Annotated in this window: 215 protein-coding genes, 2 tRNA genes and 6 pseudogenes (1 of these 223 only partly in view); 86 read left to right on the plus strand and 137 right to left on the minus strand. The window is 73.6% G+C overall.

Going from position 1 to position 228,807, the window contains the following annotated elements; translation table 11 throughout:
- Positions 1-212: 212 nt before the first annotated feature.
- Together BLW04_RS00005 and BLW04_RS00010 are read right to left on the minus strand one after the other, a co-directional pair.
- Positions 213-395 (minus strand): hypothetical protein, encoded by a 183-nt coding sequence (locus tag BLW04_RS00005; RefSeq protein ID WP_091535751.1) that lies wholly within the window; start codon positions 393-395, stop codon positions 213-215.
- A complete protein-coding gene (locus tag BLW04_RS00010) occupies positions 392-589 on the minus strand; it encodes a hypothetical protein (protein WP_091535755.1) in 198 nt (65 codons plus the stop codon). Before BLW04_RS00010 ends, BLW04_RS00005 begins: the two co-directional genes overlap by 4 nt.
- A gap of 715 nt (positions 590-1,304) precedes the next feature.
- Here BLW04_RS00010 and BLW04_RS00015 point away from each other — a divergent pair.
- Complete coding sequence (locus BLW04_RS00015; protein WP_091535758.1) at positions 1,305-1,640, plus strand: histone-like nucleoid-structuring protein Lsr2; 336 nt, start codon at positions 1,305-1,307, stop codon at positions 1,638-1,640.
- Positions 1,641-1,794: 154 nt separating this feature from the next.
- Here the strand turns inward: BLW04_RS00015 and BLW04_RS00020 are convergent, their stop codons facing one another.
- Entirely contained in the window at positions 1,795-3,030 is a 1,236-nt protein-coding gene (locus BLW04_RS00020; RefSeq protein WP_091535762.1) for a YihY/virulence factor BrkB family protein, read from the minus strand.
- Between the two features lie 82 nt (positions 3,031-3,112).
- Here BLW04_RS00020 and BLW04_RS00025 point away from each other — a divergent pair, with 82 nt between their 5' ends.
- Positions 3,113-3,313 (plus strand): hypothetical protein, encoded by a 201-nt coding sequence (locus BLW04_RS00025; protein ID WP_091535766.1) that lies wholly within the window; start codon positions 3,113-3,115, stop codon positions 3,311-3,313.
- A 184-nt stretch (positions 3,314-3,497) separates the two neighbouring features.
- On the opposite strand, the gene BLW04_RS00030 is transcribed toward BLW04_RS00025, so the two are convergent.
- From BLW04_RS00030 to BLW04_RS00050, 5 genes are all read right to left on the minus strand, one after another.
- Complete coding sequence (locus BLW04_RS00030) at positions 3,498-4,661, minus strand: C40 family peptidase (protein ID WP_175483838.1); 1,164 nt, start codon at positions 4,659-4,661, stop codon at positions 3,498-3,500.
- A gap of 390 nt (positions 4,662-5,051) precedes the next feature.
- Positions 5,052-5,417 carry an IS30 family transposase gene (locus BLW04_RS00035; protein WP_139306686.1) on the minus strand — a complete coding sequence of 122 codons (366 nt, stop codon included), beginning with the start codon at positions 5,415-5,417 and terminating at the stop codon, positions 5,052-5,054.
- Between the two features lie 300 nt (positions 5,418-5,717).
- Positions 5,718-7,355 (minus strand): ABC-F family ATP-binding cassette domain-containing protein, encoded by a 1,638-nt coding sequence (locus BLW04_RS00040; RefSeq protein ID WP_091535776.1) that lies wholly within the window; start codon positions 7,353-7,355, stop codon positions 5,718-5,720.
- Between the two features lie 23 nt (positions 7,356-7,378).
- A complete protein-coding gene (locus BLW04_RS00045) occupies positions 7,379-8,488 on the minus strand; it encodes an adenylate/guanylate cyclase domain-containing protein (RefSeq protein WP_254780892.1) in 1,110 nt (369 codons plus the stop codon).
- A gap of 2 nt (positions 8,489-8,490) precedes the next feature.
- Positions 8,491-8,946, minus strand: a complete 456-nt coding sequence (locus tag BLW04_RS00050) for a universal stress protein (protein ID WP_091535782.1) — start codon at positions 8,944-8,946, stop codon at positions 8,491-8,493.
- 36 nt (positions 8,947-8,982) lie between these two features.
- Here BLW04_RS00050 and BLW04_RS27910 point away from each other — a divergent pair, with 36 nt between their 5' ends.
- The 6 genes from BLW04_RS27910 to BLW04_RS00075 all read left to right on the plus strand — a co-directional run bounded on the left by BLW04_RS27910 (position 8,983) and on the right by BLW04_RS00075 (position 15,371).
- On the plus strand, positions 8,983-9,477 hold the full coding sequence (locus BLW04_RS27910; protein WP_254780893.1) for an ATP-binding cassette domain-containing protein: 495 nt from the start codon (positions 8,983-8,985) through the stop codon (positions 9,475-9,477).
- Entirely contained in the window at positions 9,474-9,767 is a 294-nt protein-coding gene (locus BLW04_RS27915) for a hypothetical protein (RefSeq protein WP_254780894.1), read from the plus strand. Before BLW04_RS27910 ends, BLW04_RS27915 begins: the two co-directional genes overlap by 4 nt.
- A 203-nt stretch (positions 9,768-9,970) precedes the next feature.
- Positions 9,971-10,339: a hypothetical protein gene (locus tag BLW04_RS00060; protein WP_254780895.1), complete on the plus strand. Its 369-nt coding sequence runs from the start codon at positions 9,971-9,973 to the stop codon at positions 10,337-10,339.
- A gap of 44 nt (positions 10,340-10,383) precedes the next feature.
- Positions 10,384-11,193, plus strand: coding sequence for an ankyrin repeat domain-containing protein (locus BLW04_RS00065; protein ID WP_091535785.1), 810 nt, complete (start codon positions 10,384-10,386; stop codon positions 11,191-11,193).
- 178 nt (positions 11,194-11,371) lie between these two features.
- Entirely contained in the window at positions 11,372-15,181 is a 3,810-nt protein-coding gene (locus BLW04_RS00070; protein WP_254780896.1) for a multifunctional oxoglutarate decarboxylase/oxoglutarate dehydrogenase thiamine pyrophosphate-binding subunit/dihydrolipoyllysine-residue succinyltransferase subunit, read from the plus strand.
- A gap of 4 nt (positions 15,182-15,185) precedes the next feature.
- Positions 15,186-15,371, plus strand: a complete 186-nt coding sequence (locus BLW04_RS00075; RefSeq protein WP_091535792.1) for a DUF6104 family protein — start codon at positions 15,186-15,188, stop codon at positions 15,369-15,371.
- Between the two features lie 113 nt (positions 15,372-15,484).
- Here BLW04_RS00075 and BLW04_RS27300 read toward each other — a convergent pair whose 3' ends face one another.
- The gene (locus BLW04_RS27300; RefSeq protein ID WP_217630772.1) at positions 15,485-15,676 is read right to left on the minus strand and encodes a PIN domain-containing protein; all 192 of its coding nucleotides are present in this window, start codon (positions 15,674-15,676) and stop codon (positions 15,485-15,487) included.
- 264 nt (positions 15,677-15,940) lie between these two features.
- On the opposite strand from BLW04_RS27300, the gene BLW04_RS00085 reads away from it, so the two are divergent.
- Together BLW04_RS00085 and BLW04_RS00090 are read left to right on the plus strand one after the other, a co-directional pair.
- Positions 15,941-16,654, plus strand: coding sequence for a metal-dependent hydrolase (locus BLW04_RS00085; RefSeq protein ID WP_091535795.1), 714 nt, complete (start codon positions 15,941-15,943; stop codon positions 16,652-16,654).
- A gap of 22 nt (positions 16,655-16,676) precedes the next feature.
- A complete protein-coding gene (locus tag BLW04_RS00090; protein ID WP_091535798.1) occupies positions 16,677-17,636 on the plus strand; it encodes a 2-hydroxyacid dehydrogenase in 960 nt (319 codons plus the stop codon).
- Positions 17,637-17,643: 7 nt separating this feature from the next.
- Here the strand turns inward: BLW04_RS00090 and BLW04_RS00095 are convergent, their stop codons facing one another.
- Together BLW04_RS00095 and BLW04_RS00100 are read right to left on the minus strand one after the other, a co-directional pair.
- On the minus strand, positions 17,644-18,828 hold the full coding sequence (locus BLW04_RS00095) for an NAD(P)-dependent malic enzyme (RefSeq protein WP_091535802.1): 1,185 nt from the start codon (positions 18,826-18,828) through the stop codon (positions 17,644-17,646).
- Positions 18,829-18,860: 32 nt separating this feature from the next.
- Positions 18,861-19,244, minus strand: coding sequence for a S26 family signal peptidase (locus tag BLW04_RS00100; protein WP_254780897.1), 384 nt, complete (start codon positions 19,242-19,244; stop codon positions 18,861-18,863).
- Positions 19,245-19,295: 51 nt separating this feature from the next.
- Between BLW04_RS00100 and sodN the strand changes: the two genes are divergently transcribed.
- From sodN to BLW04_RS00130, 6 genes are all read left to right on the plus strand, one after another.
- Positions 19,296-19,700 (plus strand): superoxide dismutase, Ni, encoded by a 405-nt coding sequence (gene sodN / locus BLW04_RS00105; RefSeq protein WP_091535805.1) that lies wholly within the window; start codon positions 19,296-19,298, stop codon positions 19,698-19,700.
- A gap of 152 nt (positions 19,701-19,852) precedes the next feature.
- Complete coding sequence (locus BLW04_RS00110) at positions 19,853-21,097, plus strand: PP2C family protein-serine/threonine phosphatase (protein ID WP_175483839.1); 1,245 nt, start codon at positions 19,853-19,855, stop codon at positions 21,095-21,097.
- A gap of 54 nt (positions 21,098-21,151) precedes the next feature.
- A complete protein-coding gene (locus BLW04_RS00115; RefSeq protein ID WP_091535808.1) occupies positions 21,152-21,814 on the plus strand; it encodes a phosphatidylserine decarboxylase in 663 nt (220 codons plus the stop codon).
- A gap of 26 nt (positions 21,815-21,840) precedes the next feature.
- Entirely contained in the window at positions 21,841-22,632 is a 792-nt protein-coding gene (pssA, locus tag BLW04_RS00120; protein ID WP_254780898.1) for a CDP-diacylglycerol--serine O-phosphatidyltransferase, read from the plus strand.
- Entirely contained in the window at positions 22,629-23,111 is a 483-nt protein-coding gene (locus tag BLW04_RS00125; RefSeq protein WP_217630773.1) for a GNAT family N-acetyltransferase, read from the plus strand. Before pssA ends, BLW04_RS00125 begins: the two co-directional genes overlap by 4 nt.
- An 88-nt stretch (positions 23,112-23,199) precedes the next feature.
- The gene (locus BLW04_RS00130) at positions 23,200-23,940 is read left to right on the plus strand and encodes an HAD-IIA family hydrolase (RefSeq protein ID WP_091536721.1); all 741 of its coding nucleotides are present in this window, start codon (positions 23,200-23,202) and stop codon (positions 23,938-23,940) included.
- Between the two features lie 301 nt (positions 23,941-24,241).
- On the opposite strand, the gene BLW04_RS29085 is transcribed toward BLW04_RS00130, so the two are convergent.
- Together BLW04_RS29085 and BLW04_RS00140 are read right to left on the minus strand one after the other, a co-directional pair.
- Positions 24,242-24,367, minus strand: a complete 126-nt coding sequence (locus BLW04_RS29085) for a hypothetical protein (protein ID WP_256375451.1) — start codon at positions 24,365-24,367, stop codon at positions 24,242-24,244.
- 256 nt (positions 24,368-24,623) lie between these two features.
- Positions 24,624-25,130: a hypothetical protein gene (locus BLW04_RS00140; protein ID WP_139306687.1), complete on the minus strand. Its 507-nt coding sequence runs from the start codon at positions 25,128-25,130 to the stop codon at positions 24,624-24,626.
- Positions 25,131-25,209: 79 nt separating this feature from the next.
- On the opposite strand from BLW04_RS00140, the gene BLW04_RS00145 reads away from it, so the two are divergent.
- Together BLW04_RS00145 and BLW04_RS00150 are read left to right on the plus strand one after the other, a co-directional pair.
- Complete coding sequence (locus BLW04_RS00145; RefSeq protein ID WP_091535816.1) at positions 25,210-26,160, plus strand: diacylglycerol/lipid kinase family protein; 951 nt, start codon at positions 25,210-25,212, stop codon at positions 26,158-26,160.
- Positions 26,161-26,470: 310 nt separating this feature from the next.
- The gene (locus BLW04_RS00150; RefSeq protein WP_091535820.1) at positions 26,471-26,722 is read left to right on the plus strand and encodes a WhiB family transcriptional regulator; all 252 of its coding nucleotides are present in this window, start codon (positions 26,471-26,473) and stop codon (positions 26,720-26,722) included.
- A 78-nt stretch (positions 26,723-26,800) separates the two neighbouring features.
- Here the strand turns inward: BLW04_RS00150 and BLW04_RS00155 are convergent, their stop codons facing one another.
- Entirely contained in the window at positions 26,801-28,285 is a 1,485-nt protein-coding gene (locus BLW04_RS00155) for a sensor histidine kinase (protein ID WP_091535823.1), read from the minus strand.
- A gap of 199 nt (positions 28,286-28,484) precedes the next feature.
- Here BLW04_RS00155 and BLW04_RS27925 point away from each other — a divergent pair.
- A pseudogene (locus BLW04_RS27925) lies at positions 28,485-28,640 on the plus strand (GNAT family N-acetyltransferase); the annotation flags it as partial.
- Between the two features lie 158 nt (positions 28,641-28,798).
- On the opposite strand, the gene BLW04_RS00165 reads toward BLW04_RS27925, so the two are convergent.
- Both BLW04_RS00165 and BLW04_RS00170 read right to left on the minus strand, forming a co-directional pair.
- The gene (locus BLW04_RS00165) at positions 28,799-29,020 is read right to left on the minus strand and encodes a biotin/lipoyl-binding carrier protein (protein ID WP_091535826.1); all 222 of its coding nucleotides are present in this window, start codon (positions 29,018-29,020) and stop codon (positions 28,799-28,801) included.
- A 74-nt stretch (positions 29,021-29,094) separates the two neighbouring features.
- Positions 29,095-30,153 carry a biotin carboxylase N-terminal domain-containing protein gene (locus BLW04_RS00170; RefSeq protein WP_254780900.1) on the minus strand — a complete coding sequence of 353 codons (1,059 nt, stop codon included), beginning with the start codon at positions 30,151-30,153 and terminating at the stop codon, positions 29,095-29,097.
- 228 nt (positions 30,154-30,381) lie between these two features.
- Here BLW04_RS00170 and BLW04_RS29415 point away from each other — a divergent pair, with 228 nt between their 5' ends.
- Positions 30,382-30,456, plus strand: coding sequence for a 50S ribosomal protein bL37 (locus BLW04_RS29415; RefSeq protein WP_014742531.1), 75 nt, complete (start codon positions 30,382-30,384; stop codon positions 30,454-30,456).
- A gap of 118 nt (positions 30,457-30,574) precedes the next feature.
- Here the strand turns inward: BLW04_RS29415 and rsrA are convergent, their stop codons facing one another.
- Both rsrA and BLW04_RS00185 read right to left on the minus strand, forming a co-directional pair.
- Positions 30,575-30,955 (minus strand): mycothiol system anti-sigma-R factor, encoded by a 381-nt coding sequence (gene rsrA / locus BLW04_RS00180; protein ID WP_091535833.1) that lies wholly within the window; start codon positions 30,953-30,955, stop codon positions 30,575-30,577.
- Positions 30,952-31,668 (minus strand): sigma-70 family RNA polymerase sigma factor, encoded by a 717-nt coding sequence (locus BLW04_RS00185; protein ID WP_091535834.1) that lies wholly within the window; start codon positions 31,666-31,668, stop codon positions 30,952-30,954. Before BLW04_RS00185 ends, rsrA begins: the two co-directional genes overlap by 4 nt.
- Positions 31,669-31,893: 225 nt before the next feature.
- On the opposite strand from BLW04_RS00185, the gene ybaK reads away from it, so the two are divergent.
- A complete protein-coding gene (gene ybaK, locus BLW04_RS00190; RefSeq protein ID WP_091535836.1) occupies positions 31,894-32,373 on the plus strand; it encodes a Cys-tRNA(Pro) deacylase in 480 nt (159 codons plus the stop codon).
- A gap of 12 nt (positions 32,374-32,385) precedes the next feature.
- Here the strand turns inward: ybaK and BLW04_RS00195 are convergent, their stop codons facing one another.
- Positions 32,386-33,930, minus strand: a complete 1,545-nt coding sequence (locus BLW04_RS00195) for a fused MFS/spermidine synthase (protein ID WP_091535840.1) — start codon at positions 33,928-33,930, stop codon at positions 32,386-32,388.
- Positions 33,931-33,932: 2 nt separating this feature from the next.
- A complete protein-coding gene (locus BLW04_RS00200; protein ID WP_091535842.1) occupies positions 33,933-34,679 on the minus strand; it encodes an SOS response-associated peptidase in 747 nt (248 codons plus the stop codon).
- A 141-nt stretch (positions 34,680-34,820) separates the two neighbouring features.
- Here BLW04_RS00200 and BLW04_RS00205 point away from each other — a divergent pair, with 141 nt between their 5' ends.
- From BLW04_RS00205 to BLW04_RS29420, 5 genes and pseudogenes are all read left to right on the plus strand, one after another.
- Entirely contained in the window at positions 34,821-36,281 is a 1,461-nt protein-coding gene (locus BLW04_RS00205) for an NAD-dependent succinate-semialdehyde dehydrogenase (RefSeq protein WP_091535845.1), read from the plus strand.
- Between the two features lie 64 nt (positions 36,282-36,345).
- Entirely contained in the window at positions 36,346-36,786 is a 441-nt protein-coding gene (locus BLW04_RS00210) for a YdeI/OmpD-associated family protein (protein WP_091535849.1), read from the plus strand.
- 22 nt (positions 36,787-36,808) lie between these two features.
- Entirely contained in the window at positions 36,809-38,083 is a 1,275-nt protein-coding gene (aroA, locus tag BLW04_RS00215; protein WP_091535853.1) for a 3-phosphoshikimate 1-carboxyvinyltransferase, read from the plus strand.
- Between the two features lie 11 nt (positions 38,084-38,094).
- Positions 38,095-39,099, plus strand: a complete 1,005-nt coding sequence (gene rsgA / locus BLW04_RS00220; RefSeq protein WP_091535858.1) for a ribosome small subunit-dependent GTPase A — start codon at positions 38,095-38,097, stop codon at positions 39,097-39,099.
- A gap of 127 nt (positions 39,100-39,226) precedes the next feature.
- A pseudogene (locus BLW04_RS29420) lies at positions 39,227-39,433 on the plus strand (methyltransferase); the annotation flags it as partial.
- Positions 39,434-39,575: 142 nt separating this feature from the next.
- Here the strand turns inward: BLW04_RS29420 and BLW04_RS00230 are convergent.
- Both BLW04_RS00230 and BLW04_RS00235 read right to left on the minus strand, forming a co-directional pair.
- Entirely contained in the window at positions 39,576-40,454 is an 879-nt protein-coding gene (locus BLW04_RS00230) for a peptidase E (RefSeq protein ID WP_217630774.1), read from the minus strand.
- Between the two features lie 42 nt (positions 40,455-40,496).
- The gene (locus BLW04_RS00235; RefSeq protein WP_254780901.1) at positions 40,497-41,045 is read right to left on the minus strand and encodes a DUF2087 domain-containing protein; all 549 of its coding nucleotides are present in this window, start codon (positions 41,043-41,045) and stop codon (positions 40,497-40,499) included.
- Positions 41,046-41,098: 53 nt separating this feature from the next.
- Between BLW04_RS00235 and BLW04_RS00240 the strand changes: the two genes are divergently transcribed.
- Both BLW04_RS00240 and hisN read left to right on the plus strand, forming a co-directional pair.
- Positions 41,099-41,281 carry a DUF2795 domain-containing protein gene (locus BLW04_RS00240; protein ID WP_091535864.1) on the plus strand — a complete coding sequence of 61 codons (183 nt, stop codon included), beginning with the start codon at positions 41,099-41,101 and terminating at the stop codon, positions 41,279-41,281.
- Positions 41,282-41,575: 294 nt separating this feature from the next.
- Positions 41,576-42,391 carry a histidinol-phosphatase gene (hisN, locus tag BLW04_RS00245; RefSeq protein WP_091535866.1) on the plus strand — a complete coding sequence of 272 codons (816 nt, stop codon included), beginning with the start codon at positions 41,576-41,578 and terminating at the stop codon, positions 42,389-42,391.
- 19 nt (positions 42,392-42,410) lie between these two features.
- Here the strand turns inward: hisN and BLW04_RS00250 are convergent, their stop codons facing one another.
- The 7 genes and pseudogenes from BLW04_RS00250 to BLW04_RS27930 form a co-directional block, all read right to left on the minus strand.
- Positions 42,411-42,596 carry a hypothetical protein gene (locus BLW04_RS00250; protein WP_091535869.1) on the minus strand — a complete coding sequence of 62 codons (186 nt, stop codon included), beginning with the start codon at positions 42,594-42,596 and terminating at the stop codon, positions 42,411-42,413.
- 106 nt (positions 42,597-42,702) lie between these two features.
- On the minus strand, positions 42,703-44,109 hold the full coding sequence (locus BLW04_RS00255; protein WP_091535871.1) for an FGGY family carbohydrate kinase: 1,407 nt from the start codon (positions 44,107-44,109) through the stop codon (positions 42,703-42,705).
- A gap of 24 nt (positions 44,110-44,133) precedes the next feature.
- Positions 44,134-44,676 carry an XdhC family protein gene (locus BLW04_RS00260; RefSeq protein WP_091535873.1) on the minus strand — a complete coding sequence of 181 codons (543 nt, stop codon included), beginning with the start codon at positions 44,674-44,676 and terminating at the stop codon, positions 44,134-44,136.
- Positions 44,673-45,158, minus strand: a complete 486-nt coding sequence (locus tag BLW04_RS00265) for an alpha/beta fold hydrolase (RefSeq protein ID WP_175483840.1) — start codon at positions 45,156-45,158, stop codon at positions 44,673-44,675. The genes BLW04_RS00260 and BLW04_RS00265 overlap by 4 nt, the downstream gene beginning before the upstream one ends.
- Before the next feature lie 80 nt (positions 45,159-45,238).
- A pseudogene (locus tag BLW04_RS29425) lies at positions 45,239-45,322 on the minus strand (alpha/beta hydrolase); the annotation flags it as partial.
- A 99-nt stretch (positions 45,323-45,421) separates the two neighbouring features.
- Positions 45,422-46,447 carry an aldo/keto reductase gene (locus BLW04_RS00270; protein ID WP_091535874.1) on the minus strand — a complete coding sequence of 342 codons (1,026 nt, stop codon included), beginning with the start codon at positions 46,445-46,447 and terminating at the stop codon, positions 45,422-45,424.
- 66 nt (positions 46,448-46,513) lie between these two features.
- Positions 46,514-46,627, minus strand: coding sequence for an ANTAR domain-containing protein (locus BLW04_RS27930; RefSeq protein WP_254780902.1), 114 nt, complete (start codon positions 46,625-46,627; stop codon positions 46,514-46,516).
- A gap of 281 nt (positions 46,628-46,908) precedes the next feature.
- Here BLW04_RS27930 and BLW04_RS00280 point away from each other — a divergent pair, with 281 nt between their 5' ends.
- Both BLW04_RS00280 and BLW04_RS00285 read left to right on the plus strand, forming a co-directional pair.
- On the plus strand, positions 46,909-48,309 hold the full coding sequence (locus BLW04_RS00280) for a cystathionine beta-synthase (protein WP_091535876.1): 1,401 nt from the start codon (positions 46,909-46,911) through the stop codon (positions 48,307-48,309).
- Positions 48,306-49,445, plus strand: a complete 1,140-nt coding sequence (locus BLW04_RS00285; RefSeq protein WP_091535879.1) for a cystathionine gamma-synthase — start codon at positions 48,306-48,308, stop codon at positions 49,443-49,445. Before BLW04_RS00280 ends, BLW04_RS00285 begins: the two co-directional genes overlap by 4 nt.
- Positions 49,446-49,508: 63 nt before the next feature.
- On the opposite strand, the gene BLW04_RS00290 is transcribed toward BLW04_RS00285, so the two are convergent.
- Both BLW04_RS00290 and map read right to left on the minus strand, forming a co-directional pair.
- The gene (locus BLW04_RS00290) at positions 49,509-50,312 is read right to left on the minus strand and encodes an alpha/beta fold hydrolase (RefSeq protein WP_091535882.1); all 804 of its coding nucleotides are present in this window, start codon (positions 50,310-50,312) and stop codon (positions 49,509-49,511) included.
- A 115-nt stretch (positions 50,313-50,427) separates the two neighbouring features.
- Positions 50,428-51,198 (minus strand): type I methionyl aminopeptidase, encoded by a 771-nt coding sequence (map, locus tag BLW04_RS00295; RefSeq protein WP_091535884.1) that lies wholly within the window; start codon positions 51,196-51,198, stop codon positions 50,428-50,430.
- A gap of 46 nt (positions 51,199-51,244) precedes the next feature.
- On the opposite strand from map, the gene BLW04_RS00300 reads away from it, so the two are divergent.
- Positions 51,245-51,514 carry a helix-turn-helix domain-containing protein gene (locus tag BLW04_RS00300; protein WP_091535888.1) on the plus strand — a complete coding sequence of 90 codons (270 nt, stop codon included), beginning with the start codon at positions 51,245-51,247 and terminating at the stop codon, positions 51,512-51,514.
- Positions 51,515-51,520: 6 nt separating this feature from the next.
- On the opposite strand, the gene BLW04_RS00305 is transcribed toward BLW04_RS00300, so the two are convergent.
- Together BLW04_RS00305 and BLW04_RS00310 are read right to left on the minus strand one after the other, a co-directional pair.
- Entirely contained in the window at positions 51,521-51,931 is a 411-nt protein-coding gene (locus BLW04_RS00305) for a TA system VapC family ribonuclease toxin (protein WP_091535891.1), read from the minus strand.
- A 5-nt stretch (positions 51,932-51,936) separates the two neighbouring features.
- Positions 51,937-52,167 (minus strand): antitoxin, encoded by a 231-nt coding sequence (locus BLW04_RS00310; RefSeq protein ID WP_091535895.1) that lies wholly within the window; start codon positions 52,165-52,167, stop codon positions 51,937-51,939.
- A 90-nt stretch (positions 52,168-52,257) separates the two neighbouring features.
- Here BLW04_RS00310 and BLW04_RS00315 point away from each other — a divergent pair, with 90 nt between their 5' ends.
- A complete protein-coding gene (locus tag BLW04_RS00315) occupies positions 52,258-53,145 on the plus strand; it encodes a glycosyltransferase family 2 protein (RefSeq protein ID WP_091535898.1) in 888 nt (295 codons plus the stop codon).
- A 237-nt stretch (positions 53,146-53,382) separates the two neighbouring features.
- Here BLW04_RS00315 and BLW04_RS00320 read toward each other — a convergent pair whose 3' ends face one another.
- Positions 53,383-54,252, minus strand: a complete 870-nt coding sequence (locus BLW04_RS00320) for a polysaccharide pyruvyl transferase family protein (protein WP_091535901.1) — start codon at positions 54,250-54,252, stop codon at positions 53,383-53,385.
- A gap of 136 nt (positions 54,253-54,388) precedes the next feature.
- On the opposite strand from BLW04_RS00320, the gene BLW04_RS00325 reads away from it, so the two are divergent.
- Together BLW04_RS00325 and nhaA are read left to right on the plus strand one after the other, a co-directional pair.
- Complete coding sequence (locus tag BLW04_RS00325; protein WP_254780903.1) at positions 54,389-54,904, plus strand: VOC family protein; 516 nt, start codon at positions 54,389-54,391, stop codon at positions 54,902-54,904.
- 128 nt (positions 54,905-55,032) lie between these two features.
- A pseudogene (gene nhaA / locus BLW04_RS00330) lies at positions 55,033-56,178 on the plus strand (Na+/H+ antiporter NhaA); the annotation flags it as partial.
- A 24-nt stretch (positions 56,179-56,202) separates the two neighbouring features.
- Here nhaA and BLW04_RS27935 read toward each other — a convergent pair.
- From BLW04_RS27935 to BLW04_RS00375, 9 genes are all read right to left on the minus strand, one after another.
- Positions 56,203-56,859 (minus strand): DsbA family protein, encoded by a 657-nt coding sequence (locus tag BLW04_RS27935; RefSeq protein ID WP_254780904.1) that lies wholly within the window; start codon positions 56,857-56,859, stop codon positions 56,203-56,205.
- Position 56,860: 1 nt separating this feature from the next.
- Entirely contained in the window at positions 56,861-57,142 is a 282-nt protein-coding gene (locus tag BLW04_RS00340) for a GNAT family N-acetyltransferase (protein WP_254780905.1), read from the minus strand.
- Positions 57,143-57,200: 58 nt separating this feature from the next.
- Positions 57,201-58,355 carry a galactokinase gene (gene galK, locus BLW04_RS00345; protein ID WP_217630775.1) on the minus strand — a complete coding sequence of 385 codons (1,155 nt, stop codon included), beginning with the start codon at positions 58,353-58,355 and terminating at the stop codon, positions 57,201-57,203.
- Positions 58,352-59,488 carry a galactose-1-phosphate uridylyltransferase gene (galT, locus tag BLW04_RS00350; RefSeq protein ID WP_091535912.1) on the minus strand — a complete coding sequence of 379 codons (1,137 nt, stop codon included), beginning with the start codon at positions 59,486-59,488 and terminating at the stop codon, positions 58,352-58,354. Before galT ends, galK begins: the two co-directional genes overlap by 4 nt.
- Before the next feature lie 102 nt (positions 59,489-59,590).
- Positions 59,591-59,667 (minus strand) — tRNA-Met (locus BLW04_RS00355).
- A gap of 240 nt (positions 59,668-59,907) precedes the next feature.
- Positions 59,908-61,884 (minus strand): DEAD/DEAH box helicase, encoded by a 1,977-nt coding sequence (locus BLW04_RS00360; protein ID WP_254780906.1) that lies wholly within the window; start codon positions 61,882-61,884, stop codon positions 59,908-59,910.
- 536 nt (positions 61,885-62,420) lie between these two features.
- Positions 62,421-62,497: transfer RNA gene (locus BLW04_RS00365), tRNA-Met, on the minus strand.
- A 98-nt stretch (positions 62,498-62,595) separates the two neighbouring features.
- A complete protein-coding gene (locus BLW04_RS00370) occupies positions 62,596-65,616 on the minus strand; it encodes a UPF0182 family membrane protein (protein WP_254780956.1) in 3,021 nt (1,006 codons plus the stop codon).
- Between the two features lie 205 nt (positions 65,617-65,821).
- Positions 65,822-66,844 (minus strand): YlbL family protein, encoded by a 1,023-nt coding sequence (locus BLW04_RS00375; protein ID WP_091535921.1) that lies wholly within the window; start codon positions 66,842-66,844, stop codon positions 65,822-65,824.
- A gap of 149 nt (positions 66,845-66,993) precedes the next feature.
- Between BLW04_RS00375 and BLW04_RS00380 the strand changes: the two genes are divergently transcribed.
- Complete coding sequence (locus BLW04_RS00380) at positions 66,994-68,421, plus strand: zinc-dependent metalloprotease (RefSeq protein ID WP_091535924.1); 1,428 nt, start codon at positions 66,994-66,996, stop codon at positions 68,419-68,421.
- 16 nt (positions 68,422-68,437) lie between these two features.
- Here BLW04_RS00380 and BLW04_RS00385 read toward each other — a convergent pair whose 3' ends face one another.
- Entirely contained in the window at positions 68,438-69,091 is a 654-nt protein-coding gene (locus BLW04_RS00385) for a M48 metallopeptidase family protein (RefSeq protein ID WP_254780907.1), read from the minus strand.
- 353 nt (positions 69,092-69,444) lie between these two features.
- Here BLW04_RS00385 and BLW04_RS00390 point away from each other — a divergent pair, with 353 nt between their 5' ends.
- Entirely contained in the window at positions 69,445-70,533 is a 1,089-nt protein-coding gene (locus tag BLW04_RS00390; RefSeq protein WP_091536737.1) for a ThiF family adenylyltransferase, read from the plus strand.
- A complete protein-coding gene (locus BLW04_RS00395; protein ID WP_091535928.1) occupies positions 70,526-71,848 on the plus strand; it encodes an ABC1 kinase family protein in 1,323 nt (440 codons plus the stop codon). Before BLW04_RS00390 ends, BLW04_RS00395 begins: the two co-directional genes overlap by 8 nt.
- A 187-nt stretch (positions 71,849-72,035) precedes the next feature.
- Here the strand turns inward: BLW04_RS00395 and BLW04_RS26450 are convergent, their stop codons facing one another.
- The 4 genes from BLW04_RS26450 to BLW04_RS00410 all read right to left on the minus strand — a co-directional run bounded on the left by BLW04_RS26450 (position 72,036) and on the right by BLW04_RS00410 (position 75,339).
- Positions 72,036-72,200: a hypothetical protein gene (locus BLW04_RS26450; protein WP_175483841.1), complete on the minus strand. Its 165-nt coding sequence runs from the start codon at positions 72,198-72,200 to the stop codon at positions 72,036-72,038.
- 86 nt (positions 72,201-72,286) lie between these two features.
- Complete coding sequence (locus BLW04_RS00400; protein WP_091535932.1) at positions 72,287-72,625, minus strand: WhiB family transcriptional regulator; 339 nt, start codon at positions 72,623-72,625, stop codon at positions 72,287-72,289.
- Between the two features lie 151 nt (positions 72,626-72,776).
- On the minus strand, positions 72,777-73,106 hold the full coding sequence (locus BLW04_RS00405) for a hypothetical protein (RefSeq protein WP_091535936.1): 330 nt from the start codon (positions 73,104-73,106) through the stop codon (positions 72,777-72,779).
- Between the two features lie 217 nt (positions 73,107-73,323).
- Complete coding sequence (locus tag BLW04_RS00410; protein WP_091536740.1) at positions 73,324-75,339, minus strand: ATP-dependent helicase; 2,016 nt, start codon at positions 75,337-75,339, stop codon at positions 73,324-73,326.
- A gap of 144 nt (positions 75,340-75,483) precedes the next feature.
- Here BLW04_RS00410 and BLW04_RS00415 point away from each other — a divergent pair, with 144 nt between their 5' ends.
- From BLW04_RS00415 to BLW04_RS00425, 3 genes are all read left to right on the plus strand, one after another.
- The gene (locus tag BLW04_RS00415) at positions 75,484-75,747 is read left to right on the plus strand and encodes a mycoredoxin (RefSeq protein WP_091535940.1); all 264 of its coding nucleotides are present in this window, start codon (positions 75,484-75,486) and stop codon (positions 75,745-75,747) included.
- Between the two features lie 107 nt (positions 75,748-75,854).
- Complete coding sequence (locus tag BLW04_RS00420; RefSeq protein ID WP_254780908.1) at positions 75,855-76,523, plus strand: ANTAR domain-containing protein; 669 nt, start codon at positions 75,855-75,857, stop codon at positions 76,521-76,523.
- 62 nt (positions 76,524-76,585) lie between these two features.
- Complete coding sequence (locus BLW04_RS00425) at positions 76,586-77,194, plus strand: nucleoside/nucleotide kinase family protein (RefSeq protein WP_254780909.1); 609 nt, start codon at positions 76,586-76,588, stop codon at positions 77,192-77,194.
- Between the two features lie 68 nt (positions 77,195-77,262).
- On the opposite strand, the gene nudC is transcribed toward BLW04_RS00425, so the two are convergent.
- The 6 genes from nudC to BLW04_RS00455 form a co-directional block, all read right to left on the minus strand.
- Positions 77,263-78,225: an NAD(+) diphosphatase gene (gene nudC, locus BLW04_RS00430; protein ID WP_091535946.1), complete on the minus strand. Its 963-nt coding sequence runs from the start codon at positions 78,223-78,225 to the stop codon at positions 77,263-77,265.
- The gene (locus BLW04_RS00435; RefSeq protein WP_091535950.1) at positions 78,222-79,589 is read right to left on the minus strand and encodes a M16 family metallopeptidase; all 1,368 of its coding nucleotides are present in this window, start codon (positions 79,587-79,589) and stop codon (positions 78,222-78,224) included. Before BLW04_RS00435 ends, nudC begins: the two co-directional genes overlap by 4 nt.
- Positions 79,590-79,641: 52 nt before the next feature.
- Positions 79,642-80,949, minus strand: a complete 1,308-nt coding sequence (locus BLW04_RS00440; RefSeq protein WP_091535954.1) for a M16 family metallopeptidase — start codon at positions 80,947-80,949, stop codon at positions 79,642-79,644.
- A gap of 67 nt (positions 80,950-81,016) precedes the next feature.
- Entirely contained in the window at positions 81,017-81,907 is an 891-nt protein-coding gene (locus BLW04_RS00445) for a DUF2510 domain-containing protein (RefSeq protein ID WP_091535958.1), read from the minus strand.
- Positions 81,908-81,949: 42 nt separating this feature from the next.
- The gene (locus tag BLW04_RS00450; protein WP_091535962.1) at positions 81,950-82,804 is read right to left on the minus strand and encodes a protein kinase; all 855 of its coding nucleotides are present in this window, start codon (positions 82,802-82,804) and stop codon (positions 81,950-81,952) included.
- Entirely contained in the window at positions 82,801-84,219 is a 1,419-nt protein-coding gene (locus BLW04_RS00455; RefSeq protein ID WP_091535964.1) for a M20/M25/M40 family metallo-hydrolase, read from the minus strand. Before BLW04_RS00455 ends, BLW04_RS00450 begins: the two co-directional genes overlap by 4 nt.
- Before the next feature lie 68 nt (positions 84,220-84,287).
- Here BLW04_RS00455 and BLW04_RS00460 point away from each other — a divergent pair, with 68 nt between their 5' ends.
- Positions 84,288-85,136, plus strand: coding sequence for an alpha/beta fold hydrolase (locus BLW04_RS00460; RefSeq protein WP_254780910.1), 849 nt, complete (start codon positions 84,288-84,290; stop codon positions 85,134-85,136).
- A 2-nt stretch (positions 85,137-85,138) separates the two neighbouring features.
- Here the strand turns inward: BLW04_RS00460 and BLW04_RS00465 are convergent, their stop codons facing one another.
- From BLW04_RS00465 to BLW04_RS00505, 9 genes are all read right to left on the minus strand, one after another.
- Positions 85,139-85,591, minus strand: a complete 453-nt coding sequence (locus BLW04_RS00465) for a GNAT family N-acetyltransferase (protein WP_091535968.1) — start codon at positions 85,589-85,591, stop codon at positions 85,139-85,141.
- A complete protein-coding gene (locus tag BLW04_RS00470) occupies positions 85,588-88,974 on the minus strand; it encodes an ATP-dependent DNA helicase (RefSeq protein ID WP_254780911.1) in 3,387 nt (1,128 codons plus the stop codon). Before BLW04_RS00470 ends, BLW04_RS00465 begins: the two co-directional genes overlap by 4 nt.
- 134 nt (positions 88,975-89,108) lie before the next feature.
- Positions 89,109-92,381: an ATP-dependent helicase gene (locus BLW04_RS00475; protein WP_254780912.1), complete on the minus strand. Its 3,273-nt coding sequence runs from the start codon at positions 92,379-92,381 to the stop codon at positions 89,109-89,111.
- A 40-nt stretch (positions 92,382-92,421) separates the two neighbouring features.
- Entirely contained in the window at positions 92,422-92,715 is a 294-nt protein-coding gene (locus tag BLW04_RS00480; RefSeq protein WP_091535972.1) for an MGMT family protein, read from the minus strand.
- Position 92,716: 1 nt separating this feature from the next.
- Positions 92,717-93,541, minus strand: coding sequence for a hypothetical protein (locus BLW04_RS00485; RefSeq protein ID WP_091535975.1), 825 nt, complete (start codon positions 93,539-93,541; stop codon positions 92,717-92,719).
- Between the two features lie 88 nt (positions 93,542-93,629).
- Complete coding sequence (locus BLW04_RS00490) at positions 93,630-94,214, minus strand: TIGR03086 family metal-binding protein (RefSeq protein ID WP_091535978.1); 585 nt, start codon at positions 94,212-94,214, stop codon at positions 93,630-93,632.
- A 126-nt stretch (positions 94,215-94,340) separates the two neighbouring features.
- Positions 94,341-95,501, minus strand: a complete 1,161-nt coding sequence (moeZ, locus tag BLW04_RS00495; protein ID WP_091535982.1) for an adenylyltransferase/sulfurtransferase MoeZ — start codon at positions 95,499-95,501, stop codon at positions 94,341-94,343.
- A gap of 254 nt (positions 95,502-95,755) precedes the next feature.
- Positions 95,756-96,712 carry a DUF3152 domain-containing protein gene (locus tag BLW04_RS00500; RefSeq protein ID WP_091535985.1) on the minus strand — a complete coding sequence of 319 codons (957 nt, stop codon included), beginning with the start codon at positions 96,710-96,712 and terminating at the stop codon, positions 95,756-95,758.
- A gap of 101 nt (positions 96,713-96,813) precedes the next feature.
- Entirely contained in the window at positions 96,814-97,866 is a 1,053-nt protein-coding gene (locus BLW04_RS00505; RefSeq protein WP_254780913.1) for an alpha/beta fold hydrolase, read from the minus strand.
- Positions 97,867-97,932: 66 nt separating this feature from the next.
- On the opposite strand from BLW04_RS00505, the gene BLW04_RS00510 reads away from it, so the two are divergent.
- The gene (locus BLW04_RS00510) at positions 97,933-98,586 is read left to right on the plus strand and encodes a TetR/AcrR family transcriptional regulator (RefSeq protein WP_091535992.1); all 654 of its coding nucleotides are present in this window, start codon (positions 97,933-97,935) and stop codon (positions 98,584-98,586) included.
- Between the two features lie 112 nt (positions 98,587-98,698).
- Positions 98,699-98,929, plus strand: a complete 231-nt coding sequence (locus BLW04_RS00515) for a DUF3107 domain-containing protein (RefSeq protein WP_014742594.1) — start codon at positions 98,699-98,701, stop codon at positions 98,927-98,929.
- Between the two features lie 137 nt (positions 98,930-99,066).
- Here the strand turns inward: BLW04_RS00515 and BLW04_RS00520 are convergent, their stop codons facing one another.
- Entirely contained in the window at positions 99,067-99,717 is a 651-nt protein-coding gene (locus BLW04_RS00520; protein WP_091535996.1) for a ferritin-like fold-containing protein, read from the minus strand.
- Between the two features lie 295 nt (positions 99,718-100,012).
- Here BLW04_RS00520 and BLW04_RS00525 point away from each other — a divergent pair, with 295 nt between their 5' ends.
- The 4 genes from BLW04_RS00525 (at position 100,013) to BLW04_RS00540 (ending at position 104,810) form a co-directional block, all read left to right on the plus strand.
- Entirely contained in the window at positions 100,013-101,776 is a 1,764-nt protein-coding gene (locus BLW04_RS00525) for a DEAD/DEAH box helicase (RefSeq protein WP_254780914.1), read from the plus strand.
- An 8-nt stretch (positions 101,777-101,784) separates the two neighbouring features.
- The gene (locus BLW04_RS00530; RefSeq protein WP_091536000.1) at positions 101,785-102,939 is read left to right on the plus strand and encodes an outer membrane protein assembly factor BamB family protein; all 1,155 of its coding nucleotides are present in this window, start codon (positions 101,785-101,787) and stop codon (positions 102,937-102,939) included.
- A gap of 69 nt (positions 102,940-103,008) precedes the next feature.
- Positions 103,009-103,941, plus strand: coding sequence for an alpha/beta fold hydrolase (locus BLW04_RS00535; RefSeq protein ID WP_091536003.1), 933 nt, complete (start codon positions 103,009-103,011; stop codon positions 103,939-103,941).
- Entirely contained in the window at positions 103,938-104,810 is an 873-nt protein-coding gene (locus BLW04_RS00540) for an oxygenase MpaB family protein (protein ID WP_091536005.1), read from the plus strand. The genes BLW04_RS00535 and BLW04_RS00540 overlap by 4 nt, the downstream gene beginning before the upstream one ends.
- 92 nt (positions 104,811-104,902) lie before the next feature.
- On the opposite strand, the gene BLW04_RS27940 is transcribed toward BLW04_RS00540, so the two are convergent.
- The 5 genes from BLW04_RS27940 to BLW04_RS00565 form a co-directional block, all read right to left on the minus strand.
- Positions 104,903-105,370 (minus strand): LysR substrate-binding domain-containing protein, encoded by a 468-nt coding sequence (locus BLW04_RS27940; RefSeq protein ID WP_254780915.1) that lies wholly within the window; start codon positions 105,368-105,370, stop codon positions 104,903-104,905.
- An 835-nt stretch (positions 105,371-106,205) separates the two neighbouring features.
- Entirely contained in the window at positions 106,206-107,063 is an 858-nt protein-coding gene (locus tag BLW04_RS00555) for a PHP domain-containing protein (protein WP_091536756.1), read from the minus strand.
- Between the two features lie 58 nt (positions 107,064-107,121).
- Complete coding sequence (locus tag BLW04_RS00560; RefSeq protein WP_091536007.1) at positions 107,122-107,793, minus strand: PH domain-containing protein; 672 nt, start codon at positions 107,791-107,793, stop codon at positions 107,122-107,124.
- Positions 107,794-107,801: 8 nt separating this feature from the next.
- Positions 107,802-107,960: a hypothetical protein gene (locus BLW04_RS26455; RefSeq protein WP_175483837.1), complete on the minus strand. Its 159-nt coding sequence runs from the start codon at positions 107,958-107,960 to the stop codon at positions 107,802-107,804.
- A 155-nt stretch (positions 107,961-108,115) separates the two neighbouring features.
- Positions 108,116-108,739 (minus strand): DUF6758 family protein, encoded by a 624-nt coding sequence (locus tag BLW04_RS00565; protein WP_091536011.1) that lies wholly within the window; start codon positions 108,737-108,739, stop codon positions 108,116-108,118.
- A 154-nt stretch (positions 108,740-108,893) separates the two neighbouring features.
- On the opposite strand from BLW04_RS00565, the gene BLW04_RS00570 reads away from it, so the two are divergent.
- Positions 108,894-109,331 (plus strand): NUDIX hydrolase, encoded by a 438-nt coding sequence (locus BLW04_RS00570; protein ID WP_217630776.1) that lies wholly within the window; start codon positions 108,894-108,896, stop codon positions 109,329-109,331.
- A 62-nt stretch (positions 109,332-109,393) separates the two neighbouring features.
- Here BLW04_RS00570 and BLW04_RS00575 read toward each other — a convergent pair whose 3' ends face one another.
- The gene (locus BLW04_RS00575; RefSeq protein ID WP_091536018.1) at positions 109,394-109,900 is read right to left on the minus strand and encodes a MaoC family dehydratase; all 507 of its coding nucleotides are present in this window, start codon (positions 109,898-109,900) and stop codon (positions 109,394-109,396) included.
- Between the two features lie 141 nt (positions 109,901-110,041).
- On the opposite strand from BLW04_RS00575, the gene BLW04_RS00580 reads away from it, so the two are divergent.
- Positions 110,042-110,530 (plus strand): hypothetical protein, encoded by a 489-nt coding sequence (locus tag BLW04_RS00580; protein ID WP_091536759.1) that lies wholly within the window; start codon positions 110,042-110,044, stop codon positions 110,528-110,530.
- Positions 110,527-111,438 carry an MFS transporter permease gene (locus tag BLW04_RS00585; protein ID WP_254780917.1) on the plus strand — a complete coding sequence of 304 codons (912 nt, stop codon included), beginning with the start codon at positions 110,527-110,529 and terminating at the stop codon, positions 111,436-111,438. Before BLW04_RS00580 ends, BLW04_RS00585 begins: the two co-directional genes overlap by 4 nt.
- A 41-nt stretch (positions 111,439-111,479) precedes the next feature.
- Here the strand turns inward: BLW04_RS00585 and BLW04_RS00590 are convergent, their stop codons facing one another.
- Positions 111,480-111,773 carry a WXG100 family type VII secretion target gene (locus tag BLW04_RS00590; RefSeq protein ID WP_091536021.1) on the minus strand — a complete coding sequence of 98 codons (294 nt, stop codon included), beginning with the start codon at positions 111,771-111,773 and terminating at the stop codon, positions 111,480-111,482.
- 151 nt (positions 111,774-111,924) lie between these two features.
- On the opposite strand from BLW04_RS00590, the gene BLW04_RS00595 reads away from it, so the two are divergent.
- Entirely contained in the window at positions 111,925-116,130 is a 4,206-nt protein-coding gene (locus BLW04_RS00595; protein ID WP_091536024.1) for an FtsK/SpoIIIE domain-containing protein, read from the plus strand.
- 36 nt (positions 116,131-116,166) lie between these two features.
- Here BLW04_RS00595 and BLW04_RS00600 read toward each other — a convergent pair whose 3' ends face one another.
- From BLW04_RS00600 to BLW04_RS00615, 4 genes are all read right to left on the minus strand, one after another.
- Entirely contained in the window at positions 116,167-116,670 is a 504-nt protein-coding gene (locus BLW04_RS00600) for a DUF6912 family protein (protein WP_091536027.1), read from the minus strand.
- A gap of 82 nt (positions 116,671-116,752) precedes the next feature.
- Positions 116,753-118,147 carry a WS/DGAT/MGAT family O-acyltransferase gene (locus BLW04_RS00605; protein WP_091536030.1) on the minus strand — a complete coding sequence of 465 codons (1,395 nt, stop codon included), beginning with the start codon at positions 118,145-118,147 and terminating at the stop codon, positions 116,753-116,755.
- Between the two features lie 109 nt (positions 118,148-118,256).
- Complete coding sequence (locus tag BLW04_RS00610; protein ID WP_091536033.1) at positions 118,257-119,537, minus strand: AAA family ATPase; 1,281 nt, start codon at positions 119,535-119,537, stop codon at positions 118,257-118,259.
- The gene (locus BLW04_RS00615) at positions 119,537-120,262 is read right to left on the minus strand and encodes an SAF domain-containing protein (protein ID WP_091536764.1); all 726 of its coding nucleotides are present in this window, start codon (positions 120,260-120,262) and stop codon (positions 119,537-119,539) included. Before BLW04_RS00615 ends, BLW04_RS00610 begins: the two co-directional genes overlap by 1 nt.
- A 175-nt stretch (positions 120,263-120,437) precedes the next feature.
- On the opposite strand from BLW04_RS00615, the gene BLW04_RS00620 reads away from it, so the two are divergent.
- The gene (locus BLW04_RS00620) at positions 120,438-120,677 is read left to right on the plus strand and encodes a helix-turn-helix domain-containing protein (RefSeq protein ID WP_091536036.1); all 240 of its coding nucleotides are present in this window, start codon (positions 120,438-120,440) and stop codon (positions 120,675-120,677) included.
- A 22-nt stretch (positions 120,678-120,699) separates the two neighbouring features.
- Here the strand turns inward: BLW04_RS00620 and BLW04_RS00625 are convergent, their stop codons facing one another.
- Positions 120,700-121,269, minus strand: a complete 570-nt coding sequence (locus BLW04_RS00625; RefSeq protein ID WP_091536039.1) for a hypothetical protein — start codon at positions 121,267-121,269, stop codon at positions 120,700-120,702.
- 91 nt (positions 121,270-121,360) lie between these two features.
- Here BLW04_RS00625 and BLW04_RS00630 point away from each other — a divergent pair, with 91 nt between their 5' ends.
- Both BLW04_RS00630 and BLW04_RS00635 read left to right on the plus strand, forming a co-directional pair.
- On the plus strand, positions 121,361-122,179 hold the full coding sequence (locus BLW04_RS00630) for a LysM peptidoglycan-binding domain-containing protein (protein WP_091536041.1): 819 nt from the start codon (positions 121,361-121,363) through the stop codon (positions 122,177-122,179).
- Complete coding sequence (locus BLW04_RS00635; protein WP_254780918.1) at positions 122,176-122,760, plus strand: Rv3235 family protein; 585 nt, start codon at positions 122,176-122,178, stop codon at positions 122,758-122,760. The genes BLW04_RS00630 and BLW04_RS00635 overlap by 4 nt, the downstream gene beginning before the upstream one ends.
- A gap of 114 nt (positions 122,761-122,874) precedes the next feature.
- Here the strand turns inward: BLW04_RS00635 and secA are convergent, their stop codons facing one another.
- Positions 122,875-125,940: a preprotein translocase subunit SecA gene (gene secA / locus BLW04_RS00640; RefSeq protein ID WP_091536768.1), complete on the minus strand. Its 3,066-nt coding sequence runs from the start codon at positions 125,938-125,940 to the stop codon at positions 122,875-122,877.
- A gap of 87 nt (positions 125,941-126,027) precedes the next feature.
- Between secA and BLW04_RS00645 the strand changes: the two genes are divergently transcribed.
- Positions 126,028-126,423, plus strand: a complete 396-nt coding sequence (locus tag BLW04_RS00645; protein WP_091536044.1) for a pyridoxamine 5'-phosphate oxidase family protein — start codon at positions 126,028-126,030, stop codon at positions 126,421-126,423.
- Between the two features lie 10 nt (positions 126,424-126,433).
- Positions 126,434-126,556 carry a hypothetical protein gene (locus BLW04_RS29090; protein WP_256375452.1) on the plus strand — a complete coding sequence of 41 codons (123 nt, stop codon included), beginning with the start codon at positions 126,434-126,436 and terminating at the stop codon, positions 126,554-126,556.
- A 316-nt stretch (positions 126,557-126,872) separates the two neighbouring features.
- On the opposite strand, the gene hpf is transcribed toward BLW04_RS29090, so the two are convergent.
- From hpf to BLW04_RS00705, 12 genes are all read right to left on the minus strand, one after another.
- Entirely contained in the window at positions 126,873-127,556 is a 684-nt protein-coding gene (gene hpf, locus BLW04_RS00650; protein WP_091536046.1) for a ribosome hibernation-promoting factor, HPF/YfiA family, read from the minus strand.
- A 91-nt stretch (positions 127,557-127,647) separates the two neighbouring features.
- Positions 127,648-128,442 (minus strand): ComF family protein, encoded by a 795-nt coding sequence (locus tag BLW04_RS00655; RefSeq protein WP_091536049.1) that lies wholly within the window; start codon positions 128,440-128,442, stop codon positions 127,648-127,650.
- Positions 128,443-128,538: 96 nt separating this feature from the next.
- Positions 128,539-130,257 carry an LpqB family beta-propeller domain-containing protein gene (locus BLW04_RS00660; RefSeq protein ID WP_091536052.1) on the minus strand — a complete coding sequence of 573 codons (1,719 nt, stop codon included), beginning with the start codon at positions 130,255-130,257 and terminating at the stop codon, positions 128,539-128,541.
- A 20-nt stretch (positions 130,258-130,277) separates the two neighbouring features.
- Entirely contained in the window at positions 130,278-132,029 is a 1,752-nt protein-coding gene (gene mtrB, locus BLW04_RS00665; RefSeq protein WP_091536054.1) for an MtrAB system histidine kinase MtrB, read from the minus strand.
- 7 nt (positions 132,030-132,036) lie between these two features.
- Positions 132,037-132,744, minus strand: coding sequence for an MtrAB system response regulator MtrA (gene mtrA / locus BLW04_RS00670; RefSeq protein WP_091536056.1), 708 nt, complete (start codon positions 132,742-132,744; stop codon positions 132,037-132,039).
- 174 nt (positions 132,745-132,918) lie between these two features.
- On the minus strand, positions 132,919-134,403 hold the full coding sequence (ahcY, locus tag BLW04_RS00675; protein ID WP_091536058.1) for an adenosylhomocysteinase: 1,485 nt from the start codon (positions 134,401-134,403) through the stop codon (positions 132,919-132,921).
- Positions 134,404-134,734: 331 nt separating this feature from the next.
- On the minus strand, positions 134,735-135,916 hold the full coding sequence (gene manA / locus BLW04_RS00680; protein WP_091536060.1) for a mannose-6-phosphate isomerase, class I: 1,182 nt from the start codon (positions 135,914-135,916) through the stop codon (positions 134,735-134,737).
- Between the two features lie 73 nt (positions 135,917-135,989).
- Positions 135,990-137,027 (minus strand): cation diffusion facilitator family transporter, encoded by a 1,038-nt coding sequence (locus BLW04_RS00685; protein WP_091536063.1) that lies wholly within the window; start codon positions 137,025-137,027, stop codon positions 135,990-135,992.
- Between the two features lie 10 nt (positions 137,028-137,037).
- A complete protein-coding gene (locus BLW04_RS00690) occupies positions 137,038-138,183 on the minus strand; it encodes an SIS domain-containing protein (protein ID WP_091536066.1) in 1,146 nt (381 codons plus the stop codon).
- Positions 138,180-138,350, minus strand: a complete 171-nt coding sequence (locus tag BLW04_RS00695; protein WP_371327759.1) for a Trm112 family protein — start codon at positions 138,348-138,350, stop codon at positions 138,180-138,182. Before BLW04_RS00695 ends, BLW04_RS00690 begins: the two co-directional genes overlap by 4 nt.
- A 32-nt stretch (positions 138,351-138,382) precedes the next feature.
- Positions 138,383-139,765, minus strand: coding sequence for a phosphomannomutase/phosphoglucomutase (locus tag BLW04_RS00700; RefSeq protein WP_091536071.1), 1,383 nt, complete (start codon positions 139,763-139,765; stop codon positions 138,383-138,385).
- Positions 139,766-139,861: 96 nt separating this feature from the next.
- Positions 139,862-140,212, minus strand: a complete 351-nt coding sequence (locus BLW04_RS00705; RefSeq protein ID WP_091536770.1) for a DUF3499 domain-containing protein — start codon at positions 140,210-140,212, stop codon at positions 139,862-139,864.
- A 150-nt stretch (positions 140,213-140,362) separates the two neighbouring features.
- Here BLW04_RS00705 and BLW04_RS00710 point away from each other — a divergent pair, with 150 nt between their 5' ends.
- Positions 140,363-140,821, plus strand: a complete 459-nt coding sequence (locus tag BLW04_RS00710) for a metallopeptidase family protein (protein WP_091536073.1) — start codon at positions 140,363-140,365, stop codon at positions 140,819-140,821.
- A gap of 48 nt (positions 140,822-140,869) precedes the next feature.
- Positions 140,870-142,006, plus strand: coding sequence for a hypothetical protein (locus tag BLW04_RS00715; RefSeq protein ID WP_139306689.1), 1,137 nt, complete (start codon positions 140,870-140,872; stop codon positions 142,004-142,006).
- 18 nt (positions 142,007-142,024) lie between these two features.
- Here BLW04_RS00715 and BLW04_RS00720 read toward each other — a convergent pair whose 3' ends face one another.
- Together BLW04_RS00720 and BLW04_RS00725 are read right to left on the minus strand one after the other, a co-directional pair.
- Complete coding sequence (locus tag BLW04_RS00720; protein WP_254780919.1) at positions 142,025-142,726, minus strand: hypothetical protein; 702 nt, start codon at positions 142,724-142,726, stop codon at positions 142,025-142,027.
- Between the two features lie 228 nt (positions 142,727-142,954).
- Positions 142,955-143,230, minus strand: a complete 276-nt coding sequence (locus tag BLW04_RS00725) for a WhiB family transcriptional regulator (RefSeq protein WP_175483860.1) — start codon at positions 143,228-143,230, stop codon at positions 142,955-142,957.
- A 397-nt stretch (positions 143,231-143,627) separates the two neighbouring features.
- On the opposite strand from BLW04_RS00725, the gene cofD reads away from it, so the two are divergent.
- The 4 genes from cofD to BLW04_RS00745 are packed head-to-tail and all read left to right on the plus strand — an operon-like array spanning position 143,628 to position 146,577.
- Positions 143,628-144,641, plus strand: coding sequence for a 2-phospho-L-lactate transferase (cofD, locus tag BLW04_RS00730; protein WP_091536081.1), 1,014 nt, complete (start codon positions 143,628-143,630; stop codon positions 144,639-144,641).
- Positions 144,638-145,723: a coenzyme F420-0:L-glutamate ligase gene (locus BLW04_RS00735; RefSeq protein ID WP_091536084.1), complete on the plus strand. Its 1,086-nt coding sequence runs from the start codon at positions 144,638-144,640 to the stop codon at positions 145,721-145,723. The genes cofD and BLW04_RS00735 overlap by 4 nt, the downstream gene beginning before the upstream one ends.
- Positions 145,724-145,733: 10 nt before the next feature.
- Entirely contained in the window at positions 145,734-146,336 is a 603-nt protein-coding gene (locus BLW04_RS00740) for a dTDP-4-dehydrorhamnose 3,5-epimerase family protein (RefSeq protein WP_091536086.1), read from the plus strand.
- A gap of 4 nt (positions 146,337-146,340) precedes the next feature.
- Positions 146,341-146,577, plus strand: coding sequence for a hypothetical protein (locus tag BLW04_RS00745; RefSeq protein WP_139306690.1), 237 nt, complete (start codon positions 146,341-146,343; stop codon positions 146,575-146,577).
- Between the two features lie 31 nt (positions 146,578-146,608).
- Here the strand turns inward: BLW04_RS00745 and rfbD are convergent, their stop codons facing one another.
- Together rfbD and rfbB are read right to left on the minus strand one after the other, a co-directional pair.
- Positions 146,609-147,511, minus strand: a complete 903-nt coding sequence (gene rfbD / locus BLW04_RS00750) for a dTDP-4-dehydrorhamnose reductase (RefSeq protein WP_217630778.1) — start codon at positions 147,509-147,511, stop codon at positions 146,609-146,611.
- Complete coding sequence (rfbB, locus tag BLW04_RS00755; protein ID WP_091536776.1) at positions 147,508-148,488, minus strand: dTDP-glucose 4,6-dehydratase; 981 nt, start codon at positions 148,486-148,488, stop codon at positions 147,508-147,510. Before rfbB ends, rfbD begins: the two co-directional genes overlap by 4 nt.
- 119 nt (positions 148,489-148,607) lie before the next feature.
- Here rfbB and rfbA point away from each other — a divergent pair, with 119 nt between their 5' ends.
- Complete coding sequence (rfbA, locus tag BLW04_RS00760; RefSeq protein WP_091536091.1) at positions 148,608-149,471, plus strand: glucose-1-phosphate thymidylyltransferase RfbA; 864 nt, start codon at positions 148,608-148,610, stop codon at positions 149,469-149,471.
- On the opposite strand, the gene BLW04_RS00765 is transcribed toward rfbA, so the two are convergent.
- From BLW04_RS00765 to BLW04_RS00790, 6 genes are all read right to left on the minus strand, one after another.
- On the minus strand, positions 149,468-150,223 hold the full coding sequence (locus tag BLW04_RS00765) for a DNA-3-methyladenine glycosylase family protein (protein ID WP_254780920.1): 756 nt from the start codon (positions 150,221-150,223) through the stop codon (positions 149,468-149,470). The genes rfbA and BLW04_RS00765 overlap by 4 nt on opposite strands.
- 179 nt (positions 150,224-150,402) lie before the next feature.
- Entirely contained in the window at positions 150,403-151,173 is a 771-nt protein-coding gene (locus BLW04_RS00770) for an SDR family NAD(P)-dependent oxidoreductase (protein WP_091536093.1), read from the minus strand.
- Positions 151,174-151,219: 46 nt separating this feature from the next.
- On the minus strand, positions 151,220-151,615 hold the full coding sequence (locus BLW04_RS00775; RefSeq protein WP_091536095.1) for a DUF2304 domain-containing protein: 396 nt from the start codon (positions 151,613-151,615) through the stop codon (positions 151,220-151,222).
- Positions 151,612-152,397, minus strand: a complete 786-nt coding sequence (locus BLW04_RS00780) for a glycosyltransferase family 2 protein (protein ID WP_091536098.1) — start codon at positions 152,395-152,397, stop codon at positions 151,612-151,614. The genes BLW04_RS00775 and BLW04_RS00780 overlap by 4 nt, the downstream gene beginning before the upstream one ends.
- A 59-nt stretch (positions 152,398-152,456) precedes the next feature.
- Positions 152,457-153,560, minus strand: coding sequence for a mannose-1-phosphate guanylyltransferase (locus tag BLW04_RS00785; RefSeq protein WP_091536101.1), 1,104 nt, complete (start codon positions 153,558-153,560; stop codon positions 152,457-152,459).
- A gap of 4 nt (positions 153,561-153,564) precedes the next feature.
- Positions 153,565-154,482: a glycosyltransferase family 2 protein gene (locus BLW04_RS00790; RefSeq protein ID WP_254780922.1), complete on the minus strand. Its 918-nt coding sequence runs from the start codon at positions 154,480-154,482 to the stop codon at positions 153,565-153,567.
- 131 nt (positions 154,483-154,613) lie between these two features.
- On the opposite strand from BLW04_RS00790, the gene glf reads away from it, so the two are divergent.
- Together glf and BLW04_RS00800 are read left to right on the plus strand one after the other, a co-directional pair.
- Complete coding sequence (gene glf, locus BLW04_RS00795; protein WP_091536104.1) at positions 154,614-155,801, plus strand: UDP-galactopyranose mutase; 1,188 nt, start codon at positions 154,614-154,616, stop codon at positions 155,799-155,801.
- Positions 155,802-155,806: 5 nt separating this feature from the next.
- Entirely contained in the window at positions 155,807-157,753 is a 1,947-nt protein-coding gene (locus BLW04_RS00800; RefSeq protein ID WP_091536107.1) for a glycosyltransferase, read from the plus strand.
- Here BLW04_RS00800 and BLW04_RS00805 read toward each other — a convergent pair.
- The 3 genes from BLW04_RS00805 to BLW04_RS00815 are packed head-to-tail and all read right to left on the minus strand — an operon-like array spanning position 157,740 to position 160,230.
- Positions 157,740-158,639, minus strand: coding sequence for a galactofuranosyltransferase GlfT1 (locus tag BLW04_RS00805; RefSeq protein WP_091536109.1), 900 nt, complete (start codon positions 158,637-158,639; stop codon positions 157,740-157,742). The genes BLW04_RS00800 and BLW04_RS00805 overlap by 14 nt on opposite strands.
- Positions 158,636-159,397 carry a galactan export ABC transporter ATP-binding subunit Wzt/RfbE gene (locus tag BLW04_RS00810; RefSeq protein WP_091536783.1) on the minus strand — a complete coding sequence of 254 codons (762 nt, stop codon included), beginning with the start codon at positions 159,395-159,397 and terminating at the stop codon, positions 158,636-158,638. Before BLW04_RS00810 ends, BLW04_RS00805 begins: the two co-directional genes overlap by 4 nt.
- A 2-nt stretch (positions 159,398-159,399) precedes the next feature.
- Positions 159,400-160,230 carry a galactan export ABC transporter permease subunit Wzm/RfbD gene (locus BLW04_RS00815; RefSeq protein ID WP_091536112.1) on the minus strand — a complete coding sequence of 277 codons (831 nt, stop codon included), beginning with the start codon at positions 160,228-160,230 and terminating at the stop codon, positions 159,400-159,402.
- A gap of 176 nt (positions 160,231-160,406) precedes the next feature.
- Here BLW04_RS00815 and BLW04_RS00820 point away from each other — a divergent pair, with 176 nt between their 5' ends.
- On the plus strand, positions 160,407-162,410 hold the full coding sequence (locus BLW04_RS00820; protein ID WP_091536115.1) for a DUF6541 family protein: 2,004 nt from the start codon (positions 160,407-160,409) through the stop codon (positions 162,408-162,410).
- A gap of 77 nt (positions 162,411-162,487) precedes the next feature.
- Here BLW04_RS00820 and BLW04_RS00825 read toward each other — a convergent pair whose 3' ends face one another.
- From BLW04_RS00825 to BLW04_RS00850, 5 genes are all read right to left on the minus strand, one after another.
- The gene (locus BLW04_RS00825) at positions 162,488-163,432 is read right to left on the minus strand and encodes a glycosyltransferase family 2 protein (RefSeq protein WP_091536117.1); all 945 of its coding nucleotides are present in this window, start codon (positions 163,430-163,432) and stop codon (positions 162,488-162,490) included.
- Positions 163,429-164,868: a hypothetical protein gene (locus BLW04_RS00830; protein ID WP_091536120.1), complete on the minus strand. Its 1,440-nt coding sequence runs from the start codon at positions 164,866-164,868 to the stop codon at positions 163,429-163,431. Before BLW04_RS00830 ends, BLW04_RS00825 begins: the two co-directional genes overlap by 4 nt.
- Before the next feature lie 243 nt (positions 164,869-165,111).
- Entirely contained in the window at positions 165,112-168,033 is a 2,922-nt protein-coding gene (locus tag BLW04_RS00840; RefSeq protein ID WP_091536125.1) for a hypothetical protein, read from the minus strand.
- A complete protein-coding gene (locus tag BLW04_RS00845; protein ID WP_091536128.1) occupies positions 168,030-168,593 on the minus strand; it encodes a hypothetical protein in 564 nt (187 codons plus the stop codon). The genes BLW04_RS00840 and BLW04_RS00845 overlap by 4 nt, the downstream gene beginning before the upstream one ends.
- Positions 168,594-168,631: 38 nt before the next feature.
- A complete protein-coding gene (locus BLW04_RS00850; protein ID WP_254780959.1) occupies positions 168,632-171,259 on the minus strand; it encodes an N-acetylmuramoyl-L-alanine amidase in 2,628 nt (875 codons plus the stop codon).
- Positions 171,260-171,730: 471 nt separating this feature from the next.
- On the opposite strand from BLW04_RS00850, the gene BLW04_RS00855 reads away from it, so the two are divergent.
- The 5 genes from BLW04_RS00855 to BLW04_RS00875 are packed head-to-tail and all read left to right on the plus strand — an operon-like array spanning position 171,731 to position 176,448.
- Complete coding sequence (locus BLW04_RS00855) at positions 171,731-173,284, plus strand: LCP family protein (RefSeq protein WP_091536133.1); 1,554 nt, start codon at positions 171,731-171,733, stop codon at positions 173,282-173,284.
- Complete coding sequence (locus BLW04_RS00860; RefSeq protein ID WP_091536137.1) at positions 173,284-174,087, plus strand: TIGR03089 family protein; 804 nt, start codon at positions 173,284-173,286, stop codon at positions 174,085-174,087. The genes BLW04_RS00855 and BLW04_RS00860 overlap by 1 nt, the downstream gene beginning before the upstream one ends.
- Positions 174,088-174,126: 39 nt before the next feature.
- Complete coding sequence (locus BLW04_RS00865) at positions 174,127-174,948, plus strand: CoA transferase subunit A (protein ID WP_091536140.1); 822 nt, start codon at positions 174,127-174,129, stop codon at positions 174,946-174,948.
- A 2-nt stretch (positions 174,949-174,950) separates the two neighbouring features.
- On the plus strand, positions 174,951-175,619 hold the full coding sequence (locus BLW04_RS00870; RefSeq protein WP_091536142.1) for a CoA transferase subunit B: 669 nt from the start codon (positions 174,951-174,953) through the stop codon (positions 175,617-175,619).
- Positions 175,620-175,626: 7 nt separating this feature from the next.
- A complete protein-coding gene (locus BLW04_RS00875; RefSeq protein WP_091536145.1) occupies positions 175,627-176,448 on the plus strand; it encodes a DUF1028 domain-containing protein in 822 nt (273 codons plus the stop codon).
- Positions 176,449-176,454: 6 nt separating this feature from the next.
- Here the strand turns inward: BLW04_RS00875 and BLW04_RS00880 are convergent, their stop codons facing one another.
- The 4 genes from BLW04_RS00880 to BLW04_RS00895 form a co-directional block, all read right to left on the minus strand.
- Complete coding sequence (locus tag BLW04_RS00880) at positions 176,455-177,210, minus strand: SGNH/GDSL hydrolase family protein (protein WP_175483842.1); 756 nt, start codon at positions 177,208-177,210, stop codon at positions 176,455-176,457.
- A gap of 115 nt (positions 177,211-177,325) precedes the next feature.
- Positions 177,326-178,480, minus strand: coding sequence for an acyl-CoA dehydrogenase family protein (locus tag BLW04_RS00885; protein WP_091536149.1), 1,155 nt, complete (start codon positions 178,478-178,480; stop codon positions 177,326-177,328).
- Between the two features lie 56 nt (positions 178,481-178,536).
- A complete protein-coding gene (gene purE / locus BLW04_RS00890; RefSeq protein ID WP_091536152.1) occupies positions 178,537-179,043 on the minus strand; it encodes a 5-(carboxyamino)imidazole ribonucleotide mutase in 507 nt (168 codons plus the stop codon).
- Positions 179,044-179,067: 24 nt separating this feature from the next.
- A complete protein-coding gene (locus BLW04_RS00895) occupies positions 179,068-180,273 on the minus strand; it encodes a 5-(carboxyamino)imidazole ribonucleotide synthase (protein ID WP_091536154.1) in 1,206 nt (401 codons plus the stop codon).
- 73 nt (positions 180,274-180,346) lie between these two features.
- Here BLW04_RS00895 and BLW04_RS00900 point away from each other — a divergent pair, with 73 nt between their 5' ends.
- A complete protein-coding gene (locus BLW04_RS00900) occupies positions 180,347-180,841 on the plus strand; it encodes a GtrA family protein (protein ID WP_091536157.1) in 495 nt (164 codons plus the stop codon).
- 30 nt (positions 180,842-180,871) lie between these two features.
- On the opposite strand, the gene BLW04_RS00905 is transcribed toward BLW04_RS00900, so the two are convergent.
- The 5 genes from BLW04_RS00905 to BLW04_RS00925 form a co-directional block, all read right to left on the minus strand.
- On the minus strand, positions 180,872-183,832 hold the full coding sequence (locus tag BLW04_RS00905) for an AAA family ATPase (protein ID WP_091536159.1): 2,961 nt from the start codon (positions 183,830-183,832) through the stop codon (positions 180,872-180,874).
- Positions 183,829-184,977 (minus strand): exonuclease SbcCD subunit D, encoded by a 1,149-nt coding sequence (locus BLW04_RS00910; protein ID WP_091536162.1) that lies wholly within the window; start codon positions 184,975-184,977, stop codon positions 183,829-183,831. The genes BLW04_RS00905 and BLW04_RS00910 overlap by 4 nt, the downstream gene beginning before the upstream one ends.
- A gap of 9 nt (positions 184,978-184,986) precedes the next feature.
- Complete coding sequence (locus tag BLW04_RS00915) at positions 184,987-186,510, minus strand: acyltransferase family protein (protein ID WP_175483843.1); 1,524 nt, start codon at positions 186,508-186,510, stop codon at positions 184,987-184,989.
- Positions 186,511-186,678: 168 nt separating this feature from the next.
- Positions 186,679-187,221 carry a PH domain-containing protein gene (locus tag BLW04_RS00920; RefSeq protein ID WP_091536167.1) on the minus strand — a complete coding sequence of 181 codons (543 nt, stop codon included), beginning with the start codon at positions 187,219-187,221 and terminating at the stop codon, positions 186,679-186,681.
- Between the two features lie 177 nt (positions 187,222-187,398).
- Positions 187,399-188,223 carry a biotin--[acetyl-CoA-carboxylase] ligase gene (locus BLW04_RS00925; protein WP_091536169.1) on the minus strand — a complete coding sequence of 275 codons (825 nt, stop codon included), beginning with the start codon at positions 188,221-188,223 and terminating at the stop codon, positions 187,399-187,401.
- Between the two features lie 20 nt (positions 188,224-188,243).
- On the opposite strand from BLW04_RS00925, the gene BLW04_RS00930 reads away from it, so the two are divergent.
- The 5 genes from BLW04_RS00930 (at position 188,244) to BLW04_RS00950 (ending at position 194,915) form a co-directional block, all read left to right on the plus strand.
- Entirely contained in the window at positions 188,244-189,872 is a 1,629-nt protein-coding gene (locus BLW04_RS00930; protein WP_091536172.1) for an acyl-CoA carboxylase subunit beta, read from the plus strand.
- Positions 189,872-190,099, plus strand: a complete 228-nt coding sequence (locus tag BLW04_RS00935; protein WP_091536174.1) for an acyl-CoA carboxylase epsilon subunit — start codon at positions 189,872-189,874, stop codon at positions 190,097-190,099. Before BLW04_RS00930 ends, BLW04_RS00935 begins: the two co-directional genes overlap by 1 nt.
- Before the next feature lie 73 nt (positions 190,100-190,172).
- Positions 190,173-190,781 (plus strand): Maf family protein, encoded by a 609-nt coding sequence (locus BLW04_RS00940; protein WP_091536176.1) that lies wholly within the window; start codon positions 190,173-190,175, stop codon positions 190,779-190,781.
- Positions 190,782-190,836: 55 nt separating this feature from the next.
- On the plus strand, positions 190,837-192,597 hold the full coding sequence (locus BLW04_RS00945; RefSeq protein ID WP_091536179.1) for an acetyl/propionyl/methylcrotonyl-CoA carboxylase subunit alpha: 1,761 nt from the start codon (positions 190,837-190,839) through the stop codon (positions 192,595-192,597).
- A gap of 218 nt (positions 192,598-192,815) precedes the next feature.
- On the plus strand, positions 192,816-194,915 hold the full coding sequence (locus BLW04_RS00950; RefSeq protein WP_091536181.1) for an acyltransferase family protein: 2,100 nt from the start codon (positions 192,816-192,818) through the stop codon (positions 194,913-194,915).
- Positions 194,916-195,246: 331 nt separating this feature from the next.
- On the opposite strand, the gene BLW04_RS00955 is transcribed toward BLW04_RS00950, so the two are convergent.
- Together BLW04_RS00955 and BLW04_RS00960 are read right to left on the minus strand one after the other, a co-directional pair.
- Positions 195,247-197,979 carry a reprolysin-like metallopeptidase gene (locus BLW04_RS00955; protein WP_139306691.1) on the minus strand — a complete coding sequence of 911 codons (2,733 nt, stop codon included), beginning with the start codon at positions 197,977-197,979 and terminating at the stop codon, positions 195,247-195,249.
- 94 nt (positions 197,980-198,073) lie between these two features.
- Positions 198,074-199,483 carry an NAD(P)H-quinone dehydrogenase gene (locus tag BLW04_RS00960; protein ID WP_091536185.1) on the minus strand — a complete coding sequence of 470 codons (1,410 nt, stop codon included), beginning with the start codon at positions 199,481-199,483 and terminating at the stop codon, positions 198,074-198,076.
- Positions 199,484-199,600: 117 nt separating this feature from the next.
- On the opposite strand from BLW04_RS00960, the gene BLW04_RS00965 reads away from it, so the two are divergent.
- Positions 199,601-200,059, plus strand: a complete 459-nt coding sequence (locus tag BLW04_RS00965; RefSeq protein ID WP_091536188.1) for a gamma-glutamylcyclotransferase family protein — start codon at positions 199,601-199,603, stop codon at positions 200,057-200,059.
- 83 nt (positions 200,060-200,142) lie between these two features.
- On the opposite strand, the gene BLW04_RS00970 is transcribed toward BLW04_RS00965, so the two are convergent.
- From BLW04_RS00970 to BLW04_RS00995, 6 genes are all read right to left on the minus strand, one after another.
- Positions 200,143-200,439 (minus strand): hypothetical protein, encoded by a 297-nt coding sequence (locus tag BLW04_RS00970; RefSeq protein ID WP_091536190.1) that lies wholly within the window; start codon positions 200,437-200,439, stop codon positions 200,143-200,145.
- 767 nt (positions 200,440-201,206) lie between these two features.
- The gene (gene meaB, locus BLW04_RS00975) at positions 201,207-202,214 is read right to left on the minus strand and encodes a methylmalonyl Co-A mutase-associated GTPase MeaB (protein WP_091536193.1); all 1,008 of its coding nucleotides are present in this window, start codon (positions 202,212-202,214) and stop codon (positions 201,207-201,209) included.
- Positions 202,214-204,421, minus strand: a complete 2,208-nt coding sequence (gene scpA / locus BLW04_RS00980; protein WP_091536195.1) for a methylmalonyl-CoA mutase — start codon at positions 204,419-204,421, stop codon at positions 202,214-202,216. Before scpA ends, meaB begins: the two co-directional genes overlap by 1 nt.
- Positions 204,418-206,388: a methylmalonyl-CoA mutase subunit beta gene (locus BLW04_RS00985; protein ID WP_091536197.1), complete on the minus strand. Its 1,971-nt coding sequence runs from the start codon at positions 206,386-206,388 to the stop codon at positions 204,418-204,420. Before BLW04_RS00985 ends, scpA begins: the two co-directional genes overlap by 4 nt.
- A 55-nt stretch (positions 206,389-206,443) precedes the next feature.
- Positions 206,444-207,733, minus strand: coding sequence for an amidohydrolase (locus tag BLW04_RS00990; RefSeq protein WP_254780925.1), 1,290 nt, complete (start codon positions 207,731-207,733; stop codon positions 206,444-206,446).
- Positions 207,730-208,902 carry a glutamate--cysteine ligase gene (locus BLW04_RS00995; protein WP_091536199.1) on the minus strand — a complete coding sequence of 391 codons (1,173 nt, stop codon included), beginning with the start codon at positions 208,900-208,902 and terminating at the stop codon, positions 207,730-207,732. The genes BLW04_RS00990 and BLW04_RS00995 overlap by 4 nt, the downstream gene beginning before the upstream one ends.
- Positions 208,903-209,059: 157 nt before the next feature.
- Between BLW04_RS00995 and BLW04_RS01000 the strand changes: the two genes are divergently transcribed.
- Genes BLW04_RS01000 through BLW04_RS01010 form a run of 3 tightly spaced genes read left to right on the plus strand, consistent with a single transcriptional unit; the run spans position 209,060 to position 212,360 of the window.
- On the plus strand, positions 209,060-209,878 hold the full coding sequence (locus BLW04_RS01000) for a purine-nucleoside phosphorylase (protein WP_254780926.1): 819 nt from the start codon (positions 209,060-209,062) through the stop codon (positions 209,876-209,878).
- Positions 209,875-210,717: an NAD-dependent epimerase/dehydratase family protein gene (locus BLW04_RS01005; RefSeq protein ID WP_091536203.1), complete on the plus strand. Its 843-nt coding sequence runs from the start codon at positions 209,875-209,877 to the stop codon at positions 210,715-210,717. The genes BLW04_RS01000 and BLW04_RS01005 overlap by 4 nt, the downstream gene beginning before the upstream one ends.
- On the plus strand, positions 210,714-212,360 hold the full coding sequence (locus BLW04_RS01010) for a phospho-sugar mutase (protein WP_254780927.1): 1,647 nt from the start codon (positions 210,714-210,716) through the stop codon (positions 212,358-212,360). Before BLW04_RS01005 ends, BLW04_RS01010 begins: the two co-directional genes overlap by 4 nt.
- A 1-nt stretch (position 212,361) precedes the next feature.
- Here the strand turns inward: BLW04_RS01010 and BLW04_RS29095 are convergent, their stop codons facing one another.
- Together BLW04_RS29095 and BLW04_RS01020 are read right to left on the minus strand one after the other, a co-directional pair.
- Entirely contained in the window at positions 212,362-212,799 is a 438-nt protein-coding gene (locus BLW04_RS29095; RefSeq protein WP_091536205.1) for a type VII toxin-antitoxin system HepT family RNase toxin, read from the minus strand.
- On the minus strand, positions 212,768-213,151 hold the full coding sequence (locus BLW04_RS01020; protein WP_091536207.1) for a nucleotidyltransferase domain-containing protein: 384 nt from the start codon (positions 213,149-213,151) through the stop codon (positions 212,768-212,770). Before BLW04_RS01020 ends, BLW04_RS29095 begins: the two co-directional genes overlap by 32 nt.
- A 155-nt stretch (positions 213,152-213,306) precedes the next feature.
- On the opposite strand from BLW04_RS01020, the gene BLW04_RS01025 reads away from it, so the two are divergent.
- A complete protein-coding gene (locus BLW04_RS01025) occupies positions 213,307-213,999 on the plus strand; it encodes a haloacid dehalogenase type II (RefSeq protein ID WP_091536210.1) in 693 nt (230 codons plus the stop codon).
- Positions 214,000-214,016: 17 nt separating this feature from the next.
- Here BLW04_RS01025 and BLW04_RS01030 read toward each other — a convergent pair whose 3' ends face one another.
- The 11 genes and pseudogenes from BLW04_RS01030 to upp form a co-directional block, all read right to left on the minus strand.
- On the minus strand, positions 214,017-214,433 hold the full coding sequence (locus tag BLW04_RS01030; RefSeq protein WP_175483845.1) for a DUF805 domain-containing protein: 417 nt from the start codon (positions 214,431-214,433) through the stop codon (positions 214,017-214,019).
- Positions 214,430-215,332, minus strand: a complete 903-nt coding sequence (locus BLW04_RS01035; RefSeq protein ID WP_091536215.1) for a Gfo/Idh/MocA family protein — start codon at positions 215,330-215,332, stop codon at positions 214,430-214,432. Before BLW04_RS01035 ends, BLW04_RS01030 begins: the two co-directional genes overlap by 4 nt.
- Before the next feature lie 2 nt (positions 215,333-215,334).
- Positions 215,335-215,754, minus strand: coding sequence for a type II toxin-antitoxin system VapC family toxin (locus BLW04_RS01040; RefSeq protein WP_091536217.1), 420 nt, complete (start codon positions 215,752-215,754; stop codon positions 215,335-215,337).
- Entirely contained in the window at positions 215,751-216,008 is a 258-nt protein-coding gene (locus tag BLW04_RS01045; protein WP_091536220.1) for a FitA-like ribbon-helix-helix domain-containing protein, read from the minus strand. Before BLW04_RS01045 ends, BLW04_RS01040 begins: the two co-directional genes overlap by 4 nt.
- Before the next feature lie 48 nt (positions 216,009-216,056).
- On the minus strand, positions 216,057-217,325 hold the full coding sequence (locus BLW04_RS01050) for a cation:proton antiporter (RefSeq protein ID WP_091536222.1): 1,269 nt from the start codon (positions 217,323-217,325) through the stop codon (positions 216,057-216,059).
- Positions 217,325-218,605 (minus strand): phospholipase D family protein, encoded by a 1,281-nt coding sequence (locus BLW04_RS27950; RefSeq protein ID WP_305777649.1) that lies wholly within the window; start codon positions 218,603-218,605, stop codon positions 217,325-217,327. The genes BLW04_RS01050 and BLW04_RS27950 overlap by 1 nt, the downstream gene beginning before the upstream one ends.
- Positions 218,606-219,052: 447 nt before the next feature.
- Positions 219,053-219,184 (minus strand): annotated as a pseudogene (locus tag BLW04_RS29100) (phosphatase domain-containing protein); the annotation flags it as partial.
- A 68-nt stretch (positions 219,185-219,252) separates the two neighbouring features.
- A pseudogene (locus BLW04_RS29430) lies at positions 219,253-219,573 on the minus strand (phosphatase domain-containing protein); the annotation flags it as partial.
- A gap of 78 nt (positions 219,574-219,651) precedes the next feature.
- A complete protein-coding gene (locus BLW04_RS01060; protein ID WP_091536225.1) occupies positions 219,652-221,916 on the minus strand; it encodes an FUSC family protein in 2,265 nt (754 codons plus the stop codon).
- Between the two features lie 226 nt (positions 221,917-222,142).
- Positions 222,143-223,474, minus strand: coding sequence for a DUF2254 domain-containing protein (locus BLW04_RS01065; protein WP_175483846.1), 1,332 nt, complete (start codon positions 223,472-223,474; stop codon positions 222,143-222,145).
- A gap of 80 nt (positions 223,475-223,554) precedes the next feature.
- On the minus strand, positions 223,555-224,178 hold the full coding sequence (gene upp / locus BLW04_RS01070) for a uracil phosphoribosyltransferase (protein WP_091536230.1): 624 nt from the start codon (positions 224,176-224,178) through the stop codon (positions 223,555-223,557).
- Between the two features lie 142 nt (positions 224,179-224,320).
- On the opposite strand from upp, the gene deoC reads away from it, so the two are divergent.
- The 4 genes from deoC to BLW04_RS01090 form a co-directional block, all read left to right on the plus strand.
- Complete coding sequence (gene deoC / locus BLW04_RS01075; RefSeq protein WP_175483847.1) at positions 224,321-225,334, plus strand: deoxyribose-phosphate aldolase; 1,014 nt, start codon at positions 224,321-224,323, stop codon at positions 225,332-225,334.
- A 1-nt stretch (position 225,335) separates the two neighbouring features.
- Entirely contained in the window at positions 225,336-226,781 is a 1,446-nt protein-coding gene (locus tag BLW04_RS01080) for an aldehyde dehydrogenase family protein (RefSeq protein WP_091536233.1), read from the plus strand.
- A gap of 119 nt (positions 226,782-226,900) precedes the next feature.
- A complete protein-coding gene (locus tag BLW04_RS01085) occupies positions 226,901-227,770 on the plus strand; it encodes an aldehyde dehydrogenase family protein (protein WP_091536237.1) in 870 nt (289 codons plus the stop codon).
- A 160-nt stretch (positions 227,771-227,930) separates the two neighbouring features.
- Positions 227,931-228,807, plus strand: partial view of a hypothetical protein gene (locus BLW04_RS01090; protein ID WP_091536239.1) — the 5' portion only. Its footprint extends 605 nt past the window's final position; the window shows 877 of its 1,482 coding nt (coding positions 1-877); the start codon lies at positions 227,931-227,933; its stop codon lies off the right edge, out of view.

Raw genomic sequence — 228,807 nt, forward strand, 5'->3', positions numbered from 1 at the left:
AGGGTCCGTGCGCTGCGCACCGGCCCACATCCACCAGGTTGGAGCACGGCTTCGCGATTACAGGGCGTCAACCACTGGTTCACTCACGTTGCACCTTCTGACCTCGCCCAGCGAGCCCGCACCGTCTGGCAGTACCGGCGCGACCCGCCTTCGTCGGGGCCGCTTGCCACCCATCCCGGCGTTCCCCGGAAAGGGCTGCCCCCAGGCTTCGATCAGGCCGCTGCGACGGCCCAACGGAGGTGGTCTCTCACCACCCCTCGATCAACACAGCGCCTCGTGGCGCACAGCTCCGCCGCGAAGAAAATCGACGCCTGACGCAAGATCTCATTCGCCTCGCGCAGCCGCCGGTTCTCCTTCTTCAGCGCCTTGATCTCCTCGGACTCTTCGCTGCTCACCCCGGACCCACCCCGGGCCGGGTGCCGTCATCGACCACGGCCTGCTCCACCCAGCGCCGCAGCGTCTCCCGGGCGAGGCCGAGCTGACCACCGACAGCGACGCACGCTGCGGTGACCGAGCCGTAGTCGCCCTCGTCGTCCCGGACCATCCGTACCGCCCGGTCCTTGACCTCGACGGGGTACCTCTTGGGCATGATCGCCATCCTCGCTCACAAGGAGGCGGCATCAAACCCGTGACGGTTCACCGTGCTCGTCCACGTTGTCCGTCCGTGTGGACAAGCGCGCCTGGCCTGGGGGCACCATCGACGCCACGGTCAGTTCGGCTACTTGTCGCCGGGCTTGTGGCGGTGGGTAGCGGCGGCGGTGGCGGTGGCGGTCATCGCGGAACTGGTGAATGTCCTCCATTAACCCGTCTCAATCAACGAGACGGGGGCCGGCTACAGGTTGAATTTGAAAGTCCGTTGTGAGCTTGTGCCGATCCCGCACCTTGCCCGCTTTCCCGTCAACCCGCGTCCATCCGGCGCCCTGACGCAGCCGGCACGCTGATCCGGGTCGCAAGCGACGGCCGCGTCCAACACAAGCAGCAGTGCAGTCGCGACGCGATCTTGGTCCGCAGCCAGTCCGCAAGACGCTCAATCTCGGCAACGATCAGCCAACGGTGACAAACGCCGAAAGCGCAGTTCAGCAGCGCTTACCGTCGACGACCGGAAGCATTCAGACGTCGGGAAGTAGTTCTGGGTCCTCGAACCCGACTTCTGAGCTCTCCCTGCGGCGACGGGCCGCGAGGGGCACCACACGATATAGCGCGCAGCATGACTGAGGCGGTGTCGGTACATCGAGTAACTCTATTGGATCGGTCGCTGCCGCGTCCGCTTGACCGCCGACAGAAGGAGGCCGAGTCTTAAGAACATGGCGAAGACAACGACGGTCGTCCTGGTTGATGACCTGAACGGCGACCCGGCCGACACAACCATTCGTTTCGGTCTGGACTCTCGCGAGTACGAGTTGGACCTGACTGACAAGAATGCTCAGGAACTCCGGGGGCTGTTCGACCGCTACATCTCGGCTGCGCGCAAGGTATCGGGAGCGCGCCGTCGGAGCACCGCTGGTCCGGCCAAACCGGCGTTCACTGCCGTCGACCCGGCCGCGGCCCGTGCCTGGGCGAAGGGCAAGGGCATCGACGTCTCATCGCGCGGACGCGTCAAGGCGGACGTGCTTGCGGCGTATCGGGCCGCTGGCAACTGACTCACGTGGTTGCTTGGAGGCACCGGATCCCAGCGGTGGGTCCGGTGCCTCTTCGCGTCCGCAGCGCCGTCAGAAAGTCCCGCCCAAGATGCCCGCGGCAGCTGACCCCGCGCGGCAAGCGTGCGTCCTCCACGACCGTGGTCGTTCAAGACCGTCACTCGTTCGGCGGATGGGGCGGCACGGCGCTCAAAGCGCTGACGGTCGTCGCCTTCGTCGGCGACGTCCGTACGGGCGCATCCGAGCTTGGCTGGCCGAGCGGACTGTCCCGTGGCTGGTGGGCCGGTCGACGGTCGGACGTGTGACCCTGCCGCTCAGTCCCGGCGCGTTCGGGACGCCCCACCGTGTAGGCGAGCTGCTCGAGCAGCGCAGCAGCGGCCTCCGGATTCTGGTGCACGGCCCGGCGCAGCTCCGGCGTCCCGGGCCCGGACTTTTTCAGCCTGCCCCGGCGATCGTGCAGCGGCACAGGCCACAGGGCCTGAATACCGGCGTTCAGGTGCGCTCCAAAGATGATCGCGAAGGCGATGAAGAAGGTGGCCAGCAGGAACGCGATGGGCGCGGCCAGGGCGCCGTAGGTGTAGCCAGTGCCGGTCAACCAGTCGAGATAGAGCCGCAACCCGGAAGCCCCGGCGAGGAACACCAGCAGGGCGAGCAGAGCCCCGGGCAGTCCGCGGTACCACGGTGGCTTGAGCGGTAGGGCCACCTTGTACAGCGTCGTGAGGGCCGCCAGCAGGACGAGGCCGATGACCGGGTAGTAGAGCGCAGCATAGGCCGTGCCCACCGCGCGTTCCGAGGAGCCGGGCAGGAGGGCGAGGACTCGCTCCGGTCCCAGCGCGACCAGGGGCAGGGCGATGATCCCAGTGATCAAGCCGACGACATACATCAGCATCGCCAGCACGCGCTGCCACACGAGGTTGCGCACCTCGTACTGGTCGTGCGCGCGGGTGACGGCGTCGACGAACGCGGACATCGCCGACGAGCCTGACCAGAACGAGAGGAGAAACCCGATCGAGACGACCTCCCCACGGGCCGTGCTCAGGACGTCGGCCACGGTCGGGGCAATGATCTCGTTCAAGGCGTTCTGGCTGAAGACTCCGCCGGTGAGCTCGATGATCCACTGTTGCACCGCCGCGACGGTGTCGGGTCCGAACACCCCGCCGACGTAGCCGAGGATGCCGAAAATCCCCAGCAGCAGCGGCGGCAGGGACAACGTCTGCCAGAACGCCGCCGCCGCCGACTCGCTGAAGATGTCACTGTTCCACGCGTGGCTTATCGTGCGCCCCAGCAGTCGGCGTGCGGCGCTGCGCCGCACGGGAGTGCGAACCGGCGAAACAGCCGCTTCGACCGCGGTCCCCGGGTCGGTGCCCGTTCGCTCGTTCCGCCCACCCAGCATCGTCCTAGGATGCGCCCCGCCTGACCGCTCTGTCCCGCGCCAGGTCTGATGGAAGCTCTCAATCCAGGTGGGGATGAGAGAGATGGCGGCACCGAAGGAGTACCCCGACGAGCTGCGGAAGCGAGCGATCTGGTTGGCGATCGGCGCTCGGCGGGATCCAGCGACTCGGACCGGGGCGTTGCGGCGCATCGGCGAGCAACTGAGGATCAACCCCGAGACGATGCGCAACTGGCTCGCCCAGGCCGAGATCGACGAAGGGCCGGCCGGGCACGACAACCGGTGACGGGCATCGGCTGGATGAGCGGGAGAACCGGGAGCTGCGGCGCTATCACCGAGTTCGCTCTCTGGCGCCCCATTGCCACCTGCCGCGGCTGTTACGCGTCCTGGCGGAGCTCCAACGCATGGGCTGACCGTCAGCCCGGGCCCGGTTCCCTCAGGACGCCGGGATCGCCGGCGTCACCCCGGGGTCAAGCGCTGGGGCGGACAGCGCCGATGTATCCCGACCAGTACATCGAGGTGACGTGGACGGTGGCTCCGCTCTGGGGCGCTTCCACGATTCGGCCGTTGCCCAGGTAGAGGGCGACGTGGTGGATGGTCGCCGGGTCAGTCACGTCGACCGCCCAGAACACCAGGTCCCCCAGTCGAAGGTCGGCGCGGGACACCCTGGGCGACGCTTGGTATTGCGCGGTGCTGTTGCGCGGGATGCTGATGCCCGCCTGGGCGTAGGCGTAGCGGGTCAGGCCGGAGCAGTCGAAGCCGGTCACGCCGGCGTCGATGCCAAATCCGAGGCTGGGCCCGGTCAGCGACCCACCGCCCCAGGCGTAGCGCAGACCGACCGCGCTCAGCGCCGCGTCCAGCGCGGTGGCGGCCGCCGCGGTCGAGCCCGCCCCGACCGGGGGCAGGTCACCCTCCACCACCGAGCCGTCGGCGACTTGGACGGCGGCCTGGGCCGCGGCCTGCTGCCGGGTGTAGTCCTGGCCGGCAGCCGGGGCGCCCTCCAGTTCGGAGAGGGCGTCAAGGGCCTGCTGGAGCTGGTCCTGCATGACGGTCCGGTCGGACTCGAGGGCGGCGGTCCGCTGGTGGGCGGCCGCCTGCATGCCCTCGGCAGCGGTCAGTGCGTCGGCCGCCTGCTGCCGCAGGATGTTCGCCCGGGTGACCGCCGCGTGGGCGGCCTCTTCGGCCGCCACGGCCAGCCGCTGGACCCGGGCCAAGTCGAGCAGCACGTCGGCCCGGTGACCGCCCGCGGCGGCGAGCAGCGTGGCGCGTTCGATGATTTGGGCCGGGTCCTTCATGTCCAGCATCGCCTGTAGGCCCGGTGCGGTGGTGCCCTGGATGTAGCTCGCCCGCGCGAAGGCGGCCAGCTCGGCGCGAGCCACGGTCAGCGCGGCGTCGGCGGCCCGTTCCGCCGCGGCAGCCGATTGTGCGGTGACTTGCGCTGTCTGGTACTCGGCCTGCTCCCCCTGGAAGGCGTCCAGCGAAATGGTCGCGGCGGCGTTAGCCGCGTCGACCTGGGCCTGGGCCTCGGCAAGCCGTGTGGACAGCTCGGTCAACCTCTGGACTGCGGCGTCCCGAGCCGCCTCCGCCGCGCCGATCTGCTCGTCACCGGGACCGGTCGGCGACGCCAAGGCCACCCCCGGGGCACCTGCGAGGCAGATGACGACGGCAGCGGCGACTGCCACCACGCAGGGCCTCGCCCGCGTCGGCCGTGCTCGTCCCAACCCGTCCCCCCGCACCCCGTGTGCCGCGTGCCGCGTGCCGCCCATGGCCGGCCGCCTTGTCACCTGACGGTAAGAGCAAAAGAAGATCACCGGGAGCTCTGGGGGCTCCGGCACTCGAACGGGTGACGCCTGGCCGGCGACTGGACAGCTCGGGACACTGGACCGTGCGCGACGGAAGGACACACGAAGCCCGGACGGGGGCCTATAGCCGAGCTGCTCCTGGTGCTGCTGGTCGTCACCGGCCGCACCCGACCGGACGTCAGCGACGCCGTCGACCACCGGCCCGGCCGATCCACGGGCCGTTCAACGGGACGTAGGCCAGCTCAACGTTGTTCTCGGTGCCCTGGGGAGGTACTCGCGGAGCAGCCCGTTGGTGTTCTCGTTGGTGCCGCGTTCCCAGGGTGAGTGGGAGTGGGCGAAGTAGACGTCCACGGCGGTGGCGAGGCTGAGGGCGGCGTGGCCGGCCATCTCGCTGCCCTGGTCCCAGGTGAGGGTCTTGACCAGCTGGGCGGGCATGCCGGCCACCGAGCCGATGAGGGCGTAGCAGGTGGTGGTGGCGTCTCGCTTGCCGCCGGGCAGGGCCACGGTGACGGTGTATCGGCTGGTCCGCTCGACCGGGGTGGCATCGCGGTCTTGCCGGCCTTGCCGATGACCAGGTCGCCTTCCCAGGCGCCGGGCACGGCCCGGTCGGCGACGGTGTCGGGGCGGTCGTCGATGCTCCTCATGCCGACGATCCGGGCGCCTGGGGTGGACTTACGCCCTCGCGGGCGGCGGGTGGCACGCCCGGAGCGCAGCAGGATGCCCTGGGCTGCGAGTGAGCCTGGAAGCCCTGGCCGAGGCGGCGACCGAGCACCTCCGGCACGCGCGGACCGATCATCGACCGGCCGACGTCGGCGCCTGTCGCCGCGACCTCACCGCCCCGGGGGTGCCACGGCCGTGCCCTGCGTCGCCTGCCGCGGTCGACGGGGCTCAAGCCTCGCGGACCCGGCCGCCCTCGATTACCAGCCGGCGGGTGGTGTGCACCGCCTCCAGCATCCGCCGGTCGTGGGTCACCAGCAGCAGCGTGCCCGCGTACCCGGCCAGCGCCTCCTCCAACTGCTCGATGGCCGGCAGGTCCAGGTGGTTGGTCGGCTCGTCGAGGACCAGCACGTTGACCGCACGGGCCTGCAGCAGCGCCAGCGCCGCCCGGGTCCGCTCACCCGGAGACAGGGTCGCGGCCGGGCGCACCACGTGGTCGGCGCGCAACCCGAACTTGGCCAGCAGCGTGCGGACCTCGGCGTCGGGCAGGTCGGGCACCTCGGCGCCGAAGGCGGCCGACAGGGGCTCGTCGCCCAGGAACGGGCCGCGGACCTGGTCCACCTCCCCCAACCGCACACCGGCGCCCAGCGACGCCGACCCCTCGCTCAGCGGAGCCCGGCCGAGCAGCGCGGCGAGCAGGGTGGTCTTGCCGGCGCCGTTGCCGCCGGTGATCGCCAGCCGGTCACCCCAGTCGACCTGCAGGTCGACCGGGCCGAGGGAGAAGTTCCCGTGCCGGACGACGGCCCCGCGCAGGGTGGCCACCACCGCGCCGGCCCGGGGCGCGGCGGCGATCTCCATCTGCAGCTGCCACTCCTTACGCGGCTCCTCGACGACCTCCAGCCGCTCGATCCGCCGGTCGGTCTGCTTGGCCTTGGCCGCCTGCTTCTCCGAGGACGCCCGGTTGGCCGCCTTGATGTGCTTGTCGCCGTCCTTGGACTTCTTGATCGAGTCGCGCACGCCCTTGGCCATCCAGTTGCGCTGCATGCGCGCCCGGCCCTCCAGGCCGGCCTTGGTATCGGCGTACTCCTCGAACTCCTCGCGGGCGTGCCGGCGGGCCACCTCGCGCTCGACCAGGTACGCCTCGTAACCGCCGTCGTGCACCCGGACCAGCTGCTGGGCGAGGTCCAGTTCCACCACCCGGGTCACCGTGCGGGCGAGGAACTCGCGGTCGTGGCTGACCAGCACCACGCCGGCCCGCAAGCCTTCGACGAACCGCTCGAGCTGGTCCAGCCCGGCCAGGTCCAGGTCGTTGGTCGGCTCGTCGAGTAGCAGCACGTCGTAGCGGGACAGCAGCAGCGAGGCCAGGCCGACCCGGGCGGCCTGGCCGCCCGACAGCCCGGTCATCGGCGCCGAGAGCGCGACCCCGGGAGCCACTGAGGCGATCACCTCCTCGGCCCGTTCGGTCAGGTCGGCCCCGCCGAGGGCCAGCCAACGCTCCAGCGCGTCGCCGTAGGCATCCGCTGCACCGCCCTCCCCCGCGGCCAGCGCCTCGGTCGCGGCGTCCAGGGCGCGCTGGGCATCGGCGACGCCGGTGCGCCGGGCCAGCGCGTCGACGACGGTCTCCCCCGGACGGCGCTCGTGTTCCTGTGGCAGGTAGCCGACGGTCGCGGTCGGCGGGCTGAGCACCACCGCACCGGACTCCGGCGGCAGCAGGCCGGCCAGCGTCTGCAGCAGCGTCGACTTCCCGGCGCCGTTGACGCCGACCAGCCCGACGACATCGCCGGGAGCGACGACGAGGTCGAGGTCGGAGAAGAGGGCACGGACGCCGTGGCCGGCGGCCAGCCCACGGGCGAGGAGAGTCGCGGACACCCGCTCATCGTGCCCGGGGCGCGTCAGCCGGCTGCGGGGTGCTCGGGTTCGGGCCGGTCGAGCACGTCGTCGGCGACCTCGAGCAGGTCCTCGAAGGCCGCCGTCCCCGCCACGTCGTCGTCCCCGGTCGCCCGGCGCCGCACCAGCCAGGGCTGCAGGTGGTCGTAGCCGCGCACCGAGACCCGGCGCAGCGGGCGCACCCGGTAGTCCTGGACGCCGCGCAGCCGCTGGGCGAGGGCCTCGTCGACCAGCACGGTGGAGTGCCGGGCGATGGAGGTCAGCCGGCTGGCCAGGTTCACCACCGGCGAGTACACGTCGCCCAGCCGGGTCAGCACCGGTCCGTACGCCGCCCCGACCCGCAACGGCGGCCGGTCATCGGCGTCCCACTCGGTGGGCAGCCGGAGCCCGATCTCCACCGCGTCGACCGGGGACACGCAGGTGAACAGCACCCCGTCGCCCACGGTCTTGACCACCCGGCCGCGGTGCCGGGCGATGACGTCGGCGGCCAGGCCCTCGAAGTCCTCGACCATCCGGCCCAGCTCCAGGCCCCCCATGCCGCGGGTCCGGGTGGTGTAGCCGACCAGGTCGGCGAAGCCCACGGCGAGCTCCCGCCGGTCCACCCGCCCCGGCTCCGACAGGAACAGCCGGCCGGCGTTGGCGGCCAGGTGCCGGCGCCAGATGTAGTCCTGCAGCTCGCGCATCACCGGCAGCAGCAGCTCGGCGGACGCCACCGCGGCCTGCACGTCGGCGCCGGGGTCGGAGCCGGCCGTCTCGAGCGCCGGGGCCAGCATGTCGGTCTGCCAGTCGGCCAGCCTGGACAGCGACTGGCCCATAACCCGGGCGATGGACGCCTCGGTCTCCGGACCCACGAACCCCGAGTCGATCAGCGCCTCGAGCCGGCCCAGGGCGGCGATGTCGGCGTCGGTGAACGCGGGGTCGTCGTCGGCGACGTCGGCGAAGCCCAGCGCCCGCCACAGCCGCTGGGTGCGCTCGGCCGGCATCCCGGCCAACTGGGCGACCTCCAGCCGGGTGTAGCGGCGCGGGCCCCCGAGCAGCAGCTCCTCGAGGTGTCCGGCCGCGGACTCAGGGGGGCCGGGTGCGCTGCCACCGGCAGCCCCGGGGTCGCCGGGCAACGTCAGTCCGTGGTGTGCACGACGAGCACGTCGACGGCCGAGCGCCGGGTGGCATCGGCGGGGACGGAGCCCAGCAGCCGGCCCTTGATGCGGTTGAGCCCGCGGTTGCCGACGACGAGCAGGTCGGCCGCCGCCCGGTGAACGACGTCCAGCAGCGCCTCGACCGGCGACCCGACGACGGCGACCGTGGCGACCTCCCCGGCGCCGGCGGCGGCCGCCCGCTCACCGGCCGAGCGCACCGTCTCCTCCGCGGGCGAGGACCCCACCTGGTAGGCCTCATCGCCCAGGACGTCCCGGGTGCGCTGCAACTCCCGGTCGTCGGCCTCGGTGGGCAGGTAGGCGCAGGCGACGACCAGCCGGGCACCACGGGCCCCGGCCAGTGCGCCGGCCCGGGCGACGGCCCATGGGGGAGACTCCGAGCCGTCGGTGCCGACGACCACCGTGCGGTAGGCGCTCACGGCTCGGCAACCTACCCACGTCACGGTGGCCCCGGTGTGTCCGGGGTCTCCCGCCGCGGGCGAGCGAGGAGCACCGTCATCGCCAACGGGAGCACGACCGCCGTCGACCCCGTACGAATCGAGGTCAGCGGCCTCACCGAGACGCTCGGCCGGGTGCGTGCGGTCGACGAACTGAGCATCACCGTCGAGCCGGGACAGGTGACCGGCTTCCTGGGCCCGAACGGGGCGGGCAAGACCACCACCCTGCGGATGGCGCTGTGCCTGGTCACCCCCGACCGCGCGACGACGACCTTCAACGGCACGCCGTACGCGGTGCTCGACCAGGTGGGTCTGGGTCCGGCCGGCGGGCGAAGGGCGGGCTGCTACTCGCCGGGCATGCGGCAGCGACTTGGGCTGGCCACCGCACTGCTGGGCGACCCCGCCGTCCTGGTCCTCGACGAGCCGGCCAACGGCCTGGACCCGGAGGGCATCCAGTGGCTGCGCGGGTTCCTCCGGCAGCTGGCCCACGACCAGGGACGAACGTGCTGGTGAGCAGCCACCTGCTGGCCGAGGTCGACCAGACCGCCGACCGGGTGGTGATCGTCGGCGCCGGCAAGCTGGTGAGCCGGTTCGCCGACCTGCTCGGCGGGGACGGCGTCGCCGTGCAGGTCACCGGGCCCGAGACGCTGACGGTCAGCGGGCTCACCGCGGCCGAGGTCGGCCGGCGTCCCTTCACCGACGGTGATCGAGTTGCACGAGCTGCGACCGCGCACCAGCGGCCTGGAAAAGGTCTACTTCCGGCTCACCGCCGGTCAGGAGCAGTACGCGGCCGGCTCCGGTGAGCACGTCGACGGAACGGCGTCCTGATGGGTCGGCTGGTTCGGTCGGAGTGGACCAAGCTGTTCACCACCTCGCGTGTGGCTGGGGCTGGTGCTGGGCGCCTGCGTGCTGTCCGCGGGCTTCGCGGTGCTGCTGACCGCCTTCGCCGGCAACCCCGAGAGCGGGTTCCCGCCGGTGGGGAGCAGCCAGTACGAGGAGCTCGCGTTTGCCCCCTGCCAACGTCACGGTCCTCTTCCTGATCCTCGGCATCATCGGGACGACGCAGGAGTACCGGCACCGGACGGCGACGCCGACCTTCCGCAGCGTGGGCATCGGCGCGCTGATCCACAACCAGGTCGGGGCGATCGTCGGGTCGCTGGTCTACCTCTTCGTCGTCGAGCAGGTCATCCGGTCGATCCCGGCGACGGCCAGCGCCTACAAGTGGTTGCCGGGTGGGGCCCTGGAGGCCATGACCGCGACCTTCCAGGGGCCGGACCTGCTGACGGCCTGGCAGGGCGGTCTGCTGCTGCTCGGCTACGGCCTGCTGGCCGCCCTGCTGGGCACCGTGCTGGCCATCCGGCGGGACGTGGTGTGAACCCCGGTCCCGCCGCGACCACACCGGCAGGCAAGGATCGAGGGATGACGACCCGCATGACGGCCCCGCGGCTGGGCCGGCTGATCGCCGACGGCGACCTCGACGGCGTGCGCGCCGCGGTCCAGGCGCAACCGCGGCTGCTCACCGCCCGGGTCGAACGCGCCGGCGAGGACGGCTGGACGGCGTTGCACCTGGCCGTGGTGGCCGGATCCGCCGACCTCGTCGAGGCGCTGGTCGCCGCCGGCGCGGACCTCACGGCAGCGACCGAGGGCGGCCGCACGCCACTGCACGTCGCGCTGCAATACGCCCCGGACCTGATCGGGGCGCTGCGCGGGCTCGGCGCACCGGTGGACGCCGCGTCCGCGGCCTTCCTCGGCGATGTCGACCGGCTGGCCGGCGAACTGGACGACGGCACCCGGCTGACCGACCCGGCCACCGACGTCGACCTGCTCAGCTGGGCGGCCTCCGGTGGGTCCCTGACCGCGGTGCAGCTGTTGCTGGACCGCGGCGCCGACCCGGACGCCGGCGCGCTGCACGCCGCCGCGGCGACCGCCCGGCCACAGGTCGTCGAGCGCCTGCTCGCGGCCGGCGCCGACGTCGACCGTCGCGACCGGAACACCGGGCGCACCGCCTTGCACGCGGCGGTCGACGCTCCACCCACCGGGAACGTGCCCGCGGTGGTCCGGCTGCTGCTGGCCGCCGGCGCCGACGTCAACGCGACCACCAACGACGGCGCCAGCGCCCTGGACATCTGCCGCGTCGCCTCGGCTCAGAGCCGCGGCACGCGGGCCGCGGGGACGGCGGACCCCGATGCGCTGGCGGAACTCCTGGTGGCCTCCGGCGCCCGGAACTGACCACCGTGCGGATTTGACCAGCCCGTTCGGACCGACCGGCGGGCCATCCGGGCCGGGTGACCCGGGACACGTTCGGCAGGCCACGTCGCACCCGGCCATGCGCCCGCCACGTGACTAGACTCGGTGCCCGGTCCAACGACGTCCACAGACGAAGAAGGCACTCGACCCCGTGTCAACCGTGAGCTCATCCCGGCCGTCCGCCACCCGCTCCCCCTCCCCGGTGGCTGGTTTCGGTACCAACGAGTGGCTGGTCGAGGAGATGTACCAGCAGTTCCTCGCCGACCCCGGCAGCGTCGACCAGGCGTGGCACGAGTTCTTCGCCGACTACCGGCCGGGCAGCCCCGTCGCCGACGCGCAGGACCGGTCGGACACCGTCGCCGCGGCGCCGGCCCCCACCGCAGCGGCTCCGCAGCCGGCTGCCACTCCCGCGCCCGCCGACGCCGAGGGCTCGGCCACCCGGCCCAGCAGCCCCGCCGTCCCGCCGGGCACCCCGACGCCTGCCTCCCGGGCTTCTGGCGTGACCGAGCGCTCGGAGGACACCGTGGTGGCCAAGCCGGCCGAACGCGCTGCGCAGGCCAAGCCGGCCGCCCCGAAACCCGCGGCGAAGCCGGCGGCCGCCGAGTCCACGGGTCCGAAGCGCACCCAACTCCGCGGCGCCGCCGCCAGCGTGGTCAAGAACATGAACGCCTCGCTGACGGTGCCGACCGCGACCAGTGTGCGCGCCGTGCCGGCCAAGCTGCTGGCCGACAACCGCGTCGTCATCAACAACCACCTGGCCCGCAGCCGAGGCGGGAAGGTCTCCTTCACCCACCTGATCGGCTACGCGCTGATCCGGGCGCTGGACGACTTCCCGGAGATGAACGCCGCCTTCGCCGAGGTCGACGGCAAGCCGAACCTGGTCCAGCCCGAGCACGTCAACTTCGGCCTCGCCATCGATCTGCCGAAGTCCGACGGCACCCGTTCCCTCGTCGTCGCCAACATCAAGGGCGCCGAGGAGATGGACTTCGCCGCCTTCTGGGGGGCCTACGAGGACGTCATCCGTCGGGCCCGCTCCGGCAAGCTGACCGTCGAGGACTTCTCCGGGACGACGATCAGCCTGACCAACCCCGGCACCGTGGGCACCAACCACTCCGTGCCGCGGCTCACCGCCGGCCAGGGCACGATCGTCGGCGTCGGTGCGATGGAGTACCCGGCCGAGTTCCAGGGGATGAGCGCCGAGACGCTCACCGACCTCGCCGTCTCGAAGACCATCACGCTGACCTCGACCTACGACCACCGGATCATCCAGGGCGCCCAGTCCGGCGACTTCCTGCGCCGGCTGCACACCCTGCTGCTGGGCGCCGACGGCTTCTACGACGACATCTTCCGGTCCCTGCGGCTGCCCTACGAGCCGGTCCGCTGGGTGCCCGACCGCACCGTGCGACACGAGGGGCAGATCGACAAGGAAGCGCGGGTCATCGAGCTGATCGAGGCCTACCGGCGCAACGGCCACCTGATGGCCGACACCGACCCGCTGGAGTTCAAGGTCCGCGCCCACCCCGACCTCGACGTCCTCCAGCACGGCCTGACCCTGTGGGACCTGGACCGCCTGTTCCCGGTCGGCGGCTTCGCCGGCGAGCGGATGATGGCGTTGCGGGACATCCTCGGCGTCCTGCGCAACTCCTACTGCCGCACCGTCGGCATCGAGTACATGCACATCACCGACCCCGAAGAGCGCGAGTGGCTGCAGCAGCGCATCGAGGTCAAACACGACCAGCCGGGCCGGGAGAAGCAGAAGCGGGTCATGGCCCGGCTCAACGCCGCCGAGGCGTTCGAGACCTTTCTGCAGACCAAGTACGTCGGCCAGAAGCGGTTCAGCCTCGAGGGGGGCGAGTCGGTCATCCCGCTGCTGGACGAGGTGCTCCTCGCCTCCACCGAGTACGGGCTGGAGGAGGTCGCGATCGGAATGGCCCACCGCGGCCGGCTCAACGTGCTGGCCAACGTCCTCGGCAAGAGCTACGCCAAGATCTTCGGCGAGTTCGAGGGCAACATCGACCCCGGCACGGTGCAGGGCTCCGGTGACGTGAAGTACCACCTGGGCGCCGAGGGCTGCTTCGAGCACCCGGCGGGCCAGGGTCGGATCAACGTCTCGCTGGCCAGCAACCCCAGCCATCTGGAGACGGTCAACCCGGTGCTCGAGGGCATCGTGCGGGCCAAGCAGGACATGATCGACAAGGGCGAGGGCGGCTTCACCGTGCTGCCGGTGTTGCTGCACGGCGACTCGGCGTTCGCCGGCCAGGGCGTCGTCCAGGAGACGCTGAACCTCTCCCAGCTGCGCGGTTACCGCACCGGCGGCACCGTGCACGTGGTCATCAACAACCAGGTCGGCTTCACCACCAGCCCGGCCGCGGCCCGCTCCAGCCTCTACTCGACCGACGTCGCGCGGATGATCGGCGCGCCGGTCTTCCACGTCAACGGCGACGACCCCGAGGCGTGCGTGCGGGTGGCCCGGCTGGCCATGGACTACCGGCAGGCGTTCAAGAAGGACGTGGTCATCGACCTGGTCTGCTACCGCCGTCGCGGCCACAACGAGGGCGACGACCCGTCGATGACCCAGCCGCTGATGTACGACATCATCGACCGCAAGCGCTCGGTGCGGAAGCTGTACACCGAGGCGCTGGTCGGCCGGGGCGACATCACGCTGGCCGAGGCCGAGGAGGCGCTCAAGGACTACCGCGGGCAGCTGGAGCGGGCCTTCGCCGAGACCCACGACGCCACCGACTCCTCGAAGCCCGAGCCGGTGATGGACCCGCGCACCCCGCAGCAGACCGCGGTCGACACGGCGATCACTCCCGAGGTGCTCAAGAGCATCGGGGACGCGCACGTCTCGCTGCCCGCCGACTTCACGCCGCACCCCAAGCTGCAGCGGATGCTCGAGCGGCGCGCCGCGATGGCCAGCGAGGGCGGCATCGACTGGTCGATGGGCGAGCTGCTCGCGTTCGGCTCCCTGCTGATGCAGGGCGTCACCGTGCGGCTGGCCGGCCAGGACTCCCGCCGGGGCACGTTCGTGCAGCGGCACTCGGTGCTCATCGACCGGGAGACCGCCGAGGAGTACACGCCGCTGGCCAACCTCACCGAGGACCAGGCGAAGTTCTTCGTCTACGACTCGCTGCTGTCCGAGTACGCGGCCGTCGGCTTCGAGTACGGCTACTCGGTGGCCAACGACAAGGCCCTGGTCCTCTGGGAGGCCCAGTTCGGTGACTTCGTCGACGGTGCCCAGATGGTCATCGACGAGTTCATCAGCAGCGGCGAGGCCAAGTGGGGCCAGCGCTCCGGCGTCGTCCTGCTGCTGCCGCACGGCCTCGAGGGCCAGGGGCCCGACCACTCGAGTGGCCGAATCGAGCGCTTCCTGCAGCTGTCCGCCGAGAACAACATGACGGTGGCCAACTGCTCGACGCCGGCCAACTACTTCCACCTGCTGCGCCGCCAGGCTCTCTCGGACGTGCACCGGCCGCTGGTCGTCTTCACGCCCAAGTCGCTGCTGCGGGCCAAGGCGGCCGTCAGCCCGGTCGTCGACTTCACCGAGGAGCGCTTCCGCCCGGTGCTGCCGGATCCGGGGGTGGGCGGCGAGCCGCTGGACGGCGCGGCGGTGCGCCGGGTGCTGCTGTGCAGCGGCAAGATCAGCTACGAGCTGCTGGCCCACCGCGAGGCCAACGGCACTGCCGACACCGCGGTGCTGCGGGTCGAGCAGCTCTACCCGCTGCCGGCCGAGGAGATCGCCGAGGCGCTCGGGCGCTACCCGAACGCGACCGACGTGGTGTGGGTGCAGGAGGAGCCGGCCAACATGGGCGCCTGGCAGTTCATGGCCGTCAACCTGCCCGAGGAGCTGCCCGCCGGGCGGACGCTGCGCAAGGTGTCCCGCAAGGCGTCGGCGAGCCCTGCGGTCGGCTCGGCGAAGGTGCACGAGGCCGAGCAGCGGCAGCTCGTCGCGCAGGCCTTCGCCGACTGAGGGCATGTACTTCACCGATCGCGGCATCGAGGAGCTGGCCGGCCGCCGGGGCGAGGAGGAGGTCTCCCTGTCCTGGCTGGCCGACCAGCTGCAGGCCTTCGTCGACCAGCACCCGGACTTCGAGGTGCCGGTCGAGCGGCTGGCCACCTGGCTGGCCCGGGGCGGCACCGATGACGTGGACGACGAATGACTCGCTGGACGATCCCGGAGTGACCACACCGGCCATGGTCGGCCACCTGGTACGGCCGGTCAGGGCTTCCGGGCGTCGACCAGGTCCTCGGTGCTCCGCAGGTCGGCGACGTGCTACGTCAGCAGCGGCACGCGCTCGACGACGGCGGTCGCAGCGAGGGTGAGATCGATCTGCCGGCGTCGGGGGGTGCCGCCGCGGCGCGCGACCGCCGAGGCGAGCCGGCCCCAGGCACGGGCGACCTCGGCGGTGACGGGAAGCGGGTCGAAGGCGGCCTCGACCGCAGCCAGGCGACCGATCCGGCGCACGCTCGTCGTTGTCGGTGGCGACGAGCGTGCCGAGGTGCAGCTCGGTGAGCGACACGACGCTGATCGCGGCCTCGACGTCCGGTGGAGGCTCGTCGCCGATCAGCACGGAGGTGACCAGCACGCCTTCACGGGGCGAAGGGGTCGCTGCTCGCCTTGCCGAACACATGCACCGACGTCATGGCGACGGCACGCACGGCACGGAAGACACGCCGCGACCGGGGCAGCCTCCCGCTCGAATGGCCGCGATGGGGCGACCCTGCGTGCGTGCTCGGTCACTCGCACGCCCTCTCCGGCCTGGCCGCCGGCGCCGCCACGCTCCCTTGGGTACCCGTGCACGGCACCGTCGCCCAGGTCGCCTGGGTGTCCGCGGTCGGCGGGTTCGCCATGCTGCCCGACCTGGACCAGCAGGGTGCGACCATCTCCCGGATGTGGGGCCCGGTCACCGACCTTCCCGCCGGCCTGGTCGGGCGGATCTCCGGCGGGCACAGGTGGGGCACCCACGACGCCGTCCTCGCCCCGGCCGTCTTCGGGCTGCTCGCCTCCGTCGCGGCGGGGGCGTATTGGTCCAGTCTGCTGCTGCTCGCACTGGCCATCGGCCTGGCCCTGCGGGCGCTGAACTTCGTGATCCCCGGCCGGGCGGAGAACACCGTCGTCGGCAACCTGCTGATGTCCTTGGGCGGGGCCTGGTTGCTGCTCGAGCACAGCCCGAGTCCGCAGTGGCTCCCTTTGGCCGTGATGGCCGGGGTGCTGGCGCACATCGCCGGCGACGCGTTGACCTGTCAGGGGGTGCCGGTGCCGTTGGTGTGGATCCTGCACCGGGCCCGGCTGGCCGCCACCCCCATGCGCACCGGGGCGAAGCTGGAGAAGCTGGTCTTCGTCCCGCCGTTCTCCACCCTCACGCTGACCTTCCTCTACCTGAACACCGGCGCCCGCGAAGCGCTGAGCCCGCTGGTGCAATTACTGGCCACCGGACGCTGACCAGGCACTACGGTCTGCCGGTGTGACCGGCCACGTGTACGTCACCCGGCTGCTGACCGACAACGCCATGGACGCGGTCGCCGCGCTCGGCGTGCCGGTGGTCGTGGGCCGGGAGAGCCCGCCGTCGCGGGCGGAGCTGCTGCGCGACGCGGCCGGGGCGGTGGCCGTGGTCAGCACGCTGACCGACCGCGTGGACGCCGCAGTCCTGGACGCCGCCGGGCCGGGGCTGCGCGTCGTCGCGAACGTGGCGGTCGGCTACGACAACGTCGACGTGGCGGCCGCCCGGTCCCGGCACGTCGCCGTCACCAACACCCCGGAGGTGCTGGACGCCGCGACCGCGGATCTGACCCTGGGTCTGGTGCTGGCCCTGGCCCGCCGGATCGCGGAAGGCGACCGGTTCCTGCGCACCGGCGCCGCCTGGGTGTGGGGGCCGCGGATGATGACCGGCCTGGACCTCTCCGCCGGCGCGACGCTCGGCGTGGTGGGCTACGGCCGGATCGGGCGGGCGGTGGCCCGGCGGGCGCGCGCGTTCGACATGCGCGTCCTCGCCACGCCGACCCGCTCCCCGATGACCGCCCAGGAGCGCACCGCGGTGGAGTTCCGGGAGCTCCCGGCGCTGCTGGCCGAAAGCGACGTGGTCACGCTGCACTGCCCGCTCACCCCGGCCACGCACCACCTGCTCGACGAGGCCGCGCTGGCCCGGATGCGCCCGGGCGCGCTCCTGGTCAACACCGCACGCGGGGGCATCGTCGACACCGACGCCCTGGTGCGGGCGCTGACCTCCGGCCGGCTGGGCGGCGCCGCCCTCGACGTCTTCGAGGACGAGCCGCACGTCGACCCGCGGCTGCTGACCCTGGAGCAGGTCGTGCTCACCCCGCACCTGGGCAGCGCCGGGGCTGCCACCCGCGACGAGATGTGCGCGCTGGCGGTGCGCAACGTCGCGGCGGTGCTCGCCGGCGAGGCGCCGCCCACCCCGGTGTGACCCGGGGTCAGCCGGTGACGCCCTCCCGGCGGGCACACGCCGCCACGGCTTCGGCCACCGCGGTGACCACCCGACGGTCCAGCGGGCTGGGCACGATGTAGTCGGTGCGCACCTCGTCACCCACCACGTCGGCGATGGCGGTGGCGGCGGCCAGCTTCATCTCCTCGGTGATGCTGGTGGCGCCGGCGTCGATCGCCCCGCGGAAGACGCCGGGGAAGGCGAGCACGTTGTTGATCTGGTTGGGCAGATCGCTGCGGCCGGTGGCCACCACGGCGGCGTACCGGGCGGCCATCTCCGGGTCGACCTCGGGGGTGGGGTTGGCCAGCGAGAACACGATGCAGCCCTCGGCCATGGTGGCGATCGCTGCCTCGGGCACCGACCCGCCGGACAGTCCGACGTAGACGTCGGCGCCCTGCAGCGCCCCCACCATCGACCCGGCGAACCCGGCCCGGTTGGTGTGCTCGGCGACCCACTGCTTCATCGGCGGGAGGCCGTCGCGGCCGGTGTGCAGGACGCCCTGGGAGTCGGCGACCGCGAGGTCACCGACTCCGGCCTCCAGCAGGATCTTGGTGCATGCGACGCCCGCGGCCCCGGCGCCGGCGACCACCACGCGCAGGTCGGCCAGCGTCCGGCCGGTGACGCGGGCGGCGTTGCGCAGCGCGGCGAGCACGACGATCGCCGTTCCGTGCTGGTCGTCGTGCATCACCGGGATGTCCAGCCGCTCCCGAAGCCGGGCCTCGATGTCGAAGCAGCGCGGCGCGCTGATGTCCTCGAGGTTGATGCCCCCGAATGACGGCGCCAGGGCCGTGACGATCTCCACGATCGCGTCCGGGTCGGTGGTGGCCAGCACGATCGGGACGGCATCCAGCCCGGCGATCTCGCTGAACAGGCAGGCCTTGCCCTCCATCACCGGCAGCGCCGCCGCCGGGCCGATGTCGCCGAGGCCGAGCACCGCCGTCCCGTCGCTCACCACGGCCACCACCCGGTGCGCCCAGGTGAACCGCCGGGCGAGCGCCGGTTCGGCGGCGATCGCGCTGGACACCCGGGCCACGCCTGGTGTGTAGGTGAGCGCGAGGTCGCCGATCGACTCGATCGGCCGCGTCGCACGCACGGCGAGCTTGCCGTTCTCGTGCACCGCGAACGCGGGGTCGTCGGCGAAACGGTCGGGGGTGCCACTCTGCACGGAGCCCATGGACACCGGAGGGTAGAGCAGGTCCGGGTCGCTCAGCCCGGCGAGGCGAGCGCGGACCGCAGCCGGCCCGGGCGCGGCCAGGCCCGGCAGACGACCCGGCCGAGGACCACGGCCGGCCCGAAGGCGCGGCTGTCGTCGGTCACCAGCGGGTTGTCGCCCTCCACCCAGTGGCCGCCGGGCACCGCGCGCCGGACCCGCTTCACGACCAGCAGCTCCGGTCGGGACGGGAAACGGGCCAGCACCACCTCGCCCGTGCGCACCGGGTCGCCGGGGCGCACCCGGGCCACCAGCAGCCGGTCGCCGTGCCGCACCGTGGGGAACATGGAGGGCCCGGTGACCCGCGCGGACACCCAGCGGGTGGGCAGGCCGGTAGCGCCCGCGGGGGTCGGGCCGCTCGACGTGTTGTCGCTGATCACCGCGAGTAGGGTCCCAGACGAACCTTCCCCACGATCCCCGGAGGAACTCCCATGCGTCTGTTCCGCATGTTCTCCGCCGTGGAGGCCACCGCGCACTGCGACCTCCCCTGCGGCGTGTACGACCCGGCCCAGGCCCGCATCGAGGCCGAGAGCGTCAAGGGCATCCAGGAGAAGTACCAGGGCAACGAGGACCCCGTCTTCCGCACCCGCGCCATCCTGATCAAAGAGCAGCGGGCCGAACTGGTGAAGCACCACCTGTGGGTGCTGTGGACCGATTACTTCAAGCCGCCGCACTTCGAGAAGTACCCGGATCTGAACGAGCTGTTCAACAAGGCCACCAAGCAGGCCGGCGCCTCGGGCGCCAAAGGCAGCATGGACCCGGCCGAGGGCCAGAAGCTGCTGGACTACATCGCCGAGATCGACAAGATCTTCTGGGAGACCAAGGCAGCCGCCTGATCAAGGACCCCGCTGCCCCCCACCGCTCGCGGCGGGCCCCTGCAGCGGGGCCACCCCTGCCGGGCCGCCCTCCGGGGTGGCCCGGCAGTTTCATGTCCGGCGTCAGCGGGCTCGATGCCGCACCGCGCCGGCCGCGGCTTACAGTTCCGGGAATGCGCGCCGGTGAGAGTGCCCGGATCGACCTCAGCGCGCTCCTGGAGGCGGTGGAGGCGGCCGCACCCATCGCGGCCGTCCAGGTCGTCGCCGACCAGCTCGCGACCATGGTGGGCGCCCGCGCTGTCACCTTCCTGATCGCGGACTTCAGCGGCCACTCCGTCGTGCGCCTCGGCTCGTCGACGCCCCGGCCCAACGGAGCGAGGTCGCAGGGCGCCGACCACGCCGAGACCCTCCCGCTGCCTGGCACGGTCTACGAGCGCGTGCTGAGGACCCAGGGGGTGGACGTGCGCGAGCTGGACGACGGCGCGCAGCTGACCGTGCCGGTGACCGACCGCGGGGATGCGATGGGCGTGCTGGAGCTGGTCCTGCCCGAGTACCCCGACGAGCAGGCCGTGGCGGACATCGCCGCTGCCGGTCATGCCCTGGCCTACGTGATCATCGCCAACCGCCGGCACACCGATCTGTTCGAGTGGGGCCAGCGGACCACGCCGTTCTCACTGGCCGCGGAGATCCAGCGCCGACTACTGCCGACCGCGTTCACCTGCGAGGCGGGGCAGTTCACCATCTCCGGCTGGATGGAGCCGGCCAGCACCGTCGGGGGCGACACGTTCGACTACTCCCTGGATCGGAACTCGTTGCAGGTGTCGATCACCGACGCCGTCGGCCACGAGGTGCCGGCGGCCCTGCTGGCCACGCTGTTCGTCGGCAGCCTGCGGAACGGGCGCCGTCGCGGGCTGGACCTGGCCGCGCAGGCGCGTGGCGCCAACGACGCCGTCGCGGAACACGCGGCTGCCGGTCAGTTCGTCACCGGTCAGCTCCTGCGGGTCGACCTGCGCAGCGAGACCGCGGAGATCGTCAACGCCGGGCACCCGTTGCCCCTCCGGCTCCGCGACGGACACGTCGAGGAGATCCAGCTGGCCATCGACATCCCCTTCGGCGTCGAATCCGGCAGAGACTTCCGGCTCCAGAAGTTCCCGATGGAACCGGGCGACCGGATCGTCTTCGTCACCGACGGCATGGAGGAACGAAACGCCGCGGAACTGAACGTGGTGACAGCCCTCGCGGATTCCGCGGCCCTGCACCCCCGCGAGGTCGTGCACGAGCTCGGCGCGGCAGTCATGCGCGCCACCGGGGGCGACCTGCGCGACGACGCCACGGTGGTCTGCCTCGACTGGTACGGCGGCCCGATGCGGAGCCGGGACAGCAACGCGGGAGCCAGCGCCGAGCACGCCTCGGCCTGAGGCGGAACCCGTTTCCCGCCGGCCCCGGCTGGCCCCCGGTAACCTCGGCATGCGATGCACATCGACCGGGCCGGCTGGCCCTTCCTCGCCCTCCCGTTGGCCCCTGCGACCGCCTTCGCGGCCCTCGGGCGGGTCACCGGCCGACGCGGGCTGCAGCTGGCGAGCTGGCCCTGGGTGGCGCTGTCGGCCTACATGGCGCTGTTCTTCCGTGACCCGGACCGGCGGTGCGACCGTGAGCGTCCGGCGTCCGGCGACGTGCTGGCCCCCGCCGACGGCGTGGTGATGGTGGCCGGCGAACCGCAGCCCGGCGTCGCCCCGGACGGCGACTGGCAGCAGGTGAGCATCTTCCTGTCCGTCGTCGACGTGCACGTCAACCGTTCCCCCTACCGCGGCGAGGTCACGTCGACCAGTCACCGGCCGGGCAGCTTCCTGGCGGCGTACCGCAAGGAGAGCGCGCACCGCAACGAGCGCAGCGAGATCTGGCTGCGCGACGGCGACCGGGAGGTGGTCTTCCGGCAGGTGGTGGGCGTGCTGGCGCGGCGGATCGTCACCCGGGTGCGGGCCGGTGAGCAGCTGGCGACCGGGCAGCGGATGGGGCTGATGAAGTTCGGGTCCAGGATGGACGTCTTCGTGCCGCCGAGTTGTACCGTCACCGTCACCGAGGGCCAGCGAGTGCGGGGCGGGGAGACCGTGATCGCGCGATGGTCGGGCAACTGAGGAGGTCGGAGCCTCCGATGCGGCCGATGCGGCGCACGACCACCGTGGAGTTCGTGCGCGGTTCTGTGCGCGGCGGACGGCGCCGGGCCCGCTCCTGGCTGCCGAGCCTGTTCACCCTGGCGAACATGATGTGCGGCTTCGGCGCGATCCTGGTGGCCTTCCGCGGCTCCTACGGGTTGGCCAGCATCCTGGTCGGCCTGTCGGTGATCTTCGACATCGCCGACGGTGCGGTGGCCCGGCTGGTGGGGGCGGTGTCGCCGTTCGGCCTGCAGTTCGACTCCCTCGCCGACCTGGTGTCCTTCGGGTTGGCGCCCGCGCTGGTGGCGTTCGCACTGTTCTCCGACGGCCGGGACTCCCTCGATCCGCTGGGCTGGATCGCCTGCTTCCTGTGGGTGGCATGTGCAGCGATCCGGCTGGCGCGGTTCAACACCACGATCGACCCGACCGCCGACAAGCGGTATTTCACCGGGCTGCCGAGTCCTGGCGCCGCAGCGGTCGTGCTCGCCAGCGTCTACGCCTTCGCCGATCAGATGGAGGGCCGCGACCGGCTGTGGGTGCTGTTGATCATCGTCGTCCCGGGCCTGCTGATGGTCAGCACCGTGCGCTACCGCTCGTTCCGCTCACTGGTCAGCCCGAAGAGCGGCAAGCCCTACGGGCTGGTGACCGCGGCGGTGCTGGTCACGGTGGGCATGGCCACCGTGCCGCGGTTGACCGGGTTGCTGCTGGCCTACGGCTACCTGCTCTCACCACTGATGATGCCGGTGGTGACGCCGCTGGCGCGGCTCGTGCCGGCCCGGGTGAAGGAAGTCCTGTCGTGACGGTGCGCCCGATGGTGCCCGCGGACGTCCCGGCGGTGCTGGGCATGGTCCGTGAGCTGGCCGCCTACGAGAAGGCCGAGCACGAGGCCGCGATGACCGAGCAGCAGCTGCACGGGGCGTTGTTCGGCGAGACGCCGGCGTTGTTCGGCCACGTTGCCGAGGCCGTCGACGGGGCGGTCGCCGGGTTCGCCGTCTGGTTCCTGAACTTCTCCACCTGGCGGGGCACCCACGGGATCCACCTCGAGGACCTCTACGTGCGGCCCGAGCACCGCGGCTGCGGCTTCGGCCGGGAGCTGCTGCGGACGCTGGCCGCGGTGTGCGTGAGCCGCGGGTACTCACGGCTGGAGTGGTCGGTGCTGGACTGGAACACCCCGTCCATCGAGTTCTACCGGGCCGTCGGGGCCGGGCCGATGGATGGGTGGACGGTCTTCCGGCTGACGGACGACGCGCTCCCCCGGTTCGCCGCCGACCGTCGCTGACGCCTCGCCCCTGCGTCCCCACCGGCGGAGACGGCAGGATGAGGGTGTGACGACCGAGCGTGGCCAGTCCGAGTGCTGGTTGACCGACATGGACGGCGTGCTGGTGCACGAGGGCAACGCGCTGCCGGGGGCGGCGGAGTTCTTGCAGCGGCTGGTCGACCGGGGTCGCCGGTTCCTGGTGCTGACCAACAACTCGATCTTCACCCCCCGCGACCTCTCGGCGCGGCTGGCCCGCAGCGGGCTGGACGTGCCGGAGGGGGCCATCTGGACCTCGGCGCTGGCGACGGCGGACTTCCTCGCCTCGCAGCTGCCCGGCGGCTCCGCGTACGTGATCGGCGAGGCGGGGCTGACGACGGCGCTACACGAGGCGGGGTACACACTCACCGACGTCGACCCGGACTACGTGGTGCTCGGGGAGACCCGCACCTACTCGTTCGAGGCGATCACCCGGGCGATCCGGCTGATCGGCGCGGGGGCGCGGTTCATCGCCACGAACCCCGACGTCACCGGCCCCTCCCCCGAGGGTCCGCTGCCGGCCACCGGGTCGGTCGCCGCGATGATCACCAAGGCGACCGGCGCGGAGCCCTACTTCGTCGGCAAGCCCAACCCGATGATGTTCCGCAGCGCGATGAACCGGATCGAGGCCCACTCGGAGTCCACCACGATGGTCGGCGACCGGATGGACACCGACGTCGTGGCCGGCATCGAGGCCGGGCTGGACACCGTGCTGGTGCTCACAGGCTCCACGCGCGCCGCCGACGTCAACCGTTTCCCGTTCCGGCCCAGCCGGATCCTGCCCTCGATCGCCGAGGTCATCGACCTCATCTGACGCTGGGAGACATGTCGACACCTCGACATGTCTCCCAGCTCGGAACGGTGGCGGGTCGGGCGGGTCGGGCGAAGCTCCACCGGTGCGCGCGAGTTCGTCGGGCAGTGCGGTGCCCGGTGGTCGGATCGTGCGGGTGACTCTCGACGGCGTGGTGACCGACAGGACTCCGTCGGAGGTCATGGTGAACCGCCGGCCGGGGGCGTGGGTCTTCAGCCGGTGGTGCCGGCGGCACTGGCAGCACGAGTTCGCGCAGTCGGTCTCCCCGCCGGTTCGGTAGGAGCAGACGTGGTCCAGGTCGGTCCTAGCCGCGGGTCGGCGGCAACCGGGAGCGCACATCGGCGATAGACGCCAGCTGGCCGACCAGGCCCGCGTCGGAGAACCCGGCCGGGTCGAGCACCTCGACCAGCCGCGACCGCCGCCGCGTCACCCCTGACGGCACCGACTCAGAGCCGGCGGGCAGCAGCGAAGGGCGGGCGCCACCGTCACCGCCATCCCGAACCCACCTGCCTCGAGCACACCTCGAACGTAGCCAGGGGGTATGACAGTTCTGCGGGACGGGAGAGGGCTCGACGCCCGCGCGGGTGGTGCGACACCCGTCGTGGCAACCGGTCGGCGTGCCGCTGGAGCCGCCCGGTTCGGCGTGTTCCTGGCTCCGCTGCCGCTGAGGTCGACGGCGACCGACCTCAGCGATCGGGTTCCCGCTCCATGAACGCCAGCCGCGCCTCGGGGGTGGCCAGCAGGTAGAACTCGAGAGCCACCAGCGCCAGCACAGGGACGCCGAGCAGCGGGCGTTCGGCCTGAAAGGCCAGCGAGTACCCGATCACGGCCAGCAGCAGCTGCAGCACCACGACCGGGCCGCGGGCCCAGCCGGACACCCGCCAGAGCCCGACCGAAGCGCCGCCCAGCAGGGCGGCGGCCAGGCCGACGTAGACGACGGTGGCCAGCGCCCGGCCCACGCTGTCCGGGTTGCCGGTGACGGTGAGCACGAGCAGCCAGAGGCCCACGGCGCCCAGCGCGGCGGCCTCCACGGCGACGACCAGCGCCGCCCGGCGCACCGCCCCCGGCGCCTGCGGCCGCACGCGACCGGGGCGAGACCGGACCGGTTCCGCGGCGCCGCCGAGGAGCCCCTCGGCCCGGAGACGACGGCGCTCCGCGGCGTCGCCCTCGTTGCTCGACACCTGGCCTGGCACGGCGCCGAGGCTACGCCGGAGCACCCCTCGCGAGACGCGCCGTCCGTCCCCGGGCGACGTCCTCGTTATCTTGGTCGCCATGCGTGCGCTGCTGGTGGCGAACCCGGCGGCCACAACCACCACCCGCAAGGTGCGCGACGTCCTGGTCCGCGCGCTGTCCAGCGAGCTGAAGGTCGACGTCGCCGAGACCACCCATCGAGGCCACGCCCGCGAACTCGCCGCCGAGGCGGCCGCGGAGGGGGTGGACGTCGTGGTCACCCTGGGCGGTGACGGCACCGTCAACGAGGCGGCCAACGGGCTGCTCGCACACGGGCCCGGTGCGCACGTGCCCACCCTCGCCGTCGTCCCCGGCGGCTCCACCAACGTCTTCTCCCGGGCCCTGGGTCGCTCCCGGGACCCCGTGGAGGCGACCGGCGAGATCCTGGACTCGCTGCGGGCCGGCCGGACCCGGCTGGTCTCCCTGGGCGCGGCGTCGGCGCAGACCGCCGAGGGCTGGAGCGCCCCGCGCTGGTTCGTCTTCGCCGCCGGCATGGGGTACGACGCCGACGTCATCGCCCGGGTGGAGGCGCAGCGGGCCCGCGGACGACGGTCGACCGGGGCGCTCTACGTGCGCTCGGGGGTGGGCAGCTTCCTGCTCGGCCGGGACCGGCGCCGCCCTCCGATGACGCTCACCGTGCCGGGGCGGCCGCCGGTGGACGGGTTGTTCCTCACCCTGGTGTCCAACGTGAGCCCGTGGAGCTACCTGGGCGCTCGGCCGATCGACCCCAACCCGGACGCGTCCCTCGACGCCGGCCTGGACGTGTTCGCGATGGGCCGGATGGGCGCGGTCCGGATGGTGCATCACGTGCGCCAGTCGATGGCCGACCGCCCCGACGCCCGCGGGCGGGGCGTGCACCGCTGGCACGACCTCGCGGAATTGCAGCTAGCCGCCGTTCGTCCGCAAGGCTGGCAGCTGGACGGCGACCACCTCGGGACGGCGACCGGACTGCGCGTGCGGTCGGTGCCCGAAGCGCTGCGCGTCGTCGTGTGAGGAACGCAGTGATAGTCCTGGTGGGCGTTCTCACAGCGCCTGGCCAGGCCGGGTGATGGCCGGCGCGGCCGACTGCGGGTAGGACTGAGTGGCGAGGCCCGCCGCCCCGTGGTGAGCTTGCTCACGGGAGCCGTTGAACGGCCTGAACTGCTTGACAGCCCCGCGTCTCGTGAAAGCATCACAAGCAGGCAACCTGCCGAATAACAAGGCAGGCGGTCGCCGGACATCTCGCTGGTTTCCAGCGGTCTGCCCTGCGAACAGGTCCCAGACCGGTGACCGCTACGTAGACGACATCAAGGAGTACCCGGCCATGGACTGGCGCCACCGCGCCCTCTGCCGCGACGAGGACCCTGAGCTCTTCTTCCCCATCGGGACGACGGGTCCGGCAGTCGTGCAGATCGAGCAGGCGAAGGCCGTGTGCCGTCGCTGCCCTGTCGTGCAGTCCTGCCTGGACTGGGCCCTGAGCTCGGGACAGGACTCCGGGGTCTGGGGCGGTCTCTCCGAGGACGAGCGCCGCGCCCTCAAGCGCCGCACCGCCCGCACCCGGGTCCGCACCGCCTGAAAGAGGAGCCCTCTGCCCCCACCGCTCGCAAGCTCGCGGCGGCTACCTACAGAGGGCCCATCAAGGTCGTCCCCGTCGTCAGCGGCGGGGACGGCCGGCCCCGGGGAGCACCAGCACCGCCTCGGTTCCCGGTCCCCCAGCCTCCGGTGGTCCCATGGCCAGCGTGCCGTGCAGCTCGCTCGTGACCAGCGTGCGCACGATCTGCAGGCCCAGTCCCGCGCTGGCCGCCGGGCCGAAGTCCGGCGGCAGGCCCCGGCCGTCGTCGCGCACCCGGACCTCCAGGTCGTCGCCGTCCCGGGTGGCGTACAGGACCACCGTCCCCGGCGAACCGTCGTCGAAGGCGTGCTCGGCGGCGTTGTGCAGCAACTCGGTCACCGCCATCACCAGCGGCGTGGCGGCCGCGGCCGGCAGTTCCCCGAACCGCCCCACCCGCTGAATCCGCGCCGCCGGTCCCACCGAGGTCACGTCGCCCAGCATCGGCAGCACCTGGTCGAGCACGTCGTCGACCTCGACGACGTCCTCCCGGCTGCCGGCCAGCGTCTCGTGCACCACGGCGATCGACGCCACTCGCCGCACCGACTCCTCCAGCGCCGCCCGCGCGGCGGGCTCGGTCATCCGCCGGGCCTGCAGCCGCAGCAGCGCCGCGACGGTCTGCAGGTTGTTCTTCACCCGGTGGTGGATCTCCCGGATGGTGGCATCCTTGGTCATCAGCGCCCGGTCGCGACGCCGGACGTCGGTCACGTCCCGCACCAGCACCAGCGCGCCGGCCTCCCCACCGGGGGCCTGCAGCGGCAGGGCGCGGACCAGCATCGTGGCCGCGTCGTTCTCCACGTCCATCGGCTCGGGGAACCGCCCGGCGACCGCCGCCCCGATGCTCGCCGCCACCGCCTCCCCCGCCACCCGGTCCGCCGAGGCCGCGCGGGTGACCTCGGCGAGGTCCGCGCCCACGACGTCCCCGGTCAGCCCCATCCGGCGGTAGGCCGACAGCGCGTTCGGGCTGGCGTAGACGGCGTGGCCGGAAGCATCCAGCCGGACCAGCCCGTCTCCCACCCGGGGGCTCATCTCGGCGTCCTCGAGCATGCGGGGTGGGAACGTCCCCGCCGCGACCATCAGCGACAGGTCCGCGGCGATGTCGAGGTAGGTCAGCTCCAGCGTGGACGGCGAGCGGGTGGCCGCCAGGTTGGTGTCCTTGGCCAACACGGCCACCACGACGCCGTCGTGCCGGACGGGGATGACCTCTCGGCGTCGCGGGCTGGCACCGGACCAGTCAGGCTCGCCCTCGGTGACCGGTCGCTCCTCCGAGTGTGCTCGGACCAGCGGCTCGGCCCCCACCCCGGTCGCCTCCGCGCCGACCAGGTCTTCGGGCTGGCTGGTGGGTGCGGTGAGCGGACGCACCTGGGCCACGCACCACCAGGCGCCGGACTGCAGCGGCACCCACAGGGTCAGGTCGGCGAAGGACAGGTCGGCCAGCAGCTGCCAGTCGGCGACCAGCCGGCGCGCGTGGTCCACCTGGGACGGGCTGGCCGCCGACCCGCGGGTGAGACGTTCGGAGAGGCTGCTCATCGTGCTGGCGAGCCTAGGCCGAGGCCCTCCTACGCTCGACGGGTGATCTCGCGCAGTGCCGTCTCGATCCGCGTTGCGATCCCCGCGGACTTCGACCGCATCGCTGCGCTGACCGCCGGCGTCTACACCGCCGAAGGGTTCGCCTCCAGAACGCATCGTGGGCAGTGTGGCCCTGGTGCTGGGCGGCGACTTCGGGGAGGTGACCCGGTCCCCGGCGGAGGCGGCGTTCCGGATGCTCGCCGTGAACCCGGTCGTACGCGGCCGGGAAGTGGGCGAGAGGCTCGTGCGCGCCTGCCTGGAGCAGGCCCGCGAAACCGGGCGGACGCTGATGGTGCTGGCGACCGCGACGGACATGACGGCGGCCCACCGGCTCTACGAGCGGCTGGGATTCACCCGGCTGCCGGAGCGGGACTGGGAAGGACCCTCTCCCGGGTTCCCTCGCGGCTCGGGGACGCCCTGGAAAGGCCGGTGCAGAGAGTCTCGTGCAGAGAGTCCGGTGGGCCACGTACGTCCTCAGTCGACGACGGTGGCGATGAGGTCCCCCTCCTGGAGCACTTCGCCCTCCACCACGTGCAGCTCACCGACGGTGCCCGCGTGCTCGGTGAGCACCGGAATCTCCATCTTCATCGACTCGAGGATGACCAGCGTGTCGCCGGCGGACACCTCCGCGCCCGGCGCGACGAGGACCTTCCACACGCTGGAGACCATCTCGGCGTGGATTTCCGCTACTGCCACCGGCGCCTCCCCTGGACGTGGAGCCGAACGCCGGGTCCGACGGTCGGGAGATCATGAAAGCACGGCCGGCCGGCTCACCGGCCCTCCCCGCCAGTCAGCCGACCCGGACAGTCCGGGACCAGCGCGCCGGCGATCCGCTGCAGCGTGGCGCAGACCTCCGAGCCGTCGTGCGGGACGCCGGCCTCGGGCAGGCCGGTGAGCACGTCCGTGGCGGCGCGCGCGGCGGCTGCGGCGTCCGGACCCGCTGCGCTGACCGTGGCCAGCAGGGCGTCGTACCACCCATCGAGCCGGTCACCGGGCTCGTAGCCGGTCACCGCGACCACCGGCATCGCGGGGCGGCTCGCCGGTAGGTCGGGCAGCCGCCCGGTCACCCGGCCGGCCGTTCCGGCCGGCAGGGTCGAGCGCAGCTGTACCGCGACGGCGGCCCGCGGCTCGGCCGCCGGGGCGCTGCGGGGCGCGCGGCCGGTCACGCTGGCAAGGGCGAGCTCCACGGCGTCCACGCCGTGGGCGCGCTCCAGCACCGCCATGTCGAGGGAGAAGCCGGCGGCCACCTCGGCCAGCTCGCCGTCCGGGTCGATGCCTACCGTGACCAGCCCACGCCAGCCCAGTTCGGGGAGCCGTCGCGCGGCCGGTGGCAGCGGGCCCAGGCCCTCAGCAGGCGTCCAGGAGACCCGGGGAGTGCCCCCGGCCCGGTCGCGGAGGACCGGCGTGACCAGGTGCAGGCCGTCGGCGGTCACCCAGGCGAGGAAGCCCCGCTCGCTGGCCGACTCCACCCCGTCGCCGCCGAGCCGCTCCAGCACATCGGCCGGCGGCCCGATCCAGGTCAGCCCGGCATCGACGACGGCGGCGGCCAGAGCCGCGTTCCCGGCCAGTGCGGGCGGCACCGGGAGGACGGCGTCCACCCGTGAGCGGCGGGCGGCCTCGACCAGCCGGTCGACGGCGAGGTAGGACTCAGCAGCGGCGGCGGGACCGAGCAGCACGGACTCATCGGCCATCCGCATGTGTCGGGCGCCGCGCTCCACCTCTGAGAAGACCGCCACGGCCTTGACGCCGAGCCGGGCACACGCCTGGACCACCCCGCAGGCCATCGGCCCCCGACCGGCGACCAGGACGCTCTCCACCGCCTGTACCACGCGCACTCCCCCGTGTTCTTGGCCCGCCGAGCCGGCAGCCGTTCCGCCAGCTTGCCCGACCGCGCACCGACGAACGCCGGAACACCAGTCCGTGAGACCCTGTCGGGTGTCAGCCTGACCGGTGTTCGGGTGACCCGCAGGACGGAACTGCGGCGCCGCACCGGGCAGACCGGGACGGTCTCCCCCGGCCGGACGGCCGGGGGAGCACACGAGGAGAGGAGGGCAGCGATGTCCAAGCGTGGACGCAAGCGGCGCGCCCGAAAGAAGAGCGGCGCCAACCACGGCAAGCGGCCCAACGCCTGATCGCAGCTCCGGTGAGGCAGCGGAGCGGCTGACGCCGCCCCGATAAGCACATCGAAGCAGGCCTGCGACCCCTCCGACGAATGGCTTCGCGATTCGTCGGAGGGCACCGCTCGGCTGGTCAGGCGGTGGAGTGCTCCCCCGGACCCTGCGCGTTCTGCGTGCTGAAGGTCTCGATGCTCGTTCGCTCCACCCGCACCTGCGTGCCGTCCTCCTCGAAGGAGACGGTGGTCAGCTGCAGCTTGATCCGGTCGCGGAGCCCCAGCGGGGTGGGGTCGCCACCGCACCGCCGGCGCACCAGCGCCTTGAACTCCTGCTCGATGCCGAACTGCCGCAGGCAGGGCGAACAGTCCTCGAGGTGCTCGGCAATCACCGCGCGGCGACTGTCGTCGGTCTCCCGGTCCAGGAATTCGAACACGTGCGAGAGGACGTCGTCGCACGAGGTGATCTCGCCCTCGTGACCCTCGCCGGCGCCGTGGCCGGTGTGCTGGTCGGTGCTCACGACCGGCTCGCCTCCTCCGCAGCTCCCGCGCGCACGAAGCCACGCTCGCGGGCGTAGTCGGCCAACAGCTTCTGCAGCCCTCGCCGACCGCGGTGCAGTCGGGACATCACCGTGCCGATGGGCGTGCCCATGATCTCGGCGATCTCCTTGTAGGCGAAGCCTTCGACGTCTGCCAGATAGACCGCGAGCCGGAAGTCCTCGGGCAGCTTCTGGAGCGCGTCCTTTATGTCGGAGTCCGGCAGGTGGTCCAGCGCCTCGATCTCGGCCGAGCGCAGCCCGGTGGAGGTGTGCTGCTCGGCGTTGAACAGCTGCCAGTCCTGCACCTGCTCGGTGGGGTACTGCTGCGGCTGCCGCTGCTTCTTGCGATAGCTGTTGATATAGGTGTTGGTCAGGATCCGGTACAGCCAGGCCTTGAGGTTGGTGCCCTCGGCGAACTGGTGGAACGCCGAGTAGGCCTTGACGAACGTCTCCTGGACCAGGTCCTCGGCGTCAGCGGGGTTGCGGGTCATCCGCAGCGCCGCCGGATACAGCTGGTCGAGGTAGGGCAGCGCATCGCGCTCGAACCGGGCGTCGCGCTCGGCGCGGCTCTCGGCCGGCTCGGCGCGGCTGCCGTCGGCGCGCGCCTCTGGGGTCTCGGGCATCTCGTCGGGGGACGACGTCACCGCGGTGGCCGCCTCCTCAGCAGAACTGTCGACCACGGGCTCCTGGGGCACCGACCGTCCTCTCTGCGGCGCCCGGGAACGGGTCACCACGTCGGTCGATCCTAGCTGGGAACGGTCCAGGCGGCCGGGGGGACGGCGGGAGGGGGCGGAGCCGCGCGCTGTGCGCGTGGGTGCGCCCCGGACTGTGCTGCTCACGGTCGCTCCAACCAGGTCGAGCCGGACGGGATTCCCCGCCGGGGCACTGTCCTGAGCAGCGGCGCTCTAGGCTGCTGCGCCGTGGCAGCGACCCAGGCGGTACGGACCCTGGAGCAGTCGGGCGTCGCCTTCCGGCTGCACGAGTACGACCCCGCCTCTACCGACGCGGGCGCGCACGGGTACGGCGAGGTGGCTGTGGCCGCGCTGGGCGCCGACCCCGCGCAGGTGTTCAAGACCCTGGTGACCAGGGTCGACGGGGCGCTGACCGTCGCGGTGGTGCCGGTGAGTGGGCAGCTGGACCTCAAGGCGCTGGCCGCCGCCGCCGGTGGTCGGAAGGCGGCGATGGCCGACCCCGCCGACGCCGAGCGGACGACGGGCTACGTGCGCGGCGGGATCAGCCCACTCGGGCAGCGCAAGGCACTGCCGACCGTCGTCGACGAGAGCGCGCTGGCCTTCGCCACGGTGCTGGTCAGTGGCGGACGGCGGGGCCTACAGGTGGAGCTGCCACCAGCGGACCTCGTTCGGCTGTGCCGGGCGACGACGACGGCCATCGCCCGCTGACCCGGGCCGTGCTCAGCCGTAGGGCGTGAGCAGCTGGTCGACCGGGGCGAAGTCGTCGATGAGGACGGCGGCGTCCCCGATGAATCGGGACAGCCCGCTGCCGCCGGCCACCTGCCAGGCCAGCCCCCGGTCGGCGAGCGCGGCCGCGACCGCGTCGGCGGGCAGCGGCCGGTCGGCGGCCACGGCGACCACGTTCCCCCCGTCCTCCCCCGCCAACACCGGGGCCCGGGCCAGCAGCAGGACCGAACCGAAGACCGAGCGCAGGGTGGCCAACTCAGCTCGCACGAAGGCCAGCGGCGGGTGGTCGATGAGGTTGACCGCGTAGACGCCGTCCGGGGCGAGGGCGTCGCGAACCAGGCCGAGGGCCTCCACGGTGGTCAGCTGCCAGGGCACCGACAACCCGCCGAAGGCGTCCCCGACGACCAGGTCGCGCTCCCCCGCCGGCTCGGCAGCCAGCCCGACCCGCGCATCACCGACCGAGAGCTCGAGCCGCGGGGAGGTCTCCAGGCCAAGCTGTTCCTCGTCGACGGCGACCACGCCGGGGTCGACCTCCAGCACCCGGCTGGTGGTGCCTGGGCGGACCGCGGCCAGGTAGCGGGGCAGCGTCAGGCCGCCGCCGCCGACGTGCAGCGCCGACAGCGGCTCGCCGGCAGGGGCCAGGACGTCGGTGACCGAGGCGATGGCCTGGACGTACTCGAACTCCAGGTACCGCGGATCGGCGAGGTCGACGTAGGAGTGCCGCAGGGTGTCCAGCACCAGCACCCGGCCGCTGCTGCGCTCGGGATCGGCCTCGACCCGGGCACAGTGGTAGGCGGTCTCCTCCTCGCACGGCGTCGGTGCCAGGGCCGCCAGCAGCGTGCCGGCGACGGCCAGCACCAGCAGCCCGGCCGGCACCCGGCCGGAGCCCGCGGGCCCGGTGCGGCGCAGCAGCACGCCCAGGACCGCCCCGGCCACCACGACGACCAGCCCGGTGACGACCAGGATGACGCTGCTGGGCAGCACGGCGACCAGCACGAACCCGGTGCCGAAGGTGGCCGCGATGCCGCCCAGCGTGCCGATGCCCGACAGCCGGCCGACCACCGACCCGGTCTCGGCCAGGCTGCCCAGCTGCAGCGCCACCACCATCGGCGGCACAGCCGACAGCAGTGCGGCGGGCACGACCACCGCCACGGCGGCCAGGAGCAGGACGTTCCCGGCCGCCGCCCCGGTCAGCAGGTCGCCGGCGAACCGGACCAGCGGCAGCACGGCGACGACCAGGGCCCCGCCGGCGACCAGCAGCGGCGCCAGCAGCTTGCGGGGGTCGGTGCGGTCGGCGGCGGCACCACCCGACCACGCGCCCACGGCGATCGCGGCCAGCGCGAACCCGATCACCGCGGTGTTGGTCTGCAGGGTGACCCCGACGTAGGGCGCGATCAGCCGCAGCCCGACGATCTCGAGGACCAGCACCGCGCCGGAGGCCAGGAACGTCACCGCGGCGGCCACCGGGCCGGGCAGCGCGCGCGAGCCTGCCGCTGCGGGGGTGGTGGTCCGGGACTCCGCTGCGGGGTCGGGGCGCACGGTCAGAACAGGGCCGGCTGATCGGCCGGCTCGCTGACCGACTCCTCGCGGGCGGTCAACTGCGGGCCGTTGTTGGCGACGTTGCCCACCGCGCGGCCGACCGGGCGGATCTGCAGCCGCTCCACGTACTCCGGCGGCGTGGGCGCGGCCAGCGCGGCGACGTCCTCCCGCGCTGGGTCCAGCCATTCCGCCCACCGGTCGCGCGGCAGGACCAGCGGCATCCGCGGGTGCACCTCGCTGAGTGCCCCGACGGCCGGCGCGGTGACCACGGTGCAGGTGTAGAGCCGGTCGTCGCCGCGGCCCCAGACCTCCCAGAGCCCCGCGAACGCCAGCCCCGACCCGTCCTCCGGCGTCACGTAGTACGGCTGCTTGCCCGGGGAGTCCCGCCGCGGCGCCCACTCGTACCAGCCGTCGGCCGGGATCAGGCAGCGGCGGGTGGCCGCGGCGGTGCGGAAGGCCGGCTTCTCGGTCAGCGACTCGACGCGGGCGTTGAGCAGCCGATTGCCGATCGAGACGTCATTGGCCCACGAGGGCACCAGGCCCCAGCGCACGGCCCGCAGCTCACGATGCCCCCCGCCGGTCGGGCTACCCTCGGCGTCCCGCTCCTTCTTGTGCCGGACGACGTAGACGTCCTTGGTCGGGGCGACGTTGTAGTCCGCCGGCAGCGGCGACTGCCCCTCGGCGGCCACCGCCTCGAACTCCACGACCAGGTCCTCCGGTCGGCGGCTGGCGGCATAGCGACCACACACGGCGATCTCCTTCCGGTCGGACGACGATTGCGAGCCTAGGTGGGCCCCCCGACAGCCGACGCCCCCAGTGCGTGCTCTCCGGAGGGAGGGGTAGGACCGTCCCGGACACCAGATCGCAGACCCGACGGAGGGCACCACACCGTGACCACCACCCAGTCCCCTTCCACAGAGCAGCCGAAGACAACCGACGGCGCCCGGAAGTACGCCACCGTCAACCCCTACACCGGGCAGACCGAGCAGGAGTTCCCGTTCCTGCAGACCGGCGAGGTCGACGCCGTCGTGGAGCGGGCGCACGCCGCCTTCCTCGAGTGGCGTCGTCGGTCGGTCGAGGAACGCGCCGCCGTCGTGGCCCGCGCCGCCGAGCTGATGCTCCAGCGCACGGACGAGTTCGCCGCCCTGATCACCAAGGAGATGGGCAAGCGCATCCAGGAGGCGGCCGGTGAGGTGCAACTGGCGGCCAGCATCCTGAAGTACTACGCGGACAACGGGCCGCGCTTCCTGGCCCCCAAGCCGATCGACGTGATGGCCGGCGAGGCCGTCGTGGTCAACGAGCCGACCGGCGTCATCCTGGCCATCGAGCCGTGGAACTACCCGCTGTACCAGGTGGTCCGGGTGGCCGGGCCGAACCTGACGCTGGGCAACACCATCCTGCTCAAGCACGCGGAGAACAACCCGCAGTGCGCGCTGGCCCTCGAGCAGCTGTTCCGCGACGCCGGCGCTCCCGAGGGCGTCTACACCAACCTGTTCCTGAAGATCGCCGACGTCGAGCAGGTCATCGCCAGCAAAGCCGTCCAGGGCGTCACGCTCACCGGCAGCGAGCGCGCCGGCAGCAGCGTCGCTCAGCTGGCCGGCAAGCACCTGAAGAAGTCGGTACTGGAACTCGGCGGCAGCGACCCGTTCATCGTGCTGGACGCCCCCGACCTGGGCCGCACCGTCAAGGCCGCCACCATGGCCCGGATGGCCAACACCGGGCAGGCCTGCATCGCCGCCAAGCGGATCATCGTGCTCGACGAGGTCTACGACGACGTCGTCGCCGGCCTGACGCAGGCCTTCTCGACCTTCACCCCCGGAGACCCGGCCGACCCGGCGACCACGCTGGGTCCGCTGTCCACCGAGCGCGCCGCGCAGGACCTCGCCGCGCAGATCCAGGACGCCGTCGACAAGGGCGCCACCGTGCTGGCCGGCGGCGGCCGCCCCGACTCCGACGGGGCCTTCGTGGAAGCGACGCTGCTGGCCGACGTCACCCCGGACATGCGGGCCTACCACGAGGAGCTGTTCGGCCCGGCCGCCGTCATCTACCGGGCGGCCGACGAGGACGAGGCCATCGAACTGGCCAACAACAGCGACTTCGGGCTGAGCGCCGCCGTGTACGGCAGCGACGTCGAGCGGGCCCGGTCGGTCGCCGACCGCCTCGAGTCCGGCATGGTCTGGATCAACCAGCCCTCCGGCTCCTCCCCCGAACTGCCCTTCGGTGGGGTGAAGCGGTCCGGGTACGGCCGTGAGCTCTCCGAGCTGGGCATGTTCGAGTTCGCCAACCGCCGGTTGGTGCGCACGATGCCGGCCAAGAAGGCCAGCGCCCCGGCGGCGCCGGTCGTCGGCTGAGCACCGGCGGTCCGGAACGGCGGCTGTTCGTCCCCGTCGTCCCGGGCTGCCATCCTCTGCAGCCATGAGGTTCTCCACCACCGTCGAGCTCGGCGGGAAGACCGCGACCGGCATGGAGGTGCCGCCCGAGATCGTCGAGGCGCTGGGCGCCGGGAAGAAGCCCGCCGTGCGGGTCACGGTCGGCGGGCACACCTATCGCAGCACGATCGCCAGCATGGGCGGCCGTTTCCTCCTGCCGCTGAGTGCCGAACGCCGGGCCGCCGCCGGGGTCGCCGCCGGCGACCGGGTCGAGGTCGACGTCCAGCTCGACACCGAGCCGCGGACCGTCGAGGTGCCAGCGGACCTGGCTGCCGCGCTGGACGCCGAGCCGGCCGCCCGAGCCCGGTTCGACGCCTTGGCCTACAGCCACCAACTTCGCCACGTCCTCGGGGTCGACGGCGCCAAGGCCGAGACCACCCGCGCCCGCCGGGTGGCCGGCGTCGTGTCCGGACTGCTCGACGGATGAGCCCGGACGGCAGGATGGCGACATGACCGAGGTGTGGACGACGCCGTACGCGCGCGGCCCGGTGGACGCCGTCGTCACCCTGCCCGGCTCCAAGTCGATCACCGCCCGGGCCCTCGTGCTGGCCGCGCTGGCCGACGGGCCCAGCCGGCTGGTCCGCCCGCTCCGCGCCCGGGACACCGACCTGATGGCCGCCGGGCTGCGCGCTCTGGGGGCGGGCATCACCGAGGACGGCGCCGACTTGCTGGTCGCCCCCGGTCCGCTGCGCGGCCCCGCCGAGGTCGACGCCGGACTGGCCGGCACCGTGCTGCGTTTCCTCCCGCCGGTCGCCGCGCTCGCCACCGGGCCGGTGCACCTGGACGGGGACGCCCGACTGCGGGACCGACCCAACGCCGGGCTGATCGACGGCCTGCGGCAGCTGGGCGTCGAGGTCGACGACGGCGGCCGGGGCCGGGCCCCGTTCACCGTGCACGGCACCGGCGCGGTCCGCGGCGGTCCGGTGACCGTGGACGCCAGCGAGTCCAGCCAGGTGGTCTCCGGCCTGCTGCTGGCCGCTGCACGGTTCACCGGGGGCATCGACCTGACGCTGACCCGCGGGGTGCCGTCGCTATCGCACGTGGAGATGACCGTCCGCACCCTGGGCGAGCACGGTGTGGCCGTACAGGCGACCGGCCGGGGGTGGCGGGTCTCCCCCGGCCCGGTCGCCGCGCTGGACCGGGTCATCGAACCCGACCTGTCCAACGCCGCGCCCTTCCTCGCCGCCGCGCTGGTCACCGGCGGCCGGGTGACGGTGCGCGACTGGCCGACCGACACAACCCAGCCGGGCGCGCAGCTGGACCGGCTGCTCACCGAGATGGGCGCCGACGTGGCCCGCACCGCCGAAGGGCTGCAGGTGACCGGCGGACCGCGGATCGCGCCGCTGACCGCCGACCTGGGCGCGGTCGGCGAGCTGACCCCCGTGCTCGCCGCGCTCTGCGCGCTGGCCGACGGGTCGTCACGGCTCACCGGCATCGCCCACCTGCGCGGGCACGAGACCGACCGGCTGCAGGCTTTGGACGAGGTGCTCACCGCGGTGGGCGCTCGGGTCGAGCAGCTCCCCGACGGACTGGTCATCACCCCCGGCCCGCGCCGTCCCGCACGGCTGGACTCCTACGCCGACCACCGGATGGTGATGACCGCCGCCGTCCTGGGGCTGGCGGTCGAGGGCGTCGAGGCCGCCGACCCGGGCGCGGTGGGCAAGACGTTGCCGGACTTTCCCGACCGGTGGGCGGGGATGCTGGGTCAGGCAGTACGCCCGTGAGCGGACGCAGGATGGACAGCCGGTCGGACGAGGACGACGTCCGGGTCCGGCCGACCCGGCACGGCTCGCGGCCCCGCACCCGGCAGCGGCCGGCGCACGAGGAGGCCGTCCCCGGGCTGGTGGTCGCGGTGGACCGCGGCCGGATGACCGTGCGCGTGGCCGGCCCGGACGGCGCGCCGGTGCACGTGACCGCCATGCGCGCCCGCGAGCTGGGCAAGCACGGGGTGGTCGTCGGGGACGACGTCCGGCTCGTGGGCGACGTGAGCGGCCAGACCGACACCCTCGCCCGGATCGTGACCATCGCCGACCGGCGGACGACGCTGCGCCGCTCGGCCGACGACTCCGACCCGACCGAGCGCGTCGTCGTCGCCAACGCCGAGCAGCTGGTCGTGGTCAGCGCGGTCAAGGACCCCGAACCGAGCGTCGGCTTCCTGAACCGCTGCCTGGTGGCGGCCTACGCCGGCGGGCTGAGCCCGGTGCTGCTGTTCACCAAGGGCGACCTGGGCAGCCCCGCCGGGCTGCTCCGGCGCTACGCCGGCCTCGACGTCGACGCCGTGGTGGTCTCGCGGGACTCCCCCGTGACCGACGTGGCAGATCGGCTGGCCGGGCGGATGAGCGTGCTGATCGGGCACTCCGGGGTCGGCAAGTCGACCCTGGTGAACCGGCTCGTGCCCGACGCCTACCGCGCGACCGGGGACGTGAGCAAGGTCGGCAAGGGCCGGCACACCTCCTCTTCGGCGGTGATGCTCGACCTGCCCGGCGGCGGGCAGATCATCGACACTCCGGGCATCCGCTCCTTCGGCCTGGCGCACGTCACCGCCGACGACGTGCTCGCCGCCTCCTCCGACCTGGCCGACGCGGCGCTGGACTGCCCGCCCGGCTGCGGCCACCGCGCCGAGGACCCGGAGTGCGCCCTGGACGCCTGGGCCGCCGCCGGCCCCCCGGCGCGCGCCGAGCGGCTGGCCGGGTTCCGGGTGCTGCTCGAGGCCGTCGGCCAGCTCGACACCGGCCACTGAGCGCGGGCTCTGTGCCGCACGTCCCGCAGCTGGGACCCCGGCCGGGCGGCCGCGATCCGCCGCTGGCACGACTCCGTACTGGCCGCGATGCGCGCCGAGGCCGGCGCGACCGGTCCGCGTGCTGGACATGGGACCCGGGGCCGGGGTCAACGCAGTGCTGGCCGACCCGACCGCCCGCGAGGTGCTGGCCGTGGACGTTGCCGAGGGCGCAGTGCCCGCGGCCCGGGCCAACGTCGAGCGCAACGGGCTGGCGGACCGGGTCACCGTCCGCCGCAGCGACGTCTTCTCGGCGGTGGACGGGCGCTTCGACCTGGTGGTGGGGCGATCCGCCCTACCGGTGGTTCCCTCCCGCGGACGCCCTGGAGGCGACCACGACCGACGAGGGCTACGCCGCGCTGGGCCGGTTCACCGCCGGCGTCCGCTCCCACCTGACCGACCGGGGCCGGGTGCTGGTCGGCTTCGACACCAGCGGGACCTCACCCACCTGCGCCGGCTGGCTGACTGGGCCGGGTTCGCCGAGGAGGTGCTCCGCCGGCGCGAGCTGGTGCGCGACGAGCTGTCGGTGGAGTACGTCGTCCTGCGCTGGACGCCGCGTCGTCCGGGATGAGCGGACGGCTCAGATGAGCCGCGGCTCCACCGGGCGCTCCCAGGCAGCCTCCGGCGCCGTCCGGCCGCACCTCCCAGGCGCGGGCCCCCGGACGCATGCTCACCGCCTCGGCGAGCTGGGTGCCCACGTAGTGCAGCCCGACGCCGTCCTCCGTGGCGTATCCGGCCGGCAGCTCACGGCTGGCCACCATCCGGCGGTAGCCCTCCCGGCGTGGCTGGTCGGTGAGGTCGTCGTGCACCCCGTTGCTGTATCGCAGCAGGCCCAGTCCGTCGGTGAACGGGTCCAGCTGGTCCCGCCAGGAGTCCGTCGGACCGCCGAGGTGCCAGACCAGGCTGCCCGCGCTCGACCCGGCCAGCACCACCCCGGCCTCCCAGCACTCCCGCAGCACCTCGGGCAGGCCGTGGGCGCGCCACACCGCCATCAGGTTGACCACGCTGCCGCCCTCGACGAGGACGACCTCCTGGCGCAGCAGATGTTCCCGGACGTCGGCCACGCTGGGCTGGGGGAACAGCCGCAGGACGGTCAGGTCGACGTCGCTGCGCGCGCCGAACACCCGCTGATACGCCTCTACCGCGGCCGGGTCGTCGCCGACGGCCGTCGGCACGTAGCAGAGCCGGACCGGGCCGGGCGGCCGTCCGCCGCCGGCGGGACGCGCCAGCGCGAGGGCGTGTTCCACCAGCACCTGGGAGCCGCGCTCACCAGGGGCCGGGGAAAGAAGGCCGGAGAAGGCGAACACCTGGCGGATCACGGACGGCCTCCCTTCCAGCTCGACCTTCGGACCTCGACACCTCTACACGTCGACGTGGCCACCGCTGCGCCAGTAGACGCCGGCGGCCCGGGTCAGCAGGCCCTCGTCCACCAGGTGTCGGCGCAGCGCGGCGACATCAGGGTGCCAGGCGCGCAGCAGGGCGTTGACCTCGCGCTCGGGATAGCGGACGCCGGGCTCGAACACCCGCACCAGGTGGTCCAGCACGATCCGCCGCTTGCTGTGCTGGGCAGGCACCGACACCAGTCGGCCCTCGCGCAGGAAGGCCGAGAGGACGGCGTCCTCGGCGGGGTCCTCGGACAGTCGTTCCGGCGGCGGGGCCTGCTCGGCCGCCGACCGCGCGGCGGCGGCGAACCGGTCGGTGAGCAGCGCGAGCGCGTGGCCGTCGCGGTGCACCAGCCCGGCCCGGGCCAGCCGGCGTGCGGCCAGGGCGACGTCCTTGATTGGGAGGCCGCTGACCTCGGCGACCTCCTCGAGGGTGCCCGCGCCCAGGGCCAGCGCGGCCACGACCTTCAGCCGGGCGGGGTCGGCCAGCAGCCCGACGATCGTCCCCGCGCCCACTCCTGCGTCCACTCCCTGACGGTATCCGCGCATCACCGGACCGGCCGCTGGGTACCCGGCCGCGCATGGTGAGCCCGATCGACATCCAGAAGGCCCTCGGCGGCATCGACTACCCGGCGAAGAAGGACGACATCGTCAAGCACGCCCAGGACCACGGCGGCGACAAGGAGGTCCTGGACGCCCTCAGGAAGATCGAGGACCGCGAGTACGAGGGCCCCAGCGGGGTCAGCTCCGCCGTCTTCGACTGAAGAAGGACCCCCCTGCCCCCCGCCGCTCGCAAGCTCGCGGCAGGACCCTGCAGGGGGGCCGCTCCAGCACGTCACCAAGCTCGCGACGGGTCCCTGCAGGGGGGCCGCTCCAGCACGTCACCAAGCTCGCGACGGGTCCCTGCAGGGGGGCCGCTCCAGCACGTCACCAAGCTCGCGACGGGCCCCTGCAGGGGGGCCGCTCCAGCACGTCACCAAGCTCGGGGCGGTGCCCGTAAGGGGGCCGACCGGCGGTCGGCGGGGCGCAGACGGCCCCGCCGACTAGGTTGCTGACCCATGACGTCGGCGCAGCGCGGGTACAACGAGGACATGCGCTTGGCGCACGTGCTGGCCGATCAGGCCGACTCGATCAGCCTCGACCGGTTCCGCGCCCAGGACCTGCAGGTCGACACCAAGCCCGACCTCACCCCGGTCACCGACGCCGACCGCGCGGTGGAGGAACAGCTGCGCAGCTCGCTGGCGCGCGCCCGCACCCGGGACGCCGTGCTCGGCGAGGAGTTCGGCAGTACCGGCCGCGGTGACCGCAGGTGGGTGATCGACCCGATCGACGGGACCAAGAACTTCGTCCGTGGCGTTCCGGTGTGGGCGACGCTGATCGCGCTGATGGACGCCGACGTGCCGGTGGTGGGCCTGGTGTCCGCCCCCGCGCTCAACCGGCGCTGGTGGGCGTCGGCCGGGCTGGGGGCCTGGACCGGGCGCCGGCTGGAGAACGCCACCCGGTGCCGCGTGTCGCAGGTGAGCCGGCTCGCCGACGCCAGCCTGTCCTACTCCAGCATCTCCGGATGGGAGGAGCGGGAGCTGCTGGGCAGCTTCCTAGACCTGACCCGGCAGGTGTGGCGGACCCGCGCCTACGGGGACTTCTGGAGTTACATGATGGTGGCCGAGGGCGCAGTGGACGTCGCCTGCGAGCCCGAGGTGTCGCTGTGGGACCTCGCCGCGCTCGACGTGATCGTGCGCGAGGCGGGCGGGGCGTTCACCGACCTGTCCGGCGGGGCGGGCCCGGCCGGGGGCAGCGCGGTCGCCACCAACGGCGTCCTGCACCCGCACGTGCTGACGGCGCTCGCCCCGGGGGGACGAGCGCCGTCGGTCTAGCGGGGTCGCGCAGGCGCGGTCAGCGCACCGGGCCGGACCCGTTCCCGCCCCGGCCGCCCTGCACCCGACGACGCACGTCGTCGATCTTGGCCCGGGTCTTCGGGTCCTTCGCCATCTGCTGGGCCTTGTCCGTCGCCTGACGGATGACCTGCTTGCCCTTCGGGCTGTTGGCGAACTGGACGACCTTGTTGAACAGCGACGCCATGGGGTGCCCGCCTCCTTCGTCTGCGCGGAGGGCCCGTGCCGGGCCCCCTCTCTCCCGCCCAACGGTGCCAGGGTCGAGGTCGTTCCGCGCGTCGGACGGCGGCGGTTCAGGCTCCCGACCACCGCTCCCGGGCGGCGGTCAGCGCCGGCGCCGTCCGCGGCTCGACCACGGGCCCGGAAGACCGCCGTGCGGCGACGTCCAGCCCGAGGCCCCTGGCGGCGAGCACCGCGGCCCCGGCCGCCGATGCGCTGTGCACCCGGACGTGCCGCACCGGCCGGCCCAGCACGTCGGCCAGCAGCTGCTGCACTCCGGCGTCGCGCGCCCCCCCGCCGGTGAGCGCGACGGGGTCGCCGTCCGCCGGCGTCCCCAGCAGGTCGGCCGCGGCCGCGACGGCGAAGCCGACGCCCTCCAGCGCCGCGCGAGCCAGATCCGCCCGGGTCGCGTCCGCCGACAGCCCGGACCAGCTCCCCCGGGCGTCCGGCCCGGCGACCCCGCCCCGCTCACCGGTCAGCCAGGGCACGAAGACGACGCCGCCGGCACCGGGCGCGGCGCCGGCGGCCTCGGCGAGGAACGCCGGCCAGCTCAGTCCGAGCACCGCGCCCACCCACGACCAGGCGAGGCCGGCGTTCTGCAGCGCGGCCATCGCGTACCAGCCCTCGTCGACGGTGGCGTAGCTGTGCACCAGCGGGTCGGCGACCGGCACCGGCTGCACCCCCGGGCGCAGCACCTGGGCACCGGAGCCGAGGTTCACCTGCAGGCCGTCGCGGCGGCCGGCGGCCAGCAGGGCCAGCGGGGTGTCGGCGCCCCCGACCACCACCGGCACCTCGGTTCGGGCGGTGCCGATCACCAGGGCCGCCGTCCCGACCACGGCCGAGCCGGGCCGTACCGCGGGGAGCTGCTCCGGTCGCAGGCCGGCGGCCGCGACCGCCGCGGGCGACCACCGCTCCCCCGGCACGTCCCACAGCAGGGTGGCCGAGGCATCGCTGCGGTCGGTCACCGCAGGGCCGGCGTCGGCCAGCAGGGCGGCCCGCAGCGCGTCCTTGGGCAGCAGGACGGCGGCGGCCCGGGCCAGCAGCTCCGGCCGCGCGGTGGCCAGCCAGGCCACCAGCGGCCCGGTCATGCCGGGCACCAGCGGGTTGGCCAGCGCGGCCCGGTCGCCGGCCGGCAGGTCGCGCCAGCGCTGCACCTCCGCGGTGGCGCGCTGGTCGGGCCAGAGCAGGGCCGGGGCCAGCGCGGCGCCGTCCTGATCGACGAGCACGGCACCGTGCATCTGCCCGGCCAGTCCGAGGGCGGCCACCGGCCGGCCGGCGAGCTGGTTCTCCAGCGCGGCGAGGGCGTCGTCCAGCGCGCGCCGCCAGACGGCGACCTCCGTCTGCGCCCACCCCGGCCGCGGCCGGTCGATGGGGTAGCCCACCTCGGACTCCGCCACGACGGCGCCGGACAGGTCGAGGGCGGCCAGCTTCAGGCCGCTGGTGCCGAGGTCGACGCCGAGCACGACGGCGGCGTCGCTCATGACGGCGGGCTCATGACGGCGGGCTCATGACGGCGGGAAGAACCCACCCGGGCGCCCGTTGCGGTCGGCAAGCAGGCCGGCCAGCGTGGCGACCGCGATCTCGCCGGGGCTGCGCGAGCCGACGTCCAGCCCGATCGGCCGGTGCACCCGGGCGATCTCCGCGGCGGGCACCCCCAGGGCGGCGAGCGCGGCGACGTGCGGGCCCTCGTGGCGCGGGTTGCCCATGATGCCCACCCAGCGGACCGGCCGGACGAGCGCGTCGCGCAGCAGCACCCCGAGCTCCGCGCGATGGTGGTCGGTGACCACGACGTCGGCGCCCGGACCGCCCAGGCCGGCCGGGAGCTCGGCGACGCTCGCGACCCGGACGACGTCCGCCGGGAGCCCGCCCGGCGCGGGCCGGTCCACGTCGGGCTCCACCAGCACCGGCCGCCAGCCCAGCTCCGCACCGATCCGCAACAGTGCGCCGGCGACCGGGGAGGCGAAGCCGGCGACCAGCACCCGCTCCGGGGTGTCGCCGGCCGGCGCCGAGCCGTGGGCGACGCCGCAGGACGGGTCGGGCCCGGTCACGGTGCGCCCAGGAGCTCGACCAGCGCGGTGGCGAACGGGGCCACGGCGACCGCACCGAGGTGGTCGCCGGACACGAGCGTCAGCCGCGCCCCGGGGATGGCCGCGGCCAGCACTTCCGGGCGCACGGCCAGCGGGTCGGCGTCCCCGGCGGGCACCAGCGTGGGCGCCACCACCTCGGCCGGCGCGAGCCGGTCGGCGCCCACGCCGTCGGCGAGACGGCGGAACGACGCGGCAGCTGGGTCGGCGAGGGTGGCCGGGTCGGCGGCCTCCAGCGCGGCGATCAGGAACTCCGGCCGGATCGTGCGTGTGTCGACACCGCCGAGCTCGACCACCGCGGCCCAGCCTCCACCGACGACCAGCCGGCGGACCCGGGCGTCCGCGGCGGCGACCAGCAGCGACACGATCGCGCCCATCGAGTAGCCGGCCAGGTCGAAGCGCTGCGCACCGCGGGCGTCAGCCACCCGCTGCAGGTCCTCGGCCATCCGCACCTCGCCGTCCGGGCGGAGTCGTGCGGCTTGGCCGACCGGCCGTAGCCGCGCGCGTCCACCCCCACCACGTCCCGGCCGGCCGCCAGCAGCGCCGGAACGATCCCGGCCAGCTGCCAGTCGGTGACGGTGTCGGCGACGAAGCCGTGCTGCAGGAACACCGGAGGCAGAGTCCCGGGGACGCCCCAGCGGGGGGACGGCGACCTCGACGCCGTCCGAGCCGGGGTCCCGCGTCGTCCGGGGCGCCTGCAGCAGAGCGGTCATCGCTGGGGGCTGTTGCCGTACGCGTACCCCGCGTCGGCGTACCGGCCGCCCTGAGCCACGCCGGGCGGCGCGATCTCGGCCAGCCGCGCGAGGTCCTCGGCAGACAACTGCACGCCGGCGGCCCCGACGTTCTCCTCCAGGTAGCTGCGCCGCTTGGTGCCCGGGATCGGCACGACGTCCTCCCCCTGGGCGAGCACCCATGCCAGGGCCAGCTGACCGGGGGTGACGCCCCGCTCCGCGGCAATCCCCCGGACGGCGTCGACCAGCCGGAGGTTGGCCGTGAACGCCTCGCCGGTGAACCGCGGGTGGGTGCGGCGCCAGTCGTCGGCGGCGAAGTCCTCCGGGCTGGTGATCGCCCCGGTGAGGAAGCCCCGGCCCAGCGGGCTGAAGGGCACGATGCCGATGCCGTGCTCGCGCGCAACGTCCAGCACGCTGCGGCCGTCGTCCCCGGGGACCTCCAGGTCGCGGGTCCACAGCGACCACTCGCTCTGCAGCGCGGCGATCGGATGGACGGCGGCCGCCCGCTGGATCGACGCGGCGCTGGCCTCCGACAGTCCCAGGTACCGGACCTTGCCGGCCTGCACCAGCTCGGCCATGGCACCGACGGTGTCCTCGATGGGTACCGTCGGGTCGACCCGGTGCTGGTAGTAGAGGTCGAGAACGTCGACGCCGAGCCGACGGAGGCTGGCCTCGACCCGGAAACGGACGTTCTCCGGCCGGCCGTCGATGTCCATGCCGCCGCGCTCGTCGTGCGACAGCGAGAACTTGGTGGCCAGCTGGACCTCGTCGCGGCGCCCGGCGATCGCCTCGCCGACCAGTTCCTCGTTGTGCCCCTCGCCGTAGACGTCGGAGGTGTCCAGGAAGGTCACCCCGAGGTCCAGGGCCCGGCGGACGGTCGCCACCGACTCGGTCCGGTCGGCGGTGCCGTACATCTGGCTCATGCCCATGCAGCCCAGACCGAGGGCGGCGACCTGCAGCCCGCCCAGGCTGCGCCGGGGCACCGGCGGGATCGTCTGCGTCATGACCGCATCCTGTCCCCGCCGCCGGAGCGGATGCCAGCCGGGTGCAAACCGCTGCCGGCGCGGCGCTCAGCTGCCGCACAGCACGCCCGTCGTCGCGAGCTCCTCGGCGACGCCGCGCAGCTTGACGTTGCTGCGCTGGGAGGCGTGGGTGAGCAGCGTGAACGCCTGTTCGGCAGTCACCTTGTAGCGCTCCATCGCCGATGCCCTTGGCCTGCTCGATCACCGATCGGGACAACATCGCGGTACGCATGTTCGTGACGTCCTGCGTGGCGCGCGCGGCGGTCGGCGCTCCTCACGCAGCACGGCGCCAGGATGGGAGCCGACCCTGGACGCCGGCAGCCCGGAGGCTCCACGTCTGCTGGCAGCCGTACCGACCGCCGGCCCGCGCGGCGGCGGCCCCGTCTGATGGGATGAGCACCCAGGGCCGCGGCGATCGGCCGTGCCCCGGTCGAGGAGGCCCCGTGCAGTACGCCGAGTCCGTCGTCGAGCTGATCGGCGACACGCCGCTGGTCCGACTGCGTTCCGTCACCGACCACCTGGGCCCAGACGCCCCCCTGGTCCTGGCGAAGGTCGAGTACCTGAACCCCGGCGGGTCGGTGAAGGACCGCATCGCGCTGCGCATGATCGAGGAGGCGGAAGCCTCCGGCGCGCTGCGACCCGGCGGCACCATCGTGGAGCCGACCAGCGGGAACACCGGCATCGGCCTGGCGATCGTGGCCCAGACCCGCGGGTACCGGTGCATCTTCGTCTGCCCGGACAAGGTGGGTCAGGAGAAGATCAACGTGCTGAAGGCCTACGGGGCCGAGGTGCACGTCTGCCCGACCGCTGTCGACCCGGCCGACCCCCGCTCGTACTACTCGGTGTCCGACCGGCTCGCGCGAGAGACCCCGGGCGGCTGGAAGCCCGATCAGTACGCGAACCCGGCCAACCCGCGTTCGCACTACGAGACGACCGGCCCGGAGATCTGGGCACAGACCGACGGCCGGGTCACCCACTTCGTCACCGGAGTGGGCACCGGCGGCACGATCTCCGGCATCGGCCGGTACCTCAAGGAGGCCAGCGACGGCCGAGTCCGCGTCGTCGGCGCCGACCCGGAGGGCTCGGTCTACTCCGGCGGGACCGGCCGCCCCTACCTCGTCGAGGGGGTCGGTGAGGACTTCTGGCCCGAAGCCTACGACCGGTCGGTCGCCGACGAGATCGTGGCGGTGTCCGACGGTGACTCCTTCGCGATGACCCGCCGGCTGGCCCGCGAGGAGGGGCTGCTGGTGGGCGGCTCGTGCGGCATGGCCGTCGTCGCAGCGGTGCGGGTCGCCGAGCGACTGACCAAGGACGACGTCCTGGTGGTGCTGCTGCCCGACGGTGGCCGGGGCTACCTGAACAAGATCTTCAACGACGAGTGGATGTCCGACTACGGCTTCCTGGACGCCGGCGGCGGCGAGACCGTCGGCGAGCTGCTGGACGCCAAGTCGGGGAGTACGCCGACGCTGGTGCACACCCATCCCAACGAGACCGTGCGCGATGCCATCGACATCCTGCGCGAGTACGGCGTCAGCCAGCTGCCGGTCGTGCGGGCCGAACCGCCGGTGACCGCCGGTGAGGTGGTCGGCTCGGTGGCGGAGAAGGCGCTCCTGGACGCGCTGTTCGCCGGCCGCGCGACGCTGGCCGACCCGGTGGAGCGGCACATGTCCGCGCCGTTGCCGATAATCGGCTCCGGCGAGCCGGTGTCGGCGGCGGTGGGCGCGCTCGGTACGGCCGACGCGCTGCTGGTGCACGTGGAGGGCAAGCCGGCCGGCGTCGTGACCCGGCAGGACGTGCTCGGTCACCTGGTCGGCATCGCCCCAGCCCCTACGGTGATGTCATGAACACCGGTTTCAACACCCGCGCCATCCACGCCGGGCAGGAGCCCGACCCGGCCACTGGAGCGGTGGTCGTGCCGGTGCACCTGACCAGTACCTACAAGCAGGACGGCGTGGGCGGGCTGCGCGGCGGTTACGAGTACAGCCGCAGCGGCAACCCGACCCGCACCGCCCTGCAGGAGGCCCTCGCCGCGCTCGAGGAGGGCAGCACCGGGCTGGCCTTCGCCTCCGGGCTGGCCGCCGAGGACGCGCTGCTGCGCACCGTCTGCGCACCCGGGGACCACGTCGTCCTGCCCGGGGACGCCTACGGCGGCACCTTCCGGCTGGTCTCCAAGGTCTTCTCCCGCTGGGGCGTCGAGCACACCCCGGTCGACCTCAACGACCTGGACGCGCTGCGCGCCGCCCTCCGGCCGACGACGCGGGTGATCTGGTGCGAGACGCCGACCAACCCGCTGCTGAACGTCTCCGACATCGCCGCGCTGGCGCAGGTGGCGCACGAGGCCGGCGCGCTGCTGGTGGTGGACAACACCTTCGCCTCCCCCTATCTGCAGCGACCGTTGACCCTCGGCGCCGACGTGGTGGTGCACTCCACGACCAAGTACCTGGGCGGGCACTCCGACGTCGTCGGGGGCGCGCTGGTCACCGCCGACGCGGGGCTGGGCGAGCAGCTGGCCTATCACCAGAACGCGATGGGTGCCGTCGCCGGGCCGATGGACGCGTGGCTGGTGCTGCGCGGGATCAAGACCCTCGGCGTCCGGATGGACCGGCACTCGGCCAACGCCGCCCGGATCGCCGAGTTCCTGCTCGGGCACCCGGCCGTGGGCGACGTCCTCTACCCCGGACTCCCGCAGCACCGGCACCACGAGATAGCCGCGAAGCAGATGTCCGGCTACGGCGGGATGCTGTCGTTCCGGCTCCGCGGTGGCGAGGAGGCGGCCCTGAAGGTCTGTGAGCGGACCCAGTTGTTCACCCTGGCCGAGTCCCTCGGCGGAGTGGAGTCGCTGGTCGAGCACCCGCACCGGATGACCCATGCCAGTGCCGCCGGCTCGCCGCTGGAGGTGCCCGCCGACCTGGTCCGGCTGTCGGTGGGCATCGAGGACGTCGAGGACCTGCTCGCCGACCTGGACCAAGCCCTCGCCTGATAAAGGACCCCCTTCCTCCCCACCCTTCGCAAGCTCAGGGCGGGACCCTGGAAGGGGGCCGGGTCAGGCCAGGCCGTGCACGAATGCGGTCAGGTCCGCGGCCATCCGGGCCGGCTGCTCCCACAGCACCAGATGGCCGGTGGCGGGGTAGACCGGGAACCGGGAACCGGTCAGGGCGGCGCACAGCGCCTGCTGTTCCGCGCGCGGCAGCAGGTGGTCCTCGGCGCCCCAGATCACCAGGGCCGGCGATGGGATGGGCGCGGACTCGGTCGGCGGGACGGCGTCGGACAGGCCGGACAGGGCAGCGCGCCAGACGTGCGCCGGCACCCGGGCGCCGTCCGCCACCCTGTCCGCCAGGTACCAGTCGGGAACGGGCTGCACGCAGGGGAACCACTCGAGGGAGGCGCGCACCCAGGCGGGATCGACCGGGTCGCACAGGCGGTCCACCTCGTCGGCGAAGGGCGGCCGGCCCCGCAGAGACCGCGGCGCCCCGACCAGCACCAGGCCGGCCACCCGCGCCGGGTGGTCGACGGCCACCTGCTGTGCGACGTAGCCACCGCTGGAGGAGCCCACCAGCACCGCCCGGGTCAGCCCCACGGCATCGAGGAAGGCGGCGACGTCGTCGGCGGCCTCGCGGAGGGAGTAGCCGCCGGCCGGGCGGTCGGCGTCACCATGGCCCCGCTGGTCCCAGGCGAGTGCGTACACCGACGGGGGCAGCGAGGCCCGCATCCGGTCGAACGCGCGCCGGGACTCCGCCCAGGCGTGCAGCAGCACGACCGGGACCCCGGTGGCGTCCCCGGCGGCGACCCACGGCACCGCGATGCCCGTCGCCAGACGAGCCGTGCGGACGTCGTCCGTGCGGGCCACCTCGCGAGCCTAGGCGCGCCCCGCACCCTGGGCACCGGACTCACTCCGTGGTCGCCATCCTTGCGCCACAGCGTAAGGATGGAGACCGCCCTGCGAAGCCGGTGATCAGGCGCCCTCAGGCCGGGGCGGTGAGGATGCGTGGGCCGTCGTCGGTGACGGCGACCGTGTGCTCGGCGTGAGCGGCCCGGCTGCCGTCGGCGCTGCGCAGCGTCCAGCCGTCGGCGTCCACCCGGTAGTCGTCGTCGCCACCTGCCAGGAACCACGGCTCGATCGCGATGACCAGGCCGGCGCGCAGCGGTACGCCCCGGCCGGCCCGGCCCTCGTTGGGCACGTGCGGCTCCCCGTGCATGGTCCGGCCGACACCATGGCCGCCCTGGTCGGTATTGATGCCGCAGCCGCCCGTGCGCCCGATGGCAGCGATCGCGGCGGAGACGTCGCCGACCCGGTTGCCCGGCACGGCGGCGGCGATCCCGGCCTGCAGGGCCTGTTCGGTGGTATCGACCAGCTGCATGTCGGCCGGGCGCGGGGTGCCGGCCGGGAAGGTGATCGCCGCGTCGCCGACCCAACCGTCCAGGGTGGCGCCCGCATCGACGCTGAGCAGGTCGCCGTCCTCGAGCGGCTGCCGGGTGGGGATGCCGTGCAGTGCGACGTCGTTCACCGACAGGCACACGACGCCGGGAAACGGCGGGGTGGTCCGCAGCGGCGCGTAGCCAAGGAACGGCGAGGTCGCCGCGGCCCGGGCGAGGACGGCGCGGGCCACCTCGTCGAGTTGAGTCAGCCGCACGCCCGGGGCCGCGGCAGCCCGCACCGCCGCGAGCATCTCCGCCACGACTGCTCCAGCAGCGCGCATCGCGTCCAGCTCACCGGGGGATCGCAGCTCGATCATGTCGCCGCCCTTCCAGTATGATTATCCCGGTATTACTATCACCCTCATGGTGCGACCGCCGCTGACCCCCGCCGAGCGCGACCGCGGCCGCCGGCTGGGCGCCCTGCTACGCACCGCCCGCGGCGACCGGAGCCCGGCCCAGGTGGCCGCGGCCTCCGGCGTCAGCCTCGAGGCGCTGCGGAAGATCGAGTCCGGTCGGGTGCCCACGCCGGCGTTCTTCACCGTCGCCGCGCTCGCCCGCACCGTGGACCTGCCGTTGGACCGACTGGCGACCGAACTCGACGACACCGGCAATGGCGCCGTCCTCTCCGCCTGATACAGGTCAGCGCGGCAGGAGTACGGCAACGTCCGGCGCCACCTGGGCGAAGGCTCCGTCGAACGTCGCCACGAGCCCGCCGCGGGACCGGGCCAGCTGCGCCAGATAGGCGTCGGTGACCTGCCGGTGACCGATCACGTGGACGAGCTCGACGTCGCTGTAGGACAGGTCGTCCAGCCACTGCTCGTGGCGGGCGTGCGCCACGACCGAAGCCAGCACCTGACGCGCCTGCGTGATCCCCGAACCGGACCGCAGCAACAAACGCAGCAACGTGCCCTGCACCGTCGGCGACGTGGCGAAGGAGGGTGCCCCGCGGAACCAACTGCGGGCCGGCAGGTGGTGCACGTGCTCCGGCACGACGAGGGCCACGAGGACGTTCCCGTCCAGCAGGTGGGTGCGCGCCGCTGAACCGGTCATCGCACTCAGGCCTCGTCCTGCGCGCTGGCGACGTCCTCAGCCGTGATCCGGCGGCCCAGTCGGACCAGCGGCAGACCCGTCTCGTCGTCGAACTCCACCTCGGCGCGCCGGGATCCACCCGCCAGCGCTGCCCTGAGCAGGTCAGCGACCGTTCTGCTCAGGGTCTGCCCCCGGTCCCGGGCGAGCATGGCCGCCGCCCGGTGCAGATCCGCCGGCAGGTCGATGGTCGTACGCATCACTGCATCATAGGCTGCATCAGCTGGGACCAGTCCCCGCACGGGTACCCGTGATGGTGTCAGCCTGCTGTCACGGGTAGTGCCGCGAGCGTGGAACCCGTCGTCCCCCGCGTCACCGTCGTCGTCGCCACCCGCGACCGCCGCGCGTCGCTGCTGCGGTCGCTCGCGCACCTGGACGTCCCCGGCGGTCCACCGGTCGTCGTGGTCGACAACGCCTCGGCCGACGGGACCGCCGCAGCGGTACGGACCGCGCACCCGGGGGTCGAGGTGCTCGAGCTGCCGGTCAACACCGGTGCCGTCGCCCGCACCCACGGCGTCCGCCGGGCGCGCGCGCCCTACGTCGCCTTCGCCGACGACGACTCGTGGTGGGAGCCGGGCGCTCTGGAAGCGGCCGCCGACCTGCTCGACGCCCATCCCCGGGTGGCGGTGGTCGTCGGCCGGGTGCGGATGGCCGCCGACGGGTCGGAGGACCGGGTGACCCGCAAGCACCGGGCGGCGGCGCTGGGCCGTTCCCCCGGCTCCCCAGGACCCGACGTCCTCAGCTTCCCGGCCTTCGCCGCGGTCGTCCGCCGCGAGGCACACCTCGCCGTCGGTGGCTTCTCCCCGCTGCTGTTCTTCGGCGGCGAGGAGCACCTGCTCGCGCTGGACCTGGCCGCCGCCGGCTGGCAGCTGGTCTTCGCCGACGAGCTGCTGGCCTGGCACGACCCGGCCGGCCCCGACCGCCCCAGCGCGCAGCGGTGGGCGCTGCAGACCCGCAACGACGTGCTCGTCGACTGGCTCCGTCGGCCGCTGTCGGTGGCGCTCGCCGCGACCGCACGTCTCGCGACGAGGGCGGTGCGCGACCCTGCCGCGCGTGGGGCGCTGGCCGGACTGCTCAGGAGACTGCCGGCCGCCCTGCGGCAGCGGCGGCCGGTGCCGGCCGAGGTGGCGCGGCGGTTCGCGACGGCTCAGCGACCGCTGGCTCGGTCGACCAGCTGAAGCGTTCCTGTCGGACACGCCCGCACGGCCGCCTCCACCGCACCCACGTCATCCGGCACGGGTCGGCGCACCTGCAGGACCCCGTCAGAAGGTCCGCTCGGACAGATCGACCTCGGCCAGCTGAGGGTGCGGGGCACGGTCGGGCGTCGATGTCATGGCGGCCTCCTGCCGGGCCTGTCCGTGCCGGGTCACCTCACGCTGGAGAGGAGGCTGCGTGAGGGGCAACGCACCGGCCCGTCAGCGGCCCAGCTGCCGGGTGAACCACGCGCGGGCCTCGGCATTGCCTTCCCGCATGCGCCGCTGGGCCGCCGCGATCGGGTCGGCCAGCGTGCCGGACAGTGCGTGTTCCAGGGCGGCGTCCAGCGCGTGCGCGTCGATCTCCCCCGCGGTCAGCGCCAGCGGCCAGCCTAGGGCGGCGGCCTGCGCGCTCACCTTGGCGCCACCGACCACCCCGTCGCAGGCGATGACCGGAACGCCGTGTGCCAGCCCTAGCACCAGCGCGTGCAGCCGCATGCTGACCACCACGTCGGCCCGCCGGACGAGCGCCTCCACCTGCGAGGGGAAGCGGTCGTAGGGCTTTTCATAGAGGTCCATGTCCAGCTCGAACCAGGGCATCGCGCGTGCCCGCAGCCAGTCCTCCAGGACGCCGCGCACCCGGTCGGCCTGGCTGCGCGCGCCGTACTCTTCCTGGGGCGGGGCGAAGGCGACCGCGAGCACCGGGACGTCGGGAGTCGTCGTCCCGCCGGCCAGGTCCGGGCGTGCCATCCCTGGGGCGTCGCGCTCCCAGACCCGGTCGAACAGCGCCCGCCCGGCGTCGGACACGACCGAAACGTTGACCGCCCACCGCTGCGCACCAGCGAAGGCCGCGCTCAGCTGCCGCAGCTCCGGGAGGTCGAACAGCGGGCCGCTGACGAACACCAGGTGGGTGTAGTCGGCCGGGTCGACGTTCCGCCAGTTCGGACCGCGCTGAAAGTAGGGCGCCCACGCCACGTCGTGGTCGATGCCGAGCTCCCGGAGCCAGCCGACGACGACGTCGGCGCCCAGTTCGTCGCCGACGGTGGCGATGAACTCGTCGAAGCTGAACCAACCGGCGACCAGGACGCGCATGCAGTTAGCCTCCCAGCCGCGCCGTCCCCTTCCCGGGGAGGGTCCGCCGGCGGCGGGAACGCACCGGCAGCCGGCCGGGTTGTGCGGGGCGAGTGCCGGGACGAGGCCGCCCGGCAGCACCCCGCAGGAGGATCCCGTGAGCACTCCCGAGACCATCGCCACCCCGGACCCGACCGCGCTGGCCGCCAGCCGAGCGCGCATCCGCGACGCGCACCTCCGCCCGGCCGGCGAGCGCCCGGCCTCCACCGCGCGCGGGCTGCATCACACCGCCCTGATCAGCAGCGACGTCGAGGCGACCATCCGGTTCTACTCCGACGTGCTCGGCTTCCCGCTCACCGAGCTGATCGAGAACCGCGACTACCCGGGGTCCTCGCACTTCTTCTTCGACATCGGCAACGGCAACCTGCTCGCCTTCTTCGACTTCCCCGGGCTGGACGTCGGCCCGTACGCCGAGGTGCTCGGCGGCCTGCACCACGTGGCGATCAGCGTCGAACCCCAACGGTGGGAGGCGCTGGTCGGGAGGCTGACCGACGCCGGCGTCGAGCACGTGCTGCACAGCGGCGTCTCGGTGTACTTCCGCGACCCCGACGGCGCCCGCATCGAGCTCATCGCCGACCCGCTGGGCGAGATGTACGGGGAACACGTGCTCTGATCCGGCGGTTGACTCCCGGCTGAGACGATCACCGCTCGCGCCGAGGAGGTCCCGTGGTCCAACCGCCCCGCCCGGGGCCGCCGATGCGGTTCAGCGTGCCCGCCCTGTCGCCGTCCTCCCGGCTGTACATGGGCACCGAGGCCGGCGGCTCCGCGCTGCTGCTGGTGGGCACGTTGTGCGCACTGACCTGGGCCAACTCACCCTGGTCCGGAGGCTACGAGGCCTTCTGGAGCACGCCGGCGACCATCGGGGTCGGCGACCTCAGCCTGGCCTTGGACCTGCGCCACTGGGTCAACGATGCCGCCATGGCGCTGTTCTTCCTGGTCGTCGGGCTGGAGATCACTCGCGAGGTGGCCACCGGCGAGCTGCGCAACCGCCGCTCGGTGGCCGCCCCGGCACTGGGCGCCATCGGCGGGCTCGCCGTGCCCGCGCTGCTGTACCTGGCGGTCAACCCCTCGGGCCCGGCCAGCAGCGGCTGGGGCATCGTGATGAGCACCGACACCGCCTTCACCCTGGGCGTGCTGGCGCTGTTCGGCCCGCGCTGCCCCGACCGGCTGCGGCTGTTCCTGCTGACCCTGGCCATCGTCGACGACATCGGTGCCATCGGGGTGATGGCGCTGTTCTACACCGACGCCGTCGTCGTGCCGGGGCTGCTCGTCGCCCTCGCGCTGGTCGGCGTCCTGCTGGCGATGCGCTGGATGGGCGTCTGGCGGCTGACCCCCTACGTGTTGGTCGGCGTTGCGTTGTGGCTGGCCGTGCACGAGTCCGGGGTGCACGCCACGCTCGCCGGGGTGGTGCTCGGGCTGGTGCTCCCGGCCCGGCCGCCGTCCGAGCGCGAGATCGCCCGCACCGCCCAGTTCGGCCGGGCGCTGCGCGAGGCCCCCGACGCCCAGCGGGCCCGGCTGACCAACCTGGCGGTGGCGGCCACCGTGCCGGCCAACGCCCGGCTGCAGGAGTCCCTGCACCGCTGGACGGCCTACCTGGTGGTGCCGGTCTTCGGGCTGGCGAACGCCGGCGTGCGGCTGGACGGCGAGACGCTCCGGGCAGCGCTGGGCTCACCGGTGACCCTGGGGGTGCTTGTCGGTCTGGTCGCCGGCAATGCCCTCGGAATCACCGCCGGCACGTTCGTGGCACTGCGCTCGGGATGGGGGGTACTGCCCGGCGGCGTCCGCTGGTCGCACCTGATGGCCGGGGCCACCCTGGCCGGGATCGGGTTCACCATCTCGCTGTTCATCACCGACCTGGCCTTCGACGACGTCCTGCTGCGCGAGCAGGCCAAGATCGGCATCCTCGCCGGGTCACTGACCGCAGCGGTCCTGGGCACCCTGCTGCTGCGCGTCCTCGGCGAGCGGTTCCCGCTGTGCACGCCGGAAGCGGACGCGCCGCGGACGCTGCCGCCCCGGCCCTGGCTCGAGCCCCGCGTCCCCGCCTGAGGCGTCTGACCTGCCGGCCGCGGCCACCGCGCGCTGCAGCGCGCCGAGCTCGGGGCGACCGGAGAAGAGCACGCCGTTGACGAAGAGGGTCGGCGTGCCCGGCACCTCGGCGGCGAGGCCGGCGGCGAAGTCGGCCTCCACCTTGTCCCCGAAGGGCTGGGCCGCCTCCCCCACCAGCCGGTCACCGTCCATCCCCAACTCCTCTCCGTAGGCCCGCAGGTCGGCGTCGGAGAGGTGGTCCTGCCGGTCGAACAGCAGCTCGTGCATCTCCCAGAACGCGCCCTGAGCGGCGGCGGCCTCCGCGGCGAGCGCGGCGGTCAGCGAGTGCGGGTGCACGTCGGGCAGCGGGTAGTTGCGGAACACCAGGCGGATGGCGCCGTCGCTCTCGGCCACCAGGCGGCGTAGCACGGGGGCGGCTGCAGCGCAGTAGGGGCATTCGTAGTCGCCGTACTCCAGCACCGTGACCGGCGCGTCCTGGTCACCCAGGACGTGGTCGTCGACCTGCACGTCCAGGACGCTCACCTCAGTTCTCGGCGGGGGTGTCGACCAGGTCGCGGTACTCGGGGTGCCGCTCGATCCAGTCCCGCACGAACGAGCACACCGGGACGACGCTGCCCCCGGAGGCGCGGACGTCGTCCAGGGCGCCGCGTACCAACCGGCTGCCCAGCCCCGAGTGCTCCGCGCTGTCCTCGACCTCGGTGTGAGTGAACACGACCTGGTCGCCGCGGCGCTGGTAGGCGGCCAGGCCCACGAGGCGGTCGCCGTCCCGGATCTCGTAGCGGCTGCGCTCCGGTGCGTCGGTCACGGTCGGTTCCATGGCGACTCGAACGCCCCGCGCCCGGCCCGCTGTTCCCCGCCGCCGGTCAGAAGACCCGACGAGCCGCCGGTCCGGAGGTGACCGCGAGGGTCGCCGGCCGGGTGAGGCCGCGCTCGGCGCAGGCGCGGAGCACCGCGGCCTCGACATCGGGCACCGCGGACTCGGGCACCAGTGCGATGGCCGAGCCGCCGAACCCGCCGCCGGTCATCCGGGCGCCCAGGGCGCCGGCGGAGGTCGCGGCGGCGACCACGGTGTCCAGCTCCACCGCCGACACCTCGTAGTCGTCGCGGAGCGAGGCGTGCGAGGCGTTCAGCAACGACCCACACTCGGCCACCCGCCCGGCTCGCACCAGGGCCACCAGCTCGTCGACCCGGGCGATCTCGCTGACCACGTGCCGCGCACGGGCCCGCAGCCGCGGGTCGGTCAGCCGGTCGACGTCGGCGAGCGTCGCCTCGCCGAGCAGGCCCACGCCGAGCAGCCGGGCCGCCTCCTCGCAGTCGGCCCGGCGCTTTCCGTACTGCCCGTCGGCCAGCTCGTGCCGCACCCGGGTGTCGATCACCAACAGCTGGAGCCCGGCCTCGGCCAGCCCCAGCGGCACCGGCGCGGTCACGCCGTCCCGGGTGTCGATGAGCAGGGCCGCGCCTTCCACCGCCAGCAGCGCCACGGTCTGGTCCATGCCGCCGGTGGCCGCACCCACGACCTCGTTCTCGGCCCGGATGGCGGCCCCGATCAGCACCCGGCGCAGCGCCGGGTCGTCGGAGCGCCCGGCCAGCTCGGCCGCCGCCAGGGCGACCGCGCACTCCAGCGACGCGGAGCTGGACAGCCCGGCGCCCAGCGGCACGTCACTGGACACCGCGACGTCCATGCCGGGCACCTCGATGCCGGCCTGCTGCAGCGCCCAGAGCACGCCGGCCGCGTAGCCGGCCCAGCCCGACACGCACCCGGGGCCGAGGTCGGTCAGGCGTCCGGTGAACGGCTCGGCGTCGGGGTCGTCGCTGGACAGCTGCACCTGGTCGTCGCCGCGGACGTGCACCGCTGCGGCGGTGACCCGGTCCAGCGCCATGGGCAGGCAGCGCCCGCCGTTGTAGTCGACGTGCTCGCCGATCAGGTTCACCCGGCCGGGCGCCGTCCACACGCCGTCCGGCCCGGCGCGCCAGGCGCGAGCCAGCTCGGCGACGGCCCGGTCCGACTGCCCGGTCACACGCCCACCTCGCGCAGCCGGTCGGCGATCCGCTCCGGCGTCGTGTCGTTGATCCAGGCACCCATCCCGGACTCCGAGCCGGCCAGGTACTTCAGCTTGCCGGGGGCGCGCAGCAACGAGAACAGCTGCAGGTGCAGCCGGCCCAGCTTCCTGTCCTCACCCGTGGGCGCCTGGTGCCAACCGGAGATATAGGGCACCCGGTCGATGCCGGGGTGGAAGCGGTTCACCCGGCGCAGCAGCTCCTGGTAGATCCCGCCGAGCTCGTTCCGCTCGGCGTCGTCCAGAGCGGCCAGGTCGGGCACGTCGCGGTGCGGCGCCAGGTGAACCTCCACCGGCCAGCGGGCGGCCCGCGGCACGTAGGCGGAGAAGTGCTCGCCGCGGAGCACGACCCGGCGCCGCTCGGCCAGCTCGGCGGCCAGCACGTCGGCCAGCAAGTTGCTCCCGGTCGCCGCGCGGTACTGCCGGGCGCGCTCGATCAGCTGCGCCGACCGCGGGGGGACGACGGGGTATGCGTACACCTGCCCGTGCGGGTGGCTCAGCGTCACCCCGATCTCCTCGCCGGAGTTCTCGAAGACGAACACCTCGGCCACGGTCGGATCCGCCGACAGCTCGGCGGTGCGCTGGGCCCACGCCTCGACGATGGTGCGCAGCCGCTCGGCCGGGAGGTCGACCACGGAGGCCTGGTGGTCGCTGGAGAAGACGATGACGTCGCAGTGCCCCGTGGCCGGGCGGTCGGGCGGGCCCAGCACCTCGGGGTGGCCGGCGGAGGCCGGGCCCACGACGAGCGGGGCGTAGCTCGGGAACCGGTTGGCGAACACCACGACGTCGTAGTCGACGTCGGGGACCTCGGTCGGGCGGGCCGGGTCGCGGGTGGCGTCCAGCGGGCAGTCGGCCGCGCTGGGCAGGAAGGTGCGGTTCATCCGGTGCCCGGCGATGGTCACCCACTCACCGGTGAGTACGTCCAGGCGCAACTCGCCGGCGTGCGGCGGCTCGCCGAGCGGCCGGGTGTCAACCGCCTCGTGGACGGGGCCGTCGGTGGCCCGATCGTCGAAGTACCGGATCTCCCGACCGTCGGCCAGCTCCCGCACGGTGACCTGCCCGGGCCAGGGCGACCCGCCGCTCTCGGACTGCATGTGGTCCCTCTCGCCCTCGCTCGCGCCCGACCGCATCCGCGCGATCTGACACCGGACAGACAGAGGGGCCCGGTCACCTTCCGGCGACCGGGCCCCTCTGCGTGGTAGCGGGGACAGGATTTGAACCTGTGACCTCTGGGTTATGAGCCCAGCGAGCTACCGAGCTGCTCCACCCCGCGTCGGTAATCACCACCATACACGGGGCTCTCCAGGCCCACGACCGGCCCCCGGGAGGACCCGTCGCGACCAACTTCAGCGGGGCAAGCCGTCCGCGAGGACGACAACGGCCCCTCACGCTGCGCGTGGGGGCCGGGTCGTACCTGGGCGGACACGTGTCCGCGTAGCGGGGGAACCCGCCGACCGTGCGTCACCGGCGTTTCGCGACGGGGTCAGTGCCCGGTCGGTGAGGCTGCGCGTGGCTACGGCAACGCCGACAACGCATCCGTCAACAACGCGACGAGCGCCTCGTGCTGCACGTCGACCGATGACGACACCTCCTCCTCCGAGCCGTCGAGCGCCCTGGCGGCGAGCCCCGCCTTGCTGTCGATCAGCTCAGCGATCCTGGTGTCGATGGTCTGCGCGGCGATGATGCGCCACGCGGTGACGGGTTCCTTCTGACCGATGCGGTGGCTGCGGTCAATGGCCTGGGTCTGCTCCGCGTCGGTCCAGGAGAGCTCGGCAAGCACGATGTTGGAGGCGACCTGCAGGTTGAGACCCACGCCGGCCGCGGTCAGGGAGCAGACCGCGATGGCGACGTCGGGATCGTTCACGAAGGCGTCGATGTGCCTCTGCCGCGACGCGGGCGTCTGGTCGCCACGGATCGACGAGAAACGGATCCCGTGCCTGGCGAAAGTCTCCTCGGCGACGTCCATCACGTCGACGTGCTTGGCGAAGAAGACCACCTTGCCCGCGCTGCGCGCGAGCTGCGCCGCGTAGTCGGCGGCGAGGCCGGCCTTCGCCTGGCCGATGCGTCGCATCATGCTGAACACGTTCTCGCCGGTCTTCGTCGTGGTCGTGTCTTTCTGCTCCCACCTGGCCACCCTGCGCACGAGGTCATGGTCGATGCCCTCGACGACGGCACCGGACCGGCGGCTCGCGAGCGCGCTCTCGTACCGCGACACCATCCGGCGGGCAAGGTCACGCTCGGCCGCCCGGATCGAACGGCCGGCCTTCTCGTCGAGCTCGACGGGAAGGTCGGCGATGCGGCGGGCGGGGATGTCGGCAGCCACATCGACCTTGCGGCGACGGACGATGCCAAGGTCGACCACGCAACTGCGAGCGGCGGGGTAGAACGCGGGGTCAGCCGGCGTCAGACCTGTCTCGTCGAGCGAATCCATCAGCTCGGCGAGCGGCTTCGTCTCGTCGATCCAGCCGAGGAACTGCCAGATGGCCCGGAAATCCTCGATGTCGTTGATCAGCGGGGTGCCGGTGAGAGCCATCAGCAGGGGACGCGCGATGCGGGACCGGATGCGCTCGGAAAGCTCCCGGACGTGCTGCGAGCGCTGGGAGGCCTTGTTCTTGATGAAGTGCGCCTCGTCGACGACCATGCCGCGGAAGCCGAAGTCGCCGAACCAACCCACATGGCGGTCGAGCACCTCGTAGTTGACGACGACGATGTCGGCGAAGCCGTCGATCGTCTCCCCGTCGCCGTGGATCACGGTGGCCGAGCGGTGGGGTGTCCAGAGACCGGCCTCGCGCGCCCAGTTGGTCTTGACGACGTTCGGTACCACCACGAGCAGCGGGTAGGCATTCGCCGCCTCCGCGGCGAGCAGTGCCTGAGCCGTCTTGCCCAAACCCGGCTCGTCGGCGAGCAGGAAGGTCCGGTGGCCGGCAGCGGCAGCGGCGACCAACTGCGCCTGGTGCGGCATCAGCTCCACGCCACCCGGCGCGTGCCGGGAGGACGGCGCGGGAAGGGCCATGCACGCCGAGTCGCCGCCGCCGGCGCGCTCGAACGAACTGAGGAGCGGGCCGAGCAGCTCCCAACCGGCCAGGCGGCGCGGACGCGCCGTGCTCTGCCGGGCGGACGCGAAGTCGGGGGCGAGGAAAGGGTTGGCCAGCTGTCGTGAGACGACCGACTGCGGCACGACCCGACGCACGGTGGTGGCGGAGGCGGCCGCGGGCTCCGGCGGCGTGGTCTCGTCAGGGGTCGACTCGACACCGACGGCCCCCCGCATGTCCCGCTCGAGCGATCTGGCCGAGTCGGAGACCACGGCGTCCCCGGCGAGGAGCGCGAGGAGCGCGGGGTCGCGCACGGCGGTCTTCGCGAGGATCGTCGCGATCCCGTCGAGGCGCTTGAGCTGCTCGGCCCGGTGGGCGTCGGTGCCGGTCCCCTCCGCCCGGACCCGGGCGTGCTCCTCGCGCAACAGCACTGCGACGCCCTGGAACTTCGCGCGCACTGCGGGCGTCACGGGGCCGCGCCGGACGGCTGCCTCGACCTCACGGACGGTGCGGGCGAGCCCCGAAATGACGTCGCCGCGGTCGCGTCGCTGGTCCCGCGCGGCGGTACGGCGAGTGCCCGTCTGGCACTGGCCTCGTCGAGCCACAGACTCCTCCTCTGCAATGCCCGGCACGGTTGCCGCGGCGGAATGCTGAACACAGTCCCCGGCCGGGCGATGGCTGTCGCGAAGCGAGGGCCTGGGTGGCTACTCCGAGACGCGACTCAGACCCCCGGATCTGCGAGAGATCGACGCGTCGGGCTCCGACAGCCCGCCCATGCGGCAACTACAGCCACCAGTCGATGGCCGAGGCACCAACCACACCGCGCAGTCCTCGCCAGACGAGCGTCGTTTGCCCTGGGGGCGGTGCCGAACCCCATGCTAGCGCCTGTCGGCCCGCGCGAGACTGCGGCGCGACCCGCGGCCCGGACTGTATGCCGATGGATGGTTGCACAATCGGAAACTGCCCTCACAGTCACTGCGAGGCCAATTTCCGATGGTAGCGGGGGCAGGATTTGAACCTGCGACCTCTGGGTTATGAGCCCAGCGAGCTACCGAGCTGCTCCACCCCGCGTCGGTAGTGACCACCATACACGGCCCGCAGCGTCCCGCCCCCCGGCCCCCGCGGTCGGCACCGGCGCCCGTCGCGGGGCACCGGTGTCGGCCGCGCGGTCAGCCCGTCGGCGTGGCCGGCGGTGGCGTCGTCGCCGCGGCGCCCTGTCCGTTGGCCGCCGGGTTGGCCGCCTCGTAGGCCGCGATGGCGGCCTGCAGGTCGGACTGTGCCTGGCCGATCGCTGCGAAGTTGCCGCTCCGCTGGGCGTCGGCGAGCGCGGTCAGCGCCGCGTTGATGTCGGCCACCGCCCGGTCCCGGGCGGACGTGTCCGTCCCGTTCCCGGTGTCCGGCGCCGGCGTCGTCGGGCTGGCGGTTCCGCTCGGCGGCGTCGTCGGGGTCGTGGGTGCCGGCGCCGTCCCGCTGTCGGCGGCGGCGTCACCGGCGCCGTCGCCGAAGACCTGGTCCAGCGCCCCGGCGAACGTGTCGGCGTAGCCGACCCGGTCGCCGTAGTTGACCAGCACCTTCTGCAGCAGTGGGAAGGAGTTCTCCCCGGTGCCGGCCACGTACAGCGGTTCGACGTAGAGCAGCCCGTTGGTGCCGATCGGCAGGGTGAGCAGGTTACCGAACACCGCCTGGGAGCTGGCGCTGTCGAACAGCGTGAGCTGCGTTCTGACCTCGCTGTTGGTGTTGAAGGACTGGAACACCTGGGTCGGCCCACGGAACTGGGTGTTGCCCGGCAACTGCAGTACCTGGATCTCGCCGTAGGTCGACGGGTCGCTGGACACTGCCATGTAGGCCGACAGGTTCTCCCGGTTGAGCGCGTTGAGTGCACTGGTCAGCTGGAAGGTGGCGTTGCCCTCGCTGACCCGCTGGGAGAGCACGTAGTACGGCGGCTGGGAGTCTGCGGTGTTCTCCGTGGGATCGCTGGGGACCTGCCAGAAGTCGTTGGCGTTGTAGAAGTCCTTCGGGTTGTCCACGTGGTACTGGGTGAGCACGTCGCGCTGCAGCTTGAACAGGTCCTCCGGGTAACGGAAGTGGCTGCGCAGCTCGTCGCTGATCGCGCTCGACGGCTTGATCGTGCCCGGGAAGGCCTTCGCGTAGGTCTCCAGCACCGGATCGGGATTGGTGTCGTCGAAGGCGTACAGGTCGACCGTGCCGTCGTAGGCGTCCACGGTGGCCTTCACCGAGTTGCGGACGTAGTTGACCTGGTCGTTGGGCAGGGCAGACGTGCCCGTGCCGGTGAGGGAGTCGTTGGTCGCCTCACCCAGGCTCTGCAGCGAGGAGTACGGATAGGCGTCCGATGTCGTGTAGGCGTCGACGATCCAGACGATCCGGCCCTCCACCACCGCCGGGTAGGGGTCGCCGTCCACCTGCAGGTAGGGCGCGGCCTTCTCCACCCGATCCCGCGGATCACGGACGTAGAGCACCTTGGAGTTGTCGTTGACCGCGCCGGAGAGTAGGAAGTTGCGCTCCCGGTAGTGGATGGCGAACGTCAGCTGCCGGAAGAAGCTGCCGATCGAGACGCCACCATTGCCGTCGTAGGTGTTGTTCACCTGACCCGCGGAACCGCTCTCCGGCTGGTCGAACTCCCGCGGCGAGTCGTTGCCGGCCGCACCGACGACGGAGTACTCGTCCGCCCCGTTCACGTTGAGCAGCTCGCCGTAGTAGACGCGCGACTGGTCGACCGGGATGTTCCCCTGGGTCGGCAGGTCGCCGGTGGTGAAGTTCGGCTCGCCGCCGGCCTCCCCGGAGACGACCTGGTTGGCCGGCGCGGCGACGAACCCGTTGCCGTGGGTGTAGACGGTGTGCTCGTTGATCCAGTTCGTCTGGTTCCCCGACAGCGCGGACGAGTCCAGCTCACGGGCGGCCACCACGTAGTCCTGCGTCGTCCCGTCGGTCGTGTACCGGTCGATGTCCAGCTTCGCCGGGAAGCCGTAGACGTTGCGGATCTGTTGGCGGGCCAGGAACGTCGCCTGCAGGACGTTGGGATCCAGCAGCCGGGCGTTGCGGATCGTCTCGGTGTCGGCGGCGAGGTCGGCCGGCGTCGGCGTGCTGGCCACGTCGGTGCCCGCGTCGGTCCCGGTCTCCTGCCCAGTGCCCGTGTTGGTGCCGTAGTCGACGTACTCGATGTCGGACAGGCCATAGGCGTCGCGGGTGGAGGCGATGGCCCGCTCGATGTAGGCCGCCTCCTTCTGGTCCGCGCTGGGCCGCACGACGAACTGCTGGACGATCGCCGGGTAGGCGACCCCGATGACCAGGCTGGACAGCAGGAGCAGCACCAGGGCGGCGGCCGGCAGCAGGGTGTTGCGGAAGAAGATGTTGGCGAAGAACGCGATGGCGCAGATCGCCGCCACGAACACCAGGATGTTCTTGGCCGGCAGCAGCGCATTGACGTCGGTGTAGGACGCGCCGGTGAAGACGTTGCCCCGACCGGAGTAGACCGTGCCGTACCGGTCCAGCCAGTAGGCGACGGCCTTGAGGGCCACGAACAGCCCCAGCAGTACCGACAGCTGGACCCGGGCGGCGCCGGTGAGCTTCTGCCCCGGCGTCTGCAGGCGCAGTCCGCCGAACACGTAGTGGGTCAGCACCGAGCCGATCAGCGACAGCAGCACGATCGCGAACGCGAAGCCCAGCGCCAACCGGTAGAAGGGGTAGTCGAAGACGAAGAAGGAGATGTCCTTGCCGAACTGCGGGTCGGTCCGCCCGAAGTCGGTGGCGTTGCGGAACGTCAGCCAGGTCTGCCAGCTGCCCTGCGCGGCGAACCCGGCGAACAGGCCCAGCACGACGGCGATCCCGGTGAGCACGACCTTGCGGCGTGGCTCCAGCGACTGCCGGTAACGCTCGAGGTTCTGCTGCTCCAGCGACATCGGGCGGAAGGTCGGGCGGAAGCGGTAGGCCAGGTACACCGCGAGCGCGGTGAGCCCACCGGTGGCGAGCCCGGCGACGGCGAACAGCAGGGCGCGGGTCTGCACCTCGGTCCAGAAGACCTCGGTGTAGTTGGTCTCGTCGAACCACAGGTAGTCGACGTAGACGTTGGTCAGCGTGCCGATGACGGTGGACAGCACCAGCAGGACGGCGACGATGCCGATGAACGACTTCGCGCGCCGCGACAACGCCGGCACCGGCACGGGGGGCCGCATGGCCACGAGCGGTCTCCTCACAGATCAGGGGGTGGCCGGGAGGCCACGGACTACTCGACCGCCACCGGCTCGGCGCCGCAGGCGGCGCAGGACAGGTCAGGCGCCCGGGTCCGACTGCTCAACTGATGCCGGCGGTGGTGGGTTCCCGAGGTCACAAGCACACCACGTCCAGCTGGGGAGCCGGCGTCCCGGCCTCGCGTGCCGTTCAGCAGGGGGCCGGGGTGCGACCGGCGCGCAGGTCGGCCAGCGCGGTGAGCGCGTCGTCCAGCGAGGCGACCTTGGCCATCGGCAGGCCCGGCTGGGCGTTGGCCAGCGCCTCGGCGCAGTTGTCCGCGGGCACCAGGAAGAGCTCGGCGCCCAGTTCCCGAGCGGAGATGAGCTTCAGCGGGATGCCGCCGATCGGTCCCACGTCGCCCTCCCCGGTGATGGTGCCGGTGCCGGCGACCACGACGCCCTCGGTCAGGTCGGTGTCCCCCACCAGGTCCAGGATGCCCAGGGTGAGCATCAGGCCGGCCGAGGGCCCTCCGACGTCGTCGACCCGGATGTCCACGGTGAACGGCGCATCGGGTGATTCGAGCACCAGTACGCCCAGCGCCGACCCCTTTCCGGTCGCGGCCTTCCCGGTGGTCACCGTCGTCGTCCCGGGCTCGCCCAGGCGGATGTAGGCGACCGGCATCGACGTCCCGGGCGGAATGGCCTCGAGCGCCGCGCTGAGTGCGTCGGTGTCGGGCGTCACCGTGCCGCCCACGGACACCAACGCGTCCCCGGCCCGCAGCCGCCCCTCCGACGGGGAGCCGTCGGCCAGCTCCTGGACGACGACCCGCTCGGGGAAGCCCAGCTCGCCCAGGGCCGCCATCCGGGCGGACTGCTCGGAGGTGAGGAACGCCTGCCGGTTCTCCCGCTGGGTCTGCTGCTCGGACTTCCCCGACGGGTAGACCTGTTCGCGGGGGACAACGGTGACCTCGCCGTCGAACCAGCCCTGCACCGCCCCGACCAGGGCCAACGGGCGCTGAGGCACGCCGACGGTGGTCAGGTTCAGGTTGCCCGAGGTGTCATTCCGCTCCCGGCCGTCCAGGGAGATGATCGGGTGCCCGTCGATGTCCCCGAGGGTGTTGAAGGTGGGGCCGGGCACCTGCGCCACGTAGGGCACCGGCAGCAGCGTGCCGACCACCCCGAAGACGAGCAGCAGCGCCGCACCGGTGACCAGGGTGGCGATCCGACGACTCACGACGGGCGAGAGTAGGTGACCAGCCTGGGACTCCGCTCGGGCCGCGTCCACACCAGCCCCGGTGAGGGGCTCCCACGATCCGCTCTGGGCGTACGCGGGGGGCCCGCGGTTCCCGGGTCCAGGACCCCGGGCGCGGTTACGGTGGGGCCATGAGCGATCAACCGCCGTTTGGCTTCGGGCTCCCCGACCGTGACCCCGAGCGCTCCGGCGGCTCGGGGGGCTCCGGCGGCGGCACACCCGGTGACCCCTTCGGGCTCGGTGCCCTCTTCGGCGGCGCCGGCTTCGGCGGGCCAGGGGGCGGCTCCCCCGAGGACCTGCTGGGCAAGATGCCGCTGTTTGCCGAGCTGCAGAAGCTGATGACCTGGTCGGGGGGGCCCGTGAACTGGGACCTCGCGCGTCAGGGGGCGATCAGCCAGCTCGCCCCCGGCCACCAGCCGACGTCCGAGGCGGAGCGGGCGGCCGTCGCCGAGGCACTGCGGCTGGCCGACCTGTGGCTGGACGAGGCGACCGAGCTCCCCTCCGGGATGGACCGCGGCCTCGCCTGGTCCCGGGTCGAGTGGGTTGAGCAGACGCTGCCCGCCTGGGGCGCGCTGATCGACCCGCTCGCCGAGCGGGTCGTCTCGGCGATGACCAGCGCCCTCCCGGCGGAGGCGGCGCAGATGGCCGGCCCGCTGGCCGGCGTGATGGGCCAGATGGGCGGCGTCATGTTCGGCGCCCAGGTCGGCCAGGCGCTGGGCAAGCTCGCCGACGAGGTACTCACCAGCACCGACGTCGGCCTGCCGCTGGGCCCGACCGGCGCCGGTGTGCTGGTGCCGCAGAACGTGGCCGCCTTCGGTGCCGGGCTGGATCGACCCCAGGACGAGGTGCGGCTGTTCCTCGCGCTGCGCGAGGCCGCGCACCAGCGGCTGTTCGCCCACGTCCCGTGGCTGCGCCAGCAGCTCACCGACGCGGTGCACGCCTACGCCCGGGGCATCCACGTCGACCCGGAGGCCATTCAGCGCGGGCTGGACGAGGCGATGAGCGGCATGGAGGGCGGCGTCGACCCCAGCGACCCGGAGAGCATCCAGCGCCTCCTGGGCAGCGGGCTGCTCGAGCCGGAGGAGACGGCCGAGCAGCACATGGCGCTGCGCCGGCTGGAGACCCTGCTCGCCCTGGTCGAGGGCTGGGTGGACAGCGTGGTGTCGGCCGCGGCGGGGCCGCGGCTGCCCGGGCACGGGGCGCTCGCCGAGACCATGCGCCGGCGGCGGGCCTCGGGTGGTCCGGCCGAGCAGACGTTCGCCACGCTGGTCGGCCTGGAGCTGCGGCCACGCAGGCTGCGGGACGCCAGCACCGTGTGGGGCGCGATGGCCCAGCAGCACAGCACCGCCGCTCGCGACCGGCTGTGGTCCCACCCGGACCTGCTCCCGACCTCCGACGACCTCGACGAGCCGCTGGACTTCGTGGCCCGCCAGGGCGGCAGCGACGAGTTCTCCGAGCTGACCGTGCACCTCACCGACCAGCCGGACAGCGAACCCGGCACCGGGGACGACGCCGGGCCGGACGCCGGCAGGGCCAACGAGGACCCTCCCCACAGCTGAGCCGGGACCGGGGCGCTCAGTCGGGCTCGCCCGGCTCCTCCACGTCGTCGGCGGGCCCGTCGCCGGGGACGGCGCCGTGCGGCGTGTCGGGCCGGGCGAACTCGACGCCCTCGAGGAAGCCAAGCGCCCGCTCGGCCTGCGGATAGGCGTGCACCAGCGCCCAGAACCGCTCGTCGTGGCTGGCCTCGAGCAGGTGGGCCAGTTCATGCACCAGCACGTAGTCCACGACGAACTCCGGCATGCCGCGCAGCCGGCTGGACAGCCGGATCGTCCGGTCGCTGGGCGTGCACGAGCCCCAACGGCGGTGCTGGTTGTCCACCCACCGCACGCTGGCCGGCACCGCCCGGCCGGCGAAGAAAGTGTCCGACACCGTGGTCGCCCGGGTCATCAGCTCGCCGTCCGAGGCGAGGTTGCGGTGCCGCCGCTCCTCGCGGGTCTGCAGCTTGGCGACCATCTGGTCGACCCAGCGGCGCTCCTCGGCGGCGCTGAAGGCCGCAGGGATCAGCACGATGGTGCGACCGTTCTCGCGGTAGGCGGTGACGGTGCGCCGGCGCCGCGCGCTGCGCCGCACCTCCACGGCCTCGCGGAGGCCCGGGGCAGACGCCGTCCGGGACCGGGCGGCGGGGACGGCGGACACCCCGGTCGGTCGGCGGTCGGGTCGCTGCTCCACGCACGCACGGTAACGGGCGACCGCGCCCCCGCCCACCCGAGGACACCCGGTCGTGGACAGGTGCACACGGACAGTGGAACGACGCGCGCCGGGGTCCCCCGACCGGTGGACCGTCCACAGCCGCCGTGGGGAGGTCGGCGCAGGTGGAGGCCGGGTGAGGCGCTACCGGCGGGCGCCGCCGGGCCTTCTCTCCCGGGGCGGTGCACAGGGACACACCGACAGGTCCCCACGGTGTCCACACCGCTGTCCACAGCTTGTGGGAACCGGTCCTGGACGGTCCGCACCTGGGTCGTCCAGACCGGCCTGTGGACGGCGCCCCGTCCGGACCGGTCCGTCCTGGCACCCTGCCAACGGTGACCGAGAGCCCGCACCCGCTGCTGCCGCCCGCCACCCCGGTCCTGCGCCTGGACGGCCGGACGCTGCAGGTGGGCGGGGTCGACGGGCGCAGCGGCGTCCGCGTGCACCCGGCCGGGCCGGACGTGGGGCAGCTGCTCGCCGGGCTGGACGGCCGGCGCAGCGAGCGGGCGGTGCGCGCCCAGGCCACCGCCGAGGGCGTGCCCGCCGGCGTGGTCGACGACCTGCTGGCCGGGCTCCGGGCCGGAGGGCTGCTCTCCGACCTGGCGGCCGCCGACCTGCTCGCCACCGACCCCGGCCCGGCCGCCGCGGCCCGGGCCTCGACCGAGCTGCCCGCGGCGGCGACCGGTCCCGGCGGCGCCGGACGCTGGCACGCCCGCCGGCTGAGCGCCGTGGTCATCGACGGGGCCACCCGCGTTGGCGCACCGCTGGCCGCGGTGCTCGCGGCCAGCGGCGTCGGCCGGGTGCACGTCCGCGACCGCGGAGCAGCCACCGCTGCCGACGCGGTGGTCGGCGGGGTGAGCGCCGCCGACGAGGGCCGGCCGCGGGCGCTGGCCGCCGCGGACGCCGTGCGCCGCGCCAACCCGCTCACCGACCTGCGCCCGCTGCCGACCGACCAGGCACCGGACCTGGTCGTGCTCTGCCGGCCGTGGGCTGCGGTCGACCCACTGCACGTGTCACTGCACCGCGACGGCGTCCCCCACCTGGTGGCCACCGTGCGCGGTGAGACCGGCGTCGTGGGGCCGCTGGTGCTGCCTGGCACGACCAGTTGCCTGCGCTGCGCCGACGCCCACCGCCGGGACGACGACCCGGCCTGGCCGCGGCTGGCCGCCCAGCTGGCCGCCGCGGACCCGGTGCCCAGCGGCTCGACCGTCACCTGCCTGCTGACCGCGGCGACCGCGGCGGTCCAGGTGCTCGCCCACCTCGACGGCGCCGCGGCGCCGGCGGTGCTGGAGGCGACCCTGGAGCTGCGCCTTCCCGGCCCGCTGCCGGTGCTCCGCCGCTGGCCAGCGCACCCCGCGTGCCCGTGCGGTGCGGCCGCTGCCCGCATGGCAGGCCGGCAGAGGGGACAATGTCCTCGTGAGTGACACCGGTCGGGACATCCCCCGGGGGGCGGCGTCCCGGACGGCGAGGCTGGCTTCCCTCCCGCTCGGGGCTGCGGGACGAGCCACCCTCGGCATCGGCAAGCGACTGTCGGGTCGCCCGGCGGAGGAGGTCAATGCCGAGCTGCAGCAACGGACGGCCGAACAGCTGTTCGCCGTGCTGGGACAGCTCAAGGGCGGGGCGATGAAGCTCGGGCAGACGCTGTCGGTCTTCGAGGCCGCGGTGCCCGAGGAAGTCGCCGGGCCCTACCGCGAGGCGCTGACCAAGCTGCAGGAGGCGGCGCCGCCGATGCCGGTCCGCACTGTGCACGCGGTGCTGGCCCAGCAGCTCGGCGGTCGGTGGCGCGAGCGGTTCCGTGAGTTCGACGACGCCCCGGCCGCGGCAGCCAGCATCGGCCAGGTACACCGGGCGACCTGGCACGACGGCCGGGACGTCGCGGTGAAGATCCAGTACCCGGGCGCCGGCACCGCGCTGATGGCCGACCTCAACCAACTGGCCCGGTTCGCCCGACTGTTCGCCGCGCTGTTCCCCGGCATGGAGGTCAAGCCGCTGATCGCCGAGCTCAAGGCGCGGGTGGTCGAGGAGCTCGACTACGTCCTGGAGGCCGACTCCCAGCGGGCCTTCGCCGCCGCCTACGCCGACGACGACCAGATCGTCGTACCGCGGGTGGTGGCCAGCGCGCCGAAGGTGATCGTCTCGGAGTGGCTGGACGGCATCCCGCTGTCCCGGATCATCGCCGCCGGCACCCAGGAACAGCGCGACCGCGCCGGGCTGCTGATGGCGGTGCTGCACTTCTCCGGCCCCGAGCGGGCCGGGCTGCTGCACGCCGACCCGCATCCGGGCAACTTCCGGCTGGTCCCCGACGGCCGGCTCGGCGTCATCGACTTCGGCGCGACCGCGCGGCTGCCCGACGGGCACCCCGAGCCGATCGGCCGGTTGGTGCGCTGGGCGCTGGAGGGCCGCGCCGAGGACGTGCTCGCCGACCTCCGCGCGGAGGGATTCGTCCGGCCCTCCATCGAGGTCGACGCCCAAGGGGTCCTCGACTACCTGCTGCCGCTGCTGGCCCCGGTCGCCGCGCCGACCTTCCAGTTCAACCGGGCCTGGATGCAGGAGCAGGCCGTGCGGATCGGCGACCCGCGCAGCGACGCCAGCCGGCTGGGCCGCCAGCTGAACCTGCCGCCGGCCTACCTGCTCATCCATCGGGTGACCATCGGATCGATCGGCGTGCTGTGCCAGCTCGACGCTCGGGCCCCCTACCGGGGTGTGTGCGAGGAGTGGCTGCCCGGCTTCGCCGGCTGAGCTGTGTCGTCTGTCATCCTCCGGACGACACCCCGGCCAGCAGCCGTCCCTGACGCGCGCTGAGCCGCTACCTGCATCCCGGCCGGGACCCTCCGGGTCCGCGACCGGGATGCACAGCGGCTGACGCCGCGAACGACGGCCGTCCCCGGCTGGGACAGCGCCGCGATGTGGGTACTCCCCCTGCTCCTCACCAGACCGCGTCGCTGGCCCGGGCGGCCCGTCGCGACGCGCGCTCGGCCCGGCGGGCCCAGCGACGCGCGGCGATCAGCCGACGGGCCCGCGCAGCGGTGTCCGCCTGCGCCTGGAGTTCCCGCATGTGGGTGCGGGCCAGGTCGTGCTCGATCAGGTTCATCTCTCGTCCTCTGTACGGGGCGCCGTACCACGGCGCCGCTGTGGTGGTGTTGGTGCCTTGCTCGAGCGCGTGCGGGTCCGGGGCGGTCACGCCGCTGCCTCGGCGGTGACCTTCCGGGGGCGGCCCCGCGGCCGCTTGCGGGCGATCACGGCGCCGCGGTCGAAGATCTCCCCACCCCAGACGCCCCAGGGCTCGGCCCGGTCCAGCGCGCCGGCCAGGCAGGCGCTCCGAACCGGGCACTCGATGCACAGCGTCTTGGCGTGCTCGAGCTGGGCGGGGCTCTCCGCGAACCACAGGTCCGGGTCCTCGACCCGGCAGGGCAGCGCCCGTCGGGCCGGCGCCGGCTGGAGCTCCCCCGTGGACGCGTGCGTGCGGTCGAGTGCGGGCCGGCGCTGGGACGCCGGTCGCTCGATCGTGTGCTGCACGGCCGCTCCTCCTCTTCTTCCTCGGTTGCGACCGGTCGACGGGGGCCCCGCCGACCGGAAGTCGGGTGGAGTCCGCGGCGGACGAGGAAAGACGAAGGCCGCGGATCCCGGTGTCCGGGTTCCGCGGCCTCGAGGAGGACCAGCTGAGCTGCTAGCTCAGTGGGTCCCTCGGGGGCAGGTCACCCGGGGTGCAGCTGGTGGTGCGGTGCGCGTTACAGCCCTGGTAGCCGTCCAGAACGACGACGCCGATCTCCTGCTCGAAGGAGATGCCGGCGGAGTCGGTGCTGGTGATGTCGAGGGCATCGGCCGGGACCCGGGGGCGGAGGGTGGTCGTGCCGGCGAAGGGCAGGCCGGTCCCGTCCAACGGAGCGGCGGACGACGGTGCCGTGCGGACGACCCCGCGCGGGGACGGGCACACGACGACAGCCGGCGTCGGGGCCGCGCCCGCCGCACCGGTCATGGTGATGTCGGTGCTGCTCATGGGGTCCCCTCCTTCCGGGGTCGAAGTACGGCCTGCCGGCCGCGCTCCCTGTGTCTGCCTGTCCGTGCCTTGCTCGGGTGGTGCTCCTGGTCACTCCCAGGTGGTGTGCTCGAAGGCTAGGCGAGGTCCCCGAGCCGGGTCAACGCAATTAACGGCAGTTCCCTGGAACGGGCGTGTCGACGGCGTCCGCGCAGCTCGACGACCCGTCGGTCCGGCCTCAGTCGGCGAGGGTGGCGAGCACGTCCTCGCCATAGAGCTCGAGCTTGCGAGCGCCGATCCCCGGCAGCCCGGACAGCTCCCGCAGCGACCCCGGTCGGGCCTCGGCGACCGCCTGCAGCGTGGCGTCGGTGAAGACGACGTAGGCCGGCACCGACGCGGCGGTGGCCGTGCTGCTGCGCCAGGCGCGCAGCCGCTCGAACCGTTCTCCCGCCTCCCCCTCCAAAACGACCTTGGGGCGCTTGGCCGACCGTTTGGCCAGGGGCGCGCCGTCCGGGGCCAGGCCGTCGAGGAACCGGCTCCGCGGGCGGGACCGGCGTCCGCCGGGGTTGCGCGCCAGCGACCAGGACAGCGTGAGCTGCTCCCGGGCGCGGGTGACCGCCACGTAGAGCAGCCGGCGCTCCTCCTCCACCGCATCGGGCCGGCTCTGCGACTGGGCGATCGGCAGCACTCCGTCGACCAGGCCGACGACGAACACCGCATCCCACTCCAGGCCCTTGGCCGCGTGCATCGAGGCGAGCGTGACCCCCTGCACCGTCGGAGCGTGCTGGGCGCCGGCCCGCTCGGCGAGGTGGGCCACAAAGCCGCCCAGGTCCAGCGTCGGCTCCTCGGCGACCAGATCGACCGCCAGGTCGACCAGCGCGGCCAGGGACTGCCAGCGGTCGCGGGCCGCGCCCCCGGCGGACGGGCGGTGCTCCACCCAGCCGGTGGAGGCCAGGACGTCGCGCACCGTCGGCACCAGCGCCCCCGGCTCGCTGCCCCCGGCCGCGGCGCCGCGCAGCAGCAGCACCGCCTCACGCACCTCGGGCCGTTCGAAGAAGCGCTCGCTGCCCTTGAGGACGTAGGGCACGCCGACGTCGGTGAGCGCGGACTCGTACACCTGGGACTGGGCGTTGATCCGGAACAGCACGGCGATCTCGCTGGCGGGCAGCCCGCCGTCCACCAGCTCCCGGCAGGCGCGGGCCACCGCGGCTGCCTCGGCCGGCTCGTCGGGGTGCTCGACGAACCGCGGTTCGACGCTGTCGCGCCGCTGGCCCAGCAGGCGCAGGCCGGGCAGGCCCTTGCGCGGCGTGGCCTGGCCGATCAACTTGTTCGCCAGCCCGACCACCTGCGGGGTGGAGCGGTAGTCGCGCTCGAGCTTGACCACCTCGGCGTCGGGATAGCGGTCGGCGAAGCCGAGCAGGTAGTCAGGGTCGGCCCCGGTGAAGGAGTAGATCGTCTGGTTGGGGTCGCCGACCACGCAGACCTCGGCCCGGCCGCCGAGCCAGGCGTCCAGCAGCCGCTGCTGCAGCGGGTTGACGTCCTGGTACTCGTCGACGACGAAGTACCGGTACTGGCCGCGCACTTCCCGGGCGACGTCCCGGTGCTCCTCCAGGGCGTAGGCGGTGACCAGTAGGAGGTCCTCGAAGTCCAGCGAGCCGTCGCGCTGCTTGGCTGCCTCGTAGCTGCGGTAGACCTCGGCGACCGCGGCCGCCTCGAAAGGTGCCTCGCGGCCGGCCGCCTTCGCCCGGGCGGGGTAGTCCTCCGGCGTCGCGAGCGTGGTCTTGGCCCACTCGATCTCGCTGGCCAGGTCACGCAGGCTGGCGCGGTCGGTGGACAGCCGAGCCCGGGACGCCGCCGCCGCGACGACCCGCAGCTTGTTCTCGATCAGTTCGGGCATCGGGCCGCCGAGCACGCGCGGGGCGAAGTAGCGCAGCTGACGCATCGCCGCGGCGTGGAAGGTGCGCGCCTGCACCCCGCCCACACCCAGCGCCGACAACCGACTGCGCAGCTCCCCGGCGGCCCGCGCGGTGAACGTCACCGCCAGCACCTGCTCGGGGACGTAGACACCGGTGTGCACCCCGTAGGCGATCCGGTGGGTGATCGTGCGGGTCTTCCCGGTGCCGGCACCGGCCAGGATGCAGACCGGGCCCTGAACGGCGGAGGCAGCCGCCCGCTGCTGCTCGTCCAACCCGGCGAGCACCTGCTCGGCGGCACCCGCGGCGTCGGCGTCCGACTGATGGTCGATCTGCGGCATCCCCACGGACCTGATCCTCCCAGCCGCCCCCGCCGTCCGGGGGGAAGCATCCCCAGGCGCCCGGCGTTGGAGACCTCGGGCCGGCGCCGGGCCATCCGCCCCCCGGGTGGCCGCTGCCGACCGGAACGAGAGAGGATCGTCCTGATGAGCACTCCCGGGACTGCCGTGACCATGTACACCACGAGCTGGTGCGGGTACTGCGTGCGGCTGAAGAAGCTGATGCAGCGCGAGGGCATCGAGTACGGAGAGGTCAACATCGAGCTCGACGAGGGCGCCGCCGAGCTGGTCATGAAGGCCAACGGCGGGAATCAGACGGTGCCGACGCTCGTCTTTGCCGACGGGAGCGCGCTCACCAACCCCAGCATCGACCAGGTGAAGTCCCAGCTCGCGGGTCTGCCGGGCGCATGATCCCCGGCCCCCGGCCGCTGGCGGGCGACGACCGCCCCCAAGGTTGCTGTGGGAGTCTCCCGTGCGACGACGCGCCGGCGGCCCCGCCGGCACGGAGGGAGGGTGCGGTGAGCGAGACGGTCCGTGGTACGTCGGCGACGTCCGCACCGGCGGACGCGTGGCCGGACGACGTCGTCCGCACCCCCGACGGGCTGCCGGCCGTGGTGCTGGTGCGCACTGCTCGGGGCTGGACCCCGCTGCACCCCGCCGAGCAGCTGGGCGATCTGCCCCTGGTGGAGGGGATGACGCTGGCCGACCTCGTCGCCGAGGAGGCCGGAGCGGTCCCCGAGCCCGGCCGGCAGGCGCGGCTGGCCGCCCGCAAGGGCCCGGCGCCCGACGCCCCCACCGAGGTCCCCGACCCGAGGGACGCCGAGCTGGCCGAGCTCCGTCGCACCGTCGGCCAGCTGGAGCACGCCCTGGCCGCGCGGGTCTCGATCGAGCGGGCCATCGGCGTGCTCGCCGAGCGGCACGGCTCCTCCCCGCGCGAGGCCTTCGACGAGCTACGCCGCCGCGCCCGCGCCCAGGGGCGCCCGGCGCAGGAACTGGCCCGCGAGGTGCTCGACGGACTGCCTGCCCGGGCCGCCGTCCCCGGCCAGCGGACGACGTCAGACCCCGCGCACGACCACCGCCCGACCGCCGACACGCTCCCGGGGCCGCGGCCGCCCACGGTCCGCCGCGTGACCCGCCGTCCCCGGCCGGCCGCCAGCCCCGGCACCGGGGCGGAGGCGCACAACTGAGCGCTCCGCGCCCGCTCTTCCCTGCCGCTCTCGCCGAACTGCTGGCCGACCTCCTCGCCGTCGTGCCGGCCGAACCCGGCGCTCCGGTGCTGCGCGTCGCGCTGGACGGGCCGCAGCTGAGCGCGCCCGCCGGCGGTGTCGCCGGGCCGGATGCGCTGGCGAGCCGGCTGGCCGACCTGCTGCCTGCCCGCAGCCGGCCTGCGGTGATCGTGCCCGCCGAGGGCTTCTACCGGCCGGCGTCCCTGCGGCTCGAGCACGGCCGCACCGACCCCGACGCCCGGTACAGCGACTGGCTGGACTCCCGAGCGCTGGCCCGGGAGGTGCTCGACCGCGCCGGGCCGCGCGGCTCCGGGGAGTACCTGCCGGCGCTGTGGGACGTGGCGCGTGACCGCGCCGCCCGAGCCGCCTACCGGCCCGCACCGCCCGGCGGGGTACTGCTGGTCCCGGGCTCGCTGCTGCAGGGCCTCGGGCTGGCCTTCGACGTCGTCGTCCACCTGCGGGTGAGTCCGGCCGCGCGTCGGCGGCGCACGCCGGGCGAGCGAGCCTGGGAGCTGCCCGCCTTCGACCGCTACGACGCCGAGGTCGACCCCGCCGCGCTGGCCGACGCCGTGGTGCTGGCCGACCACGCCGACCGGCCGGCGTTGGTGCTACAGGGCCGCTTCGCGAGCTGAGCGCGTCAAGGGCCCCCTCCCGGGCACCGCCCCGAGCTTGCGAGGGGTGGGGAGGAGGGGGTCCTTGTTCAGCTGAACTCGCCGGTCACCCAGCGGTCGATGATGTGCCGGGCGATGGACACCCCGGGCGGCAATGCCTGCGGACCGGCGCCGGAGCGCAGCTCGTCCCGGCTGAACCAGCGCGCCTCCTCGATCTCGTCGTGGTCGATGCGCAGCTCCTCGTCCAGCGCCCGGGCGACGTAGCCGAGCATCAGCGACTGCGGGAACGGCCACGGCTGGCTGGTGACGTACCGGACGTCGGTGACGGCGATCCCGACCTCCTCGGCGACCTCGCGGGCGACCGCTCCCTCGGCGGACTCCCCCGGCTCGACGAAACCGGCCAGGATGGAGAACCGGCCGGCCGGCCACACGGCCTGACGGCCGAGCACGCAGCGGTCACCGCCGTCGTGGACCAGCATGATCACCGCGGGATCGGTCCGCGGGAACACCTCGGTGCCGGTCTCCGGGTCGCGCTGCACCCACCCGGCGCGCTCGATGGTGGTCGCCGCGCCGGACACCGGGCTGAACCGGTTGCGCTCGTGCCACTCCACGATGCCGACCGCCTGGGCCAGCAGACCGGCGTCCAGATCACCGAGGTCGGCGCCCAGCTCCCGGAGCCCGGCCCAGTGGTCGACGGGCCGGCCGCTGACGGTCAGCGCGCGCTGCCCTCGGACGGCGGCGTAATGCACGCCCTCGGCCTCGCCGAGGTAGATGGCGCCGGTGGGCATCGCCGGGCGCTCGTCGTAGACCAGCTCGGGGCCGTCCGTCCCCTCGTGCACCGGGACGCTGCGCTGGTCGTCGACGGTGAGTACCCGCACCGGGCGGCCCTGGGCCGGGTCGGCGAGCGCCCGGGCCAGGTGGCCGCGGTCATGAGCGGCACGGGAGAGCACCGGCACCGCGTCCGGCGTGGAGGTCGCCGAGGTCGGCCACTCCGCTGTTCTCACCGGCACCGGATTGTCCGCCGGCGTGCTGCCGCCCGCCGGGACGCTCATGCCCCCGCCGCCTGAGCGGTGACGTCGACCGGTCCAAGCGCCCGCAGCGGCTCGGTGACGGTGCCGGCGTCGCCGACGACCACCGCGGTCAGCCCCGCCGGGTGCAGCCAACGGCGGGACGCCTCCGCGACGTCGGTGACGGTGACGGTGGCCAACGCGCGCTGGTGGTCGGCCAGCCACTCGGCCGGCAGACCGGCCCCGAACAGCGCCGACAGCGTGCTGGCCAGCCCCGAGTGGGTGGCGGTGCCCAATGCCAGCGTGCCCAGCAGGTAGCGGCGAGCGGACTCCAGCTCGGGCTCGGTGACCGGGGTGACCGCCATCCGGCCCAGCTCGTACCAGGTCTCCAGGAAGGCCGGCCCGGTCACCTCGGTGGCCACGTCGGCCTCCACAACGAATGACGAGCCCGCCATCAGGTGCTCCACGGAGCTCCGCGGACTGTAGGTGTAGCCGCGCCGCTCGCGGATGTTCTCGACCAGCCGGGAGGAGAAGTAGCCGCCGAACACCATGCTGGCCAGCCGGACCGCCGGCAGCGCCGGATCCGTGCGTGCCGGGGCGGGCCCGCCCAGCCGCAGGTTGGACTGCACGGCCCCGGGACGGTCCACGACCTCGAGGTGGCCCGGCGCCAGGATCGGAACGGGCGGGGCCACGACGGCGACGCCCTCGGCCGACCAGTCGGCCAGCGCCGAGCCCACGACGTCGGCGGCCGAGGCCGGGTCGACGTCGCCGACAAGCACCAGCGTGCTGCCGGCCGGGAGCACCCGGTCGCGGTGCAGCCTGCGCAGGGCGGTGGGGGTGACCGTGCCGACCAGCTCCGGAGCCGGCAGCTGCTGGGCGTAGGGGTGCACGCCGTAGCGGCGCGCGGCCAGCGCGGTGCGGGCGACGACGCCGGGCTGGGACCGGGCGATTCCGATCCGCTCGACGACCCGCCCCCGCTCGGCCTCCACCTGCGGCCCGGGGTAGGTGGGCCGGCTCAGCAGCTCGGCGAGCACGCCGAGGACCGCGCCCAGACCGTCGGACAGCATCGTGGTGGAGAACAGCAGCCGGTCGGGGTCGGCGGAGACGGAGAGCTCCGCGCCGTGGGCCTGCAGCAGCTGGGCGAGCTCCAGCTGGTCGTGCGCGGCGGTGCCGAGCAGGACGGCGCCGGTCAGCACCGAGGTACGGGCGGCGTGGGTCGCCGCACTGCGCGGCGCCGAGGCCGCGAAGGGGACCCGCAACCGCAGCTCCACCAGCGGCACGCCGGCCCGGGGGACGACGACCAGACGCAGCCCGTTGGGCAGCGTCCGCTCGTGCACCTCGGGGACCGGCTGCGGCCGGGGGTCGCCCAGCGGCGGCACCAACGAGAGGTCGAGGACGGGTGCACTCATCGACCCACCTCCGGTGACGGAGCGGAACGGCTACGCCGTGCTGTCGAACACATCATCGGGTTCCTCCGGTCGCGCGCAGCTCGAGGACGGCGGCGGTGTCCGGGGACAGCCCGCGGGCCGCGGCCTGCACCTGTTCGGGGGTGACCGCGGCCAGCCGGGCGGCCAGCTCACCGGCGAGCTCGGCGCGGCCGTGGATGAGCTCAGCGGCGGCGAACCCGAGGGTCCGGCCGAGCACCGAGTCGGCCTGCTGGAGCAGTTGCGCCTCCGTGCGGGCCTGGATACGGGCCAGCTCGTCGGCAGGGACCCCCTCGGTGGCCACCCGGTCGGCCTCCTCGTACACGGCGGCGAGCACCCGCTCAGCGGGCACCTCAGCGGGGTGGTGAACCTGGGTGACCAGCAGCGTGGCGTCCCGGACGTCGAACGGGTCGCCGAACAGGCCCAGGTAGCTGCTCTGCCCGACCGCGATGCGGTCGGTATGCAGCAGCCGGCGCTCCAGCCGGGAGGCGTCTCCCTCGCTGAGCAACTCGGACAGCAGCACGGTGCCCAGGTAGGTATCGAAGTCGCCGACCGGGTCGGGCACCCGCCAGCCGATCGCGACGGCCGGCGCGGGGGCCAGCCGGTCCTCGACCACGCCGTGCCGGGCGGTGGTCGGCGAGGGCTCACCGGTCTCCGGCACCGGCGGGGCGGGGCGGGGCTCCACGGCCTCGAACCAGCGGCGTACCAGCCGCTCGGTCTCGGCCACGCCGAGGTCGCCGCCGACGCAGAGGACGGCGTTGGCCGGGGTGTAGTACCGGGCGAAGAAGTCGGTCGCGTCCTCGACGGTTGAGGACTCCAGGTCGACGAAGGAGCCGTAGCCGTCGTGGGTGTTGGCGAAGCTCCCGAAGGCGATCGGCGGCAGCTGCAGCCAGGGGAAGGCCCCGTAGGGCCGGTTCAGCACGTTGACCCGGATCTCCTCCTTCACCACGTCGATCTGGTTGCGGAGGTTCTCCTCGGTGATCGCCGGCGCGGCCATCCGGTCGGCCTCGAGGAAGAGCGCGCGCTCGAGGGCCTCGACCGGCAGGGCCTCGAAGTAGTTGGTGTAGTCCAGGTGGGTAGAGCCGTTGAAAGTGCCGCCGGCGGCCTGCACGAGCCGGGCGTGCTCCATCTTCGGGACGTTCGCCGAGCCCTGGAACATCATGTGCTCGAAGAGGTGGGCGAACCCGGTGCGGCCCACGGGCTCCGAGCGCATCCCCACGTCGTAGAAGACGCTGACGGCCACCACCGGGACGCTCCGGTCCGGGGCGAGGACGACCCGGAGTCCGTTGTCGAGCGTGAAGCGCTCCACGGGGTGCCGCAGGGTCAGGTCTGCAGCTGCTGTCACATCCAGGACCCTAACCGCGCCGAACGACACTCCGGTCGTCGGTTCCTCCCACGGAGGGGAGCCCAGCTCACAACACGTCGACGTCGCCCAGCACCCGGTCGATCACGCCGTAGAGCTCGGCATGGGTGTTGGGGATCGACAGGTACAGCAGCGCCGGCGCCGGCCGGCCGACGTCGATGAGCAGCAACGCCGCCCGCTCTCCGCTGGCGTCGTACCCCTCGACGTCCCAGGACAGGTCGAACTCGTAGACCCACGCAGCGGCGCCGTCCACGGTCAGGGCCGCCGACCGGCGCACCGTGCGCTCGTTGGGCCCGGGGTAGTAGTTGGCGCGGACGCTGTCGGCGATCGTCTGCACCGTGCTCTCCAGGCTGGCCGCGCCCGACCAGCCGTAGCCGTCGACCACCGGTCCCGAGGTGCACTGCGCGATGAACTCGCCCAGGGAGTCCGGCAGCGTCTCCTGCGTGACGAAGTACTGGCCGGCCACGCTGGCGGTCTCCACCGGCGCGCCCTGGCCGTACTCGTACCAGCCGTCGCCGAGGAACGGATAGGAGATCCCGGCGTCGGGATCGACGATGCGCACCGTGCCGGGCGCGAACGTCGGCCCGGCCGGGATGGTGGGCACCGCGGTGGGTGCGCCGGCGTCGTCCCGGCCTGACCCGCCGGTGAACACCCCCACCAGCAGGAGGACGACCACCAGCGCCAGGACGCCGGCGCCGACGAGCAGCGGGGTTCGCCGCGAACGGCGCGCCGGGGCGGTGGACGCCCACGGCTGGGACGGCGGGACGGTGGGGTGCGGCGGCGACTGGAACGCGGCTCCGACGGCGACGCCGGGGCCGGCCGGGGTGGTCACGTCGGACCAGGAGAACCCGTTCCACCAGCGCACCAGGCCCGGAGCGCCGTCCGGATCGGGGTACCAGCCCGGCGCCGCCGTCGCCTGACCCCCGCCGACCTCACTCACGCCGTCACCCTATGCGGACGGGACGGCCTCGTCCGGCTGCCGTTACCTGCGCCGCGGGTCCAGCCGCCGCAACAGGCGGCGGCCGGCCCGGAGCGCGGTCGGCGCCGCCTCCGCCACACCCGTCGGGGAGGGACGGTCCGCCGGACGGGACACCTCGATGCCGCTGACCGACAGGACCGCCCGCGCGGCGGCGGCCATGCCCCCGGCCGACGACCACCGCTGACCGGGGTCGGCGGCCAGGCCCCGCAGCACCACGCCGTCCAGGTCCGGCGGGATGTCCGGCCACAGTGACGAGGGGGCCGGCGGCTCGGCGGCCGGCAGCGGCGGCCGGCCGGTGAGCAGCTCGAACAGCACCCCGGCCAGCGCGCAGACGTCGGCCCGCGGGCCCGGGTCGACCGGGAGCGCGAGGCCCAGGCCGGTCACCTGGACGACGTCCGCACCGGCGTTCGCGTCGCCGGACCGAGCGAGCAGCACGTCGGCAGCCGAGAGACGGCCGTGGACGAGGCCGGCGGCGGAGGCGGCGTCCAGCGCCCGGGCGACCTGGCCGACCAGGTCGACGGCCCGGGCCGGGTCCAGCGCGCCGGACCGGGCCAGCAGCGAGGCGAGGTCCTCCCCCTCGACCAGACGCGCGGCCAGGAACAGCCGGCCGTCGACCTCCCCGTAGCGCTCGACCGGGACGGCGTGCGGTTCGGTGAGCCGGGCGGCGGCCCGCGCACACGTGAGGAACCGCTGGCGGTAGGCGCCATCCGAGGTCCACTGCGGGTCGAGCAGCGTCAGCGCGACGTCGTGCCCGCGTTCGGTGTCGGCGGCGCGGAACACCTGGCCCAGCGCCCCACTGTCGAGCACGCCGAGCACTCGATAGCCGCCGACCTGCTCCCCGACGAATTCCTGGGTCATCGCGGGAAGCTGACCCCTGCGAGTTCGCGCCAGAGGTGGGCGGCCGCCTCGGCGCCGCGGTACAGCATGGGCAGCAGCACCCGCTCGTTGGGCGAGTGGATGCGGTCGGTGGGCAGGCCGGCGCCCAGGAAGACCAGCGGGGCACCGAGGATGCCGGCCAGGTCCGCCTCCGGCCCACTGCCTCCCTCACGGGTGAACAGCACCTGATCGGCGTCGGTGTCGAACGCCAGGCCGATGGAGCGCAGCAGCGCGGCCATCGCCGGGGAGTCCAGGTTGCTGGCGCAGGGGCCGACACCGCCGGCCGGCACGTGCACCTCGGCCTCGATGCCGGCCGGGGTGTTGGCCTCCACCCACGCCCGCACCTGATCGGCGAGGTCGGCCGGCACCTGGTCGGCGACCAGCCGGAAAGTGACCTTGGCGTGCGCCTCGGCCGGAACGATCGTCTTGTGGCCGGGGCCGGTGTAGCCGCCCCACATGCCGTTGACCTCCGCGGTCGGGCGGGCGCCGACCCGCTCCAGGGTGCTGAAGCCGGCCTCGCCGGTGGCCACCCGGGAGGCGGCGGGGCCGGCCAGCCATTCGGCCTCGTCGAAGGGCACCCGGCCCATCAGCTCGCGCTCCCGGTCGGTCAGCGGGCGCACCTTGTCGTAGAAACCGGGCAGGGTGACCCGGCCGGACTCGTCGTGCAGGCTGGCCAGCAGGTCGGCGAGGGCGTGCAGCGGGTTGGGCACCGCGCCACCGAACGAGCCCGAGTGCAGGTCGACCGCGGGGCCGCGCAGGGTGATCTCGGCGTCGGCGAGCCCGCGCATGGCCGTGACCGCGCTGGGCACGTCGGGGGCGGCCATGCCGGTGTCGCTGACCACGATGACGTCGCAGCGGAGCCGGTCGGCGTGCTCGCGCAGGAGGTCGGGGAAGTTGGGCGAGCCGGACTCCTCCTCGCCCTCGACGATCAGCTTCACCGTGACCGCGGGGGTGTCCCGACCGGTGGCGGCGAGGTGGGCGCGCATGCCGAGCAGGTGGAAGGCGACGTTGCCCTTGTCGTCGATGGCGCCGCGGGCGTGCAGCTCGGGGCCGTCGGGGCCCTCGATCCGGGTGGGCTGGAAGGGCGGGTGCTCCCACAGCTCCAGCGGGTCGACCGGCTGGACGTCGTGGTGGCCGTAGACCAGCGCGACCGGTGCGCCGGCGTCCGCGGAAGGCCACTCGGCGTAGACGGCGGGGGCTCCGGCGGTCGGCCAGATCTCCACGGTCGGGAAGCCGGTGCGGCGCAGCGCCTCGGCCAGCCACTCGGCGCTGGCGGCGACGTCGCCGGCGCACGCCGGGTCGGCCGAGATCGACGGGATCCGCAGCCAGGCGTCGAGGTCGGCGTGCAGGTCGTCGAGGTGGGTGGTGACGAAGTCGCGTTCCGCGTTGCTGCTCACGGCCCCGACCGTATCCGGTGGCCCCGCGGCCGCCTGCCGTGGAGTGGCCGGCGGGCTAGGTTGCCGGGGTGACCGTGGGCATGCAGCAGGTGGACGTCGGGGACCTGACCTTCGACGTGCGGACCGACGGCCCCGAGGACGGCCCGCCGGTGCTGTTGCTGCACGGCTTCCCGGAAACCTCGCTGAGCTGGTCGTCGGTGACCCCGCTGCTGGCCGAGGCGGGGCTGCGCACCTACTCCCCGGACCAGCTGGGCTACTCCCCCGGTGCCCGCCCCGACGAGGTGGGCGCCTATGCGCTGCCGAACCTGGTGCAGGTGACCGCGGACCTGATGACGGCGCTGGACATCCCGGTGGCCGACGTCGTCGGGCACGACTGGGGCGCGAACGTGGCCTGGGCGATGGCGGCCTGGCACCCCGACCGGGTGCGCACGCTGACCGCGGTCTCGGTGCCGCACCCGACCGCGTACACGCTGGCCTTCCGCGCCGATCCGGAGCAGAAGGAGCGTTCGGGCTACATCAAGCTGTTCTGGCAGGCCGGCAAGGCCGAGGAGGTGCTGCTCGCCGACGGCGCCCGCCGGCTGCGCCGGATGCTGGACTCTCCGGCGAGCGGCGTGCCGGCCGAGGCGGTGGACGTCTACGTGTCGCAGCTGTCCGCGCCGGGCGCGCTGACCGCGGCACTCAACTGGTACCGGGCGATGAGCTCGGGGACGCCGGTGGACCCGGTCAGCGTGCCGACCACCTACGTGTGGAGCGACGAGGACGTCGCGGTGGGCCGGACGGCGGCCGAGGCGTGCGCCGACCAGGTCACCGGCGACTACCGGTTCGTGGAGTTGGCGGGGATCACCCACTGGATCCCCGAGCAGGCGCCTGAGGCGCTGGCCCAAGCGGTGCTGGACCGGATCGCCTCGGGTCGCTGAGCTCAATCCAGCACGAGCCTCATCCCGAGGTGGCTCGCCGTGAAGCCGAGCGACTCGTAGACCCGGTGCGCAGCCGGGCGGGTGGCGTCCGTGGTGAGCTGCACGAGGGCACAGCCCCGTTGCCGCGGCTGCTCGACGGCCCAAGCCAGGAGCTGGCTGCCCACTCCCGATCCGCGGTGGGCCACGGCGACCCGGACCGCCTCGATCTGCGCGCGTTCCCCGCCGCGGCGCACCAGGTGCGGCAGGAAGGACAGCTGGAGCGTGGCGATGACCTCGTCGCCGTCCTCTACCACCACGAGCCGGTGCCGCGGGTCGTCCCGAATGGCGGCGAAGGGCCGCCGATACTGCTCGCGCAGCGGCTCGCCGGGCTGTTCGCGCCCAGCGCCCAGCACGTCGTCTGCGTACAACGCCACGATCGCGGGGAGGTCCCGCTCCTCGGCGTCCCGGACGATCACTCGCCGGCCCCGGTGACCAGGGCGAGCAGCCCGGCCTCGTCCAGCAGGTCGACCGGGCGCAGCGTGACCCCGGCGGCGACGTGGTGGAAGCCGGCGCTGACCCGTTCCACGGGCACGCCGCTCAGCCGCGCCCAGCCGAGCCGGTAGGCGGCCAGCTGCACACCGGTCGCCGACAGCTCGGCTGCGCCCGGCACCGGACCGGTCTTCCAGTCGATGACCTCGTAGCCACCGGCCCCGTCGCTGTAGATCGCGTCGATCCGCCCGCGCAGCGTCAGTGGCCCCAGCGGCGTCTCGAACGGCGCCTCCACGTCGACCGGTTGCCGATCGGCCCACTCGCCGGCCAGGAACGCGCGCTGCAGACCGGCCAGGGCGGCGTCCGGCGCGGCGGCCGCGTCGCCGGACCCGGGCAGCTCGTCGAGGTCGATGAGCCGCGCGGTGCCGAACCGTTCCTCCAGCCAGGCATGGAAGGCGGTGCCGCGGCGGGCCAACGGAGCGGGTGCGGCCGGCATCGGCCGGCGCAGTCGACGGGCCAGCTCGCCCGGGTCCCGACGCAGCGCGACCAGCGAGGAGACCGACAGGTGCGCCGGCAGCGGCACGTCGACGGTGCCGCGGTGGGTCTCGGCGCGCTCGCGGAGCAGCAGGTCGGCGTCCCGCAGCCAGTCGGCGACCAGCGGGTCGTCGGTCGCGCCGAGGGCATCGTCGGTGAGCGGGTGCGGCCGGCTGGCGGCGACCTGCTCGGCGGCCGCGGTCAGCGCCCGCCGCCGCCCGGCCGACAGCGGGTCGGCCGGCCAGACGCCGACCGGCCACTCGGCGAGCACCGGGTTATCGGCCTCTTCCGGAGGCGCGGGCGCCCACGCGTCGACCACGCCGGCGCCGGCCTCGCAGGCGTCCCGAACGGCGTGCAGCAGGGACGACGGCCCGCAGGGCTTCTTGCCGTCCCGCCACCAGCTGCCCGAGCAGACCAGCAGGTGCTTGGCCCGGGTGACCGCGACGTAGCCCAGCCGCACCTCCTCGGCGAGCCCGAAGTCCTTCCACTCGGCGACGTAGTCGTCCAGGGCGTCGCGCACCGCGGCCTGGTCACCGGAGCCCGGCACCGGCAGCCGCAGCGCCGGCAGCTCCGCGCGGTCGGTGGCGCGCAACTCGGCCGGCACCGCCCCCGGGTCGCGGATCCAGGAGTCCGAGGCGTCGGTGCGGGCCGGGAACTGGTCGACGGTCATCCCCGGCACGGCGACGACGTCCCACTCCAGCCCCTTGGCCGAGTGGCCGGTGAGCAGCTGCACCGCCTCGGGGTTGACCGCCACCTCGCCGGGCTCCAGGCCGCGCTCCCGGACCTCGGCGTCGGACAGGTAGCCGAGGAACGCCGGCAGCGACGGCAGTTCGGCGAGCTCGGTGAACTCCGCGGCCACCTCGTGCAGGGCGTCCAGGTGCGCCCGGGCACCGCCGGGGGTCACGTCGGGGTGGCTGGCCAGCTCGGTCTCCAGCCCCAGGACCCGGACCACCTCGTCGACCAGGTCGGGGAGCGACTCGCCCAGCCGGGACCGCAGGCCGGCCAGCTCGGCGCCGAGCCGGCGCAGCCGGCGGTGCGCTTCTGTCGAGTAGGCCTCGGACCGGCCCAGGTCGTCGAGGGCCTCGATGATGCTGCCGCGTTCCCGCGGCGGGGCCGGGACGGCCGGGTCCTCGCCGCCGGGCACGCCGTCGGCCGGCGCCTCCGGAGCGGGCGGTGCACCGGACCCGGGGGCCGTGGCGCGCTCGCGGACGAGGGTGCGGGCGCGAGACTCCAGCGCCGCCAGGTCACGGGGGCCGATCCGCCAGCGGGCGCCGGTGAGCAGCCGGCCCAGCGCGTCGCCGGCGGTCGGGTCGACCAGCACCCGGAGAATGGCCACCACGTCGGACACCTCCGGCACGTCGAGCAGCCCACCCAAACCGACGACCTCGACCGGCAGCCCACGTTTCCGGAGGGCGGCGGCGATCCCGGGCAGCTGCGCGCGGCGGCGGACCAGCACCGCGACGGTGGGCCGGGTGGTGACAACACCGTCGTCCCCCGGACGACCCCGCGGCCGGGAGCCGTCCCCGTGCGGCTCGCAGCCGCATCCGGCACTCCCCGGGGAGGCCTCCGGCCCCCCACTCGTCCGGCCGTGCCAGCAGTCCGCCAGCCGGTCGGCAAGCGCTTCGGTCTCCTCGGCGACGGTCTCGTAGAGGCCGCAGTGCGCCTCGCCCGGGCCGGCGACCGGCGAGGGCGCGAGGTCGGGCAGCGGCTGGTCGGGCTCGGGTAGCGCAGCGGCCACGGTGTTGGCGACGGCCAGGACCGCCCGGTCGTTGCGCCAGCTGGTGGACAACGTCAGCCGCTCGGCGGGTCGGTCGGGCGTACCGGGGAACGTGCGGCCGAACCGTTCGATGGTGCCCGCGGAGGCGCCCCGCCAGCCGTAGATCGACTGCCGCGGGTCACCGACGGCGAGCACCGGGTGCCCCCCGGGCCCGCCGAAGAGCGCCTCGAGCATCCGGAGCTGGCCCACGCTGGTGTCCTGGTACTCGTCGAGCAGCACCACCCGCCAGCGGGCACGCTCCCGCCGGGCCGCCTCCGGGGAGGTGACCGCGACCGTAGCGGCGAACGCGACCTGATCGGCGTAGTCGATGGCGCCGGCGGACCGCTTGCGCGCCTCGAACGCCTCCACCATGGGCAGCAGAGCCACCCGGGCCCGCTGACGGGCGAGCAAGTCGGAGACGTTCTTGTAGACGCCCTTCTTGCGCGGTGCGTCGGCGTAGCCGTGCACCTGCTGCTCCAGCCGCGTCGTCCAGGCCCGCAGCGCGGCCGGGCTGATGTCGTGCTCGCCCAGCTCGGCAGCCAGTTGCAGGACGTCCTCGGTGGTGGTGACCAGGCCGAGCGCGACGTCGCTCATGTCGCCGGTGTGCCCGGCCACCACGGTGGCCGCCTGCCCCCAGCACATGGCCGGGCCGAGCACGCCCGCACCAGGCTCGACACCGATCCGGAGCCCGTGTTCGGCGACGATGCCGGCGGCGTAGCCGTGGTAGGTGGCCACCGTCGGCGCGGCGACCGCGAGCCGCTCGCGCAGCGCCGGGTCGGTGTCGGGGTGCTGGGCCAGCGCCGCCAGCCGCAGCCGGATGCGGGCGCCCAGCTCGCTGGCCGCCTTGCGGGTGAAGGTCAGCCCGAGCACCGCCTCAGGAGCGACGAGCTGGTTGGCGACCAGCCAGGCCACCCGGGCGGCCATGGTCTCGGTCTTGCCCGAGCCGGCCCCGGCCACCACGACCAGCGGCCGGTCGACCGGCGCCTGCACCACCCCGGCCTGCTCGGGCGAGGGCGCGTAGGACAGCCCGCACCGTTCGGCGACCTCGGCCGGGGTGAGCAGCCGCGGCAGGTCGGGCACCGCGGGGACCACCAGTCCGGGCAGGTCGAGGGCCAGCTGTTGAAGGACCTCGTCCTGCCCTCCGCTCGCACGCTCGCGAGGGAACCCGGGACGAGGCCACAAGCCCTCAGACGACCAGGGATCACCAGCGAGGATCACCGGGTCACCTGCCGGCCCGGCTCCTGCATCGGGCAGCTGCGGCGGAACGCGCAGCGGTCGCAGTCGGCATCGGTGCGGACGGCGAAGGTACCCGCACCCATGCCCTCGCCCACCGCGGCCAGCAACTCCCCGGCCCAGGTCGCCCCGGCGTCGACGTTCGCGGGGAGCGCCGGCTGGACGTGCTCCTTGGCCGCCTTCTGGCTGCCGCCCACCTGCAGCAGCGCGGCGCCGCCGGTGGCGGTCCCGTGCTCGGCGAAGGCGCCCTCGGCCACGGCCACCTGGTACGCGGCGAGCTGACCGTGCTCCTCCACCGACCGCGGCGCGGTCTTGCCGGTCTTGAGGTCGACGACGACCAGCCGGCCCTCCCGGTCGCGCTCGAGGCGGTCGACCTGACCGCGCAGCCGGGCGCGGCCGACGACGACGTCGAAGTCCTCCTCGGCGGCGACCAGCTCCCGGTCGGCCCGGGCGTGCCAGGCCAGGAACTTGGTCAGCATGTCCTGCGCACGGTCCCGCTGCCGCTGGTCGAACCAGCCCGGGCCCAGGTCCAGCCCGTCCAGCTCGGCGTCCAGCACGGCCGGGGCGTCGGCGGGCGGCAGGCCCTCGGCGACCTGCTGGGCCACGTCGTGCACCGCCGAACCGACCGTGCGGGTGGCCTCCGGCGCCGCCTCCGCACCGACCGAGCCGAGCACCCAGCGCAGCGGACAGCGCTGGAAGGTGTCGATGGCCGAGGGCCGGACCGGGACGACGTCGGCCGGGTCGACCAGCGGCGCGTCGTCCGACAGCGGCGCCAGCCCCCACCAACCGGCCGGGTCGGCACCGGGAACGCGTTCGTCGGCCAGCCGGCGCAGCACCGCGGCCGCGCTGGCCCGCCGCGGCGCCGGGGTGTGCGGATCGGTGAGGTGGCGGCGCAGCTCGGCGACGAGGGCGGGCAAGGTCAGCTGCCGGGGCAGCGGCGTGTGCCGGCGCAGACCGTCGGCCCCCTCGCCGTCGGCCGGCGGCGGGACGACCAGGTCGAGGAACCGGGAGACTGCAGTGCCCGCGTCGCCCTCGACCGCACCGTCGACGGCGCTGACCACCAGCCGGCGCCGGGCCCGGGTGCAGGCGACGTAGAACAGCCGGCGCTCCTCGGCCAGCGCCAGCGTGCGCCGGTCCAGGTTCGCCGGGTCGGTGCCGGCCGCCGCCTCCATCAGGTCCTCGGCGCCCAGCAGGCTGGCCCGGGTGCGCAGGTCGGGCCACACCCCCTCCTGCACGCCGGCGACGCAGACAAGGTCCCACTCCAGGCCCTTGGACGCGTGCGCGGTGAGCAGCCGGACGGTTTCCCCGGCCGGCGCCCGCGCGGCGCCGCCGTCGCCGGGCAGCTGCTGCGCGGCCAGGTGGTCGACGAAGGCGGACACCTCCGCGTGCGGCAGCCGGTCGACGAAGCCGGCCGCGGCATCGAAGAGCGCCACCACCGCGTCGAGGTCGCGGTCGGCGACCGCGCCGGTCTGGCCGCCGACTGCGCTGGCCCGGGCCCAGCGTGACCCCAGCCCGGTTGCCTGCCACAGCGCCCACAACAGGTCCTCGGCGCTGCCTCCACCGGCCAGCGCCAGGCGCCCGGCGTCCAGCACGCGGACCACCCGGGCCGCGGGCCGGGCGAGGTGCTCGGGCACCGCGTCGAGCAGCGTGGCGTCGGTGAGCAACTGAGCCAGTGGCGCGGACCGGGTGGCCGGGTCCTCCCCGCGCGCGGCCGAGGCCCGCCGGACGGCGCGGCGCATGCGGCGCAGGTCGAGCACGGTGGCCCCGCCCAACGGGGATGCCAGCAGTGCCTCCGCGCCCGGCTCGTCCAGCCCCGTCTCGGTGCGGACGGCGTCGGGGTCGGCGTCCGGCCCGGCGAGCCCGGTGGCCGCAGGCCCGCGGGCCGGGAGCAGGGCGCGCATCACGGCCAGCAGGGGCTGAACGGCCGGCTGCCCGGCGAGCGCGACGTCGTCGGCGGAGACCGCGACCGGTACACCAGCCTGGCTCAGCGCCCGACGCACCGGCCCGAGGCTGGCCGCGGCCGAGCGGACCACCACCGCCATCTCCGACCACGGGACGCCGTCGAGCAGGTGCGCACGCCGCACGGTGTCGGCCACGAAGGCGGCCTCCACCGCAGCGGAGTCGAACACGTGCACCTCCGCCGACCCCGGGGCAATCCCCTCACCGATCACCAGCCGGCGGTGCTCCCACGGCCCGGGCAGGCCCTCGGCGACCCGTCGGCTGACGGCCAGCAGCTCGGCGCCCGACCGGCGGCAGACGCCCAGGGACGCACGGGCGGCCGGGCGGCCGTCGCGGTGCCGGAACCGTTCGGGGAACTCGACGATGCCGCGCGGCTCAGCGCCGCGGAAGGCGTAGATGGCCTGGTCGGGGTCACCGACCACGACCAGGTCACCCCCGCCGCCGGCCAGCAGTTCCAACAGCTCGACCTGGGCGGGGTCGGTGTCCTGGTACTCGTCGACGAACAGCCAGCTGGCCCGCTCACGCTCGCCGCGCAGCAGCTGCGGATCGTCGCGCAGCTCGTCGATCGCGGTGCGGACCAGCTCGGCGGGGTCGTAGCCGCTGGCCCCGCCGCGGGCGACCGTGGCGAAGAAGGAGACGTCCTGGTACTGCCGGAGGAAGGCCGCCGCGGCCTCCCAGTGCGGCAGCCCGCGCTCCCGGCCCCAGGCGGCGAGCCGGTGGGCGTCGACACCGCGTTCGGTGGCCCGCAGCAGGAGTTCGCGCAGTTCGTCGCGGAAACCGTCGGTGCCCAGCGCCGCGGCCAGTTCGGCCGGCCAGCGCACGCCGTCCTCCTCGACGTCGCCGCGCAGCAGGTCGGCCACGACCGCGTCCTGCTCCGCGGAGGTCAGCAGCCGCGGCGCGGGCTCGCCGCGCAGCACGGCGGCCCGCCGCAGCACCCCGAAGGCGTAGGAGTGGAAGGTGCGGGCGACCGGTTCACGGATGGTGCGCCCGACGCGCGCGGTGATGCGGGTACGCAGCTCGGCGGCGGCCTTGCGGCTGAAGGTCAGAACCAGCATTCGCTCGGGGTCGACGCCCGCCTCGATCCGTGCCGCCACCGCCTCCACGATCGTCGTGGTCTTGCCGGTTCCGGGTCCGGCCAGCACCAGCAGCGGGCCGCCGGCGTGGTCGACCACCGCCTGCTGGGTCGGGTCGAGCCGGGGGCGGACCAGGGGCGCGACCTCGGGCTGGACGAGCCGGTAGACCGGCGCCCCGCCCGGAGCCGTACCGGTGCCCGCGACTGCTGTCTCTCCCCGCACCCCTCGATGAGACCACGCGGCACCGACAGTCCCGCAGAGGTCACTCCTCGTCCGGCCAGCCCACGGCCGCCAGGTCGACCCGCTGGCCGCGCAAGGGCACGCCCTCGCCCGCGAGCAGCTCGAGTTGGCGGACCCGGACCGGCTCGGCGGCCGTGCCGTCGGCGCGGACCACCCGGTGCCAGGGCACTGCTCCCCCGCCGCCGGACAGTGCCCGCGCCACCCGGCGCGGGCCGACCCCGACCAGCCGGCCGATCGCCCCGTAGGTGCTCACCCGGCCCGATGGGATCGACTCGACGACGTCGTACACCGCCTCGTCGACGTCCTCGGATGCCACGTCAGCCCTGGTAGTAGGCGTTCTGTTCCCACCAGGCGAACAGGCTGGACAGCTCGGCCCGGGTGCTGTCCGGCGCGGTCACGACACCCTCGGTCAGGTACTCCTCGTCGGGCCAGAGCACCGCGACCCGCCCGTCGTCCAGGATCGCGCAGCCGACGTGCCCGCCGGGCACGCCGTCGGCGGTCCAGGCGGTGTAGCCGATGCCCGTCGAGCAGTCCTGACCGTCCGCGAACTCAGCGATCCCGATGTCGGTCGCGTCGCCGGCGAAGACGTCGCCGAGGGTACGCACGTCCGGGTACAGGTAGCAGTTGGCCCGGGCCGGGTCGGGCCGGGACTGCGCCGCGCCGCACACGGCGGCCCGGGTGTCCCCGTCCCCCTCGGTCGCGGTCTCCGCGCAGTCGACGAACTCCGCGGGCAGCGTGGCCAGAAACATCTCGGAGGTGACCGACGGGGATGACGAGGTGACGGGCGCGGGCGCGCTCTGCACGGTCGGGTCCGACGCCACTCGCTCGACGCCGCCACTGAGGGTCAGCGCAAGCACCGCCCCGAGGGCGGCGAGGAGCACCACCGCCACGATCCCGCCGACGAGCAGCCCCTTCTTCAGGACGCTGCCGCCGGGACGACCAGGGCTCTCCCACACGGCCGCCCCGGGCGCCGGGGCGCCGTAGGGCTGCTGCCACTCGTGCGCCGGCGGTGGTCCGTAGCCGGACGCCGGTGCGCCGGGCGTCGGCGGTGCCGCCCACCCGTCGGCCTGGCCGGCCTCGCCGGGCTGCTGACCCCTGCCACCGCCCTGGCCGGGGGTTGGTTCCTGGGGCGGCTGGCTCATGGTGTCCTCGGGGTCGGCGGGCTGCGCTCCGGATGCTAGGGGGTTCCCCGGCCGGCCGTCGCTGTTGGTCACGCCGTCGGCCGGGAAGTCATCCCCGCCGGCCGTAGCGGGCCAGCAACCGGGTCAGCGGGTCGGCGTCCGGCGGGACCGCCACCGGCGGCCCGACGACGCCGGGCACGCCGCCGGGTCCCAGGTGCTGCTCGCCGACGACCAGGGCCGCGGCCACCAGCTCGGCATCCAGCAGGGTGTCCCCACCGGTCGCGCGGGCGAGGTCCCAGGCGTGCACGGTCAGGTCGGCGGTCAGTCCGGCCAGGTGCTCGACGGCCGGAACCGGTCCACGCGGCGAGTGGACGGTCCGGTCGGGTTGGTCGTCCAGCGCCCAGGCCGTCAGCGCGGTGTCCGCCGCGGTCTCCCAGGCGGTGAGCAGGTCGTCGCCCCGCAGCACGTCGGTGCCGGCCGGGACGGCGACCACGTCGTCCGCCAGTTCGCCGGCGAGCACCCCGGCGGTGGCCAACTGCAGGGCGGTCAGGTGGGCGACCAGATCCGCGACGGTCCACCCGGGCAGCGCGGGGGCGTCCCACTGTTCCGGTTCGACGGCATCCACGCGGTCGGTGACCAGGGCCTGGGCCCGCTGGAAGCGCTCGAGCAGCGCGGCTCGGGAGGACTCGGGCATGCGCCCAGTCAAGCGCAGCCCCCGGACGCAGCAGGGCCCGGCGCCCCCGAAGGGACCCCGGGCCCGGCGGCCCCGTCCAGGGCACCGCCGGGAGCTTGCGAGCGGTGGGGAGGACGGGGTCCTTCTTCAGTAGGTCGGCAGCGCCTTGTCGATCCGCGTCGCCCAGGCCGTCACCCCGCCCTGCACGTGCACGGCGTCCTTGAAGCCGGCGGCCTTGACCGCGGCCAGCGCCTCGGCCGACCGGACGCCGGTCTTGCAGTGCAGCACGATCGGGCGGTCCTGCGGCAGCTGGGACAGCGCCCGGCCGGACAGGATCTCGTCCTTGGGGATCAGCTTCGCGCCCGGGATCGAGACGATCTCGAACTCGTTCGGCTCGCGGACGTCGATGAGCTCGAAGTCCTTGCCGGCGTCCATCATGTCCTTGAGCTCGTCAACGGTGATCGTCGAGCCGGCGGCCGCCTCCTGGGCCTCCACCGACACGACGCCGCAGAAGGCCTCGTAGTCGATGAGGCCGGTGATCGGGTCCCCCTCGGGGTCCTTGCGCACCTTGATCTCGCGGAAGGTCATCTCCAGGGCGTCGTAGACCATCAGCCGGCCGAGCAGCGTCTCGCCGATGCCGGTGATGAGCTTGACCGCCTCGGTGGCCTGGATCGCACCGACGGTCGCGCACAGCACGCCCAGGACGCCGCCCTCGGCGCAGGAGGGAACCATGCCGGGCGGCGGCGGGACCGGGTAGAGGTCGCGGTAGTTCGGCCCGTGCTCGTTCCAGAAGACCGACACCTGGCCGTCGAAGCGGTAGATCGAACCCCAGACGTAGGGCTTGTCCAGCAGCACGCAGGCGTCGTTGACCAGGTAGCGGGTCGCGAAGTTGTCGGTGCCGTCGACGATGAGGTCGTACTGGCTGAAGATCTCCTCGACGTTCGAGCTGTCCAGCCGCGTCTCGTGCAGGCGGACGTCGACCAGTGGGTTGATCTCCTTGATCGAGTCCCGCGCGCTCTCGGCCTTGGACCGACCCACGTCGGACTGGCCGTGGATGATCTGGCGCTGCAGGTTGGACTCGTCGACGGTGTCGAACTCGACGATGCCCAGGGTGCCCACGCCGGCTGCGGCGAGGTACAGCAGGACCGGCGAACCCAGACCACCGGCGCCGACGGCCAGCACCTTGGCGTTCTTCAGCCGCTTCTGCCCCTCCATCCCGACGTCGGGGATGATCAGGTGGCGGCTGTAGCGGCGGACCTCCTCGATGGAGAGGTCGGCGGCTGGATCCACCAGCGGTGGCAACTGCACGGGGTGCTCCTTCGCGACTGCGGGTACAGGCAGGACAATCGGCCGAAGCCGCGTTCTTCTGCTCCGCAACAGCCTGACACGCCGTCGTAATCCCACTCGGCCCACGGTCCGTCGTCCCTAGAGCGACCAGGGACCATCAGTGAACCGCCGAGGCGACCACGTCCCGCCGCGAGGCGGTCCGTGGAACGCGGGCAACGGCTCGACGACCGTCCGGGACGGCCGTTGGCCGCAGTGTCATCCGAAGGATGGCGATATCACGGATAGGGCCAGGCGTTCTTCGTGCACCCCTGCAGACCGAGGGTCTGCTGTTCCATGACCGGAGCGACCCGGCCGGGACCGGAGCACTGCTCATGGCCGTGGCCGAGCGCGTGCCCGACCTCGTGGTTCACCACGTACTGTCGGTAGGTGGCAATGTCCCCGGCGTAGTCGGGAACGGCGGTCTCCCAGCGGGCCAGGTTGATGACGGCGCGCTCGCCGTACCGGCAGGATGTGTAGCCGCCGGTGCCCACGCCGGGGCAGTACGTCTCCATGGAGGCGGGGCTGACCAGGCTCACCCGGAAGTCGTAGGACCCGGCCGCGGCCTCGGCGGCGCCGACCCGCTGGAAGGACATCTGCCCGCCGCTGCCCCATGACCGGGCGTCTCCGAGGGTGGCGACGACCGCGTCGGCGAACCCGGCGTCGTCGACGCCGACGCCGTCCTCGACCTCGACGACGAACCGCTCCAGCGGCCCGCTGCCCAGCACCGGTGAGGTGCCGTCGACGACGGTGACGGTGCCCGCGCCCTGCTCGACGAAGGTCGGCGCGCTGGGCCCGACCGTCACCTCGGCGGTGGGCCGGCCCTCCCCCTCGGCGACCTGCGGGTCGGCCGTCGTGGCGAGTGCGGTCGGAACGGGTGCGGTGGTGGACGGCACCGCGGGCTGCGCGGCGGCGGCGGTGTCGGCGCGGCCGGCGGTGTCCTGGGCGTTGGTGGCCGCGACGTCGACGAGGGCGACCAGGGTGGCCGCGGTGAGCACCGGGATGGCGTAGGCCCGCCAGCCGTAGCGGTGGACGAAGCGGCGGACCCGGCCGGTGGGCAGGTCGTGCGCGCCCTGCCGTCCCCGGCCGACCGGGTCCCGGCTGGCGACCAGCGGCTGACCCGGGCGCGAGGACCCGCGGGGGTCGGCGGCACGGTCCGGACGGGGCACGCCGGTCAGGCTCTCACGGGGGGTCACCGGGCCGGGGCACCTCGGCGCAGGCGGTGCGGCGTCGGACGATCCCGTCACACGGGCCCCGCCCGGCTCGCCCGCGGACGCCGCCGACCGGGCCGGACAGCTCAGACCGCGGCCGCGGCCCCCGGCTCGGCCGGGCTGCCGATGCTGTCCGCGAGGACGTCCGCGGCGGTGGTGGCGGCGTGCTCGGCGAGCCCCAGCACCACCCGGGCGGTCGCCTCCGGCGCCTCGAGCATCGCCAGGTGACCTACCCCGGGCTGCATCTGCAACCGGGCGTCGGGCAGCGCGGCGGCCAGCCGCGGCGCCAGCCGCGGGTCGACCAACCGGTCCCGGTCGCCCCACACCACCAGCGTGGGCATTCGCACCGAGCGGGCCATCCGCCAGGCGTTCGCCCGGCCGAACCGCAGGTAGGAGGTCATCATCCCGCGCAGGCTGCGGGTCAGGGCCTGCCCGGCCCAGGGCTGCTCGTCACGCCGGCGCATCTCCTCGATGGCCTCCTCGAGCCGGGCCGGGGGAACGGCGTCGGGGTTGCCGAAGCACATCCGCACGAGCCCGCGCACCCGCTGCTCGGCGCTCACACCGGCCAGCCGCTTCTCCGCCAGGGCGGGCACCCCGGGCAGCAGCACGAGGGTGATCGCCCGGTCGAAGGCCGCCGGCACCCGGTACACCGGCATGGCCGGGGAGATGAGCGTCAGCGTCGCGACCAGGTCGGGTCGTCGGGCGGCGCCCCACAGGCTGACCAGTCCGCCGAGGGAGTTGCCGAGCAGGTGCACCGGGCGACCGCGGCCGGGACCAGGGCGGTCGACCACCCACTCGAGCAGGTCCACGACCGCCTGGACGTGCCGGGCGATGGAGTAGCCGCCCCGCGACGGCGGTTCGGACTCCCCGAAACCCGGGAGGTCCAGGGCCCAGCCCTCGAACCGGACGGCGAGCAGGGCGGCGAGGTCGGTCCAGTTGGTGGAGGCGCCGCCCAGGCCATGGACGTACAGCGCCCGCTCCACCGGTGCATCCTCGGAACCGCCTTCGACCGGTCCCGTCCACGGGGTGTAACGGACGAACACCGGCCCCCCGCTCAGGACCACCTGCTTTCCGGGCCAGGGCGGCACCAGGGCGCCCAGCCGCGGCAGGGGCATCGTGGATTCGGGGGCGGCAGGCACCACGACGACGGTAGTCGCACCGCGCGAGCGGCCGCCGGGGTCATGCGCCGGTAGAGTCGCTGCGCCATGCACCCCAGCCGACCCGTACCCGCGCCGCCGGCCAGCCGTCGCACGTCCCGACTGCCCCGCGGCGCCCGCCGCCAGCAGCTGCTGCGTGCCGCTCAGGACGTGTTCGTCGCCCAGGGTTTCCACGCCGCCGCGATGGACGACATCGCCGACCGGGCCGGGGTGAGCAAGCCCGTCCTGTACCAGCACTTCCCGGGCAAGCGGGAGCTCTACCTGGCACTGCTGGAGCAGCAGGTCGCCGAGCTGACCGACCGGGTCCGCCAGGCGATGGCCGGCACCGAGGACAAACGCGAACGGGTCGACGGCGCGGTCGGCGCCTACTTCGACTTCATCGACGCCGACGGCGAGGCCTTCCGGCTCGTCTTCGAGTCCGACCTGCGCAACGACGCCGGGGTGCGACAGGTCGTCGAGGACGGTGTACGCCACTGCATCGAGGCGATCGCCGAGGTCATCGCCGTGGAGACCGGCGCGGACCCGGAGCGCTCGCTGCTGCTGTCCGCGGGCATGACCGGGCTGGCCGAGAGCAGCGCCCGCTGGTGGCTGGCCGGCAAGGGCACGCTGTCCCGCGACGAGGCGGTGTCGCTGATGTCCGCACTGGCCTGGCGCGGCATGTCAGGTTTCCCGCGCCGCGACGGCGACCCCGCGGGTGACTGACAATCCGCCCGGCGGGCTCCGTTCGCTGAGGGCGCACCCGCCGCGGCAGGTCCGCCCCGCCGCGCTGCACTAGCGTGGGCAACAGCAGTCCGACCAGAGGAGGCATCCCCGCGTGGAAGTAAAGATCGGTGTCCAACACTCCCCCCGCGAGCTGGTCATCGACAGCCCCAAGACGCCGGACGAGATCGCGGCCGAGGTGTCCAAGGCGATGACCGGTTCCAAGGACGGCCTGCTCACGCTGGTCGACGAACGCGGCCGCCGCATCGTCGTCCCGACCGACCGGATCGCCTACGTCGAGATCGCCGAGGCCGACTCACGGCGCGTGGGCTTCATCGCCGGCTGAGCCGTACACGTCGCGATCCTTCCGGATCGCACCGCGGCCAGGTGACGTTCCCGGCTGAGCGGAGTCCCTTCCCGTAACGCCTCGGGGAGGGGCTCCTCCCTCCCGTCGGCGTGACTACGGTTTCGCCGGATCTCTCTCTACGGGTTGAGGCCGAGCGCCTGCATACGGGCGCTGTGCGCGGTGGTGATCCGGGTCAGCAACTCGCCGACACCGGCCAGGGAGCCGGTGCCGGTGACGATCAGCTCGGCCAGCCGGTCGTGCTCGGCGATGACCGCCTGCGACTGCGTCAGCGCCTCGCCGACCAGCCGCCGGGCCCACAGTGCCAACCGCCCCGCGACCGCCCGGTCGGCCACGATCGCGGCCCGCACCTCACGGACGGCGAAGTCCGCGTGGCCGCTGTCGGCCAGCACCTCATCGACCAGCGCGTGGTCGGGCTGGGGCAGGAACGCGGCGATCTCGCGGTAGAAGTCGGTGGCCAGCCCGTCGCCGACGTAGGCCTTGACCAGGCCCTCGAGCCAGGTGCTGGCGCGGGTCCCGTCGTGGAAGGCGTCCAGCGGGGCGACGAAGGGCACCATCGCCTCGACCGGGGTCACGCCCAGCTCCCGCAGCCGCGCGGTCACCCGCTCGTGGTGGGCGACCTGGGCGGCGGCCATCCGGGCCAGCGCGGCCCGGCCGTCCAGCGTCGGGGCCAGCCGGGCGTCCTCGGCCAACCGGTCGAAGGCGGTGAGCTCGGCGTAGGCCAGCACGCCCAGCAGCTCGACGACGGCTCGCTGGTCGACCCCGGCCATCCGGCCCTCCTCGGCACTCCTGCGGCGACGGCGGCCTCCCCGGGCGGCGCCCGGGCCGGTGTCACACGGCGGTGCAGCCGAGGCTAACGGGCTGATCAGGCTACGATGGAATCGGCGGACCGTCAGGTTCGTTCCGATCAAGCAAGTCCCTGTGCGCTGATGACCGCTGGATCTCCTCCTCGAGACCGGCCCTCTGGGGCCGTCTCCCGGGCAGTCTGCACCTCGACGCCCGGTCTGCTGGCCGCGTCGGCGCTTGGATCGACCATCCCGGAACCGACCCCGGGCCCAGCGAACGATGTCGGGAAACGCCCTCCCGGGCACCGACGACGCGCTGGTCCCCCACCAGACCGAGGCGAGAGAACTGACCTCCACCGAGCACACCACCGAGAACGCCCCCACCACCCCCGATCTCGAGCACGCCGAGACCGGCGCGCCCGCGCCCGAGCAGCTCGAGTCCGTGATCGAGGAGCTGGGCGGCGCACCCGTCGCCACCGACAGCCCGCTGTTCAGCGACTTCGACGTGCACGCCGACGTCGTCGCCGCGCTGGCCGAGGTCGGGATCACCCGCACCTTCGCCATCCAGGAGCTCACCCTCCCGCTGGCGCTGGCCGGCCACGACCTCATCGGTCAGGCCCGCACCGGCACAGGCAAGACCCTGGGCTTCGGCGTCCCGATGCTGCAGCGCGTCGTCCCGCCGGCCGAGGGCGGCGACGGCGTCCCGCAGTCGCTGGTCGTCGTCCCCACCCGTGAGCTGTGCGTGCAGGTCTCCCGCGACCTGGCCGCCGCCGGCGCGAAGCGGGGCATTCGGGTGCAGGCCATCTACGGCGGCCGGGCCTACGAGCCGCAGGTCCAGGCGCTGCAGGGTGGCGTCGAGATCGTCGTCGGCACGCCGGGCCGGCTGCTGGACCTCGCCCAGCAGGGCCACCTGATCCTGGGCAAGGTGAAGGTGCTGGTCCTCGACGAGGCCGACGAGATGCTCGACCTGGGCTTCCTGCCCGACATCGAGCGCGTGCTGCAGATGGTCCCGGACAAGCGGCAGACGATGCTGTTCTCCGCGACGATGCCCGGCCCGATCGTGAACCTGGCGCGGGCTTTCATGACCCAGCCGACACACATCCGGGCGCACGGCAACGACGAGGGCAGCACCGTCCCCCAGACGACGCAGTTCATCTACCGGGCTCACAACCTAGACAAGCCCGAACTGCTCTCCCGGGTGCTGCAGTCCCGCGACCGCGGCCTGGTCATGGTGTTCTGCCGCACCAAGCGCACCGCCCAGAAGGTCGCCGACGACCTCGTGGAGCGCGGGTTCGCCGCGGCCGCCGTGCACGGTGACCTCGGGCAGGGTGCCCGCGAGCAGGCGTTGCGCGCCTTCCGCGCGGGGAAGGTCGACGTCCTGGTCGCCACCGACGTCGCCGCCCGCGGCATCGACGTCACCGGCGTCAGCCACGTCGTGAACTACCAGTGCCCGGAGGACGAGAAGACCTACGTGCACCGGATCGGCCGCACCGGCCGCGCCGGGAGCACCGGTGTCGCCGTCACCCTCGTCGACTGGGACGACATTCCCCGTTGGCAGCTGATCAACAAGGCACTCGGCCTGGACTTCGCCGAGCCGCCGGAGACGTACTCCACTTCGCCGTGGGTCTGCACCGACCTCGACGTCCCGGAGACCGCCACCGGCCGGCTGCCGCGCTCACAGCGCACCCGTGAGGGCCTCGGTGCCGAGACGCTGGAGGACCTCGGGGAGACCGGCAAGCGCCAGCGCACCGGCGGCGCCGGAGTTGGCCGCGCCGGAGGCAACCACTCCGGCCCGGGCCGCGACGGCGGCGCTGCAGCCGAGGCGACCGAGTCCTCCGCCGGTCCCCCCAAGAGCCGGCCGCGTCGCCGCACCCGCGGCGCCGGCCCGGCCGCCGAGGGCGCTGCCGCAGCCAGTGACGCGCCGGTGAGCGCCCCGTCGGCCGCCACGGGCGAGTCCGGCGAGTCCGGCGAGTCCGGCAGCAAGCCCCGCCGCCGTCGCCGCCGGGGTGGCTCCGGTCGCGGCGGTTCCGAGTCCGCCGCCTGATCTCCGGCGTGGGCGGGGGAACCCGCCGCCGCCCGCCACTGCGGGTAGCGGTCTGGACGGCTGCCGCCGTGGTGCTGGCCGTCGTCGCCGCGCTGCTCTGGCGGGGCTCGGACGCCGCGGCCACGAGCAGCACGACCGCCGACGCCGCGTCGGTGCCCGACACCGCGCCGGCCGCCCGGCTGTCCATCAGCTGGTCGGCCGACACCGGTCCGGCACCGCGCCGGGCGGTGGAGAGCGGCCGGGCGCTGACCACGGACGCGCACGGCCTCATCATGCGCGACCCGATCACCGGCGCGGAGGCCTGGCACTACACCCGGTCCAACGCGCTGCTGTGCGACGCGACCGCGGTCAACGGGCTGGTCATCGCGGTCTTCCGCACCGCCGGCCGGTGCGACGAGGCGGTCGCCCTGCACGCCGAGACCGGGGTCCGCGCCTGGTACCGCAGCGTCAACTTCGCGGAGGACGTGCAATTCGCCAGTACGGACGGCATCGTGCTGGCCTGGGCCCCCTCGGGCCTCGCCACGCTCGACCCGAGCGGCAACAACACCCGCTGGCGGCACGCGGCCTCGACCGGTTGCCGGCTGGTGGGCGCCGACGTCGGCAGCACCGGCGTCGTCCTGCTGCAGCGGTGTCCGGACGCCGACCTCCAGGTCCAGCTGCTCGATGGGTTCTCCGGCTCGTCCACCTGGACCCGCAGCGTCGACACCGCCGGCGCCCCCACCCGGCTGGCCGGCGTGGACCGGCTCGTCGACCTCGTCATCGGCGACCGGTTGCAGGTGCTGGCCCCGGCCGACGGCACTCTCCTCCACGAGCTGCTGCTCCCCCCGCTGTCCGGGTCGTCGGCCACCCGTGAGCCGCTACAGCAGGCCGGGGCCGCCGACGCCGCCCTCGTGTGGGTCCGCGGCACCGTCTACGCCCTGGACCAGACCACCGGCGCGACGCGCTGGCAGGTGCCGGCCACCGGACTGCCGTCGGTCAGCGGAGCCGACTCCCCCACCGTGCTGGTGCCCGAGGACGGCGCGCTGGTGCAGCGGTCACTCGCCGACGGCACCGATCTCAGCCGGTCGGTGCTGGTCGCCGACCTGCCGGCCGGCGGGCGCACCTCGGTCGTCGGCCCGGCCGTCGTCTACGCCACCGAGGACGCGGTGCTCGGGCTGCGCTGAGCTCTCGCCCGGAACCGTGCCCGGAGCCCGTCCGGGCACGCTCTGTCGCTGCGAGGCACACTCGGGCACATGGTCCTGCCAGGTGGCTCCGAACACACCGCCCCCGACGACCTCCGCCAGCTCGCCGCCCACCAGGCCGAAGGGGTTCCCTTCCGCGGCGGCGCTGGCGAGCTGGCCGCGCTGGACACCGGCCCGGGCACCGGGGGAACGGTGCTGCTGGTCGCCGGGTTCACCGGCAGCAAGGAGGACTTCGCTCCGCTACTGACCCCGCTGGCCGACGCCGGACTCCGTGTCGTGGCCCTCGACCAACGCGGCCAGTACGAGTCCCCCGGCCCGGGCGACCCGGCGCAGTACACCGTCGAGGCGCTGGCCGCCGACGTGCTGGCCGTGCTGCGCCGGCTGCGCGCCGAGACCGACGGTCCCCTGCACCTGCTGGGGCACAGCTTCGGCGGTCTCGTCACCCGCGCCGCCGTGCTCGCCGACCCGGCCGCGGTCGACTCGCTCACCCTGCTGGGCAGCGGTGCCGGGCGGCTGACCGGCCCGCGGGCCGAGCTGCTGGACCACCTGGCCCCGCTGCTGGCGGCCGGCGGCGTACAGCTGGTTAGCGACACCCTCGAGCAGCTGGCGATGACCGACCCGCGGCGCCAGGCGGTGCCCGAGCCGACCCGGGCGTTCCTCACCGCCCGGTTCCTGCGCAACCACCCGGCCGGGCTGCAGGGCATGGCCGACGCGATGCTCGGCGAGCCGGACCGGGTCGCGGAGCTCGCCGCCACCGGGGTGCCGGTGCTGGTGGCGCACGGCGCCGCCGACGACGCCTGGACGCCGGCCGCCCAGGCGGACATGGCCCAGCGCCTCGGCGCCCGGCACGAGGTGATCGACCGCTCGGTCCACTCCCCGGCCATCGAGAACCCGGCGCGCACGCTGGCGGTGCTGCTGGACTTCTGGGGCGCGGTCGCCGCGGGGCAGGGCAGCCGCGACGACTCGGCAGAGGCGCGTCGATGACCCGCCCGCCCTCGGTCTCCGAGTTCACCGCCGAGGAGGACCGGCTGGGGTTTTTCGGCCCCGACAGCGTCAGCTGGCGGATCCACTCCGACCCCAGCTTCTCCGTCGGCGGGATCCGCGCCCTGCTGCTGCAGGCCCTGCACCCGGTCGCCATGGACGGCGTCCACCAGTTCTCCGAGGGCTTCCGCACGAACCCGTGGCCGCGGCTGACCCGCACCGCCGAGTACGTCGCCACCCTCACCTTCGGCACCCGCCGCGAGGCCCTCCGGGCGGTGCGCCGGGTGCGCGGCATGCACGCCCCGCTCGCCGGGACGGAAGAGACGACGGGCCGCAGCTACCGGGTCGACGATCCGGACCTGTTGTTGTGGGTGCACTGCGCCGAGGTCGACTCGCTACTGTCGGTGGCCCGCCGCGCCGGGGTGCCGCTGACCGACGCGGACGCCGACCGGTACGTGGCCGAGCAGGTCGTCGCCGCCACCCTGATCGGCGTCCCGGAGGTCGATGTCCCCACCACGGTCGAGGAGCTGGCCGCCTACTTCGAGCAGGTGCGCCCCGCGCTGGCGCTGACCCCACCGGCCCGGGCCGCATACGGCTTCATCGTGCTGCCCCCCATGCCCGGCTGGGTGCAGCTGCTCACCCCCGCCCGCCCGGCGTGGGCCGGACTGGCCTCTCTCGGAGTGGCCACCCTGCCCACATGGGCGCGCCGGATGTACGGACTGCCCGCTTTCGCGCTGACCGAGCCGGCTGCCACGGCCGCGGTCAAGGCGCTGCGACAGACGGCGCTGGCCGTCCCGGCACGGGTACGGCAGAACCCGATCGTCCGTGCCGCCCGCGAGCGGGTCGCGGGGCCCGAGCTGCTCAGCGCCTGAAGAAAACCCTTCTCCCCGAGCCCTTCGCACGCTCAGGGCACGCCAGGAGAGGGCCGCACGACGCTCGGGGACGCCAAGGAAGGGGCCGGGGGTCACGGCCCGACGTCCCGGTCCAGCTCCTTGCGCGCGGCGGAGAGGACGGCGGCCGCCACCCGGTCCAGGGACGGCGACCGCAGCCGCCACTGCTGCCAGTACAGGATGACGTCGACCGCACCGTCCGGGTCCAGCTCGCGGAGGCGACCGGCGTCGGCCGGGGTGCGCTGCAGGTCGGGCACCATGCCCCAGCCCAGCCCCAGCCGGACGGCGGTCACGTAGTCCGCTGACGAGGGCAAGAAGTGCTGTGGCGGATCGGCGGCCGGACCGGCGCGCTTGCGCAGCCAGCCGTGCTGCAGGTTGTCGTCCCGGTCGTAGACGACGACCGGCGCGCCGGCCAGCGCCGCAGGGGTGACCCCGTCGGGGAGCCACCGCGCGAGGAAGGCCGGGGTGGCCATCGGGCGGTAGCGCATCCCGCCCAACCGGGTGGAGCTGCACCCGGGCACCGGCTCGGCGTGTGCGGTCACCGCGGCCATCACCGTGCCGCGAAGCAAACAGCGCGCTGGTGTGCTGCTGGCCCTCCCGGTGCAGGTCGAACACGCACGCCCCGGCGAGCGGCGCGAGCGCGGGCAGCACCCAGGTGGCCAGCGAGTCTGCGTTGACCGCGATCGGCAGCGTGACCGGGCGCCCGGCCGGCAGCTCGGGCTCCCCGAGCTCCCGGACGGCGTCGGCGGTGAACAGGTCGACCTGTCGGGCCAGCCGTAGCACCGCCTTCTCCGACGCGGTGGCCTCGACCGGCTTGCTGCGCACCAGGAGCACCCGGCCGGTGGCCGTATCCAACGCCTTGAGCCGCTGGCTGACCGCCGATGGGGGTGACGTGCAGCCTGCGTGCGGCGGCTTCGAGCGTGCCCTCGGTGACGGCCACCTGAAGCGCACGGAGCTGGGCGAGGTCGAGGTCGAGGTCCATAAAGCCGCGCTAACGAGGGCTCAGAAAGTTGAGCTGGGCGTCCGACGGCGTCGTCCCTGATCCGGCTCGGGCGGCGGAGCGACCGGACTGGCCGCGACCGTCGGCGCCACTCTGGCGCTGACCTGGCTGAACCCGCACGTCTACCTGGACACCGTGGTGCTGCTCGGCTCGTTGGCCAGCACCTTCGATGACCGTCGGTGGTCCTTCGCGGCCGGCGCGGCGGTGGGGCAGCGCCGTGTGGTTGACCACGCTGGGGTTCGGGTGCGCGGCTGCTGCGGCCGGTGTTCGCCCGACCGGTCGCGTGGCGGGTGTTGGACGCGGTCATCGCCGGGGTGATGACCGCCCTGGCGGTGTCGCTGGCGGTCCGCGGGCTGCGCGACGGCCGAGTCGCCCGTTCAGTCGGACAGCAGCGTGCTGCCGGTGGCGGCGGCGATCAGCGCCTCGTACTGGCCGGGGTCGGTGGTGCAGGCGCCGATCGGGGTGCGCTTGTTGGTGCCGTGGTAGTCGCTGGAACCGGTCGTCAGCAGCCCGTGGACGGCGGCCAGGTTCCGCAGGTGGTCGCGCTCCTCGGCAGTGTGGTCGGGGTGGTCGACCTCCAGACCGAGCAGCCCGGCGTCCACCATCGCCGCGATCGCGCCGTCCCCCACCACCCGGCCGCGGGAGCGCGCCATGCCGTGGGCGAACACCGGCACTCCCCCGGCGGCGCGGACCAGCCCGATGCCCTCGCGGACGTCGGTGTCGGCCTTGGCCACGTAGTAGGGGCTGCGGTGGTGCAGCAGGGTGGCGAAGGCATCGTCCACCGAGCTCACCACGCCGGCCTCCACCAGGGCCCGGGCGATGTGCGGGCGGCCGACGACCCCGCCGGCGCTGCGCTCGAGGATCGCCTCCCAGGCCACGGGGTGACCGTCGGCGGCCAGGGCCACCACGATCCGCTCGCCGCGGGAGAGCCGCTCCTCCCGCAGCCTTGCCCGCTCGGCGACGAAGGCTGCGTGCAGCGGGTCGAACAGGTAGCCGAGCAGGTGGACGCTGATAGGCGGCTGGTCGTCGGGGAACCAGCGGCAGGACAGCTCCATGCCGGGGACGACGGTCAGCCCCGCCGGGCGGGCCTCCGCGGCCGGACCCCAGCCCGCGGTGGTGTCGTGGTCGGTGAGCGCGACGACGTCGAGCCCGGCCGCGGCCGCCGTGGACAGCAGCTCGGCCGGGCTGTCGGTCCCGTCGGAGACCGAGGAGTGGGTGTGCAGGTCGATGCGCACGGCCCCAGACTGCCGCACGCGGCGGCCGGGCACCCGGCGACCCGGGACAGCGGCCGGGTCAATCGTCGCGTTCGGCGGCCGGCCGCAGCCGTGGGATGGGTGCGGTGTCCCGCCGTCCGGTACGCAGCGGGGCGCCGTTGCGGGGATCCTCGGCCGCGGACTCGCCGTCGTCCATCGAGCCGCTGCCGTCCTCGTCGTCGCTGACCGGGGTGGTGGAGGAGTCGCTGCCGAACATGAGCTCACTGACCCGCTTGTAGAGGGCGGCGGCGTGCGGCAGGAAGGTGATCTCGTCCAGGCCCTGCTTCTGGCCGGCGGACTCGAACCGGAAGGTCCCGTAGCCCAGGATCTGGCCGAAGAACGTCTCCTTCCAGGTGAGGTCGGTGATCCGGCGCAGCGGCATGACCGCGACGGTCCGGATGATCACCCCGGAGGTCAGCAGCACCCGGCGCCGGGTGATCAGGAAGTGCCGGACCCACCACTCGCCGACGTACAGCCCGAGATAGCCCAGCGCCCCGAGGACGACGAGCAGGCCGACCGTACTGCTGACCCGGTTGTCCGGGTCCAGCTGCAGCAGCCAGCCCCCGACGAGGAGCACCGGCAGTCCGCGCACCGCGGGCAGGAACAGCACGGCGGGGTGCCGCCGGGTGGCGATGACGGGTGGTTCACCTGCCAGCAGGTACTTCTCGGCGTCCTTGCCCCACCGGGGGCGGCGCTCGCGGGGGCCGGACACGGGCCGACTCAGGCGAGCGAACCCACGAAGGCGGCCAGCGAGGACGCCGCGTCACCCAGGGCCTGGCCGGCGGTGCGGACGATGTTCGCCGAGGACTCCGGCGCCTTGATGACGTAGAAGACCACGAACGCGATGGCCAGCCAGGTGAGCACCTTCTTCAGGGTCACACCGCTCCGTTCGCCGGGTGGCGGGACGTGCCGCGGGTGCAGAGCACCGCGACGACGACGCGACCCGGGTGGGTCACGGCACATGCGTAACAGAGGTCCCACCCGCCGCGCGCACGCCACGCCGCAAGCGGTGACCACTGCGGGCCCGGCCCGGCTCAGCTGCCGGGCAGCAGGTGGTCACTGGGCGGCCCCAGCGGCAGGTCGGGGTAGACCCGCTCACGCAGGTCGAGCAGGCCGAGGTCCTCGGCGAGCAGCCAGGCGGCGGGGGCCGGCCAGGTGACCAGCCAGAGCCACACCCCGTAGGCCTCCCCCACGAAGGCGGCCCGGTCGTCCCCGGTCGGCACCGGCCAGAGCGGCACGCGCTGGCCGGCCGCCTTCACCGCAGCGGTCGACGGGCCGTCGATCAGCTCCCCCGGGTCGACACCGGGCAGGCCGGCGTAGCCGCAGCCCAGGCCGATGCCCGGTTCCTCGGCCGCGAGCACCAGCTCCGCCGAGCCGCCCAACGGCGCCGGGCCGGCGCAGGCGACGACGAGAGCGCGCGCACCGGGCTCACCGCCCCAGGCCAGTCCGGTGACCGACCAGCCGGCCGCCATCGGGTCGGGGACCCAGGCCGGCACGCGCGCGTCGGCGGTGATGGCGGTGATCTCGTCGTGCGCGACGACGACGGTGTGATGCATCGGTATCACGGCGGCGTGCAGGTGGCACCAGCCCTCGCCCGGGGTCTCCGGGCGGACCACCAGGACCTCGCCGCAGCGGGGGCAGACCGCGGAGACGCTCATCGACCCACCTCCGGTGCCGGAGCGGAACGGCTACGCCGTGCTGTCAAGCGCCTCATCGCCGCTCACCGTGCTGTCCCGGAGGGCCCACGTCAAGCACCGGCCCGTGGCGCGCGCGACCGCCCAGGTCCGGCCACCGTCGCCGTAGCCTCGCCCGGTGACGAGTGGACCGGCCGACGCGGGATCCCAGGAGCTCCCCGAGGTGCCCTGCGTGGGCGCGGTGGTGCGCGACGAGCGGGGGCGGCTGCTGTTGATCCGGCGCGGGCACGCGCCCAGCCGGGGGTCGTGGTCGGTACCGGGCGGGCGGGTGGAGCACGGGGAGAGCGAGGAGGCCGCCGTCGTCCGGGAGGTCGCGGAGGAGACCGGCCTGACGGTGACCGCGGGTGCGCTGCTCGGCCGGGTGCGCATCCCGGCCGGCGGGGTGGTGTTCACCGTCGCCGACTTCGCCTGCCGGCTGGCGGACCCAGAGCAGCGGCCGGTGGCCGGGGACGATGCGGACGACGTCGCCTGGGTGGACGCCGCGGGGCTGGCGGCGCTGGAGTGCACGCCGGGGCTGGCCGAGGCGCTCGGCGGGTGGGGCGCGCTCCCCCGCTGAGCGCCTCGGCCGGCCCGGCGTTGGGTCAGCGCCGGATCGGCTCGGGGCGGCCCGGCGTTGGGTCAGCGCCGGATCGGCTCGGGGCGGCCGGGCTGCTCGCCGCCCCGACTCTCGCCGTAGGAACGCTTGGGCACCATCACCTTGCGGCGGAAGGTGCAGACGACGGTGCCGTCCTGCTTATAGCCGATGGTCTCGACGTACACGACGCCGCGGTCGTCCTTGGACTTCGACTCGGTCTTGTCCAGCACGGTGGTCTCGCCGTAGATGGTATCGCCGTGGAAGGTCGGGGCGATGTGCTTGAGCGACTCGACCTCGAGGTTGGCGATGGCCTTGCCGCTCACGTCGGGAACGCTCATGCCCAGCAGCAGCGAGTAGACGTAGTTGCCGACGACGACGTTTGTGCCGAAGTCGGTGGTCTCCGCGGCGTAGTGCGCGTCCAGGTGCAGCGGGTGGTGGTTCATGGTGATCAGGCAGAACAGGTGGTCGTCGTACTCGGTGACGGTCTTGCCGGGCCAGTGTTTGTAGGTCGCTCCGACCTCGAACTCCTCGTAGTACCGGCCGAACTGCATCTGCGCGCTCCCGCTGTCGACATCAGGTGACGGGCGACGCGGTGGCTGCGTGGGCCCCGCGGTCCGGGTGGCGGAACGCGAGCGGCCCGCCACGGAGCATCGGTGACCCGTCTGGACGGGCGCCGATCCTACGATGGCACCGTGCAGCTGCAGATCGCCCCTGACCGGGCCACGGAGGCCGACGTCGTCCGACTGTCGGCCGGGGGGCGGGCCGCGCGCCTCGCGTCGGCCGCCGTCGTGCTGGCCCTGCTGCTGGTGGGCACGGTCTGGGCCAACGACTCGGCGTTCCCGTTCGGCCCGTTCCGGATGTACTCGACCCGTGCCGATCCGAACGCCCCGGTCATCTCCACCCGGGTGGTGGGACTGACCGGCGCGGGGGAAGAGGTGCGGCTCAGCGGCGGCGAGGTGGGACTGCGGCGCGCCGAGTTCGAGGGCCAGCTCTCCCGGTTGGAGGCCGACCCGGAGCTGCTCGGTCTGCTGGCCGACCAGTTCGCCGAGCGGCACCCCAGCGCACCGGGCCTGGTGTCGGTGCAGGTGGTCCAGCGACGTTTCGAGCTGCGGAACGGCACGCAGACCGGCGCGTTCGAGGACACGGTCCTGGTCGCCTACGAGCTGGAGGGCTCCTCGTGACCGGATCGACCTCGACGGCCCCCGCCCGCCCGGCGACGGCGCCGGCCCCGCCGTTGACCGTCCGCTGGTGGGTCTGTCCGGTGCCGCTGGCCCGAGTCGCGGTGTTCCGGGTGATCGCCTACCTGTTCATCCCGATCGACGTCTTCCTCACCACCGCATGGGTGCGGGCGCACGCCGACGTGCCCACCGACTACTACCAGCCGCTGATCATCGGCCGCGTGCTGCACCTGCCCACGCCGACCCACACGGTGGTGCTGGTCGTGCAGTGGGCGCTGGTGGTGGCCGCGCTGGCGGCGGCCACCGGGCGGGCCCCCCGACTGCTGGGCCTGGCCGTCTTCCTCCTCTACGGGGAGTGGATGGTCATCGCGATGAGCTACGGCAAGGTCGACCACGACCGGATCGCCTTTCTGGTCGCGCTGGCCGTGCTCCCCACGATCGGGCGCGCCCGCTTCCGCGACCGGCGCCCGTCGGAGGCGGCCGGCTGGGCGATGGCCGCGGTGTTCGTGGCGGTGATGCTCACCTACTTCTTGGCGGCCTGGGCGAAGATGCGCTTCGGCGGCTGGGACTGGGCGACCGGCTCCACGCTGACCCGGGCCGTGGTGCGCCGCGGCACCGACCTGTCGGAGTGGACCCTGGACGTGCCGTGGCTGCTGCCCGCGGCCCAGTGGGTGATGATCGCGTTCGAGTTCAGCTCACCGCTGATGCTGCTGGTGCGCAGCGACCGGGCCCGGATCGGGCTGGTGCTCTTCCTGCTCGGCTTCCACGTCATGGTCTACGCCGGCGTCGGCATCATCTTCCTGCCGCACTGCATCGCGATCCTGTCGATCCTGCCGTGGGAACGGCTGACCGCGCTGCGGCGACCTGCGCCCGGCGGCGCCGCCGTGCCGGCGACCGCCGCCGGCAGCTGACCGGCGCCGGCTCGGCGCCCTCACCCGACCGACGTTCCGGCTCAGATCATCGCGCCGATCCGGGCTGCCATCTCCGCTTCGTGCTGCTGGTAGGCCGACGCGACGCTGGTCAGGAGCTGACCCATGCCGGTGAGCGCCTCGCTGACGCCCTGGCTGGACAGCCGCCACTTCTCGTAGAGCTCGCTGAACTGCACAGCGGCCTGGCTGTCGGTCCAGCCCTCCAGCACCGAGCTGTTGATGCCGCTGGACAGGGTGGCGTGCCGGGACGTGGTGTCCGCGGCCTCGCCCTGGCACTGCCCGGCCATCGTCTGCAGCGTTGCGATGTCGACCTTCATGGCCCCTCCTCGGTCCGGGCACCTCCCGGTCGGGGCAGACGCTAGGGGCGCCGCGGTTCTCCGTGCGCCGGCTGTCCACAGGCGATCCGCCTGTCCACAGGTCGGTGGCAGAACGATCCGCTGACCGTCCGACGACGGCACGATCGGCCGCGTGCACACCGTTCTCGACCCCGCCGCCCCGGCCCCGACTCTGCCTGCGGCCCCCCTGCGCGGCTCCCGGACGTGGACCCTGTGGGCGGCCGACGGCGCTGTCGACGTCGAGGTGGAGGCCGATGACACCGCGACCGTCGCTGACGTGCTCACCGCGCTGGCCGACGTCCTCGGCGGCGCCGCCCCCTCCCTGTGGGCCGGCTCCAGCCCGCTGCCGGAGGGGACGCCGCTGTCGGCGCCTGCCCTGCGGCACGGCGCGGTGCTCGGCCTGGACCGGCCGGGGCCGCGCACCGGCACCGGAGACGGCGATCCGGAGACGGCCGGGGCCCTGGAGCTGCAGGTGGTCGGCGGCCCGGACGCCGGCCACGTGCTGCCGCTCGGCCGGGGCGACCTCGTTGTGGGCCGCGGGGCGGGGTGCGGGTTTCCGCTCACCGACCCCGACGTGTCCCGCCGCCACGTGCTGGTGAGCGTCGGGGCCGGCCAGGTGACCGTCACCGACCTCGCCTCGAGCAACGGCACGGTCCTGCGGACCCCGGCCGGCCACGTTCCCCTCGGCGACCGGCCGAGCCCCTGGGCGGTGGGCTCGACGCTGCTGCTCGGCGCGAGCGCCGTGCGACTCAGCGGTCCGCGAGGCGAGCCGCTGGACCGCTCTCCCGCACCGCAGGGCCGGCTGCGCGTCCGGCCGGTGCACGCCCGCCCGGTGCCGGCGGCAGAGGTCTCCGTCAGCGTCCCGGCGCCACCGCCGGAGACCGCTCGCCGTCGCCTCGGATGGGTAGCCCTCGCCCTCCCCGCGGTCGGCGGCGCCCTCATGGCCTGGCTGCTCTCCGCGCCGCAGTTCCTGTTCTTCGCGTTGCTCAGCCCGGTCGTGGCCCTGGGCAGCTGGATCTCGGACCGGGTGTCCGGCCACCGGCTGCGGCGTCGGACCGCCGCCGACTACGCAGCCGAGCTGGCGCGCTCCGACCAGGCGCTCGCCGCGGCGGTGAGTACGGCCGTCGGCGCCCTCGACGAGGCGTTCCCGGACCCGGCCTTCCTGGCGACCGCGGTCCGCCGGCTCTCCAGCCCACTGTGGTCCCGCTCCCGCACCAGCTCCGACCTCCTCGTCGTGCGGCTGGGCACCGGCCGCGGCCCGACCGGGGTCACCCGGGCCGGCGCCGACGGCATGCGGACCCCGGTGGCTGCCGACCACCTGCCGGTGACGGCCGACCTGGCCGCCCTGGGAAGCCTCGGCGTGGTCGGCCCACGGGCGCGCGTCACAGGCGTGGCCCGCGCGCTACTGCTGCAACTGGTCACGCTCACGCCGCCCACCGAACTGCGGGTCGTGGTGCTCACCCCTGACGCTCACTGCGACGACTGGCGGTGGACCCGCTGGCTGCCGGCGGTGACCGTCGTCGGCGTTCCCGACCGGGGCCTGCCGGCGGACCTGCCCGACGACCCGGAGCATGGACCTCGAACAGTTGTCCTGCTCGACGGCCAGGTCGGGGCGGACACCGCCGCGGCGCTCGCCGGTGCTGGGGCGCCGGTCTGTGTGGCCCTGGCGCCTTCGGCGAGCTCCCTGGCCGTGTCCACGGCCGCCTGCCTGACTGTGAGCGGAGAGACCGGCGCGCGGGGCCGGCTACGGCTGGCAGGCACACCGGAGGAACGGGAGATCACCCTGGACGGCGTTCCAGAACCGGTCGCCGCCGCCACCGCCCGCTCGTTGGCCGTCGTGGCGCCGCCGGCCATCACCGGCGGCATCCCGGACACCGCTGCCCTCGTCGACCTGCCGGGCGGGAGCCTGCGGTTCGATCCGGTCGCCGGGCAGCTCTCCGGCCGGTGGGACCGCGGACGGGCCACGCTGGAGTGCACGCTGGGCGCCACTGCGCAGGGCCCACTCGCCCTCGACCTGTGCGCCCAGGGCCCGCACCTGCTGGTCGCCGGGACCACCGGGGCGGGGAAGTCCGAGCTGCTGCAGACCCTGGTGACCGGGTTGGCACTGCAGCACCCGCCGGACCGGGTCAGCTTCCTGCTGGTCGACTACAAGGGCGGCGCCGCCTTTGCCGAGGCCGCCGGACTGCCGCACACCGTGGGCATGCTGACCGACCTCGACCCGCAGTCGACCGTCCGTGCGCTCCGGTCACTGACCGCTGAGCTCACCCGTCGGGAACGGCTGCTCGCCGGGCAGGGCGCGCGCGACGTGTCGGAGCTGCCGCCCGAGGTACCGCTGGTCCGTCTGGTGATCGTCGTCGACGAGTTCGCCACCCTCGCCGAGGAACTGCCTGGTTTCGTTCCGGGCCTCGTCGGCATCGCGCAGCGCGGCCGCTCGCTCGGCGTGCACCTGGTGCTGGCCACCCAGCGTCCCTCCGGGGTGGTCAGTCCCGAGATCCGGGCCAACTGCTCCCTGCGGATCTGCCTGCGCACGACCGACGAGAGCGACTCCCGCGACGTGCTGGGCACCCCACTCGCCGCCTCGATCCCGGCCGGCCGGCCCGGGCGCGCCTACGTACGCTCCGGCAGCGAGCCGCCACTGCTGGTCCAGGTGGCCCGGGTGTCGGTCACGGCCGACCGTGGCCGCACCGGGGTCCGCGTCCGGCGTCGCTCCTGGCCGCCGGAACCCGTCCCGAGCGGACCGGGCGCCCCGCGCCACCAGGGGCCCGGTGACCTCGCCGCCCTCGTCGACGCCCTCCAGCAGCGGGCGCGGCATGCGGGGCTCACCCCACCCGGCCGGCCGTGGCTGGCCCCGCTGCCGGTCCAGCTGTCGGCCGCGGACCTGGACCTCGGCGCGATGGACGGTGCCGCGGCGACGGAGCTGCGCATCGGACTGCTGGACTCCCCCGACACCCAGTCCCAGGAGCCGCTGACCCTCGACCTCGCCGACGGGGGTGGCTGGCTCGCCGTCGGCGGACCGCGCAGCGGCCGCACCACGACCCTGCGCACCGTGCTCGGTGAGGCCGTCCACCAACTGGGTCCGGCGGCGCTGCACGTCCACGTCCTCGACCACGGCGGTGGCGGTCTCGCCGCGGAGGCGGCGGCCCTCCCGCACACCGGCACGACGGTCGCCCGGGATGACCCCCATCGGACGGTGCGGCTGCTCAACCGGCTACAGGCCGAGGTCGACCGCCGCCGCGCGGGCACCGCGGCCCGGACCCCGGCGCTGCTGCTGCTCGTGGACGGTTACGAGAGCCTGGCGGCGCAGCTCGACGACGCCGAACCCGGTAGCGGATCCTCGGCCCTGCTGCGCCTGGTCCGCGAGGGTGCCGCTGTCGGCCTGACGTGTGTGGTCACCGCCGAGCGGGCGGTGCCGGGCAGCCGTCTCGCCGCGGCGATGCGCACACGACTGGTGCTGCCGCTGCCAGACCGCGCCGACTACGCCATCGCCGGCATCGGGCCGCGGGACGTGCCGGCGGTCCGCCCGCCCGGGCGGGCACTGGTCGGTGAGGACGCGGTCGAGTGCCAGCTCGCCCAGCCGCGGCCGACCACGCCCGCGCCGGCCCCCTCTGGCGCGTCGGGCGCGTCGGGCGCGTCCAACGGCCCCGCGGCGATCCGAGTGGTCACCCTCCCCGCCGACCCCGAGCTGCCGCTGCCCGCGAGCCCTCCCTCCGGTCCCGGCGGGCCGCCGGAGCTGCCCGTCGGCCCCGGGAACGACGAGGGTGAGCCGGTCTCCATCGATCTGGTGCGCACCGGCGGCCTGCTCGTCGTCGGCCCACCGGGCAGCGGCCGCTCCTCTGCGTTGGCCGCCTTCGGCGAGCACTGCCGGGCGGCCGGGGCGGCCGTGCTCCATCTCGCCCCCGGTCGACCGCCGTTAGGGGCGGACGCGGGCAGCCACCGGCTCGACCGCGGCGATGCTGCCGGTCTCCGGGAGTGGGCGGCAGCGACGACCGGCCGACTGGCCGTGGTGGTGGCCGACGACGTGGGCACGCTGCCCGATCCCGTCGCGGACGCCCTTGGCTCGCTCGCCCGGCCCGGCGGCCACCTGGTGGTGCTGGCGGCGGCGAGCGCCCCGGAGCTGGCCAGCGCGTTCCGCGGCCCCACCGTGGCGCTGCGGCGCAGCCGTACCGCCCTGCTCCTCCGCCCAGCGCCCGGGGACGCCGAACTGCTCGGGCTCCGCGTGCCGCGCACACCAGTGCCCACCCGGCCCGGCGCCGGCTGGCTGGTCGTCGGCGGTGGCGTCACCCGCGTTCAGGTGGCCCGGCGGCGCACGGCCGGCAGGGTCCCCACGCGGGGGGCTTGAACCAGCCGACGCTGGGACGCCTACAGGCGCGGCGGCTCACAACAGCTCGAGCGCGGGCCCGATCTCCTGGGTGGCGTACCAGGCCAGCTCGTGGCCCTCGGCCTGGTCGACGACGAACTGGGCGTCCTCGCTGCCCAGGTCGGCCTCGAGCACCACCGAGACCGCGGCGGCCACGTCCTCCTCGGCCTCGGCTCCGTCGACGTGCGCGCTGGCGATGTCCGACATCGCCACGTCGACCCGGACCCGGGCGGCGCCGGCGTCCGCGGCGTCGTCGTCGATCGGGGTGACCGCGGCGTCCGGCACGTCGGCGGCGAGCACGACCCGGCGCCGGGCCGCGCCGGGGTCCACGTCGATGAGCCGCAGGCTGGCCCGGGCGGCCGCCAGCAACGCCGCATACTCGAGCTCCTCGTCGGTGTCGCTGAGGGGGTAGTGCTCCCGCAGCTCGGGGGTCACCGCGAAGACGGTGACCGGCTGCTCGAGCCGACCCTCGTCCAGCAACCGCTGCAGCACGGTCGTCGTGGCCGGCAGGTACACGCGCACTCGGTTCGTCTCCCTCGTCGTCGGACAGGGAACCGTAACGTCGCGCGGCCCGGCGATCGTTCCAGCGCCCACCCCCGGGAGCTCAGGTGGCCGTCTCGACGAGGAAGGCGACCTCCTGCTCGATCAGGTCGGCCAGCACGTCGACGTCGCTGAGGCTGTCCCGGTCGGCGTTCAGCCCGACGTAGACGGTGCCGTCGTAGCTGGTCATGCCGATCGCCAGGCCCTGCCCACGGACCAGCGGGACGACGGGGAAGACCTCAACCATGCGGGCGCCGCCGGCGTAGAGCGGGGACTGCGGGCCCGGCACGTTCGTGACCACCAGGTTGAACAGCCGCCGGGACAGGCCGCTGGCCGCTCGGGCGCCCAGGGCATGCAGCGTCGGCGGCGCGAACCCGGACAGGGCGCTGAGGGTGTCGGCCCCCACGGACTTGCCGTTCCCCGTGAGCCCGCGCATGGCGTAGCTGATCCGGGCCAGCCGGACCCGGGGGTTGGGTTCACCGACCGGCAGGTCGACCAGGAGGGAGGAGACCTGGTTGCCCGCCTCGTCGTCCTCGCCGCGCACCGACACCGGTACCAGCGCACGGACCGACGTGGACCCGACGACCGGCTCTCCCCGGGACAGCAGCCACTCCCGCAGCGCGCCGGTGACGACGGTGAGCAGCACGTCGTTGACGGTGCCACCGTGCGCCTTGCGCACGGCCTTGACGTCGTCGAGTGAGGCGCGGGCCACCGCGAAGCGGCGCTGCCGGCCGATCGGTGCGTTCAGCGGGCTCACCGGTGCCGGTCGGATCGCGGTGCGCGCCGCGGCCGCGAGCACCCCGCCGGCCACCCCCGCCCAGCGGGCCGCGGTCGCACGCACGTCGCCGGCCGCCGTCCGGGCCGTCTCCACCACCGCGGAGGGCCGTTGCAGGTAGTCCTCGACCGCCTCCCAGACCAGCGCCACGGAGCCCGGCGGTCGGCGGGGCCGCCAGTCGGGAGCCTCGGCCGGCGCCTCCGCACCGTCGGGGCTCAGGTCGAGAATGACCTGACCGATGTCGATCGCGCCGAGCCCGTCGACCAGGGTCGGGTGGGTCTTGGTGATGACCGCGGTGCGGTCCCCCGCCAGCCCCTCGACCAGGTACATCTCCCACAGCGGACGACGGTGGTCCAGCGGCCGGGCGGTCAGCCGGGCGACCAGGTCCATCATCTGGTCCTCGCTGCCCGGGCGGGGCAGCGCCGACCGGCGCACGTGGTAGCTGATGTCGAAGTCCGGATCGTCCACCCAGACCGGGTTGGCCAGGTGGCCGGGCACCTCGAGCACCCGCTGTCGGTACCGCGGCACCAGCGGCAGCCGGGCGCTTACGAGATCGACCAGCGCGTCGTGGTCGAGCACTCCCGACGGGCACTCGAGCACGAGTACGACACCGATGTGCATGGGCGTGTCCGGGTCCTCCAGGTAGAGGAACGACGCATCCAGTGGGGTCAGCCGTTCGACCACGTGACCCTCCTCACTCGGGGAGCCCCACGCTACGGCGGTCCCGGTAGCGCCGGGCGACCGGCCATCGGCGCGCACCAGAGCGCACCGGAGCGCACCGGCGCGCGGACGCTCAACGCCGGCCGGTGCGGCGCCGCGCGGACGGGTCCGGCAGTCCGGCCAGCTCGGCGGCCAGCGCCCGCAGCGCGGTGCGCAGCCCCGACCCGGGCGCCACCTCGGCCAACGTGCGGCCGGCAGCGAGCGCGGCGTCGGTCGCCCGCCGGTCGGCCGGCAGGAACGACCGGACCGGCCGTCCGGAGAACCGCTCGACGGCCGCGGCGATCTCCCGCCGCGGATCGCCTGGCACCGGGCCGCGCCGTACCTGGTTGACCACCACGAACGGCTCGACCTCGGGCAGGACCTCGCGCAACTCCCCCAGCGCGCGCACCGTGCGCTGCAGCGCGACCGGGTCGGCGCCGCTCACGCATAGGACCTCGTCGGCCTCCTCGAGCACGGTCAGCGTCGCCCCGTTGCGCCGCGGCGCCGCCGTGTCGAAGGACAGCTCCTCGTCCTCCTCGACGCAGAAGGCGCAGTCCACGACAGTCAGCTGCGCCAGGTGACGCGCCTCCGCGAGCACCGACAGGAGCGCCTGCGGCCGCAGCTCCGGCCAGCGGTCGGCCCGGGCCAGCCCGGTGAGCACGCGCAGGCGCGGATGAACGGCCCACGCCAGCCGGGCCAGCGAGCCGACGTCCAGGATGCCGGAGCCAGCCTGCCGCGCCGCCGCCGCGATGCCGGGTGACTCGTCCAGCAACCCCAGCACCTGGGCGACGACACCGCCGTAGACGTCGGCATCGACGAGCAACGAGGAGGTCCCCAGGCGAGCGGCCTCGTCGGCCAGTGCGACGGCGACCGTCGTCCGGCCGGGTGCCCCGGTGGGCCCCCACACGGCGATCACGCGGCCACGGACGGCGCCCTGGCCGGCCGGCTCCGGTGGTACGCCCAGGGTGGGCAGTGCGGCCCGCGGGTCGGCCAGCTCCCGCCCGGCGCCCGGCGCACCGCCGACCGCCTCGCGCAGCGCCCGGGCGATCACCTCGGGTTCGGCGTCGGCGGGGAGCACCCGGGCGACCCCCATCTGACGCAGCCGCTCCGATGCCGCCTCGTCGCCCGGCTCGACCAGGCCGACCACGGCCACGCCCGCGGCCGTCAGCCGCGCGACCGCCGCGCCGTCCAGCCGGCGCAGCTCCGCCGACAGGAGGGCGGCCTGCCCCGTCCCGGTGGCCGCCGCGGCCAGCAGCTCGGCAACGTCCACGCAGCGCCGGACGACGGTGACCCCGTGGTCGTCGCGGTCCAGCGCACCGACCAGCTCTGACTCCCAGGCGGCCCCGGTGACGGCGGTGAAGACCTGCAGCGACATCAGCCGGTCGGCCCCGTGTCGACCGCGGTGCCGGCCGCGTCCCGGACCACCACGACCAGGCCGCGGCCGCCGATGAGGCCCAGCACGTCCGCGGCGTCGCCGGCCGGCACCGAGACCACGACCTGCACCGTGGTCGTCGCCGTGGACAGCACCCCGTCGCCGCGTCCGGACACCGCCTGCACGGGGGCGGCGGTGACTATGCGGTCGACGTCCCCGCCGGCCGCGGCAGGTGCACCGGCAGCGGGATCGGCGACGGCGTAGACGTCGACCAACTGCCCGCGGGTCAGGCTCGGGGGCACGTAGCCGGCCTGAACGGGAAGGGCGAGCTGCACCCGGCCGGTCGGCTCGTCCAGGGCCGAACGGGGCAGCAGCTCCCCGACCCGCACCGCCCGGGAGAGCACTCGACCCTCGGGACGGGTGCTGGTGGCGAGGTAGGCGCGGGCGACGTCGTCCAGCCGGACCGAGACCGCCACCAGGTCGTCCCGGTCCAGCACGGTGCCCGGACCCAGATCGGCCGTGGCCGCCCAGACCGGCACGGTCGCGTCGGACGCGGTGACCACGCGGGCGCCGACGAGCACCGAGCCCAGCACGAGGAGGACGCCGAGGACCAGGCGCAGGTCCAGCCACCGCGGTGGCCGGACGCGCCGGGGTCGTGGACCGGCCGGCACCGGGTCGTCGACGCCGCCCGGGCGGACCGCTCCCGGCGTCGGGCTCCGTACTGCCATGCCCAGCTCCCGTCCGCTCCCGAGCGCGCCGGCCACGTCGTGACCGTCCGACTGCGCTGCGGGAGGGAGATCATGACCGACGCGCGGCACTCGGCGCAGCCGTTGTCCACACCTTCGGATGACATCCGGAGCCGGCTGCCACACTGTCGGCACCTTCGACGGGAGATCCACTCTGATGGCCACGCAGCGCTTCCTGACCCTCGACGACGTCGCGGAGATCCTCAACGTGTCGTGGTCGCAGGCCTACGCGCTGGTGCGCCGCAAGGAGCTCATCGCCATCCAGATCGGCGGCCGCGGGCAGTGGCGGGTGGAGACGGACGAGCTGGAGCGCTTCATCCAGCAGAAGTACGCGGAGGCCCGCGCGGGGGTCGTCGAGGCGGCCGCCGAGGACACCGAGGTCGACACCCCCCGCTGACCGGTCGGACCGCCCGGGGGCGTCAGTCCAGCGCCGGCCGGACGGTCCGGACGACGGCCACGGCCGCGAGCGCCACCGCCCGCACCCCCGTCACCGCCCCACGGCGGCGCGGCTCGTCGACCGGATGCTCGGCGAGCTCGAAGAAGTCCGCGCCCACCCGGTCGACCGTCCCGCTGAGCGTGCTGCCGTCGTCCAGGAGGCACTGCACCGTCGCCCGGTCCCGGGCCAAGCCCCGCAGCGCACGCCGCAGGTCCAGCCGACGCGCGACGGCGCCCAGTTCCCCGGTCACCGCGGTCTCCGCGCCGAGGCCGCCGACGGCCCGCACCGCGCCGGCCGCGACGAGCACCTCGCGCTGCTGGTCGTCGAGGAGCAGCAGCCAGTCGACCCCGACGTCGAGGAGCCGGCCGGTGACCTCCCCCGCGCCGCGGCAGCTCAGTGCCACCGGCCACCCCTGCGCCGCGCGGAGCCGGTCGGCCAGCCGGAGCGCGCCGTACTCCGCGCGCGCCCGGGACGCCCGTTCGCCCGCACCGTCCTCGGGGTCCTGGGCGGCGAACTGCGCCTCCAGGTCCGCGAAGAGCTGCTCCCACCGCACATCGACAGGCTAGTCGTCCACAAACCCATGCGTTTGGTTGCGTTTGCCTGTGTTCGTGGTGTTTGGTCATCGGCGGAAAGAGGAGGTGTCGATGTCCTTCGTGCGCTGGACGACGACCTGCCTGGTCATGGCCGCCACCGCGTGGCTGCTGGGCGCGCTCGGTCCGACCGCCGGGCAGGTCCGCGCCGCCGCCACCGCCCCGCAGGCCCTCGTCGACACCGCCGGCCCCGACGCCCTGCTGGTGGTCGCCGCGGCGACGGCCGGGTGGCTGTGCTGGGGGTGGGGCGTGCTGGGGCTGGCGCTGACCGGGCTGTCCGCACTGCCCGGGGTGGGCGGACGGGCTGCTGGGCTGGTGCTGCTCGTGGTGCTGCCGGCCAGTGCGCGCCGGGCCGCCGCGGTGGCCGTGGGTCTCAGCCTGGCGGCCGGCGCACCTACGTGGGCGTGCACGGCACCGTCCGGCACCGCACCGTCCGGCACGGCCGCCGTCACCGCCCTGTTCCCTGCCGGCGTCGGCGGTCTGGCCCCGGCGTCGCTGGAGACCGACTGGCCGGTCGCCGAGCCGTTCGAGCGCGGAGCCGGTCCCGGGCAGCGGCCCGCCGAACCGCCCGACTGGCCACCGGCTCCGCCCGCGCCGCCGGGATCCAATGACCCGGCCGCGGAGCACGTCGTCCTGCGCGGCGACTGCCTGTGGGACATCGCCCGCCGACGCCCTGGCCCGGCAGCGACCGGGGACGCCGGTCGACGACGCCGAGATCGCCACCGAAGTGCACGCCTGGTGGCAGGCCAACGCCGCCGTCATCGGCCCCGACCCGGACCTGCTACGGCCGGGCCAAGTGCTCCGGGCGCCGCGGTGAACTGCGCGGTCCCCCGTCCGTCCGACCCCGTCCACGTCCCTGGAGAAACGCCATGAGCGCACCGCCGATCCCCGCCGCAGCCGGTCCCGCAGCCGCACTCTCCCGCTCGGGCGACGACCGCGGCCGCCTGCACCTGGTCCTGGTGCGCACCCCGGGGCCGCCGCTCGAGGACGAGCGGGTGCCGGTACGGCTGCTCGTCCCCGGCCGGCCTCGCCGGCGCTCCGCCCCACCGCCGGGTCCGCGGCCACTGATGGACCAGCCGCTCCGCCGGCCGGGGAACGAACCGGACTTCGGCCCGGCGTTGAGTCGCCGGGCCGACCTTCCCGAGCCGGGGCCGGCCGCGCGGCGCCTGGTCACCATCGCCCTGGAGGCCTTCGCCGGACGGCGCCCGATGTCGCAGCTGCAGCCGGCGGTCACGCCCTCGTTGTTCACCGTGCTCATCGCCCGGCGGAAGCCGCGCTGGTGCCTCGACGGGACGACGGCGCTGCGGATCAGCTCGGTCCGCGTCTCCGAACCCGTCGACGGCGTGGCCGAGGTGAGCGCGGTTGCCCGGCGCGACGGCAGGGCGCACGCCGTGGCGGCCCGGATGGAGGGCATCGACGGGCGGTGGCGCTGCACCGCTCTCCAGGTCGGCTGACCGCCGTGGGAGCCGGTGCGGCATGCGGAGCATCCCGCACCGTCGCTCCGGCGGAACAGCAGGGCGCTCGGCGCAGCCGAGACCTAGCAGGTCCCGATCGTGACGCAGTCGCGATCAGCCCGCGACGCCGTGGCACTGCTTGTACTTCTTGCCCGAACCGCACGGGCAGGGAGCGTTCCGGGCCGGCGCCTTGGTGCCGGTGACGGTGGCGGTCTTGGCCGCCTTCGCCGCGCCGCCCTCCTTGGCCGAGGAGTCCAGGCTCGGCGCGCTGTAGGTCAGCGCGGCAGCCTGCTTCGGCGCCTCCAGGCCCTTGACCTGGAGCTCCGGACCCGTGCCGGTGGACGCCGGCGCCGGGGCCTCGTCGGGAGCGGTCGGTGCCGCGGTGGTCGCCGGCTTGCGGGTGCGCCGCGCGGAGCCTTCCGGGGCCTGGCCGTTGCCGTTCCCGTTGGCCGACGTCATAGCAGGGGCGACCGGAGCAGCCGGGGCATCGACGGGGGCATCGACGGGAGCCTCGACCGGAGCCTCGACCGGAGCCGGCGCCTCGGCGGGCCCCGCCGCAGCAGCCTGAGCGGCCGCGGCGGCCTGCTGCCGGGCGAGCACCCGCTGGGTGCCGGCCTGCGCCGCCGCCAGGGCGGCCGCCTCCGCCTCGGCCTGCTTCGCCTGGACCTCGGCCTCCTGCTGCTCCTGGCTCTTGACCTCCAGGTTGAACAGGAAGCCGACCGACTCCTCCTTGATGCCGTCCAGCATCGCTTTGAACATGTCGAAGCCTTCGCGCTGGTACTCCACGACCGGGTCGCGGTTGGCCATCGCGCGCAGGTGGATGCCGGCCCGCAGGTAGTCCATCTCATACAGGTGCTCACGCCACTTGCGGTCCAGCACGCTGAGCAGCACCCGCCGCTCCAACTCGCGCATGACGTCGGCCCCCAGGGTCTCCTCCCGGGTGTCGTAGGCGGCGTGCACGTCGGCCAGCAGCTCGGTCTTGAGGACGTCGCCGGTCAGCGCGGCCTGGTCACCGTCGGCGACCCGGTCCAGCAGCTCGTCGCGGTCCAGACCCACCGGGTACAGCGCTTTCAGACCGGTCCACAGCTTCTCGAGGTCCCAGTCCTCGGCGTAGCCGGTCTCGGTGGCGCCGTCGACGTAGGCGCCGATCACGTCGTCCACCATGGTCTGCACCTGGACGTGCAGGTCCTCGCCGTCCAGGACCTTGCGGCGCTCGTCGTAGATGACGGTGCGCTGCCGGTTGAGCACCTCGTCGTACTTCAGGACGTCCTTGCGGACCTCGAAGTTCTGGCCCTCGACCTGGGTCTGCGCCGAGCGGATCGCCCGGCTGACCATCTTGGACTCGATCGGCTGGTCCTCGGGCACCCGCAGCGTGTTCATCATCGACTCGAGCATCGGGCCGTTGAAGCGGCGCATCAGGTCATCGCCCAGGGACAGGTAGAACCGGGACTCCCCCGGGTCGCCCTGCCGCCCCGACCGGCCACGCAGCTGGTTGTCGATCCGCCGGCTCTCGTGCCGCTCGGTGCCCAGCACGTACAACCCGCCGGCCGCGACGACCTGCTCGTGCTCGGCCGCGACCTGCTCCTTGGCGGTGGCAAGCGCCTCGTCCCAAGCAGCCTCGTACTCCTCGGGCGTCTCCGCCGGGGACAGCCCGCGGGCGCGCAGCACGTCGTCGGCGAGAAAGTCGGGGTTGCCGCCGAGCTGGATATCGGTGCCTCGGCCGGCCATGTTGGTGGCCACCACGACCGCCCCGAGCCGCCCGGCCTCGGCGATGATCGCCGCCTCCCGGGCGTGGTTCTTGGCGTTGAGCACCTCGTGCTTGATGCCTTTGCGCACCAGGTATTTCGAGAGCACCTCGGACTTCTCGACGCTCGCGGTGCCGACCAGGACCGGCTGCCCGGCCTCGTGCCGCTCGGCGATGTCCTCGACGACGGCGTCGAACTTCGCCTTTTCGGTCTTGTAGATGACGTCGGCCTCGTCCTCGCGGATCATCGGCCGGTTCGTCGGGACCGGGGTGACGCCCAGCTTGTAGGTCTGGTGCAGCTCGGCGGCCTCGGTCTGGGCCGTGCCGGTCATCCCCGACAGCTTCTCGTAGAGCCGGAAGTAGTTCTGCAGCGTGATCGTGGCGAGGGTCTGGTTCTCGTCCTTGATCTGCACCTTCTCCTTGGCCTCGATGGCCTGGTGCATGCCCTCGTTGTAACGCCGGCCGGCCAGCACGCGGCCGGTGAACTCGTCGACGATGAGCACCTCGCCGTTGCTGACGATGTACTGCTGGTCCTTGCGGAAGAGCTCCTTGGCCTTCAGCGCGTTGTTGAGGTAGCCGATCAGCGGGGTGTTGACCGCCTCGTAGAGGTTCTCGATGCCCAGCTGGTCCTCGACGAACTCCACGCCCTCCTCGGTCACCGCGACCGTCCGCTTGGACTCCTCGACCTCGTAGTGCCGGTCGCGCTTGAGCAGCGGGACGATCCGGGCGAACTCGCCGTACCAGCGGGCGCTCGTCTCGGCCGGGCCGCTGATGATCAGCGGGGTGCGGGCCTCGTCGATGAGGATCGAGTCGACCTCGTCGACGATGGCGAAGGCGTGCCCGCGCTGCACCAGGTCGGCGTTGGACCAGGCCATGTTGTCGCGCAGGTAGTCGAAGCCGAACTCGTTGTTCGTGCCGTGGGTGATGTCGCAGGCGTACTGCTCGCGGCGCTCGGCCGGCTTCTGCCCGGACAGGATCGTGCCCACCGACAGGCCCAGGAAGCGGTGCACCCGGCCCATCCACTGCGCGTCGCGTTGGGCGAGGTAGTCGTTGGTGGTGACCACGTGCACCCCGTTGCCCGCCAGCCCGTTAAGGTAGGCCGGCAGGACGCCGGTCAGCGTCTTGCCTTCACCGGTCTTCATCTCGGCGATGTTGCCCAGGTGCAGCGCGGCCCCGCCCATGAGCTGCACCTTGTAATGGCGCTGGCCCAGGGTGCGCGTCGCGCCCTCCCGGACTACGGCGAACGCCTCGGGGAGCAGTCGGTCCAGGCTCTGCCCGTCGGCGTGCCGCTCCTTGAACTCATCGGTCTTGGCGCGCAGCTCGGCGTCGGTGAGGTCGGCCATGTCGTCGCTGAGCACGTCCACCGCGTCGGCGATCTTCGACAGCCGCCGGACGAGCTTGCCTTCACCGGCACGGAGGATCTTCGAGAACACCACGACCCCAGCGTAGGCGGCCGAGCTGGGAACGGGTTCCGGCGCGGCCGAGAGCGGTACCCGCGAGCGCCGCTCCGTACCCTCGCGGACGTGCGCTCCCTCGACCTCGACCACCTCAGCGACGACCTGCTGGCCTTCCTGACCGAGCGGCACCTGGCCACGCTGACCACGCTGCGCGCCGACGGCAACCCGCACGTCGTCCCGGTCGGGGTCACCTTCGACTCGGCCACCCGCACCGCGCGGGTCATCACCTCGGGCGCCTCGGCCAAGGTCCGGCACGTGCGCGCCGGGCAGCAGCGGGTCGCGGTGTGCCAGGTCGACGGGCGTCGCTGGGTCACCTTCGAGGGAACGGCGGTGGTGCGGGAGGACGCCGCCGCGGTCGCCGACGCCGTGGCACGCTACGCGGTCCGGTACCGCACGCCGCGGGAGAACCCGGCCCGGGTGGTGCTGGAGATATCGGTCGACCGGGTGCTGGGCAACGCGTGAGGATGCGGCGGTGACCTTGGACCTCTCCGCCGTCGACCTGACCACCGAGGTGGTCCGCACCGAGCGGCTGGTGCTGGCCCGTTCCGGCCCGAGGACGTCGATGCGGTGTTCACTGCCTGCCAGGACCCGTTGATCCAGCGCTGGTCGAAGGACCCCCGTGCCCCCAGCTCTCGCACGCTCGCGCCGGGGCCCTGCACGGGGGCCAGGCCCTGGGGGCCGCGGCTGGGCGCGCCCCGGGTGCACCTGGTGGCGACGTCCGCAACGCCGCGTCGCAGGCGGTGGCCCGGCGCGCCCGTTTCACCCAGGAGGGGTGCTGCGTTCTTACCTCCCTACCGGGACGGCTCCCGCGGCGACGCCGCGCTCTTCTCCCGGCTGCCCGGCGACTGACCCCTCGGCACACGACGGCGGGCCGCCTCCCCGAGGGAGACGGCCCGCCGCACGGTGCCCGGTCAGACGGTCGCCGGTTCCCGTTCCACGCTGTCGGTGGCCTCGCCGGCGTGCCCGAGGGCCAGCGGTGCACCCAGCCTGATGAGGCCGTAGTCGTAGGCGTGCCGCCGGTAGACCACCGACGGCTGGCCGGTGTCGGCGCAGGCGAAGAGGAAGAAGTCGTGCCCCACGAGTTCCATCTCGTGCAGCGCCTGGTCGACGGTCATCGGGGTGGCCGGGTGCACTTTCTCCCGGACGACCTGCCCGGGCAGGTGCTCGTCGAGGTCGGTCACGTGCGGACCGGCCGCGAGCTCCTTGTCCAGCGCCATCGCGGCCAGCGCGGTGCCGTCGGCCTCCACGGGCATTCCATCCAGCCGGACGCTGGCCGGCGTGCGCCGGCCGTGGTGGATCCGCCGGCGGTCGTTGGCCCGCCTCAGACGGTTCTCCAGCTTGTGGGCGGCGAGCTCCAGGGCGGCGTAGAAGTCCGGGGCGCAGGCCTCGGCGCGGGCCACCGGCCCCTTGCCGCGCAGCGTGATCTCCACACGCTGACAGTTGGCGGACTGGCGGGGGTTCTTCTCGTGCAGCAGTTCGACGTCGATGCGAATCAACTTGCCGTCGAAGCGTTCGAGCTGGCCGACCTTGTCTTCGACGTGCTGCCGAAAGTGCTCGGGCACCTCGACGTTGCGACCACGGACCACGATCTCCATCAGACCTCCCGGTCGAGCGGGCTGTGATCGGACCGACGCTAGCCGTCCCCGCCGCACCACGACAGTCGAGACGCGCGCCTTGGTCCTCCCGTCAGGTGCGCACCGTGAAGGTCCCAGGTGAGCGCGCCGCAACCCGGTGCCCGGACCGTCGAGGGGTCGCCGCGACCACCGCCGCGAGCACGGGCTCGTTCCCGGAGGAGAGTCCGGCGGCCAGCGCCCGGGCCGCCTCGGTCAGCGTCGCGCCGCTGCTCACCACGTCGTCCACGAGCACCAGGACGGCACCGACCGGCGGCCCGTCCCGGGGCGCCCGGACCGCGAAGCGCCCGGCCAGGTTCGCCCGCCGGGCGGCGGCGTCCAGGCCGGCGGAGTCGCGGGTGCCCCGCGGACGGCGCAGCAGGGCCGCCGGGCGGGCGGCCAACCCGGCGGCGCGCAGCTCGGTGGCCGCCGCGCGGGCCAGTTCCCCGACGTGGTCGCGGCCACGCCGCTGCACCGCCGCGGTGGAGCTGGGCACCGGCACCAGCAGCACCGGCCTCCCCCGCCCCGCGCCGGGCAGCCCGGCCAGCACGCCCGTGACGGCCAGGGCCAGCGCCCGGCCCAGCGGTGTGGCCAGCTCGGCGCGGCCGTGCTCCTTGAACGCCAGCACTGCCGGGCGGACCGGTCCGGAGTACGCCCCGGCGGCGACCGTCGGCGGGAAGCCGTCGGGGTGCCGGCGGGGTTCGGCCAGCCGTGGCTCCGCAAGCCGGCCGCGGCAGTCCGGGCACAGCACGTCCCCGGGGACGGCGCAGCCGGCGCACGTGCGCGGCAGGACCAGGTCGGCCAGCGCAGTCCAGCCCGCGACGAGGGCACCCGCAGCCGGTCGTCCGACCCGCCCGCCCCCTGCCGCCACCCGGACAGCCTGCGCGCGGCGCGGGTCCCGGGTGCGCGGTCCGCTCCCGTTCGGGGACGACGGCCGCGGCTGGGGACGGCGGCCGGCGAGCTCGGGTCAGAGGGGGTAGAACGGCGCCGTCCCGGCGACCGGCTGCTCTCCGCGCAGCAGGGTGACCCAGTTCCCACCCGACAGCATCCACAGCGTGCCGTCGGCGGTGACCAACGGCTGCCGGCTCGGTGTGGCCGCCAGCGCGGTCGGCTGACCCGGCAGACCGGCCATCGTCACCGTCGTCAGGTCCCAGCCGTCCACCCTCACCGTGTACGGCTCCGTGCGCTGGGCGCTGGGGTCGCCGGCCAGCAGCATCAGCAGACCGGAGTTCCGCCAGCCGACGTCGACGACCTGGCGCACCGAGGGCGCGACCGAGCGCAGGTCGCGCACGCTGACCGTGTCGTCGGCGCGGACCACCGTGCCCACGTAGAGCTGGCCGCCCTGCGGGGTCTCCACGACCACTGCCGCCCGGACACCGTCCGGGGACAGCTGGAGGGTCGAGGTGCGTCCCAACCCGGCCAGCGTGGCGGCGTTCACCGGCTGCGGGGTCCCGCTGGCCGGCACCCGCACCACGTCGGTGCCGTTGCGCACCGTCCAGACCTCCGATCGGGTGCCCGCCGTCGTCGGTGCGGTGAAGCTGCCGCCGGTCAGCACCGGCGCCAGCTCGCCGCCGTAGGGCCCGGCGAGCAGGCTCGCGGTCGGTCCCGCCACCGACACCCCCGCCGTCAGCCCCAGGGCACCGGTCCGCCGGTCCGCGGAGATCGCGGCCGAGGACAGCCCGTACGCGCCTGTCCCGGCCGGACCGGGCGCGGGCGCCCCGTCGGTGGCCCGGTGCAGGGCGCCGTCGACCAGGTAGTGCCCCACTGCGTCGGCCGGGGCCGCGTCGGGGTCCAGCGCAGCCCAGTCGTCGACGCTCTGGATGGCGGGCACACCGGGCAGTCCCAGTGGCTGCCCGTCACGGAGCACCTCGACCGAGCGTAGGTCCAGCGCGTCCAGCGACCACACCACCTGGGCCGACAGCCCGGACAGCGCCGCGTCGGTGGTTCCCTCCGGGAAGGTCAGGTCGACCCGCGCCGTGGTCCCGGCGACGCTCACCGTGCTGCGGAGCTGCACTTTGGCCAGCGCGTTGACCACGCCGGCGGCGATCGCGGTCGAGGGTCCGGCGATCAGCCGCTCGACCAGCGCGTTCGGCTGCGCTTCTCCGGAGACCAGATAGCGCGGGTCGGGCACCACCCGGGTCCTGGTGGGGTCGAGGAAGTAGGCGTTGACCGCGTCGTAGGTGCGGACGAAGTCCGGCTGCAGCATGAGCAGGCCGTCCTGTGGGTCGATCACCTGCCATTCGCCGGAGTCGTCGCTGAGGGTGAAGGCGCGGGTGAACAGCGCGCCGTCGCCGACGGTGAACACGCCCCGCTCGTCGACCGTGCCGACCAGCGGCGCGCTCAGCTCCACGGTGCCGTGCGCCGTCTGGCGGGTGGAGTACGACGCGCCGATGACGGTCACCCCGCCGCTGTCCGACCACGACGTCGCGGCATCCGCGGCGAGGAACTGGCGGGCGACCGGGTGGTTGCGCGCAGTGCTGGCGCTGGCGTCGATGAACCCGCGCACCACCTCCTCGGGGGTGGCGCCCGCCTCCGGCGGGATCGGCTCGATGCCGACCGGCGCGTCCGGCGGGTCGGCGAGCTGGGTGATCTGCACCGTCGGCGAGTTCTCCGGCACGGTGCTGCAGCCGGCGAGCACCGCGGTCGCGAGCAGGACGGCGAGCAGGACGGCGACCACGGCCCGCACGGGGCGTCGCCCTCCCGGCCTCACGAGTCCTCCGTCCGTCGCGCGGGAGACGACGGTCGAGGACCGGCCTGCCGCGTCGCCGCCGCGCGCAGCGCCGTGGGCCGCAACGGCAGCGGCGAGCCGGTCAGCTCCCCTCCTGCGGTCAGCGGCACGGTGAGCCGGAACTGGGCGCCCTGCCCGGGTAGCCCCCAGACCTGCAGCCACCCGCCGTGCAACCGCGCGTCCTCCAGGCTGATCGACAGGCCCAGCCCGCTGCCGCCCACCGTGCGCACCCGGGCGGGGTCGGCGCGCCAGAAACGGTCGAAGACGTGCTGGGCATCCGCCGAGCTCAGTCCGACCCCGTGGTCGCGCACCGTCATCGCCGCGGCGGTGCGCGAGGCGGCCAGGGTGATCTCCACCGGGTCCCCCGCCCCGTGTTCGATGGCGTTGCCGACCAGGTTGCGCAGCACCCGTTCCACCCGCCGGGCGTCGACCTCGGCGATCACCGGCTCGGCCGGCTGGGTCACCCGCAGCTCGCACCCCCGGCGGGCGGCCAGCGCCGACATCCCGGCCACTACCCGGTCGACGACCTGGGGGAGGTCCTGCGGCTCGGCCTCCAGCACCGCCGCCCCGGCGTCGTAGCGGCTGATCTCCAGCAGGTCCGACAGCAGGACCTCGAAGCGTTCGAGCTCGTTGTGCAGCAGCTCTGCGGAGCGGGCCACCGCCGGGTCGAAGTCGGCCCGCGCGTCGTGCAGCACGTCGGCGGCCATCTGCACGGTGGTCAGCGGGGTGCGCAGCTCGTGGCTGACGTCGGAGGTGAAGCGCTGCTGCAGCTGGGAGAGCCCCTCCAGCTGGGTGATCTGCGTCTGCAGGCTGTCGGCCATCGCGTTGAAGCTGGTGGCCAGCCGGGCCAGGTCGTCCTCCCCGCGGACGGCGAGCCGTTCCTCCAGCCGGCCCTCGGCCAGCCGCTGGGCCGTGCTCGCCGCCCGTCGGACCGGGTAGACCACCAGCCGGGTCACCAGCACGCCGATGCCCACGACGAAAAGCACCAGGACGACGCCCATGATCGCCACGGTGCTGCGGATGAGGACCAGGCTCTCCTGTTCCTGTTCCAGTGGAAAGGCGAAGTAGACCTCCACCCGGTCACCGCTCTGCCCGTCGGCGGGCACCGGCGCCCCGACCAGCAGCGTGGGCACGAGGCGGACGGCGGCGTCCGGAACGGGCGCGTACTGGTAGGCCTGCGAGCCACTGGCCACCTGGACCCGCAGCTCGCTCGGCAGGTCGCGGAAGGTGAGCGTCGTCCGGCTGGCGGCCACCCGCTCCTGGTCACCGGAGCGGTAGACCATCACCACGTCGAAGTCACCGGCCGCCCCGCCGCGGGAGCGCAGGCCCTGGACGGTGCGGGCCAGCGTGGACCGGACGCTGGCCGAGTCGCCGGTGGCGATGCCGCTGACCTCGGACCGGGCGTACTGCACCCCGGCGAGCGACTGGTCGACCGCGGCCTGGCGCTTGACGCGGAGCAGCTGGTCGCTGATCTGCCGGAACAGCACCAGGCTGACGATCACCACCACGACCGCCGCCACGACCATGGTGATCGCACCGATCCGCAGCTGCAGCGACGAGCGCCAGGTGTGCACGGCGCGGCGCACGCCCCGGCGGGTGAGCCGGCGGCCCCGGGCGACCCGCACCAGCGCGGCGCGCCGGACGCGCCGCGCTCCCGAGGCGCGCGGGCGGGCGGCGTCCGACCGGTCGCCGTCCGCGCCGACTGTCCCCGGACGCGCGGTCGCGCTCACGGACGAGTCACGGCGGGCCGGCCTTGTACCCGACACCGCGCACCGTGAGCACCACCTCCGGCTTCTCGGGGTCGCGCTCGACCTTGGCCCGCAGCCGTTGCACGTGCACGTTCACCAGCCGGGTGTCGGCCGCGTGGCGGTAGCCCCAGACCTGCTCGAGCAGCAGCTCCCGGGTGAACACCTGCCGCGGCTTGCGGGCCAGCGCGACCAGCAGGTCGAACTCCAGCGGCGTCAGCGGGATCGCCGCGCCGTCGCGGGTCACCGCGTGGGCCGGCACGTCGATCTGCACGTCGCCGATGGTGAGGTTCTCGGCCTGGCCGTTGTCGCCGCGGCGCAGCTGGGCGCGGACCCGGGCCACCAGCTCCACGGGCTTGAACGGCTTGGTCACGTAGTCGTCGGCGCCGGCCTCCAGCCCCTGAACGACGTCGATCGTGTCGCCCTTGGCGGTGAGCATCACGATCGGCACGGTCGACTGGGTGCGGATGTCGGCACAGATCTGCAGGCCGTTGCGGCCGGGCAGCATCAGGTCCAGCAGCACCAGGTCGGGGCGCAGCTGCTGGAAGGTGGCGACCGCCCGGGCGCCGTCGGAGACGAAGGCCGGTTCGTACCCCTCCCGGCGCAGCACGATGCCCAGCATCTCGGCGAGGGCGGCGTCGTCATCGACGACGAGGACACGGCCGCGGCTGGTCCCCGCGGGGGGAGCGGAAGGTGACACGGGTCCATTCTGCCGCGCCGAGGGCCCGAAGACGGCCCCACCCGCCCGGGAGGACACCCGGGCGGGTGGTGGACGAGCTGTTCAGCGGCCGGTCACGGGGCTGTCCGACCCCGTGCGGGGCCACCTGCAGGGTCCCGCCGCGAGCTTGCGAACGGTGGGGGCAGGGGGTCCTTTTCAGTAGCGGTAGTGGTCGCTCTTGAACGGGCCTTCCACCGGGACACCGAGGTAGTCCGCCTGCACCTTGGTGAGCTCGGTGAGCTTGACACCCAGGGCATCCAGGTGGAGCCGGGCGACCTTCTCGTCCAGGTGCTTGGGCAGCACGGTGACGCCGGGGGTCTGGCCCTCGTAGGCCGCCTGGTTGGTCCACAGCTCCAGCTGCGCGAGCACCTGGTTGGAGAAGGAGTTGCTCATCACGAAGCTGGGGTGCCCGGTGGCGTTGCCGAGGTTCAGCAGCCGGCCCTCGGACAGCACGATGATCGTGTGGCCGTCGGCGAACCGCCACTCGTCGACCTGCGGCTTGATCGTCGTCCGGGTGACCCCGGGGGTGCGGGCCAGGCCGGCCATGTCGATCTCGTTGTCGAAGTGCCCGATGTTGCCGATGATCGCCTGGTGCTTGGTGGCGGCCAGCTGGTCGGCGGAGATGATGTCCTTGTTGCCGGTCGCCGTGACGATGATGTCGGCGGTGCCGATCACGTCGTCCAGCGTGGTGACCTCGAAGCCCTCCATCGCCGCCTGCAGCGCGCAGATCGGGTCGATCTCGGTGACGATCACCCGGGCGCCCTGGCCACGCAGCGCCTCGGCGCAGCCCTTGCCGACGTCGCCGAAACCGCAGACGACGGCGACCTTGCCGCCGATCATCACGTCGGTGCCGCGGTTGATCCCGTCGATGAGCGAGTGCCGGACGCCGTAGAGGTTGTCGAACTTGCTCTTGGTGACCGAGTCGTTGACGTTGATCGCCGGGAAGAGCAGCCGGCCGTCGCGGGCCAGCTCGTACAGGCGCAGGACGCCGGTGGTGGTCTCCTCGGTGACGCCCTTGATGGCCGCGCCGACCCGGGTCCAGCGCTGCGGGTCGGTGGTCAGGCTGTCCCGGAGGACGTCGAGGATGACGCCGTACTCCTCCGAGTCGGCCTCGGTCGTGTCGGGGACCACGCCGTCGGTCTCGAAGCGGGTGCCCAGGTGCACCAGCAGGGTGGCGTCGCCGCCGTCGTCCAGGAGCATGTTCGGGCCGACGAGGGCGCCCTGGGCATCGGTGAACTCGAACAGCCGCTGGGTGCACCACCAGTACTCCGGCAGCGTCTCGCCCTTCCAGGCGAAGACCGGCACCCCGGTCGGCTGGTCGGGGGTGCCGGCGCCGACGGCGATCGCCGCGGCCGCGTGGTCCTGCGTGGAGAAGATGTTGCAGCTGACCCAGCGGACGTCGGCGCCCAGCGCGGTCAGCGTCTCGATGAGGACGGCGGTCTGCACGGTCATGTGCAGCGATCCGGCGATGCGGGCACCGGCCAGCGGCTGCTCGTCGCCGTACTCGGCGCGCAGCGCCATCAGGCCGGGCATCTCGTGCTCGGCGAGGGAGATCTCCTTGCGGCCGAAGCCGGCGAGGGAGATGTCGGCGACCTTGAAGTCGTCGGTGGTCAGAACTCGGGTGCCGATGGTGGCGGTCATGTCGCTCCAGTGTCCGGCCCGGCGGCGTCCCGGGATCGGGACGGGCGGGCGTACGTGCGGTCGCTGTGCGAGCATGCCGAGGCTTCGGCGGGGCTCGTGCCGGGATCAAGGGTACGTGCTCGGGCGGCGGACAGACGTCAGCGGATGAGGTGGACCTCGATGGGGAGGTCGAGCCCGGACCAGGCTCGGTCCGCGGTGAGCACCTCGGGGGGACGGCTGCGCAAAGTCAGCGCCAGGCAGAACCGGTCCCCGAGCGAGAGCGCACGTCCGCCCTGCAGCGACCTCGTCGCGCCCGTCGGACCGAGGAATATGCCACGCCTCCGCGTGACCCTCAGCCGGCTCGCAGGGCGGTGGTGGCCCGGTAGAGCAGTCCCGGCCCGCGGGCGGTCAGCGGAGATCCGGCCGGCACGAACGCCGACCGGCCCGGGCTCAACTCGAGTTCGCCGTCGGCCGAGCCCAGCACCGCGGTGCCCTCGGCGCACAGCAGCACCTGCGGGCCATCGGTGGTCAGCACCCCCGGGTCGGCGCCCAACTGGCAGCGGGTGAGCTCGAAGTCCTCCACCGGCACCTGGTAGCGCAGGCCGCCGGGGCCGAGCACCGGGTGCAGCACCGGCACCTTGCCGTCGGTGAAGTCGAGCACCTCGATCAACGCGGCCAGGTCGACGTGCTTGGTGGTCAGGCCACCGCGCAGCACGTTGTCCGAGCTGGCCATCACCTCGATGCCGGCGCCGCACAGGTAAGCGTGCAGGTTGCCGGCGGGCAGGAAGACCGCCTCGCCGGGGGCCAGCCGCAGGTGGTTGCACATCAGCGAGATGACCACGCCCGGGTCGCCGGGGTAGGTCTCGGCGAGGGTCGCCGCCCAGCGGTAGGTGTTGATGAATTCCGGGTCGTGGGCGTTGACGAAACTGAGCGCCCGCATGGCGACGGCCGCGACCAGCGACTCCCGCCGCTTCGCCGACAGGGCAATCACCTGGGGGATGGCCGCCCGCAGCCCGCCGCGGGCGAGCGCGGCGATGGTCGACTTCAGCTCGGGCAGCTGCAGCTTGGCCAGGCAGTGCAGCGACTCCTCGACCGGGCGGAAGCCGCACAGCGCCTCGACCGGGGTGATGGCCAGCAGCACCTCGGGCTTGTGGAACGGGTCCTTGAAGGTGCGGGTCGGGTCGTCGCGCGGGATGCCGGCGGCCTCCTCGGCGGCGAAGCCGGCCTCGGCCTGCGCCGTGGTCGGGTGGGCCTGCAGCGACAGCGGGGTGTCGGCGGCCAGCACCTTCATCAGGAAGGGCAGCCGGGTGCCGAACCGCTCGTGCACCAGCACGCCCAGCAGCTCGTCGGGTGCGCCGGCGATCGCGGCGTCCAGCCCGCGGCCGTCGGGCAGCACACTGGGCGCGTCGGGATGGGCCCCCATCCACAGCTCGGCGTGCGGCTGGTCAGCCGGTGAGGGCTCACCCAGCAGTTCGGGAATGACGGTCCGACTGCCCCAGGGATAGTGCCGGACGGTGCTGCTCAGCTGCCACATCGTCCCGGAGGTTACTGGTGTCGCGGTCACTCCCGACAGGTCGGCAGGATGCGCGCCACACCACAGCGGCCTCTCACCCGTGCGGGGCGGTCCCGCCCGTGGAGCCGCCACCTCCGGCGGGAGCCGGACGGCGGATGTCGGGCTCGAGGTAGATCACCCGGGCGATGGGCACCGCCGCGCGGATGCGTGACTCGGCGGCGTCGATCGCCTGTGCAACCGACCCCGCGGTGTCGTCGGAGCGCACCGCGATCTTGGCGCCGACCAGGAGCTCCTCGGGCCCGAGGTGCTGGGTGCGCATGTGGATGACCGACAACACGTCATCGCCCTCCTCGAGCGCGGCGACGATGGCCCGCCGGTCGGCCGGAGTCGCCGCCTCACCGATGAGCAGGCTCTTGGTCTCCATGCCCAGCACGATGGCCACGACCACCAGGAGCAGGCCGATGGCGATGGTCCCCAGGCCGTCGTAGAGCCCGTTGCCGGTCAGCGCGGACAGCCCGACGCCCAGCAATGCGAACACCAGGCCGGCGAGCGCCGCGGTGTCCTCCAGGAGGACGACGGGCAGCTCGGGGGCGCGGGCGTGCCGGATGAAGGCCCAGTAGCTCTCACCGGGCTTGCGGACGGCGTTGGTCTCCTTGACCGCGGTACGCAGCGAGAAGCCCTCCAAGCCCATGGCGATGACCAGCACGCCGATCGCCCAGGCCGCCGAGTCCACTTCCTCCGAGCCGAGGATCTTGTGCACACCCTCGTAGATGGCGAAGAGCCCACCGACGCTGAACAGGACCACGGCGACCAGGAAGCCGTAGAGGTACCGGTCCCGGCCGAAGCCGAACGGGTGGTCCGGCGTGGCCTCCCGCTTGGAGGTGCGCCCACCCAGCAGCAGCAGCCCCTGGTTGCCCGAGTCGGCCAACGAGTGGATCGCCTCGGCGAGCATCGAGGAGGCGCCGGTGACCAGGAAGGCGATGAACTTGGCGACCGCGATACCGAGGTTGGCGGCCAGCGCGGCGAGGATGGCCTTGTTGCTGCCACCGTGCCCGCCGGCTGACTCGCTGCCGTGGTCGCCGTTGCCGTTCGCCGTCGACGGGGCCTGTGCGCTCGCTGTGTGTTCGCTCATGACCTGCCCATCATGGATGGAGAGCCCGCTCGTGGTCCAACGCGAGCGCCAGGTAGACGGCGCTGAAGTCGGCGACGGCCAGCTGGCGGGCCAGCTGGACCAGCCGCGGGTACCGGTCCGGCTCACCGTGGTCGGCCAGCGCGCTCACCGGGACGTTGCGCGCGGTCGCGGTGCGCAGCACCTCCTGCAGCGCCACGGCCGCCGACCGGGGCTCGCGCTCGGAGGTGCCGTCGTCGTCGCCGACGTCGCCGTCCCGGATGGTCAGCAGCCGTAGCCGCCGGCCGGGGTCGGCCTCCCGGTCGCGGAAGAAGTCGTCCTGCCCTCCCGCCGGGGCCAGCGGCCCGCCGAGCACGGTGCGGGCGGCGACCCGCTGGTCGGGCAGCCGGAAGGTGGGAACCGGCAGGCCGGCCAACGTGGCGAGCTGGTCGGCGACCCGCTCCGCGGCCGCGCCGGCCAGCGGTCCCTCGGCGGCGATGACCGGCAGCGCGTCCAGCAGTTCCAGGGCCAGCGTCTTGGCCGGGTTGACGAAGGACTCGCGGGCCGGGCCGCACTCGGCGGCAACCTCGTCCAGTGCCCCGGCCACTCCCTCGGTGTCGGCCGTGCCCGCGGGCAGCAGGCCCAGCTGGTCGGCCAGCAGCAGCATCGGGGTCAGCAGCGACCACAGGGTCGTGTGCCGCACCCGGGAGGCCGGCAGCGACACGTACGGGGCGCGGGCGCCGCCGCAGGCGGCGTGCAGCGGCGCGTCCTCGGCGCCGATGCCCACCAGCGCCACGCCGCGGCGGGCCGCTTCGTAGGCCGGGGTGACGGCGTAACGGCCGGCGCCGGTCCGGGTGGCGACCACGACGACGTCGGAGGCGCCCATCCACACCGGCAGCGCCGGGCCGGGCACCACGTCGACGGTGACCGGACTGCTCGGCCCCAGCAGGGCGCGCAGCACCGAGGCGGCCACCGCGCCCTCCCGTCGGGCGACGATCACGAGGCCGCGTGGGCGGCCGCCGGCGGTCACCCGCTCCAGCGAGGCCTCCCCGGTCAGCCGGGCGGTCTCCCGCACCTGGGCACCGGCGCCGGCAACGGCCGGCAACAGCCCGCGGGGGTCGCGGGCGCGCAGCAGGTCGAGGTCGTCGAGGACCTTCTCGGCCAGCTCCGGAGAGGTCATGCCGGCCGCTGCCGGGCCTCGTCGAGCAGCAGAACCGGGATGCCGTCACGCACGGGGAACGCCCGGTGGCAGGTGCCGCAGACCAGCTCGGCGGCCGCCACGTCGAGGGTGAGCGGGCTGTGGTGCGTGTCGGGGCAGGCCAGGATCTGCAGCAGCGCCGGGTCGATGCCCAGCGTCGCGGTGTTCGTCTCGGGACCGGTCATGACCGCACCATCTCCAGTACCTCGTCGCGCACGGCCGCCATCCGCGGCTCGTCCGGTGCCTCCACGTTCAGCCGCAGCAGCGGCTCGGTGTTGCTGGCCCGCAGGTTGAACCAGGCACCGTCGGGCAGCTGCACGGTGAGCCCGTCCAGGTCGTCCAGGGTCACGCCCTCGCGGGAGCCCCAGGTCGCGCGGACCGCGGCGACCCGCCCGGGGGCGTCGGCCACCGTGGAGTTGACCTCCCCGGAGGCTGCGTACCGGCTGTACTCGGCGGTCAGCTCCGACAGCGGGCGGAACTGCTCGCCCAGCGCCGCGAGCACGTGCATCGCGGCGAGCATGCCGGTGTCGGCGCGCCAGAAGTCGCGGAAGTAGTAGTGCGCCGAGTGCTCGCCGCCGAAGACCGCGTCGGTGCGGGCCATCTCGGCCTTGATGAACGAGTGCCCCACCCGGGTACGCACCGGCTCGCCGCCGTGCTCCCGGACGATCTCCGGCACTGCCTTGGAGGTGATCAGGTTGTGGATGATCGTGGTGCCCCGGCCCTTCGCCAGCTCTCGGACGGCGACCAGGGCGGTGATCGCCGAGGGACTGACCGCCTGCCCGCGCTCGTCGACGATGAAACAACGGTCCGCGTCGCCGTCGAAGGCCAGTCCGATGTCGGCGCCGTGCTCGACCACCGCGGCCTGCAGGTCGACCAGGTTGGCCGGGTCGAGCGGGTTGGCCTCGTGGTTGGGGAAGGTGCCGTCGAGCTCGAAGTACATCGGGACGACGTCCAGCGGAAGACCGGACAGCACCACGGGCACGGTGAACCCGCCCATGCCGTTGCCGGCGTCGACGACGACCTTCAGCGGGCGGATGCCGGACAGGTCGACCAGCTGGCGGAGGTAGCCGGCGTACTCGGCGGCGAGGTCGCGGCTGCTGACCGAGCCGAGCCGCTCGGGCCTGCGGTCGAAGACGCCGTCCCGGCCGTCGACCAGCCGCTGGGCGCACTCCCGGATCTGCACCAGCCCCGAGTCCCGGCCGATGGGCGCCGCGCCGGCCCGGCAGAGCTTGATGCCGTTGTACTGCGCCGGATTGTGGCTGGCGGTGAACATCGCACCGGGCAGCTGCAGCGACCCGGCCGCGAAGTAGAGCATGTCGGTGGAGCCCAGTCCGGCCTCGACGACGTCCAGCCCGCGGCCCAGCACGCCCTCGGCGAAAGCCCGGGAGAGCGGAACCGAGCTCTCCCGCATGTCGTGCGCGGTGACGACGGCGGGAGCTCCGGTCTCGGCGTGCACGAACTCGGCGAACGCGGCACCGATGGCCCGCGCGACGTCGACGTCCCACTGGTCGGGCACCACCCCGCGCACGTCGTAGGCCTTGATGATCGACGACAGGTCTGACACGCGGACGACCCTATCGGCGAGCCCGGCATCCCGCGTCGGCCCCGCTGCAGGGTCCCGCCGCGAGCGTGCGAGCGGTGGGGGGCAGCGGGTCCTTCTTCAGGGAAGGTTGGGCAGGACCCGCAGGTGCCCGCGCCGCGTGCCGCTGCCGTCGTCGGCGGGGTTGCGCACGGGCTCGGGCCGGGCCGCCTCACGGACGGCGTCGGCCAGCGCGAGCAGGTCGTCGCCGGTCGGCCCGGCGTCGTCGGCGTCCATCTCGTGCCGCACGACCTCCCAGCCGCGCGGGACGGTCAGCCGCTCCGCGTGGAACTCGCACAGGTCGTAGCTGTGCGGCTCCGAGTAGGTCGCCAAGGGACCGACGACGGCCGTGGACTCCGCGTACACGTAGGTCAGGGTCGCCGCCGCCGGTTGCGCGCAGCCGCTGCGCGAGCAGCGACGTGACTGCCTCACCACCGGGTCCTCACAGATCGGCACACTAACCGCGATTCGTCCATCTGGGGCGCAGGCACACCGGAAACGCCGCGCGCGTGCCGCGGGACACCTCCCGGCGGGGCGCGAAGGGGTCCGGGTGGGGCGGCGACCCGTACGCTCGCACCCGCGATGTCCCGCTCTCCTGCCCGCGCCCGGCGCGACCGCCACGGCCGCGGTCTGCGCGGCCGCCTCGTCCCCCCGACCGTGCCGCTGTCCCGCAGCCGCGCGGAACAATTCGACGACCTGGTGCTCGACGCCGTCGAGGAGCTGGAGCGGCGCTGGGAGCGCGAGCTGGCCGGCGTGGAGTTCGCCGTCGAGGACGTGCCCTGGGTCGACCACAGCAGCCCCGACGAGGTCGTGCTGGACGCCGACGTGCTCGACGACGCCAGCGTCCCGCTCGCCCGCGTGCTGCCCGCCCACCGTGAGGACGGCCGGGAGCACCCCGCCCGGATCGTGGTCTACCGGCGGCCCCTGGAGATCCGCGCCGCCGACCGCGACGACCTCGCCGACCTGGTCCGCGACGTCGTCGTCGACCAGGTCGCGGTGCTGCTGGGCCGCGACCCGGAGGAGATCGATCCCCCCGGCTGATCGGGTCCTCCCCGGAACCGGCCGGGCGCCACTGCCATGCTGCCGGGGATGAGCACGCACAACCTCGCCTCGGGCGCCGCCCTCGCCTCGGTGTCCACGGCCACGCTGACCGCCTGGGTGGTCCTGGCCGTCGCGGTGGGCATCGCGCTGGGCCTGCTGGGTGCCCGGCTCACCGGCCGCCGACACAGCGCCCGGCCCGCACCCACGGCGGCACTCCCTCCGGACGCGCCGGTCCCGCCAGCGGGCGGCGCACTGCGGGGGACGGTCCCGTTCGTCGACGACCTGCCCGGGTTCCTCGAGCACCCGCCGGGCACACCTGCCCCCAGCACCTCCCGGGCCCCTTCGGCGCCGCGCACCGGGGCCACGGCGTCCACGGTGTCCGCGCCGTCGACCGGCGACGCCGGGGGCGGCCCCTCGGCGCGGTCGGCGGTGCTGGCCATGGTGGTGGCCGCGGTGGTGCTCGTCGTCCTGGCGGTCGTGGTCGCAGTGACCGCCGGCCGGGGCCCGGCCGACACCACCTCCACCGCACCCACCTCCGCCGCAGCCACCTCCGCCGTTGCCGGCGCGGCGACCGCCGGCACCACCGCGCCGGCAACGGCACCGACCGGGTCGGCCGCCGCGGGCGTGGACCCGGCCGTCCCGACCACGGTGGCACCGGAGACGACGACCGAGACCGCCGCAGCGGCGCTGGCCTTCAGCTCCGTGCCGCTGGGCGACGACGGGGTCGCGGCCAGCGTCACCTTCGGTGGCGTGCTGCTCGAGCAGCGCGCCGTCGGGCTCACCGTCACCTATCCCAGCCTGAGCGTCAGCAGCGACGGAGCGCAGGCGCTGGCCCACGTCCGACTGCCGACGTTCAACTGCCTGACCGACGAGCCGCCCGCCGACCCGATGGCGGCCGGCTGCAGCCGCTCACTGACCGAGTACGCCGACCTCGCCAGCCCTGCCCTCCAGGTCAGCCGGGACGGCGAGAGGCTCGACGTGCTCGGCCTGTTCCCCACCTACACCCGGTTCAAGGGCTCGTCGCCGGCCTACACCGGGCGGGCCTACCAGCTCACCGCAACGATCTCCCCCGCCGGCGCGGTTCGCGGCGGGGTGGCGGCGGCCAGCGGCGTGGTGCGGATCGGCCTGGACAGCGCGCCCAGCACGCCGGTGCCCGGCGTCAACGTGCTGCAGTACGCCGGCTGAGCCGATAGCGCCGCACGGTCAGCGGCGTCCGAGCACCCGCAGGCCGGCCGAGGCGGTCAGGGTGACCACCGGCGAGCCGAGCTCGCGGCGCAGGCCGCCCACGGCGGAGGCGCCCCACCACGGCCACCGGTCGCCGGAGACGGGGTCGAGCAGGGTCAGCAGCAGGGCCGCGGGCGCATCGTCCCCCGGGACGACGGCCAGTTCGAGGGCGCCGACGGCGGCGTGCAGGCGGGCGCTGGCGCGCACGAACGGCCGGTCGGGCGCGGGCAGCCGGTCCAGCACGGCGGGCAGCCAGCGGTCCAGCCCGGCCGGGTCGGTCGTACGGACGACGTCGGCCACCGAGTCGAGCTCGTCGACCAGCCGGCGGCTGCGGGCATTGGCCAGCGAGGCCGACGGCAGGGCGGCGGCCAGGTGCCGCACGGTGGGGTCGCCCAGCGGTAGGCCGCCCAGGCGCATCGTCCACGGGCCGCGGAGCCGGTCGAGAGTTTCCAGCACACCCTCGGCGAGCCGGCGGGCGACGTCGTCGTCCCGCGCGAGGAGGCGGCTCGGCGGCCGGCCGCCGGGGACGGGCCCGACGGCGTCGCCCAGCAGGGTCACCGCGGTGGCCGGGCCCCGGCGGGAGAACGACAACAGGGCCGCCCCGTCGGGACGGCCCTGCCGGTGCTGCTCGACCACCACCGCCCGGGGGCGGCCCGAGGGGACGAGGGAGGCGGACTGCACGTTCAGCACGGCGGTCAGCCACGGCCCACGGGCGGTGACAGGCGCTGCGAGGTCGGATATGAGGGGTGCCGCGGCACGGACCTCGCGGACCACTCGGGTGCGTCCGACGGCGACCCGGGTGACCACGGGAGTCAGTCGACCACACCGGGAGGTTCGGCCGCCTCCAGGGCGTCCCCGAGCCTGCGAGGTGACCCAGGAAGGGGTCCTCTCTCCAGGAGGGGTCCTTCTTCAGCCGGCGCGGCGACGCAGGCGGCGCCGCTCACGCTCGGACAGGCCGCCCCAGATGCCGAAGCGCTCGTCGTTGCCCAGGGCGTACTCCAGGCACTCGGAGCGAACCTCGCAGCCGGTGCAGATCTTCTTCGCCTCGCGGGTCGAGCCGCCCTTCTCCGGGAAGAACGCCTCGGGATCGGTCTCGGCGCACAGCGCGCTCTCCTGCCAGCCCTGTTCGTCCAGCAGCCCCCCGGGCAGGCCGGCGTCGAAGGTCGCCCCGCCCTGCGGGCTCATGCCGAGCACGTCGGCCACGTAGGCGGACGGCGCGGAACCGGCCGCTGCGCTGTTGTACTCGCTCAACCACGACACCTCAGCCATCACGATGCGTCCCCTCACGTCTCGTTCCGGCGAGCCTTCCCGGGCGGTTCCCGAGCGGCCAGCGCCTGATGACAACGTTGGAATTACACGCGTGTCGTGAAGGCCGGGTCAAGTTGACGGGGTGTAACGCCGGACCACTCCGGTCCCACCCGTCACCCCTGGTCCCCGGGGGGTCACGATCCACCTCGACACGCCGCCGGGGCAGTCAGGTTCTGCCCAGTCCGGCGCACAGGTTTCGTCCAGATCGATCGGCCCTCGACCGGTCCCCCCGGGGTCCTGCGGTCGACTTCTGCCCATCAGGCACCATGGACCGGTGCAGATCGTCGTGCTGGCCGGAGGCGTGGGCGGCGCCCGTTTCCTGCGCGGGGTGCTCGCCGCGGCGCCCGGCGCCGACGTCACCGTGGTGGTGAACACAGGCGACGACGTGACGATGCACGGGTTGCGGATCTGCCCCGACCTGGACACCGTGATGTACACGCTGGGGAACGGGATCGACGAGGAACGCGGCTGGGGCCGGCGCGGTGAGAGCTGGACGGTCAAGAACGAACTGGCTGCCTACGGCGCCGAGCCGACCTGGTTCGGGCTCGGCGACCGCGACCTCGCGACCCATCTCGTCCGCACCCGCATGCTGGACGCCGGCTACCCCCTCTCGGAGGTCACCGCGGCGCTGTCCACCCGCTGGCAGCCCGGCGTCCGGCTGCTGCCGATGAGCGACCAGCGGGTCGAGACCCACGTCGTCGTGGCCGACCCCGAGACCGGGCGGCCGCAGGCGATCCACTTCCAGGAGTGGTGGGTCCGGCACCGTGCGTCGCTGGAGGCCAGCGCCTTCGTCCAGGTCGGCGTGGACAGAGCCCGCCCGGCCCCCGGCGTCGTCGAGGCCCTCACCGGCGCCGACGCCGTCCTGCTCGCCCCGTCGAACCCGGTGGTCTCCATCGGCACCGTGCTCGGCGTCCCCGGCATCCGCGAGGCGCTGCGCGGCACGGCCGGCCGGGTCGTGGGCGTGTCCCCGATCGTCGGCGGCGAGGTGGTGCGCGGCATGGCCGACCGCTGCCTGCCGGTCGTCGGCGTCGAGGTCAGCGCCGAGGGCGTGGGTCGCCACTACGGCGCCCGCTCCGACGGCGGCCTGCTCGACGCCTGGCTGGTGCAGACCGGCGATGGTGCCTCCGTCCCCGGCGTCGACGTCCGCCCGGTGCCGCTGCTGATGAGCTCGCCGGAGACCACCGAGGCGCTGGCCCGGGCCGCGCTGGACGCCGCGGTAGAAGGACCCCGTCCTCCCCACCCTTCGCACGCTCAGGGCGGGCCCCGGGACGGGGCCGGCGGCCGATGACCGAGCCGGCTGCCGGCTACTCGGTGTTCCCGGTGCTCGGCCTGCCGGAGTTCGCGCCCGGCGACGACCTGGCCGCCGCGATTGCCGCCGCCGCCCCGTGGCTGACCGACGGGGACGTCGTGGTGGTGACCTCCAAGGTCGTCTCCAAGGTCGAGGGCAACCTCGTCCACGTCGAGCCGGGCACCGACCGGGAGGCGGCCCGCCAGCGCGCGGTCGATGCCGAGACCGTCCGGGTGGTCGCCCGCCGCGGACCGCTGCGGATCGTGGAGACCCGGCACGGCTGGGTGGTCGCCGCGGCCGGCATCGACGCCTCCAACGTGGCCGCCGACAGCCTGGTCCTGCTGCCCGCCGACGCCGACGCCTCGGCCCGGGAACTCCGCACGGGCCTGGGCCGGCTGCTGAGCGTGCGGGTGGGCGTCGTGGTCAGCGACACGTTCGGCCGCCCGTGGCGCGACGGGCTCACCGACGTCGCGGTCGGCGCTGCCGGGGTCCCGGCTCTGCTGGACCTGCGCGGCGAGGTCGACGCGTACGGCAATCGGCTGGAGACCACGCAGGTCGCCCTGGTCGACGAGCTCGCCGCCGCGGCGGACCTGGTGAAGGGCAAGCTGGCCGGGGTGCCGGTCGCCGTCGTCCGCGGGCTGGCGCTGCCCGACCCGGCCGGCGACGACGCCGGCGCCCGCCCGCTGGTCCGGCTCGGCGCCGGCGACCTGTTCCCGTTCGGCAGCCGCGACCTGGTGGCCGGTCGCGCCCCCGCCGAGCGGATCACCCCCCGGCCCGGGGACCTCGACGCGGTCGCCGAGGCCTTCCGAATCGCCGCGGTCGCGCTGCCGGAGTTCCCCGTCGTGCTGTCCTACGGCCGGGAGAGCGACGGCGGCATCGACGTGCACCTCGCTGACGCCGTCACCCGGACCACCGCCATCGCCCTGGGGGCCGTGCTGGGCGCCGTCCTGGTGCACCTCCGCGCCGAGGGCTGGGCGACCCGCTGGGAGCCGGTGAGCACGCCGGGCGCCTCCTCGCTGGTGGGCCGGCTCTGGCTGGGCGCCGACGACTCCGCCCAGGAGCAGCCCGGCTCGCTCGATTAGCCTGCCCGCCGTGGAGATCCACGAGCTCGCCGTCCCCGACAGCTATGTGCTGGACCTGGTGCCGCACGGTGACTCCCGCGGCCGGTTCACCGAGTGGTACCGGGCCGACGTGCTGGCCGAGGCGACCGGCCTCGGGCTGACGCTGGCCCAGGCGAACCACTCCGTGTCCGCCCGCGGCGTGCTGCGCGGCGTGCACTTCGCGCTGGTGCCGCCGGGACAGGCCAAGTACGTGTACTGCCCGGCTGGAAAGGTGCTGGACGTGGTCGTTGACGTGCGGGTCGGCTCCCCCACGTTCGGTGTGCACGACTCGGTAGTGCTCGACAGCGAGCAGCCCCGGGCGGTGTACCTGGCCGAGGGGCTGGGGCACGCCTTCGTGTCGCTGGCCGACGGCAGCTCGGTGACCTACCTGGTGTCCACCGGCTACTCCCCCGGCCGCGAATTCGGCATCCACCCGATGGACTCCGTCCTGGACCTGCCCTGGCCGGCCGACGTGGAGCTCGAGCTGTCGGCCAAGGACCTCGCCGCCCCCACGCTCGCCCAGGCCCGGGAGCAGGAACTGCTGCCGACGATGGCGCAGTGCTCCGCGCGGTACGCGGAACTGCGGGCAGGCTGAGTCCGTGCGGAGTCCCCGACTGCTCCACTGGCTGTGTGTCCTGGTGGCGGCCGGCGTCCTCACCGGCTTCGCCTTGCTTCTGCTGACCGGGAAGTACGTCAGCGACGGCCCCGTGGTTGTCGCGGTGACGCACGATCACGGCGTGCACGCCGGCGACCCGTTCGTGGTCGCGGGCTGGGCCCTGGGCATGCTGGCGGTGGGCCGCCTCGCCCTGGCCCCCGGCCGCGGGTCGTCCGGCTGACCGCGCCGTCTCGTACGGAGCGCCCGCGTCCTCAGGCCGCCCCGGGCGACCTCAGCTGGTCGAGGCACACCTGCAACGACTGCTGCCACGCCGGGAGTGGCGTGAGGCCGGCAGCGGTCCAGCTGGCCGGGTCCAGGACGCTGTAGGCAGGCCGCTGCGCCGGCCGGGGGAAGGCCTCGGTGGTGGTGGGCAGTACCCGGTCGGGGTCGGCACCGGTGCGGGCGAAGACCTCGCGGGCCAGACCGTGCCAGGTGGTGCTGCCGGCGTCGGTGGCGTGCAGCACCCCCCGGGTGCCGGTGGCCGCCAGCTCGACCAGACCGGCGGCCAGATCCGCGGACCAGGTGGGGCTGCCGGTCTGGTCGGCCACCACGGGAACGGTGTCCCGCTCGCCCTCGAGCCGGAGCATGGTGCGCACGAAGTTGCTGCCGTGGGCGGCGTAGACCCAGGCGGTGCGGACGACGACGGCGTCATCGTCCACGGCGGCAACCGCGCGTTCCCCGGCGAGCTTGGTGCGGCCGTAGGCGGTGCGGGGGGCCGGGGTGTCGCCGGCGCCGTAGGGAGTGGTGGCAGCGCCGTCGAAGACGTAGTCGGTGGAGACGTGCACCAGCCGGCCGCGACCGGCCAGCTCCTGCGCCAGCCAGCCGGGGGCGGTGCCGTTCAGCAGGGCGGCGGTGTCCTCGTCGGCCTCCGCAGCGTCGACGGCCGTGTAGGCAGCGGCGTTGAGCAGCACCGGCCGGTCCCCGCGGCCCTCGGCCGCGACCAGCCAGCCGCGCACGGTGGCACGGACGCCGTCCTCGTCGGTGAGGTCCAGCTGCGCCCGGCCCAGCGCGGTGACGGTGTCGCCGTCCCGGCCGGCGAGCACGGCTCGCAGGTCGGTGCCCAGCTGCCCGGTGGCGCCGGTCACCAGCCAGGATACCGGCGGCGAGGAGCTCACGCGCGCACCTTGAGCGGTTCCCACCAGGCGCGGTTGTCCCGGTACCACTGCACGGTCAGCGCCAGGCCGTCCTCGAAGCTCATCCGGGGGGCGTAGCCGAGGGCGGCGGTCATGGTGAAGTCGACGGAGTAGCGCAGGTCGTGGCCGCCGCCGCGGGGGTCGACGATGTTCTCCACGTAGGACCAGTCGCGGCCGGTGGCGGCCAGCAGCTGCTCGGTGAGCTCCTTGTTCGACAGCTCCCGGCCGCCACCAATGTTGTAGAACTCCCCGGCCGCGCCCTTCTCCAGCACGAGCTGGATGCCGCGGCAATGGTCGTCGACGAACAGCCAGTCGCGGACGTTCGCGCCCTCGCCGTACAGCGGCACCTTGTGACCGTCGAGCAGTTTGGTGACGAACAGCGGGATGACCTTCTCCGGGTAGTGGTAGGGCCCGTAGTTGTTCGAGCAGCGGGTGATCGAGATGTCCAGGCCGTAGGTCTTGGCGTAGGCGCGAGCGATCAGGTCGCTGCCCGCCTTGGCCGCCGAGTACGGGGAGTTCGGCTCCAGCAGGTGGTCCTCGGTCCAGGAGCCCTCGGTGATGGAGCCGTAGACCTCGTCGGTGGACACGTGCACCACCCGGGGCACCTGGTGCCGGACGGCGGCGTCGAAGACCTGCTGGGCGCCGAGCACGTTGGTCAGCACGAAACCGGCTGCGCCGGTGATGGAGCGGTCGACGTGTGACTCGGCCGCGAAGTTGACCACCACGTCGTGCCCGGGCAGGGCGGCGTCCAGGTCCGCGGCCGAGCAGATGTCGCCGCGCACGAAGGTGTAGTTCGGGGAGTCGGCGACCGGGGCGAGGTTGGCCAGGTTCCCGGCGTAGGTCAACTTGTCGAAGACGGTGACCTGCGCGTCCTCGTAGCCGGGATAGCCACCCGCGAGCATTGTTCGTACGTAGTGCGAGCCGATGAAGCCCGCTCCGCCGGTGACCAGGACGCGCATGACCTGCACGCTAGTTGCTGCACCGGCGCGGACGGGAATGCCCAGCCCAGGACCTACCACGGGGGAGTCGAGACGGCTCGGCGGGAGCGTCCCCCGATGGAGCCCCATAACGTCTCCCCATGCGCGGGATCATCCTCGCCGGGGGAACCGGTAGTCGTCTGTGGCCCATCACCCTCGGGGTGAGCAAGCAGCTCATGCCGGTCTACGACAAGCCGATGATCTACTACCCGCTGTCCACGCTGATGATGGCCGGCATCCGCGAGGTCCTGGTCATCACCACCCCCGGTGACTCGGCGGCCTTCGCGCGGCTGCTGGGCGACGGCTCCCAGCTGGGCATGCGCATCGAGTACGCCGTCCAGCCCGTACCCGAGGGCCTGGCGCAGGCGTTCCTCATCGGCGCAGAGTTCCTCGACGGGCAGGCCGCCGCCCTGGTGCTCGGCGACAACATCTTCTACGGCGCCGGCCTGGGCACCGCCCTCTCCCGGATGCCCGAGCCCGACGGCGGGCACGTGTTCGCCTACCACGTGGCCAACCCCGGCGAGTACGGCGTGGTGGAGTTCGACGGCACCGGCCGGGTCACCTCCATCGAGGAGAAGCCCGCCGAGCCCAAGAGCTCCTACGCCATTCCCGGCCTGTACTTCTTCGGCCCCGACGTCGTCGACGTCGCCCGCACGATCACCCCAAGCGCCCGCGGCGAGCTGGAGATCACCTCCGTCAACGAGCACTACCTGCGCCAGGGCCGGCTCACCGTTACCGTCCTGGACCGCGGTACCGCCTGGCTGGACACCGGTACCTTCACCAGCCTGCGCCAGGCCGGCGAGTTCGTCTCCGTCGTCGAGGAACGCCAGGGCCTCAAGATCGGCTGCATCGAGGAGGTCGCCTGGCGCAACAGCTGGCTGGACGACGACGGTCTGCGGGCCGTCGCGGAGCCGCTGGCCAAGAGCGGCTACGGGGACTACCTGCTGGGCCTGCTCGCCGGCTAGATCCCGCGGTACTGGGTGGGGACCATCCGAGGTCCGCGCTTGGGCGGCATGCTGCCGCCCACCTCCAGCAGCCGCACCACCCGCTGACGGTGCCCCGACCAGGGCTCGAGCAGCTGCAGCATCCCGACGTCATCGGTCTTCCGGCCGGCCAGCGACCAGCCGACCAGGTTCTTCAGGTGGTAGTCGCCGACGCTGACCGTGTCCGGGCAGCCCAGCGCCCGCTGCACCACCTCGGCCGCCGTCCACACGCCGATGCCCGGCACGGTATGCAGGCGGCGCTGCAGCGTCGGGGAGTCGCAGCCGTCGTCCGGCTCCAGCCGGTGCGCCACGCTCGCCACCGCCCGCAGCGCCCGGCGGCGGGCGCCGTCCAGTCCGCAGCGGTGCCACTCCCAGTCGGTCACCGCGAGCACCCGTTGCGCGGACGGGACGACCCGCATGCCCGCCGGCGCGGGCCCCGGGGCCGGCTCGCCGGCCAGCCGGAGCAGCTCCCGCCAGGTGCGGTGCGCCTCGAGGCCGGTCACCTTCTGCTCCAGGACGGCGGGGACCAGCGCGTCCCAGGTCCGCCCGGTGCTGCCCAGTCGCAGCCACGGGGTACTGCGGTGCAACCGCACGACCAGCGGGTGCTCATCGGGCCGGAACTCCGCACACGGGTCCGCGGCGCCCAGCCAGCGCGGCACCGCACTCCCCGCCCAGCCGGCGCCCGGGCCCCAGGCCGCGACCCGGACCTCTCCGCCGTTCCCGGACAGGTGCACCGTCGCCGGCCCGTCGGGGGTGGTGGTCGTGCGCCAGATCCCGTCCTCGGCGTAGCGCAGTGTGGGGTCGCCGGTGCCCCGCCGGTCCCGGGACAGGGCGCGGCGGACGTCGGCCGGCCAGTCCGGCCGCCAGACCGACTCGTGCGCGGGCGCGCTGGTGGTCGTGCTCCTCGCTGCCGTCAGCGGGGGGCCATCCGCAGCGCGCCGTCCATCCGGATGACCTCGCCGTTGAGGTAGCCGTGCTCGACGATGTCCAGGGCGAGCTGGGCGAAGTCCTCGGGGCGGCCCAGTCGCTTGGGGAACGGGATGCCGGCGGCCAGCGCCGTCCGGGCCTCCTCGGGGAGCCCCGCGAGCAGCGGGGTGTCGACCAGACCCGGCGCGATGGTGCACACCCGGACGCCGACCGAGGACAGGTCTCGCGCCGCCGGCAGGGTCAGGCCCACGATGCCGCCCTTGGAGGCGGCGTAGGCGATCTGGCCGATCTGCCCGTCGTAGGCCGCGATCGAGGCGGTGTTGACGATCACGCCGCGCTCGCCGTCCTCCTCGGGCTCCGTGCGGGCCATCGCGGCGGCGGCCAGCCGGAGCACGTTGAAGGTGCCGATCAGGTTGACCGTCACCGTCCGGGTGAACGGCACCAGCTCGTGGGCGGAGCCGTCCCGGCCGAGCACCCGGGCGGCGTAGCCGATGCCGGCGCAGTTCACCGCGATGCGCAGCGGGCGGTCCTTGCCGGTCGCGTCCTCGATCGCCGCCTGCACGGAGGCCTCGTCGGTGACGTCGGTGCGCACGAATGTCGTGTGGCCGCCCAGCTCGGCCGCGAGGGCCTGTCCGCGGTCGGCCTGCAGGTCCATGATCGTGACGGCGGCCCCCCGGGCGGCCAGCGCGCGGGTGGTGGCCTCGCCGAGCCCGGAGGCACCCCCGGAGACGACCGCGGCGACGTCGATGCTTTTCATGCCCGGGAGATTAGTTGCGCCGCGGGGCAGGACGGCGAGGGCCCGGTCAGTGCCCGGCGCCGCTGCCGGTCACGCCGGGCGACGGCTCGTGGTCCTGCGCAGCCCGCATGCCCACGCGTGCCTCCGCCTCGGCCAGGGCAACCTCGCGCGACAGCCGGACCAGTCGCGCCTCCTGCTCGCGGAACCGGACCCCCGTGCTGCCCATCATGTAGATGAGCAGGAGGGCGAGCACGTACAACAAGAGGTCAGCACCACGGGTCACCCCCACCCAGTCGGCCAGCTGCTGGGTGGCGTTGGGGAAGATGACCGCCAGCACTCCGACCACGACGGTGATGCCGGCCAGGATCTTGCGGCGCGCCTGCCCCCGCAGTGATGCACGGGAGCGCAGCGAGAACCACACGGCGAAGATCAACGCCGGGACGAGCAGCCACTTGATGATCACCGACGCCTCCCATGGCTGATTCGGTGCGCGACGGTGTCGGCGAGGATGTTCACGCTGTTGAGCAGGGGTTGGCCCTTCGAGCGCGAGTAGTCGGTGTAGAGGATGTGCACCGGGTACTCCACGATCCGCCGACCCGGTCGGGTCAGGTGTTCCTCCAGCTCGGAGGCGTAGGCCATCCCGGAGTGGGCGAGCTTGATGCTCGCCGCCACCTCGCGGGTGATCAGCCGCAGACCGTTGTGGGCGTCGGTGAGCTTGGTGCCCGACTTGCGGTTCATGAGCTTGGCCGCCAGTCGGAGGATCATCCGCCGCAACGGACTCATCTCGGTCTTCTGGTCGAGAAAGCGGGAGCCCATGACGACGTCGTAGCCCTCCCGGATCCGCCGGATCATCCCGAGCAGGTCCGCCATCTGGTGCTGGCCATCGGCGTCGAAGCACCCGATGTAGCGCGCGGTGGTGAACCGGAGCGCGGCCTCGTACCCCGTCTGCAGGGCACCGCCGGCTCCCAGGTTGACCGGGTGGCTGACGCGGAGCGCGCCGGACGCGTCGATCTGCTCGGCCGATCCGTCGGTGCTGGCGTCGTCGACGGCGATGACGTGCAGCCCCTCGGCCACCAACTCGGCAATCACCCCGCGGACCACCGGCGCCTCGTTGTAGACGCGCACGATCACGACCGTGTCGTCCCACGGCCCGGGGGGCGGCGCCGTGGCCAGTTCAGGCGGCGTCGCGACGTGGAGCCCGTTCCGCTCGCCGGACTGCCACGCACCTTCTCCGACTGCGCTCATCGGGACGGAGCGTAGACGGCCGAGGACCTCAGCATGGGGACGCAACGCGCTGGGCACGGTCAGGCGAAGCGCTCCCCCGCACCTTCCGTCACTGCAGCAAGCAGCTCTTTCACGCGTTCGGCGTCGCCGACCGGGCACATCATCGTGACGTCGGCCGTGTGCACGACCACGCTGTCGCGCACGCCGACCAGGGCGACCAGGTGCGCGGGGTCGTCGCTGAGCACCACGTTGCCGCTGCTGTCGAGCAGCACGGTGAGCCCGCGGACGGCGTTGCCCGCCGCATCGGTCTCCAAGGTGTGCGCCAGCGCCGGCCAGGATCCGACGTCCAGCCAGTCGACGTCCAGGTCGACCACGGCCACCCGGCCGGGCTGGGTGGCCGCCGGCTCCAGCACCGCGTAGTCGACGCTGATCTTCGGCAGCGTCGGGAAGACCTCGGCAAGGACGGCGTCGCGCTCCGGACCGGCCGGCGCCGCGACGATCGCCGCCAGCCCAGCCGCCGACTCCGGCAGGTGGTCGGCAAGGGCGTCGAGCACCGTCTGCGCGCGCCAGACGAACATCCCGGAGTTCCACACGTACTCGCCGCTGGCCAGATACTGCTCGGCGGTCGCCCGGTCCGGCTTCTCCCGGAACGACGCCGCCTCGGCCGCGCCCGGCACCTCGATCGGCGCGCCCTTCTGCACGTAGCCGAACCCCGTCGCCGGCGAGGTGGGGGTGACGCCGAGGGTGACCAGGGCACTCGGCCGGACGGCGAGCACGTCGTAGGCGGTGCGCAGCGCGTCGGCGAACCGTTCCACCGGCCGGATCACGTGGTCGGAGCTGACCACGGCCAGCTCGGCGTCGGGGTCGACGTCGGCGACCAGCGCGGCGGCCAACCCGACTGCGTTGGCGGTGTCCCGGGCAACCGGCTCGAGCACCAGCCGGTCGGCGCCGAGCTCGGGCAGCGCGGCGCGCACCAGGTCGCCGTACCGGGCGGCGGTGCAGACCCAGATCTGCTCCGTCGGGAGCACCGCCTGCAGCCGAGTGAACGCCTCGGCCAGCAGGCTGTGCGCTCCCCCGCCGTCGGCGTCGGCGATGACGTCGAGCAGCTGCTTGGGCCGCTGCGCCCGGGACAGCGGCCACAGCCGCATCCCCGATCCCCCCGCCATGATCACCGCGTGTCGCATCCGATCAGCCGTTCCGGGAGTCGAGCTCGCCGGCTGCGCGCTGGAAGCGCGCGCCCGAAGCCACCCGCCCGCTGACGTAGGAGATCAGCATTCGGGCGCCCAGCCCGGACCGCAGGGCAGCCCGGAGCGGCGCGTTCCGCCGGCCGGGATACTGCCTGGACAGGTAGCGCAGGGCGCTGGTGTGGTGGACCCGCCGCATTCGGTGCGGCTCCCGACGGGTGGCGTGCCCACCCTCGTGGACGACGACCGCCGAGGGCACGTAGACGTGCAGCCAGCCGCGGTGGCCAAGCCGCTCGGCGAGGTCGACGTCCTCGAAGTACATGAAGTAGCCCGGGTCGAAGCCGCCGACGGAGTGGAAGGCGGCCAGGTCGACGAGGAAGCAGGACCCGGACAGCCAGCCGGCCGGCCGCTCGCGGGGGGCCTCGCGCTCCCGCCGGTAGCGGGCCGTCCACGGGTTGGCCGGCCACACCCAGCCGAACAGCGCGTGCCCGATGCCGGTGCCCAGCGCGGGGAGGTCGCGGGCCGAGGGGTACAGCTCCCCTTCCGGGGTGCGGATCGCCGGGCCCACGGTGGCCGCCCGCGGCCACCGTTCCGCCGCGGCCAGCAGTTCGTCGACCGATCCCGACTCGAAGCGGACGTCTGGGTTGGCGACCAGCGCCCAACCCTCGTGCACATCGGCCAGTCCGGCGTTCGCCGCCGCTCCGTAACCGATGTTGCCGCCGGTGGGCAGCAGGCGCACATGCGGGTTCTCCGCGGCCGCACGCTCCGGCGACCCGTCGGTGGAGCCGTTGTCGGCCAGCACGACGTCCACCGGTTGGGTTGTCGCCTCCGCGAGCGAGGTGAGAAAGCCTCCGAGGGTGTCCCCCGGGGAGTAGGTCACCGCCACCACCCGCAGCGGTCGGGGTCCCGGTGCTGCGTCCACGCGGCGAGCGTATGCGGCCGGCTCCGTGCCACTGGTCACCGCGCGGGTCCGGCGGGGCAGATGAGGAGGGTGGGATGTCCGCCCCCCGTGCATCCGGTCCGATCACCCACCCGCCGGTATGGTCGCGAAGCGTGACTACAGCAAGCCCTGACCTCGTCGTCGTCGGCTCCGGTTTCTTCGGCTTGACGGTCGCCGAACAGGTGGCGACCCAGCTGGACAAGCGGGTGCTCGTCATCGACCGCCGTGACCACCTCGGCGGGAACGCCTACTCCGAGGCCGAGCCCGAGACCGGTATCGAGATCCACCGCTACGGCGCCCACCTGTTCCACACCTCGAACGAGCGGGTGTGGGAGTACGTGAACCGGTTCACCGACTTCACCGACTACCAGCACCGGGTCTTCAGCGTCTACTCCGGCCAGACGTACTCCCTGCCGATCAACCTCTCCACGATCTGCGGGTACTTCGGTAAGAGCCTCTCCCCCGCCGAGGCGCGAGAGCTCGTCGCCGAGCAGGCCGGCGAGGTCGACACCGCCAGCGCGGCCAACCTGGAGGAGAAGGCGGTCTCGCTCATCGGTCGCCCGCTGTACGAGGCCTTCATCCGGGGGTACACCAAGAAGCAGTGGCAGACCGACCCCACCGAGCTGCCCGCCGAGGTCATCGCCCGGCTGCCGGTGCGCTACACCTTCGACAACCGTTATTTCAACGACACCCACGAGGGCCTGCCGGTCGACGGCTACACCGCCTGGCTGACCAGGATGGCCGAGCACCCCAACATCGAGGTGCGGCTGAACACCGACTACTTCGACGTGCGCGGAGAGCTGCCCACCGACATCCCGACCGTGTTCACCGGGCCGATCGACAAATACTTCGACTACCAGGCCGGCGAGCTGGGCTGGCGCACCCTGGACTTCGAGCAGGAGGTCCTGCCGATCGGCGACTTCCAGGGCACCTCGGTGATGAACTACGCCGACGAGGGCGTCCCCTACACCCGGATCCACGAGTTCCGGCACTTCCACCCGGAGCGGGACTACCCCAAGGACAAGACCGTCGTGGTCCGGGAGTACTCCCGATTCGCCGAGACCGGTGACGAGCCCTACTACCCGATCAACACCCCGGAGGACCGGGCCAAGCTCGAGACCTACCGCGAACTCGCGAAGAAGGAGGCCGCGGACAAGCGCGTGCTCTTCGGCGGGCGCCTGGGCACATACAAGTACCTGGACATGCACATGGCCATCGGTTCAGCACTGAGCATGTTCGACAACCGCATCCGCCCATTTTTCGACCAGGGTGGGTCGCTCGACGGCCGCCTGGAGGACTGAGCACCATGACCACGACCGACTCCGCGGTGTCGCCCGAGCGGGTCAGTGAGCCCTCGGCCGCCGACCTCTCCTCCCAGAAGGCAGTCACCCTGCTCCAGCGGGTCATCCTGCCCCGCCCCGGTGACCCCCTGAAGGTCCGCTCGCTGTACGTCGACGAGGAGCGCGCCAAGCGGGTCAAGTCCGCTTCGCGTTCCGAGGCGACCGTCGCCGCCGGGAACGAGGTCTCCTTCGCGACGTACTTCAACGCCTTCCCGGCCAGCTACTGGCGCCGGTGGACGGTGCTGCCGACCGTCATCCTCGGCCTGGACGTCTCCGGCCCCGGGCGCATCGACGTCTACCGGTCCAAGGCCGACGGAAGCGTCATCCACGTCACCGGCGTGGCCACCTCGGGCGAGCGGCGCCGGCTGGAGTTCGATCTGGACCTGACGCCGTTCGAGGACGGCGGCTGGTACTGGTTCGACGTCACCGCCGACGACGGCACCTTCACCCTCCACCAGGGGGCGTGGTCGGCCCCCCTGGCGCCGTCCGACGAGACCCGCCTCTCGATCGGCATCTGCACCTTCAACCGACCCGACGACTGCGTGGCCGCTCTACAGGCGCTGGCCGACGATCCCGTCGTCGTCGAGCTGATCAACCGGGTCGTCGTCGCCGACCAGGGCAACAAGAAGGTCCGTGACGCGACCGGGTTCGCGGCCGCGGCGGCGGCCCTGGGCGACCGGATGCTGCTGGTCGAGCAGCCGAACTTGGGCGGCAGCGGCGGCTTCTCGCGCACGATGTACGAGATGCAGACGTCGACCGACGCCACGCACCACATCTTGCTCGACGACGACGTCCAGCTCGAACCGGACAGCATCGCCCGCGCCTACGCGTTCGCCCGCTTCGCCAAGCGGCCGATGCTCGTAGGCGGTCAGATGCTCGCCCTGCAGGACCGGTCAGTCCTGCACACCATGGGCGAGGTCGTCACCATGGACAAGTTCTTCTGGCGGGCGGCCCCGAACACCGAGTACGGGCACGACTTCGCCAGGAAGAGCCTGCGCAAGTCGCCTCAGCTGCACCGGCGCATCGACGTCGACTACTCCGGCTGGTGGATGTGCCTCATCCCCCGCGTGGCGATCGAGCAGCTCGGTCTGGCCCTGCCGCTGTTCATCAAGTGGGACGACGCCGAGTACGGCATCCGCGCCGGCGAGCGGGGCTTCCCGACCACGACGCTGCCGGGCGTTGCGGTGTGGCACCTGTCCTGGAGCGACAAGGACGACACCGCGGGGTGGCAGGCCTACTTCCACACCCGCAACAGGCTGGTCGCGGCTGCGCTGCACAGCCCGTACAAGCGGGGCGGGTCGCTGCTGCGGGACACCTTCAAGTTCGACCTGAAGTTCCTGATCATGCTGCAGTACGCCACCGCGTCGCTGCACCACCGGGCGTACGAGGACTTCCTCGCCGGCCCCGACCGGCTCTTCCCGCTGCTGCCCACCGCCCTGCCGACGGCGCTGGAGCACCAGGGCGACTACCCCGATGGCCGAGTGGTCGCCTCCTCCTCGGACCTGCCCCTCCCGTCCATGGGAGCGGTCAAGGCGGAGCGGTTCATGAAGCCGCCGACCACCCCGGGGACCATCGGCCGCACCCTGCTGGCCGCGCTGTCGCACAACCTGCGCGCCCCCAAGCCGGGCACCGCCGAGCGGCCGGAGATGAACATCTCCGCCCAGGACGCCCGCTGGTTCCTGCTGTCGCGGCTCGACAGCGCGACCGTGGGCACGGCTGATGGCCGTGGTGTCACGTTCCGCCGTCGGGAGCCCGACACCTTCTGGCGGATGCTGCGACAGTCGGTCCGACTGCACGCCCGGTTGCTTCGCGAGTTCCCGGCGCTCCGTGAGCAGTACCGGGAGCACCTGGACGAGCTGACCTCGCTGGAGAACTGGGGCAAGGCCTTCGCCGGGGACGTCAGGGGCGCGTGAACCTCTCCCGCCGCCCGGCCCGGGTGAGGCGCAGCCAACTGCGCCAGGCACCCGGGTCGCGGCGGTGGACGAGGAAGAAGTAGGAGAAACGCACCCACTCGAGGGGCAGCAGCCAGCGCATGCCCGGCTGGGCCATCAGGTAGCCGCGGTTGCGATAGGTGAAGAAGCGCTTGACCTCGTCGGTGGGGTACTGCGCCGACAGCCGGCCGCCCAGGATGGGCTCGAACTCGCTCGTGCCCTGCGGGTGCAGGTACGCCGCCTGGACGGCGGTGCCGAACGACAGCCCCGAGCGCACGAGTCGCCGGTGGACCTCGGTCTCGTCCCCCCGGAAGAACAGCCGGTAGTCCGGGACACCGACGACGTCGAGAGCGGCGGCGGTGAACAGGGCCCCGTTGAACAGCGACGCGTAGGAGGGCAGCACCTCCAGACCGCTGAAGTCGCTGCGGGCCCGTCGCCAGCGCAGCCCGCGGCGCAGGGGGAAGGCCAGCCGGTCGGGGTCGGACATGTCGGTGACCAGGGGTGAGACCTCGGCAAGGCCGTGCCGCCTCGCCGTGGCCAGCAACGTGGCCAGCACCGTGTCGTCCGCCGGACGGCCGTCGTCGTCGGCGCACCAGACCCAGTCCGCGCCCAGCGCCAGCGCGTGCAGCATCCCCAGGGCGAACCCGCCGGCACCGCCGAGGTTGCGCTCACTGGGCAGGTAGGTGACCGGCAGGCCGCTGGCGTCCACCACGTCACGGGCCGGCTGGTCGGGACCGTTGTCCACCACGACCACGTGGTCCACCGGCCGCGTCTGGCCGGCGATGGCCGCCAGGCTGAGGGCCAGCAGCCGCTGCCGGTGTCGGGTGACGATGACCGCCACCACCCGGTCGCCGTCGGGAGTGCTCACTGCCGTGAGGTCCGGTAGGCGGCCAGGACCTCCTCCAGCTCTCCCTGCTGCCGCACCCGGCCGTGTTCCATCCAGATGGCGGTGTCGCACAGCTCGCGGAGGAACTCGTCGGAGTGGGAGGCGAACACCAGCAGCCCGGCCCGGTCCACGAGCTCGGAGAGGCGGCGCTTGGACTTCTCCAGAAAGGCCGCGTCGACGGCGCCGATGCCCTCGTCGAGGAGCAGGATCTCCGGGTCGATGCTCGTCACGACACCGAGGGCGAGCCGGACCCGCATGCCCGTGGAATAGGTGCGCAACGGCATGCCGAGGAAGTCGCCGAGCTCGGTGAACTCCGCGATGTCGTCGACCCGGGTCTCCATCTGCTTTCGGGTCATGCCGAGGAAGAGGCCGCGGATCATGATGTTCTCGATCCCGGAGATTTCCGGGTCCATGCCCACGCCCAGGTCGAAGACCGGCGCGACGCGACCATGGATCTCCGTCACCCCGCGGGTCGGTTCGTAGATGCCGGCGAGCAGACGCAGCAGGGTGGACTTGCCGGCGCCGTTGTGCCCGACCAGACCGACCCGGGCGCCGTGTTCCAGGTGCAGACTGATGTCGCGCAACGCTTCGATGATCGGCACCCGCGCCCCGCTGTCGATGTTGCCACCGACCAGCCCCATCACCGTCTTCTTCAGCGAGCGGCTCTTGGCGTCGAAGATGGGGAAGTCGACGGACGCGTCCTTGGTGAGGATGCTGACCTGCTGACTGCTCGTGGACACGTTCACACCCAATACGCGACGCGGGACCGGTACTTGCGAAGGACGAACAGGGCCAGCGCCCAGCCCACGACGGTGATCGCGAGGACCACGATCCAGTGCCGCGGGACCTGGTCCTGACCGAGCATGGGCGCCCGGATGATCTCCACGAAGTGCAGTAGCGGGTTGAACTCCGCCAGCCGGGCACGCTCGGCGATCGAGGGGTTCGGGCTGTTCAGCAGGTCGCCGTAGATCCAGACGATCGGCGTCAGGAAGAACAGCAGTTGGACCACGCTCTGGGTGATCGGCGTCAGATCACGGAAGCGGGTCGTCACGATGCCGAACAGCAGCGCGACCCACGCGCCGTTGAGCGCCAGGAGCACGAAGGCCGGGATCGCGGCGAGGTCGGTCCAGTGCAGCGGCTGCGGGAACACGATGAGCATGACCGCGTAGACGAGCAGGTTGTGGGCGAACAGCAGGGTCTGCCGCCAGACCAGCCGGTACACGTGCACGCTGAGCGGTGAGGGCAGGTGCTTGATCAGGCCCTCGTTGGCGATGAAGACCTCGGCGCCCTCGGTGATGCACCCGCTGATGAACGCCCAGACGATGAACCCGACCAGGATGTAGGGCAGCTGCACCGAGAGGTCGTTGCCGAACAGGCCGGCGTAGAGGATTCCCAGGGCGATCGCGGTCACCGCCATGCTGATCGTGATCCAGATGGGACCGAGCATCGACCGGCGATAGCGCTGGCGGATGTCCTGCCATCCCAGGTGCCCCCACAGGGGACGCATGGCCCAGCCGTTCCTGAGATCAGCCAGCGCGCGCCCGAGAGTGACGGTCGCAGTCACTGCAGCCATGCCGCGAACGCTACATGGGCGGGGGCGGCGACCCGGCCGGTGACGCGTCCCGGTGAGGCAGGCGGGACCAGTGTGGTGGGACGTCGTACGGAAGACCTGCGGACGGCCGGGAGCAGGCGGACGCTGACGTACCGTTGCGCTGATCGCCCTGGATCCCCAGAGACTGGACCCCGTTCGTGAGTTTGCACGCCTTCGTCATCCCGGTGGTCAGCTTGCTGGCCCTCTCCCTGCCCGGAATGGCGTTGGGTCTACTGGCCGGTCTTCGCCCCAGCACCGCCCTGGCGTGCTCCCCGGTGTTCAGCTACGGGGTCATCACGACCTCAGCGACGGTCGCCTCCTTCCTGCCTTTCTCCTGGAATCCGGTGGCCCTGGTCGTGGCCACCGGATTGGCCGGGCTGCTGGTCGTCGCCGCCCGCCTTGCCACCGGACGCGCCCGCCCGTGGCGCGAGCGCCTGGCGATCGAGCGCCCGCAGCGACCCAGCCTGCGCGGCCTGCTCGTCGCCGGTGGGGTGGCGGGCGGCGGGCTCCTGTCGGCCGGGGTGCTCCTCGCCGGCTTCGGCCGCCTGGGGGCCCCCAATCAGGACTGGGACTACGTGTTCCACGCGAGCGCGGTGCGCCTCATCGCCGACTCCGGGGACCTGGCACCGACCGCGATGCGGCAGATCAACGACTGGGAATCCACGTCGTTCTACTACCCCAACACCTTCCACGGGCTGGCCGCCGTCGTCGAGGACCTCACCGGCGGCACGGTGTTTGAGGTGCTCAACAGCCAGGCGATGCTGGTCTGCCTCGTGGCCGGCCTGGGCCTGGCGGGGCTGCTCCACCGACTGGGCGCGCCGCTGGCCGTCACCGCCACCGCGCCCGTCCTGCTGGCCGGGTTCGCGAGCTTTCCCTACGACGTGCTCTGGCGCGGTCCCCTGCTGCCCTACGCGGCCGGGGTGGCCGCCATCCCAGCCTTCCTGCTGGTGCTCGACATCGCACTGTCGCGGCGGAGCCCGGCGCTGACCCTGCTGTTCGGGCTGAGCGCGGCGGGTCTGCTGGGGCTCCACCCCAGCACGGCCTTGTCGGCGGGGATCTTCGTGATCGTCTACTTGCTCGTGCGCTGGGTGCGGTCCCCTCGCACGGTCGCCCCTGACCTGCTGGTGCTCGTGGCCGCGGGCGTGCTGGCCGTCGCCGCCGCCGTACCGGCCATCCGGGGCGCCATCACCACCGGTGAGGCCGCAAACATCGACTGGCCGGCCGTGGAGTCCCCCGGTCAGGCAGCCGGCGACCTGCTGCTGCTCAACCACGAGGCCCCGGCCCCGCAGTACTGGCTGGCGGCGCTGCTCGTCGTGGGGCTGCTGACCGTGGTCCGGGCGCGGTACATGTGGGGCTGGCTCGGCGGTGCGGCGGTCACCTTCGGGCTGTTCGTGATGGCCGCGGCTTCGGACAGCCAGCTGGTCGCCGCCGTCACCGGCCCCTGGTGGAACGACCGGTGGCGGTTCGCCGCGCTCACCGTCCTCGGCTTTGCGCCGCTGGCTGCACACGGGCTGTGGACCCTCGCGCAGACGGCGCAGCGCGGATTCCGCCGGGTGCTGGGTGCCCGGGGCCGACGGGTCACCGTCCGGACGGCGACCGGGGCCCTGGTCGCGGCGGGCCTGCTCCTGGTCGTCGCCGGGTCCAACGGTCTCTACGCCGGTAGCAACGCCACGCGGGTGGAGCCGAACTACCGGCAGGAGCGGACGCTCAACGCCACGGAGGTGGCCGCCATGCTGTGGCTGGCCCGGCACTCGAGCGGCGGCACGATCATGAACGACTCCAAGGACGGATCGGCGTACCTCTCAGCCGTCGCGGGGTTGCACCCGCTCTTCGGGCACATCGTGGAACCACGCGTCATCCCGACCATGGGACCCACGCAGCAGCTGCTCCTGGAGCACTTCAACTGCCTGGACTCCGACGCCGACGTCCGGGCGGCCGTGGAGGAGCTGGACATCCGCTACGTGTTCCTCGGCAGCGGCTACGTCCGGCCGGACTTCGGCCGGGTGCCCGGCCTGGTGGGCGTCGACGAGTCACCGTCCCTGGAGCTCGTCCACACCGCGCCCGGCGTGCAGGTCTACGCCGTGGACCTGAGCCCGAACGAGACGGCGCCGATTCCGGCGTGCACGCTCCCGGGGCCCAACCTGACCGACCCCACCGGCTGACCCGGACCGCTCACGCGGACGGGCCGGCTGCGCACGGGCTGGATCGCCGAGACCGACGGTCCAGCGACGGACGTCGGTCAGCGCGGGTTCGACGTCCCCCCGGCGGACTGGCGCAACCGGCCGAGCTCGTCGCGGAGCCCACCGAAGCCGTGGTCGAGCAACACCCGCACCGCCCCCAGCTTGCGCTTGCGCACCGCCACCGGCAGGTAGGTCAGCGCGTGCATCCGGGACGACGCGTGCAGCCGGGCAGCCCGGGCCGCACGGGTCCAGCCGAGCTTCTCGAGCTCGGCCGCGGCACCGAGGAAGAACGCCCGCTCTTCACGGAACCGGCTGCCCTCGACGGCCCGCCACGAGCTGTCGCTGCCGCCGTGGCGACGGTAGGCGAAGCAGGTGGTGGGGTCGACGACGAGGGACTCACCGCGCATGACCAGGTCCAGCACGAGCGCGAGGTCCTGGACGACGTCCAGCCCGGGGCGGAAGCCGATGGCCCGCACCTTCTCCACGTCGAAGACCAACGAGGGGAAGTACAGCCAGTTGCCCCGCAGGAGGCTGCGTGCCAGCTCCTCCCCCGACATGGACGCGCGCTGGGACAGCTTGGGCGCATAGAGGCGCTTCTTGGTCTCGTCGACCAGCGTGCGGGACTCGACGCCGTGCTCGTCGATGACCTTCACGCCGGGCTGGATGACCGCCGCCTCCGGGAACGCTGCCCGGGCCCGGGTCACCACGGACACGTACTCCGGCATCAGCAGGTCGTCGGCACCCAGGATGACCACGTCCTGCTCCGTGGCGAGGGTCATGCACTTTTCGTAGTTCTTGTTCGCGCCGAGGTTCTGCTCGTTGCGAACGTAGGTGACCCGCTCGTCGTCCAGGGCACCGAACCACTCCGCCACCGAGGGGTCGGGGTAGCCGTCGTCCACGACGGTCAGGCGCCAGCCGGGGTCGGTCTGGGTGAGCACGCTGGTGACCGTCTGCCGCAGCATGTCGGGGTCCCCGTAGAACGGGATCATGATGTCGAGCGTCATGTCGCCTCCTCGTCGATCGCTCCCGCTGGGGAGGCCGTGGATGCCTCGTGGCGCTGCGGTTCCCGCAGGCCGAGTCGGATGAAGCCGTACCGGGAGCTCAGTTCGTGCGCCGCCAGGGTGCCAGCCGCCACGATCGTGGTGACGAGGACCATCCGGCCCGGGGTGTCGCCCAGCAGCAGCAGACCCGCGGCCTGCGCGACCGCGGCCACCGCGACGATGCCGATCAGTACCCGGTCGCCGCGCGCAAGACTCACCATGATGTGGACGTGCACCAGGGCCAGCAGCGTCATGGCCGCGGCGAGCGGGGCAGCCAGCCGATAGGCGCCGGCGTAGGCCTCGCCGAAGACGGCACCGGCCAGCGACGCCGGGGCCAGTGCGATGGCCACGGCGACGGCGGCTCCGGTCAGCACCGTGGCCGCCATGGTGAGCAGCGCGGGGCTGCGCACACTCAGCGAGGACGCCACCCGTGCGGTGACCTTGGGCAGCAGCATCAGCGCCAGCGCGGAGGGCCCGTAGAGGGCGATCTTGCCCAGCAGCGCCGCCGAGGCATACAGGCCGGCCTCGGTCGGGCCCAGCGTCACCTTGGCGATCAGCAGGTCGATGTTGGTCAGGGACGCGAACGCCCCCAGCGCGATCAGCGCCGTCCGCACCTGCGGGAGCCGCGCCGGACCGGCGGTGCCACCCCGCCGGGACCGGGCGCCCCAGGAGGTCATCACGAGGCCGACCACCGTCGCGGCCGCCAGCGCGGCGAGCGCGCCGACCACCCCGGCGGCGAGGACGAAGGGGATGAGCAGCATCGGCCGGAGCACGCCCATGGGGCCGCCCAGCACCGCGCCGACCAGGCCGAAGCGCTCGCGGCCCTGGTGCACGCCGAGGCTGATCTGCAGACCCAGCCCGAGCACGATCCACACCGAGCCGGCCAGCCACACCCACGCCGAGGACAGGTCCAGCACGGCCACCGCGGCCGGCGCACCCAGGCAGAGCACGAGGAGCAACCCGACCTGGACCAGCCCGACCCGCCGGCTGACGGCGCGGGCGAGCGCGGCCGCCTCGGCGGCCAGGCCCCGCGCGGTGAGCGCGGCGACGTCGCGCGCCACCGCGGCCTGCACCCCGGTGGCCGGCATGAAGGCGATGGTGGCCAGGCCGGTCATCGCGCTCACCTCGGCGAACTCCGCTGGCGACAGCGCCCGGGCGGCGAGCACGTAGTACAGGTAGTTGCCGATGTGCCCGGCCAGCGAAAAGACGAGCAGGAGCACGCCGGACCGGGCGGCGGGCGAGGTCACCAGCCGCCGCAGCGGCGAGACGACTCGGTCGTCCACCGAGGTGTCGTCGCCCGTCACTGCGCCCGGCTCGGACGAGGACTGCGGGGCGCGGTGCGCGGTGACGTCGCGCGGCTCCCGCCCGGCGCACCGTCTGGTCTCGAGCGCATCATGCACCGTCGCTTCCTGGTCACCTGTGCCCGGCCACCGGGTGGATGCGGGCGCACATCGGGGGGTCGATGCCCGGGCTCGCCACCGCCGGGACCGGCGGGGGGACACCGGACCAGCACCACCCCGGCGACTCCGCCCGCGGCGCGGTCTCCGCCGGCGCGCCCGGCGACATCGGGTGCGCCGCCGGGACCGCCGACAGTATCCCAGCGACGTCCCGCGGCCCGGACACCCGGACACCCGGTCATCCGGTCATCCGGTCACCACCTCGGCCGGCTGTCCCGGACGGATGGTGATGCGTCCGTGCTGGAAGTCGACCCGCTGCGCCTGGTCCTGCACGTACTGATCGGCGAGGGGCTCGCCCAGGGTCCCGGTCGGCCCGCCGGCCTTGATCCAGGCAGCCAGCACGTCCGCGCCCATGCGGCGGGTGCCCGCGGCGGGGGCCCAGTAGAGGGCACCGCCGCGGAACTGCTGGACCACCCCGGAACCGAGCGGCGTCTCGTCGCCGGTCGGGACGCCCAGCGGTCCCTGGAGTCCGCCCGTCGCCGACCACGTCGCCCCGACCGCGCCGCGCACCGGGTGCGCACCGGACGCGGCCGTCCGGTACACCGACCCGCTCTGGAACTGCTGCACCTGCGTCGACCCGACCGTCTGCTCCTCGGTCAGCGGCAAGCCCAACGGCCCGGCCGGCCCACCCGCGGCCAGGTAGGCCGCCGCGACCGCGCCCCGCACCACGTGACCTCCACTACCGCCCGACCAGTACACCGTCCCGCCGGTGAACGACTGCCCGCGACCCGCCCCGGCGTCGAACTCGTCACTCGTCGGCACACCCAGAGCGCCACCAAGGCCACCGGCCGCCGACCACGCCGCCGCGATCGCACCCCGCACCGGGTGCGCACCGGACGCGGCCGTCCGGTACACCGACCCGCTCTGGAACTGCTGCACCTGCGTCGACCCGACCGTCTGCTCCTCGGTCAGCGGCAGGCCCAACGGCCCGGCCGGCCCACCCGCGGCCTGGTAGGCCGCCCAGATGGCGCCCCGCACCACGTGACCTCCACTACCGCCCGACCAGTACACCGTCCCGCCGGTGAACGACTGCCCGCGACCCGCCCCGGCGTCGAACTCGTCACTCGTCGGCACACCCAGAGCGCCACCAAGGCCACCGGCCGCCGACCACGCCGCCGCGATCGCACCCCGCACCGGGTGCGCACCGGACGCGGCGGTCCAGTACACCGACCCGCTCTGGAACTGCTGCACCTGCGTCGACCCGACCGTCTGCTCCTCGGTCAGCGGCAGGCCCAACGGCCCGGCGTCGGCGTCGTACTTCCGGTAACTCGTCAGGACCGCACCGCGGACGGTGACGCTCTGGGTCGCCGAGAGCCCGTAGAGGACGCCGTTCTGGAAGTCCTGAGCGACGGCGCCGCCCGTCAGCCGGCGTTGGTCACCGACCGGGAGCCCGAGGAGGCCGACTGCGCCACCACGCTGGGCCCAACCGTCGGCGAGCGCCCGCAGGACCGCGTGCCCGCCGGTGGCCGGTGACCAGTGCGCCGCACCGCCCTGGAACTGCTGGACGACGCTGTCGGCGGCGGCACCTGGCACCTCCACTCCCGTGGGGTAGCCGAGGGCGCCGGCGTCTGCTCCCAGCCGGGCCCAGGCCGCGAACATGGCGCCGCGCACCGGCTGTGCGCCGGTGGTCGGGGACCAAAAGATCGACCCGCCCTGGAACTGCTGCAGCCGGCCGACGCCGTCCGCCGCCACCAGCTCTCCGCTCGTGGGGTAGCCGAGGACCCCAGTGTCAGCGCCCATGCCGGCCCAGGTGGTGAAGATGGCGGCCCGGACCGGCCGGGCGCCGGTGGCCGGCGACCAGAAGATCGACCCGCCCTCGAACTGCTGCAGCCGGCCGACGCCGTCCGCCGCCACCAGCTCCCCGCTGATCGGGTAGCCGTAGGGCCCGGTGTCCGCACCGACCGCGGCCCAGGCCGCGAACATGACACCCCGGACGACCTGGGCGTTGGTGGTGGGTGACCAGAAGACCGACCCGCCCTGGAACTGCTGCAGGCGGCCGACGCCGTCCGCGGCCACCAGCTCGTCGGAGATGGGGTAGCCGAGGGCGCCGACCTCCCAGCCGGCCCGGGCCCAGGCGGTGAATATCGCTCCGCCGAGGACGTGCGCACCGCTGCCGGGGGACCAGTAGATCGAGGCCCGCTCGAAACGCTGGACACACCCGCCACCGGCCAGGCCGCAGCCGACGTCCCCGAGGGGGCCACCGAGGGACGACGGGCCAACGCGGTAGTACGCCAGGGAGATCTGGGTGGCACCGAGCTCGTGCGTGGAGCCGAACCAGTCGGTGAAGTAGCTGTAGAAGTTCCGGTTGCCGTAGGCCGAGCACCCGTCACCAGAGCCGTAGCCGGCGTTGAGAGCCGCAGTGTTGGGCTGGTACGGCGTGTAGTTGTACAGCCCCGCCGTGGCCTGGTTGAGGATGTAGACTTGCGGGCTGCCGCAGGCCGCATTCGGCGAGAACCGCACCTGATTGACAAGACCGGCTCGGTAGCCGTACTTCTGGGGCGTGGCGGCGTAGTTCTGGGGCGTGGCGGCGTAGTTCTTGAACTGCCGTGCAGCGCTGTAGACCTGGTTGTAGAAGCCGTAGTAGAGGGTGTCGCACGGCGCGGTGTCCGGACAACCAAAGCCCATCGCGCTGCGGTACCGGGTCGCGTTGAGACTCGCCCCGCTGTTGGTCACGAGGGCCTGCTCCTTCTGGAGCATGACCAGCAGCACCCGGGGGCTGATGCCGCACGCCTGCGCGACCTTGGTGATGATCACCGCCGCGCTCTCCTGCAGTCCACCCTGGTAACCGGCGCAGCGGTCGTCGCCGGCCCGCGACGCGGTGTCCTGCCGGAAGACCTTCAGGCAGGAGGTCCCGTCGGCGCCGGTGCGGCACGATGCGCCCTTCTGGTCCAGGAACGCCTGGACGTCGCCGGCCGACATCGCCCAGCCGTCGTAGAAGAAGGCGTCACTGATGATGTCGCCTGCCTGGAACCGGCTGAGATCGGCCGCTTGGGCGGTGTCCCGCGGCCCGAGCCAGGCGATCCCGGCGACCACCACGGCGACAAGGATGATGACACTGAGGCCGCGGCGGATGCGGCCGTGGGGGGAAATCATCGTGGTCTCCGTCATGGTGTGGGGATAGTCAGCGGGTCTGACGTGCCGGACGAACGACCCGACCGGTAGGTCAGCAGGGCGGTCACCGGACCTGGACCCAACTGGTCCAGCCGCACGGTGAGCGCGCCGCACGAGGTGCTGCGCGCGTCCGGGACGGCCTCGGCCCGGGTGCTGACGTCGGCGAAACCCGGCTGGCTGAGGGTGAGGACACAGGTCCCGTCGAACTCCACGACGCCGTCGGCGAACCCGCTGACCTCCAAGAACCCGGTGTCGTCCTGGACGGCGCCGTAGGTGATCACGACGGCAACGGAGTCGCCGCGCGACGAGGACGCGGTGGGGGTCGCCGAGGCGACCGCCCCCTCGTCCGTCCCCTCCCCGTCAGACGCGCCGTCGCTCCCCGCGTCCGTCTCCGCGTCCACCGTGCCGTCCACCGTGCCGTCCACCGTGCCGTCCGCGGCACCGGCGGACGGGGCCGCGGCGGTGCCGTCGACCGGGTCGGCGGCACTTCGTGACTCGACCGGGTCACTGCCGCAGCCGGCGGTGAGACCGGCCCACACCGCGGCGACCAGGACCACGCCCCGCCACCGTGCGGCCGCTCGGCCTGCCCGGCGGCTCACCGGGGGCTCACAGCGGTCGAGTAAGTGGTCGTCGGCCAGGTGACCGAGCCACCCTGGAACTCCTGGACGACCCCTGCCGAGGTCCCCGTCTCACTACTCGTCGGGTAGCCCAACCGGCCGGTCGGACCGCCGCCCGCCAGCCAGGCCGAACCGATGGCGCCGCGCACGACGTGCGCGCCGCCCGCCGCCGACCAGTACACCGGTCCACCCTGGAAGGACTGGACGCGTCCGACGCCGTCGGCAGTCGCCACGGCCTCGGTCACCGGCAGACCCATGACGCCGCCGACCCCACCGGCCGCCTCGTAGGCGGTGGCGATGTCGCCCCGGACGATGTGCGCGGCAGTGGCCGCCGACCAGTAGACCGCCCCGCCCCGGAAGAGCTGGACGCGGGCAGCGCGACCCGGGACGTCCTGCTCGTCCGAGGTCGGGTAGCCCAGCCGGCCGGACACCCCACCGGAGGCCAGCCACTGGCTGCCCACCGCCCCACGCACCATGCGGGCGCCGGTCTCGGGCAGCCAGTAGACCTGCCCGCTCTGGAACTGCTGGACGATGCCAGCGCCCTGACCGGTCGGCGCCTCCTCCGATGTCGGGTACCCGGCCGGACCGGCCTCGGCCCCGGCGGCGACCCAGGTGCTCCTGATGCCGCCCCAGATCCCGTGGGCGCCGGTGGCCGCCGTCCAGTAGACCGAGCCGCCCTCGAAGAGCTGGACACGGCCCTTGCCGTCCGGGGCGGTCCATTCAATGGACGTCGGGAAGCCGAGGACACCGGTCGGACCGCCGAGCGAGGCCCAGGTCGCGCCGACACCGCCGCGCACGACGAGCGCGCCGAAGGCCGGCGTCCAGTAGACCGAGCCGCTCGTGAACTGCTGCACCCGTCCCCGGTTCCCCGCGACAGTGGTCTCCTCGGACACCGGGTAACCCAGCACGCCCGTCTCCGCGCCGGCCACCTCGTAGGCGGCCGCGACGCCACCGCGGACCGTCCGGGCGCCAGTGGTCGGCGACCAGTATACGGTGCCGTTCTCGAATCGCGACACGGCGCCGACCCGATCGGCCGAGATTTCGCTGACGACCGGGTACCCCAGCGGGCCGGTCTCGGCACCGGTGGACGCCCAGTAGGCCAGCAAGGCGCCGCGGACGACGTGCGCACCGGTCGCCGCCGTCCAGTAGACGGCCCCCTGCTCGAAGTCGGCCCGCACGCCGCGCCCGTCGGGCAGCCCGCGCTCCTCGGCGTTCGGGGCGCCGAGGGAGGCAGGCCCCCCGGCCGCCAGGTACCGGCTCAGCACGGCGCCGTGCACGTACACGACCCCCGTGGCCGGGCTGTAGTAGAGGTTGCCCCCCACGTACGGCTGCCAGCTGACCCCCGCCGCCGTAGCCTCGATGCCCGTCTTCGCGCCGAGCGCGGCCCGCAGCGTGACGTCCGAGTCGTAGCGGGCGGTGATCTGCGGGGTGTCGGTGCCCATCAGACTGGTGACCCGGTCCCGGATCTCGGCGAGGCGGGAGTAGCCGTACTGGCCGGGACACGCGGTGCTTCCGACGTCACGGTGCCCGAAGATGGTGGGCAGGGTGACCTTCGTCCCCGCTGCATACCGGGACGTGCCGCCGCCGCTGGAGGTGAGCACCGTCGTGCCCTGCGGGTTCATTCCGAAGAGGGAGAACTTCCAGGCGATGATCGCCGAGACGGCGTCGACGGTGGCCTGGGGCACGCCCACGACGTCATAGTTGCCCAGCATCGACACGCCGAACGTCGAGGTGTTGAAGCCACCGGCGTGAGCTCCGATCACGGTGCTTGCCAGGCCGCCGTAACGGCCCTCGAACATCCGGCCGAACTTGTCGACGATGACGTTGTAGCCGATGTCGCCCCAGCCCAGGCTGACCGTGTGATACCGGTAGATCGAACGCATCATCGCCGGCACGTCGGCGGCGGTGTAGTTGTTGGTGTCGGCGGTGTGGTGCAGGGTCGCGGCCTTGATCGTCGCCGCGTACTGCGGAGCCCAGGTACGGATGGACTCGTCGGCTCCCCACTGCGCCCGGGAGTAGACGGCCGGCATGGTCGTGGCCGCGTGCGCGGTGTCGGTGATGTCCGGGACGCCGAGTGCCGTATCCGCCTCGCTCGTGCCCGGATCCACGAGGTCCAGCTGGACGTCGGTGGGCTGTGCGCCCGACCGGGTCACGAGCTCCAACTCGACGCCGGTGCTCCGCCCGGTCCACAGCGGGCTGGTGCCGCCGCGCAGCTCCGCACCGGTGCGCGTCGTCGTCCCCTGGTCGGCGGTCTCCGTGCTGACCTCAGTCCACGCACCCCAGCCGCCGCCCGCCTCCAGCACCCGGACCTGGACGACGGTGTCGGTGACTGCCGGGTCGTAGGCCCAGGTGACGCCGACGAGGGAGAACGGGTCGACCCCGGTACGGGTCACCGTGAGCGTCGGTGCCGTCGCGGTGACCCCGGCGACCGGGTCGGTGGTGCCGGCCTGGACGTCGGCGGCCGGGGCCGGTTCCTCGACCGAGCCGAGGTCCACAAGGTCGCTCGAGGTGGTGACCGGCTCCGGCTCCGGCGCAGGCGCGGCGTAGACGGGCAGGACGAGCAGGGTCGCGGTCAGGGCCACGATGGCGGTGAGACCCACGAACATTCGGCGCACGAGGAGGTCCTCCGATGAGCGGTTGCCCGGTCGGCACGCTGCTGCCGACCGCTTCCTCCTGCTTCATCGACCCCGGGGAACCGCTTCTTGAGTCGGCGGCGTGGCCGGCCGACACCGGACTGCCCGCCGGCCCGGGCAGGCAGGTCCCCGGGCGGCACACATGACCAGCCGCCCGCCGGACGATGGACGCGCGGGACTTGAACCGTCTCGACCGCGGGCTCCACTGTGGCCGGACCGGGCGGCGGGTCCTCCACCGGCCGCCCGACCGGAGGTGCCGTTGGTGCGCGTGCGACGAGACGGACGCGGTGGGTCTGGCGGGACGGGACACGGCGGCCGCCAGGCGGCGCGACCGACCGGACCGCCCGGTCCTGCGACGTACAGTCGCCGACGACCACGCCGCCAGACGACGGGCCATCCTGGGCACCTCACCGACGTCGGGCCCGCAGACGTGAGGACGACGCCGTGAGCACAGACGACGAGCGCCAGGCGCCGAACGCCTCGCGCGCCCTGCCGCCGCGGCTGGACCCCCGCCTCGGCCGCTCCCCCCGCTCCGGGCCCGGCTCGACGGCCGCCGAGACCGGGTCCCCCCGCCCCGCACGGGGTGGCGCCCGGGCGGCGACGACCGCCCGGGTCGTCGCCGGTCTGGTCTCGCTCGTGCTGCTGGTGGCCAGCGGCTGGGGCTGGTACCTGGGCCGCGTCGCCGAGGCCACAGTGAACCGGACCGACGCCATCCCGACCGCCGGGAACGACGACGTAGGCGACGTCGGCGAGGCGCTGAACCTGCTGCTGGTCGGAAACGACAGCCGCGCCGCGCTCACCGACGAGCAGCTGGCCGAGCTCAACGCCGGCACCGACTCCGGCACCAACACCGACACGATGATCCTCGTGCACGTCCCGGCCGACGGGTCGAAGGCCTCCTTCGTCTCCTTCCCCCGCGACTCCTACGTGTCGATCCCCGGGCACGGACAGGACAAGCTCAACGCGGCCTACTCCTACGGCATGCAGGACGCCGACGAGGGCGCGAGCGACGCCGACGTGCGCGCCGCCGGGGCCCAGCTGCTCGTCCGGACGATCAGCCAGCTCACCGGCCTGCAGATCGACCACTACGCCGAGGTGGACCTGCTCGGCTTCTTCCAGCTCTCCAGCGTCGTCGGCGGTGTCCAGGTCAACCTCTGCGAGGCGGTCGACGACTCCTTCTACTCCGGCGCGGTGTTCCCCGCCGGCCCCCAGACGATCAGCGGCGCCGACGCGCTGAAGTTCGTCCGGCAGCGGCACGGCCTGCCGCGGGGCGACTTCGACCGGATCATCCGCCAGCAGGTGTTCATCGCCGGCGTGCTGCGCAACATGCTGTCGGACAACGTGCTGCTGGACCTGGGCAAGCAGCGTCAGCTGGTGCAGGCCGCGGCGGAGGCACTGACGGTCGACCAGACGCTGAACCTGCTGCAGCTGGCCCAGCAGATGCAGTCGGTGACCGCCGGCAGCATCGACTTCCAGACCATCCCCTACGTCGGCGACGACACCGACGACGCCGGCCGCTACATCCTGCGGCTGGAGGACACCGACAAGTTGCACGCGTTCTTCGCCGAGCTGTCCGCGGAACCGAAGGCGGCGGAGACGACGGCGGCCACCCCGGCCGCACCGGCGACCGTGGCCCCCGCCGACGTGTCCGTGGAGGTCTACAACGGCTCGGGCACCAAGGGGCTGGCCGCCACCGCCGCCTCGGACCTGGCCGGCGCGGGCTTCAAGGTCACCAGCACCGCCAACGCCGACTCGTCGGACTACACCGCCACCGAGGTCCGGTACGCCAGCGGGGACGAGGCGCTGGCTGCCACGCTCGCGGCCGCGATCCCCGGCGCCGTCACCTCGGTGTTGGACAGCGCGACCACCGGCACCGTCCAGCTGGTGCTCGGTTCGGACTTCAACGGCATCGGACAGCCGGTGGTGGTCGCTCCCCCGGCCGCGACCACCACCGGCGAGGACCCGCGTACCGCGGCGGACACGAGCTGCATCAACTGATGGGCCCGGACATCCCAGCGACCCCGGCAGACCTGCTCGCCGCCCGCGTCCGCGCCGCCGGCACCGCACCGCTGATCACCCACTACGACGACGCGACCGGGGAGCGGGTCGAGCTCTCGGCGACCACCCTGGCTAACTGGGTGGCGAAGACGGCCAACCTGCTGCAGGACGAGTTCGACGTCGGCCCCGGGAGCACCGTCGCCGTCGCCCTGCCGGTGCACTGGCAGACCGCCGCGGTGCTGCTGGGCGCGTGGAGCTGCGGGGCCGCGGTGCTCGACACCGCCGCCGAGGACGACGACCGCCTCGACGGCGCCGACATCGTGCTGGCAGCGGCCGACCGACTGCCCCCGTTGGAGGATCAGGGCATCGAGGAACTGCTCGGCCTGTCCCTGCACCCGCTCGGCATGGGGATGGCCGGGTACGTGGGACCGGCCCGCGACTTCGCCCTGGAGGTCCGGGCGCACGGTGACCACTTCTCCCCCTACGCCCCGGTGGACCCCGCGGCCCCCGGGCTGCTGCTCGGCGGGGTGCAGCTGACCCTGGGCGGCCTGGTCGAGACCGCCCAGGAACTTGCCGGACGACTGGGCCTCTCGCCCGGCGACCGGGTGCTCGTCGACGACCAGACCGCCACCGCCGCGGGGCCGGTCGCCTGGCTGCTGGCCCCCCTGGCCGCCGGCGCCTCGCTGGTGCTGTGCCGGCACGCCTTCGCCGACCGCCTGCCGGGTCGCGCTGAAGCCGAACGGGTGACCGCTACGCTCGGGCTGAAGCTCGACGGGATCCGCGAGCTGGGCCGCCCCGCCTGACGCTGCCAGCCCAGCACTCGATGGATGGTGGTCGAACAAGTGGACAAGGTCGTTTCCAACGCCCGTGAGGCGGTGGCCGACATCCCGGACGGCGCCACCGTGGCCGTGGGCGGGTTCGGGCTGTGCGGCGTGCCGTTCGCCCTCATCGACGCGCTCCTCGAGCAGGGCACCAGCCGGCTGACCACGATCTCGAACAACTGCGGGGTCGACGACCAGGCGCTGGGCGTGCTGCTCTACGCCGGCCGCATCTCCCGGACGATCAGCTCCTTCGTCGGTGGCAACAAGGAGCTCGCCCGGCTCTACCTGTCCGGCCAGCTGGAGGTCGAGCTGACCCCGCAGGGCTCCCTGGCCGAACGGCTGCGCGCCGGCGGGTCGGGCGTTCCGGCCTTTTACACCCCGACCGGGGTGGGCACGCTGGTCGCCGACGGCGGTATCCCGGTCCGCTACGACGCCGAGGGCACCGTCGTGCAGACCAGCCCGCCCAAGGAGGTCCGCCGCTTCGGCGACCAGGACTACGTGCTGGAGACCGCGCTCACCGCCGACTACGGGCTGGTCCGGGCGGCGCTGGCCGACCGGCACGGCAACCTGGTGTTCCACGAGTCGGCCCGCAACTTCAACCCGCTCTGCGGCATGGCCGCCCGGGTCACCATCGCCGAGGTCGAGCGACTGGTCGAGCCCGGGGAGATCCTGCCCGAAGCCGTGCACCTACCCGGAATCTACGTGCAGCGGGTCGTGGTGGTAGGCCCCGAGGGTAAGAAGATCGAGAACCGCACCACCCGGCCCCGCCCCGGCGCCGGTGCCCCGGCCGACGACCCGGCCACCCCGGCGGCAGCCGGCACCGACGGAACGCAGGAGAGCTGACGATGTCCTTGACCCGCGACCAGCTCGCCGCCCGCGTCGCTCTCGACCTGCGCGACGGCCAGTACGTCAACCTCGGCATCGGCATGCCGACCCTGGTGCCCAACTTCGTGCCCGACGGTGTCCAGGTGGTGCTGCAGAGCGAGAACGGCGTCCTGGGCGTCGGCCCCTATCCCTACGAGGGCGAGGAGGACCCGGACCTGATCAACGCCGGCAAGGAGACCATCACCCTCCTGCCCGGGGCGAGCTTCTTCGACTCCGCCCAGTCCTTCGGCATGATCCGCGGCCGGCACATCGACGTCGCCGTGCTGGGGGCCATGCAGGTCAACACCCGCGGCGACCTGGCCAACTGGCTGATCCCCGGCAAGATGGTCAACGGCATGGGCGGCGCCATGGACCTGGTCCACGGCGCCCGCAAGGTGATCGTGATGATGGAGCACGTCGCCCGCGACGGCTCGGCCAAGATCGTCGAGGAGTGCTCGCTGCCGCTGACGGGCAAGGCCTGTGTCGACCGCATCGCCACCGACCTGGCCGTCATCGACGTCACCCCCGCGGGTCTCGTGCTGCGCGAGGTCGCCCCCGGCGTCACCGTCGACGAGGTCATCGCGGCCACCGCCGCCCCGCTCCAGGCCGACGGGGACGTGCCGACCATGGCGCTGCCGGCGGCCGTCTGACCTGCTCGTGACCTTCTCGGTCATCGGCCGGGACGCCGGCACCGGCGAGCTGGGCATCGCGGTCGCCTCCTGCATCCTGGCGGTCGGCCGGGCCGTGCCCAGTGCCCGCCCCGGGGTCGGCGTGGTCGCGGTGCAGGCCCGCAGCCGGCGGGGCCTGGGCGGATCGCTGCTGACCGGGCTGGCCGAGGGTGCCTCGCCGCAGGCGCTGGTGCGGCGGACTGCGCACGCCGCGGAGGACGTCGACCGGCAGATCGCGGTGGTCGACATGGCCGGCCGGGTGGCGGCCGACACCGGCCGCGGGTCGCTGCCGGTGAGTGGCCACCAGCTCGGGGACGGGTTTAGCGTGCAGGGCAACATGCTCGCCTCGGACGACGTCCTGCCGGCGATGGCGGCGGCCTTCACGGCGGCCACCGGGACGCTGGCCGATCGACTGCTGGCCGCCCTGGCCGCCGGGCAGGACGCGGGCGGCGACCTGCGCGGCCGGCAGTCCGCGGCGCTGCTGGTGGTCAGCGGCTCCCCGGCGACCGACGACGACGACGGCGTGCGCACCGACCTGCGGGTCGACGACTCCGGTGACCCGGTGGCCCAGCTACGGATGCTGCGGAACCTGCAGCGCGCCTATGACGAGCGCGACTACGAGACGCTTGCCGTCTTCGCCCCGGAGGGCGCCCGCGATCTGTACGGCGCGCTGGCGGCCTCGCGGCGGGGCGACCGCGACGCCGCACGGGCCGCCCTGCTCGCGGTGCGCACCCGGCCGGGCTGGTCGACCTGGCTGGCCTCGATGGCCGAGGACTCCCGATTGTCAGCCGTCAGCAGCCTGCTGGACTGAACCGCCTCAGAAGCCGAGCTTCCCCAGCGCGCGGACCAGTCGTGCGGCGATCTGGGCATACCCGGCGTCGTTGGGATGCAACTTGTCACTGGCGTACAGGCCGTCGGGGGGCTGGAGCCACGCGGCCGCGATCGGGTCGACGAACGACAGGCCGGCCCGGGCGGCCGCCGCGGCCAGCGCGTCCCGGATGGACAGCACGCCGGCCGGGTCGACGCTCGGCGCGGCCAGTGGCCCCACGACGACGATCCGGCTGCGCGGCAGGGCAGCGGCCAGTGCCCCGTAGAGGTGGTCGGCTGCCTGACCGACGGCGTTGGGGTCCTGCCCGACGTCGTTGGTGCTGCCCTGCACCACGACGACGTCCGGGACCTCGGCGGCGACGGCCGGGACCCGGCCGGCGAAGACCGACGTCCCAGCGCCGGGGCCGGGATTGAGGTAGCCGGTTCCCGACTGTCCGTCGTTGACCGCCTTCCAGCCCATCCCATCGGCGACCGCGGCGACGTAGCCCGCGATCGAGGAACCGACACCGACCGTGTACGAGTCGCCCAGAAACGCCACCCGGAGGACGGCTGCCGCGTCCGGGGAAGTGACGGTCGGCGTGTCGGTGGCCGCCGGGGTGTCGGTGGTGGTGGGTGCGGCCGGCGTCGCGACCGCTGCGGCGCTCCCCCTCCCGCTCCCGCTCTCGCCTGAGCCGCACGAGGTGAGCGGCAGGAGCAGGAGCAGGGTCCACGCCGAGGTCAGCAGCGTCCGGCGATGCGGGCTCACGTTTCCAGGATGCCGGGGCGCGACCCGGCCGGCCGGAACCGACCGACATGGCGGCCGCCACATCCGGCAGCCGCTCGCACCGCGGCCGGCGGTCGTCCTGGCGGCGACGGCCGGCTCAACACAGCAGTGACCGGGCGATGACCATCCGCTGCACCTGGTTGGTGCCCTCGTAGATCTGGGTGATTTTGGCGTCGCGCATCATCCGCTCGACCGGGAAGTCCTGGGTGTAGCCGGCGCCACCGAACAGCTGCACCGCGTCGGTGGTCACCTGCATGGCCACATCGGAGGCAAAGGCCTTGGCCGAGGCGGAGACCCGCGTGACGTCCGGGCGCCCCTGCTCGCCGGCGGCGGCGGCGACGTAGACGAGGTGCCGGGCGGCCTCGATCTTCATCTCCATGTCGGCGAGCATGAACTGCACGCCCTGGAACGCGGAGATGGCCGAGCCGAACTGGCGGCGCTCCTTGGTGTAGGCCACCGCGGCATCCAGTGCGCCCTGGGCGATGCCTACCGCCTGCGCGCCGATGGTCGGGCGGGTGAAGTCGAGCGTGCGCAGCGCGGTCTTGAAGCCGGTGCCCGGCGCCCCGATGACCCGGTCAGCCGGGATGGTGCAGCCGGTGAAGTACAGCTCGCAGGTGGGTGAGCCCTTGATGCCCATCTTCCGTTCCTTGGGGCCAACGGCGAAGCCCGGGTCGTCGCGGTGCACGACGAAGGCGGAGATGCCGTTCGCACCCTTCTGCGGATCGGTGACTGCCATGACCGTGTACCACTCGGAGACGCCGGAGTTGGTGATCCAGGCCTTGGTCCCGTTGAGCACCCAGGTGTCGCCCTCCCGGCGGGCCTGGGTCTTCATCGCCACGGCGTCCGAGCCGGCCTCGCGCTCGGACAGCCCGTAGCTGATCATCGCGTCGCCGGCGGCGATGGAGGGCAGCACCGCCTGCTTCAGCTCCTCCGACGCGGACAGGATGATCGGCATCGAGCCGAGCTTGTTCACCGCTGGGATCAGCGACGCGCTCGCGTCGACCCGGGCGACCTCCTCGATGAGGATGCAGGTGGCGATGGCGTCCGCGCCCTCGCCGCCATAGGCCTCACCGATGTGGGTGGCGTGGAGACCGGCGGCCGTGAGTGCTTTCTGCGCCTCGACCGGGAACCGGGAGCGGGCGTCCACCTCGGCGGCGAACGGCGCGATCTCGCGCTCGGCGATGTTCCGCACCGCCTCACGGACGGCCTCGTGCTCGTCGGTCAGCGCGTACAGCGCGGCGTTGTTACCCACGGGTACAGCGTAGGTCCGCCGTCCGCGCCTGGTCCACGGACTCACCGCCAAAGGAGTCAGTCGGTGGCAGCGAGCCGCTCCTGCAGCCGTGTGTCCCGGACCACCACCTCGTCGGCCAGCTCGGTCTGGAAGCGCTCGACGGCGGCGCGCAGCCGGTCGTCGCCGGCGGCCAGGATGCGGACGGCGAGCAGCCCGGCGTTGCGGCCGCCGCCGATGCCGACGGTGGCCACCGGTACGCCCGCGGGCATCTGCACGATCGACAGCAGGCTGTCCAGACCATCGAGGGAGTCCAGCGGCCGGGGCACGCCGATCACCGGCAGCGGCGTGGCCGCGGCGACCATCCCGGGCAGGTGGGCCGCTCCCCCGGCCCCGGCGATGACCACCCGCAGGCCGCGGCCCGCGGCGCCCTCGGCGTAGTCGAGCATCCGCCGGGGTGTGCGGTGGGCGGAGACGACGTGCACCTCGTACGGGACACCGAACTCCGCCAGCGCCTCGGCCGCTGACGCCAACATCGGCCAGTCGGAGTCGCTGCCCATGACGATGCCGACGATCGGGTCGCTCATGTGGGGCTCCGTCTGCTCGGGGGGTCAGTGCTCGTCGGCGAAGGCGAACGCGTCGTCGACGACGCCGTCGGCCAGGTAGCGGGCGGCGGCGCCCGCGCGGGCCCGCACCTCGGCCAGGTTCTCGCCCAGGGCCGTGACGTGGCCCAGCTTGCGGCCGCGCCGCTGCCCCTTGCCGTACCAGTGCAGCTTGACGTCGGGCCAGTGCGCCATGAAGTGGTGCACCCGCTCGTCCAGGCCCGGCCCCGCCCAGTCGTCGGCGGCGGTGTCGCCGCCCAGCACGTTGGCCATCACCACGACCGGCGCGGTCATCGCCGTGGAGCCGAGCGGGTAGTCCAGGACGGCGCGCAGGTGTTGCTCGAACTGGCTGGTCCGGGCACCCTCGATCGTCCAGTGCCCGGAGTTGTGGGGCCGCATGGCCAGCTCGTTGACCACGATCCCGTCGGCGGTCTGGAACAACTCGACGGTGAGCATGCCGACCACCCCGAGCCGGTCGGCGATCCGGACGGCGAGCTCCTGGGCCGCGGTGGCCAGCTCGTCGTCCAGGCCAGGGGCGGGGGCCAGCACCTCGTTGCAGACGCCGTTCCTCTGCACCGTCTCGACCACCGGCCAGACGGCCACCTGCCCGAACGGCGAGCGCGCCACCTGGGCGGCCAGCTCGCGGACCATCGCCACCCGCTCCTCGGCCAGCAGGCTGCCGTGCTGCTCGAGGAGGTCGGCCACCTCGCCGGGACCGTCGACGACGAACACGCCCTTGCCGTCGTAGCCGCCCCGCGGCGTCTTGAGCACGACCGGCCACCCGACGTCGTCGGCGAAGGCGGTGACGTCGTGGACGGTGCGCGCCTGCGCCCACGCCGGCTGCGGCTCCCCCGCCTCCGCAAGCGCGCGTCGAAGCACCAGCTTGTCCTGGGCGTGCACCAGCGCGGCCGGGCCGGGGGCGACCCGGTGCCCGGCGTCCACCAGGGCCTGCAGGTGCTCGGTGGGCACGTGCTCGTGGTCGAAGGTGACCACGGTCGCGCCGTCGGCCAGGCGGCGCAGGTCGGCGAGCTCCCGGTGGTCGCCGAGCTGGACGTCGGCGGTGACCAGGGCGGCGCACTCGGTGGAGTCGGTGGCCAGGACCCGGAGCGTCTGGCCGAGCGCGATCGCGGCCTGGTGCGTCATCCGGGAGAGCTGACCGCCGCCGATCATGGCCACGACGGGCAGGCGGGTGCGCGGGTCGAGAGAGGCGGCCATCGTGGGGTGAGGCTACCTGCGTCCGTCCCCGCTCGACCAGCGGCGACGCGGACCGACGACCTACAGTCGGCACGTGCCGCTGCAGACCGTCCCCCGCCGCTGGCTCGGCACGTGGCGGCTGCTCCTCAAGGAGCTGGGCGCCTTCGGCGTCGTCGGCGGCACCTGCTTCGTCATCGACATCGCGCTGTTTCAGCTGTTGTACGCCCACCTGGGCGTGGGCGCGGTGACGGCCAAACTGTTGTCGACGCTGGTCTCCATGTCGGTGGCATACGTCGGGCACCGGTACTGGTCGTTCTCGCACCGGGCCCGTACTGGTGTGCGCCGCGAGTACCTGCTGTTCACCGCCATCAACGGCGTCACCCTCCTGCTGGCCGTGGGCATCGTGGCGGTCGTGCGCTACCCGCTGGCCCAGGACGGCGCGTTGATGCTGCAAGCGGCAAACATCGCCTCGATCGTGATGGGAACGGTCATTCGCTACCTCTGCTACCGCCGCTGGGTCTTCCCCGCACCGGACCCGACACCGAAAGGTGGCGTCGCCCGGTCCCGCCCGCTCGACCGGGCGAGCTGACAGCGCCGTCAACCGTCAGGTCCGCGTCGCTCAGCCCGCCAGCCGGGAGCCGTGCCGGCCGGCGATCACCTCGACCCGGCTGCTGATCCGGGTACGCAGCTCCTCGACGTGGCTGATCAGCCCCACCGAGCGCCCGCCCCGCCGCAGCTCGTCCAGCACGGTCATCACCGCATCCAGCGCCTGGGGGTCCAGAGTGCCGAAGCCCTCGTCGACGAAGAGGGTGTCCAGCTGCACTCCCCCGCTCTCGGCGGTGACCACGTCGGCCAGGCCGAGCGCGAGGGCGAGCGAGGCCATGAAGCTCTCCCCGCCGGACAGCGTCTTGGTGGGCCGCTGAACCCCGGTGTACTCATCCAGGACGTCGAGCCCGAGGCCCCCGCGGGCACCGTGCCGGCCGAGCGCGTCGCTGTGCACGAAGGTGTAGCGGCCGCCGGACATGTCCTGCAGCCGGCGGCTGGCCACCTCGGCGACCTGTTCGAGGCGGGCGGCGAGCACGAAGGACTGCAGCCGCATCCGCAGCGTGTTGGCGCCCCGGCCGTTGACCAGGTCGGCCAGGGCGGTCACCTGGTCGGCCCACGCCCGCCGCTCGTCCAGCTCGAGCTCGACAGCGGTCACCTCACCGGCGAGGTCGTCGAGGGAGATCGCGCACCGGCGCGCCTGCACGGCCACCGTCACCGCTTCCTCGCGGGCTGCGGTGCTGCCCTGACACCGCGACCGGGCGGCGTCGAGGTCCGGTCGCGGCTCGAGGTCGGCCAGCTCCGGCTCGGCCAAGGCGGCGCTGAGCACCGCCCGCTGATGGTCGTGCTCCTCGACCCCCGTCGCGAGCGCGGCAAGCCGTTCGCGGTCGAGCAGGGCGTCGGCGGCGGCGAGCAGGTCGGGGAAGCCGCTCTCGGCAACCCGCTGCTCGGCGGCCCGCCGGCCACTGTCGGCGGCGGACTGGGCGCGCAGCTCGGCCCCGTCGGCCTCGACCAGCGCTTCGCAGCGCTCGGCCTCGGCGACCAGCCGGGTGATGCGCGCGTCCAGGTCGGCGTCCTGCCCGCAGGCAGCGGTCAGCCGTTCCTGGAGCTCGGTCCAGGCAGCGGAGGCAGCGGCGGACTCGGCGCGCGCCCGCTCGAGCGCCTCCCGGTCGTCGGCGACCTGGCGCTGCGTGGCGTCGCGCTGGGCGGTGACGGCGACCATCTCGGCCTCGCCGGCTGCCAGCCCGGCGGCCAGCTCGGCGGCGACGCGCTCGTCCGCGCGGGCTGCGGCCAGCGCGGCCCGCAGCTCCTCCGGCGGGGCGTCGCCGGCCCGGGCCTGCTCGGCGGCCAGCCGGCGCTGCCTGTCCTCCAGGGCGGCACGCGCGACCGCGGCACGCTCCTCTGCGTGCTCGACGGCCCGGCGGGCGCGCTCCTCGTCGTCGGCCGTCACCGCCGACGGAGCGGCAGTGGCCGGCCTCGGGTGCTCGGTCGACCCGCACACCGGGCAGTCGGCGCCCTCGGTGAGCTGCGCGGCGAGTTCGGCGGCCATCCCGTCCAGCCGTGCCGACCGCAGCCGGCCCAGCTCGTCACGGGCGTCGAGCACGACCTCGCGGGCGTCCTGGTCGGCGGTGCGGGTCAGGCTCACCTCGGCGGTGAGCTGTTCGGCGGCCTGCGCGGCCTCGGCGGCTACCTCTGCTGCCGATACTGCAGCCGACAACCCGGGGAGCCGGCTGGCGGCGTCCCGGGCGGCCGCGATGGCCGCTTCGTGCTCGGCCAGCCGGGCCGGCCAGCCGGCGAGGTCAGCCGCGCCCCGCTCTGCCCGGCGGTCCAGCTCGTCGATCGCGACGGCGAGCTGATCGGCGCGGCGGCGCAGCTCCTCGGCACGGTGCACCTCCGGCCACAGCGCGCGGGCGGCCGCCGCGCCGTCGCGCAGCTCCCGCGCCAGCATGATGGTGGCCTCCCGGCCGGCCGCGATCGCCGTCCAGCCGGAGTTGGCGCGCTGCAGAACCTCGGCGGCCTCCTCGGCCACCAGCGCGCTGCGCCCGGCGGACTCCAGGGCATCGCGCAGTGGTTCGGCCCGCCGGCCGGCGTCCAGCGCGGCGCGCACCCCGGCCAGCTCGGGCTCGGCCGCGGTGAGCCGTTCCAGTTCCCGGCGGGCCCGCTCCCGGCGGACGTGCCGGTCCTCCAGCGCGCGGGCGGCAGCCAGCGCGCGGTCCACCTCCGCCACGCGCTCGGCGGCCCGCTGGGCCTCGGCCTGCGCGGTGGCCAGCCGGCCCGCCGCAGCGGCGCGCACCCCGGCGACCCATGGGTCGACGCGGCCACCGGCCGCCGCGCCCACCAGTTCGGGGACCAGCTCCTCGGGCACGTCGACGTCGGCGACCTGCGCGACCAGGGCCACCAGAGTGCCCATCCGGCCGGTGGCCTTCTCCAGGGCCTGCGCGGCGCTGCGCCGCTCCTCGGCCAGCCAGTCCTCGGCGCGGGCGAACCTGCCGACGTCGAACAGCGTGCGCAGCAGCCGGCCGCGGTCCTCCGGCTCGGCCCGCAGGAAGCGGGCGAAGTCGCCCTGCGGCAGGAGCACGACCTGGCAGAACTGCTCGGCCGACAGTCCCAGCCGGGTGCGCAGGTGTTCGGACCCCTCGTCGATGCGTGTGCTCACGGGTTCCCAGCTGCCGTCGGCCCACCGCTGGACGGTCAGCTTGGCCTGTTCGGTGGTCCAGCCGGTGCCGCGCAGCTTGGGGCGCTGCTGCTCGGGCCGCCGGCGGACCAGCAACCGCTCTCCACCCAGCGTGACCTCGCACTCGACCTCGGTGCGCACCCCGGAGGACGCGTGGTCGCTGCGCAGTCGCCGTTCCTCGCCCCGCGCGCCGGGGACGGTGCCGTAGAGGGCGAAGACGATCGCGTCGAGCAAGGTGGTCTTCCCCGCCCCGGTCGCTCCCCAGAGCAGGAATAGGCCGTCGCGGCCGACCTCGTCGAGGTCGATGGTGACCGGGTCGGCGAAGGGCCCGAAGGCGGTGACGGTCAGCCGGTGGACCCTCACCGGGCGACCTCGTCACGGCCCGCGGCGAGCAGTGCGCGGCCCAGCAGCTCACGCTCGGTGGAGCCGGCGTCCAACCCGCGGACGTGCCGGACGAACTCCCCGGCCACCTCGAGATCGCTGCGGCCGGCGAGCCGCTCCTGGTAGCTGCGCCCGTCGGTGACCTCGGCGCCACCGGTCCACTCCAGGTGCACGCAGTGCGGGAAGCGGGCCTGCAGGCGGCGCATGGGGTCGGCCGGGCGCACCGGGTCGGTGAGCCGCGCGGAGACGAAGTGCTCCTCGAGAGGTGCGTGCGCCGCGTCGGCGAGCAGCTCCTCCAGCTCCCCGGTGAGCACGGTCAGCGAGCGGGGGGCGGCGAGTGGCACCGGGCGCACGTCGGCCAGACCATCGGCGTCCAGGTCGACCAGCCAGGCCTGCTTGTCCTGGCCGGCCTCGCCGAAGGAATAGGCCAACGGCGAACCGCTGTAGCGAACCCGCGGGCTGAGTGACTGTGGCCGGTGCAGGTGTCCGAGGGCCACGTAGTCGACGCCGTCGAAGACCGACGCCGGCACCAGGTCGACGCCGCCGATGCAGATGTCGCGCTCGCTGTCGCTGGCCACGCCACCGCCCACGAAGGCGTGCGCGAGCACGACCGACCGGGTGCCGGGCCGGAGGAGCAGGTCGGCCCGGACCCGGTCCATGGCCGCGGTCAGCACCGCCTCGTGGCTACGCGCCTCGGCCAGGCCGAGCTCGTGCCGGGCCACCTCCGGCTCCAGGTACGGAAGCCCGTAGACCGCGACGTCGCCGTGCTCGTCGGCTAGCAGCACCGGTTCGTCGAGCCTCGGCGTGGACGCGCGCACGTGCACGCCGGAGACCGCCAGGAGGCCCGAGGCAAAGCCCAGCCGGCGGGCCGAGTCGTGGTTGCCCGGCGTCAGCACCACCGCCGCGCCCGCCGACCGCAACCGGGTCAGCGCCCGGTCGAGCACCGCTGTCGCGTCGGCGGAGGGCACGGCCCGGTCGTAGACGTCGCCGGCCACCAGGACTACGTCGACCCCCTCGGTCGCCACCACCTCGGCCAGCCGCGCCAGTACCCGGTCCTGCTCGGCGAGCAGGTCGGTGCCGTGGAGCGAACGGCCGATGTGCCAGTCGGAGGTGTGCAGCAGCCGCATGCGGGGAGGCTAGGACGAGCGTCCGACAGTTCGGGCGTGCGCCCCGTCCGCGGCCGGTCCGCGCCCCCGCGAGCCGGGGTGCGCGCTGCGGGGCACAGAGCCGGCGCGCACGCCGTGGGCTGCCGAGGCGATGGGCCGACGGGGCACCACGGTCATCGGGCCCTGGCGAGGAACGTCGGCGGCGTGGTGCCCCAACGCCGGCCGAACTGGCAGGGGCTGCCGCATGCCGCCGACCGCGGCCAGCCGCTGTGTCGGCGGCCCGAGGACCTGGCGCAGCCCCCGCGCCTCGGTGACCAGCGCGGGCGCCGCCGGGACGGCGGCCACCTGGACGCGACGCCTACCGGCCTCGCCCGGAAGTCGCCTCCAGAGAGCCAGCAGCAGTCGTCGGGCCGGCTCCTCGACACCGTGGTGCAGGCCGGCGGCCAACACCCCGGAAAGCAGGACCAGCGCCGGGACGGCGAGGACCAGCCCCGGGGTCAGCGCTCCGGGCGCGTCGCCCGGGCGCCAGACGAGGGTCAGCGCGACCTCCTTGACCAGGAAGTGCACCAGGTACAGGCAGTAGGAGATGCGGCCCCCGTAGAGCAGCGGCGCCGAGGCCAGGACCCGGGCCGGCCCGCGCCTGGTCAACATCAGGCCGGCGACGAGGAGCGGGTAGCAGGCCGTAACCACACCGGCGAAATCGACGGTCGGGTCACCCGCCCGCCGCCACGTGTTCCAGAAGCAGGCGAGGACGACCCCGGCGAGGGAGACGACGGAGAGGAAGAGCCCCCAGCTGTCGGCACTTTTGCGCTCCTCCATCCCGCGGACGGCGAGGGAGACGAAGACCCCGGCGACGAAGCAGCACGCGATGCGGAGGACCCAGTTGACCTCGGTGTCATGCGGTCCCTCCTGGAACGCCCGCAGGAACAGCGGCGCGGTCGCGGCGACGGCGAGGGTGAGAGACACGGCCGGGTGCAGGCGCCGGAAGCGGCACATGGCTAGGGCGAGCAAAGGGAAGCACAGATAGGCCAGCCACTCTGCGCTGATCGACCACGCGGGGTTGACGAAGCTCGACCCGACCAGGGTGTCCCGGCCCCACATCTGCGTCATGGACAACTGACTGGCGAGGTGACGGAGATCGGCTGCCGGGTGCGGCGACACGACGTCGGTCCGCAGCCCGATGTCCTGCGCGACCAGGATGAGCGAGAAGGCGACGACGGTAACCACCGCATAGGCGGGCCAGACCCGGGCGAACCGGTTGAAGAGGAACCGCAGCGCTCCGCGCGTGCTCCACCGCCGGCCACACTCGTCGAGGTAGCTGCGGGCGATCACGACTCCGCTGAGCACGAAGAACAGCTCGACGCCGGTCCAGCCCGCGTTGAGGAGCGGCTTCAGGAACGGCGCCTGGTCGGTGATCGGCCACAGCTGTCCCTGGAAGTGGTAGAGCACGACCCAGGTTGCGGCCACCGCCCGGAGCCCGGTGAGGGCCTTGATCTCCCCCCGGGGCGCCGTGGACCCCTGCGGGCTCCGCGCTGGACGCAGTGCAGTGGACAACAGGACTCCCCCGGGACGAACGACGTGAAGGAACGGTCCGCGAGCCTTCGTCATCGACGCTATCCGTGGCCGCCGCGCGTCACTCGGGCATGACGTTCCACAATCCTCACCGCTGCGTCGTCAGGTACTGACAGTCCGTGACCGAAGGCGCCGCGCTGGGGCACGCGGTCAGCCAGAGCCGAGGCGGTCCCCCGGATACCCGGACCTTCCCTGCGCCCGGCGGTCGGCGTCCTCCTCGACCAGCTGGTTGAGCAGCTGCTGGGCCTCGTCACTGTCGGGCAACGAGGAGAAGACGGTGGGGCCTCCTTCGCCGGCCGTCTCCACCGTGAGGCTGCCCGAGTTGATCATGCGTTCCCACAGGCTCTGCCGGTAGGAGACGTCCGTGATCCGGGACAGCCCGATGTCGCGACCGCTGCGGGACAGGATGCCGGTGCGGTAGAGCAGCCGGTGCGTGGTGATGACGTAGTGGGTGGTCCGCCACCGCAGCAGCGGCACGGCCACCAGCACCAGGGCGAGCACCAGGGCCACCCCGGCCACGACCAGTCGCCAGAGGGCCTGCTGGTTCCCGGCCGGCACGACCGCGGCGCCGAAGGAGGCCCCGCCCACCAGCAGCAGGAAGACCACGAACGGCCAAAAGACGGTCAGCCAGTGCGGGTGCAGGTGACGCACGACCTCTTCGTCGTCACCGAGGATCCGGTCGGGGTACGCCACGCCTACAAGGATGGCGCACCCAGGCGGCCTGATCCCGGAAAGCGCCCGTCGCGGCGCCGTCCGCTCCGGACGACGAGGCGGGCCGGAGTCTCGTCGAGGAGGACCGGAAAGAGCCTCAGCGCCGCCGGACCACTCCCCTGGCCGCGATGTCGCCCGACAGGGTCACGATCTGCACGGTCACGATGTCGTCCCCCGCACGTGTAGCACGTCGCCGGAGGCCAGCTCGACCACGCCGCCGTGGGTGCGAACGACCAGCCGCCCGTCCCAGTCGACCGCCTCGGCGACGCCGTGCAGCGCCGACCCGTCGGGCATCGTCACGGTGACCGCCGTCCCGACCGTCGAGCACCAGGCCAGGTAGTCCTGCGCCAGCCCCGAGGAGACCGGGTCGCCGAGCGCCCCGACCCAGCGCAGGTAGCGGCGCTCGAAGGCCCGCAGGTAGGCGAGCAGGACCGCGCCCCGGTCCACCGGCCCGCCGGCGACCAGCGCCAGAGCCGTCCCGGTGTCGGGCAACTCGTCGGCCCGGGTGGACACGTTCAGCCCCGTGCCGATCACCACGGCCCGCCCGCTGGTCTCGGCGAGGATGCCGGCGAGCTTCGCACCACTGGGGGCGAGCAGGTCGTTGGGCCACTTCAGCGAGGTCCGGACGCGGGCGACCTCCGACACGGCCTCGGCCAGCGCCACGCCGGTGAGCAGCGACAGCCAGGCCCGGCGCGCGGCCGGCACGTCGGGGCGCACCAGCAGCGAGACGGTCAGGCCGGCGCGCGGCGGGGAGGTCCAGACCCGGTCCAGCCGGCCACGTCCGGCGTCCTGGTGCTCGGCGACCAGAACCGCGCCCTCGGGGGCGTCGCCGGCGGCGGCCGTCACCAACGCGGCATTCGTCGAGCCGATCCGGTCGACAACTTCCAGCGATCGCCACAGCGAGCTGGCCCCGAGGAGGTCGGCGGCCAGCGCTGGGGCGTCCAGCGCCGGGCGGTCGGGCTCCGCGGAGTCGGCGTCGGGCATGTCACCTACGCTACGGCGCTGTGAGTGCTGCTGAACTCGAGAGCGCCGGGGAACACGTCCCGGACGACGTCGACATCCACACCACAGCCGGGAAGCTGGCCGAGTTCGAACGCCGCGTGCAGGAGGCCACGCATGCGGGGTCCGATCGGGCCGTGGAAAAGCAGCACGCGGCCGGCAAGATGACCGCCCGCGAGCGGATCGAGGCACTGCTGGACCCGGGCTCATTCACCGAGCTCGACGAGTTCGCCCGGCACCGCTCCACCAACTTCGGCATGGACGCCAAGCGACCCTCCGGCGACGGCGTGGTCACCGGCTACGGCACCGTCGACGGCCGGCCGGTGTGCGTGTTCTCCCAGGACGTCACGGTCTTCGGCGGAAGCCTTGGCGAGGTGTACGGCGAGAAGATCGTCAAGGTGCTGGACCTGGCGGTGCGCACGGGCTGCCCGATCATCGGCATCAACGAGGGCGGCGGCGCACGGATCCAGGAGGGTGTGGTCTCCCTGGGCCTGTACGCCGAGATCTTCCGGCGGAACGTGCATGCCTCCGGGGTCATCCCGCAGATCTCGCTGGTGATGGGCGCGGCGGCCGGCGGGCACGTCTACTCACCGGCGCTGACCGACTTCATCGTGATGGTCGACAAGACCAGCCAGATGTTCATCACCGGGCCCGACGTGGTCAAGACCGTGACCGGCGAGGACGTCACGCTCGAAGACCTCGGCGGCGCGCGCACACACAACACCAAGTCGGGAGTCGCCCACTACCTGGCCGAGGACGAGGCCGACGCCCTCGACTACGTCAAGGCGCTGCTGTCCCACCTGCCCAGCAACAACCTCGACCCGCTGCCGGCGATCGAGGTGGCCTCGGTCGACATCGCACTGCCAGACGCACTCACCGAGGACGACCGGGAGCTGGACACCTTCATCCCCGACTCCCCCAACACCCCCTACGACATGCACACCGTGATCGAACACGTGCTCGACGACGGTGAGTTCCTCGAGGTCCAGGCGCTGTGGGGTGCCAACATCCTGATCGGCTTCGGCCGGGTCGAGGGCCGGCCGGTGGGCGTCGTGGCCAACCAGCCGACCCAGTTCGCCGGCACCCTGGACATCGACGCCAGCGAGAAGGCCGCCCGCTTCGTGCGCACCTGCGACGCCTTCAACATCCCGGTGCTCACCTTCGTCGACGTCCCGGGCTTCCTGCCGGGCACTTCGCAGGAGTGGGACGGCATCATCCGCCGCGGAGCGAAACTGATCTACGCCTACGCCGAGGCGACGGTCCCGCTGATCACAGTGATCACCCGAAAGGCCTACGGCGGCGCCTACGACGTCATGGGGTCCAAGCACCTCGGCGCCGACGTGAACCTGGCCTGGCCGACCGCCCAGATCGCGGTCATCGGGGCACAGGGCGCGGTGGGGATCCTGTACCGCAAGGAACTGGCCGCCGCCGAAGATCCCGACGCGCTGCGTGCCGAGTTGATCAGCGACTACGAGGACACGCTGGCCAACCCCTACATCGCCGCCGACCGAGGGTACGTCGACGCGGTCATCCCCCCGTCGCACACCCGCATCCACATCGTCCGGGCGCTACGGTTGCTGGCCAACAAACGGCAGACCCTGCCCCCGAAGAAGCACGGGAACATCCCCCTCTGATGGCCGGGGCTACCGAGGAGCAGCAGCCTCCGCTGCTGCGGGTCGTGACGGGCGAGCCGACGCCTGCGGAATTGGCCGCGCTGACCGCCGTCGTCGCGGCGCTGTCCCAGCGCCGCCCCCGTCGCCGGCCGACGCCGGTGGGCGGCTGGGCCGAGCGGGGCGACGCCGTTCGGCGGCCCCTGCAGGCCGGCCCCGGTGGCTGGCGAGCTGCGGGCAGGTTCGCGTGAGCGAGCGTGCGAGCTCACGCATGAACACGGCAGCGTCGCGAACGCGGCTGACGAGCGCCAGCCAGGAGGACTCGTGAGCGTGGACCGGCGTCTGGTGCTCGCCTCTGCCTCCCCCGCCCGGCTGCAGCTGCTGCGCCAGGCCGGGCTCTCCCCCGACGTCGTGGTGAGCGGGGTGGACGAGTCGGCCGTGACCGCCCCGCGGGTGGCCGAGCTGGTGGCCCTGCTGGCCGCGGCCAAGGCGCAGGCGGTCGCGAAGGACGAGACCGACGCCCTGGTGGTGGCCGCCGACTCCCTGCTTGAGTTCCGCGGTGCCGGGATGGGCAAGCCCGCCGACGCCGAGGACGCGCGCACCCGGTGGCAGCGGATGAGCGGGCGCAGCGGCACGCTGCACACCGGCCAGGCGGTCTTCGACGTCCGGGAGGGCCGGATCGCCGCCCGCGAGGTCGGGGTGACCTCCACCGTCGTCCACTTCGCCTCTCCCAGCCCGGCCGAGATCGAGGCCTACCTGGCGACCGGCGAGCCGCTGGCGGTGGCCGGGGCGTTCACGCTGGACGGGCTGGGTGCCCCGTTCGTCCGCCGGATCGAGGGCGACCCGTCGTCGGTCGTCGGGCTCTCGCTTCCCCTGCTGCGCACCCAGTTCGGCAGGCTCGGGCTGTCGATGAGCGACCTGTGGCGACGCTGACCGGCGCCTTCCCAGCTCAACCCGTCCGCTGGACGTCTTTCGAGGGAGAACGAACGTGCAGAAGGTCCTGATCGCCAACCGCGGCGAGATCGCGGTGCGGGTGGCCCGCGCCTGCAAGGACGCCGGACTCACCAGCGTCGCGGTCTACGCCGAGCCGGACCGGGACGCCCTGCACGTGCGCACGGCCGACGAGGCGTTCGCCCTCGGCGGGACGACGCCGGGGGACTCCTACCTGGTCATCGACAAGATCCTGGACGCCGCCCGCCAGTCCGGCGCGGACGCCGTGCACCCCGGCTACGGCTTCCTCTCCGAGAACGCCGACTTCGCCCAGGCCGTGCTCGACGCCGGCCTGACCTGGATCGGCCCTCCTCCGCAGGCGATCATCGACCTCGGTGACAAGGTCGCCGCCCGGCACATCGCCACCAAGGTCGGCGCCCCCCTGGTGCCGGGCACCACCGACCCGGTGGGCGGTGCCGACGAGGTGACCGCGTTCGCCGAGGAGCACGGGCTGCCGGTGGCGATCAAGGCCGCGTTCGGCGGCGGCGGGCGCGGCCTGAAGGTGGCCCGCACGATGGAGGAGATCCCCGAGCTGTTCGACTCCGCCGTTCGGGAGGCGGTCTCCGCCTTCGGCCGCGGCGAGTGCTTCGTGGAGCGCTTCCTGGACAAGCCGCGGCACGTCGAGGCGCAGGTGCTGGCCGACACGCACGGCACCGTCGTCGTCGTCGGCACCCGCGACTGCTCGCTGCAGCGACGCAACCAGAAGCTGGTCGAGGAGGCCCCGGCGCCGTTCCTGACCGACGAGCAGCGCGAGCGCATCCACTCCTCGGCCAAGGCGATCTGCCTGGCCGCCGGCTACGTGGGCGCCGGCACGGTGGAGTACCTCGTCGGCGTGGACGGGTCGATCTCCTTCCTCGAGGTCAACACCCGGTTGCAGGTCGAGCACCCGGTCAGCGAAGAGACCTCCGGCATCGACCTGGTCCGCCAGCAGTTCCGGATCGCCGAGGGTCTGCCGCTGGAGATCACCGAGGACCCCGCCCCGCGCGGGCACAGCATCGAGTTCCGGATCAACGCCGAGGACGCCGGCCGCAACTTCATGCCCGCCCCTGGACCGGTGACGAAGCTGGAGGTCCCGCAGGGGCCCGGCGTCCGCTGGGACTCCGGCGTGGAGACCGGCGGTGAGGTGGCAGGCGCCTTCGACTCCATGCTGGCCAAGCTGATCATCACCGGCGCCACCCGCGCGGAGGCCCTGCAGCGGGCCCGCCGGGCACTCGACGAGCTCGTCGTGGAGGGCATGCCCACGGTCGTCGCGTTCCACCGCGCGGTTGTCCGGGATGCCGCCTTCACCAGCGAGCCGTTCACCGTGCACACCCGGTGGATCGAAACCGAGTGGGACAACCAGGTGCCGCCGTACGCTGCCGCGCCGGTCGAGGCCGAAGAGCCGGAGCCGCGGCAGACCATCGTGGTGGAGGTCGGCGGACGCCGGCTGGAGGTCTCGCTGCCGGCCGGACTGGCCGCCGGTGGGGGCGCCCCCGGGGCGGTGGCCAAGCCGCGTCGGCGGAGCGGTGGCGGCGCCGGTGCGGCCGCCTCCGGGAACAGCCTCACCGCGCCCATGCAGGGCACCATCGTCAAGGTGGCGGTGCAGGACGGCGCCACCGTGGCCGCCGGGGACCTGGTCGTCGTCCTCGAGGCGATGAAAATGGAGCAGCCGATCACCGCGCACAAGGCGGGCGCCGTCTCCGGGCTGGCCGCCGAGGTGGGCGCGACCGTCACCAGCGGTACGGTCATCTGCACGATCACCGACGCGGCGGAGGCCTAGCCCCCGCGGCACCGGCGGGCGCCGGGAGGGCGCTGGACGGGACGCAGCGCCGCCGGCCGGGCGGTGTGTCCGACGGCGACCTGAGCTTGCGATGCCGCCCTCGTGCGGTTGACGGCCCACCGCTACTGAGATCGGTGCGGGTTATCGTGGCTCATCGGTATCCGGGCCCGTGCGCTGACGCCCGTTCATCCGGACGGACATGGTGACAGGGAGCGACGGTGGACACCCTCGAGGCACCCCGGTTGCGCCAGCAGGGGACGACGAGGACGTTCCTCCCCGAGGTGCAGGCGCTCCGGGCGCTGGCGGTCCTGCTGGTCGTCGTCTACCACTTCTGGCCGGACGTGCTCCCGGGCGGTTACGTCGGTGTCGACGTCTTCTTCGTCATCTCCGGCTTCCTCATCACCTCCCACCTGCACCGAGAGCTGCTGACCCGGGGCACCGTCTCCCTGCGCGCCTTCTACGCACGCCGCGCCCGTCGACTGCTCCCCGCCTCGATGCTCGTGCTGGTGGTGGCCACGCTCGCCACGTGGCTGTTCCTGCCGGTGACGCGGTGGGCGGGAACGGCCAAGGAGGTGCTGGCCAGCTCCTTCTACGTGCAGAACTGGCTGCTGGCCACCCGGGCCGTGGACTACTCGGCGCTGGACGACGCGGCGTCCCCGGTCCAGCACTTCTGGTCGCTCTCGGTGGAGGAACAGTTCTACCTGGCCTGGCCCCCCCTCATCCTGCTGCTCGTAGCGCTCGCCCGGCGCTCGGGCGGCGACCGGCCGTACCGCCTGGTGTTGCCCGGCATCCTGGTGGTCACCGGCCTCTCACTGGCCTACTCGGTGTACGCGACCGCGCACACGCCGTCGGCCGCCTACTTCGTGACTCCCGGCCGGATCTGGGAACTCGGGGTCGGGGCGGTTCTGGCGCTCTGGATGCGCACCAAGGCAGTGAGTCCCCGCACCGGGCGTGGGGCCTTGCCGCTCATCCCCCCGATCGGCCTCCGGTGGGGCGGCCTGGCCGCGGTGCTCGCATCCGCCGTCCGCTACTCCAGCGCCGCTCCGTTCCCGGGGTGGCTGGCACTCGTGCCGGTGCTGGGCACGGCGGCCGTGATCGCGGCAGGCGAGACGCGTGGCCGCGATCCCCTCGGGCCGCTGTTCGGTCTGTGGCCGACCCAGTTCCTGGGCGCTGTCTCCTACTCGCTGTACCTCTGGCACTGGCCGGTCCTCATCATCAGCCCGTTCGTCCTGGGTCACGCCCCGGCCTGGCCGGAGAAGATCGCGCTGATCGGGCTCAGCATCGGCGTGGCGTGGGCGACGAAGGTCCTGGTGGAGGACTCGGCGCAGAAGTCGCGCCGGCTCGCCACGCGGCCCGCCCTCACCGCTGTCCTGACGGCGCTGACGATGGCCGTGGTCGCGGGCGTGGCCGCGCTGCAGTTGCACGACGTCGCCCAGCGGCAGGACACGGCCCGCGCCGGGCTGGCCCTAGCGGACGGCCGGCCGTGCTTCGGTGCTGCCGCCCTGGCGCCGGGGTCGGGGTGCTCGGAGGTCTTCGGGCCGCCACTGTCGGTATCGCTCACCCCCGAGGACGAACCCTGGTTCACCGACCCGGCGTGCACGGTCACCGAGGACGACCTGCGGGTGGCCACCTGCCGGTTCAGCGCCGAGCCCCCCACGCGACGGGTCGCCCTGGTCGGCGACTCGCACGCCGAGCACTGGCGCGGCGCCCTACACCGGATCGCGCGTGAGGAGAACTGGGAGCTGGTCGAGGTGTTCCAGGGCGGTTGCCCGGCGACCGCGGCCCGCGTGCTGCTCTTCGACGGCGACGGCGTCAACACCCGAGCCTGTCACCAGTGGGGGCAGGACGTGCAGGAGCTGCTGGCAGCGGACCCGCCGGACTACGTCTTCACCTCCGCCTTCGCAAGCGCCTACACGTTCGCGGCCACGGGCTACGATTCGCCGGAGACCGGCGCCTATGGCTTTGCGGACATGTGGACTGCGTGGGCCGGCACGGGGGCGCAGGTGTTCGTGCTGAGGGACATCCCCACGACCGGGGACCGCCAGGTCCCCGAGTGCGTCGCCACCCATCCCGACGCGCCGGTGGAGTGCGCCCGGAACCGGGACGCCGCCTTCCCGGAGGACGCCGCCACGGCGGCCGCCGGCCTCGTCGAGTCCGATCGGATCCGGATGCTGGATCTCTCGGGCCGTTTCTGCGACGAGGACACCTGCTACGCCGTCGTCGGCGGTGCGCTGGTCTACTGGGACGCCAACCACATGTCCGCGCAGTTCAGCCGGACGCTCGCTCCCGCACTGCTCGAGCTCGTCGACGCCGGCTGAGCCGGGGGCCCCGGGCGGGGCCTCCTTCGGACGGCCGGGCACCCGTGACCTTCCCGACGGCCGGGGACGGCGCCGGTGTCCTCGGCGGCCACACTCGGCCACCTCGGGCGGGGGTCAGCCCGCGCCGCCCTGATCGGTCGCCCGACAGCCGTCGGACGGCGACTGCGCTGGCCGCGACCCGAGCTCCCGTCATGGGCCGAGGCGCGTGCCTGCCCCACCGTCGGACCCTCAGCACAGCGCGGTGGGCGCTCCGGGTCCCGGGGCATCCTCGACCGGACCGGTGCTCCAGCAGGGCCGCGCCATTCGACCGGCGGCCAGCCGGTCCGGCGGATCAGGAGCGGAAGACCTGCTTCCTCGTGGCGTTCCAGGTGAGCGTGCCGCCCTGGAAGTGCTGCACCACGCCGTCGAAGAGCGAGGCCGGACCGTCGACGGGATAGCCGAGCGAGCCGCCCTCCGCGCCCAAGTAGCTGTAGCTGCCGGCGATGGCCCCGTTGACGGGCTGTGCCCCCGTGCCCGGGGACCAGAGGAGCCACCCGCCCTCGAAGCGCTGCGAGCACCCGCCGTCCCGCAGACCGCACCGTGCGCCCACCATCGGGTAACCGAGGTAGCCGTTCTCCGCGCCCAGCGAGCCCCACCGCACCAGGATCGCCCCGTTGACGATCACGGCACCGGTCGCCGGCGACCAGTAGACCGACCCGCCCTCGAAACGCTGCACGCAGCCCCCGTTCCGCAGAACGCACTGCTCTCCGGACGTCGCATAGCCCAGGAACCCGTTCTCGCCTGCCGCGGCTGCCCACGCCCCGCGAATGGCGCCGTTGACCGGCTGCGCTCCGGTGGCCGGGGACCAGTACATCGCGCCGGCCTGGAACTGCTGCTCGCAGCCGCCGTTCCGCTTGCCGCACTGTGCGGTGGACACCGGGTAGCCCAGGAAGCTGTTCTCGGCCCCCAGCGCCTTCCACCGCGCCAGGATCGCGCCGTTGACCGGCTGTGTTCCGATGGCCGGGGTCCAGTAGACCGCGCCGCCCTGGAACGGCTGCCCGCATCCTCCGCCGCGCAACCCGCACTGCTCGCCGGCCACCGGGTACCCGAAGAAGGAAGCCACGCCGCCGTACGCGGTCCACAGCGAGCGGATGGCGCCGTTGACCGTCTGCGCGCTGCTCGCCGGGGACCAGTACAGCGAGCCGCGCTGGTACTGCTGCACGCACCCCGCACCGCGCAGCCCGCACTGCTCGCCGGTCACTGGATAGCCCAGGAAGGAGGCCTCCGCGCCTAGCGACGTCCAGCGGGCCCGGATCGCGCCGCCGACCGGCAGTGCACCGCTGGCGGGTGACCAGTACACGGAGCCGCCCTCGAACTGCTGCCCGCAGCCGCCGGCAACGAGACCGCACCGCGCGTCCGTGACGGGGTAACCCAAGTAGCCGTTCTCCCGCCCGAGACCGCGCCAGGTGGCGAGGATGGCCCCTTCGACCGCGTGGGCTCCGCCTGATGGTGTCCACCCGATCACGGCCCGCTGGTAATCCTGAGAACAGGCGGCGCGATCGCTCTGGCACTGCCCCGTGCCGGGCGCCCCGTAGGGCCCCGTTGCCCCTCCGCTGGCCTGGTAGACGGCGTCGATGTCGTCGGGCCCGGTCGCGGTGGCCGAGAGGACCCGGACCCCGGCGCCCGACGTGCCCGCGCTGAGGACCGTCACCTGGTAGGCCCCGTTGGACACTGTGACCGGTGCGCCGACGGGCAGCGCCACCGCTCGGTCGCGCGGCCAGGCCGACTGTGCCGACGGCGTGGGATCCAGCAGCAGGGAGGTGTCCGAGCCGTCACTCGCCCGGCGCAGTGTCACCCCGCTCTGCAGGCCGGCCTGATTCAGCGTCGAGTTCCCGAGCCAGCTGTCCTGTCCGCTCGGCTGGCGGTACTCCAGCCAGTACGTGTCGCCGTCGCCGTCGACCAACTTCACCGCCCGGGTGCCGCCAGTGGTCGAGGAGACGGGGACCAGCGTGACGTCGGTGGGCGGGCTGGCCACGCTGAGGGAAACTCGCTCCGACTCCGGCAGCAGGCCCAGGAGGTCAGCCTGCGGGGTGTTCAGCGTGCCGACCTGCTCCCAGGAGATGCCCATGACGTCGTAGTAATCGCCGTAACCGACCGTCTGGCAGGTGCCCGCCTCAGTGCCCTGGTCGCACTGCACGGCCGAGGAGTGCCCGAGGCCAAGGTTGTGGCCGAACTCGTGGGCGACGACGGAGGTCGCGGTGCCCTCCACGTAGGCCAGGCCACCGGCGTCCAGACTGCCACCCACGGTGCCCAGACCGTAGGAGCAGCCGGGTGACTGGTACGGCACGTAGACGAGGAGGTGCTTGCCTGGGCCCTCCGTCCAGCCCGCCCGGGTAGCTGCGGCCCGCCACAGGTCGAAGGGTTGAGTGCAGCTGGCCGTGGTGGGTGCCCAGTCGTAGCTGGCGACGACGCCGAACCGGACCGCACCGCCGGTCTGCTGCTCCCAGAAGTCCCCGACCGGCCCGTTGACCGCGGCCACCACCTGGGCGAGGGTCGTCGAGTCGGCTGCGCGCTGGGCCGCCATACCGGCCGGCTCCAGCATGACCACGGTGACCGGATGGTTGACCGGCGCCGTGGTGGCCGCCGTGGCCGGCTGCTCGGCCGGCGCGACGACCTCGGCCGCGAGCACGTCCCGCGCCGGCTCCAGGCCGTCCGCCGAGGCCTCGTCGCGGACCGTGCCGCCGACGGTGACCTCCACCGTGGACCCGGCATCGACGTCGACGAGGTCACTGGTGGGCACCCGGACCGCCTCGCCGGGGGCGGTCTGCACCCAGCTCAGCAGGCCGCTGCCGTCGTCCGCAGGCTCCGGAGCGGCGTCCGTCGCCGGGCCGGGGTCGGCGTAGCCCTGGACGAGTTCACCGACGATCGTGTCGCCGGCGGCCACGGCAGCGCCGTCGTCCGCCCGGGCGGACGGGACACCGACCAGCGAGCCGGCCAGGACGACGGCCGCAGCCATGACGAGGGACCGCGGGGACCGCAGCAGGTGGATCGTGAGCACGTACAGCTCCAGGGCAGAAGGGACCACCCCCTCCATCGGCGTCCCGGTCCGAGAACTGGAGCGTCCCGTGCCAACGTCACCCGTTCAGGGGACAGCGAAACCCCACCTGCCACAACAGCCCTCAGGAGACGTCGTCGGTGCCGCCCATCAGCCGGCGCCCGGCCTCGGTGATGGAGCCCGACAGCGACGGGTAGATCGCGAAGGTGTTGGCCAGGTCGCCGGCGGTCAGGCCCTTGGCCACGGCGAGCGCGATCGGCAGGATCAGCTCCGACGCGCCGGGCGCCACCACCACGCCGCCGATGACCACGTCGGTCGAGCGGCGGGTGAACAGCTTGACGAAGCCGTCGCGCAGGTCGCTCATCTTGGCCCGCGCGTTGGTGGCCAGCGGCAGCTGGACGACCTCCACGTCGGCCCCTTCGGTCAGCGACTTCTCCTGCACCCCGACGGTGGCGATCTCCGGGTGGGTGAAGACGTTCGCCGCCACGGTCTTGAGCTTGATCGGCGCAACCGCCTCGCCCAGGGCGTGCCACATGGCGATGCGGCCCTGCATGGCGGCGACGGAGGCGAGCTGGAAGACACCGGTGACGTCGCCGGCGGCGTAGATGCCGGGGACCGTCGTCCGGGAGACGCGGTCGACCAGCACGTGGCCGGACGGCGACAGCTCCACCCCGACGGCCGCCAGGTTCAGCCCGGCGGTGTTGGGCACCGTGCCCACGGTCATCAGCGCGTGCGACCCCTCGACGACCCGGCCGTCGGTCAGCGCGACGCGCACGCCCTTCTCGGTCCGGACGACGGACTCCGCGCGCCCCTTCTCCGCGATGCGCCCGCCGCGGGACTGGAAGACCGTCTCCACCACCGCAGCGGCGTCGCTGTCCTCACCGGGCAGCACCTGCTCGCGGGAAGAGACCAGCGTGACCGGGACGCCGGCCTCCAGGTAGCCGGAGGCGAACTCGGCGCCGGTGACGCCGGAGCCGATGACGACCAGGTGCTCGGGCATGTCCTCGAGGTCGTACACGTCGCGCCAGGACAGGATCCGGTCACCGTCGGGCTCCGCGCCGGGCAGCACGCGGGGGTCGGCCCCCGTGGCGATGAGGACGACGTCGGCCTCGAGCTCGCGCGTGACCTCGCCGTCTCCGTCGAGCACCTCGACCCGGTGGGCGGCCAGCCCGCGGATGTCGTCGGACAGCCGGGCCTGACCGGCGAAGATCGTGACGGCCTCGGACTCCAGCCGGGCGTGGATGTCGGCGGACTGCGCGACAGCCAGGCCGCGGATGCGGCTGTTGACGTGCGCGAGATCCAGGCCGACGGTGGCGAGGTCGCTGCCCTGCAGGCCGAGGACGGCGGAGTCGCGGACCGCGGTCATCGCGCCGGCGGCGGCGATGAACGCCTTGGAGGGGACGCAGTCGGTGAGCACGCTCGCGCCACCGATGCCGTCCCGCTCCACGACGGTGACCTGGGCACCGAGTTGGGCGGCGACCAGCGCGGCCTCGTAGCCGGCCGGGCCGCCGCCGATGATCACGATGCGGGTCATGAGGGTCCTTCTGCTGTCCGGGGGCGTTCCGCGGGCCATTCTCCCCGGTGCATCCCCGGAACGGCGGAACCGCCCCTCGTCGGGGCCGCCACACCGACCGTGGCTAGGCTCAACCCGATGGGCCTCTATGCCGCGTACGGGTCGAACATGGATCCTGCGCAGATGCTGCGACGCTGCCCCTCCTCCCCCTTCGCCGGCACCGGCTGGATCCCCGGCTGGCGTCTGACGTTCGGCGCCGAGGAGTTCGGCTGGGAGGGCGCCCAGGCCACGCTGGTCCCGGCCGAGTCGGCCTCCCCGGGTGTGTTCGTCGGGCTCTACGACCTCACCGAGGCCGACGAACGCGCGCTGGACGCCTGGGAGGGCGCCGACCACGGCCTCTACCGCAAGGTCCGCCTCCGGGTGCACACGCTGGCCGGCGACGTGGTCGCCTACGCCTACGCGCTGGACGCCTTCGAGGGCGGACTGCCCTCGGCCCGGTACCTGGGATCGATCGCCGACGCCGCCGAGGCCGCCGGCGCGCCCGACGACTACCTGCTCGGCCTACGCTCACGCGACTGCCGCTCGACCGGCGTCTGACCTCTCCCTTCCCCGTGATTATGGAGCTGGCGTGGCGACACACCGGCGGACGTCGGCGCGTCGGCACCGCAGCTCCATGATCGTCACCCGGGGACGAACTCGAGCGCGCGAGCCACCGTGGCGACCATCGGCTGCCACCGGCGGTAGACGTCGACGCCCGTGAAGTGCAGCAGCGTCCACTGGTGCTCGGTGAGCCAGTTGTGCCGATGCCGGTCGTCCCGCAGCTGGGTCGCGGTCATGTGGGCCTCGAGCCCGTCGAACTCCGCACCGACCCGCTGCTTGCGCCAGGCGGTGTCCATCTCCGGCCACGAGGCCGCGTCGACCACCCGCACCTGCAGCTCAGGGGCCGGCAGCCCGCCGTCGATGAAGCGCCACCGCATGCGGGACTCCATCGGCGAGGCCGCTCCGGGATCGGCGTGCGGACCAGCTGCCGCAACCGGACCACGTCGCGCAGTCCAGCCTGAGCGAAGGCCGCCGCCGCCAGCTCGTCGGGGTCGCACGTCCCACTGCGGAGCGCCGCGTCGAGGCTGGCCAGGCCGTCGATCGGCGCGGACAGCCGGACGACGTCGCAGGCCGTTCGGGCGGGGGGTGTGCACCACACGCCGTCGACCAGGACGGCGTCGTCCGTGCCGAGGGACGACGGGTGCACCTGGATGCCGGGCCGACTCCGGTGGGCCACCGACGGCGGCCCAAGGAAGTGCACCGTGTCGGTCGGGACGATGTCGAACTCGTGCAGTGCTGCGGCCGTGGAATGGCAGGCGACCAGGTCACCCCGATCACCAGGGCCGCCGCACGCACGGTCACACCGATCCGGTCGGGGAGCTCGGCGTCCACGAGGACCCCGCGCCACGGCGTGCGCCGCCAGCGGTCGGAGTGGACCAGCTGGCAGATCTCCCACTCGGTGTAGCGCTCTCGCGCCTGGGCAGTTGTGAACACCCCGCCCTGCTGGGCGATGGTGCGGTACAGGCTGAAGTCCACCCGTGCACAGGGGAGCCCGGGACTGCCGCCGGGGGGCCCGTGCTCCGATCTGTGGACAGACGTCCCCGCTGTGGACGAGCGCGATGATCATGGAGCTGCCGTGCCGACACGCCGCTGTGACTCGGCGGGTCGCCCCGCCAGGTCCATGATCGCCGGGGAGTGGGGTCGTTCAGCCGGGGGCCGGGTCGGTCAGGAACGTCTCCAGCAGCTGGCCGGCGGCCAGCGCCGGGGTCAGCTCGCCCGCCAGCACCGCCTTCTCCAGTTCCGGGGCCAGCGCCCGGACGGCGGGGTGCGCGCGCAGCCGGTGCTCCAGCCCGTCGCGGACCATCCCCCACGTCCAGCGCACCTGCTGGGCCCGGCGGCGCTCGTCGAAGGCGCCCGAGGCGCGCATCCGGTCGCCGTGCGCCACGACCTGCGCCCACACCTCGGGCAGCCCGGCCCCGGTCAGTCCGGCGCAGGTCAGCACCGGGACCTCCCAGCCGTCGTCGCCGTGTCCGCGCAGCATCCGGATGGCGCCGGCAAGCTCGCGGGCGGCCCGGCGGGCGTCGATCTCCCCTGGACCGTCGGCCTTGTTCACCGCGATCACGTCGGCGATCTCCAGGATCCCGCGCTTGATGCCCTGCAGCTGGTCACCGGTCCGCGCCAGGGTCAGGAACAGGAACGAGTCGACCATCTCCGCGACAGTGACCTCGCTCTGCCCCACCCCGACGGTCTCCACCAGGACGACGTCGTAGCCGGCCGCCTCGACCACCACCATCGACTCTCGGGTCGCCTGGGCCACTCCACCCAGCGTGCCGGCGGTCGGGGCGGGCCGGATGAAGGCGGCGTCGTCGACGGCCAGCCGGGCCATCCGGGTCTTGTCGCCCAGGATCGACCCGCCCGAACGCGACGACGACGGGTCGACGGCCAGCACCGCAACCCGCGAGCCGACCGCGGTCAGCGAGACCCCGAGCGCGTCGATGAACGTCGACTTGCCCACCCCGGGCACCCCGCTGATCCCGACCCGCCGCGCTCCCCCGGCATACGGCAGCAGCTCGATCAGCAGCTGCTGCGCGGCGTCCCGGTGGTCGGCCCGGCGGGACTCGACCAGCGTGATCGACCGCGCCAGAGCCCGCCGGTTGCCCGCGAGCACGCCCTCGGCGAGAGCCGGGACGTCGACCGGCCGGCCACCGGCCATCAGTGCCCGAGACGCTGCGCCAGCGTGCGCAGCAGGTCCTGCGCCGCCTCGGCGATCACCGTCCCGGGCGGGAAGATCGCTGCCGCACCCGCGGCCCGCAGCTCCTCGAAGTCACCGGGCGGGATGACCCCGCCGACCACGATCAACACGTCATCGGCGCCCAGCTCGGCGAGCGCGTCGCGCAGTGCGGGCACCAGGGTCAGGTGTCCGGCGGCCAGCGAGGAGACCCCGACCACGTGCACGTCGGCCTCCACCGCCTGCCGGGCGACCTCCTCCGGCGTCTGGAACAGCGGGCCGACGTCGACGTCGAAGCCCAGGTCGGCGAAGGCCGTGGCGATCACCTTCTGGCCGCGGTCGTGCCCGTCCTGGCCCATCTTGGCCACCAGGATCCGCGGCCGGCGGCCCTCGGCGTCGGCGAAGTCGGCGGCCATCCGCCGGGTCTCCTCCACGGGTCCGGCGTCCCCTGCCTCGTCGCGGTACACCCCGGAGATGGTGCGCACCTGGCCGGAGTGCCGCCCGTAGACTGCCTCCAGCGCGTCGGAGATCTCCCCGACGGTCGCCTTGGCGCGGGCTGCGTCCACGGCCAGCTTCAGCAGGTTGGACTCCAGGCCGCTCCCCCGCCGTCCTTCGGCCGCGGCCCGGGCGGCGTCGGTCAGCCGGGAGAGCGCCTCCTGCACCGTCCCGGCGTCCCGGGAGGCCCGCAGCTCGGTCAGCTTGGCCTTCTGCTGGGCCAGCACGTCGGCGTTGTCGACCTTGAGCACCTCGACGGCCTCGTCCGAGGCCACCCGGTACTTGTTGACGCCGATCACCGGCTGGCGGCCGGAGTCGATCCGCGCCTGGGTGCGCGCCGCGGCCTCCTCGATGCGCATCTTCGGGATGCCGTCGTCGATCGCCTGGGCCATGCCGCCGTGCGCGGCGACCTCCTGGATGTGCGCCCACGCCCGGCGGGCCAGGTCGTAGGTGAGCCGCTCCACGTAGGCCGAACCACCCCACGGGTCGATGACCCGCGTCGTCCCGGACTCCTGCTGCAGCAGTAGCTGGGTGTTGCGGGCGATCCGGGCGGAGAAGTCGGTGGGCAGCGCCAGCGCTTCGTCGAGCGCGTTGGTGTGCAGCGACTGGGTGTGGCCCTGGGTCGCGGCCATCGCCTCCAGGCAGGTGCGGACGACGTTGTTGTAGACGTCCTGCGCGGTCAGCGACCAGCCCGAGGTCTGCGAATGGGTGCGCAGTGACATCGACTTGTCCTTCTGCGCGCCCGCCTCCTTGACCAGCTTCGCCCACAGCAGCCGGCCGGCCCGCAGCTTCGCGACCTCCATGAAGAAGTTCATGCCGATCGCCCAGAAGAAGCTCAGCCGCGGCGCGAACACGTCGACGTCCAGGCCCGCGGCCTTGCCCGCCTGCAGGTACTCCACCCCGTCGGCCAGCGTGTAGGCCAGCTCAAGGTCGGCCGTCGCCCCGGCCTCCTGGATGTGGTACCCGGAGATGGAGATCGAGTTGAAGCGGGGCATCTCGGTGGAGGTGAACGCGAAGATGTCGCTGATGATCTGCATCGAGGGCTTGGGTGGGTAGATGTAGGTGTTGCGGACCATGAACTCCTTGAGGATGTCGTTCTGGATGGTCCCGGTCAGCTGGGCAGGGCTAACCCCCTGTTCCTCGGCAGCGACGACGTAGAGCGCCAGCACCGGCAGGACGGCGCCGTTCATGGTCATCGAGACGCTCATCCGGTCCAGCGGGATGCCATCGAAGAGCTGCCGCATGTCCAGGATCGAGTCGATCGCCACTCCGGCCATCCCGACGTCACCGACCACGCGGGGGTGGTCGGAGTCGTAGCCACGGTGGGTGGGCAGGTCGAAGGCGACCGACAGGCCCTTCTGCCCGGCGGCGAGGTTGCGCCGGTAGAACGCGTTGGACTCCGTCGCGGTGGAGAACCCGGCGTACTGGCGCACCGTCCACGGCTGGGTCGTGTACATCGTCGGGTAGGGCCCGCGCAGGTAGGGCGCGATGCCCGGGAACGTGCCGAGGAAGTCGACGTCGGCCAGGTCGGCCGGGGTGAACAGCGGCGGGACGGCGATCCCCTCGGGGGTCTGCCAGGTCGCCTCCCCCACGCCGCGGCCGGTGGTCTCCTCGTAGGCCTTCGCCCAGTTCTCGACGGAGGCGCTCGCGGACGGGCGGCCCAGCTCGAGGTCGCCGAAATCGGGGATCGTGCTCATGCCCGCGCCTCCTGCCCCGAGGGGCCAAAATGGCCATTTTGGCCCTGGTCGACCTCAAGCTGCTCGTGCACCGTCCGCAGCGCGGCCAGTGCGTCACATCCGGCGTACACGTACCCGTCGACGCCGTCCACCCCCAGCTTCGGCGACCCGGCCAGCCACACCGAGGTGGCACCGGCCGTCCGAAGCTGGGCGACCAGGCCGGCCGCCGACTCCGCGTAGTCCTTGTCGGTGCCGCACACGCAGGCCACCGTCGTCGACGCCGCCGCGAAGCCGCCCGCGTCCTCGCCGGACGGGGTCAGCAGGCCGCCGGCCTGGAACAGGTTGGCGGCGAAGGTGGCCCGGGCCGTGTTCCGGGCCACCGAACCGAGCGTGGCCAGGTACACCGCTGGGCGTGGCTGCGCGGCCTCGGCCCGGCCGCGCAGCTCCTCGAACTCCGCGGCCGCCCGCACCCGGGGCAGCCCGCCCGACCCGGGCGGCAGCACGTCGGCTGCCGGACGGCGGACGGGGAGCACCTCGGTCGGGTTGGGGAACTCGCTGATGCCGGTCAGCGCGTCGGCGCGGTGCGCCAGCCGCTCGCTGCGGGTGGCCCACGCTGCGGAGATCCGCTCGGCCACCAGACCGGAGGACAGCGCCGCCGGCAGCCCGCCGGCCCGCTCCATCTCGGTGAACCAGGCCCACGCGGCCTGGGCGAGGTCCTCGGTCAGCGACTCGACGTACCAGGAGCCGCCGGCCGGGTCGAGCACCCTGGCGAGGTGCCCCTCCTCGACCAGGAGGCTCTGGGTGTTGCGGGCGATCCGCCGGGCGAAGGCGTCGGGCAGGCCGAGTGCCGCGTCGAAGGGCTGGACGGTGACCACGTCGGCGCCGCCCACCCCCGCGGCGAAGCAGGCCACCGTGGTGCGCAGCATGTTGACCCAGGGGTCGTGTCGGGTGGTCATCACCGAGGAGGTGACCGCGTGCTGGCGCTGCGCCCGCACCTCGGGGGCCGCGCCGCTGGCCTCGCCGACCCGGTCCCACAGCCGGCGGGCCGCCCGCAGCGCGGCGATGGTCGTGAACTGGTCGGCGCTCGCGGAGAAGCGGAACTCGAGCTGGCCGAACGCCTCGTCGACGCTGAGGCCATCACCCCTGTCCGCGGAGTCGGTCAGCGCGCGCAGGTAGGTGACGCCCGCGGCCAGCGCGCAGCCGAGCTCCTCCACCGCCGAGGCGCCGGCGTCGGCGAAGACCGTGCCGTCGACGACGATCGTGCGCAGCCCGGGGTGGGCCATCGCACGGCGGGCCAGCGCGGGCAGGTCAGCCAGCGACTGCTCCTGGCCCGAGGTCGCCTGCACGCCCAGCGGATCCAGGCCCAGCGAGCCGCCCGCCGCCAGGTCGGTGCGGCCCTCGACCAGGGTCAGGAACGCCTCGGCGGCCGCCGGGCCGCCCTGCACGGTCACCGGCGCCAGGTCGAGGTGGACGGCGGCGAGCACGTCGGCCAGCGCGTCGACCGGCACCGCACCCTCGCCCAGGACCAGCCACAGCGAGGAGACGCCGTTCTCCAGGTCGGCCAGCGCGGCGTCCCGGGTGGCGGCGACGTCGGGGTCGGCGTGCCGCTGACGGACGTCCCAGCTGCCGGGCACGTCGGCGTCCGCACCGCCCGCCGCGGTCACGCCCGCCGCACCGGCCCGCGCGCCGCGCACGAACGGCGGCAGCCCGGGCACCCCGACGGCGGAGGGCAGGTCGCCGGCGTCCTGGGCGGTGTACAGCGGCGCCACGCTCACCCCGGTCGCCACCGGCACCCGCAGCGCGTCCTCAACCGGGTCGGGCAGCTCCTCGCGACCGGCCTTGCGCAGCACCCCGGCGACCAGGTCGCGCCACTGCTCGCGGGTGGCCTCGGCGAACTCACCGGCCAGCGCGAGTTCGTCGGGCGACTCGGGCTCGGCGGGCACCTCCTGATCGGGATGTGCCGCGGCCTGCTGGTCGGTCGGACTCATCGTCGGGTCACCGGCTCTCGTGGGCGGACGCTCGTGGAGACAGGTGTAACAGGCCTCAGGCCGCCGGGATGTTGGCGGGTACCGCAGCCTCGACGGGCGCCTCGGCAGCGGCGTCGGCGGAGAGCGCCTGCAGCGCCGTCCGGGCCAGCAGCCGGACGCCGACGCCGATCGACCGCTCGTCGACGTCGAAGGTGCCGCGGTGCAGGTCGAGCGGGGCACCGCCACCGTGCGTGCCCAGCCGGGCCAGCGCGATCGGCAGCGCCTCGGCGAACCAGCCGAAGTCCTCCCCGCCCATGCTCTGCGGGCTGAGCACGACGCCCTCGGTGCCCACGGTCTGCAGCGCGGCCGAGCGCAGCAAAGCCACGTTGCGGGGGTCGTTGACCACCGGCGGGACACCCCGCGCGTACTCGATGGACACCTCAGCACCCGAGGCCCCGGCCACCTGGGTGACCAGGGTGCGCACCAGCTCCTCCGCCGAGGCCCACACGTCGCGGTCCAGCACCCGCAGGGTGCCGCGCAGCTGCCCGGTCTCCGGGATCGTGTTGGGCGCGACCCCCGCGCTGACCGCGCCCCAGACCAGCGACATCCCCGAGCGCGGGTCGACCAGCCGGGACAGCAGGCCCGGCACGTCGGTGACCACCCGGCCGAGCGCGTGCACCAGGTCCACGGTCAGCTGGGGGCGTGCCGTGTGCCCGCCGGGGCCGGTGAGCGTCACCTCGATCCGGTCGCAGGCGGCGGTGATCGCGCCGGTGCGCAGCCCCACCCGGCCGACCGGGACAGAGGGATCGCAGTGCAGGGCGAATGCCCGCGCGGCGCCCTCGAGCAGCCCCTCGTGGACGACCTGCAGCGCTCCGCCGGGCACCTGCTCCTCGGCGGGCTGGAAGACGCACCGCACGGTGCCGGGCAGCCGGCGCAGGGTGGCGAGCGCCTGGGCGACGCCGAGCAGCACGGTGGTGTGCACGTCGTGGCCGCAGGCGTGGCACAGGCCCGGCCGGGTCGAGGCGTATGCGACGTCCTTGAGGTCGGGCAGCGGGAGCGCGTCGATGTCGGCGCGGAGCACGACCATCGGACCGGCGCCGGTGCCGACGTCGCAGCTGAGCCCGGTGCCGCCGGCCAGCCGCCGCGGCCGCAGCCCGGCCGCGGTCAGCCGCTGCTCGAGGAAGGCGGTCGTCTCGTGCTCGGCGAAGCCGAGCTCGGGGTGCGCGTGCAGGTGCCGCCGGGCGGCGACCAGGTCGGCGTTGTGGGCGTGTGCCCAGTCGTCGACCGCGGCGCCGGCCCGGGTGAGCGGCGTCTCGACCGGGATGGGGACGGCGGTGTCGATGGCGGTCCCCTCGCTCGTGGTCACGCGGTCGCACTCCCCGCGGCGGCCGGGGCGGGCGCGGCGGGCAGGTCGTCGCGCATCTCGGCCAGCAGGCTGTCGACCACCGGGCGCAGGTTCCCGTCGTGTGCGGCCGCGACCGCACGCTGGCGCTGGTAGGAGGCCCCGACGGCCAGGATGCGCCGGACGTCGGCCAGCTCCTCGGCGCAGCCCAGCCGCGTGGCGGTCGGCGCGAGTTCCTCGACGAGGTCGGCGATGGCCTGCCGGACCGGGCGGACCGTGCCCTTCTCGTCGACCACGATGTCGGCGTCCAACCCGTAGCGGGCCGCCCGCCACTTGTTCTCCCGTAGCACCCAGCTGGCCGGGACGGGGAGGGTGTAGCCGCGGTCCAGCTCGCGGTCGAACTGCTCGACCAGGCACTGCGACAGCGCGGCGACCGCGCCGATCTCGGTGAGGGTGGGCAGACCGTCGCAGATGCGCAGCTCGACGGTGCCGAAGTCGGGGTGCGGGCGGATGTCCCACCAGACCTCGCGCACGCTGTCGATGGCGTGCGTGGAAATCAGCGTCTCCATGTACTCCTCGAACCGGTCCCAGCCCGACAGCTGGTAGGGCAGCCCCGCGGTCGGCATGCCCTCGAAGACCTTGGATCGGGCCGAGGCCAGTCCGGTGTCGGCCCCTACCCAGTACGGCGAGGACGCCGAGAGCGCGAGGAAGTGCGGAACGTACTGGGACAGCGCGTTGACGATCGGGATGACCTTGTCCGGCGAGCGGACGCCGACGTGCACGTGCACCCCGAAGATCTGCAGCCGGCGGGCCAGCCACTGCATCTTCTCCACCAACTGGAGGTAGCGCTCCCCCGGCGAGATCTGCTGCGTTTGCCAGTCGGTGATCGGGTGGGTGCCGGCGCACATCACCGCCAGGCCGTGCCGCTCAGCGGCGACCACCACCTCGGCCAGCGTGCCGGCCAGGTCCGCCTTCGCCTCGGCCACCGTGGTGCAGACGCCGGTGATGATCTCGATGGTCGACTGGAGCAGCTCGTGCTTGGCCTTGGGGTGCTCGTCGAGGCCGGCGGGGGTGATCTCGGCGAGGATCTCGATGGCGCCGGCGGTCAGCTCCCGCGTCTCCGGGTCGACCAGCTGCAGCTCCCACTCCACCCCCAGGCTCGAGCGCAGCGAGGAGTGGAAGGGGATCTGCACCCCGCGAGTCTAGAGTCGGTGACGATCATCCGCCCCCGGTCGCCGTCCCCGGGCACCTGAGGTATTGGAAGCTCTACCGCTACCTGAGCGCCCCATGCCTACCGGTATAGCTTCCAATACCTCGGTCGCCGCCGGACTCTCGGCTAGCGTGCCCGGGGTGAACCAGTCCGCCCCCCTCCTCTCCAACGACCCCGCCGCATTGGCCGTCCGCGCCGCCGAGGAACTGACCGCCGCCCTCGGCAGCGACCACGACGTAGCGGTGGTGATGGGCTCGGGCTGGGCCCCGGCCGCCGACGCCTTCGGCGGAACGCTGGCCAGCGTGCCGATCGGCGAGCTGCCCGGCTTCACCGCCCCCACGGTCACCGGCCACGGCGGCGAGATCCGCTCGGTCCAGGTGGGCGGCCACAAGGTGCTGCTGTTCCTCGGCCGCACCCACCTCTACGAGGGCCGCGGCGTCGAGCCGGTCGTGCACGGCATCCGCACGGCCGCCGCCGCCGGAGTGCGCACCGTCGTCCTGACCAACGCCGCCGGCGGCCTGTCCCCCGACCACCGGGTCGGCCAGGCGGTGCTGATCAGCGACCACCTCAACCTCACCGCACGCTCGCCACTGGTCGGCGCCACCTTCGTCGACCTGACCGACCTGTACTCCGCCCGCCTGCGAGCGCTGGCGCAGGAGATCGACCCGTTCCTCGTCGAGGGCGTCTACGCAGCGCTACCCGGCCCGCACTTCGAGACCCCGGCCGAGATCCGGATGCTCACCACCCTGGGTGCGGACCTGGTCGGCATGTCCACCGCGCTGGAGGCGATCGCCGCCCGCGCGGCCGGGGTCGAGGTGCTGGGGCTGTCGATGGTGACCAACGCCGCGGCCGGCATCACGGGGGAGGCGCTGGACCACGTGGAGGTGCTCGAAGCCGGCAAGGCGGCCGCCGGCCGGCTCGGTGAGTTCCTGGTCGCGCTGATCGCCCGGCTCCCGTGAGCGGCCCGGTCCTCATCACCGGCGCCGCCGGGCTGATCGGCACCTGGCTGCGCGGCGGCCTGCCCGAGCGCGGCTGGGCGGTGCGCAGCCTGGACGTCGTCCCGATCCCCGACACCCGACCGGGCGAGGAGCAGGTGGTCGCCGACGTGACCGACCTGTCGGCGATGGTCGACGCCAGCACCGGCGCCTCGGCCGTCGTCCACCTGGCCGGCATCGCCACCGAATCGACCTGGCCGGCGATCAGCCACAGCAACATCGAGGGCACCTACGCCGCCCTGGAGGCCGCCCGCCGGGCCGGCGTCCAGCGCGTCGTGCTTGCCAGCAGCAACCACGCCACCGGCTACACGCCGCGGCCGGGGCAGGGCCTGCTGCGCGAGGCCGACGCCCCGCACCGGCCGGACACCTACTACGGCGTCTCGAAGGCGACGATGGAGGCGCTGGGCTCGCTCTACGTCGACCGCTACGGCCTGGACGTCGTCTGCCTGCGGATCGGCAGCGCCCTTCCGGAGCCGACCACGGTCCGCCAGCTGGCCACCTGGCTGTCGCCGACCGATACCGTCGGGCTCGTGGACGCCGCGCTGCGCGCCCCCTCTCCCGGCTTCGCCGTCGTCTGGGGCGTCTCGGACAACACCCGCCGCTGGTGGGACCTCATCGCCGCACAGGCGCTGGGCTACGAGTCCGTGGACGACGCTGAGGTGTACGCCGCCGCGCTGCTGGAGGTCCACGGGCGGCCCGACCCGACCGACCCGGTGCACACCCGGGTGGGCGGGGAGTACGCGACCGCGGCGTTCGATGCAGAGACGATCGAGGCTCAGCAGGCCGGGCCCGCGGAGCCGTGATCGCCGACATGCTGGAGTGCGCCCGGGCCTGGGCCGCCGATGACCCGCACGACGGCGACCGCGCCGAACTCGAGGCGCTGGTGGCCGCCTCGTCCACTGATCCCACGGCCACCGCCGAGCTGACCCGCCGGTTCGCCGGCCCGCTGACCTTCGGGACGGCGGGGCTGCGCGGGCCGCTGCGCGCCGGGCCGGCCGGGATGAACGCCGCGGTGGTCACCCGCGCCGCAGCCGGGCTGGCCCGGTACCTGGCCGAGGAGGGGCACGTCGGCCGTGGCATTGCGGTCGGCTTCGACGCCCGGCACCGCTCCGACGAGTTCGCCCGCGTCACGGCCGGGGTGCTCACCGGCGCCGGGTTCGCGGTCTCGGTGCTGCCCCGGCCGTTGCCGACGCCGGTGCTGTCCTTCGCTGTCCGGCACCTGGGTGCGGTCGCCGGAGTGATGGTGACCGCGAGCCACAACCCACCGCGGGACAACGGCTACAAGGTCTACCTCTCCGACGGCGCCCAGCTGGTGCCGCCGGCCGACCGGCTGATCGAGGCCGCCATCGGTGCCGTCGGATCGGCCCGCGACGTTGCCCGCGGGGAGGAGTGGACGATCCTCGGCGACGACGTCGAAGACGACTACGTGGCCGCCGTGGTCGCCGCGCTGCAGCCCGACCGGCTGGACGCCGCCGCCCGCCGTCGCCTCGTCGTGGCCTACACCGCGATGCACGGGGTCGGCGCGCAGACCACGGCCCGGGTCTTCGCGGCGGCTGGCTTCGCCCCGGTGCACTCGGTGCCGGAGCAGGAGCGGCCGGACCCGGAGTTCCCGACCGTCGCCTTCCCGAACCCGGAGGAGCCCGGCGCCGTCGACCTGCTGGTCGCCCTGGCTGATCGGGCCGGCGCAGACGTGGCGATCGCCGAGGACCCGGACGCTGATCGCTGCTCGGTGGTCTGCGGCGGCCGGCAGCTGACCGGCGACGAGGTCGGCGTGCTGCTGGCGGACTGGCTGCTGCGCCGCGGCGTGCGCGGCACGTACGCCGCCTCGCTGGTCAGCGGCTCGCTGCTCGGCCGGCTGACCGAGGCGCACGGGGTGCCGTTCGCCGAGACCCCGACCGGGTTCAAGTGGATCATCCGGGCCGGGACGCCCGCAGCGCCGCTGGTGTTCGGGTACGAGGAGGCGCTCGGCTACGCGGTGACCCCGTCCGTGGCGCACGACAAGGACGGCATCTCGGCAGCGCTCGCCGTGGCGCTGCTCGCCGCCGAGCTGGCCGTGGACGGGCGCACGCTGACTGACCGGCTCGACGAGCTGGCGCGCGAGCACGGGCTGTTCGCCACCGGTCAGCTCTCGGTCCGGGTGGAGGACCTGTCGCTGATCTCCGGCGCCATGGCCCGGCTGCGGGCGCGGCCGCCGGCGCAATTGCTGGGCCGGGACGTCGAGGCCACCGACCTGGCCGAGGCCGACCTGCCGGTGGATGCGGTGCGGCTGCTCGGCGAGGGCGTCCGGGTGATCGTGCGGCCCAGCGGCACCGAGCCCAAGCTCAAGGCCTACCTGGAGGTCGTCGTCCCGGTGTCCGACGACGCCGGGGTGCCGGCGGCCCGCCGCCGCGGTGCGGCCGAGCTCGACCAGCTGCGCGTGGAGATGATTTCGACGCTGGAGCTGTGACTCACTGCTCTGCAAGGAAGTCCGCGACCGACCGCGCGAAGTGCTGCAGTGCATCGTGCTCAGCGAGCCGGGCGATGGTGACGGAGTGATCGACGTCGACGTACTGGTGCACCAGGACATTCCGGTAACCCACTGCCGCGGCCATGGTCTCAGCAAGTTCGGAAGACAAGACGCCATGGCGTCCCAGGACACGCATGGTCTCCGCGTTCGTGCCGGGGGGCCCCACCCCTCTGCCGAGCAGATGTGGTGCGCCACGTCGACACACGCCTCGAGGGCGTTGACGAAGACGAACTCGACTCGGCAGCCACAGCGGGTCACTGCGCCGCTTGGCTGAGGAGCGCAACTCACGATCGAGGGCATCGAGCGAGCGGGTGAGTGACTGCAGGAGCCGCCGGACTCGGGTCGGGTCAACCACGGCGCAGCATCTCCAGGAACTCATGGTGACCCCGGTCCAACCGGGGCTTCTCGTCGAAGTAGATCTTGCGGGTGGTGCCGACCCAGCGGACCCGGGCCGGCGGGTCGTCGTCGAAGAGCAGCACGCCCTCCAGCGACACCCGGCCGGCGAGCTCCAGCGGCGCGCCGTTGAGCACCATCAGGTCGACGTCGGCCGGCAGGTGTACCTCGAACGACGGCGGCGGGTCGGCGGCCCACCAGGCGGCGACATCAAGGTCGGAGTCGGGCCGGTGGGTGCCTCGTGCGCGGCTGCCGTGCACGAAGGCGAACCGGGCCCCGGCAGCCCGCAAGGCGACGGTGATCTGAACGGCCAGCTCATCGGGGACATGATCGACCACGGTCCGCAGTATGCCGCCCTGCCGCCCTGTCGCTCCAGCGCGACGGTGCGGGTGCCGAGCGTGCAGGATGCCGTCGGGGCGCGGTCACGCGCCGGCGGTCCGGGACGTCGACGGGTGGACGCGGGGCCGGTGCGAGCGACCAGGAGGCGGTCGGGATGGACGTGCGCGCGCTGGTGTTCGACGTGTTCGGCACGGTGGTCGACTGGCGCAGCGGGGTGGCCCGCGAGGCTCGGCGGCTGCTCGGCGACCGGTTCGACGGGAACGCCTTCGCCGACGCCTGGCGCAAGCGCTACGCGCCGTCGATGGACCGGGTGCGCAGCGGCGAGCTGCCCTGGGCGCCGCTGGACGCGCTACACCGGACGTCGCTGGACGAGCTGCTGGCCGAGCTCGGCGCCGGGGACGTGGACGGCGCCACCCGGGCCGAGCTGGTGCTGGCCTGGCACCGGCTCGACCCGTGGCCGGACGCCGTCCCTGGTCTGATCCGGCTGCGGCGGCGGCACGTGCTGGCCCCGCTGTCCAACGGCAACGTCGCGCTGATCGTGGACATGGCCAAGCGCGCCAGCCTGCCCTGGGACGTGGTGCTGGGCGCCGAGCTCGTCGAGCACTACAAGCCCGACGCCGAGGTCTACGACTCCGCACCGCGGCTGCTCGCGCTGCAGCCCGGCGAGGTGCTGATGGTGGCCGCGCACGTGTCGGACCTGGCCGCCGCCCGCGCCCGGGGGCTGCGCACCGCCTACGTGCATCGGCCCGCCGAGTTCGGTGGCCGCGTCGACCCACCGGCCACCGATCCGGAGGCGGACCTGTCGGTGTCCTCGCTGACCGAGCTGGCCGACCGCCTCGGCTGCTGACCGGCCCGGATCGGAGGTCACAGGCGGTAGGGCAGGCTCCCCGGATGGCCGGGCGGCGCGGGCGGCCCGTACCGGTTGGGGCCGCCGTCCCCGCGCAGGAACCCGTTCTGGACCAGGAGCATGAGCACGCCGGCGACCGGCAGGAACACCCAGGCCAGCCACCACGCCGAGTGGCTCCGGTCGTGCAGCCGGGTCACCGTGGAGGAGATCTTCGGGACCAGCGTCAGCAGGGACACCAGCACGGCGAACGGCCCACCGGTGCCCACTTCGGCCGCGGACCCCGAGCCGCCGTAGGTGGCCACGTCGTCGAAGCCGAACGACAGGTCGGCCAGGCTCGCCAGCACACTGAACGCCGCGAGCGGCAGCGTGTAGCGCAGCCACCAGGTGCGCCGGGTGATCCGCCCGCGCCGCAGGTACCACTGCCCAAAGGTCACCGGGACGAGCCCACGGTCTCCCGGCAGCCGATCCTCAGCGCCCGCTGCGCCACCCCGAGCACCCGGACGACATCACGTCCGAAGGCGACGTCGCAGGGATGTGCGCCGCCGGTGAGGGCAGCGGCCGACAGCTCGGCGACGGCGATCTGGTGCGCCTCGACCGCGGTCCCGAAGTCCGGCAGGAGCACCAGCCGGCCGGCGTCGCCGTGCACCCACACCTCGACGCCGGCGGCCAGCGGCGCCACGGTCAGCGACAGGGTCGCCGTGCTCGCCCGGCCACCGCCGTGGGTCAGGACCAGGTGCACGGTGTCGCCCTGCCCGGCGCCGACCTGGACCGTCTCCACCGGCCCGAGCGTGGGCACCAGCAGCGAGAGTGCGTGTGGGCCGATGTCCCACAGCGCGCCGTGCTCGATCCGCCAGGCCGAGTCCTTGTAGGGGCTGTCCGGCGCGTAGTTGGAGCCCAGCCAGCTCAGCGCCCCGCCGGCGAGGGTCAGGCGGCCGGCCTGCTCGATCCAGGTAGAGGTCGCCGTCCGGAAGCGGGCGGTGAAGAAGACCACCGACGCGATTCCGGCCGCGTCAGCTGCGGCGACGACCCGGTCGGCGGCCGCGGTCGACAACGCCACCGGCTTCTCCAGCAGCAGGTGCTTCCCGGCGGCCGCGGCACGTTCGGCCAGCGATGCCTGCACGTCCGGGGGCACCGCGATGCTCACCGCGTCGACGTCGGCGAGCAGCGCGTCCAGGTCGTCGAACCCGGCGACGTCGAACTGCGCGCCGACCGCCTTCGCCTTGGCCAGGTCGCGGCCCCACACCCCGGCCAGTTCCACGTCCGGATGCGCTGCCAGCGATGCGGCGTGCACCGTCCGCGCCCAATGGCCGGTGCCGAGAACGGCAAACCTCATGCTCATACCTCCCACGGATCAACGACGATCAGGCCGAGCCCCTCGAAGTCCCTGATGTTCCGGGTCGCCAGAACTGCACCGTGGCGAGTGCCGATGGCTGCGATCTGCGCGTCCGCTGGGCCGATCGGCCGGCCCAGACGATCTCTGGTGGCCAGCAGCGGGCCGTACCCCTCGGCCGCCGCCTGGTCGAACGGCAGAACCCGCCCGACAAACAGCTCGTCCACCATGATCCGCAGTCGCCTGGCGAGGTCGTTGCGACGACGCCCGTCCGGCAGACGGGCAACACCGTAGCCGAGCTCAGCAACTGTGACCGCGGTGAGATGGAGGTCGGGCAGCGCCTGGGCGTCGAACCACTGGATGACCCGACGACTCCCCCGTGGGTGCACGATTTCCGAGACAACGTTGGTGTCGAGGACGATCACTCGCCGAAGTCGATCGGGCGGTGGGTCCCCGAACGCGGCGGGAGATCGACGTCCCAACCCCCGACATCGGCGAAGAGCGCATGGATCCTGCTGCCCAGACCTCGCTCGAGCTCGGGCTTCGATTCCGACTCCGCTACGGCGGCGGCGAGGATCTCGCGGACCTCTGCCTCCATGGAGCGGCCGTGCTGGGCTGCCTTCACCCGAAGCCGCTGTCGGACTGCCTCGTCGAGGTTTCGGATCGTCAGCGTTGCCATGTCAGCCTCCTCTGCACGAGAACGACAGCAATGCTAGCAGTGCTGCCGTCACGGGAGGGGTCCGAGCAGGTCCGAACTCTGCCCTTCCGGGACCTCCGAGCCGGTGCTCCGGGCGTACCACCGCATGCCGGTCGTGGCGGTGAGGGTGTGCACGACCATCGACACCGCGACCGCCAGGCTCACCACCGCGAAGAACCGGCCCTCCTCCGCGAGGTCGAAGCGATCGACGTAGGTGGCGTAGTAGATGCTCCCGACTCCCAGCGGACCGAACCAGGACAGGAACCCGACCGACCACCGTCCGGTACGGGTGGGTGTCAGCGCGGCGAGGCCGGCGAGCGGCCGGCGCAGCAGGAGCACCCAGGCGGCGAACACCAGCCCCGAGGCGCCGAGCGTGGCCCAGTCGCTCCAGGGCAGCACCGCGCCGAAGAGGAGGAACACCACCGTCGTCGCGACCTTCGTGAAGTTCTCCTGGGCGACCGCCACCGCACGGCGGACGTCCGGGTCGCGCGCCGTCCAGGACATGCCGACGCCGGCGAGGAAGGCGGCGAGCACCCCGCTGGAGCCCAGCAGCCCCGCGAGCGCCAGCACGAGCAGGCTGGTGGCCGGCGCGAGCACCGGCACGAACGTCTCCTCCACCGCACCCCTCGCCCGGGCGAGCCGGGTCAGCAGGCCGACCGCGACGCCGACCACCGGCCCCAGCACCAGGGCGATCCCCACCTCCCGGGCCATGTCGAGCAGCAGGTCACCCACGGAGTCGATGCCCGAGTCGGCGACGAGAAACCCGGCGAGCAGCACGAACGGCAGCGCCAACCCGTCGTTGACCCCGGACTCCATCTCCAGGGTCATCCGCAGTCGCTGCGGGAGCATCCGCTCGGCGAAGGAGCCCTGCACCAGCGTCGAGGCCACCGCCGGGTCGGTCGGGGTGAGCACGGCGCCCATCAGCAGCGCCAACGGCCAGGACAGCCCCAGCAGGAGCCAGGCCCCGGCCGAGGAGACCAGCCACATCACCAGCATCCCGATGCTGAGCAGGCTCAGCACCCGCCGCCCGTTCGCACGCACGTCCGGCCGTTGCAGGCGGAACCCGATGGAGGTCACCAACAGGGCCAGCGCCACCCGGCTGGTCTGCTCCAGCAGCGTGGTGCGGTCCACCGCACCCGAGGTCGGGTCCGCGACGTCGAGGACCTGGGGTCCAAGGACGGCCCCGACGACCACGGCCAGCAGGAACGGGGACAAGGTGTACTGCTTGGCGAGGCTGGCGGTCAGGCCGAGCACCACCAAGGTTCCCGCCACGATGGCGAGCACGACGTCGAAGGACATCAGAACGTGCGCCGGAGCTTCATGCCCGGTGGGCGCCCGTCGGGATCGAACAGCGTCGCGTAGGCGGGGGCGGTGAGCCAGCGTTGCCAGGCCGGTGGCGTCTTCGCGCGGTGGTTCCTCAGGCGCCCGGGCGGGCGCGGCCCCGTGCGGCCGTCGCGGTGCCAGCCGTCCAGAGCCGCGGCGCTGCGGCGCACGGTGGCGGCGGCGTCGTCCGGGTCGACCAGGTCCGCGTCGTCCCCGTCGGCGCGGTCGAGGTGCTCACGCAGCAGTTGCAGCCGCAGGTCGCGGGCGAAGCGACGCGCACCGTCGCCCTGGCCGGCCGGATCGACCGGATCGCGGGCGTCCCGGTCGGAGTCCAGGACGGCGGCGGTCAGCTCCGAGTCGTGCGTCCAGGACCGCCGGTTCAGGTTGCCGCTACCGACCGCCGCCCACACGTCGTCGACGATGCAGGTCTTCGCGTGCACGTACACCGGCGTGCCGTCCCCGATCTCCAGGTCGAGGACCTGCACCCGGTCGCCTCCCGCCTTGCGCACCATCGCCAGCGCTGCGGTCTGACCGAGCAGCGCCGAGGGGACGTGGACGGTGCCCTCCTGGTCGGGGAAGCGGGGCGCGACGGCGATCAGGCGCAGCTGCGGGCAGCGCCGCAGGGCGGTGGCGAAGACCCGGGCGACGTCGGTGGACCACAGGTACTGGTCCTCGATGTAGACCAGCCGCTGCGCCCGGCTGAGCGCCTTGGCATAGCCCCGGGCGATGCTGCGCTCGCCGTGCGGCGCGAACGGGTAGCCGGGCCAACGACGCGGATAGGTCCGCGACAGCTGCACTGCGCAGCTGCCCGCACGCGGCGGGTCGGGGAGCGCCGCCGGCAGTGGCGAGGCGGTCCGGTCGGCGCCGCGGACCACGTCCCCGAAAACCTGCCAGGGCGCCCGGGACACTGCCGTCGGGTCGTTCCACCGTTCCCGGAAGACGACCTCGGCGTCGGCGACCGCGGGCCCGTGCAGCTCGAGCTGGACGTCGTGCCAGGGCGGGGTGGCGCCGTAGGCGGCGGCGAACGGGCGGGGCTGAGCGTCCCCCCGGTGCGCCGCGTCGTCCCGGCGGGAGTGCGCCAGGTCGATGCCGCCCACGAATGCGACGTCGGCCGCGCTCCGCCGCGGGCGCCTGATCACGACAAGTTTCTGGTGATGGCTGCCCAGCGCGCGCACCCGCTGGTCCAGCAGGACCTCTCCGCCGGCGGCATTGACCTGCGTCGCGAATTTCCGGTTCGGTCCGGCGGAGAAGCCCATCCAGGTGGGGTGGGACCGCCAGGTCAGCCCCGCGACCCGGACGCCGCGTGTGAGGGCTGCGGTCAGCGTCTGCGCCACCGTGGGGCCCTCGTCGGCGAGCAGCTCGTCCGGGTCCGCCCGCCAGGCGGTGAAGGCGACCAGGTCGCCGGCGCCGGTGTCCGCGAGTTCCGCGGCCAGGACGGGAAAGTACGTGCGGCCGTGGACAAGGGGACGCACGTCGTTGCCCTCGGTCCAGCTTCGCAGCCCCGTCGTGTCGTTGCCCCGCTCCTGCGCGGTCAGGAACCAGTCGCGCTGGCCCTGCCCCTCGGGTCGGGGAAGTGTCAGCGCCTCCCGCAACCGGGGGGCCAGCTCCTGGCCGTTGGCTGCGCGGATGACGGGGACGTCCCCGGCCTTCCCGCCCGGGCCGGGACCCTCAGCCGGGAGCGGACCGGCCACCCGACGCAGCGCGATGGCGGCCACCTGACCGGGGAACCGCCGCGCCGTGTCCCCGTAGAGGTCCGGGTCGTCGTCGCCGTCGTCCCCGACCAGCACCCAGCGCACCCCGGGCTGCTCCGTGGCCAGGCGCTGCAGCGCGGTCTGCTTGTGGCCGGAGGCATTCCGGGACCACGGTCGGGGGCAGCACCCGGCGCCGGCGTCTCGACGGTTCCCCGGGGATACCCGTCGCGGCGCAGCGCCTTCCTGATCGGACCGGCGAGCCGGCGCGGAGCGGTGGTGAGGTACACCACCGGCGCGTCCGGCGCGGCGTCGACCACCGCGACCAGGACGGCGGCCATGCCCAGCACCGAACGCAGGTCGCTGCGGTCGCGGCGGACCAACCGCCGCGCGGCACGCAGCGGATGGCGCAGCGCGGTCAACCCGAAGAGCCCGTCGACGTCACAGACGACACCCCAACGGGTCGAGGCCGCGCCGGGCGCCGGGTCGTCGGCGGGACCCCCGGCCGGCTCCCTCGCAGACCCGTTGCGCACCACCGAGGCAACCTATGCCAGTGCGCGGTCGCCGGCACGGCCGGCCGGGCCGGCCGGCTCAGCCAGGCCCGGGCGACGACGTCACCGCACACCCTCCAGCGGCTGAGCCCGCGCCCCACGGTCGGTGGCCAGGCCACACACGGCCTGGTCGATGGCCCGCAGCTGCCGGCCGATCGCCGCCAGACCGTGTCGGTCGGACTCGCGCGCCGTGTCGACGTTCCGGTCCAGCGCATCCAGCGCAGCGTCGGCGGGGTGCACCAGGACTCCGGCCAGCCCCTCGTCGACCGCCCGCGCGACGGTGTCCACGTTGTCGCGGACGCCCTGGACGGCGCTTCCGAGCGCGCGGCACAGGTCGGGGTCCGCGGCGGCTGATCCCGCTGCGGTGTCGGCGACGCGGGCCAGCACCCGGGCGTGGTGTTCGCACGCGCCGAGGACACGCAGCGTCCGCCGGTACCCGGACCTGTTGGCCAGTCCGGCCAGGCCCTCGGTGAGCGGCTTGGCGGTGGACTTCAGGGAGTCGAAGCTCTCCCGGAGTGCACTCGCCTCCGCTTGCGCGCTGCTCCCCGTGGTCCGCTGCCCGGTCAACGTCGTCGTGAGGTGCTCGAGCAGCTCACCCAGATCGGTGAGGAACTCCCCGGCGCCGCGGCGGACGGCGCCGCGGGTGCTGCTCGGGAACACCAGGAAGGACACCAGGACGCCGATCGCCGCCCCCGCCGCGGTCTCTTCCAGCCGCACCAGCAGCAACTCGACGCTGAACTGCCCCAGCAGCCCGTACAACAGAGCCAGCATGGCGGTAATGAAGAAGATCATCCAGCCGGACGAGATCCGCATCAGATAGAACCCGAGGAAGACGCTCAGCACGATCAGCACGAGCGCGGCCACCGTGTTGCCCCCGACAAGAGCGGCGACCACCACCCCCGCGCCGACGCCGGCCAACGTGCCGAGCACCCGCTGCCAACCCTTGCTCAGGGTCTCGCCGCGGGTGGAGGCGCCGGTGAAGACGACGAACGCGGCGATGGCCGCCCAGAACCACCGGGTGGAGGAAATCAGCTCGCCGACCGCGATGGCCAGCGCGGCGGCCAGTCCGACCTGGACGGCCTGTCGGGCGGTGTCCGCCCACCGACCTGGAGGTAGGTCGTCGTCCCCGGTGTCCCCGTCCCCCGTGGCCCCGCCCTCGACCCGGTCGACGGGCCCGTCGGGGATGGAGTCGTCGTGATGTGCGGCCGCGTCGGCGGGTCGTGGGTCCATGACCTGGAGCCAGCCGGTGACCGTGACCTGCAGAGCGCACACCAGCCGGTCGACCTGTTCGACGGACTGTCCACCACGAACCCGGGGGGCGCCCGCGGAGGAGGCAGCGGCCAGCACGCCCACGCGCGCGGCCGAGCGGGCGCCGGTCCCCTCCTGCAGGACGCCGCCGGCGCGGTCCAGCGCGGCGACGATCGCTTCCCGGATGTGCGCCGGCAGCTCCGCGACGCGGACGTGCGCAGCCACCGTCACCAGGTGCTCGACGCTGAGCTGGAGGTCGAAGACCCGCACGCTGAGCTCATCGTTGTCGATGCCCTCGAGCAGCCGTTCCTCGGCGGAGTCCAGCCGTTGCTCGACCAGGCGGGCGGTCTCGCCGCACCCGGCCAGCCGGCTCTGCAGCCGGCCGGCCCGCCGCGACTCGGCAGTGCTCCCGTCGCACTCCCGGCTCAGCGCCTCAAGCACCGATCCGGCCCGGACCCCCAGCGCGGAGAGCATCCGGCGCAGGTCACGGTCGGGATGGCGCGGTCGCAGCAGGAACCCCACCCCGACGCTCACCAGGGCTCCCACCGCTGCCGACACGATCGCGACGGGGAGTTGCCCGACGGTCACCTGGACGAACAGGGCCAGGAAGTAGGCGATGAAGCCGATCATCCCCATCGCCAGGCCTCGGGGCCCAAGCAGGCGCAGGAACACCGCACCGATCGAGACAGCGACGAACCCCACGTCGGCGATCACCGGCCACGGGCTCAGCTCGGTGGCCAGGCCGGCCGATGCTGCCGCGCAGGGCACCAGCAGCGCAATGGTCGCTGCTCGCCTATTCGGCGTCGGCTCGTTGACCGCTATGGACGCGATCATGGCGACCAGCACCCCCAGCACGGCGGAGGTGACGGGCTGGCCCCACACGGTCACCAGCCCGTACAGCAGCCCCAGCGCAACGAGGAGGCTCCCCACGGTCGTGCCGGCCGACCGGAGCCGCTCCAGGCCCGGATCCGACGCCGTGACGACCGTCCACAGTCGCCTCGCCAGGCGACCTCGCGGACCCCGGACAACGGGCAGGTCACTGCCGGCGGCCGCACGCCCGGCCAACTGCTCGCTGCCCATCCACCCCGACCTTTGCCCTCCGTCGGACGCACGTCCGGACGCCGGTGTTTCTCGCCGTCCCGCGGCCGAGGACCTTGCCGCACCTGCAGCAGACGACGATCGCCAAGTCGACGTCCGAACTCTCCTAGTTCGGCGCCGCACCGGCGAGCCGAAGGCGGCCAGGCGGAGGTGGACGCGGTGGTCGACGTGCCCACCGCGCAGTGGGGTCCCGCCGGGTGCCTGACTGTCAGTCGTTGACCGATGCCCAGCGGCCGACGAGAGCGTCGTCGACCGCAGCGTTCCAGCGACGCACGTCCTCAGACGTGCGGCCGGGGGGCGGATCGTCCAGCCACTGCGCGACCATCAGGTCCCGCTGGTGACGGACGGCGCGGCGTTGGTCGCTGGTGCGGCACCGCCAGCCGACCTCCGCCAACAGCGCGAACAAGCGGGCGACGGCGGCGCTTTCCGCGTGGCCGTAGTGCCGGATCTGGGTGACGGCCAGGTCCAGCAGCGCCGGAAAGTCCCACGCCGGAACCGCCAGCCGCTGGGTGCCGTCCTCGTCGCACCGCAGCCGGTGTTCGACGTCTCGGGTGGCCGCCTCACCCACCAGGGCGGAGATGTGCGACAGGGCGTGGACGGCAGTCGTGGGATCGTTGATCCCTGGGGACAGTGACCGCACGGCGATGTCCACCAGCTTGCGCAGTCCGTTGCTCGGGCCCGCGGTGTCCGCACGCTCGTAGTGCACGACGAGCGCGCTCGCCAGCGCGTCCTCGAGGTCGTCGACGGGAAGGTCGCGCGCGGCGTCGTCGGTCCATGCCCACCCCACCGGCGTCCCCGCCACGACCGGGTCCCCGTGGCGCCGGTCCAACCGCAGGACCGCGCCCGCGTCGGCCAGGGTCTCCAACAGCCGCTGCTCCCGGACGTCGACGAGGAAGCCACCCTTCCGGAAGCACACCGGGCGGGCATATGGCGGAACGGCCGGCAACCTCCGCTCGGGCAGCCCGTCCTCGGATCTCTCGTCCAGGCGGCCCAGCGCCGCGCCCGCCTCCTTGTGGACGTCGCGCATCATCGTCTCGACGCGCAGCTGCCTGGTCTGGTGGCTGAGGAAGGTCACCAGTGCCGCGACCCCGCCGAGGGCCAGCACGAAGGCGACACTCACCGACAGCCGGGGGACGAAGGCACCGGCGCCGGACTCATCCGCCGACCGGACGGTGCGCAGCACGATCAGGGCGTAGACGAAGGTGGCGAGCAGCTCCCCCAGACAGACCTGGACGACCCGGTCACGGACGAAGGTCTGCAGCAGGCGCGGGGAGTACTGGCTGCTGGCCAGCTGCAGCGTCACGATGGTGAGGGAGAACAGCAGCGTCGTCACCGAGATCAGCGAGGTGGCAATCGCCGACAGCACGGTACGTGCGGCGCCGGGACCGCCACCGAAAACCAACGCCAGCGACTCCCGCCCGCCGCGCTGGAGCGCCTCGTCCACGTGCGGGAGCAGGACGGCGAGCCCGACGGCCAGCAAAATCACGATCGTCGGGAGCGGCCACAGTGTGCCCGTGAGGGCGTTGCGGACCGACGTCAACAGACCACTATGCGGCCGCGAGCTGCTCGCCATCCCGCCTCCCCGCATCGTGCGCTGAATTCTCGTCGGCGCCGCTCAGCTCAGACCGCCCCGAACTGGCGGTCACCGGCGTCGCCGAGACCGGGGACAATGTAGGCGGACTCGTTGAGCCGCTCGTCGACGCTGGCGGTGAACACCCGCAGCGGCAGGCCGCTCTCCTCGAGCCGGCGCAGCCCCTCCGGGGCGGCGAGGGCGCAGAGCACGGTGATGTCGGTGGCGCCGCGGGCAGTGAGCAGGCCACAGCAGTGCACCAGTGAGCCGCCGGTGGCCAGCATGGGGTCGAGCACGAAGACCTGCCGGTCGACCAGCGACTCCGGCAGCGAGGCCATGTAGGCCTCCGGCTGGAAGGTCACCTCGTTACGGGCCAGGCCGACGAAGCCCATCTGCGACTCGGGCAGCATCCCATGAGCGGTGTCGGCCATGCCGAGCCCGGCGCGCAGTACCGGGACGATCAGCGGCGGCGCCGCCAGCCGGTAGCCGATCGTGTCGGTGACCGGGGTCGTGATCGGCTCCTCGGCGACCGAGAGGGCGCGGGTCGCCTCGTAGACCAGCATCTGGGTGAGCTCCCGCAGCGCGGCACGGAAGGTGGCGTTGTCGGTGCGCTCGTCGCGCATCCGCGACAGTCGGGCGCGGGCGAGCGGGTGGTCGACGACGGTCAGCTGCACGGGCTGGACGGTATCCGGCCGCGGCCCCCGAGGGGTTGAGCCGGGCAACCGACCGGTGAGCCGGATCGTGAGCCGGCTTGCCGGTCGGTGCGGTGGCTCACCCTCGGCCGAGCACGGGCCCCGGCAGTGAAGAATGCCGGGCATGACCCATGTGCTCGACCCCGACGCGCTCTCACGCGAGGGCCGGCCGCTCCCCGAGCCCCTGGAGCCGTTCTCCGACGTGACCCGCTCGGACGCCGCCTTCCGCGCGTTCCTGCACGGGTTGCCCGGTGTCGACCAGGTTGGCGCAGAGGCCCGCACGAACGTGCTGGGCACCCGGTCGATCAAGACCACGGCGAAGGCGTGGGCGATCGACACCGCCATCTCGATGGTCGACCTGACGACGCTGGAGGGCTCGGACACCCCGGGCAAGGTCCGCTCGCTGGCCGCCAAGGCCCGCCGTCCCGACCCCGAGGACCTGACCTGCCCGTCGGTCGCCGCGGTCTGCGTCTACGGCGACCTGGCCGGCGTCGCCAAGGAGGCGCTGGCCGGAACCGGGATCCACACCGCCGCGGTCGCCACCGCCTTCCCGTCCGGCCGGGCCAGCCGGGCGGTCAAGCTCGCCGACGTCCGGGACGCCGTGGCGGGCGGTGCCGACGAGATCGACATGGTCATCGACCGCGGCGCCTTCCTCGCCGGCCGCTACCTCGACGTCTTCGAGGAGATCGTGGCGGTCAAGGAGGCCTGCAGGCGTCCGGGCGGACAGGGCAGAGCGCACCTCAAGGTCATCCTGGAGACCGGCGAGCTGGTCACTCTGGACAACGTGCGACGCGCCTCCTGGCTGGCGATGCTGGCCGGCGGGAACTTCATCAAGACCTCCACCGGCAAGATCTCCCCGGCCGCCACGCTGCCGGTCTGCCTGGTGATGCTGAAGGCGGTCCGCGACTTCCGCACCGCCACCGGCCACCAGGTCGGGGTCAAGCCCGCCGGCGGCATCCGGACGACGAAGGACGCCGTCAAGCACCTGGTGATGATCAACGAGACCGTCGGCGCGGACTGGCTGTCGCCCGACTGGTTCCGGTTCGGCGCCTCCAGCCTGCTCAACGACCTGCTCCTGCAGCGGCAGAAGCTCCGCACCGGGCACTACTCGGGCCCTGACCATGTGAGTGTGGACTGAGATGACCAGCCTGTTCGAGTACGCCCCCGCCCTCGAGTCCCGCTCGATCGTCGACCTCCGGCCCAGCTACGGGCTGTTCATCGACGGCGAGTTCACCGAGGGCACCGGCACCCCGCTCAAGACGCTGAACCCGGCCACCGAGGAGGTGCTCGCCGAGGTCGCGACCGGCAGCGACGCCGACGTCGACCGGGCGGTGCACGCGGCCCGTCGCGCCTTCACCCGGGTCTGGGGCCCGATGCGCCCGGCCGACCGCGGCAAGTACCTGTTCCGGATCGCCCGGCTGCTGCAGGAGCGCGCCCGGGAGTTCGCCGTCCTGGAGAGCCTGGACAACGGCAAGCCGATCCGGGAGTCCCGCGACGTCGACGTCCCGCTGGCCGCTGCGCACTTCTTCTACCACGCGGGCTGGGCCGACAAGCTCGAGCACGCGGGCCTGGGCCCGGCACCGCGCCCGCTGGGCGTCGCCGGTCAGGTCATCCCGTGGAACTTCCCGCTGATGATGCTGGCCTGGAAGATCGCCCCGGCGCTGGCCACCGGCAACACCGTCGTCCTCAAGCCGGCCGAGACCACCCCGCTGACCGCCCTGCTGTTCGCCGAGGTCTGCCAGCAGGCCGACCTGCCCCCGGGCGTGGTCAACATCGTGACCGGCGCCGGGGAGACCGGCCGGGCCGTCGTCGCCCACCCCGACGTCGACAAGGTCGCCTTCACCGGCTCGACGGAGGTCGGTCAGTCGATCGCCCGCGCGGTCGCCGGCACGGGCAAGCGGCTGACCCTGGAGCTGGGCGGCAAGGCGGCGAACATCGTCTTCGACGACGCCCCGGTCGACCAGGCCGTCGAGGGCATCGTGCGTGGCATCTTCTTCAACCAGGGCCACGTCTGCTGCGCCGGGTCGCGGCTACTGGTGCAGGAGTCGGTGCACGACGAGGTGGTCGCCTCGCTGCAGCGGCGGATCGGCACGCTGCGGGTCGGCGACCCGCTGGACAAGAACACCGACCTGGGCGCGATCAACAGCGCCGAGCAGCTCGCCCGGATCCGTGCGCTGTCCGACGTCGGCGAGGCCGAGGGGGCGCAGCGCTGGCAGCCCGAGGGCGACCTCCCGACCCGCGGGTACTGGTTCAAGCCGACGGTGTTCACCGACGTCTCCCCCGCCCACCGGATCGCCCGGGACGAGGTGTTCGGCCCGGTGCTGTCGGTGCTGACCTTCCGCACCCCCGACGAGGCGGTGGCCAAGGCGAACAACACCAGCTACGGGCTGTCGGCCGGTGTCTGGTCGGAGAAGGGCTCGCGGATCCTGGCGATCACCAACAAGCTGCGCGCCGGCGTCGTCTGGGCCAACACCTTCAACGAGTTCGACCCCACCTCGCCCTTCGGTGGCTACAAGCAGTCCGGCTACGGCCGCGAGGGCGGCCGCCAGGGCCTGGCTGCCTACCTCCGCTCGGCGACCTCATGACCGGCACGACGATGTGGACCCGACGCGGGGGCCGGAGGCTCCCCGTCGGGGGCGCAAGCAGCAGTACCCCGCAGGTGCGGGCACCAGAATTGGCCGCGATCGGAGTCCGGAGGACGACCATGAACGCAGACCGGCTGACCGTGCGGAAGACCTACAAGCTGTACCTGGGCGGCGCGTTTCCCCGCTCGGAATCCGGGCGCACCTACGAGGTGACCGACGCCAAGGGCCACTTCCTGGCCAACGCCGCGTGGGCCTCCCGTAAGGACGCCCGGGACGCCGTCGTCGCCGCCCGCGCCGCGTTCGGGAAGTGGTCGGGGGCCACCGCCTACAACCGCGGTCAGGTGCTCTACCGGGTCGCCGAGGTGATGGAGGGTCGCGCCGCGCAGTTCGCCGAGGAGGTCGCCGCCGGCGAGGGGCTGTCGGCCACCCGGGCACGCGCCGCCGTGGACGCCGCCATCGACCGGTGGGTCTGGTACGCGGGCTGGACCGACAAGCTGGCCGCCGTGCTGGGCAGCAGCAACCCGGTCGCCGGCCCGTACTTCGGCTTCTCGATGCCCGAGCCGACCGGGGTGGTCGCCGTCCTCGCGCCGCAGCGCAGTTCGCTGCTGGGCCTGGTCAGCGTGCTGGGCCCCGTGCTGGCCGGCGGCAACACCGCCGTGGTGATCTCCTCCAAGCAGTGCCCGCTGCCCGCGGTGACGCTGGGCGAGGTCCTGGCGACCTCCGACGTCCCCGGCGGCGTGGTGAACCTGCTGACCGGGGACGCCGCGGAGATCGGCCCGTGGCTGGCCGAGCACGCCGACGTTGACGGCATCGACCTGGCGGGCACGTCCGGTCCGCTGGCGATGGAGCTGGAGCGCTCCGCGGCCGGCACGGTCAAGCGGGTGCTGCGGGCGGCAGCCGAGGAGCCGGACTGGACCGCGGACCCCGGTCTGGCGCGGATGACACCGTTTCTCGAGACCAAGTCCGTGTGGCACCCGATGGGGGTCTGAACAAGGAGCCCTCCCTCCGAGGCCTTCGCACGCTCAGGCCACGACAGGGAGGGGCCACTCCCTGGATCCCCTCGCGGGCTCGGGGACGCCCTGGGAGGAGGCCGAAAACCGGGCCGATACCGGCCTGCGGGCACCCAGGTGCATCGGGCAGGATCGTCCCGTGGCCAGGCCCAGCATCGTCCCCATCGCCCTTACCCTCGACGACCGCACGGGCTACACGCTCTGGGCGCCCCCATGGGAGGAGGACGGCGAGGAGTGGCAGGCGTTCCTCGGCAGCACGACCGAGGACGACGACGCGAATGACGACGACCCGGGCCCGGTCGCCCGGGTCCACCTCTTTCCCTCCCCCGCCGCGCTGGCCGCGTTCTGCCGGGTGAGCACCGACCACGACCTCGCCGACCATCCGGTCTGGCCGGTCGTCGCGACCCTGGGCGCCGCGGACCTCACCCCCGACGAGGACCACCGCTACGACCTCGACGGGGTCTACGACGTGGTCGCCGAGAACCCCGACCGGTGGGCCGTCGACGAGCTCGCCGCCGTCGTCGACATCGTCGGCCGGCTGGCCGAGTGCTGTGACACCAGTGGTTCCGACGACGACGAGGACAACGACGAGGACGAGGACGAGGACGAGGCCGACTTCGAGGCCGTGGCCGATCTCGTCGCCCGCCCGGAGTCCGCGGCGCTGAGTCTCGGCATCGACGCCTTCCTCGGCCGGACCGGCGAGGAGGCCTGGGCCGGCCTGGGCACCGCCGTGGACGAGCTGTGGGAAGACGTGCTCGAAGAGCTCAACGAGCACCTGGACTGGACCGGCGCGGGCACGGTGGCCGTCGAGGACTACCCGTCGGCGGCCCTGGAGGCCGAGGCGCACGCCGACCTGGGCGCGGAGGACGACGACGAGGACGACGACATCGAGCTCGTCGACGTCGCGGACACCGCCACCCCCGTCGCCCGCACCGGCGCCACCGCGCGCGGCGTCGAGCGGCCCGCCGCGGGCTCCACCGCCGCGGCGCCCGAGGACGCCGCCACCGTCGCCACCC

Source organism: Modestobacter sp. DSM 44400 (genome assembly GCF_900107175.1).
Lineage (GTDB): Bacteria > Actinomycetota > Actinomycetes > Mycobacteriales > Geodermatophilaceae > Modestobacter.

Bases quoted from the DNA above. Each gene is read 5' to 3' on its own strand.
- BLW04_RS00010 (WP_091535755.1), bottom strand. From the start codon at position 589: ATGCCCAAGAGGTACCCCGTCGAGGTCAAGGACCGGGCGGTACGGATG.
- BLW04_RS00015 (WP_091535758.1), top strand. From the start codon at position 1,305: ATGGCGAAGACAACGACGGTCGTCCTGGTTGATGACCTGAACGGCGAC.
- BLW04_RS00020 (WP_091535762.1), bottom strand. From the start codon at position 3,030: ATGCTGGGTGGGCGGAACGAGCGAACGGGCACCGACCCGGGGACCGCG.
- BLW04_RS00025 (WP_091535766.1), top strand. From the start codon at position 3,113: ATGGCGGCACCGAAGGAGTACCCCGACGAGCTGCGGAAGCGAGCGATC.
- BLW04_RS00065 (WP_091535785.1), top strand. From the start codon at position 10,384: ATGACGACCCGCATGACGGCCCCGCGGCTGGGCCGGCTGATCGCCGAC.
- BLW04_RS00075 (WP_091535792.1), top strand. From the start codon at position 15,186: ATGTACTTCACCGATCGCGGCATCGAGGAGCTGGCCGGCCGCCGGGGC.
- BLW04_RS00095 (WP_091535802.1), bottom strand. From the start codon at position 18,828: ATGGGCTCCGTGCAGAGTGGCACCCCCGACCGTTTCGCCGACGACCCC.
- sodN (WP_091535805.1), top strand. From the start codon at position 19,296: ATGCGTCTGTTCCGCATGTTCTCCGCCGTGGAGGCCACCGCGCACTGC.
- BLW04_RS00110 (WP_175483839.1), top strand. From the start codon at position 19,853: ATGCGCGCCGGTGAGAGTGCCCGGATCGACCTCAGCGCGCTCCTGGAG.
- BLW04_RS00115 (WP_091535808.1), top strand. From the start codon at position 21,152: ATGCACATCGACCGGGCCGGCTGGCCCTTCCTCGCCCTCCCGTTGGCC.
- pssA (WP_254780898.1), top strand. From the start codon at position 21,841: ATGCGGCGCACGACCACCGTGGAGTTCGTGCGCGGTTCTGTGCGCGGC.
- BLW04_RS00130 (WP_091536721.1), top strand. From the start codon at position 23,200: ATGGACGGCGTGCTGGTGCACGAGGGCAACGCGCTGCCGGGGGCGGCG.
- BLW04_RS00145 (WP_091535816.1), top strand. From the start codon at position 25,210: ATGCGTGCGCTGCTGGTGGCGAACCCGGCGGCCACAACCACCACCCGC.
- BLW04_RS00150 (WP_091535820.1), top strand. From the start codon at position 26,471: ATGGACTGGCGCCACCGCGCCCTCTGCCGCGACGAGGACCCTGAGCTC.
- BLW04_RS00155 (WP_091535823.1), bottom strand. From the start codon at position 28,285: ATGAGCAGCCTCTCCGAACGTCTCACCCGCGGGTCGGCGGCCAGCCCG.
- BLW04_RS00210 (WP_091535849.1), top strand. From the start codon at position 36,346: ATGAGGTTCTCCACCACCGTCGAGCTCGGCGGGAAGACCGCGACCGGC.
- aroA (WP_091535853.1), top strand. From the start codon at position 36,809: ATGACCGAGGTGTGGACGACGCCGTACGCGCGCGGCCCGGTGGACGCC.
- rsgA (WP_091535858.1), top strand. From the start codon at position 38,095: ATGGACAGCCGGTCGGACGAGGACGACGTCCGGGTCCGGCCGACCCGG.
- BLW04_RS00240 (WP_091535864.1), top strand. From the start codon at position 41,099: ATGGTGAGCCCGATCGACATCCAGAAGGCCCTCGGCGGCATCGACTAC.
- hisN (WP_091535866.1), top strand. From the start codon at position 41,576: ATGACGTCGGCGCAGCGCGGGTACAACGAGGACATGCGCTTGGCGCAC.
- BLW04_RS00250 (WP_091535869.1), bottom strand. From the start codon at position 42,596: ATGGCGTCGCTGTTCAACAAGGTCGTCCAGTTCGCCAACAGCCCGAAG.
- BLW04_RS00255 (WP_091535871.1), bottom strand. From the start codon at position 44,109: ATGAGCGACGCCGCCGTCGTGCTCGGCGTCGACCTCGGCACCAGCGGC.
- BLW04_RS00265 (WP_175483840.1), bottom strand. From the start codon at position 45,158: ATGGCCGAGGACCTGCAGCGGGTGGCTGACGCCCGCGGTGCGCAGCGC.
- BLW04_RS00270 (WP_091535874.1), bottom strand. From the start codon at position 46,447: ATGACGCAGACGATCCCGCCGGTGCCCCGGCGCAGCCTGGGCGGGCTG.
- BLW04_RS00285 (WP_091535879.1), top strand. From the start codon at position 48,306: ATGAACACCGGTTTCAACACCCGCGCCATCCACGCCGGGCAGGAGCCC.
- map (WP_091535884.1), bottom strand. From the start codon at position 51,198: ATGATCGAGCTGCGATCCCCCGGTGAGCTGGACGCGATGCGCGCTGCT.
- BLW04_RS00300 (WP_091535888.1), top strand. From the start codon at position 51,245: ATGGTGCGACCGCCGCTGACCCCCGCCGAGCGCGACCGCGGCCGCCGG.
- BLW04_RS00305 (WP_091535891.1), bottom strand. From the start codon at position 51,931: ATGACCGGTTCAGCGGCGCGCACCCACCTGCTGGACGGGAACGTCCTC.
- BLW04_RS00310 (WP_091535895.1), bottom strand. From the start codon at position 52,167: ATGCGTACGACCATCGACCTGCCGGCGGATCTGCACCGGGCGGCGGCC.
- BLW04_RS00320 (WP_091535901.1), bottom strand. From the start codon at position 54,252: ATGCGCGTCCTGGTCGCCGGTTGGTTCAGCTTCGACGAGTTCATCGCC.
- galT (WP_091535912.1), bottom strand. From the start codon at position 59,488: ATGCAGTCCGAGAGCGGCGGGTCGCCCTGGCCCGGGCAGGTCACCGTG.
- BLW04_RS00370 (WP_254780956.1), bottom strand. From the start codon at position 65,616: ATGCGGCCCCCCGTGCCGGTGCCGGCGTTGTCGCGGCGCGCGAAGTCG.
- BLW04_RS00380 (WP_091535924.1), top strand. From the start codon at position 66,994: ATGAGCGATCAACCGCCGTTTGGCTTCGGGCTCCCCGACCGTGACCCC.
- BLW04_RS26450 (WP_175483841.1), bottom strand. From the start codon at position 72,200: ATGAACCTGATCGAGCACGACCTGGCCCGCACCCACATGCGGGAACTC.
- BLW04_RS00405 (WP_091535936.1), bottom strand. From the start codon at position 73,106: ATGAGCAGCACCGACATCACCATGACCGGTGCGGCGGGCGCGGCCCCG.
- BLW04_RS00410 (WP_091536740.1), bottom strand. From the start codon at position 75,339: ATGCCGCAGATCGACCATCAGTCGGACGCCGACGCCGCGGGTGCCGCC.
- BLW04_RS00415 (WP_091535940.1), top strand. From the start codon at position 75,484: ATGAGCACTCCCGGGACTGCCGTGACCATGTACACCACGAGCTGGTGC.
- nudC (WP_091535946.1), bottom strand. From the start codon at position 78,225: ATGAGCGTCCCGGCGGGCGGCAGCACGCCGGCGGACAATCCGGTGCCG.
- BLW04_RS00435 (WP_091535950.1), bottom strand. From the start codon at position 79,589: ATGAGTGCACCCGTCCTCGACCTCTCGTTGGTGCCGCCGCTGGGCGAC.
- BLW04_RS00450 (WP_091535962.1), bottom strand. From the start codon at position 82,804: ATGACCCAGGAATTCGTCGGGGAGCAGGTCGGCGGCTATCGAGTGCTC.
- BLW04_RS00485 (WP_091535975.1), bottom strand. From the start codon at position 93,541: ATGAGCCAGCCGCCCCAGGAACCAACCCCCGGCCAGGGCGGTGGCAGG.
- BLW04_RS00490 (WP_091535978.1), bottom strand. From the start codon at position 94,214: ATGCCCGAGTCCTCCCGAGCCGCGCTGCTCGAGCGCTTCCAGCGGGCC.
- BLW04_RS00510 (WP_091535992.1), top strand. From the start codon at position 97,933: ATGCACCCCAGCCGACCCGTACCCGCGCCGCCGGCCAGCCGTCGCACG.
- BLW04_RS00520 (WP_091535996.1), bottom strand. From the start codon at position 99,717: ATGGCCGGGGTCGACCAGCGAGCCGTCGTCGAGCTGCTGGGCGTGCTG.
- BLW04_RS00525 (WP_254780914.1), top strand. From the start codon at position 100,013: ATGTCGGGAAACGCCCTCCCGGGCACCGACGACGCGCTGGTCCCCCAC.
- BLW04_RS00535 (WP_091536003.1), top strand. From the start codon at position 103,009: ATGGTCCTGCCAGGTGGCTCCGAACACACCGCCCCCGACGACCTCCGC.
- BLW04_RS00540 (WP_091536005.1), top strand. From the start codon at position 103,938: ATGACCCGCCCGCCCTCGGTCTCCGAGTTCACCGCCGAGGAGGACCGG.
- BLW04_RS00565 (WP_091536011.1), bottom strand. From the start codon at position 108,739: ATGAGCGTCTCCGCGGTCTGCCCCCGCTGCGGCGAGGTCCTGGTGGTC.
- BLW04_RS00575 (WP_091536018.1), bottom strand. From the start codon at position 109,900: ATGCAGTTCGGCCGGTACTACGAGGAGTTCGAGGTCGGAGCGACCTAC.
- BLW04_RS00590 (WP_091536021.1), bottom strand. From the start codon at position 111,773: ATGAAGGTCGACATCGCAACGCTGCAGACGATGGCCGGGCAGTGCCAG.
- BLW04_RS00610 (WP_091536033.1), bottom strand. From the start codon at position 119,537: ATGTCGCTGCAGGTCTTCACCGCCGTCACCGGGGCCGCCTGGGAGTCA.
- BLW04_RS00615 (WP_091536764.1), bottom strand. From the start codon at position 120,262: ATGGCAGTACGGAGCCCGACGCCGGGAGCGGTCCGCCCGGGCGGCGTC.
- BLW04_RS00620 (WP_091536036.1), top strand. From the start codon at position 120,438: ATGGCCACGCAGCGCTTCCTGACCCTCGACGACGTCGCGGAGATCCTC.
- BLW04_RS00630 (WP_091536041.1), top strand. From the start codon at position 121,361: ATGTCCTTCGTGCGCTGGACGACGACCTGCCTGGTCATGGCCGCCACC.
- BLW04_RS00635 (WP_254780918.1), top strand. From the start codon at position 122,176: ATGAGCGCACCGCCGATCCCCGCCGCAGCCGGTCCCGCAGCCGCACTC.
- hpf (WP_091536046.1), bottom strand. From the start codon at position 127,556: ATGGAGATCGTGGTCCGTGGTCGCAACGTCGAGGTGCCCGAGCACTTT.
- ahcY (WP_091536058.1), bottom strand. From the start codon at position 134,403: ATGACCGCCACCATCGGCACCCGAGTTCTGACCACCGACGACTTCAAG.
- manA (WP_091536060.1), bottom strand. From the start codon at position 135,916: ATGTGGCAGCTGAGCAGCACCGTCCGGCACTATCCCTGGGGCAGTCGG.
- BLW04_RS00685 (WP_091536063.1), bottom strand. From the start codon at position 137,027: ATGAGCGAACACACAGCGAGCGCACAGGCCCCGTCGACGGCGAACGGC.
- BLW04_RS00690 (WP_091536066.1), bottom strand. From the start codon at position 138,183: ATGACCTCTCCGGAGCTGGCCGAGAAGGTCCTCGACGACCTCGACCTG.
- BLW04_RS00710 (WP_091536073.1), top strand. From the start codon at position 140,363: ATGTCCCGCTCTCCTGCCCGCGCCCGGCGCGACCGCCACGGCCGCGGT.
- BLW04_RS00715 (WP_139306689.1), top strand. From the start codon at position 140,870: ATGAGCACGCACAACCTCGCCTCGGGCGCCGCCCTCGCCTCGGTGTCC.
- BLW04_RS00725 (WP_175483860.1), bottom strand. From the start codon at position 143,230: ATGAGCCCGCAGGGCGGGGCGACCTTCGACGCCGGCCTGCCCGGGGGG.
- BLW04_RS00735 (WP_091536084.1), top strand. From the start codon at position 144,638: ATGACCGAGCCGGCTGCCGGCTACTCGGTGTTCCCGGTGCTCGGCCTG.
- rfbB (WP_091536776.1), bottom strand. From the start codon at position 148,488: ATGCGCGTCCTGGTCACCGGCGGAGCGGGCTTCATCGGCTCGCACTAC.
- rfbA (WP_091536091.1), top strand. From the start codon at position 148,608: ATGCGCGGGATCATCCTCGCCGGGGGAACCGGTAGTCGTCTGTGGCCC.
- BLW04_RS00770 (WP_091536093.1), bottom strand. From the start codon at position 151,173: ATGAAAAGCATCGACGTCGCCGCGGTCGTCTCCGGGGGTGCCTCCGGG.
- BLW04_RS00780 (WP_091536098.1), bottom strand. From the start codon at position 152,397: ATGAGCGCAGTCGGAGAAGGTGCGTGGCAGTCCGGCGAGCGGAACGGG.
- BLW04_RS00785 (WP_091536101.1), bottom strand. From the start codon at position 153,560: ATGCGACACGCGGTGATCATGGCGGGGGGATCGGGGATGCGGCTGTGG.
- BLW04_RS00800 (WP_091536107.1), top strand. From the start codon at position 155,807: ATGACCACGACCGACTCCGCGGTGTCGCCCGAGCGGGTCAGTGAGCCC.
- BLW04_RS00815 (WP_091536112.1), bottom strand. From the start codon at position 160,230: ATGGCTGCAGTGACTGCGACCGTCACTCTCGGGCGCGCGCTGGCTGAT.
- BLW04_RS00825 (WP_091536117.1), bottom strand. From the start codon at position 163,432: ATGACGCTCGACATCATGATCCCGTTCTACGGGGACCCCGACATGCTG.
- BLW04_RS00840 (WP_091536125.1), bottom strand. From the start codon at position 168,033: ATGACGGAGACCACGATGATTTCCCCCCACGGCCGCATCCGCCGCGGC.
- BLW04_RS00850 (WP_254780959.1), bottom strand. From the start codon at position 171,259: ATGTTCGTGGGTCTCACCGCCATCGTGGCCCTGACCGCGACCCTGCTC.
- BLW04_RS00860 (WP_091536137.1), top strand. From the start codon at position 173,284: ATGGGCCCGGACATCCCAGCGACCCCGGCAGACCTGCTCGCCGCCCGC.
- BLW04_RS00870 (WP_091536142.1), top strand. From the start codon at position 174,951: ATGTCCTTGACCCGCGACCAGCTCGCCGCCCGCGTCGCTCTCGACCTG.
- purE (WP_091536152.1), bottom strand. From the start codon at position 179,043: ATGAGCGACCCGATCGTCGGCATCGTCATGGGCAGCGACTCCGACTGG.
- BLW04_RS00895 (WP_091536154.1), bottom strand. From the start codon at position 180,273: ATGGCCGCCTCTCTCGACCCGCGCACCCGCCTGCCCGTCGTGGCCATG.
- BLW04_RS00910 (WP_091536162.1), bottom strand. From the start codon at position 184,977: ATGCGGCTGCTGCACACCTCCGACTGGCACATCGGCCGTTCGCTCCAC.
- BLW04_RS00925 (WP_091536169.1), bottom strand. From the start codon at position 188,223: ATGCCCGACGCCGACTCCGCGGAGCCCGACCGCCCGGCGCTGGACGCC.
- BLW04_RS00935 (WP_091536174.1), top strand. From the start codon at position 189,872: ATGGCCGGGGCTACCGAGGAGCAGCAGCCTCCGCTGCTGCGGGTCGTG.
- BLW04_RS00960 (WP_091536185.1), bottom strand. From the start codon at position 199,483: ATGACCCGCATCGTGATCATCGGCGGCGGCCCGGCCGGCTACGAGGCC.
- BLW04_RS00965 (WP_091536188.1), top strand. From the start codon at position 199,601: ATGGGCCTCTATGCCGCGTACGGGTCGAACATGGATCCTGCGCAGATG.
- BLW04_RS00970 (WP_091536190.1), bottom strand. From the start codon at position 200,439: ATGCGGTGGCGCTTCATCGACGGCGGGCTGCCGGCCCCTGAGCTGCAG.
- meaB (WP_091536193.1), bottom strand. From the start codon at position 202,214: ATGGCCGGTGGCCGGCCGGTCGACGTCCCGGCTCTCGCCGAGGGCGTG.
- scpA (WP_091536195.1), bottom strand. From the start codon at position 204,421: ATGAGCACGATCCCCGATTTCGGCGACCTCGAGCTGGGCCGCCCGTCC.
- BLW04_RS00985 (WP_091536197.1), bottom strand. From the start codon at position 206,388: ATGAGTCCGACCGACCAGCAGGCCGCGGCACATCCCGATCAGGAGGTG.
- BLW04_RS29095 (WP_091536205.1), bottom strand. From the start codon at position 212,799: ATGAGTTCCTGGAGATGCTGCGCCGTGGTTGACCCGACCCGAGTCCGG.
- BLW04_RS01025 (WP_091536210.1), top strand. From the start codon at position 213,307: ATGGACGTGCGCGCGCTGGTGTTCGACGTGTTCGGCACGGTGGTCGAC.
- BLW04_RS01035 (WP_091536215.1), bottom strand. From the start codon at position 215,332: ATGAGGTTTGCCGTTCTCGGCACCGGCCATTGGGCGCGGACGGTGCAC.
- BLW04_RS01045 (WP_091536220.1), bottom strand. From the start codon at position 216,008: ATGGCAACGCTGACGATCCGAAACCTCGACGAGGCAGTCCGACAGCGG.
- BLW04_RS01050 (WP_091536222.1), bottom strand. From the start codon at position 217,325: ATGTCCTTCGACGTCGTGCTCGCCATCGTGGCGGGAACCTTGGTGGTG.
- BLW04_RS27950 (WP_305777649.1), bottom strand. From the start codon at position 218,605: ATGGGCTTCTCCGCCGGACCGAACCGGAAATTCGCGACGCAGGTCAAT.
- BLW04_RS01060 (WP_091536225.1), bottom strand. From the start codon at position 221,916: ATGGGCAGCGAGCAGTTGGCCGGGCGTGCGGCCGCCGGCAGTGACCTG.
- deoC (WP_175483847.1), top strand. From the start codon at position 224,321: ATGACCCATGTGCTCGACCCCGACGCGCTCTCACGCGAGGGCCGGCCG.
- BLW04_RS01080 (WP_091536233.1), top strand. From the start codon at position 225,336: ATGACCAGCCTGTTCGAGTACGCCCCCGCCCTCGAGTCCCGCTCGATC.
- BLW04_RS01085 (WP_091536237.1), top strand. From the start codon at position 226,901: ATGAACGCAGACCGGCTGACCGTGCGGAAGACCTACAAGCTGTACCTG.